Here is a 162,138-nt window from a genome sequence, read left to right on the forward strand (position 1 = left end):
ATTAGAAATATTACTTCTATAGTTGAATATATCTTGTTCAGCGTATTCGAGGGATTTTCCATAATCATACGAATTATCTGCGTATACTTGCGAGTTCATTCCCAGTATCTCAAAAACTTCAAACTCATTATGATCAATCTGCTGAATTATATGTCTGTATGTAGGTATTATCGGTTTCAGTTCAAACAGGTAGTCGGTTACTATTTTTCTTTCAGTCTCCTTGAATAAACTTAAATCACATTCTAAGAAAGACATATACCTTATGATCTCTTCTTCGTAATGCTCTTTTGTCAATTTTCTCTCTTTCGCCTGTGCATAAAGTTCTTTCAGTTGTATTAACTCTGAACTACTCTTGTCTAAATGAACTGGAATTGATTGTAATTCTTTTTTCACCCTACAGTACAGTTCATCTATTTTATCCATAAGCATCTCTAGCGTGCTATACCTTAATGCTACAAACTTCAAAAGCGCGTCAACTGTGATTTCTTTACTTCCGCCATATTCTTCTTCAGCTTTTCTGTTATTAGAGTAGAGACGTAATGAAAACTCTTGACCATCATGAGAAGTGGACCAACTACTAAAAAAACGCACTTTTTTCTCAAAACCTTTTAGTTCAATTTCGTTTCCGTTAACCGAATGAATTCCAAACCAAGAACGGACTTCTTTGACATATTTCTCATCAGTATAATCCCTATCAAACTCTCTCTTTTTGAAAATACTACAATCATTAATATAGGGCTGTTTGTCTTTTGTTGATTGTCCGATAGATAACCACAAATGGTTTACTGCTTCTACAATCATATCAATAGTGACAATAAAATGAGTAAACTCAAGGGAAGTCTTATTCATATTTCTATCTTTCTTAGGCTTCTCTATTCCTTGCACCGCAACTGTTAGCCAATCCATACAAGAGCATATCTTACTCCAAATATCTATTCCTTCTGTACCATAGGAGTTTTTATAGTCCACAAAAAAGATTCTAACAAATTCATTATTATCATGAACTTTTCTCCTAAAATCATTAATCACCTTAGGGTCCAACTCAGGTATCAATTATCATTTACCTCCCAGTAATACAACATTTTTTTATTTATTTTAACACACGCATCAATTATCCCCAAACATCTCATCCAACTGATCGCACAATGTACATTACTTATTTTCGTTGATTGAATACTCGCGTATCTCATCGACAAATCCCGCACTTCCCATCATGTGAAGTGCTTTCTGTAATTCGCCTTCTGTATAACTATCGCGTGCCGTACGCCCTACATTTACAAGTCGTAACAACTTATGAAATTCTGTTCTCCCATTCGCCTTTAGTGCGTCATGTATCGCATTAATTAGATCATTAACGTTATTACTCTGCATTAGCTTTTCACCTCCTTTTATACGCCTATTTTTCCTTCTTTCATTCGCATATTAAATTCATTAACCTGATCACTCTCGAGTATCTTTGCCTCTTCTTCTCGATATAATGTCGGTTAAACATGCTAAACCTACAGAAAGACCAAACGCTACGCCGATAGCTGCTACGTACAGATTGCCGAATACCTTCGCTGCGGTCATGATTACGAATGTGACGATAATTAACAGATAAAAATTACGTCTATTTTTCATAGTATATCCTCCCTTCTTACGTTCCTTTTACGCAGTCTTTTCTTAAAACTTCGTATTGTACTCCTCGCAGAACCAAACGATCGTCCCGTCTTTTTCGATAATGCTCTAGAGATTTCAGCCTCGGTGACCTTATCGTAATTCTCCGCGGTATGTATCATAGTATCTAATACAATAAAATCTATTTCCTTCACGCATATGGTTTCATATAACCTTGCGTATGTCTCTTCGTATGTACTTGCATTGCCGATCGCTTTTCCTTCTGTAGTATCTGTACAGTCCAACGCTTTAAATACGTTGCTATCTTCTATAAGCGTTAACTTTTTTCGTTTTTCCCCTCTCCTCCCGCAGTAGTCTCGTAATGAGCGATAGATAAAGTACTTCACTCTTTTGTCGAAGTCTCCCCGATCTACGTCGAACGTTCTAATCGCATACCTTATTCTGCGAAAGCAATCCTCGATAAAATGCATTTCGTTATTTATACGATGCCAGTTGTCATTGGCTAGCCGTTCGATCAGCGGTATGTAGTGCGCCTCGATTCTCGTTCTATATTTAATATTATCGCACATTACAATGCAATAATCTTCCATTTCCTTTTTAGCTAATAGCGCCACCCTATTTAGTGTTGCGTTTATGTCTTCGCCTTTATTTGCGTATTGTCTTATAGTAAGTCGTTTCTGCATGATGCGTAAGTCCTCCCCTTCTCATATATCCCATTTCCAAGCCCTTTATATAATTCTTAATTTATATATCGTTTAAATCCTTTTCCTCTATCTTAGTGAGTGGTAGTTATCTATATTTTCCTCTAGCCATGGTTAGTGGTAGTAATTTCTTTTAAATCTCTTAAAATCTCTTGGCCTTAAGGTCTTTCGGTTTATATCATGGTGAAGCGGAGATTGCAGAAATGGCTGATAGCATAGTTATCCCCTAGTTTTCAAAGTTAAAAATAACTAAGAAAGCTAGAAAGGATAAGTACTATACATGGCTTGCGTTATGCAGTGTCCGTATGCGTAGCCCTATTCACTCAATGACTTTCATCATACGCACCCTTTAACGTAGGCTTGTCCGTGTAATATCGTCCCTACACGACAAACTGAATGCGTTCCCTAGCACCGTAGCGCTAACGATAACCCACCGAACCTTTCAGACTATAACGTCTAGGCAAGTTCTCGCCTTCCCGCATCATACGAATAGGAATACAATGCGGGACGCTATCCTTGTAAGAGTATACAAGTACTCTCTGCACGACCGATAGCAAGCCAAGCCGTAATTATATCTTCGTTATACGTGTCCATAATTGCGGTAATCAGTTTTTTACGTGGTTTACAGGCAGTTCCACGTTTGGAATTACCGCATACCAACGCCCCCGATCACCTAAAAAAGACAATAAGAAACTAAACCCCTTGTATTATATTTTCAAAAAAATTATAATGGGGGTACTGAATGTACGGAATGTCCGTTATTTAGTTATACGTGAATGTTTTGAGTCCTCCAGTTGGCGCTGGGGACTTTTTCTTTTATCTCGTTCTTTTTAGTTTGTTTAGCGGTGAGTATTCATCATGGCTCTTTCTCATTTCTTTAACATCCATCTGTATATATCGTCTCATAGTACGTATGTCAGCCCATCCGCCGATTTTTTGTAAAGTAAAAACATCGCATCCATTTAATATCATGTTTTTTGCCCATGTGTGGCGATATACGTGCGCGGATACTTTCTTCCCTTTAACTCCTGCTTTATCTGCATAATGCTTCAATCGCTTATTAAAATGAATGGTAGTCAATGGATCGCCGTAGCTTGTTAAAAATATCAATTCACTTTTAAAATTTGCTTTGTTTTCGTTTACAAGTTGTAGAACTAACTTAGTAACGTGTGTAGAAATCGGAACTAAGCGTGGCTTTCTATTTTTACTTCTATCTGGTGAAATTGTTATAAAACGTGATTGAAAGTCGATGTCCGCAGTACGTAAACTAACAAGCTCTCGAATTCTTAATCCCGAATCAAGTAACAGATTAATCGCTACGAAGTCACGAAACCCTACGAAATCTCTTAAGCTAGGTTGCTGCAATATCGCTTTGACTTCATCATCCTCTAAACAATTCGTTAAGTCGATATCTTGTCTCAATAATTTAACTCTTTCCATCGGGTTCACTTGAATAATTTCTTCCCGTTGCAGGTGATTAAAAATTGAGCGTAACGTCCTAAGATTAATATTTATCGTCGTATCAGCTAATCCAACTTTTCGGTTGTCTGTGTGTATTACCTTATGAGTATCGTAGCGCTTTTTATCGTGTTTCATATAATTTATATATTCTCGAAAGACTTCCGCCGTTAATTCATCGATATACTCTACGTCATAATTCGCATATAACCAATCAGTGAAATACCGCCACATTTTGATATAATCCTTTACAGTCCTTTCCCTACACCCTTCTGCACGCTTACCTGAGATAGCAAGATCAAGTGCTTGTTGGATTGTTAGCTTAGGATATTTTTTTCCGTCATTAGATATCTTCGTAATCCTTTTTCTCTTTTTTAACGACAAAATAAAAGACCTCCCTAACGATTAAATTTCATCGTTAAGAAGGTCGTTATCCATATCCGTTTATTGAACAATTTAGTATTGTTTTCATCCCCTTAATACGCTTGTTTTTATACGCTCACTCTATCGTTATCCACAACTCTTTTCCCATCTTATCGTTTTCCAAAAACGTAACAATCCAGCTGCTGGACGAATTTATAAACGTCTAGGGTTTAATGACATCGGGATGTGGACGATGTATCGATAATAAGCAATACTTTATAAGAGGAAATAGTTGTAACTTAGCAATAAAGCAGATTATACAAAAACTTCACACCGTTATTATGAAGATGGAAAAACTACTTGCGGAGCAATACTCTAACTAAAACATGTTATGTATTCAAGCTAAATTTAGATAGATAAACGCCCCAATTGTTGCACCTACTCCAGCAATTGGGGCGTTTACCTTCAAATTCTTTCCACTATATTTATGAAACATTTATTCCACTTATGTCGCTATTATCATTACGTGCAAATGCTCTTTTTAATATTACTGCTTCTTATTATACTGTGCTTTAAAATCAATATATTCCTGTCTCGCGTCCTGATTATTACCTTGTTGACTATCAAAGTATGTGTGTATTTGTGATATGTGTTCTACTGACTTTCCTTCTTCATTTCTCTTTTTATAATTCACTACAATACTCACTTCCAATATCTGCTCTGAGCCCTTTGTAAACTCAATATGCAGTGCGATCGATCCACCACCATATTCATCATATTGTATTTTCAACTTATCATTAATAATATTTTGAAACTCTGATTCAGTTAGTGTATATCCAACAGTACTAGGCTGACCAAACTTTTTTATATCACCTCCTGGCTTCATCTTTAGTTTCCCTATCCCTTTTAAACGATCTACAATTAAGTTCACGTATGAAACATCCAGACTTGAATCCGTACTTTGTACCTGTCCATTCTCATAACTAATATTTGTACTATAATTAACTTCTTCTTTATAATTTTTATTATCTACTTCCGAGGTAATTTCTTGTGTTGTATTTCCATATAAACTTTTATCTTTCGTATTATATATGCCTTTCGAAGTTTGATAGATTGTTTTACTGTGCTCTCCATCTTCCTTTTGCTCATATGTACTATATATACCTCTTTGTTTCACATACGCATATCCATCATCACTCGCAGACATAACCTTTTTCATATCACCTTCATCCAAAGCTTTGACAAATGGCTCATATTCTATCTTTTTTTCAAAAAAACTACATGCTTGTAATAGGCTGATTGCTATTATGATACTAATCATTTTAGAAACCCTTTTTTTGTTCATTTCATCATCACACTACCCACTCTATATTTTCAATTAGATAACCTACTAATCACTTTTATCACCTTACATAAGTAAATTTTCTTTTCGTAGTTCAAATACTCTCCTATAAATTATTACTTTTTCATCATCAAAACTTAAAATACACACTTTCTTTATGCCTTACGTTTCGATTTACTTTTTTTATTTTTCTTTTGATATCTTGGAGTCTCTCTTTTATGTTGCTCCCATGAAATGTTAAATGACGGAAATTTAAACCTGCAATATGCTAATAGCTGAAATTCAGCTGCACCGATGGCTATCGTATACATTAAAAAGGTCCCTACTACATACATAAATAAATCATCAAACCCATAATCATTATGAAAATATATCAAAATAAGAATAGTTACTGCGTATAGTGTAGCCCACTTCATCATCTTTCCTTTTGTTTTACTAAAGAAAGAAGTAGACCTTTCATCCATACTAAACGCACCTTCACTCGCTTGTTTAAACGTATCAATTGTTGTCAAAATATGAAAAATCACTGCTCCTAAAAGCAATAAACCCACATACATTATTGTAATCCAGTCAATTGAATTATTAGCCATTTTAGTAACAGTCAAAGCAATAGGAGCTATTGTTGCCAATTGGAATGAACATAATAATACGACAAGGGTTTGTAGTTTTTGAAATTTAAATTGAGCTATCGGAAATGAATAAATAACGAAAAGAATTATTTGTAGGTTGTACAATAACACTTCTAACTTAACAATTCCTATATTAAAGAGAAGCATACAGTAATCCCACCCAGCTGATAAAACAATAGAAAAAATGGTTATTGAACTAAATAGTATTCCTCCAAACATAAACCCTGTAGTACCTTGAGGGTCTAAACGATATTCACATGTCATCCTAAACTTATCTAAATCTTCTTCTTTTATATCCCACATCCTGACTCTTCACCCTCTATAAGGTTTAAATAATTCTCATATACTTAAATTGCATTTCACTCTTACTTACTTTTCGTTTTGGATTTTGTATCTCGCTTTCGAATTCTCCCACGCATTCTCTCATTCTCTTCCCACGTCATATGAAATGACTTGAATTTGAATCTACAATACACTAAGAGCTGGAACTCTGCCGCTCCTATTGCTACTGCATACATAATAACATTACACATAACATAACCAAACATTGTGTTTAATGAATAATTATTATTTATATAAATTAAAACAAGAAGAATTATCACATAAATTACAGCACCTTGTATAACATGTCCCTTTGTTTTACTAAAAAACGAAGCTGATTTGTCCTCACTACTAAATGCACCTTCGCTTGCTTGTTTAAATGTATCAACTGTTGTCACAATATGAACAATAATTCCACCTAATACTAATAGACCTACATAAACACGTGTATGGAGATCAATTGAATGCTCTATCATCCCAGAAAGTACAAATAAAGTGCATCCGATAGTTCCAAGTTGAAATGCATATAATAATATAACGAGCGTTTGTAATTTTTGAAATTTATAACGTGCTTTAGGGAATAAATATAGAATTAAAAACATTACTTGCAAACCATATAACACTAATTCAATCCTAACAATTACCTTATCAAACAAGGTAGTATAATAATCCATTCCTCCCACAAAAATAATAACCATAAATAATGAAGTATAAAATATCGTTCCGAGCATAAAACCCGCAGCACCTTCAGGACTTAAACGCCCTTTACATGTCATTCGAAACTTATATAAATCTTCTTCTTTTATATTCCACACCCTGACATTTCACCTTCTATACAGTTTAAATAATTTTCTTGCACTAAAATTCTATTACATTCTTAATATTTTTAAGTACATAGATCTTTGTACAACTAAATTCAGAAAATCTTTTAAGTATACCATTACCACATTAATTACCATAATCATATACTCAGAATGCTTTTTGATAAATCAAATAGTATCCTTTCTCCTCAAAAGTTCCAAATATTCTTCTTTCAATTAAGTATAACCGTCTTCTTGTCACCTTCATTCAATGCCTTTATTAGGCTCTCATACTCTATTTTGATTTCCCAAAACTATACGCGCTCAGCAAAACATAACTGTCATCACAGTAACTATTTTTTACTACCCCTTTACTCATATCTTCACAACATTTATCATTCTCAAAATTCAATCAAAATATGTTATTTTTGATTTATATACTCTTTTTCATAATTTACATATTCTTTTTTGGAACTTTGATTATTATCTTCTCTGGTATGATAATATGTTAAAATTTCTTGATTGCGTTTTATAAGCTTATCTTCTTTTCTTTCTTCATAATTTACCGATATTGTTATTTGTATTATTCTCATTTGATTTTCTTTTGTATCATTAGGCGTATTAAATTCAATCATCAATATTGCAGAATCAAATTTATCATATTTTAAATTTAACTTGTCATTTATTATGCTTTTAAACTGTAATTCAGTTAAATCATAGCTTATTATGCTCGGTTCACTAAATCTTTTTGTATCTTCACTCGGTTTCAATTTACTAAGTTCATTTAATCCTCTAAACATTAATTTTACATATGAAACATTCATAGCTTGATCCTGGGCTATTGAACGGGATTTTTCATTTTTTAAATTTGTACTATAGACCGTTTCTTTTTTGTAATTTTGATTACTACCAACGTTTTTATCATTTTTTATATCAGTAGCAATCTTTTGAGTTGTTTTCCCATATAAGTCGTTTTCTTTCACATTATATATTCCATGGGTTGTTTGATATATTATCCTGCTATGTTCACCATCTTCTTTTTCTTCATAAGTACTGTCGCTAGTCTCTTCTTTCACATATGCATATCCATCATCACTCGCAGACATTACCGTCTTCATATCACCTTCATCCAATGCCTTTACTAATCTCTCATACTCTATTTTTGTTTCCCCGAAACTGCACGCGCTTAGTAAAAACATTACAGTCATTACAATAACTATTTTTTTAACTAACCTTTTACTCATACCATAACTACACCTTTCCCCTTATTTTATACATTACTTGCTATTCGAATATTGTTTTTCATACTTCTCATATCGGGTTTTAGAAGCTTTATCGTTATCTTCTTTACTATTTAAATAGATTGCTATTTTTTGATCATGCCTTATTAATCGGCCTTTTTTATTCTTTTTTTCATATCCCATTGTGATGCTTATTGTAGTGAATTCCATTGGATTTTCTTTTGAATCTTTCGCCGAACTAAATTCCATTAATAATATTGCTTCATCAAATTTATCGTAGTCCACCTTTAACTTATTATTAATTATTTCTTGAAATTGCGATTCAGTTAAGTAATATGTTACCTTGGATGACTCACTAAATCTTTTTTATCTTTTTTGGGTCTTAAACTATCTATTCCCTTTAATCTATTAAATATAAATCGAACATTCGAAACGTCCAAATTTTGATCTGGACTTTTTGATTGATTATCTTCATATTTAATACTAGTTCTATATACAATCTCTTCTTTTTTTTGCTCACTATTTAATGAACTAGCAATTTCTTGCAAAGTTGTTCCATAGAACTTTTTTTCTTTAATATTGTATACTCCTCCTGTTGTTTGATATACAACGCTAATGCGATTATCATTTTCCGCCCAAAACGTGCTATCCCTAATCTCTTCTTTTACATAAGCATACCCGCCATCACTCGCAGACATAACCGTCTTCATATCACCTTCATCCAACGCCTTTACTAATCTCTCATACTCTATCTTCGTCTCCCCAAAACCACATCCACTTAATAAACTTGCTACTATTGACAGAACTATCATCATCTTAGATTTTTTCTTTAACTTCATACTGACACCCCGTTAGTTACTATAGGCATTTTTAGGTTCATTATGTTCCCTTTTGGAAAGTAATACACTTCACCTTTACTTACTGCTATTTATTCACTTATGCAGATTAAATTGAATATTCTTTAATTTTCAATAGCATCGATTTATATACAATCCTTAATTGCTCATATATTCTATTCGAATTTTCAGAAACCAAAACTTATTTTATTTCTTTAGTTTTCTTTTTTTCCTTCTCTTCATAAAGCTTTAGTCTTTTCTGACGTTCCATTTCGTGTTCCTCCCACGAAATATAAAATGATGGAAATTTAAATCTGCAATAGGCTAATAATTGGAACTCTGCTGCACCTATGGCTACCGCGTACATTACAAGGGTTCCTGCCATATACCCCACTAAAACCCCTGTTTCATAATTATTATGAAAATAAATTAAAATAAGAAGGGTTAGTACATATATCGTAACACCAATCATTGCATTGCCTTTTGTTTTACTAAAAAATGAAGTTGCTCTTTCATCCATACTAAATGCTCCACTCTCTGCTTGTTTAAAGGTATCAATCGTTGTCACCAGATGAACAAAAACTGCTCCTAGAAACAATAAACCCACATACAATAATGTAATTTGATCAATTGAATAATTCGAAATTGCTGGAAGTATAAATAATGTGAATCCTATAGTTCCTAGCTGAAATGCAAATAATAATATCACAAATGCTTGCAACTTTTGATATTTGAAACGAGCTTTTGGAATTAGATATAGAATGAAAAAGATTACTTGCAAACCATATAACACTAATTCAATACTCACAATTATTTTGTCAAAGAGATTTGGATAATAACCCCAGCCAAATTTAAATAATGCTCCCAAAATAAAAAGCATGAATAATGAACTATAAACTATTCCTCCAAACATAAACCCCATAGAATATTCTGGGCTTAAGCGATTTCTACATGTTATTTTAAATTCATCTAAATCTTTTTCTTTTATATTCCACATATAATTACACCATCTTTTCTAAAATCATATAATAACTCTATTTTTGTAGATAAACTGAGAGTAAATAAATATTTTTGATATTTATTATTAAACTAACTTTTCTTTAAAGTCTATATCTATCCTCATTTGCAAAATTTGTTTTGGATTTTTTGGACACCCAGGTGCAATACGATTGTTGCTCCATCAAATTCATCGCATTGTATCTTTAATTTATTATTAATAATATTTTTAAATTCAGATTCAAAGTGCCCTAATAAAGTTATCTTCTTTCCTTTATTACCCGCCTTGACTTTTTCATAAATTTTTTCTGCTTGACTATACTGAAATTCCGCTAATGACCCCAATATAGGTGAATTAGTTAAATTATGCAGCCAAATTGCTCCATCGGTTGCTAAATCGCATATTTGGCTCGGTTGGGTTCCAACGTATACAATGAAAATTCCATGCGTGTTTCTATTCTCTAAAGCATATGCCCCAAATCCAGTTACTGAATGAATATCATCAGAAGCTATAAGATTAGCATTAAAGTTGTCTTGTAACTTCTGTTTATTTATTATTGGATCAGAGTTATTATATTTTTTTCTTGTGCATTATAATCATAAATATCTCTTGCTGATAATCTTAATTTTCCTACATCACTACTTAATTTATAATCTTCCTCGTTCACCATATTCTCCCCCTTATATATATTAATGGCTTTCTTTAAATTTCTTTTCATATTGTAAGTAATCTTTTTTTGATTTCTGATTATTTTCTTCTTTATTATGTAAATATGTTGTTATTTCTTGATCATGCCTAATCATATTATTTTCTTCATTTCTTTGTTTATAGCCTATCGAAATTGTTATCTCTGTTATTTCCATCGGATTTTCCTTTGTATCCTTAGCAGAATTAAATTCAATTAGTAGTGTTGCATAACTAAACTTCTCATACTCTAATCCTAAATTCCCATTAAATATCTTTTTAAATTGAGTTTCTGATAAATTATAGCTTATCGTAGCTGGTTGGCTGAAGCTTTTTTTATTCACATTTGGTTTCAATTCTTTTATTCCTTGCACTCTATTGAGCATTAATTTTATATTAGACATATCTTTCCCTCGATTTGAAGCTTCTAGCTGTCCATTTTCGTATCTTATATCTGACTTGAATACAAATTCTTCTTTATATTGTGGGTTGTCAATATGTTTTTCATCCTCAACTGGAGTATTGACTTTCTTTTGTGTCTCACCAAAAAGAATCTTATCTTTAATACTATAAATACCTTGCGTTGTTTGATAAACTACTCCTATTTGCTTATTATTATCCTCAATAAAAGTACTATCCCTCACCTCTTCTTTCCCATACGCATACCCTTCATCACCCGCAGACATAACCGTCTTCATATCACCTTCATCCAATGCCTTTACTAATCTCTCATACTCTATCTTCGTCTCCCCTAAACCACATCCACTTAATAAACTTGCTACTATTGACAGAACTATCATCATCTTAGATTTTTTCTTTAACTTCATACTGACACCCCGTTGATTTCTCTAGGCATTTTTAAGTTCATTATGTTCCTTTTTGGAAAGTAATACATTTCACCTTTACTTACTGCTATTTATTTACTCATACAGATTATATTGAAGATGCTTTAATTTTTAATAGCATTGATTTATATACAATCCTTAATTGCTTATATGTTCTGTTCGAATTTTCAGAATCCGAAACTTATTTTATTTCTTTCGCTTTCTTTTCCTCTCTCTCTTTATAACGCTTTAAGAATTCCTGCCGTTCCCTATCATGTTCCTCCCACGAAATATAAAATGACGGAAATTTAAATCTGCAATAGGCTAATAATTGGAACTCTGCTGCACCTATGGCTACCGCGTACATGATTAGAGTTCCTCCCGCATACAATCCTAAAATCTTCAGTGTATAATCATTATGCACATAAATTGAAATGAGAAGAATTAGCACATAAATTACAGCACACTTTATTGTAATCCTCTTTGTTTTACTAAAAAATGAAGAGGATTCTTCTCCCTTATTAAATGCCCCTTTACTTGCCTGTCTAAAAGTATCAATAGTCGCTAAAATATGTAAAATGACTGCACCTAAAAATAATAACCCAACATACATTAATGTACTTTGATCAATTGAATAATTTTACATTCCTGGAATTATCAACATTGTAAATGTTATAGTGCCTAGCTGAAATGCATATAATAGTACCACAAGTGTTTGTAGTTTCTGTAATTTAAATGGCATCTTAGGAAACAGATAAATAATTAAAAAAATTACTTGAAGACTATAAAGTACTAACTCAAGGCTAACAATTATTTTATCAAAGAGAGTCGGGTAATAACTCCAACCAAACCTTATTAACCCTACAATAAGAAAAAACATTATTAATGAAATAAAAAACATCGTTCCAAACATAAACCCTGTAGCCCAGTCGGGACTTAAGCGGTTCTTACAAGTACTTTTAAATTCATTTAAATCTTCTTCTTTTATATTCCACATATAATTACACCATCTTTTCTAAAATCATGTAATAACTCTATTTTTGTAGACAAACTGAGAGTAAATAAATATTTTTAGTATTTCATATTAAACTAGCCTTTTTTACTTTTTTTAACAAACAAAAAATACAGCGATAGCATTAGTATTAAGCCTATTCCACAAACCAATACACCTCCATATTCTTTCTGGTATAAAAAAATAAACATAGTAACAATATAGCTCGGTATTGACAAAATAATGAGCCACTTCCCCAGAAACTCTGCTACTTTATATAGAAGTAAAAAGATAAACATACTCCCAACAATAATAGGTGCTATTACACCTTCAAAAAAACCTTTTTCTTTTTTTACAGTTTTTGAATCTTTATTCAAGACATTACATCCCTCTCTTTACTAGTTAATTTATGAATAATGTATTCATTCTATCTTCAATATAAGTTTACAAGTATCATTTACAACTTTCATTTCAGTTTTTGTTTCGCTTTTGTTCTTTCTCTCTTATTCTTTTTCTATTTGCTATAAATTCTTGGCGTTCCTTTTCATGTTGTTCCCACGTAATATTAAATGATGGAAATTTAAAGCGACAATACACCAATAGGACGAATTCTGCTGATGCAACGGCAAATACATATAATATAATTGTTTGTAAAAAATAAAACACCATCGGCTTTAGCGCAAAACGAATACTTGCAAAGATTAATATCAATAGGACAACTATATAAATTACCATTCCAATTAACATCCAGAGTTTTGTATTAGTAAAAAATGAGACTGATTCCCCTTCTAACTTATAGCCTCCATATTTTGCTTTTTTAAAAGTATGGATTGTTATTACAATATGAGTAATTATCGCTCCTAATAATAATAGACCTACATAAAATACCGTTAGATTTTCACAAGAATATCCAAATATTGCTTCAATTAATACATACGCATAACCTACCGTTGCAACCTGAAACGAGTTAAAAACAATTAAAACGGCTTGTAACTTTTGTAATTTAAATCTTAATTTCGGAAATGAATAGATAATCAAAAAAAGGATTTGCAGAATATATAATGCTAACTCTACAGAAACAATTATTCGTTCAAAAGATTTTGGATAAGCCTCCCAACCAAGTTGTAAAAAACCCAAAACAATAAAAAACATCGGTAATGAAGCGTATACAAAAACTCCAACTAAAAAGGCCATTACACCATCAGGACTTAATCGGTTTTTATTTGTAATTTCGAAAAAACCTAAATCTTCTTCTTTTATTTTAAGCATTCATCTTTCCCCATTTCGACGCAAAACTTATTTTATTTCTTTAGTTTTCTTTTTTCCCTTCTCTTCATAAAGCTTTAGTCTTTTCTGACGTTCTCTTTCATGTTCCTCCCACGAAATATAAAATGACGGAAACTTAAATCTACAATAGACTAATAGTTGGAACTCAGCTGCGCCTATGGCTATCGCGTACATAATGAACGTAAATATAAAGTAACCAAACATTATGCTCAATGAGTAATTATTTTGTACATAAATTAAAACAAGAAGAATTAGTACATAAATTGCCACACCAAACATTACATTTTTCTTTGCCTTATTAAAAAATGAAGTAGATCTTTCTCCCATACTAAATGCACCTTTACTTGCTTGTTTAAAAGTATCAACTGTTGTTACACCATGAACAAGTATTGCTCCTAATACTAGTAAACCTACATAAATAAGCGTAATAAAATTAATAGAATAATTACTCATCCCTGGAAGAACAAATGCCGTAAGACCTATAGTACCTAACTGAAACGCATATAATAATATCACCAATGTCTGGAGCTTTTGAAATTTAAAACGTACCTTAGGGATCAGATATATAATAAAAAAGATTACTTGTAGGCTATATAACAACAATTCCATCCTGACTATTACTGTGTCAAAAAGAGTCGGATAGTAATCCCAGCCAAATCTAATTAATGCTCCAAAAATAAAGAGCATCAATAACGAACTATAAAGCATTCCACCAAACATAAACAACATAGCTCCTTCAGGGCTTAAACGATTTCTACATGTAATTCTAAATTCATCTAAATCTTCTTCTTTTATGTTCCACATTTGTTAACTCCACCTTTCCCCGAACTATAGTATATTACCAAAATATAGATGCAATTTTCTTAGTCACTGATTTTATACCTTTTTATTTTCATCGCCACTCTTAACCATCTCTTTTGTTGTACTGCGCCTTGTATTTTAAATATTCCTGTCTCGCATCTTGGTTATTATCCTGTTTTCTATTAAAATACGTTATTATTTGGAACATATTTTCTACTAATTTTCCATCCTCATTCTTTTCTTTAAAATCTATATCTATCCTCATTTGCAAAATTTGTTTTGGATTTTTTGGAGCATCCAGGTGCAATACGATTGTTGCTCCATCAAATTCATCGTATTGTATCTTTAATTTATTATTAATAATATCTTTAAATTCAGATTCAGTTAGTCGATATCCCACTGAATTAGGCTGATCAAACTTTTTTATATCATCCTCGGGCTTCATCTTTAGTTTCCCTATCCCATTTAAACGATCTGCAATTAAGTTTACGTATGAAACATCTAGATTTGAATCCGAACTTTTCACCTGTCCATTTTCATACTTAACATGAGTACTATAAATAGTTTCTTTTTTATAATTTTCATTTGTCCTTTTTCCCTTGTCTTTTTCTATATCAGTCGCAACTGTTTGTATCGCCTCTCCATATAAACTTTTATCTTTTGTATTATATACACCTTCCGTAGTTTGACGAATTGTCTTACTGTGCTCTCCATCTTCTTTTTGCTCAAACGTACTATAAATACCTCTTTGAGTCACATAAGCATATCCATCATCACTCGCAGACATTACCGTACTCATGTCCTCTTCATCCAACGCCTTAACAAATCTCTCATACTCTATCTTTGTCTCCCAAAAACCACATCCACTTAATAAACTTGCTACTATTGACAGTACTATCATCATCTTAGCTTTCTTCTTGAACTTCATACTGACACCCTTATTCAATCAAAATAAGCTTTCCTCTTTCCATTTTGGAAGAGGAAAGCTTATTTCCTTTTAAATTTATTTTTTTCCCTTTATTTCTAACTCTTGTGCTTGTTGTTGCTTTTTATTTTTTTCAATTACTTTTTCAACAAACTCATTCCGCCACATTTTAAACTTAGTTGCGAATTGACCTTCAATTTTATTTCGATACCCTTCAAATTTAACCTCTGCAATATCCGCGTGATTAAATAATTTATACGTCTCTTCGGTTAAACCCACTGGATGCAACACTCCGCCATAATCATAGAATGTGTTTTCATCAAGTAATAAACCTCTCGTAGTAATTACATACTCCGCACCTTCCTCTTCTTTAAGACCCAATCTTACAACACTGCCTAAAGGTAATACTTTATCCATATAGTCTTTCATATTAATTCACTGTCCCTTTTAGTACGCTAATTTTCTCTTCTATTTTTTGTCTTTTTTTCTCTAATTGACGGATCCGATCAATAAATGCCTCACGTGTTTTTCCTTGTAATGTACTATCAATACTACTCTCTAACCTTCTAATTTCTCCTGTTAAAGATGCAGCTGCTTTTTCCAATTGCGCTACAACATTTATAATTTGTTCTCGTCCACCACTAGCTGGAAATGTACTATGAACCCTTGACATTATCGTATGTAAATCCACCTTCATACCCCTCTCTTTTAAATTTATAAACTTGGAGTTTTAATAATATGAAACTGCTCCTAATTCTTCGTCTTTTGCAAACATAGAAAATACTGCTTCTGAAACATCGTCGTTTAATTGCTTTAAATCTTTTGATAACTCCTTCACATCTTTAGCAATTTCACCTAATAAAGAACGGTTTATCCCCCTGCTGTTGTCATTCATAAAGAGATTTAACAATGAGTGACGATGACTTAATATATGTTCAGATACAATTGCAGCTACATTTGTATCAACTACAAAATCTCCTTTAAACAAATCTAGTAAATCTTGCACGTAAGAAGCTGCAACTTCTTTTGCAATTTCTAAAATTTCACTTGTAGCTAAATATACTACAACACTTCCAGCTAAAAAATTTATAGCAGTATTAAATACAGACTCTAATACTTCTAAAACTTTTTCCTTACATTTCGCTAAAGTTGATTCAATCCATTCTACAGCGATATCTACCGCTCCTTTAATTTCAACTGTAGCCATTATACTAAATTGGATTGCTTCTCCTGTAATTTGAGACTTTAGTCCTTCATACTTTTTATTGAGGTTATAAATACTTTCTTTCACTTGACCCTTTATTTTTCTATACTCTCTCCCAGCTTGTACAGCATCTGAATAGGTAAGTGCCACCCATAAAATCGATGAAATCGGTGTTCCTTGTATGATAAAGTTTATTCCTATACCTGCGACTTGTTCTTCCGCTAAAGAAACTTTTCTATCAAATTTTTTATTTATAAGACCTGTATAAAAACCACCTGCCGATTGGGTAAACTCTACAAAACCTGGAATTATATCCCCTCCAGTATCATTAGTACTGGGTAATTTATCAAACCATATTAACTTGCCATTATTATCATAATCTTTCATAGAGAAAACGTAAGAATGCCATGCTTGGTTTGGAATTATATACATTCTCCCAGGTATTGTAAAATCCGCCATTTTTATTCCGAGATGTAATGGATCCTTTTCATTAATAACATTCCTAATATTATTCATATCAAATCCATTACCAAATTTATCAACATCTCGATTTAATATAGGTGCTGGATTTAATGTTAATGATTCAATATTATCTTCTTGGTGCCTTAACGATACCGTATTAGCTAAACCACCACCTAATGAATGCCCTGTTACACTAATTTTGACAGCAGGGTTATCATGTTTAACCTTCAAATAAAATTCTTCTCCTTGATCATACTGTTTGACTGTAAAATCGTGTTCCCAATTACCTAACACTATTTTATTTGCACCAGTTATATTATGTCCTCCAATTTCACCATCTGTTATTGCATCCGTTGCATCTTCCGTTCCTACGTATGTTATAACAATTTCTCCTGTAGAGTTATCTTTAAAAGCGTATGCAGCAAATCCTGTATTCTCATCAACTTGTCGATCTACAATTGTTGCATTAAATCTTTTTTCTAATCTCGTTATATTATCTATTTTTGATTTATCATATGGAGGCTTACCAGCTTTAAATTTATAGATATCCTCACCTGCTAGCTCTAATTTCCCCCAATCAGAACTTATTTTTAACTTATTACCTAGTTTCACTTCCTTACCCATTTTCTCCCTCTCTCCTAATCATTTATTATTTTGTGTAATCTTCCTTATAATTTAAATATTCTTTTTTCCCATCATGAATATTATTTTGTTTCTTATCAAAATATGTTATTATTTGGACCATATTTTTCACTATTTTTCCATCTTCATTTTTTGTTTTATAATCTATATCAATACTTAATTGTAATATCTGTTTGGGATTTTTTGCAGAGTCAAAACTTAGTGAAATTGTTGATCCATCATATTCATCATAATTTATTTTTAACTTACCATTAATAATACTCTGGAATTCGGATTCAGTTAGTCGATATCCCACTGAATTAGGTTGATCAAACTTTTTTATATCATCTCCAGGTTTTATCTTTAGTTTCCCTATTCCTTTTAAACGATCTACAATTAAGTTCACGTATGAAACATCTAGATTTGAATCCGGACTTTGCACCTTTTCATTTTTATACATAATATTTGTACTATAATTAACTTCTTCTTTATAATTTTTATCATCTACTTCCGAGGTAATTTCTTGTGTTGTATTCCCATATAAACTTTTATCTTTTATATTATATACGCCTGTCGAAGTTTGGTAGATTGTTTTACTATGCTCTCCATCTTCCTTTTGTTCAAATGTACTATATATACCTCTTTGGGTTACATACGCATACCCATCATCACTCGCAGACATAACAGTCTTCATGTCCCCTTCATCCAACGCCTTTACTAATCTCTCATACTCTATCTTTGTCTCTCCAAAACCACATCCACTTAATAAACTTGCCACTATTGACACGACTATCATCACCTTAGCTTTCTTCTTTAATTTCATACTGTCACCTCGTTAGTTACTCTAGGCATTTTTAGTTTCATTATGTTCCCTTTTTGATAGTAATACACTTCATCTTTACCTAATGGCGCTTCGTTGCTTATATATTTTATGTTGAAGATACTTTGATCATTTAATGGCATTGCGATAATTGCTGCTGTTAGTTTACTTCTCATTTTCATAGGTAGAGCTTCACGATTTCGGTCCATGTAATCGTGGTGACCTGCTAATACAAAGTAAATGCCTACTGTACGAGATAGATCAATTAAAGTTGCTGCATCCTCCATTTCTAAATAAACAAATTTACTAAACTCTTCAACATTTGTCATGATAATGAGTTGTTTTGTGAATGCAGGAATTTCTCTACCTTCTTGTCTTGCTTGCGCTAATTCAAGAGCTCGTTCGCGAATTACTTCCATCCAATACTTCGCATGCATATTGATTTCATTTTCGTCTACAATGTAATGCGTCACATTATCTTTATATTGAACGAAACTATACTCTGCTGTATCCACTAACGTCACACTTTCAAAATAATCTTTATTCAATTGAGATAGGATGCTAGATACAATTTGTTTTCTCATACTATCATCTACACTATAAATCATTAAATGATCATTCATCGCAATATCATGAGCTACAACTTCTACGTTTGCAAAATCAAGCCCCATTGGAATTCTTGCTGCTTGTAGAGCTTTTGTAACGTCTTTATTTTTACGATAAGTAGCAATATCAATCACTTCTGGCATCATTGGAATTACCTTCGGACGTTCTCCATCCCATTCTCGATCCATATCATTTGCTTCTTGTTGTAATAATTGAATTTGCTGTAATTCATCTTCTGCTTTCGTAGATAATGCAACCTGGAATAATGTAGGAGATTCTAGTTTTATTAACGCTCTTCCTGCTGTTTCTTCCACTTTTATATCAGATCTCCCTACAATACTAGCTACTTCACTTTGATCAATCATATATAGGCAAGTTTGGATTTTAATATTATTGTACAATTGAATTCTCAGTGCATTTTGTCGCCCTGCACTAATTAAGGTATGAATTCCTAAACTTGCACCATCTCGGACAATTTGCATAATTAGCATTTCAAAGCTTTCATAGAACTTCGCTTCTTTTACTGCATCATAATTGTCGATTGCAATAATAATATGTGGTATTTCTTTCCCGCTTGCCTTTTCATACATTTCAATATTTGCAACGTCATATTCACTTAATAATCGTTTACGATTTTTCATTTCTTGAGTTAATCTTTCAACAAACTTTAAACATTTTTCAGATTCATCAATCGTAATCGTATCCGCTACATGAGGTAATCCTTTCAAAGGTAGAAGACCATTTGTTCCAAGGTCCACTAAATACACATGCAAATGCTCCGGACTATGCTGACGAGCTACATCCATAATGACTGATTGTAAGAATGTTGATTTTCCGTAGCCTGGACTTGAGAAGACCGCTACGTGTCCGTCTTTACTAATATCTAGTGTTAATGGTGTTTGTGATTGTAATTCAGGCTGATCTAGTAGACCAACTGTTGCTTGTAATGGTTTCTTTTCTTTCGTCCATGCTTCTTTGAACTGAATAGCGTGTAAGTCTTGTAAATATACGCTTTCTGGAAGTGGTGGTAACCATGGTCTAGCTAACGCTTCAATTTCATTTACTTCTGCGTAATCGTGAATGTAGTCAATAACAGCATCCAGTTCAGATGGTACGCTTATTACTTCTTTACTGCTACCAAGTCCACTTAAGTCTTCACTTAATATTTCATATTGTCCTAGATCATTTATTGCATAGATTGTTGCGTCTAAATGTTCTTTATCCTCTTTGTTTTCTACATAGTCTGCTCCGCTCCAAGCTGATTGGAATAGTTCATAAATTTCATTATTCCCAACTTGTAAGTAAGCACGTCCTGGTAATGTAATTTCAGCAGCATCTGGTGTTTTTAAAATTTCATTACTATCTGATGTATTTTGAACTTTTAATGCTAGTTTGAATTTCGAGTTACTCCAAATTTGATCATCTACAACACCACTCGGTTTTTGCGTAGCTAATATTAAATGGATTCCGAGTGAACGACCGATACGCGCCGTTGAAACTAACTCTTTCATAAATTCTGGTTGTTCTGACTTCAGTTCTGCGAATTCATCACTAATTAAAAATAGATGTGGCATCGGTTCACTTACTAAGCCTTCTTTATACAATTTTTGATACTGATTAATATGGTTTACATCATTTTCCCCAAATAATCGTTGTCTTTTTTGTAATTCAGCTTTAATTGATGCGAGCGCTCTCATACTTTGTGCTCCATCTAAGTTCGTAATTGTTCCTAATAAATGCGGTAAGTTTTTGAATAAATTCGCCATACCGCCGCCTTTATAGTCAATTAGTAGAAAGGCTACTTCGTAAGGATGGAAATTGACTGCTAGAGATAAAATATACGATTGTATAATTTCCGACTTACCTGAACCTGTTGTACCTGCTATTAACCCGTGTGGTCCGTGTGCTTTTTCGTGTAAGTTTAAGTTTACGATATCTTCTTTACCACGTAATCCAAGTGGTACAGCTAAAGATTTATGCGCTGCATTTTTCTCCCAGCGACTTGTGATATTCAGTTCTTTTACTTTCTCAACACCGTACATTTCTAAAAATGTTACACTTTCTGGGATACTATTTTTTAAGTTTTGCAAATGATTTAACGGTGCTAATGCTCGTGAAACATCTTCTAAATTAAACCCTTTCGGTACGTGATTGAGTTTAAATTGACGGTTAACAAGCTCTCCTTGTTCTAAGATGATGTTCCCTTGTTTTGCATCTCTTATATCAATTACCGTTTTCACGTGCTCCGGTAAACTTTGCATAACATCTTGTACAAATACAAGTGATACACCTAATTGACTCGGATCATCATTAAAGAATTCCATAACAACATGGTCTAGTATTAATTTTTCATCTGTAATGAGAACGACATAGTGCGGTGCAAAGTACATTTTTTCATTCGTTGAACTTTTTTCATCTAGTTTTAATTTTCGTTCTTTCAATATTTGATACAAACTATTTAACACTTGATCACGGCTACGATCATGGTACACAAATCCACGTACATTTATATCGCGAACACTTCCATGAGGTAACCAGCGCATCCAATCCCATTTTTCTTTTTCTTCTTCAGGAAAAATAGTAATAAACTGCAAGTCATAATAACTATGGAATAATGCGGTTTGTACAACTAATAATTGTAATTGCTCTAACACTAAAGAGCGTTGTCCAATATAACCGACTGGTCCATTCATTAAATCTGTTACAACTGGTACATCTTCCAATGATAGATAACGCTGTCTTAGTTCACGTGCTATATCAATTAATTCATCTTTCGTTTGACTAAATTCTTCTTCATTAAATTGGATTTCAAAACTCGTATTAGCTTGTCCTGTTCCAACGCTAAATGTTAAGAAATCATGATGTAGCATTGTTTTTTCATAAATTCTAGGATTTACTTGAACTGCCATATTACGTATTACTTCTACATTTGGATTGTGATAATGTAATGCGTGACGTTGCTTTTCACTTTCTGCATGTAAATCTTTCGTTTTTTGTTTTATATACTCTCTATAACTTTTATCTCGTTCCACAATGTCAATTTTATATTGCTTTAAATTTTTTATATAAGATGTGACAGAAACAATAATCGTTACTAATGTCATCGCAATCGATGCGATAATAAACATTCCATATTTCATGAAAATAGCAAGTAATACGGTTACGACAATCATGACAAGTGAAGGTGCAATGATTCTTGCTAAATGCTCCGTTGGTTTTGATGGCATACTTGAAGGCTTTGCAATTGTCATTTTCTCTTCTGGTTCACGGTAAATAATACGTGGTGAACGATGATAGCCTGGATAACCACTTTGATAATTCGTTTCTGATTCTACTAAAATAGGTAACGCAGATTTCATTTTATCTTCTGAAGAAAGTACTTGAATGTCTTCACTACCAATCTCCAATAAAATACCATCAAAATATAATACGTCTCCTGATTCCAACATAACGCTATCTTTTAACTTCGTATAATTATGAAATACATCCCCGCCATACACGTTCACTTTAAAAGAATCGTACAACGTTTCGCGAGATAGCATTAAATCTACACTAGTCCCAGTAATAGAAATATCATCGTAATCGTTTTGACTCACTGTAAGAGAATGTTTCGTTCCGATATCAAACACTTTAGTTGTGCCAACAATAGATATAAAGATTTTCAAGCTCACATCTCTTATTTTCCCAATCTCAATTTCCTTATTGAATTCTATTAATTGATCTTGTACCATCCAAGCATTTACTTCATTATTCCACTTTAACTCTATTTCTTGTTCTAAACTTGGATTCGTAATATCATTTGTCCACTCTTTTCCAATCGACACTATTGATTGCTCATTTGGATGTAATGTGCACTTATATATTTTGTCTCCATAAGTCAATACTAATAGTTGCTCCATCCGTGTTCACTGCTCCTTTTCAACTGTCTCATCAAGTGCTTACTCTTTTTTCTCTGTGTCCGACAAATTTTTATCGCTTGATGAATTGCCATATTTCTTTTTATATTCATCTAATTGTTGCTCATATGTTTTTAACTTTTTATCACGTTCTTCTCCTGATAAATCCGGATTATTTTTCAGTGATTCAATTTGTTTAACAAGGCCGTACATAATAAGCTGAGGATCATCAAGTGTCTTAGCTAGATCTAATGATTTATCAAAATCACCTTTTCCGTTATACATCCAATACAGCAAATACTTTTCATCACTTTTCAAACTAATGTTTTTCATAATCGATTTCTTTTGAGCTTCACCTAGTTTTTCAGCTGTAATGTATGCAAATGCTAACTCATATTTAGATGCAATCGGTAATGATTCAAACTCCTCTTCATTCAATTGCGTAATGACTTTGTCATAATCAGTTGCTATGAAACTCGCATTTGCTTCTAATAATTTATTTTGATAAGGAAATTTTATAAAAGTGAAATATATTAAAGGAGCAGCTAAAATAACTGTCGCCGCTATGAAGGAAAAAGCTAAGTATTTAAACGATTTATAGCTTTTTTTAGGTACTAACTGCATATTTTTTTCTGTTTTTGTTTGTTCCTTCTCAAAGCTGTCATCAAGAAACTGCAGTAATGCATCTAAGCTTTCCATTTGAGCAACTGTCTGTTCAAATGTTGTTTCTTTTGCATCTTTTAGTAACCCAGCATACAAATCATCAAAGTTATGTTTTTGGGAGAATAAAGCAATAATTAGACACTTATATTGCGTTAAAAATTGCTCTTCTAATAACGGGGTTGGTGGAACAATATCTCGAATTCCTCTATGTATAATGCTTGGTATTAAATTCGCATTAAAAACTATATTGTCTGGATGTAAAAAGAACGTGATTCGTTTATTTAAATATTTACGAAACTGCGCAACATTCCGAAGTAGTCTTAATTTCTCATTTCTTCCAAAGCGGCTAAGATCGTCCCACTTATATAATTTTTTATCTACTTGATATAGAAACGTAAACATATCATCCGTTTCTTCTATCGTTAATGGTACAAATTCAGATGATACGCCCGCAATTATATCGAATTGACGGAAGTCTTTTATACGTGTTTGAGATTTGGTCATCTCCAATTTCCAATTTTCTTTTTCTATTTGAAATTGATAGTTCATTGCATCAATTTGAATTGTTTTTTCCGTCATGTTTATCCTCTTCTCCTTTTCTTTATAACCCCTAATAACTTATTTACAAATAACTAAAAGTAAAAAATATTCTTTATAAAACTTGCAAAATATCTCCATCTGTTATTTGGTGATCAATTAAACGATCATTATCTGTTAAAACAATTGACTTATTTTTCACTTTAATTACAAAATGTGAACCTTCATGATTATCAATCTTTAGCGTATCTAATAAGTTTTTCAATAAATATTTAATAGATTGATGATTCGGAATACGCAAATCGTATGTATTTCCATTCCATTTATTAAAATCTACTGTTACATTAATATGTGTTTGTATTGCCATCGCTTTACCTCCAACTTTTACGAAGAACCGTATAAATACCGATGCAAATAAATAGAATGCCGCCGCCAAATAATAATATTATTGTTATACTAATTGGCTCTTCATTCATTGTTTCATTACTCGCTATTTCATCTGCACTTTTTCTGACAATGTATTCACTGCTAAACAAACTATTTTTCGTATCTTTAACACTATTATTCTCTTTTTGTTTTATAAAAAGAGAATCTCGCAGAGCTTCCATATCTTTTTGTTCTTTCTTTTTCTTTTTCTCAATTTCTTCTTCTATATCTTGGTTAAATAACTCAATTGATGCTTTATCTAATTCTGTTTCCTTATGTTCCTTTTTATTTTTTTCTTGGTCGCTTTCTTCAAGTCGATCCACTTTAAACTTAATCTTCCCATCATCACCAAGATAACTGTCAGCCGCGCTCCTTATCGGTAGCGCGACAAACAGTAAAAGGATAGAGAGAAATGATAACTTAGCCACTATGCTCCATTGTTTGATCATTTACTTCTTTTTCCTCCCATTTCTTATGCCATACAAATAGATTACTAACCAATCCAATAATGGCAATTACAAACAATACGATAAAAATAACTTTTCCTGTATCTTTACCGCTAATAAAATCATTTAGAAAACCCTCTATATATTGAAGCGGTGAAAATTGACGCAATTTGCCTACAGAAGACATTTGGTCTACTTTACTTCCAACTGCTTCAGTTAAAAATAGATACATACTTAAAAATACTAATAAGATAAACATTCCTACCATTTTTATTTGTCGTAGTAAGTATGTTGAAACTAATACGAACGCCATCATAATGATTGTGATAAACGCAATCCATAGTAAACTTTGATCCTGACCGAATTTTAAAAGACGGCCTGAGATGACTCCTATACTGATTCCTTCCACAATCGATATTCCAAATGCTACTACTGTAGTTGGTACATTCATATCAATTAAAGAGAATCTCTCTTCAAAATGATCTGATTGCGTTCGTTTCTTTTCTTGATTCGCAATTGCATATGCTGTAAATAACGCAACAATGAAACAAGTTAATACGATTAAGTATGGTGTAAAAGCATTACCAGCTACAATTACCCCATCATTTTGTTTCTGAACTGGACTAGATAAAAACTCATATAGCATCTCATTTTGACGGTCTCCAATACGACTATTCGCCAAAATCTTCGTAAAGTTTTTCGAGAATGCTTTATCATCTTCCATTTTCTTCGTAAAATCATTTAATAAGGAATCTGCTTTCGAAACAATTGTCGTTCCGCTGTCTTGAATTTCTTTTGCTTGTCCATTAATTTGGTCAAATGTTTTATACACATCATCTGATGTCGCTAAACTATGCTTTGAACTCTCTACTAATGACTGAGTTTGCATCGTTAAAGATTTAATACCAGAGTCTAACGATAGTACAGCTGTTTGCTCACCTGCATTATTAGTTGTTAATACTTGTTGTTCTTCAGCTAACTTTAAGCTACTCTCACGCCATTTCGCTAAACCTTTTACATACTCTCCTAAATTTTGATTCATACTAGTTGCTTGCTGCATCGTTTCATTTAATTTCTCCGCTAGTAGCATTGAATTTTGATCTGCACTAGTAATGAGCTGTTGGTAAGAGTCTATTTTTTGTTTTAAACCTGTCATATCTTGCTTTACTTCACTAGTAATACTAGCTGAAACAAGATTTGAAATTAAGTCAATTAAGCTTTGTTTATTTAATACGTAATACAAAGATTGTTCAGTTGCAATTGCATCTAAACTTCCCTCTTCTAGCTTAGGACCTACATCTTTCGTTCTTAAATCAATCCCATAATACATTTCGTAAAGGCTCATTAAACCTTGATAACTTTCAACTGTATCTACTGCTTCTTTTATTAATACATTAGATATATTTTTTGTTAATACTTCTGTTTTTTGATGTACAACTTGATTCGTTGTACTTTCAATAGTTTTTGAATTGCTACCGTTATCTGTCCCAGTGTCTGGCTTCTCTCCTGTGTCAGGTTTTCCTCCCGTGTCTGGATTTCCTCCTGTATCAGGTTTTCCTCCCGTGTCTGGATTTCCTCCTGTATCAGGTTTTCCTCCCGTATCAGGTTTCCCTCCTGTGTCTGGATTTCCTCCTGTATCAGGTTTTCCTCCCGTATCAGGTTTTCCTCCCGTATCAGGTTTTCCTCCTGTGTCTGGATTTCCTCCTGTATCGGGTTTTCCTCCCGTATCAGGTTTTCCTCCCGTATCAGGTTTTCCTCCTGTGTCTGGATTTCCTCCCGTATCAGGTTTTCCTCCTGTATCAGGTTTTCCTCCTGCATCAGGCTTTACACTGTCACCATTATTACTCTGTTCTGTTTTTTGAATAATAGGCGTTTTAGCATTGTGTACTAACGGCATTATGCCATACTGTGATTTATGAACCACATTTTCCACCTTGCTATTTTCCGTTTGTGTTCCTTTATCCTCTTTATTAGGTTCTTCTTTTTCAGAACTAGTTTCTTTTTTATGAGTCCCGCTCAATTCCCACTGCCACGTTACAGGAGAGAAAACATCTATATTGATGTTTGGATCTTTTAACTTTACATGCAAGCTAATCTTTATATCCCCTTCATTACGAGGAGCTATTGTAATTTCTCCTGCTTCGCTTTGAAGAAAGTCACTTGTACGATCCACACCATCAATATGTAACGCTTCTGTACTTCCATCTAGTTTAAATTCTTCTGGAATATTTATCTTCAAAGTTTGTGAAGATTCCATTTTAATTACTTTCGCAGTATCACTAAATGTAATTCCCTCTGTATAAAGTTTATCCTTTACTTCTTTAATAGCGCTTCCTAAAGATATTTTATTTACAGGATCATAATAAAAATTATTTTCTTTATTATATTTTTTTGTAAATTGAATTACATTTTGCAGTTGTAATTTCGTTGTATCTGGCAAATCACTTTGACCGATTTCTTCCATGTTTAAACTCGGTAATTTCGCAATTAAATTTTCGATTTGTTTCTTTATTCGAACATCTGGTTGCTTCATTAATGTATTTATAAAGATTTCTTGCTTTCCATCATTCGACATAGATTGCTTTAACTTTTTAATTACCGTCTCTTGAATATCACTTTCTAACTTTCCTGCAAGTTCTGTATCATATTCTGACACTTGTTTTTTTACATCTGTTAAATACTTTTGAATTGTTGAAGCATCAGCTAAAATATTAGGATCTTTCTCTGAAAGCGTAAACTGATTTGCGATAATTTTATTCGCAGATTCTAATGCACTTAACTGTTTTAAAACATCGCCTGAATTCATATCACTCATATACTGATTAAATTGATTTGTAAAATTATTCGCTAACAGATTATTATCCGTTTGTATTTTTTGAAAGTTATTAAATCCTTCTAAATACGTATTATTAGATTTATTCCCTTCATCTAAAGCTTGTCCAAACCCTTTTAAAACATCTTGGAATCCTTTAAAACTATTAACAGAAATACCAGTGTAATCTTGTACCGTTTTAAATTGGTTTGTGTAATTTGCCAACGGGCTATGTACATCTTTTTTATACATAGTCGTTTGATTGGTCCCTTTTTCAATTATTTTACCTATATTATCTTGTGCACCTTGCAACTTACCGATAACACTTGCAAAATAAACATCGATGATTTGCTTATTAAAATCTTCTAAAATAGCAGAAGCTGTATTTTCTGCCTCAGCTTTCAAATCTTTATTCCCAGTTGCATTTACTTTATAATTTAAAGTTAATTTCTCTGGAAGTTCTGAATCAATTGCAACAGCCTTTCTAGAAAAATCGTTAGGTATTACAATCATCATATTGTAATTATTATTTTTCAAACCACTTTCTGCTACACCACGACTTACTACGTACCATTCTTGTTTCGTATTTTTATTTACATTTTTAACAAATTGATCTCCAAACGCTATTTTATTACCTTCAAATACAGTACCTTGATCTTCATTTACCAATGCAACTGTCATTTTTTTCGTAGTATTCTCATTTGCTTTCTTAACATTTTGATTTAACGCTAAATAGGAGACCCCTGTTGATAACACAAGAGCTAAAATAATAAACAACAAGATGCTCCACTTGAACTTTTTCACTACCTATCACTCCTGCGACTGCGAGTCTATTAAGTTAAAGACTTCGTATCTTACTCTAGTTTTAAAGTAATTTAGCCATACAACGTATGGTTGCATGGCTAAATTATATAGTTCTTTTTATCTGTCTTATTGTAGACCGAAATTACGAGAAAGATCTTCGTCATGTCTTGCAACAGCTTCTGCAGTTTTATTAAGCTGCATATTAATTTCTTGTAATAACTCTGCGAAGTTTTGTACTTTTGGCTTTAATTGATTGAACTGTTGATCAAAACCTTCGAAAGCACGACCTTCCCATTCTCCTCTTAATTCATTTTGTAAGTTTTGTAGTTGACGTAAAATGTCCTCAATTTGATTTGCACCTTGTCCATATCGAGTCGCTTTCGATTTAAGCTCCTCTGGTGACATGCGAATTTGTCCTGCCATGAATAAATCCCCCTTAAAATTTAAAAATAGTAAAATTAACCAAAAATCAATTCTACAAATTGATTATATCAATAATTTAAAAATTTCTAAACAAAAAAATGATATTTTTCCAAATTTTATCTTTTACTATAATAACATTATATTATATAATACTAATTTATTTGTTTTTAAGCATACTCTATAAATCAACTATAAATTTAAAGAAAATCTTTTATTTTATGTATCTTTAAGAACTTATCCATTTTTAATTTCAGCAATAAAGTGTTCACTAAATCAATATTTTTCCTTCTCCACTGACTGTTCATTCTCACCAATCAAATTTTTAAACATATTGGGCTATTCCAGCTCTAAAAGCTTTCTTGTCATTATTAATCACCCCAAATAACGCTTCCTGAAGTGCAAATGTACTTTTATAAAAATACATTCTTTCCTTTACTTCTTCCAAATTAGGATAACGAGATGAAAAGAATTTTAAAAACTCCTCTCCATAGCCAGCTAATATCCCAGCAAAATCATAAGCAGGATCTCCAATACTTGCACCACCAAAATCTATGACTCCAGAAATATCCTGTTTTGTTGCACTATATAAAATATTTGTCATACCAAAATCCCCATGAATAAGACTGGGTGTAAAATTAAAATGACTCTCTTCATTTAAATACATTTCAAAAGATAATGAAACTTCTTTTTTTGCCTCTTCTCTCATGTATGGATAAACATAATCTTTTAATTGACTATATAAACTATTTATTTCTGAATACATATTAGTACTATCATATTGCATAATACCTTCAAATGTAGATAACGGAATTTCGTGCAACTCTTTTAAAAATCCCGCCAATGTGCACGCAAGTTTCTGTAATTGTTTCTCTTCATTTATTCCCGTAAAGATATTTTTCCAAAATGGGTCTCCTTCAATCATTTCATATCCTGCAAATACTTTCCCTGGTACTTCATCTTGAAACCCTTGATAACTCGGGTTGGGAATTTGAAGCGTAATGAAGGGTCTTATTTTCTCTAGCAACTGCGTTTCTATTCGCAGTTGCTGAATACCTTTTTCATATTTCGGGAAACGGAATACTATATTTTTATTTACAATTAATACATCATTATTTTGGCCTATTTCATTTATATAAGCGGATCTTATTTTTAATTCAGGATATACTCTTTGTAAATACGAAATATACTCATTTTCTTTTCTCATTCTTTCCCTCCTCCCACTCACAATATTTTTCTCACTTCAAAGTCATAATTACCTGTCTTTCAACAAAACCAAACTCTTCGTACATCTCTTTCGCAAAATTCCCAGCAAATACATTCAAACGAATTTCTGAATAATTCTTTTGTAATTCCTTAATACCAGCCCACATTAACTTTCTTGACAACCCTTTCCCGCGGTACTCTGGAAAAACATACAATTCGTATATAAACCCTAGTTTTTCAAGAGAAAAATAGTCCGTATTTTCCCCTATTAATATCCACCCCATTACATTGTTTTCTTCTTTAACGACTAAATAATATGCTCCCCTTTCTACAATCGGCATTGTAATTTCAATTGCTTTCTCTGTACTTAACTGACAATTTCCCCTCGTGCCTTCAAAAAGTGATTGAGCTGCATACTGTAAGATTTCATTCGTTTCTTCTCGATTCGCCTTTTCTATCATTTTTCACAACTCTCCTCTTTAATAGGCATTACTATCGCTCGTTCAAGTTCCTCCGACTCAATTACAATTGCCATCAATCCCTTTTCCGTACTCGTTTCATGAGATTCGTCCTTCTCCCAAAACACAGCTTGTCCCGCTTCCACCTTCACTTTTTCTTTATCTGCTCCGCATACATATCCTTCTCCGTCCACAATAAGAAGCAGCTGTGATACAACTGCTTCATGATATCCAATTATTCCATTCTCTCGTAAATGCATAGCACCGATATGTACATTTCCTTTATAGTTTAATATTTTTGACATTATGAAATTAGATTGAAATGCTGAGATTTTCTTTCCCACTTTTTCACTAAAATCAAAAATTTTCATTACTAATCCTCCCTATACGTATAAAACCATCCTTACTGTCTGCATCATATGTCCTTCAAAATCTTCTTCAAATTCCTCTAATTGTGCAAAACCTTTCGCTTCATAAAAACGTTTTCCTTTTTCATTCGCTGCTTCTACATGAATGTATAGTTTCCGAATTCCTTTTAATTCCGTTAGCCCTTTTTGTAATAAAGCACTTCCTACCCCTTTCCCTTGCTGATCTGGTAACAAATAAATCGCTCCTAATTCTGCTTCGTTTTGCAATCTAACAGGTGAAAAATTCGCAAAGCCAATTACTTCTCCCTCTTCTTCCGCAACGAATAAATGTGTATTTTCAAGACGATATTTCATTTTTTCATCAGAATAGGCCTCGTCTAAAAATCTGTCTTGAATCTCTCTCGGAATAATGCTTTCGTATGTATCATGCCAAGCAACTTTCGCTACTGATTGTACCGCATGGATATCTTCTTGCTTCATTTCTCTAATTACATATGTCATCTCGTTGTCTCCATTCTCTTAAAATTATATTCTGCTAATATACTAGAAGAAATGGCAAAACCTTTTTCATAATTCACCTTAATTAATTTTAATTTCTCAATTGAAGCTGTTGCATAATCAAATTTTTCATAAATATATTCCATTGCAATTAAAAACTGATTTGCATGTAACTTATTTGCAATCGTACAATGCGGAACCCATTTTCCTGCCACATAATATGAATTTAAATTATCATGAAAAGTTTTAAAATTATCATGATAAGAATGATGAAGTTTTAACAATTCATCTGTAATGGTCGGTGCTAAAAAGATCGTTCCATTAGTAGGAAAAACTCCAACAGAAGGAAAATTTATTGCAGCCATATTTTCTTGAACAGCTACAAACTCCTCTAGTTTCTTAGTATATAAGTTAACATCTACCTCATTGTAATCAGCTAATGTAATATGAGGTTCTACTCCTGCTAATTGATTTGTGCCAATGATATTTGTTATTTCATTTTGCAATTCTATAATTTTATTAGTAAACACACGATCAAATGTAGCAATAATAGCGTACATACTTCCTCACCCCTTCGTTACATATAGCGCTTCCCATTCTTCACGAATCATACCCATTCTAATAGAATCATAGTATGTTCCGTTATAATAACGGCATTTGCGCATTCTACCTTCTAAACTCATTCCTATTTTCTCAGCTACTTTCATCATTCGTTCATTACCAGACCAAGTCGTGATTCCTACCCTACCAATTTCCATTTTTTCAAATAGTAAATCTCGATATAACGTTAACGCTTCTGTACCGTAGCCACCATTCCAGTAATTTGGATTATAAATAACAAGCCCCATCTCCAACCAACGCGTCAGTTTATGCTCCCAATAAAACCCGATTGTCCCTATAATTTGGCCGTTATTTTCTATAATTAATTTAGATAGAGGTTCTTCTTTTAAACGAGTTTGCATCTTTTCTTTATAAGACGGGTATTCTTGCATTGAAAACGGAAAATACGGTGCATCCCATTTTTTCCATTCTGGATTTTCTTCTTTAAATACGAGACTCCATAATGTTTTTATATCTGATTCTTCAATTGTACGAATTGTAACTTTATCCCCTTTTACTCTTACGTTTTGCATAATTTCCTCCTACACTCCTCTTTATTTCATATATAATTATAATATTTTTTCAGAAAAATCAAAACAAATATCCTTTATTATATTGTATAATTTTGTTATAAGATACCAATTATTCATGTGGAAAGCTGGTGATTCAATGAATAATCGATTTAGTATTACTTTATTTCTCACTATTATTACAACAAATATTATTCTCTATTTCTTCTTACCATTACGTATTGTTACGAAATGGGACTTCAATGGAACGCCTACATCAACAATGGATAAAAGTACTTTTGTTATCGTAAATATAATTATATGTACCTTCTTATTCTTTTTATTTTTAGCTTTATCTAAAGCAGCGAGTAACCAGAAATTTCTCCTTTGGATTGGCAACACAATTTTACTATTTTTATTTTTTGTCGATATTGTCATTGCTCTCATCGCTCTTGGCTTCACTCTTCCTCTTGATCATTTAATATTTTTAGCATTAGGGCTTTTATTTATATTAATAGGCTATTTCAGTTCCAAAATTGATACGAGTAAATCAACGGTTTCATTGGAATGGAATGATAAACACCTTGAAAAAAGAGCTTCAAATATTAGTAGTATTTCAATGATAATAGCAGGTATTTTCCTAGCCGGGCTTCCATTTATCGTTCCTGTTCCGTATAGAGGTTATGCTATAATCGCAATTATTTTAGGAATGACGCTTGCCATTTTACCGAGTACGATTTACTTACTTATGAAAGACAGCAAGCAATCTACTCATTTAAAAAGGTAATAAAAAAATAGGAGGCTCCATACCTCCTATTTCGTCTTTTCTATCTCAACTAAAATACCTTTCTCTATCCAGCCTTCTACTCCATCTCTTTTAATTAAATCATATCCTGAGCAGCTATTATCAATGAGAGACACAATGTTCCCTTTTCTTACACTTATTTGTGCACAAGAAATATCGGTTTTCACTGTGTATTCACCTGAATCAAGTTGCCTAATATATTCATTTTTCACAGAGAGTAATTTATTCGTTTCTCTTTGCTTACATACCGTATAATCTTTCATCTTCTCTATAGGATCTATGTAATAATACGGATATGTCACCCCGCCCTGCATTGATGTGTTCGCATTAAAATCCGCTATCACTTCAAACTCTGGAAAATAGTCTACATATGTATAAGAAAACGTATCACCTGCTCTTGTCCTTTGAATGATAAATGCGTTTAATTGTCCTGCTTCTTTAATCGCATTTCCACCGTCAATTGCAATAATCTTTTTCTCCTCATCAATAACTGGATTGTTAGACGGTGCCTTGTCTGAATAGTTTACAACAGGCCAATGACCGACAACTACATACTTATTTGCTCTATGTGATTTATTGAAAAACTCAGGCATTGCTATCGCATTTTTGCGCACTGTTTCTTTCCAATCTTCTTTATCATCAAGGCCAGCATGTACAAAAATATAATCTTCTGTTTCAATCGCTGTTGGTAATTCTGTTAGCCACTTTATTTCTTTTGAAAAATGCCCCATCAATATGTTTTTCACTTCACAAATATCACTTTCTTCATTAACGGTAACACTCAATTCCGCTAGCCACTCATTAAAAATTGTATTCTTTCGCGTACATAAATAATTTATTAGCGCGGGATTTTCATTCACAAGTGCTTCAACTACAACTTCACAATTCCCTTCAATTACATAAACGTTTGGCTTGCTAACTACTAGATCCATCACATAGTTTACGACGCCAATGCTATTTCTTCCTTTCTCACAAAGATCACCATTAATAATTAAATAATCCTCATCTTTAAAATTAACTTTATGTAGTAGTTCATTAAAAAGATTTAATTCTCCATGAATATCAGAAATAATGATGACTCTTCCATCATTTGGTATAGATAATTTCTTTATTTTTTCCAAGTATAAACGCTCCTAACATTCTCCAAATTCAATATTCCCTTGTTATTTTCTAATATTCGACAAATTATATTACTGGACCTGTTGCTAGCTCAAATCCAGAAAAGAAAATAGGTTCCATATATTTTTAAACATGGAACCTACTTAATATTATAGCTCTTTATAAAAAGAATAGCTTACCTTATCATAGCCCTCTCTTTCATAAAAACGATGTGCATCCATTCTTGGAAACGCAGATGTAAGAACGATAGAGCTGCACCCTTTTTCTTCCCCCCATTTTTCTACATATGACAGCAGAACTTTACCATATCCTTTTGATCTGTGTGCTTCCGCAGTTACAAGATCATATACGAAAACATGTTTCTCATTATAAAAATTCGTACAAATCGCTACACCAGCTAGACTAACTGCTTCATCCTCTTCATTACGTAGCGAAAATAGTTTATAATTCTCTTCTTTCATTTTTTGAAACAAAGAACTTGCTTCTTCCCTTGAAAGTTTCGTTCGTAACTGCTGTAATACGGGAAATACATCATGTAAATCCGCTTCTGTTACTACTTCTCTAATATTCATTTTGATTCTCCCCTTACTATTTATAAAATTTTCTAAATGTTATATCATCATTATAGAAAGCCACTGCCCTTAGCTTAAGTGACAGTTTTATTCTTTTTTATAATGCCAGCATGAAAAGGAGCGTCTACGAATGGATCTGACTATCCCATTAGTATTACAAAGTAAAACACCCCTTTACTTACAAATTTATGAATATATGAAACGAGAAATCTCTCATGGGTCACTATGTGCCGGTACACGCCTTCCTTCTCACAGAAATTTAGCTATGCAACTTAATGTGAGCCGTATTACAGTGGAATCCGCTTATCAACAATTACTAGCTGAAGGGTATGTAGAAAGCAAACCGAAACGTGGGATTTTTGTTGCAGAAGTTGATATGGATGTCATTCAAAAGAAACAGCAAATTGCGTCAAACAGTGCTAACAATAAAGAAAACGAACAATATGATTATGATTGTAGTCAAGGACTTATTGATCAAAAAGCTTTTCCGATAACAAACTGGAAAAGAGCAATACACGAAACTTTATTTCAGTATGAAAATGAATTATTTGCTAAAGAAGATCCACAAGGTGAGCTCGTTTTACGAGAACATATTTCAAAGTATTTATATCATGCTCGCGGGGTACATTCTTCACCTGATCAAATTATTATTGGAGCAGGTACGCAGCCTCTTCTTTGGCTACTACTTCAACTACTTGGTTCAAAAAAGGAATTCGGAATCGAAAACCCTGGATTTCACCGTATTCCTGCTATGATTCAAAGTTCTGGTCTTACCGTTCACCCCATCCCTTTAGATGATAAAGGAATTCATATTTCCGCTTTACGTGAATCGGGTTGCAATGTAGCGTATGTCACTCCATCTCACCAATTTCCACTTGGAATCATTATGCCATTATCTAGAAGACTCGAGTTATTAAAATGGGCGAATGATTGTAAGGGCTATATTATTGAAGATGATTACGACGGGGAATTCCGTTATATAGGAAAACCTATTCCTTCTTTACAAGGACTAGATGCAAATGAACGCGTTATTTATATGGGAACTTTCTCGAAATCTTTTTTACCTTCTTTACGAATGGGATATATTGTTTTACCACCTCATCTGTTAAGAGCCTATGAAGAGCTTGATGGTATGTTTAAACAAACAGTTTCTACGCTGCAACAACTTACCTTTGCCACCTTTATTCAAAATGGTGATTGGGAACGTCATATTAACCGAAGTCGGACGTTATATAAAAGAAAACATATTTCTTTAATTAAATCTATTACAAACGAGATGGGAAATAACGTTCATATACTCGGTGAACAATCCGGACTTCATATTGTACTTCACGTTCATAACGGGATGAATGAACAAGAACTTATTCATGCAGCCGCAAAAGAACGTATTAAGTTATACCCTCTCTCCACATACGATTCTGTTCATAATGTAATGGATGAGTCGTATGTATTGCTCGGTTTTGGCAGTATTCCAGAGGATCGTATCGAAACCGTTGTCCAATTACTGAAAAAGGCCTGGTTCGCTAAATAAAAATAGCTCCACGCAAGTTATACTTACGTGGAGCTATTTTCATTCACTATTTTTCTGATCTCGCAGTCCTTCCCGGACGCTTAACACCAGTTGTTTCTGTTGAATAGGAAGCTTCAATGATAGCAGTTGGATCTACAGAGAGAACGAGATCTTTCATTTTCGGATAAATGAAACGGTTTGTAATACAATAAATGATTCTCTTATGTTCTCCTAAAAAACCACCTTCTCCATGTAGATACGTAACGGATAATTGCAATTCTTTCATAAGTAGATCGCCTATTTCTTTATTTTTACCAGAAATAATCATAACGCTCTTTCCTTGATTAATACCATCTAATATGAAATCAATCATCTTCGTAACAATATAGAAAATTGCTAATGAGAACATCGCTTGTTCAATTGAAAATAAAATGGCAACAAAAATGAAAATAACCGCATTTACAGCAAGTAAAAATGTACTAATCGGCACTTTAAAATGTTTATTCATCCAAACAGCTAACATTTCTGATCCATCAATTGCTCCGCCCATTTTTACTACAATCCCTACTCCCACACCGAATAGAACTCCTCCATAAAGAACAATTAACAATTCAGAAGTTGTAATTGCTGGAAACGGTTTTAAATAAATCAATCCGAGTGTTGTAACAACATTTGCATAGGATGTACGGATAAAGAACTTCTTTCCCATTACTTTTGCAGTAAATAATAAAATCGGGATATTAATTCCTAAGAACACTCCATAAAGCGGCAATCCTGCAACTTTATTCGCCATAATAGCAATGGCTGTTACCCCGCCATCTACTAATCCATTAGGTGCTAAAATAAGTTCTAATGAACCCGCTACAATAATTGAGCCAATTGTTAATAATACGTATTCAAATACTTTCTTCATTCATTACCCCCAAAACTTATATATTTTCTTAGTATTATTTTAACGTAATTTTACTACTAATTCAAAGATATGAGTTTATATACACAAAAGTTTCACCTTTACAGTGATTTTTTATGTAATTTATTTATAGAAACACACTTACATATTACAGTAAGTGTGCTCCAAACATTTATTTAAGTTTTAAGTATGAATTCATCTTCATTTTAAATATTTCATCAACTGCCCTATTATACCCACCAGCATTTCGAAGTGACTCTCCAACTTTACGACTATTTTCCTTAAACGTCACATCATCTATAACTTTTTCTACAGTCTCACGTAACAATTCAGAAGTTAATTCTTTACGATTAAGCCTTATTCCAGCCCCTACTTCGGTCACTCGTTTCGCAACTAAAGGCTGATCTCCTGTTACCGGAATTACAACTAACGGGACACCATAATATAACGCTTCACTCGAACTATTCATACCACCATGTGTCACGAATACATCAGCATACTGTAATACTTCTAATTGCGGCACATAATTATACAACTTAAAATTATTCGGAATGTTTTCAAATTGATTTATATTTATTTTCTTACCAACAACTAATACGACTGTCGCTTCTACATCTTTAAACGCTTCAAAACATTTTTCATATAGTTCAGGTTGTTCATTAAAAACTGTTCCCATAGAAATGAAGATCAATTTTTCATCTTTTAAATCTTCCATAGAAAAGCTGTCTACTTCTTTTCGAGTAGCAATTGATGGGCCGACAAACTTATACGATTCATCGAATACATCTGAACGCGGCTGGTATTCTTTTGAAGTATATACAATAGTAATATCACCAGGATGATTCATAATATCATACATACTATTACATTTCATTCCATACTGCCTATTCCATTTTTCCATTCCCGCTAAACAAGATTGATATAATGGATTCGTTTCATCTACTTGTCTGGATTCTTGTTCATCATTAAAAGTAATGTACTGATTAAAAGCAAATGTTGTACAAGAAGAAACGCTAGGTAATTTTAAAACATTGGCTATAATACGTCCTACGGGAAAATGATTATCGTATATTAAGTAATCGTACTTTTCCCCTTTTGTTTCTTCTACAATTTGAGTCACAATACGCTCTGATGCCTCAATCATATGAGATAGCATCGTCAAAGGACTCCCACCTTCATTTACTCGTTCCATAATATTAATTTGAGAGAGGAAATTCTCAAACACTCGGAATTCTGCACCTGTTGCTTCAATCTTCTTTCTATAATCTTCAATACAATACGAAACAACTGTCTCCCCTCGCCGAATTAACTCACTTACAATAGCTAAAGTCGGATTTATATGACCTTCTCCAGGAAAATTTATTACGAGTACATTTGCCATCATATTCTCTCCTATCTAACAATATTAATAGTTAATTATATTGATTAATTTAAAACTATTATAAAGGAATCTATTCTACTTCTTCATATTTTTCACTTCATTTTATTATTGAGAAATATTTTTCATAACCTACATTATAACTCTTATAAAAGTATGCTTAACCTTTCATTTATTGAAAAATACGGGATTTACATTCAGGCATTTTTACAGATTTATCATCAGAAACATTATTTTGATAATTCATACAAAACTAGAAAAATATAATTTCCACACTGATTTCTCACTATAAATTTATTTAAGTTCTATGTTGTCCTTATCTTTATCCATTTGAAACATATTCTGTTATATAATGAATTTATAGAATTTACAGAAAAAGGAGCAACTTCATGCTACAACAACTATTCACTTCACCTATTTTATCTATTCAAGCTTTACACCCAGGTTATGAAGACCATGCAAGCGATGTGTTTCTCGTCCGAACAGAAGATGCAGAAGTCATCGTTCGTTCTTCTAAAATGAATGAAGAGCCAAATAATGATTTTTGGTGGGGATGTAAAAACCTATTTGGAATTAATCCAAGGAACGTACATCATTTAAAAGCTGTACATACATTGCTGCAAGAATATACTAATCTTCCTATCCCAGCAATATTAGAAAAACATATTTTAAATGGCCGTGAATTCGTTGTAGCCGAAAAGTTAGTAGGTAACACAGTTCAATCTTTTATCGGGCAACCAGATTCTATTTTATTCAGTCTAGGAAAAGGGCTTGCAGAAATACATACATTTAAAGCCGATTACATAGGAAATGTGTCAGGTTCCTTCCAAATTACACTAGATGAATTCCAATCACACATTTTAAATGTGAGTAAAGAGCTTGTGAATATGTTTTATTCCGATAATGCAAGCATACAAAATGCATTTCCTACTTTTGAATCACAACTTTCTTCCTTACCAGCACCAAAGGAATCAACGCTCGTTTTAATTGATATGGACCCTACTCAGTTTTTATCAGATGGTACAACTATTACGGGATTAGTAGATACAGAAGCCTATGCCGTTGCTCCCCGGGAGTTTGATTTTATCGGCTTAGAATATGTGTTTACAGAAAAAGAAGCACATGCTTTTAAACAAGGTTACGAAACCATTATGCCCCTTCCTCATCTTGCAGAATGTAGACCTCCCTATCGATATTTGTACCGGTTATTATCTGTTCAGGGCAGCGTGGAGTTAAAAAAGTGGCTTAGTCATCCATCCTATTTTTAAATACGAATGAGAGGGGTTATGAAATGAATATTGAACACAAGAAATCTTTAACAGCGAACGGAATTCAGCGAATGAAAGATTTGGCTCATATTTGTGGGCAACACGATCAAATTGATTACTCATCAGATTTACATATAAACTTTTTAACTGCTCGTACTAATGAAGAGATAAATGATTTCCTATTTTATGATAATACTCAATTAATCGGTGCATTAAGTATGTATGATTTTGAAAGACCGACAAAACTGGAGTTAATAGGGTTTGTTCATCCGAACTATAGGAAACAACATATAGGCACTACTCTTTTACAAACCGCAATGAAAGAAATACGAATACGAAAGGCAGATGAAGCTCTTCTTATTATGAATGGGGATTCTGCTTCTGGGAAAGAATTTGCAAGACATATGAAGTTACCTTATTTATATAGTGAATATAGTATGGAGTTCAATGCAAAAGAAGTTCAAAAAACAACAAAGAATTCTATACAGCTTACTCTTGCATCTTCAGGGTCACTTCTTGATCTTATTGAAATTTCCAGTAAAGCTTTTGGAGATTCAGCAGAAAATACCGCTACATGGTTACAAAAAATGATGAATTCCCCTTCCTATCAAGTTTACTGTGCTCTAATCGGCGAAAAAGTGATAGGAACGATTACAGTTTCTGAGCAAGAACAATCTACTACACTATCAGGATTCGCCGTTCATCCTTCTTATCAAGGTAAAGGATACGGAAAAGATATTCTTAGTTATATGGTACATACCCTTATTACAAAAGGAATTTCAACAATTGAATTAGACGTCGAAACGAAAAATAACCACGCTTTAAAACTATATACACAATGTGGTTTTGAAATGAAAAAGAAGCATGACTATTATAATGTAATGAATCTTGAGGTGAATACATATGTGTAAAAAACTAATTTATTCTGATTATGATATTTTCGCATCCATTTATAATAAACATTGGGGGCATTATGCTGAACACTCCTATCTACTTTTGGAAAAACTCGTTCTAAAATATGCACCACCACATTCTCATATTTTAGATCTTTGCTGCGGGACTGGTCACCTTACTAAGAAATTAATTGATAATACTTTTTTAGTAACTGGTATAGATGGTTCTGCCCAAATGATTGAATACGCACGTCAAAACGCGCCAGACGCAACCTTTATCGTCGATGATGCTCGTTATTTCAATATAAATGAGCAATTTCACTATGTTATCTCTACTGGCGATAGCTTAAACCATATTTTAAAATTAGATGAATTAAAAAATGTTTTTCATAATGTTTACTCCGTATTACATAGCGAAGGTACATTCGTATTTGATATGAATATGGAGAAAGGTTTTCTTGAAAATTGGATTGCTTCATTTCATATTTCAGCGGAAGAATATGTATGTACAATTGATTCTACATATGATAGCGAAAATAAAAAAGCAGAAATGAACTTTATACTATTTCAACATGACATAGATAATAATTGGAAAAGAAGTGACTTTTCTTTTGAGGAAGCTTGTTATTCCAATGAAGAAATAATTTCTTCATTGGAATCTGTAGGTTTTAAGAACATTCAATTACACGGTACAAATAGAACATTTTTCATTTGTCAAAAATAAAAAAACTGAATCATAACGATTCAGTTTTTTCTTAGTATATTTACGACAGCAGCCGTTTCATTATTTTCTTTATAAACTCGCGGAATTCTTCTGTCTAACATACATGTAACTTCATAGTTAATTGTACCTAACATATCCGCTACTTCTTCTACCGCAATTTCTTCTTCACCTTGTTTACCGTAGAATACTACTTCATCCCCAACTTGTACTGGCATTGCTTTTGAAACGTCTAACATAAGTTGATCCATACAAACACGGCCAATAACAGGTACTCGAACTCCATTTATTAATGCATGCCCTTTATTAGATAACTGACGATTATATCCATCAGCATAGCCAATCGGTACAGTTGCAATCCATTCTTCACCAGTCGTTACATACGTATTCCCATAACTTACACCGCGATTCTTCTTCGCATGTTTAATATGAGCTACTTTTGATTTTAACGACAACGCAGGCTGTAAAGAAACGACTGCATGATCTACCTCTTTTGAAGGATACATTCCATATATTCCAATACCTACACGAACCATATTTTGAAATGTATTGCTAAGCTCCATTGAACCTGCACTATTTGAACTATGAATATATGGAATATGAATTCCTAATTCTTTTGCTGCATTGACAGCTTTCTCAAATAAACTTGTTTGCATATTCGTATATGATTTATCAATTTCATCTGCCGTAGAGTAATGTGTAAACATTCCTACTACCTCTACATACTCCATACGGTTTAATTCTTCTAAAAATGGTTTAACCTCTTCTTCTTGTAAACCGATACGACTCATTCCTGTATCAATTTTCACTTGAATTTGCGCTTTCTTTTGAAGACGGTTTGCGATTTCATTTATACCTTGTAAATCTTCACTTCTATAAACAGTCATCATAACGTCATATTGAATTGCCTCTTCCGCAGCTGCTACTGATGTATAACCTAAAATTAAAATCGGCACGTTAATTCCTGCTTCTCTTAACTCTATCGCTTCATCTACAAATGCAACTGCAAGCTGATCTATTCCTACTTCAATAGCAGCTTTCGCAACTTCAACCGCCCCGTGACCATACCCATTTGCTTTTACAGCAGCCATCATTGCAATATTTTCATCATTCACACGCTTTTTAAATTCTTTTACATTATGTTTTACTGCATTTAAGTCAACTTCAATAATTGTATCTCTTCCATATTTCAAACTCATTGGTCTAACTCCTAACTCAATAATTGCATTCCATTCTATTTCACGTTTCATATGACCTTTTACAATATAATACTTTTCAATATGCTAGTCAAACTACTAGAATTTTCGGAATTTTGAGCATGATATAATACTCTTAAGAAACTATTATATACGGAGAAGAGGAGAATTACAATGTTTGTACAATCTGCATTGCATCAACTACAAGTTGCTGTTGATACTTCTATTCAAATGCTTAACCAATATAATGAAGATAGTTTAAAAATACAACCAATTCACTCGAAGCGATCTCTATTTGAAATGTGTGCACATCTTTCTCTTATTTGCCATGCGGATTTACTCATTTTAAATGGTAGTACTGAAAAACAACTACACACTTTCTATAAAGAACAAACACCCGAAACAATTACGCAAATGCAAAAAACGATGCTACAGGGCTACGATGTACTTTCTAAAACTTTTTTATCCTATTCCAATGAAGAATTAGCGGAAATTAAGACTGCTTATTGGGGTATTTCTTATTCCCGTTTTGAATGGTTGCTTGAAATTGTTGCACACTTTTATCATCATCGTGGGCAAATTCATATTTTATTGTGCGAGCACATTAAAGATCCTAACATACCTTTATTCCAATAAAGGTATGTTAGACGACATGAAACTTCTCTAAAGCAAATAAAATACCACCTTCACTCGCCTTCTTTGTAACGAAATCAGCTTTTGTTTTTAGTACTTCTCCGCCATTCCCCATCGCAATACCTAATCCTACATACTGCAACATCTCAATATCGTTTCCACCGTCACCAAAAGCAATTGCTTCTGATTTACAAATGTTAAAGTGATCCAATACTTTTTGAATTGCGGTGAGCTTCGATACTTTATTATCTTCCAATACATTTATGACATAACCATGAAAACGGTCGAATGTAAGCATTGGGTATTTTTCAATAAATTTTTGAGATTCTATTTCATCCGCATACAAACATAAACAATAGATCTCTTCAGACAAATCCTTGCTTTTTTCAGGGTATTCCCCTAAATTTAACGTCTCGCTAAGCGCTTGCATTACACGCTCATTATCTGAGGCTATTCCGTTCATTGTAAAACCCTCAGTAAAATAAGAAACGCCGTGACCATGTAATTCTGCAAACTCTGAGATATCATGAACGATTTCACTTGAAAGTACCGATTTATGTAGAACTGTTTCCCCACATTTAATATGTGCACCATTTGCAGAAATAATTGTATGTATGCCCAGCTCTTTAAATTGCGAACATAAACTATATGGTCTCCCTGTTGTAACAACTACGTGAATTCCTTTATCTATTAATCTTTGTATCGCTTCTTTTGTACTTTCGTGCATACCTCTATCAATCTCACTTAAAAGCGTACCGTCAACATCAAAAAACACTACTTTGTACACGGTTCTTTACATCCCGTCCAAATGATTCGTATCATTTATGAAATGCACCGTTTTTTGTTCGCCATCAATTTCAATTAAGCTTATTCCCGTATCTCCCATTTTAAAATAATAGTCCATTGAAATGGGCATTTTGAAAAACGCACGTAATAGACTATTTATTACACCACCGTGTGCAACGATTGCTATCCGTTCATAAGTATTCTCTGTCACGATTTTAGAAAAGATTCCTTCTATTCTCATTCTAAATTCAATAAATGATTCCCCATTTTCAAAACGGTCATGAAGAAACTTTGGCTCTGGATATTTCTTTGCTTCTTCAAAAGATAAGCCTGCTTGCACTCCATTATTAAACTCCATTAATTCCTCTTCTAGTTGAATTGGGCATCCAATTCCTTCAGCTAACGTTTCACCAGTTTCACGAGCACGCTTTAATGTACTTGCCCAAATGAAATCTGGTGGAAAATCTGCTTTCACTTTCTGTACAAGCCTTTGCACTTGCCGTCTTCCTTTTTCTGTTAATTCAAAGTCAGCTCGTCCTTCATGTACGTTTAAGATATCAGCTTCTGATTCTCCGTGGCGTATTAATAATATTTGCACTTGTTTCCCACTCCTTTGTTTAATATCCACAAAATTCCATTATATCATATTTTAAATTTTATTTAACAAAAATATATTACTTTGACAGTTTTTTAACCGTCTAGTAAACGTGTTATTCCACTTAACAATTCCAAACACTCTAAACTTATAATTCTTTGAAAAGTGACAAACAAAAAAGCCCTATCCATAATGGCAAAGGACTAATATTTTTTATCCTACTCAAAAATAAAAAGAGAAATGGAATCCCATTTCTCTTTTTCACTCTTATTGTTCTTTTGGTGTATCTGAAGAAGGCAATTTCTTCGCTTGTTTTTCTTTAAAGATTTCTCCAATTGCCCCAAGAGTACCAAGTGTTTCAATTGCATTAGACGGAATAAAGACTTTATTTGCTGGCCCTTTTGCAACCTCAATCAATGATTCAAATGATTTATAAGCAAGTACGCGTTCATCTAAATCTGCTGCACGAAGTAATTCAATTCGATTTTGTTCTGCTTTTGCAATTTCCTCAATCGCTCTTGCTTCCCCTTGCGCTTCTAGTTCTTTTGCTTCCTTTATACCTTCAGCTTCTCGAATACGTGCTTCTTTATCACCTTCAGCCATTAAGATTTTACTTTGCTTTTCACCTTCAGCACGAAGAACTTTATCTTGTTTTGCAGCTTCAGCTTCTAAAATGATCGCACGTTTATTACGTTCTGCTTTCATTTGTTTTTCCATCGATGCTTGCACATCTTTTGGCGGATTAATATCAACAACTTCAACACGCTCAATGCGAACGCCCCATTTTTCTGTTGCTTCATCAAGTGCTAAGCGAATTTCTGTTGAAATTTTTTCACGACCAGATAACGTTTCATCCAGTTCCATTTTACCGATAATTTGGCGCATCGTTGCAGAAGTAATGTTACGAACACCATATTCATAGTTCGAAATACCATATGTCGCAAGTTCTGGTTCCACAATTTGATAGAAAATGATTGTATCAATTTCTACTTGTACATTATCTTTCGTAATTACTTTCTGCGGTGGTACATTTGTTTGTTGAATACGTAAGTCATGATATACACGAACGCGGTCTACAATTGGTATTAATAAATTTAACCCTGGCTCCATAATACGCTGAAACTTACCAAATCTTTCAACGACTCCAACTTTTTGCTGTGGAATAATTTTAATTGTTAATGCGATAAATGTAACAACAATTAGTGCTAAAATAATCGTTAATGTTAATGCTACTGCCATATTTATTCACTCTCCTTTTTAACTTGTAATATAGTACTATGCCTCTTTATAACAATAACTTTTTCTCCAACATCAATTGGATCATCTGCAATAGCTGTCCAAGTATCTCCATCCACCTTCACAATACCATTCGCTTCATTTGTAATCGCTTGCATAACAATGCCTTTTTTACCGACAAGCAAATCTACTGTATCAGTAAAACCTTTTGCTTCTCGAAAGTTTTTTGAAATTCTTTTCGTAAAGAAAGTCAATGTTAAACTTACAATCGCACCAGCAACAACTTGTAACAGTAGTGCTTCAGGGGCAAACAAAGCAATTAGACCTCCGACAACAGCTCCAATTCCAAGCCAAAGCATATAAAACGTAATCGACAACAGTTCCGCAATAAATAAAATACCAGCTATTATAAACCAAATTACCCAAGCAGCCATATGCAACCCTCGCTTTCTTTCTCATCTTCTATATGTATATGAAGAAAAGAATGGTTTATCCGCCCTTTCTTATACCGGGGCATTTACTACAAGCTATTGTACATATTCACTGTTATAAAAAGCATTAATAAAATACTATATTAATATATTCTTCATTATACATGACATTTCCTTTCAAAAAATGACAAAAAATTAAATTCTTTCACAAATCCAACTTTCAAATTATAATTATTCTAACTATTGGAATGTTTTTCCTCAGGAAGGTTGTGTACTTATTGCAAAATCGTTCACTAATTTACTATTTAGGCTCTAAAATATGCATTACTCTTGCTGACATCGTATACATCATGATTATTACAACTCATATGTATACCACAACGAAATCAGCTACATTAACCGCGCTTTTTCCATTAGTACAAGTCATAACTAATCTTATAGCAAATACATCTGCACCACTTATCATGAATCGTTTTTCATCTTATTCCTTACTTTTCACACTACAATGGACAAAAACTGTTCTATTATTTTTATTAATGATATTATTCCCAGCCCTTTCCTCAAACGTTGTAACACTATTCATTTTCATTTTTTTCATTTCTTTATGTAGCGGCTGGAGCGCACCGTTATTATACGGTATCCTTCCTCGCCTTACACGAAAAGAACAATTAGTAAAAGTAAATAGTATTTTTTCCTTTTCCACACAAATTGCGCAAGCCGCTGCTTATTCATTTACAAGTGTTATAGTTCTTCTTATCGGTGCTACTTCTACACTCATGATGAATAACATTTTGATGATTTTTGGGTGTGTTGCACTACACGTTTCATTACGTTCCATACATACTGAACGAGTAATTGAACCTTCTTCTTCAAAAGGCGCTGCTTTACTAGAAGGTTGGAAACTCTTATTTCAGAACCCTTCTCTCCGTACCGTTACATGTATGGACTTAATTGAGACTTTCGCAGGGACGATATGGATCGGTGCTATTACGATGGCTTATGTAACAACTGTCCTTCATAAAGGAGAAGAATGGTGGGGATATATTAACACAAGTTATTATGTGGGGACGTTAATTGGCGGGATATTAGCTTGGAAAATGAGTACATACATTCAAAACAATTTAATACGCTCCATGGCGATAGGCTCTCTTATGTTTAGTATTCTTACATTTTTATATGGTATGACAAGTAGCGGGTTTATTGCGCTTTTTCTATGTGTTCTAATGGGGCCATGTTATCAAATTAGAGATATTTCTCAAACGACGGTTTTACAATCCAGCGTCGCTCCTTCTTTATTATCCAAAATGTATACAGCACACGGCGCACTTCTTTCAACAGCTTCTGGTCTTTCTATGCTTAGTGTTGGCATTATTACCGATTTGTTTGGTGTTCGTACTATTTATATTCTCGCTTCAATCCTTATATTGTGCTCTGCTTGTTTATCATTTAACTTATTAAAATATGATAAGACAAAGCAAAAAAACATTTCACTTTAATGAACAAAATAAATAGGACAGGATTTCCTGCCCTATTTATTTTATTTATGATAAGTTAGGGATTTTCCGATGCTTTGTCGCTTGTTCAAAAGCGTATGCGAGTTTAATCAAAGTCCCCTCAGAAAAAGCACTGCTTGCAAACGTGATTCCAAATGGTCTCCCGTTATCCATATATCCCGCAGGTATCGCTATAGACGGATAACCTGCTTTCGCACATATAGTCGAGCCGATATAGGAAGGGAATAGAATCGCATCGAGATTATATTTTTTCAGTGCAAAATCAATACCTTGTTCTTGCGAAAAATATATATCTTCTAATCTTGCATTTAAATATTCTGGATTTCTTAACGTATTAGGAAAATCTTTTCTTCTTTCTAACTTAGTTTGTCCATATTTTAAAGCTCTTTCAGCTATGTTTTCATTAAACGCCATTAACTCTGAAATAGAATGTACTGGCATAGTAGAAGGTAATTTAGAAAGATAGTTATCTAAGCTATGCTTCAATTCATAAAGCGGAACTCCCCAGCTCCATTCTCTATGAAAAGAAGGGATATCAATATTTTCTACTACTGTTGCTCCCTCACTACGCAATACTTCAATCGTTTCCTTAAACAATTTCTCATCATATTCACCAGTTTCATAATAATCTTTTGGTGCATTGCTAAATACACCAATCTTCGCTCCATGTAAGCCATTAACATCAAGATATTTTGTATAATCATGTTCTGCTATACCTTCACTTTTATGAGTAGCTACATCCTTCTCGTCTACCCCAGTTAAACTCCCTAGCAAAATAGTAGCGTCTGTAACCGTTCTAGCAAATGGACCAGCTGTATCTTGCGAATACGTGAACGGAATAATGCCTCTACGACTAATTAGACCAACAGTCGGTTTAATACCGACTACAGAATTTTGAACAGCTGGGCTTAAAATAGAAGCATCCGTTTCCGTTCCAACAGATACTACTGTAAAGTTAGCAGCAACTGCAATCGCAGACCCCGTACTAGAGCCACCAACAAACATATCAGCCTCGCCCGTCCCATATGGATTGATTGTTTGTCCACCTCTTGCACTATATCCAGCCCACATGTCAAAAGACATTGCATTTGCTAATTCTGTCATATTTGTTTTTCCTATTATTACTGCTCCTGCTTCTCGAAGTTTCGTAACGAGAAATGCATCTTCACTACTTATATTTTGTTCCAGGGCAATCGTACCTGCACTTGTATGCATAGAGTCATTCGTTTCAATATTGTCCTTAAGTAAAACAGGTATACCATGTAATGGTCCCCGTCCACCTTTTGTCTTTCTTTCATAATCTAACGCTTCTGCAATAAAAATAGCGTCTGGATTGATTTCTAAAATAGAATTGATTTTTGGTCCTTCTTGATCATATTTCGCGATTCTATGAAGATAATACATAACTAATTCTTTTGAAGTTAATTGCCCAGCTTCCATCGCTACTTGTATATCATGAATTGTTAATTCTTTTTGTAATCGAGCATTGAACTGAATCTCCATCTTCATCTTCATCTTCATTCTCCTTCTTTAAAAGCTTTCATTGATAACGTGTATCTATTACTTTTTCATTTTCTCCGCTCCTCGCATATATAACTACAATCCCTTTCAAAGAATTCAACTTACCAATGTAAAAACCTTTTATTTCCTGAAAAATAAAAAAAGTCTGAAACGATTAAATTTCCGCTTCAGACTCTTTTATTACTTTACATATACCTCATCTAACAAATGTAAAAACTCACCTTGTTTCCCAGCTAATGCAGGGCATTTTGCAATATCCATCCATTCGTAGCAAAATACTAATCCTTGATCTTCCTCACCGGCACTTACAATATGTTCCCAATCATCTTTTACATCCGTTAGTAAAGTTACGTGGAAAAAATGCCGCTTTTGATATTCCTTTTTCTCTTTCACAAGTATGATGTAATCGGCTAGGAATCTTTCTATGCATAAATGACGTAATCCAGACTCTTCCTGTACTTCACGTAAAATTGCTGCTTCTAACGTTTCCCCTTCGTCAACTGTTCCCCCTGGTACTTGTATACCAGCTTCAGGTATATCACGATGTTTAAAAACAAGCAGTTGCATAACTCCTTCTTTTTCTCTTGTCACATATGCGTGTACTTTTTTCTTATATAACACCGTCATAATCCTTCTCTCCCCTCAATTGTTCACTGCGTTACTTCTTCAAGCGTCAGTTGATTTTCATATAAATATGTAGCTTGTGGGTTACCCACATACCTTACGTGCCATGGTTCATATCGATAGCCCGTAAGCGATTCTTTCTCTTTTGTATATCGAATGACAAACCCAAATTTATGAGCATTTTCAGAAAGCCACTGCCCTTCTTTCGTTTCACCAAAAACTGTCTCTAACTGAAACTTAGCAGCTTGAGATGTAATATCCATAGCAAGCCCTGTTTGATGTTCACTCGTACCAGGAACCGCACTTGACATCGCTGTTTTTACTTCTCCATCTTGCTTTTTATACATCGTATTTAATGCTTTTTGTCGATCAAAAGATCTAAATCCCGATACTGCAAATAAGAAAATATGCTCCTTATCAGCTTGCTGAAACATTTCCTCTAGCGCCCCAGCTGCTTCTTTCCTCATTTTTTTCTTTTCTTGATCACCTTCACTTGAGTAGCGCACTTTCGGAATAACTAAATCTGGCGGTCTGTATCCATCTGGTAAACGTCTACTTTTATTCACAAGCACAAGCATCGAATTCGGATTACTAATTACCGCAATATCACCATCCATATTGGCAATCGTTTCTTTCGCTTTCGGAAATATGTTATTCACATTTACCTCGCGCGCCTGCTTATCCTTATACATTTTATAATTGATTCCTGCTACTCCAACAATGAGTATCATCGCTACGATACCAAGTAGTATCCATCTTTTTTTCATATAACGACCTCTTATTTTAATAATTTGGCCATTTCATACTCATCGATGTTCTCTCCACCGATAATAAGAGCTGCTCTTTTGACACCTTCTTTCTCAAATCCAACTTTTTTATATAGTGCCTGAGCTCTTGTATTGTGGGCCATTACCGTTAATTCTAAACGCCATACATCATGTAATCTTGCCCACTTCTCAGCCTCTTTAAACAATCTCGTCCCAATACCTCGCCCACTATACTCTTGCAAAATACCAATTACAATACTTGCTACATGTCTCTTTCTTTGAATATTATTTCCATTCACTAAAATAAACCCTACTATACTTTCTTCTTCAACTGCTACGAATATTGTTGCATATTCATTTTCTATAAAGCGATGAATCATTTGTTCTTGTTGCTCGGCTGTAAATTTTCTTTCTCCTGGTTCATATAGCATAAATTTCGTTTCTTCATCTAGTTGCTTACTTAATTGTAAAAATGGTGCTGCATCTTCTATTTTGATCTCCCTAATCACTTTTATCACCCTACCAGTTTTATAATAAAAAGTTTTCCTTGTAAAAAGATTTTCTCTAATTTTCCGAAAATCCCTTTGTAAATCTCCCAGTATAATTTGACAAATTTCGATATTATCATAACAACGGCAAATTATGTCTATTCTGTGACACCTCATCATTACAAAGAAAAAACGCAAGCTTTACACTCACGTTTTTTCAGACTCTCCCACTAATTTATGTTTCATTTTATCCATTCACCTTTTCCGCCTGCCAGAAATATTCACCAAACGCTTTAGCAAGTACATCAATTGATCGATTTAGTTCTTCCTCCGTATTATCTACGCCACCAACTTCAATTAATATCGCTTGTCCTGATAAGTCTTGATTGTAGACACCATTTCCTGTTTGGAATCCTTTTTGAATGACACCACGACTCACTCCTGGATATTTCTTATTAATTTCCTCATGAAGAGCTGTTGCTAATTGTAAGTTCTTTTCATAATTTTTATTGCCTTTCCCTATTACGAAAGCAAGCTTTGCATATGATTTATCTCCAATTGCTTTTGTCGTGACATTTTTCCGAGCACTATCACGATGCAAGTCAAAGAAGTACTGCAGTTCTTTATTACCTGTCATTGCTTCTTGTACAATTTCCCGTGACACTTTGTAAGAACTATTACTATTTAACCCTTTACTAATCAACTTTTGGCCGACATCAGTCTTGTCGTTAGTAGCTCCTATCCCTTCACTTTCTAATTGTTCACGAAATCGATCGCCCACTATTGAAATATTAGTGACGGAACTTGTTGCTTTATTCGGATTTGGATCGTTTGCTAAATTTAGTAACGGCAAATAAGATTCCCAACTATGCGAATGATAAATAAGCGCAACTTGTCTTTTTCCTGTTGTTTGAGCCGGTTGCTTTTTCTCTTTGTTCGTATTCGGCTTTTGAGCCTGTCCACCTTCACCAGTTCGTTCTTTTACCACTTCTTCAAGCGGAACACTCGACTCTATCGGTAAGTTAGAGTAATTTGTCCCTTCACCCGCAATAACAATTTCTGTATCGTACTTTCCAAAACCAGGTAGCTCTTTTCCGACAAAACTGCGTACATCATTAAAACGAATATTCGTAGCCATAGAAAAGAGAAACGAAGAAATTGAAAAATCTTGATTTAAATTTCGATACTCCTGTGTAAAATAATGATTCTCTTTCCCAAGAACGTACATGTAACCATTCATCGATAACTCATTTAACCAATTATATAAATACGTTGACTTTGTCTCTTTCATAGAGGTTACCATCATACTAATAAGAAAAAAAGTCGCTAGTACTGTAGTAATAATAAATAAAACTAACTTACGTACACTTGTGAACTTCACATAAAAAAAGCCTCGATTCATACTATCACCCTCTCTATTTCAAGTTATGTACAAGCTCTAGAGAATAGACCGTCTAAATTCCGGCTATATTGTTAATGAGGTGAAATGAATTGAAGCTACTAATAGGAACATTACCCATTGTACTATCATTTATTTTTTATTGGCTTGCTAAGCATCCTACAATCCGTGTTGCTTTACATATTTCAGCGTACTTAGCACTTTATGTACTCGGTACAATTATTTCTATTAATATATATGATGTTTTAATACAAGATTTAGTTTTCATGACAAGCATTCATGGAATTTTACTAAATCCATTTTTTCTTATATCAGGAGCATATATAGGGATATATACCTTGCACTTAATCTTGTCTTACGTTATTACGAAAATAAAAAATGGAGCGTAATAAAATGCAACCACCATTCATCTGTCATACATGCAAAAAAAGAATTGTGCGAAAGAAAGATCTTATTATTGCCACATCGTACTTCCGCTTTTATTTATTTCACAGTGATTGCTTTAAACGACAGCAAGTGTTCATCTCACGATTTATCCCTGTAAATACGCTTTTTAATTTCTTTCTTATTATATACGGACTTATTTTTGGCAGCATGCTTATGATTACAGAACCATCTATTATTTGGGTGATTTTCTTATTTCCCATTTTATATCGGTTTCTTTCCTATTATTATGTTGAACGTTTTTTCTCTACATAACGTGCAGACTGTCCTCTAGGAATACTTAGACATTCCCACTCATTTTCTTTTAACATCTTCCCAATGTAAATAATCTGTCCAATATGCAAAGCATAATGAGAAATTTGTCTTTCAATTGCTTGCATGACAGTATGTGCTTCACCACGAATATATACCGTCTGTAATAAATCTTCTGGCGTTAGCACATGCATCGTTTTCAAAACATATTCCCATCCTTCATTCCATGCTGCGAGAACCTCTTCCTTAGAATGATAACCATCTTCAAATTCAGCGTCTCGGTTACGATCTATTTTTTCACCATCAGATGTTAAAAAATCCGTCCATCTAGAACGCATATTACCTTGCAGATGCTTTATAATAACCGCTATACTATTTGTTGCTTCATGAGAAGACCATTCAATCTGTTCATATGATAATTGAGAAAGCACCCGTTCCCCTTGTTTCTTTGTTGCTTCAAAATTCGAAATGGCACATTGTAAATATTCTCGTCCAATATCCATGTTCCCCCGCCTTTACACTAACTAATTTTCGTTCCATTTGGTAATTCCATATTGGGCTGAAGTAATACGACATCATCGGCTTCAGGTACTCCCCCTAAAACAAGCACTTCTGATTTAAATCCAGCTACACGTTTTGGCGGAAAATTTACAACAGCAACGATTTGCTGACCGATTAAATCTTCTGGGGTATATCTCTTCGTAATTTGAGCACTTGACTGCTTAATTCCAAGCTCTCCAAAATCAATTTCTAGTTTAATCGCTGGAACTCTTGCTTCTTTAAATTCCTCTGCATGTGTTACAGTTCCAATTCGTAAATCCAAAGCTAAAAAATCTTCAAAATTAGCCATTTTATCATTCCTCCCATTTATTACTTAGACAAAACAATAAAATCCCCTTTAAAAAAAGAAAGGCGCCTAAGCACCTTTCTTTTGTAGTTCACTTGATTCATTTGATTTATAGAAGAAGAAACCAAGAATCCCGCCAATACATGATGGGATTAACCATCCTATTCCTTCATTATATAATGGTAACATTTGTAGTACGTTAGAAATCGCGTCAATTTTAATGTTCGCACTTTCTAAACCGTTAAAGAAACTAATTAACAATGCGCCTAAAATAGCTCCAATATAAATGGTATTACGCTTCCCAATCCATTTATGGAAGTAAGAAAGTACGATTAATACGATTGCAACTGGATAAATGATCATTAACACTGGTAAAGTAACTGTGATTAATTGTGTTAAACCTAGGTTAGATACAATTAAACTAAACACACATACCATCGTTACAATCGCTTTATGCGAAAGTTTAGGGAATAAGTTTGTAAAAAAGCCAGCACAAGCTGATGTTAATCCAACAGAAGTTGTTAAACAAGCAAGTATAATAACAAGTCCTAATAAAATTTTACCACTTGTTCCATATAACTCATTTACAACATTCGTTAAAATAAGTCCACCATTCTCTGATACACCAAGTGATGTACTTGTTGAACCAAGATAAGCAAGTGATAAATAAATTAACGTTAAACCAAGTACTGCAATAATACCTGATACTACTGTTATTTTTGCAACTTGACTACTTTCTTTTATTCCTTTAGAACGGATAACTTGTACAACGACAATTCCAAATACAAGCGCACTAATTGCATCCATCGTTAAATATCCTTGTATAAATCCACCAAAGAAAGCATTTTCTTTGTATGCTGCTAGCGGCGCAACTGGTTCTCCAATTGGATCAATAATTGCCTTTCCAACAATAACAGCAACAATCAATACTAACAATGGGGTAAGAAATTTTCCGAACCAATCCACTAATTTAGATGGATTTAATGATAAATACCAAGTTATTCCGAAGAAAACTATCGTGAAAAGAAATAGCATGTACCATTCGGAAACCAATGCCTCTGATAAAAATGGCTTCATACCCATTTCAAATGAAACGGCTCCAGTACGCGGAATCGCGAAAAATGGTCCAATTGCTAAATAACTAATCAATGGGAAAATAAACGCGAATATTGGGTGAACTCTAGAAGATAGCGCTTTCAAGTCCCCCTCTACAAACGCGACAGCTGTTACAGCTAATAGGGGTAATCCGACTCCCGTCACAAGGAATCCAATTGTAGCAATCCAAACATTCTCTCCAGCTTGTTGCCCTAAAACTGGTGGGAAAATTAAATTTCCTGCTCCTAAAAATAGTGCAAATAACATTAAACCGATTGCTACCGTATCACCTGGCCTTAAACGTCCCTTCATACTTTTCATTTGCATAGCACTTTTTCATTGTTTATCTCTATTTTCACAATATGCTATGCATCCTCCTCTCTGCTCAAGCTGATAAAATATGCCCCTTACAAAGCAGTGTCTTTCTCCATAATTTCTCCATTCCCCTTATTTTTACTCTAATTATTAATTTTTGATTTTTGATTTTTTTGAATATTTAACTCATTAGAGTGGTATTGCGTGGAGTATAGTTGTCAGACCTCTTTGTTTTTATCACACATATAGTAACATATTTAGTTGAAAAATAAAAACATATTTTCAAATTGATTTTTTTGAAAATCAAAATTATCTACATTTTTTATTCTTTTACACAAATATTGTTACAATCTCGACTTTTATCCTATCATTATTTTTAAATAACTTTATTCAAGTAACATAACAAAAACCATCCAACATAATTAGATGGCTTTTGCATGTTACTCTATCGTTTCAACTTCGCGTGGATTTTTCATCTCTTCCACATACACAACTCTAAATCCGTGATCTTCTAAATCTTTCAGTAACGTCTCTAATTCACCGTCGTTAAACTCTTCTCCTAATGTAAACATAATTCTCCGAACTAATAAGGCGTCATTATCAAAAGTCATTAAACTTTGGATACCTGTATATTTCTTTAATACTGTCGATAATTTTTGAATGGCCCCATTATAATCTTGTGTCCCAATCATGACAGAATATTTACTAGAATGAACGCCCCAAGCATCTTCTAATAACTCGAAAACCTTTTTATGCGTTAAAATTCCAAGAAAGACTCCATTTTCATCAACTACTGATAAATAAGGTAATTTTTTTATTGTAAAAAATACTTTAAAGAACGAAGAATCTTCTCTAACATAACCTTCTTTATCGTTTAATAATTGTACTACACTCTCTTCAAGCGAACCTTTATATTCTAAAATATCTACTTTGTATACATTCCCTAAATATTTCTCTTTTTTTTCATCTAAAACGGGTACACAACGATACCCAGTTTTATTTAAATGCTCCAGTGCTTCTCCTATCGTAATTGAACTTGAGCAAAATAAAACTTCCCTTTTCGGCACATAATTCCCTTTAATCCTCATAAACAGCCTCCTTATGTTAAAATACTTTCTGTGCCATAACTATATTATATTTTCAGAAAAAAATAAATAATTTATTTTACTTTTCTGAAAATTATTCATTTTCTTGTCATAATTTATTCACGTTTCATTCACTTATATCCCCTACAATACTAAATTTCTTTAAGAAAAATATATTGTAACTTACGCCGAAAAAAGCTAAAATAAGAATAAGAATTTTCTGAATATTCTAAGAGTAGGTGATTACATGTCTTTATTGCGCTCACATATATGTAAATTTATCGTTGGTGTTCTCATTATATTTATCATTAGTCCTATTCCTGCATTATTCATTACACATAAATACTCATACATAACTGGCTTTATAAGCATTTTTCATAACTTCGCACAACTTTCTTCTATGACAATTCCAAAGATTGATTGGATGCACGAATCTATCTTTTTCTCAGCAAATCAAATGGTTAACACTTCTAATCATTCAACACCGTTATTCCCTTACATATGGGAAATATATTTTTTATCGATTGTTCGTTTTACCTTTACTCTTGCAATCGGATTCTTTATCAGCTTAGGGATCGGCCATTTATTTTTTAAAGCACCTCAATCGGTTAAGAAGTTCACTTCTTTATTAAAATGGATACCGTACTCTTTTTGTACTGTATTATTACAATGCTCAGTCTTATTACTACTCCTATACATCGCAAAATTGATAAAGCTTCCTTACTACTCATCTTTTATCATCGTTTGTAGTACTTCTATGATTATCGTTATGCAAGCAATAAAAAAGTGGGTTCCTTTCTTAAGTAACACCAATGAATATGAAATAAAACAATCTTCTTTCCTTGTAGATACATTGTTTTTAGCGCTTACTTCGAATCACAAATCTATTCTAGGTTCCATTATTCTTTCATTCGTTATTATGGAATGCGTTTTTCATGCAAGCGGACTATTGCAATTTGTCGTTCAATTCGGTGGAAATGCACCTGTTATTGTTACAATTAGCTTATTACTTTTGTATATCCCGTATTGCATACTCTCTTTCCTTCAAACACTATGGACGACAAATCACGTTACACAACAATCATACGCTTTAACGAGAAGTATTCCAAAACCTTAATTTGAAATAACCCTCTATAATCTGAAAGTAGGGGGTTATTCCTTTTGTATAGCGGACAAAATAACAGCAAATTCAAAAACTATTGCAGAAACATACCAATATTTACCCTTTTTCTTTGACTATTCTTTTCGTTTGGATTTATTATAAAAGCATAACATAATCGCAGGAGGTGACATCTTTATTCCAAACTACGGAATAGAGAACACACTTGGACATATTAAATATTTTTCTCATCTTTGTGCTCATCCTTATTTCCGGCTTTTTCGTTGCATCAGAATTCGCTGTTGTAAAAGTACGAAAAAGTCGCATTGACCAACTTGCAAATGAAGGCAATAAACAAGCTTTAGCTGCAAGAAGTGTCCTATCTAATTTAGATGTTTATTTATCAGCTTGTCAGCTCGGGATTACGATTACTTCTTTAGGGCTTGGTTGGCTTGGTGAACCGACTGTGGAACATTTACTACGACCGCTCTTTGAAAAGATTAATATTACTGGAACAATGGCGAATACTTTATCCTTTATTATTGCTTTTAGTGTTATTACATTTTTCCATGTTGTATTAGGTGAATTAGTTCCAAAGTCTTTCGCCATTCAAAAAGCTGAAGCAATCACACTTAAGTTTGCACGACCACTTATTTTATTTGATAAAATTATGTATCCTTTCATTTGGCTACTTAATAGTACGGCAATCTTTTTCACAAAACTACTCGGTTTAGAGCCTGCGAAAGAAAATGAACTTGCCCATTCTGAAGAGGAACTACGACTCATTTTAGGTGAAAGTTTCAAAAGCGGCGAAATAAACCAAACCGAATATAAATATGTAAATAATATTTTTGAATTTGACGACCGGGTCGCGAAAGAAATTATGGTCCCTCGTACAGAAATGATTTGCTTATCTACTGAAAATACGTTAGAAGAGAATATGGATATCGTCGCAACTGAAAAGTATACACGCTATCCGATCATCGAAAAAGATAAAGATGATATCATCGGTATGATCAATACGAAAGAAGTATTTCACGATCAAACGAAAGGCATTCATAAACCACTTGAATCTTACATACATCCAGTACTAACTGTATTTGAAACTGTTCCAATTCGCAAAACATTAGTACATCTACAAAAGAATCGCGTTCAGATGGCAATCATTATGGATGAATATGGTGGTACTGCTGGACTTTTAACAATGGAAGATATTCTTGAAGAAATCATTGGAGAAATTCAAGATGAGTTTGATGCGGATGAATCACCTATGATTGAAAAACGTACGCCGAAGCTTACTGTTTTAGATGGGAAGGTGCTCATTTCTGAAGTAAATGATATGTTTGGCCTGCATATTGATGATAGCGATTTAGATACAATTGGAGGCTGGCTCCTCTCTCAAGCAGTTGATTTAAATATTGAAGCTGGTTATTCCATTGAATTTGCCGGTTTTCAATTTAAAACACTAGAACTTGATGGACATCAAGTGAAAAAAATTGCGGTACATAAATTAGACACGAAGAAGGAGTTATAAAGTGACAGTATTATTAACAATCTGTATTATTGCCTGTTTCATTGTTTCATTTCTCGCCTTTATTTATCCTATCATTCCAGGCATCCTTGCTGTCTGGGCTGGGTATTTAATTTACCATTTTGGTATAAATGGCGGAGAACTAACAACTTCCTTTTGGATTATTCAAGTCATTTTCACACTATTTATTTTCATTGCTGATTTTATTGCAAATGGATATTTCTTAAAGAAATATGGGAGTTCTAAATGGGGAGAGCGTGTCGGTATGATTTCTATTATTGTCGGATCTTTCTTCTTCCCACCATTCGGTTTAATTATCATACCGTTCTTATCGGTATTTATTACAGAACTAATGCATAAAAAAGCGCCAAAAGACGCCTTTCTAGTAGGAGTTGCTACTGTAGTTGGTTTTTTAAGCAGCACAGTAGCGAAAGCTATTCTCCAAATCATTATGATTCTCATATTTGTATGTTATATCATCTTTTAACCATCCCAATTTCGGGATGGTTTTTTTAATATGAAATACCTACTCGACTATTCTCATATTTGTTTTCACTACACAGATTCCACGTAAATTGCGCTGTATCACCAACTGTTATTTTCACTCCCCCTTCTGGTAATACATCTTTTTCAGTTCGATACACTCCTGTCACATCACCGTCTATTAAATGCGTCGGACAAACGACCGTCCAACATAAATTACTACTACTAAGTATCTTATATGCAGCTAAATGATCTTCTGCTGCTGTTGTCATTTTCCTTTTCGATTCAGCTGATTGAAAACGATATAAATTTAGATTTGTTCTTGCTTGTAAAATACCTGCTGTTCCTATTGTAATGATTTTATGTACCCCTTCTTCTTCCATTTGCTTTATAATTTGTGGCATACTCTTCGCTAACGTTCCATTTCGATCCGTACCAAGTGCACTTATTACTATATCGTTTCCTTCTATCGCTTTCTTTATATCATTTTCATTTAGTACATTACCTTCTATTACTCGTAACCTTTCATGTTGTATTTCTATTCTATTTAAATCACGTGCTAATGCAGTTACTTCAGCTGCATCCTTTAATGCTAATTTTATTATATTTGAACCTACTCGACCTGTTGCTCCTAATATACATACTTTCATTTGTTTTCCCCCTATTTCATTCTCCCTCTATTTTTCAATAATCTCAATCAATTTACAACAAAAAAGCTTCCTCCTATATAAGAGGAAGCTCTATTATTATTTTACCCCGCTTTAACGGGCAGTAAGACCCCACCTCAAAATTCAGTAAAAACAAAGAAGTTAGATGGGGATCAACTGCCCGTAAAAGCCCGATTGGTTCAACTAATAATCAGTGGGGGATGCCCCACTGATTAAAGTTTCACTTTATTTCTTTTCTTTAGAATCTGTAGACTTCTCAGTTCCACTTGTTTCTTTATCCTTTTTGTCCTCTTGTTGTGTTGTTGTATCGTCTTCTTTCTTCTTGTCCTCACCTTTACTACAACCTACCATTAATAAAGAACTTGCAAGTGCCATAGCAGTTAATGATTTAACCCATTTGTTCATTTGCGTTTCCTCCTTTAGATAGAATATGTACAACCCCCATATTACTCTCTATTTTTAAAGAAAAGATTGAAAAATAGTAAATAAACGGTAAATATTTGTAAATTTTCTAATAATAGATATGTACACCTAGTCTTTTTTTCTCCATGAAAAGTAAAAAACTAAGGCGCCTATCTTTCCGCCTTAGTTTCTTATGCAAACTTCTCATTTTCATAAACATGTTTAATCTTATACTCTTTCTTCACAACATATTGCCATACACTATAGGCATAACGATTCATTTTCAGGAAGCAATTTTCTAAAAACGAGCGGAATTCTGGATTCGCAACTTCAACTGCCACTTGAGCGAACTTTAGTGCTAACCGTTTTAAATGCGAAATATAACAAGTTGCAATATGGATATCCCCTGTATATTTACTATCAGTTTCCTTTTCCATTTCATGAAAATGAAATGAAATTGGTTCACAAGTTATATGCTGTACATTCTCTCCTTCTTGAAAATTCACTTGTTCATTATACGCTTGCAACATATATGGTAAATGATGCTGTAATAGCTCTTTTAATTCTTCGTCTCTTACCTCCCCTGTATACTCCCCAACCTTATAAATAAGCATATAACTATACCTCATTAATTCTTTCATACAATCCATGAAAATACCTCCCTTCTCTTTTGTCTATATGTTATAAATATGATGCTATAACATTTGCTATTCTTGCTAAAAACCAATCCCACTTACTAATTTTCTCAAAATCTTCTTCTGAAAATCTTTTTGATTTATGAAAGTCTTCTTTTAATCGGTTCCATACGTCAGCAACAACTGTTGTATCATATATGATACAGTTAGATTCACAATTTAAATAAAAACTTCTATTATCAAAATTCGCTGTACCTATATCAACAATTTCTCCATCAATGATTGTTACTTTCCCATGAAAAAAACCATTCCGATATTGATAGATCTCCGCTCCAGCATGGTTCATCTCTCTCAAATACGGATAGGCAGCTTGTTTTAACAATACTGCGTCGCTTTTAAATGGTACGAGAATTTTCACATTGACACCTCGGTTTAATGCACCTTTTAACTCTTTCATCATTTCTTTACTTGGTACAAAATATGGCGTAGCAATAATTAAAGACTTTTTAGCCTGCTTTAAAAGCGCTCCATATTTTTCCCATAACCCTTTTCCATCTGAAAATAAATATTGATATTTTACATGCCCAATTGCAGGTAGACTTTTATGTATAGGCATTTTTTCTCCCGTATCTTCTTTCCAGTCAGCAGCAAATTTTCTTTCCATATCTTTAGCACCATTCCCGTTGACTCGCACATGATAATCACGCCACGGACCAAATTTCGGATCTTGTCCAAGGTACTCCTTTCCAATGTTAAAGCCGCCGATATATGATATTTTTCCATCTATCGTAACAATGCGTCTATGGTTTCGTTGATGCAACGAATAAAATAAATGTTTCAATTTAGGTTTTTTACTAAACGTAAACTGGACACCATTGCTTTTTAGTTGACGAATTATCTTTTTCTTCAGCTTATATCCACCTATTCGATCAACTGACAATTTTACTTCTGCTCCACTCGATGCCTTTTTCTCGAGCAACTGCAAAAACTCTTTGCTTATTTCATCCTTACCTACAATATAAAAATGGATATATATGTACTTTTCTGCATTACGTATATCCTCAAATAATTTCGTATATAACTCTTCACCGTTCGTATATAGTTGAAATTCACCTAATCGAACTTGCCCTAATTCATATTCACTAGCCATTTTTTTCCCCATTTCCACATCGATGTTCATCCAAATGAATACACCTATTAAACAAAGGATTACAACGAAAAAGTGTTTCATGGATATTTCCCTTCCTCCACTTACTGTTATTTCTATATCTTCCCTTTTTTAATACAATATCATTCAAGAAAATATGTCATTACATGATATATGTCCATATCAAACGATAGCTCATTTGCATATTGTATGTTGTATCTTAAAATAAAAGGAGGAAATAACAATGGGCTTCGCACATGGTAATGGATTCGCGCTATTAGTCGTATTATTTATCCTCTTAATCATCGTCGGTGCTGCTTGCTTCTGCTAAGTAGTTATCGTCATATGATATGTGGATGAAAAAACTATAAAAGCGGACACCTATTTTTAGGTGTCCGCTTTTCATATGAAAAACATTTCCGTTTGTTATTGTACCTTTAACGACTACATATTCAACTCAAAAAGTTAATAATGTAGCTACTTTCTTACTCTCCGCCTTACGTATATGGCGTTGTTCTGCACGTAACACTGCAATGCGATGTAATTCTTTCTCTTCTTCTGTTTCAGGGATAACTCGCGGCACAGGAACCGGATTATTTTCCTTACTAAGTGCAACAAAAGTAACAAATGACGTTGCTGCTATACGTTTCTCACCCGAAATTAAATCTTCTGCTACTACCTTCACAAATACTTCCATAGAAGTTCTACCCGTCCAAATTACAAAAGATTCATAACTAACACAATCTGAAGAGCGAACAGGATGTAAGAAATCTACCCAATCCATAGATGCTGTGACACATTCTTTTCTTGCATGCCTCGTTGCTGAAATAGAAGCAACCATATCCATCTCGGCTAATATCTTCCCACCAAATAGCGTATTATGATCGTTTAAATCTGTTGGAAATACTCGGCTCGTTTTAAACACTCTAGACTCATTAGCTGTTTTCCCTTTTACTTCAGTCATTGTTATCACCTCTTTGATTATTTAACCCGCTATTTGCAGACATTAAGACTCCCACCACAAAATTTGGCTGGAGCAAAGAAGTTCGGTAAGAGTCCCATTTCCCATTAACACTAGAACGGTATGAGCTTACTATCACTACACGCTTAATATTAACAACATTCAGAACTCTTAGTCCACAAAAAAGAACCGATGTTATCAATCGGCCCCTCTAAATACATATTGTTCTTTTGGCGGTTCAACCTTATTCCATTTCGTTACTTCTAATACAGGGATATTTGCATGGAATGGCTGATAAAATTCCGTTGATATTTCTCCTTCAACTTGAATCCAATCATCATTTTTCCATTCTACCCCTTCTGGTTTTTTCACTAACATACCATATACACCAGAATCCGCTACACAATGTATAATCCCGAAACGGAATAAGAAATATTGTTCTTTTTGAGAAGAGTCATCTTTGAAAACAAACCCTTTAAAAGATAATTTTTTCCCAGTAAACTCGCCAGGATAATTATAAATTGTTTCCATCCCTTTTAGAAAATCTTCATCTTTTAAAGTAATATTATCTTTCGTAACAAACTCTTTTTTCCCCTTTTCCATTACACCACGGTATCCTTCTTTCCCGTAATAAATGCTCGTATCAGGTCTTAGAAATTGCCTTGTCATAAATGGATCTGTACTTTCTGCTTGTGCAACAGGAAAATGAAATCCTTTCGCCTTAACGATATCTGAATCTAACGTTGCAATCGGGAAAAACAGCCCTGAGACAATCGGAAAACAAAACAATGAGTACGAAAATGCTTTTTTCCACCATGTATTCTCATCTTTTGAATGATCATGCCCGCAATGGCTATGATCACAACTACAATCTTGTTTTTCTTGTTCTTTCTGATGTTCTTTTTGGAATACGATAATAATTTGAACGACCGTTAAAAACCCTAAAATAATAGCTGCTGTTGTTGATAAATAAGCATACTTCATATTGATATACTTCGTAATATTACCGGAAATATGAAGCTGCGCGATTAAGATTGTAAAACCTAATAATATATATGCTCGAAACATAACCTACCACCCCATCGCATAAATGAGTAGTGAGCTTGCATAAACAACAAGTGTAACTGTAACTGTAACGACAATTACAAATTTCGTTTTAAACGTCGCAAGCATCATAAACATATTTTTAATATCCACCATCGGTCCATATACGAGGAACGCGACAAGTGACGCTGTTGAAAATGTACTTTGGAATGACGAAGCAATAAACGCATCCGCTTCTGAACAAAGTGATAAAATGTAAGCTAGTCCCATCATAACAGCTGGTGAAGAGAACGGCCCTTGTCCTATAGCAAGAAGTGTTGAAGTTTGTACGAACGTTTGAACTGCCGCTGCAATTAACGCACCTAATACTAAGTATTTTCCCATCGAGAAAAATTCCTCAACAGCATGTGTACAAACATCCCACATTTTCTTACGTAATGGACGCTTATGATTCACTTCTGGAAAGTGATCATCTCTTAATTGATGTTCTTTAAACATAAATGATAATATAATTCCAACGATAATTGCTACGATAATCGCTACGATAGAACGATACCATACCATGTGCATACTACTTCCAAAGGCAACGTATGTTGCAAATAATACGACCGGATTAATAATTGGCCCAGTTAACATAAATGCAATCCCGGCATATGGCGGAACCCCTTTTCCGATTAATCGCCTTACAATCGGAACGATTCCACATTCACAACCTGGAAACATCATACCTAAAAAAGTAGCCATTAAAACAGACAGAAATCGGTTTTTCGGCATCCATTTCGCTACCATATCTTCTGTCACAAACATTTGAATGAATCCTGAAATAAATACACCTATCAGCACAAAAGGAAGTGCTTCGATCAATATGGAGATAAAGATTGTATTCATTTGCAGGAATGCTTTCGGTAATTGAAACAATTCCATGATGTATTTCCTCCAACTTTTCATTAACAATATGTAATTTTAACCCCATTTTATTAATTGGACAAGACTTATACGGAATTCACTTCCTTCATATACATTACATTTTATAAGTTATATTCTATTCAAAACTTTTGATTTCATAGCAAAAAAGCTGCTCTAGCGCAGTTATATAACTATGCTAGAGCAGCTTTCTTCTCGTTAAAAGTAACGTTTCTTCCAAAAAACAAACGCTAATGTGAAAGATAGTGTTACACATATTATGAGTACAATTACAAAACCATGTGCTTCCCCTTCAAACGGAACCTTTACGTTCATTCCAAAGAAACTAGAAACCATCGTTGGTAACGATAAAATGATTGTAATAGACGTTAACAGTTTCATAACACTATTTAAATTATTTGATATAACGGAGCTAAAAGTATTCATCATTCCACTTAAAATGTGACTATATATTTCCGCCATTTCAATAGCCTGTTTATTTTCAATTAATACATCTTCTAATAAATCTTGATCGTCTTCATACATTTTTAAAAATGTACTGTTACGCATTAATTTTTGAATTACAATTTTATTCGCCTTTAATGATGTTGTAAAGTAAACTAAACTTTTTTCAAGGCCTAGCAATGTGAAAATCTCTTTATTTTTCATCGACTTATTTAATTGATGCTCTAAATCGATTGTTTTTCTGTTAATTTGCTTTAAGTATCTTAAATAATAAGTAGAAATCGTATATAAGAGCTGAAGTGCAAAGCGCGTCTTTTTAAACGTATAAAATTCTTTAATACGTTGATTAATAAAGCGTTCGAAAATTGGGTTTTCTTCTAAACAAATTGTCACAAAGCAATCTGGCATTACAATCATACCTATTGGAATCGTGTCATAAATCGAATTTCCTTCTTCATCATGTCTAACTGTTGGAATATCCACGATTATTAAGGTATTATTGTCTTCCTTTTCAATACGAGAGCGTTCTTCATCATCTAAAGGGTCTTTAATAAAATCTAAGTCTACATTTAAAGTTTGTACTAGATATTGAATTTCTTCTTCCGTTGGATGAAGTACATTAATCCAGCAACCCTTTTGCATTTCCTCAACCTCTTGTAGTTTTCCGTTTCGGTCTGTTAAATAAATATTTAACATACTATCACCCCGATTCTTTTTACATGTAGGAATCTACCTCTCTTACATAACAGTTTTTGAACCGCCATTCTCAGCATATGAAACATACGTTTAAATTTCAATAGAAAAATTATTTTGAAAACGTTTTTATAAGAAAAATATTCTAAAAAAAGAAAAAGACAGAGTGCTCTCTGCCTTAAAAAGCTTATGTTGCCTTTATAACATATTTAGAAAGCATCCACAAGTTAAAGCCAACTGAAATCGTATAACCAGCGTATGTTGAAATAATAAAACTTACATAATCGAAATGCGGAAGCAATACGATATTTAAAACTATCTTTACAATAATGCCAATTACTAATCCTAGCACTGTTTTCTGTTGTTGGTTAATTCCTTGTAACATCGCAGCTGTTACTGTAAAAAGCGAAAATAGTATACAGGCAGGAGCATAATACTGTAAAATAACTCTCCCCATCTCCGGATCATTTCCGGCACCAAATAAAAGAGTATATACTGGTTTTGCTAACAACATCATTCCAATCGCCGCTGGTACCGTAATACCTACTACTAATACATTCGTTCTCGTAAAATGTTTGTACAGTAACTTCATATTCCCTGCTGTATAAGCTTTTGTCATCTCAGGTACGAGAGACATACTAAAAGCAGTCGCAACGGAAACTGGGATGAGTACAACCATCTGAACAAGACCAATTATTGCATTTATCTTCTCCGCTTCTCCTTGCATATACCCTATTTGTATAAGTAGTTTATTAATTGTAAATGTATCAATCGTCTGATACAACGGGATTGCTAAACCAACTACAACAAACGGTATTGAATATGTAAAGAGCTCCTTATACAGTGAGAAGAAAGATTTCGTTGTTTGCGGAATACTCGCCATTTCTTTTTTCTTTAAGTGCTTTCTCCTTCTTATGTAATACGCACTTAAAACAGTTAATCCACCTATCGCTCCCATAAAGGCACCGAACGTTGAAATACCAACTGCTAGCGAGATAGAAGATTTTAAAATATATAAAACGACAAAGCTTCCTATTAAAATGGTTAAGACCCGAAAGAACTGCTCAACAACTACACTTAAAGCAGAAGGCCCCATCGATTGAAACCCTTGAAAGAATCCCCTTAATAAACTCATTACCGGTACAAGTATTAACGCAAAACTTACAATTTGGATATTAGTAGTGACCGCTGCTACACTATTCCCTGTTTGATCATTTCCATCGATTACAAGTTTAGCTAAATGTGGAGCTAATATATATAGCGTAAAACATGAGATTACTCCCATTATTAACATAAAAAAGATACCGCTCTTTAGCACTCTCTTAACCGTATGATAATCATTCAGTTGATCATATTTTGATACCATTTTTGAAACAGCAAGTGGTAGTCCCATCGTCGCAATGCTGAGCATAATCGTATAAGGACGATATGCATATGTGTATAAAACGTAACCACTCGTACCAACCATTGCTGTAAATGGTATAACATATATAAATCCTAACATTTTAGATATCATCGTTGCCATCGTTAAAAATATCGTTCCACGTATAAACGGTGACCCTTTCATCACATTCCTCCGCTACGCTTTATTATTACACATTATGGACAACTCCTTTTTTTTAGAACCGAAACAAATAAAAAAGCCAATGAAAAATCATTGACTTTAACGCGCTGCTTTTTTCTTTTTTAAATACTTTAAACCGAAGTATAGAGCAACAAAGAGAACAGCTCCTATAATTATGTAATGTGTGTAATCAGATGCATACTCTTTAATGTGTCGCCAATTTCCACCAAGCTTTTCACCTAAGTATATAAATAGTATTGACCATGGAATAATCGCAACTACTGTATATAGTGTAAATAGTTTTAACGGCATTTTAGCTAATCCTGCTGGAATAGAGATTGCATGACGTACGACTGGGATAAAGCGTGCAGAAAAGATTACTCCTGCTCCGTAACGCTTAAACCAACCTTCCGCTATGTCTAAATGGTGTTTATTAATAAGTAGATATTTCCCATATTTCTCTACAACCGGACGCCCTCCGTAATATCCAAGCCAGTATAAAAAGATTTGGGCTAAAGTACCACCAATAGTTCCGGCGATAACTGCACCGACAAAACTAATTTTACCATCCGCTACTAAAAATCCAGCATACGAAAGTACAATTTCACTCGGGATAATTTCAATCATTAAAGCTAGTGCTACTCCAAAGTAACCTAAGCTTGCAAAAAATTGCAATAACTGATCTATTATGCTTGCTAACATTTTATTTTCTATCTCCTTTTTTCTTCACATACCATCCCATTATTACATAAAGGTTGCATTTTGCCAATATCTTCATTTCAACAATAGCATCGGCATAAGCATTATTAATCTATTAATGTTTCTTTTTGAGGTTCTTTCATGTAGGCAAACATTTCTTTAATTTGCGCTTCTGTATTTCTAGCAATCGATAAATTAGGCAATTCATTCTCACCAAAAAACTCCACATCTTCTGTTTCAATACTAATTTTCTTTTCACCACCAACAATCTTACAGCCAATAAAAATTTTATATACATGTGTTGCTGAAGGCGATGGTTGATGTTTTTCTTTATCAAATATAGCGAGTAGCTTAAAATCATCTACTTCATAACCCGTCTCCTCTAAAACTTCTTTTGCTGCTACTTCTGTCGGCGTATAACCGATATCAGCCCATCCACCTGGCAATGCCCATTTCCCATCACTTTTTTCTTTCACAAATAATAGTTTTTCATTTTGAAAAATGACTGCCCTTATATCAACTTTAGGTGTTTGATAGCCTGTCTCACTTGCAAATAACTTCTCTACTATTTCCCAATCTGTCTTTGTATAATGTGACATCATTGAAATGGAAATATCCCGTAATTGTTGGAAACGCTCTATATCATACACATCTTTAGAATACGTTAAACCCGCTTGAGCTATAGATTGTATTTGTTTTACCCAATCAACCCACTTAACTGTCATGTTTCCACATCTCCATTCTTTATTAAGTAAATATTACTTCAATTCAATTGATACATCTTTATTATACAAAAAAAGAGATTGATAATGTTCCAATCTCTTTCAAAATTAATCCAATTCATGTAAGTGGTCTTGTATATACTTTCTTCTTTTATTTATATATTCATCAATCATATCAGCTTCTTGATCAAATGTTTCTAATTTTTCTTTCATATATGGATCTTGTAGTAAATATGGGCGAATCGATTCACACAAACCTTCTACTTTCGGCATCATAAATGAAACGGTAAATTGTTCTTCTAATATTTCTTCCAAAATGCTTCGGTATTGTTTTCTAAATACAGGTATATCTAACAATCTTGCACTTAACGTGTTATAACCTTGGATACGAATATACTCATGATTAAGTGGTCTCCCTTGTACATCTCGCCCCCAAGTCGCATCATAATCCCACGGTATCACTTCAAATAAATTTGTTTCATCGTTATGATATAGTGCATAGTTATGAACGAAACCATCAAAGTTTTGTGTAAAAATAACGCCAGCTAACCATCGTAAATATTTATCAACATGCAAAAACTTTCCAATTTCTTTTTCATAAGCTTCCCTCGACAAAGCATTCGCTTGAAATACAAATTCACTCAGCTGTTCTTCACTATTTTTATTCGAATATTTAAATTCATAACCCGCAAAGAGCTCAGTCTTAACATCTTTATCTCTCTCACTCATTAAAGAAAAATTCGCATCATCATCTATCGCATAATAAATAGAACCACTCGGTAATCCTCTATTTTTCAAAAAGTTTTCATCAACTGATTCTAACTGTAAATATACACCTTGAATTTGACCATTAATTTTTATAAATACATGTTGTGATTTTGGTGAAAGTACACCAATATCATGAAAAAAATCTAAAGATAATTTATTTCGTATGAGAGACGGATCCATAAACTCAGAATTTAAATGAATCTCTTTCGCACCTTGAAATTTTTTCGGTTTATAAAACATAACATGATAAGACTTTTTCTCAAATTCACGAATATGAGCGCCTCGGTATACGATATCAATGTCATACTTCTTTTTTCCATAAGTTAATTTTGCTGGCACTGGACTATCTGACCAAATTTCTTTTTTCAATTCCACTAAGTTCATTGGATGAATAAAAAAATCATATGAAGGTAGCATATTTCCCCATCCCTTCTCAGTTCTCTTCATTCAATGTATGCACCTTGCCTTGTCCATACATCCGCTATCATCTATTTATATAAAATTACACTCTTGTCCTGTTCAGAAAGACGTCATATCTCATATCATGTTAAGGAAAAAGAATACCTTTTCAACTTAATACATGATAAGGAGGATTTCTATGAAACGTGATATTAGAAAAGCGGTTGAAGAAATCAAAAGTGCTGGGATGGAGGATTTCTTACACCAAGATCCAAGTACTTTTGAATGCGATGATGATAAATTCACTCATCATAATTGTACAACTGGATGTAAATGTACAACTGGGGGTAAATGTCCAAGAACAAGATGTACTCGCGTGAAACATTGTACTTTCGTTACAAAATGTACGCATGTGAAAAAATGGACATTTGTTACGAAATGTACTCGTGTACGTGTTCAAAAATGGACATTTGTTACGAAAGTAACGCGTAGAAAAGAATGCGTTTTAGTTACAAAACGTACTCGCAGAAAACATTGTACTTTCGTTACAAAATGTATACGCTTTGAAAAGAAATTTTTCTGGACAAAACGAAGTTTCTGTAAAAAATGCGAATTCTTCCCTAACAGACACGGTCACTCTTGCGACGATTCGTGTGATGACGGAAAGAAATGGAACGATTGCAAAGATGGTGGACATAAATTCCCATCTTGCAAAAACAAGAAATTCGATCACTTCTGGTATAAAAAACGTAATTGCTAGTTTTTATGCCTACAAAAAAAGGCCGTTTTGCGGCCTTTTTTACGTTTATCCCGCTTTAATGGGCAGTAAGATCCCCACCTCAAAATTCAGCGAAAGCAAAGACGTTAGGTGGGGGACCAACTGCCCATAAAAGTCCGATTGGTTCAACTAATAATCAGTAGGGAATGAAGAAAACCCCTACTGATTAAAGTTTCACTTTATTGAAAATGACTTATATCTGCAAATTGCTTCACTTCACCTTTCCCTTCTTCAAATTCTATTACACTTAGACTAGCACTATGCATAAATGGATCACCCCATACATTTTCTATTTTAATACCCGCAAAATGTCCTACAAGTAGCTTTGCCGCTGCCGCATGAGAAACAATTAATATACTTTCTCCTTTATGCTTTTCTAAAAGAATCTGTATCCCCTCAATTACTCTTTTATAAACAGACTCAAAATTTTCTCCTGATGTTGACTGAAAAAGATGTGGCTCATACCAAAATAACTGTATTTCGTCTGGGTACTGCCTTTCTATATCATCGACTGTCTGTCCTTCCCATATACCCATGTTAATTTCATAGAAATGCTCATCCGCGATTATCGGTACATCACGTTCGCCCTTTATTAACTCTGCAGTATGAAGGGTTCTTTCACTCGGACTACTATAGATCGCATCGATAGGTAAATCTTTCATTCGATCTCCTAATTGCTTAGCTTGTAACATACCATTTTCAGTTAAAGCAGAATTTTTCCTGCCTTGCATTCGTTTCTCTACATTCCATTCCGTTTCACCATGCCTTGTTACATATACCGTTGTCTTCACTTCAATTCCCCCTTACCATGTCGGCCGCAATTCCCACGGTTCTACTCGTCCTACAATCCATTCTTCACATTTACTTTCAATTCCTTTTATTACTCCATCCGATATTTCTTCATGGGTAAGCCATCTCCCGTATGTATCTTCTAATATAAAACCTAATATTATTCTATGGTAGCTACATCGCGTACCACCTATTTTTTGTGCGGGTATACGCGACGCTTTACTACCTAAAATATGAAAAACGTTGTATGTTTCAGACGACAAATCCACTTCTCTACAAATGAATGACAACGTATCCTTCGCACTTGCGTGTACCCATGCGACAACTAATGTTATGGGTCCATTCCACTCAATTGTGCTTTTAATAGCTAGCTTTACATCGTCGTCATTATGATAATCTAATGGAAGACATGTGATATTTTCTGGTATAGCACTCTCTCGCTTAACATTTTCTAATTTCGCTTCATCTCTTCCAATAATAGAAACATGAAACCCTTGCTCACAAAGCCACATAGATACCCTCTTTAGCATTCCCGTTCCACCAATTACTAACGCATGCAACTTCTTCCCCCCTTAGTAAAATGTCATATGAGGTTTATCTTCCCTATAATAATTAATTCGGTCTTGCAATGTCCCTGAATGAAACTCAAACTTATGTCCATCAGGATCAACAAAATATATAGACTCACAATCTCTTACATCCCGTTCTCTTCCTTGTAAAATATGAACATCGTTTTCTTCTAATCGTTGCAGTAGACGTTCAAAGTCTTTCTGTTCAACAGAAAACGCAATATGCGTATAAGATTGATGAATCTCATTTCTCGGAATATGTGTTTCTTCATTAAGTGCTATCCATACTCCACATATGTTAAAATACGCCAATTTTCTCCCTTTAACTAATAATTCTCCCCCTAATACTTTTTCATAAAACATAATAGAGTTTTCTAAATTAGATACCGAAAAACAAATATGATTGATTCCCCTTAACAACTATAATTCCTCCTTATCCAAAAAAAGATGAGCGAAAATTCACTCACCTTTTATTGTACTATTTTTTTGTAATATATGCCCATTTATAACTGAAGTCCCCCCCAAACGTATGATTAGCAATACCTTTTACAAACGGCTTCTCTAAATAAGCTGTGCTTTGTTGATACGTAGGAGAAATTGCTGCATCTTGACCAATTAAGATTTTTTCAGCTTCCGCAAGGGCATTCCAGCGTGCTTTATCATCTTTTAATAGCTCTCCTTTTGATTTTGCTACTAAATCATCATACTTCGGATTAGAATAATCCATTTCATTAAATGAGCTTCCAGTCACAAACATATCAATATAAGTCATTGGATCTGGATAGTCAGGGCTCCATGCAGATAATGAGAATTCATATTCGAATTTCTTTTCTAAATCTAGCTTTTGCTTGTATGGTTGCTGTTTCAAATTCACTTTAATACCAGGTAAGTTTTTCTCTAACTCTTCTTTAATAAAGTCGCCTACTTTTTTACGGCTACCATTATCATCATTTAGTAATTCAACCGTAATTGTATCTTGACCAAGCTCTTTCTTCGCTTCTTCCCATAATTTTTTTGCTTTCGCTGCGTTATCTTTACTATCACGGAAGTTTTTATTTACAGAGCGGAAGTCTTTTCCATCCGGACCTGTCGTGAATTTTTCAGGTACTAAGAAATATGCTGGCAAAGAACCGTCATTTAAAATGACATCAGCAATTCCTTTTTTATCGTATGCTAAATCAATCGCTTCACGTACTTTTTGGTTTTTAAATGTTGCATTTTTTTGGTTAAAACGCAAGAAATACATACGTGGATCTAACTTCGTTTTAAATTCATCTGGCTTATTCTTTTTATATTTATCAACAAATTCAGAAGTTAAAATAACTCGATCTGCTTGATCACTATCATATAAATTTACTCCAGTGCTTGTTTCCTTCACAATACTTACATTAATTTCGTCTAACTTTACAGTATCTTTATCCCAATAATTAGGATTTTTCTTTAACTGATAATTTTGTTCATGTTTCCATTGACTCATTGTAAATGGTCCATTATATAGTAATTTATCTGCTTCTAATCCGTATTTATCTCCTTGCTCTTTCACATATTTTTCATTTAATGGGAAAAATGTAGGGAACGACGTAAGCTCAAGAAAATAAGGTGCTGGTTGCTCTAATTCTACTACCAACGTTTTATCATCCTTCGCTTTAACACCCAATTGATCTGATGGTAATTCTCCTTTATTTACTTTCTGTGCATTTTTCACATCAAATAAAATGAATGCATATTCTGCCGCTATTGCTTTATCTAATGTACGTTGCCATGCATATACAAAATCTTGTGCTCGAACTGGATCACCATTTGACCATTTCGCATCACGTAATTCAAATGTATATGTCTTTTTATCTTCACTAATCTTCACATCTTTTGCCATGCCTGGTGTTGGTTTATTATCTTTATCTAGACGATATAAACCTTCCATTGCATTTACAAAGGCACGGAATGATACAGAATCCGTTGATTTAGATGTATCCATTGAAGGAATTTCAGCTGTTTCTAGCAAATTTAAAACTTGTTTATCTGCCATTTCCTTATTCGATTCTTTCTTCGTTGTCGAAGCCTTCTCACCATTCCCACATCCTGCAACCAATACACTCGTCGTTAACGCAAGTGCAGCAATTGTTGTTGTCTTTCTCTTCATTCTTCCTTCCCCCAATCTATATGTATAAGTTAAATCTTGCATAATATATTTCATTATACAAAAGATTCTGATTATTTTAAATATTTATTTTAACAAACATAGAAAAAAGCGGTCGGAAGTTTCTTTCCAGCCGCTTTGTTGAATCGCATTTACTTGTAATCCATCCTCTATATCAAATGGATTTTGAACCTTAAATATTTCGTCCATCATCTTCAAAAACTCTTCTTCATTTTTAGATTCACCATTAACCGTAAGCGAATACGGTTCCACTTCACCCAATTTATAATCGACAACAAATTGAATCGTCACCTTTTGTCTTGGTGCTCCCGCGTTATATCCTTGGAATTCTACTAATTCTAACCCTTCCGTTCCACGATAATATATCCAACCTGAATTTTGAAAATAATTTTCGAAAGATTCACCTATTGAAAAGAAAGGATATTCATAAAGCGAGCTTGTACGAACCTTTTGTATAACGTCTCGATCAGTCGGAAAAAAGAAATGACTAAAAAATATGCTAGCAACTGCTAAAATAGTAACAATTGTCGCTCCCATTTTGCTCGTTCCGCCGCTATCATGGATAAGATAGTTTTCAACTGATTTATCTTTTATTTCTCTTGCTTTTATTCGGTATATACGTCTTTCCGCAAATTGATAGTATAATCCATTTGCAAAAATCCCCATTCCAAACAGAATAAAAATGAGTAATAAAAACGTAAGAGGCACCATATTAATGATTGGCAATGCTACATTAAAACCCATATAATAAGAAAACGCATCACATGCTACTAATAACAGTAAAAATAATGCTGCAGGTACATAATACTTACGATATCCAAGCCAACCCACATTGAAAATTGCAGCCCAACCATTCCAGCTCCATCTAGCAATCCGCTTATCCTCAAGTTCCCATTTCCTTTTGTAATACCGATATTGTCTACCTACATATACTTCTAATTCCTTGTCTATTAACGAGCATCCTTCACCTTGTTCAGTATGCGAAGTCCGCTGGCAACTTTCACAATTCAACTGATCTCCCTCGCAAAGTCGCCCACAATTTATACATTTCAAAACAATCCCTCTTCCCATCCATACGTCATTTCAAAATACCTTCGTGTTTTAATAACCACTCTTTCCTCCATAAACCGCCCGCATACCCAACAAGCTTCCCGCTCTTTCCTATTACACGATGACATGGAACGATAATTGAAATTGGATTACGACTATTTGCTCCTCCTATCGCTCGTACAGCTTTCGTATTTCCGACCTTCTCTGCAATATCTAAATATGAAGCACTTACGCCATAAGGGATAGTATAAAGCGCATCCCATACATTTTTTTGAAATGCTGTTCCCTCAGCAGACAGCGGGACCGTAAACTCTCTTCTTTTCCCCTTAAAATATTCATCTAGCTCATTTATACATTGATCTATCATTTCATTTTTATGTTCTTCTTGTCTCTCATCAACAAATATAACAGACGTAATTCCTTTATCGTTCGCTGTAATTTCCAGCAAGCCTAATTCACTTTCATAATAAGCCTGGTACATATGTCATCCTCCAATTCAATTCATATTAATTATTGTAACACGAATAGACAAAATTTTTCGTATAAGCGTTTTATTAGGGAAACAAAAACAAGAATGATACAATATAAGAAAATTCAATCTAGGAGGCTATTGGATGAATTCTGAACTTTTTTCACCCTATACAATTAAGGACGTTACATTAAAAAACCGTATCGTTATGTCACCTATGTGCATGTATTCATCAGAAAACGAGGATGGCCAAGTAACTAATTTCCATCACGTTCATTACGGAACAAGAGCTGCTGGTCAAGTTGGTTTAGTTATGATTGAAGCAACAGCCGTGTTACCTGAGGGAAGAATTTCTAATAAAGACCTAGGTATATGGGATGATAGCCTAATTGAAGGCTTACATAAAACAACAACTTTTATACATGATAACGGCGCAAAAGCCGCCATTCAACTTGCTCACGCCGGAAGAAAAGCTGAATTAGAAACGGATGCTCTCGCTCCATCCGCAATTCCGTTTAATGAAACTATGAAAATCCCAGTAGAAATGAATATACAGCAAATAAAAAAGACTATATTAGCTTTTCAAGAGGCTGCAATACGATCCAAACAAGCTGGATTTGACGTTATTGAAATACACGGCGCTCACGGTTATCTTATTAATGAATTTCTTTCTCCACTTTCTAATAAACGGACTGATGAATATGGAGGTTCACCTGAAAATCGCTATCGTTTCTTACGTGAAATCATTGACTCAATAAATGAAGTTTGGAACGGACCGTTATTTGTTCGCATTTCAGCAAACGATTATCATCCTGACGGTTTAACGGTTCAAGATTACGTTCCATATACAAACTGGATGAAAGAACAAGGAGTAGATTTAATTGATTGTAGTTCTGGAGCTGTTGTTCCGGCACACATCGATGTATATCCCGGGTATCAAGTGCAATATGCTAAACATATTAAAGAACATGCTAACATTGCAACTGGGGCTGTTGGTTTGATTACGACTGGAGTACAGGCAGAACAAATTTTAAATAATAACGAAGCAGATTTAATTTTTATCGGACGTGAGTTACTTCGCAATCCTTACTTTCCAAGAATAGCCGCCAATGAACTTAGCTTTGAGTTAGAAGAACCGTATCAATACAAACGAGCACCGGGGAAAATCCATACAAATAAATAAAACCGAGAATAATATGTACTACTGAATCTAGAGGAATAAAAAGTATACTATAAGATAACGTATGTTATTTCATAATATCGTTTTAAGGTGGATCAACTTTTTGCTTGATACACCTATTTTTTTATGTGTTTATCTCCCTTTCTGAATATGTGACAGGGTTAAAAATCGAATTCCACAATCATGATTACGAAAAAAAACAATTCCTCAGATTAAGTGAGAAATTGTTTTTTCATATGGTTTACATTTTCCCAAATCGTATTACTAGCCTCTCCTTCTGGTTGCCAACATGCTTGTGCAGCAGTAAGATGCTTTAACGCGTCTGATAAAGGTGGATACCATTCTTCTTCGTAAAACACTTGCTTAATTCCATTTTGCAACATTTCTTTTTTACTCATTCGTATATCCTCCTTTTGCAAATCTCCCAAAAATACGGAGTAGTACATATAGGACTTTTATATCTTCGGAACCCAATTCCCTTCAGATTTTACTCAAACAGATATAAAAACAGATTATTTCCAAATAGAAAGTATATTCTATTTGATTTATTGGCATTACAAACAATGGATATATGATAGTAGTATATTTTCAAATGAAGTGAAACATTCTTATAAGACGAAATCATCCGTTAGTATAATACGACTCTAAAAATAGCATTGCAATAAATGAGGTCACTTGTCGTACTAGAGTTGGAGACGTATAAAGTGAAACTTTAATCCGCGGGGGTTTTGCTGTCCACAAATAGCGGGATAAGAATGCGATTTGCATAATAAATTATCGTAAAAAAGGAGTGGGCTTCCCACTCCTTTTTTACTTTCTTATAATTGCTAAACTACATGTATTTACTATTCATTCAAGATTCAAACTTGATTTCTAATACATGCCATTTTTCACAATTTTTATTCTATCGTTGTAATTTCATTTGAGTTATAAATATAAATACCCGTTTCTTCTCTCAATGCAGTTATATACATCCCTTTCGCTACATCTTTCGCTGAAATTGGTTTATACTTTTTGAAAGCCCCTTTAAATATAAAAGGAATGATACGAGATAACTTTTCAGCCATTCGTTCACCGAAACGAAATTCTTGTCGATTTCCTACTAATAAAGATGGCCTAAAAATGTGAATACCACCAATAACTAACTTTTGTAATTCCTCTTCCATTCTCCCTTTAACTTGCGAATAAAAGAAAAACGATTTAGGATTTGCTCCCATTGAAGACACAACAAGGAAATTTTGTACCCCTTGTTTTTCAGCTAAACAAGCAGCTCGTAACGTATATTCATAATCTACCTTTTTGAAATTTGCCTTTGTTTTTGCTTTTTTGATTGTCGTTCCTAGACAACTAAATACGTCATCTACAGCAAAAAACTCTTTATATTCCTCTAACGTCGAAAAATCTATTTGCTTTTGCTGTAACTTTTCATGTTGCCATTGCATTGGTTCCCTTACAAAAATAGTAACCGAATCGTAGTAATCTGATTCAAGTAATAGACGCGTTATCTCTTGTCCAACTAAACCACTTGCACCAAGTACTAACGCTGTTCGCTTATTCATATATGCATATACCTCTTATTTTACTTTTCTCTCCTTCAGTAAAATACAACTTTTAGGAGTTTCCTTCTCTCATTTTACCACAAGTAAAGCACTATGCGTACGCATAGTGCTTTACTCACTCTTTTTTCTCATCTTTCTCTCGCAATTTTGTTACTGTTGATGCATCTCCTAAATTACTTATTAATCTTCTTAAAAAAATTAAGACTAATGCTAATGGGAATACTACCGCTAATATCAATAAAATAGCTTCCATTAAGTAACCCAAACACTCATCCCCCTCTACACCCTCCTTTCAAATATATGAACGTAGCGTTGTCACATATGCATGCATTCCTAAAAATAATACATCCAAATTTGACAACTTTATAACAAAAACAAATCGGAATGATTATTATTTATTGCAACTTTATAAAAGATGTATTATACTAAGTTCGCAAACTAAAACGTAATTATTCCGTTTTGTATTAAAATGATATTTTTCTTCTATAATTGGGGAAAATATATCCGTAAAAAAAGAAAAGAGGAGAACTTCATGCCTAAAAGATTGACTATATTTTCATTTTTACTTATTTTCACTTTAATTTTTACTGGCTGCTCAAATAAAAAAGAAGGTAATGCCAAGAAAGACGGAAAGCTAACTGTTTATACTACTATTTTTCCTCTTGCAGATTTTGCAAAAAAAATTGGTGGCGACTATGTAACTGTTGAAGCGATTTACCCACCTGGTGCAGATTCACATACATTTGAACCAAGTCAAAAACAAACAGTACAAGTTGCAAAAGCCGATTTATTCGTTTATAACGGCGCTGAATTAGAACCATTTGCTGAAAAAATGGAAAAAGCATTGCAAAAGGAAAATGTTAAAATTGTAAATGCATCAAAAGGTATTGAACTGCGTACTTCTACTGAAGAAGAGCATCATGATCACGGAGACGGCCATAAAGAGGATGAACATCATCACGATAAAGACCCGCACATTTGGTTAGACCCTACTTTAGCAATGAAACAGGCAGAAAAAATTAAAAATGCACTTGTAGAATTACAACCTGATCATAAACAAGAGTTCGAAAAAAACTTCGCAGCACTTCAAACAAAATTTACTGATTTAGATGATCAATTTAAAGCAGCTGTTGCGAATGCAAAAACGAAAGACATTTTAGTGTCTCATGCGGCTTATGGATACTGGGAACAACGCTATGGCCTGAAACAAATTGCTATCGCTGGTATTTCAGCTTCTGATGAACCATCTCAAAAACAGCTTGCTGACATTACAAAAACAGTAAAAGAACATAATCTACAATATATTTTATTTGAAACTTTTTCTACTCCAAAAGTAGCATCTGTAATTCAAAAAGAAACGGGTACAAAAATTTTACGCTTAAATCATCTTGCTACTATTTCTGAAGATGATGCGAAGAGCAATAAAGATTATTTCACTTTAATGGAAGAAAACGTAAACACATTGAAAGAAGCTACTAACTAATCAAATTTTTAAAAGAAGCTGAATATGTCATTCAGCTTCTTTTTTATTTGTTCTTACTTGACTTGACCAAAATAACAAGTAAAATTATCCATATTAGCTTTTAAGCTATATTAATTTAGAAGGTGAGTTGGAATTATGACTCTTCACATTCGTGAAGTAACAGAAAAAAATTGGCGTTCAGTAGCTGCTTTAAACGTCGCAAAAGACCAGCAGCAATTTATTGAAAGCAATTCGTTTTCTCTAGCAGAATCATTATTTGAAGGAAACGGAACGTCAGTAGGTTTATATGATGGAGAAACACTTGTAGGGTATGCAATGTATGGATGGTATTTTGAAAAACGCAAAAGCGTATGGTTAGATCGCTTTATGATTGACGAGCAATATCAAGGAAAAGGATACGCAAAACGTTTCCTTCGCATACTCATTCAATTCTTACAAGATAAATATGAATGTAAAATAATTTATTTAAGTTTACATCCAGACAACAAACTCGCAATGGGATTATACGAGTCATTTGGTTTCCGTTTAAATGGTGATATTGATGACGATGGTCCAGTTGTAGGTGTTGTAATGGAGTTACTATTAGATCAACATACAAGCCTGTGAAAACAGGCTTTTTATTATCCTTCGTTTTTTGCAATCTAGCATTTTTCTATAAAATACTTAGTTAAGTTAAAAAAATAAGCCTGCAATATATGCAGACTTATTTCACACACTCCCCGAAATGTTCTTGGAACCATTCCTTATTAATATCTTTTCCGATAAACACAACTTCACTTACTCGTTCTTCGCCCTCTTGCCACTCTCTATCATATGATGCAGCAAACAGTGTATGCACACCTTGGAAAACGATACGTTTATCTACTCCATCAATCGATAAAATTCCTTTGTAACGATATAAATACTCCCCTAGCTCTTGAACGACAGCTGACATCCACTCATTTAATTTTTGTAAATCTAACGGTCGCTCCTCGCGTAGTACAAACGACTTTACCCCTTCTAAATGATTATGCTCTGTATGAGGATAAATTTGTAACGTATCTTTCGTTTTAAACGTTTGAATTTGTAGTAACGATGGAATATCTACATCACAGTTAGTCGCCTCGATTAACTTTGCAGTTGGATTAATACCTTGCAGTTCCTGCAATAGATTTTCCTTTTCACTTTCATCCACTAAATCTAATTTATTTACTAAAACGACATCAGCAAATGCAATTTGTTCCTTTGCTTCTAGTCCTTTTTCAAAATGTTTATGTATATGATAACTATCTACTACTGTTACAACGCCGTTAATTTGGTATGCAGATTGAATCACAGGATCTAAAAAGAATGTTTGAATAATCGGACCTGGATTTGCAAGACCAGTCGTTTCAATTACTAATCCATCAAATTCCATTTTACCTTCTGCTTTTACGTCCAGTAATTGTTTTAAAGCGACTAGTAAATCTTCACGTACAGTACAACATAAACATCCATTCGTCATCTCCATAATCTCTTCTTCGACATTCATAATCAGCTGATTATCAATACCAATTTGTCCTATTTCATTTACAATCACTGCTAATTTATGACCGTGATTTTCTGATAAAATGCGATTTAATAATGTCGTTTTCCCTGATCCAAGAAAACCAGTTAATATTGTTACTGGAATCATTTCGTACATCTCCTTATAGCTATATGTTTTTACATTATAGCATATAGAGAAAATCGTTTTTGTAGCAAAACATATTTATTGTATGTACGACACTGTAACTATATAATAATATGTAGCAAGAAAGCCTTTTCAAAAAATGATTCATTCATCAAGGAGGTACTTATAATGGAACGAGTTAAAATGGCCGAAACACTAGAATTTTCTCGTATTATTCAAGGTTTTTGGCGTTTAGCAGAATGGAATATGCCAAAGCAAGAGCTACTTTCTTTTATGGAAGCGTGTATGGATATGGGAATTACTACTTTCGATCATGCTGATATTTATGGCGGATATACGTGTGAAGGATTATTTGGAGAAGCGTTACAACTCAAGCCTTCCTTACGCGAAGACATGCAAATTATCACAAAATGTGGAATCGCTCCCCCATCACCAAAATTTCCAGAGCGATATGTTGCGCACTACAATACGAGTGCTGAACATATAATAAAAAGCGCGGAAGACTCACTACAAAACTTACATACAGATTATATTGATGTACTGCTCATTCATCGCCCTGATCCATTTATGGATCCAAATGAAGTAGCAGAAGCGTTCTCACGCTTAAAGCAAGAAGGAAAAGTCCGTCACTTCGGTGTATCTAACTTTTTACCTTCACAGTTTAATATGTTAAGTTCTTATTTAGATTTCCCGCTCATTACAAATCAAATTGAAGTATCTGCGATGCAGCTTGAACATTTCGAAAAAGGAACAATTGATTTATGCCAAGAAAAGCGAATCAATCCTATGATTTGGTCGCCTCTTGCTGGCGGAGAAATCTTTACTGGTCAATCAGAACGTGCTGTACGTTTACGTGAAACTTTACAGAAGGTTGCTACTGAACTAGATGTTACTAGCATCGATACAGTTATGTATGCATGGCTGCTTGCTCATCCAGCTAACATGATGCCAATCGTTGGATCTGGTAAATTAGATCGTGTTAAAACAGCCGCCCTTGCTACAAAAGTTAATTTAGATCGTCAACAATGGTTTACAATTTTCGAAAGCTCTAATGGACATCCTGTACCATAATACACAAAAAGAAGAGCTGTTTCTTTACAGCTCTTCTTTTTCATATGTATTTCTAGTCATGGCAAATACACACATATCCCTTAATCCATTTCCATCTACCGCTACACTCGCACTTTCCAATGTACCTTCTAACTTAAATCCTAATTTCTCCGGTATCGCTCTACTCTTCTTATTTAAAGAATCACATCGAATTTCTACGCGATTTGCTTTCAGCTCAGAAAAAGCATAATCTGTTATACCCTTTGCAGCCTCTACCATATAACCCTTTCCACTAAACCTTGAATCAATCCAATACCCAATTTCAAATTGAGGTATATCCCAATTAATACGATGCAATCCAGCTGATGCAATAAATTCACCTGTTTCTTTCGAAAAAACTAGTAATCTTAAATCCTCACGCTGTAAAAATTGAATATGCGATTTTCTAATGCTCACTTCTACTTCTTCCTCTGTTTGCTCTTTTTGTGCAAAAACCATCCAAGGTTTTAATTCTTTCATAGAAGCTTGAATTGCATCGTATACAGATTTACCGTCACCCGGTTTCGGCATTCGAATAAATAGCCTATCAGTATAAAATTCAGAAGGAAAATCAAATAATAACGGATTCACTTTCAACACTCCTTTTAATTCTTTTATATATAATAATATCCATCTCAAACTATACAGTAAAGAAATTTCTGAATTTTACACATTTTAATTATTTACCTCTACCGCTACACGAACTCCAGATTCAATTGCACCTTGTATCCATCCGTGATATAACGTTGTATGATCACCTGCAAAGTATAATCTCCCCTCTGGTTTTATAATCGCTGGTTGTAGCTCAGATTCTTGACCTGCCTGAAATAGCGCAAATCCTCCAAGTGCATATGGATCCAATGTCCAACTTTTTGATATGCCAGACATGAACTCATCATATACTTGACCGCCTAATATGGTCGCTAAATTTTGTAGTGTGTAATAAATACGATCACCTTTTGATAACCCATCCCATAACAACGCATCATAAGACCATGTATAGCTTCCTAACATCATAGCAGGTCCTTTTTCTCCAATTCCGTGACTTGGATAATAGGCGTAACGAATTGGTAAATCCGTTATAATCCTGCCACCTAATTGTCCTTGTTCTTCCCAAAATCGACTTTTAAATTGAATTCCTATTTTCGTCGCTGGCATATAATGCAATTCGCGAATTGCTTTCCATTTTTCATGAGATATAGAATTAAATGGATCTACTTCCACAAAACGCATTGTCGAGAATGGGATTGTAATAATAACTAAATCCCCATTAATACTACTATATTCAAAAGTTTCCTCGTTTCGATAGAAAGCTGTCACACCATTATCATGTTGTTGTAGCTTCATTAATTTTTGATTATATATAATATTTTCTTCTAATTGTGGTAAAAAGGACTTCGGTAATTTATCATTCCCGCCTACTATTTCACAAAATCCACTCTCCACTTGCATAATATATAAAAAGCGTAACGTCTCAACAAATGACCTTTCCAAAAAACCTTCTAAATCTAATAAAACACCAATCATCTCGATTGTTACTGGTGAAAAGTAAGTATTATATTGATAAGGGTAATACTTTAAAAATTGTCCTGTAGAATATCTCCCAAAATCCTTTACTACAATATCCCAATTTTTCTCTGGGTTCTTTTTTATAAAATTTATAATGGGCTGCACCGCTAACATTAATAGCTCCTCAGACGTTTTCCCAACTTCATTCATTTCCACAGGATACTTTAATATACTTGGATCTTTTTCATATTGTTTTAATGTCGTTTTTCGACCATTTACGTAAACGATATCTGTCTCATTCCTATTAATAAAAGGGCTTACCTGTAGCCCGAATTTTCTTATATATGCCATCGTTAATGTGTGCGAATACGGAATTCTCATTGCCCCAACATCTAAATATAATCCGGTATCTTCCATTCTAACCGTCTCTATGCGGCCACCTACCCGGTTGTTTGCTTCAAAAATCTTCACATCATGTCCTGCAGCTTTTAATAAAGATGCCGAAACCAACCCAGCCATACCGGCCCCTACTACTATAATTCGCTTCGGACGAGTCGTCTTCTTTAACCCTTTATTTATAACTTTTAACGTTTCATCCATCTCAGTGTTATACATTATATCTTTCTGCACAATTCCACCCCTTACTTCATAAAGTGAAACTATAATCAGTGGGGGGTCTTCCCCTACTGATTATTAGTTGAACCAATCGGGCTTTTATGGGCATTAGTGGTTTAGTGCATTTTATTCATAAATTGCTATAAACATAACAACATAGAAAGAGGAATATTCACTAAAAGTACATAAGAGTTAGCTTTCACACCTCTTCACGCTTCGTATAATATAGCAACAGCAAAGAAGGAGTGGTTAAAAATGAAACAAACTTACGACTACCACGCTACAAAGAAGTATTTAGAAGAAAAGAAACAACAACTATGCAACAAACTTAGTTGTAAGCATCTATCTAAAAAAGAGCGTGAACAACTAAAACTTGAGATTGATAACTACGAATATATATTAAATTTAGCCGAAATGAATCATTATGAACGAGGATTTTCTCGTTAAAAGTAAATATAGAATTTATCCACTTTTTATTTTGAGCATTTTATTACGCATTTTTCGTAAGTAAATATATAATAGGATGTACATTAAGATTGAGAGGTATATTCTATGATCAAATTAAGCGTATTAGACCAATCACCTATTTCAGATGGTAGTACAGCAGCCCAAGCTTTTTCACATACAGTTACACTTGCGCAAGAAGTTGAAAAACTCGGATATACACGCTTTTGGGTATCGGAGCATCACAACTCTGTCAGCCTTGCTGGTTCAAGCCCTGAAATACTTATTTCTCATATTGCAGCAAAAACGGATCGTATGAGAGTGGGTTCAGGTGGTGTTATGTTACCGCACTATAGCCCTTATAAAGTTGCTGAGAATTTCCGCGTTTTAGAAGCGCTTTATCCAAATCGTATTGATCTTGGTGTCGGCAGAGCACCTGGTGGTATGCCAATTGCAACTCGCGCACTTCAAGAAGGCAAAATGGTCTCACTTGATCAATACCCAGAACAAATTGCAGATGTTGCAATGTACTTACATGATCAAGTACCAGAAAACCATCATTATGCAAATTTAAAGGCTACTCCTGTCATTCCAACATCTCCCGAGATGTGGATGCTTGGTTCTAGCGGAGAGAGTGCAATGATTGCCGCAAAACAAGGTGCTTCTTTTGCATTCGCACAGTTCATTAACGGATACGGTGGCCCTGAAGTAATGAATGCTTATCAAGAACAGTTCCAACCTTCTTATTTAGGAGATAAACCAAAATCAATCGTCTCTATTTTTGTTATTTGCGGAGAAACGAATGAAGAGGCGGAAAAAATTGCTTCTAGTTTAGATTTATCAATCTTATTACTAGAACAAGGAAAGCGTACAACTGGTACTCCTTCTATCGAAACTGCACAAAATTATTCATACAGCGCTTATGATTTATTCCGTATAAAAGAAAATCGTCAACGTATGATCGTCGGTGATCCCTCTTCTGTGAAAGAACAAATCGTAAACTTAAGCAAAGCGTACAATACTGATGAATTTATGATTGTCACAATTACTCATCGATTTGAAGATAAATTGAATTCTTATCGCTTACTAGCAAATGCTTTTCATTTATAATGACAAAAGGGAGATACATCAATTATGATGCATCTCCCTTTTTTACTACTTATTATTTATGTCGTCTATATATTCAATAGCTTCTTTTAATAGTTCATCAAAATCCTTAGGATAATCATGATTTAAATTGGGTACAACTTTAAACTCATGTTCTATATTCTTATCTCTTAATAATTGTACAAATTGCTGCGTACATTCGAAACAATCTTCATCTTGATCCCCACACACTATATATCCCTTTATATTTTTATTCTGTAACACTCCCAACAACTCATTCCATTCTTCAATCTCTGGAAGCCACGGCGCCACAAAAATAAAACCATCTACATCTATATCTTTTTGTAAAATTGTATACAAAGCTACTCTTGCGCCAGCAGAAAAACCACCAATTATTACACTTTCTACTGTATGATTTTCCATTAACGTAACGTAATGCTCTTTTAATTCCTCTTTCCCTCTATGTATATCGTCCCAAACAAATCCATCTGAAAACTGAATTTGCGAAGATTGTGGTAAAGCTAACGTATAATCTTGTGTCAAAACAGATTTCCAATATGGTTCTATTATTTCTATATTTTCTTGATCCCCGTGCATTGCAATAAATAGTTTTCCTTCTTTATTGCTGTCTAAATATTTCACGTCTACTCGTTCTGTTTTCTTTGCTAATTCTTCTCTTTCTTTACATAATTGAACCATTTTATGAAACTCTTCAAATTTATGTAGCGGTGTTAAATCATCGTCCGAAATTAAATACTCATTTCCGTACCAAAATCCATTGTCTATAATAGCTTCCTTCATTATCTGTAACGCTTCTTCTTCAAGCCCCGCTGCACTCGCTAGCGCATATTTAAAATTATATATTTGCGCTTTATTCCCCACTACACCTTTAGCATGCTCCATTATATAAGTGTACGCTTCCAAACTCCCTTTATTTGTGTAACAATGTAACGTTTCATTTAATAATTGAATGTAAGTCATACTATTTTCCATACACCCATTCCCCCGTAATCTTTTATAATATTTATTTCTCAAACCTTTATACGATTCTGTAATCACTGTATATAACTCACGCTAACAATACTTAATCATTACTTCTCTTCGTCCAATAAGTTTAGTATAAAATTTAATAAACTGAAAAATCAATATTTTACTAAACAAAAAAAGACAACAATATATTTATTGTTGTTTTCAATACATCTACCCACTCTTTTGTTTTTTTCTGTCTGGTTTACTTGAAACTAAATAGTGTTTTTCTGAAATATATAAGTCTCTTTTTAATATACGATTTAAATACGGCCCTAATTTCATCCCGCATATAAGGCGATCTTCACTACCTTCAACAATTGGAAACATTTCTTTTTCTGTTACGTATTGATCTACTGCTTTTTGTACGATATCAATTTCTTTAACTAGGTTTAGATTTTCTTCTGTATGTTCAAATACCTCAAGCGTTTCCTTCGTAATAAGAAAACTATTTGTTGGAAATGCAAGTAAATACGGCTTTAACAAATCATAATTTACTGTATAATCATCATTTACTAATACTGTATAAACGATATTAGCATTCTTTTCTAGAAACTTAGCCATCGCTTGTTCTAATTCATCTTTCGTAATTTCACGCTCTTCTTTTCCAGTTCTGAAAAAGCGAAACATCACATCGCATCGCCTCCTTTTTACTATATTATAGCATAAAAGAAAACTGAAAAATTACAAAAAAAGCCATTGAAAGAATTTTTCAACGACTTTTTTCTTAATATACTTATATTTATTTTAAGAACGCACTTAGCATCCATACATGTTGTTCTAATGTTGTATGAATCGCTAACAACATGTCTGCTGATGTTTCATCGCCAGCTTCGCCAGCAACTTCCATACCTTCTTTTAATTCTTGAATAAGTGCAGAGTAATCATTCACTAATGTTTGCACCATTTCTTCTGCAGATTCCTTGCTTGTCCCTTCACTCACACTAGATGTTGCAAGATATTCTTTCATTGTCGCTAGCGGTTTACCTTCCAACGCTAAAATACGTTCTGCTAATTCATCAATATTTGTTCCAGCTTCATTGTAAAACTCTTCAAATTTCTCATGTAACGTAAAGAAGTGTGGTCCTGTCACATACCAGTGATAATTATGTAGTTTCACATATAACACATTCCAGTTTGCTACCTGCTTGTTTAATACTTCAACAACATTTGTTTTCGTACTCATACAATCCACTCCTCTTATCATTTCATAATGTTTATCTTTTAATAACATAGTTACATGTTACCATACATTTCCTATCCTTTCGAACGATTGGCTCATATGTAACAAAGTTTTAACACCTTTAATACTTCCCTAATATCTTTTAATTCATGTATGTTTTCAAACACTTCATACGTCTAATTGTCCAAGCTCATACATATGCATAATAGTAAATCAAGCTCATCGTAGTAGAAAGAGGGATAACATGGACAATCAACAATGGCAAGTAGCAAAGAAGGTCGCTGCTACTTATATTGGAACAGTCGTTGGAGCTGGATTTGCTACTGGACGAGAAATCGTTGAATTTTTTACAGTGAACGGATTATATGGAACAATTGGCATATGTGTAAGTGGATTTTTTTTTATTTGGCTTGGCACAAAGATGATGTTACTTTCATCACAAATCGGTGCATTTTCAGCACAAGAATTTAACAAATATTTATTTGGGGATGTAGTTGGCAATGTTGTAAACACACTATTATTACTCGTATTATTTGGTGTAACGAGCGTTATGTTATCAGGAGCTGGGGCGGTATTTGAAGAGCAACTTCGTTTACCAAGACAACTTGGTATTTTCATTATATTGATCGCCTGTCTCATTATAGGTAGTCGCGGATTACAAGGGGTTTTTGAAGTTAATACACTTGTCGTACCTATTATGATGATTTTTATTATCGGACTTGCTATTACAACTTTTTTTCACGGTACAACTCCTATTAGTGACACTATTCCTGCAGAAAGCTGGAATATGAAGTGGATTACTAGTCCTATTACATATGTCGCCTTAAATCTTTCTCTCGCCCAAAGCGTTCTCGTTCCGTTAGCCAGTGAAGTAAAGGATCGAAAGGCCATTTTATGGGGTGGTATTTTAGGCGGTGCAGGACTTTCTTTAATTTTATTATGTAGCCATTTAGCTATTTTATCAGTCGATCAATTTTATCAATATAATATCCCAATGGCTGAAGTCATAAGAAAATTCAATGCAACTTTTCACTTTTTCTTTGTTCTTATCATTTTCGGTGAAGTGTTCACAACTTTAGTTGGTAATGTGTTCGGAATGACAAAACAAATGCAATCCATCACCGGATGGAAAAGTAACAATATTATTTTCTTCATTTTACTAATTAGTTATTGCTTTAGTTACATTGGTTACAGTGAACTACTCCACATTCTATATCCTATAATTGGATGGGTCAGCATCATTTTACTGCCAATTATTGCTTTTAAACAACTTCAAAAAACATAAAAGAAGCATCCATGTTATTGGATGCTTCTTTTATGTTCATTCACAATCATCGCATACTTCCCAGTACGGCCCCATTTCGAGTGCTAAATATGGCTTTAATTGCAACCGAATCATCCGACTAGGCATACGTTCTAAAACGAATTGAATTCCTTCTTCCTCTTCGTCTAATTCAACTTTTGAAATCGCAATTCTTTGCATAGTAGAAATAGGCATTCCATCTTTATATAAAGTGATTTTCACCTCATCATATTCATTAAAATACAATTCAACACTCGTTTGATTTTTCAACAGTTCATCAACAATTTCATATTTATCATTTCGTTCCTGGATTATATATTTCCAGCCGCCTCTACCTTCTTCTTTCGGAGCTGCTTGAAATAATGTCATCAAATCCTCGTATAGCATAAGATAACCCCTCTCTTACTAAAAAACGATGAGTATTTTATATACCCTTTATCTCTATCACTATCCATATGTATTGTACCATATATCGTCGTTTTTACCGTATTCATTTGCTTCATAATTGCATGTAAAACACCTGATTCTCTTCATTATTATATGAATTGTCTCTCATTATATTTCTTAATATGCTTCTAACGCTTTCCAAGCATATCAAACATAAGTAAATGCACTCTTTGTCCATCCTCCGCTTAGTATTTCCTTACAATAACAAAAAAGAAGAGTGACTTTTATCACTCCCCTTAAAAGAATTTCCCCGTAGCTACTAACGCTAATACTAGTATTAAAATTGTAAATAATAATGATACAATGAAACTAAAAATAGGTAATGCTTTCTTTTCATTCTTCTTAAAGAGTAACTTTAAACTAAGAAAGATGTTTACTGGTACAAGTATAAAATAAAAATATTTAACAATTTGCACCGAACTATTCGAAAGTGTTTTTAAAATAAACACTTCAATTAGAAAGACAATAAAAAATGAAATACTTAACCAAAATGAGACATAACTAAGCCAAGAATGTCTTTTGGTACCCCAATAAACTCCCATAGTAATCTCCTTTATTTGCATTTTATACGATTATAATTATACACAAAGCAAACAAATACCTCTATTTTCCGACAAATATCATACAAAATATACCTTTAAATATTATAAAGATACTCTCAATCTCATTTCATTTTACATAATAAAAACAGACTACTCCAATAGCATACTGCTATTTTGGAGATAGTCTGTCCTCTGTTAAACTTTAAATCTTTCAATTAACCCTTGTAACTCTTCAGCCATTTGAGATAATGTACCAGCCGCCGAACTAATCTCCTCAATGGACGCTAGTTGTTCTTCTGCTGATGCTGCAACGTTTTGAGTACTCGTCGCATTGTTCTGTGCTGTCATTGCAATTTGACCTACTGAAATAGACACTTCATTTGCACCTTTTGACATCCCATTAGCCGTTTCAACCATCGTTTTAATTTGATCTGCAATTTCATTTGTAGATAGTAAAATCTCAGTAAAGTTTTGCTTCGTTTCATTCGCAATAACAAGTCCAGATTGAACTTCTTCATTTACATGCCCCATAGATTTTACCGTCTTACTCATGTCATCTTGTATTTCACATATTAATTTACTAATTTCACTAGAAGATACACTAGACTTCTCCGCCAATTTACGTACTTCATCTGCAACGATTGCAAATCCTCTTCCGTGCTCTCCTGCTCTTGCAGCTTCAATTGCCGCATTCAAAGCTAGAAGATTCGTTTGATCTGCAATATTTTGAATGACTTCTAGTATGTCACCAATTTGTTTTGATTTATTATTTAGCAACTGTATAACTTCATCTGATTGTGAAACAGATTCTGCAATAGACTGCATTTGATTTACTGTTTTTCCTACTAGTTTCCCACCATCTTCTGCTTTTTCACGAGTATGAGCAGAAGCCGTATTAATTGATGATGAACTTTTTGCTACATGCTGAATTCCTTCTGTTACATCAAATAATAACATTGCACCATTTTCTACGCTCGTTGTTTGCGTTGTTGCCCCGCTCGATATTTCATCCATTGCCATTGTAATTTGCTCAGTTGCTTCACTCGCTTGTCTTACACTTGCCGTTAGCTCTTCTGATGCTGCTGCAACATGTCCAGCCGAAGTATTAATTCTTCCAATTAACGTTCGCAATGCATCTGTCATCTCATTGAATCCTTTTGCAAGTTGGCCAATTTCATCATTAGAATGAATCTCGATTGTTTGCGTTAAATCTCCCTCACTTATTTCTTTAGAAGTGGCAACTAATCTTTTTAATGGCTTCGTTATAGAAAGTGTCACAAAATAAATAAGTGCTCCGCCTATAACTAATGAAATGAACATAACAATTAACATATTATAAAATACAGGCTGCGCAGCTTCAATTATTTCATTTGAGTACATCGTTCCACCGATTTTCCAACCTGTTTTTACATTTGTAGCAAATACCATTTGTTTTTCGCTGCCATCATACATATATGAAAAAGCACCATGGTTATCCTCATAAATTTTCTTCGCCCAAGAATCAGCTGCTTTTTCCCCAGATTTTTCTTGAGGATGTGCAATTATTTTTTGTTTTCCATCTAAAATGAAAGCATATCCCTTTTTACCGATATTGATTAACTTTGTTGTTTTTAATAAATTATCTAAACTTAAATCTATTGCTACAACACCGTTTTTATCTTCTGCTTGTTTTGCAATCGTTACGACAATATGTCCATTTCCTTGCGCCTTATACGGCTCAGTAACGACAATACCACCTTGTTTTGCCACTGCATCTTTATACCAAGAACGTTCTGTTGGATCATAGTCTGCTGCCATTTGTATATTTGGTTCTTGTACAAATTTCTTATCATTCCCGGCAACATAAACTTGTTCAACATCTTTATTTAAATTGATATATTGAGATAACATTTTTCTTAATTCATCTTGATTATCCCCTTGATACATATTACCTTGAATCACACGTGCAAAATTATTTACATCATTAAATTTCGCCTCAATCATTTGATTGATTAAATTATCTAATATTTTTATATTGTCGTGAGCACTGCTCGTAATTTGTGATTCAAAATTCTTTTTAGCTGTTTGATAAGACATGCCTCCGATAATAGAGACAGCCGCAATTAAAATAACAAAAAATGAAATTAGTAGTTTTTTTGCTACTTTCATATCACGAAACAAATTTAATAGTCTACCCATTACAAACCTCCTGCTTTTCAATTTCAATAGTTAAATCTAGCGAGTTGTAAACATTTCCCATCCCTAAATTATTATTTTCATAATCTATTACGATGAATACTTTGTAAAGTTTAAACAATTAAATTCCCTTTGTCTATATATTTGAATAATATTATTATAAAATTTACAAATGCAAAAAAAGCCAAAGGGAACCACCCTTTGGCTTTTCATATTTTTTTATGCTGTTTAGAAATCTTTTTCCACTTATCACGCTCTGCTCTCGCAAGAATAGCATCTTGTTTTCTCATAAAATACGCCAGTTCTCTTTGTAATTTTTTATAGCTTTGCAAACGATTTATCGTAATAATTCCGTTATCAATTGCATTATGCACTGCGCACCCTGGCTCATTTTCATGTTTACAATCCCTAAAACGGCACGTTTTTGCTAGTTCTTCAATATCAGAAAATGTTGTTTGAATTGCATCGTTTCCTTCCCAAAGCTGTAGCTCCCTCATACCAGGAGTATCAATAACTAAACTACCACTCGGTAATCGGAACAATTCACGATGGGTTGTCGTATGTCTTCCTTTACTATCTTCCTCACGAATATCACCCGTTTTTGCTACTTCAATACCTATCAGTGCATTTAACAAAGTGGATTTTCCAACCCCAGATGATCCGACTAGAGCAATTGTTTTTCCTGAAGAAACAAATTGCTGCAACGATTCGATACCATTATGTTCTAAACTATCAACGACGAAGATCGGAACACCAATTGCCACAGCTTCCGTTTCAACAATTTTCTGTTCCACATCTTCACATAAGCTACTCTTTGTTAAAACAATAACAGGCATCGCACCACTTTCATACGCTAATAGTAAATAGCGCTCCATTCTTCTTACGTTAAAATCATGGTTAAGTGCATTCACTAAAAATAGATAATCTACATTTGCTGCTATTACTTGTTCTTCCGTTCGAGTACCAGCCTCTTGTCTAGAAAAAGAACTTCTTCTTGGAAAAATACGATGAATAATTGCTTTCTTTTCATTCTCTATTTTCTTTATATACACCCAATCACCTACAGCTGGATAATCTCCCTTCGTTACCGCTTCATGTCGAAACTTTCCAGACAGCTCTGCCATATATTCACCATCATTACAAATAATTCGATATATATGCTTATGCTCAAGTAAAATACGCCCTACTTCAAAGTTCTCTACAGCTTGTTCCTCAAAAAAAGAATCCCAGCCGAACGATTCTAAAATATTTTGATTCAAATTGATATCCTCCCTAGTTTAAGCTAAGCGGAAGGATCGTGCGCTAACTTATACAGTCTCGCCCTTTCCATCCACCTTTGTATTTGGTTTATTAATATAAGTTATTTTCGCCATAATACATCACCCCGTTCTCATTTTAATTACTCTCATTATATGGAATATTCATTTAAAAAGCTACCTTATTTAACGTAATTTTCAAATAATTTATTTTTCATCATTCTAATTTGTCCACGGTGATTAATCTCATCTTCTAGCACATGAAACCACAGATAGTGCTGGTTATACGCTACATCGTTAGGCCACTTTCTTTCTGACATAAGCCATTCATCATCTTGTTCACTCAAATACTTCAACGATTCTTCTCGAACACTTTGTAGAAGTTGTTCATAATACTGTATGTCATGACCACGGATTGTTCTCCCCGCTTCCCCTAAATACAGTGCGTCTTCCCATATTTTTAATTCTTCTTTTGTAAAGTCACGATCTTGAAATGAAATAAGTTGATGAGCTTTTTCTATAGCTGCTATATGCTTTAGTAACGCTCCGATGGAATTTCCTCCACTCGGCATAATGAAATCTAATTGCTCAACTGATAGATCTTGTATTTCCTGTAATGTTACAGACCTCGTATGCTCCAGCATGCTTACTAATTCCCCTATATTTTTTGTATAACCATCCACACTTCTTATTCGATAATCTATATTCATATCACACACCCTTTCTACATTCATATTAAGGAATAACCTCTTCATATAATAGACTGAAATATATCAGATTTTTCTGTTATAATTAATTTGAATACAGTAAAAAACCAAACAAACTTTCTCAATATGCTTCTATGAAATATTAAAAGGAATCAATATAAAATAATCGAATCTTATTCACTAAAAGGAGTGGATTCGATGGAAATGTATCAATGGCTAACTGCAGTTCTTGTTGGTGGCATTACTGGCTTCGTTTCCCATCTAATCAATAACCAAGGTAAGTTATTGCTTCCACGCCGTTTGAAAACTTTTTTTCACTTTGGATTTTTGACTGATATTTTTACTGGTAGTCTAGCTGCACTTCTTGGACTCGTTCTATTCGATGTCACCTTAATAAAAGAAATTATTAAAGTATCCATTGTGACTGCCATTTCCGGTCAGACTTTCTTACTGCACCAAGCGCTTGGTGGTGAACAGGCTAAAAATACACAAATTGGGAAAGCTGATGAGAAGATTCAAGAAATTGACAAATTATTACGACGTTAGTCTATACTTTTTTTAAAAATTATTGCTATAATAAACAATAAATATTTTCTATTGCGTCGTTTGTCAGAAGAAAGGGTGTTTCGTATGACAAAAAAGAAAATAGAAGATTTCTTAACAAACACTGAAAAAGAGGAACTGCTAGAAAACTATAAATGTTTACGAGAAGCCCGCACAAAAAGCGAAGCTAATTATTTTGGAGAAGCAGTCAACCATCTATTAAATACAGCAAAACAACGAATTATTAAAGATGCAGGCATACATGATGAAAATGCAGCAACTGTTCAATCAAAAAGAAAAGCACTGTTTTAGTTACATTAGCTAAAACAGTGCTTTTTATTTAGAATTTTTTCTTCTTGCCATGCTATATTCTCTCTGCCTTTATTCTTCCCATTTTTACAGTTTCAAAAGTCAAATAGGCCTAGAGATCAACTTAATAATATTAGCCCGTGCACACCATTTTAATAATAGGTTTATTAAATCGCTTCTTTTAAATCTGAATGCGGATTTGGTCCGTATTGATTGTCATTTTCTTCACTTTCAATGATAAAAAATACAAGTAAAACAACGCTACCAAACGGTACGAAATTTAATAGTTGCCACCATCCTGTTTTCCCAATATCATGCAATCGTCGTGCACCAACCGAAAAACTTGGTATAATCATTACTAACATAAATAGCAACGCAATAATAGCAACTAACACCTCTGAAAATGATGATAAAAATAACAGTAACCAAAAAATTACGATATTCGATAAACTAAAAGTCCAGTACTCTTTTCGCGTAGCTCTACCACTAAAATTCCCATAATTCTTTAGAGCTTTCAAATACCATTGCATTTAAATCCCTCCCTTTTATCCCCAATAAAATTAAAACATGTAATTATTAACAGATAAGTAGAAATATAACACAGCATTTATGTAAAATCCATATCCTAATCTAAATTATCCTCTATTTAAATAGTTTTTTCTTTCAGCATTTTTCACATTACTTTCACATCTATTTCACAAATATAAGTAGTCCTATATGTTAAACTACATATATCCTTTTCCAAGGAACTATATGCCGATATATAAATCCCTATCTTTGTAGGGATTTTTTATTTTTGAATTCCTCATAACTTTGTTACAATACATTTCTACTACTATTTCTATACTTTTAGTAACCACTGTAATTAATAGCACATTCATGTATTCACACTCTTATTAATTCTGATTTGCAAAATATTTATACAGACTTTATGATGCAATTCCTGTTTCACTATCTTCATTAAGCTTTTCACTTTTTCTAAACAAAAATAAAGCTCCTATATATAGTAACGCAGTAAAACTACCTATGAGTATAAAATTGTGAGATGCTGCAAATAGCAGTCCTGCTATTGCAGCTCCAATCATTTGACCAATATACATAGAAGCATTAGCAAGCGCGGCTCCTGTTCCTCTTGCTACACTAGATATGTTTTGTAAGTGCCTCATCATTAATACAAACAAAATTCCTGTCACAAAAAACAAAACAAAGAACAATAACTCCATCAATACGATGTTCTTTACATGAGGAAGTAATACATATAGCACTGCTGTAAATATAATTCCACCATAGAAAGAAAGGTTATAACCAATTTTATTTACGATTCTAGGGCCAAAAATATTACCAGTTAAATTTCCTAGTCCTAATACGAGCATAGCTGTACCTACTTCATGAACTTGTAAGCCAAATTGAATGGAAAGCCATACACCCAAAAATGAAAATGCAGCAAAATTACCAGTTTGAAAAACAAAATATGCAAAATAAGAAATTGAAACCTTTGAATCTGTAAGTAATTGTTTATAGCGCTTTAAGATGTTTGTTTTACTTCCACCTATATGAACCGGTTTTATTTCTGGTAATACTACATAGATAAGAATTACAAGTAGTGCTGATAATATACCAATGATGAAGAATGGTGTTGTATAGTGTATCATTGCCAAATACGATCCAACTGGCAACCCTAAAATTTGAGAGATTGCTAACCCTGCTGTTGCAATTCCAATTGCCTTTACAATTCCCTCCTTCTCTATAAGGAGCGGAATAGATGCCCACACTTGTGGAGATACAAAAGCTGCACTTACACCTGCTAAAAATCTAAATGCTAGCATCCATAGAAAACTCGGTGCCATTCCACATAAAAACGTACTTAACGCAAAAAAACTCATTCCTATTACCATTACTTTTTTTCTGTTTAAGCCATCTGATATAGGACCAGCAATAAGCGCAAATCCAGCGTATCCTAAAGCATATGAGCTCACCATCCACCCTGACAGCTCAGTTGAAACATGATACACCTGTTGTAATATCGGTAAAAGTGGTGAAATTAAGAAAGTATCCGTACCGATCATAAACATGGTTGTAAAGAATACAGCTAGTACTCTTTTCATCTAAACCTTCTCCTTTTATATAAAGTGAAACTTTAATCAGTGGGGGTTTTGTTCATCGCCCACTGATTATCAGCCCTCACCAATCGGGCTTTTACGGGCAGTTGATTCCCCACCTAACTTCTTTGCTCCCGCTAAATTTTGAGGTGGGGGCCTTACTGCACGTTAATGCGGGATAAAAAGAGGGAACACCCCTCTTCTCAATTAAGCTTCTAAAATAGCTTCAATCTCTTTCATCACCTTCTCATTCAATGAAACTTCCACAGCTCTTACACTTTCTCTTATTTGCTCCGCTCGTTTCCCACCAGGAATAACAGTATCAATTCCTTTTTTATTTAATAGCCATGCTAAAGCTAAATGTGATACTTCAAGATTCATTTCTTTAGCTAAACCTTTTAACTTCTCAACTTTTTTAAAGTTACTCTTATATGTATTTTCTTCAAATAGATTTACACTTTGACGCCAATCGCCTTCGTTTAATTTAAAATCTTCTGTATATTTTCCACCTAGTATCCCAAAAGCAAGAGGCCCGTATGGTATAAATGAAATACCTGATTCTATACAATACGGCAAAAGTTCTTCTCCAGCAGTACGATCCAACATATTATACGGTGATTGTACAACATCTATCTGTCCATGCTGATTCGCTTCTTTTAATTGCTCTACGTTAATGTTTGATATTCCTATTGAACGAATTCTCCCTTCTTCTTTTAGACGAGCAAGCTCACCAATTGAATCTATGTAACTTATTTCTGGATTTGTAAAATGTAAATAATATAAATCAATATAATCAGTTTGTAATCTTCTTAAGCTATTTTCCACAGCATTTCTTAAATAGCTTCGTTCATTATTAATATAAACCTCTCCATTTAATAATGGTTGTATGCCACCTTTTGTAGCAAGTACAACTTCTTGGCGTTTTCTTTTCAATACTTCTCCTACCAATTCCTCTGATCTACCGAAACCGTATGAATCTGCTGTATCAAAAAATGTAATCCCTTGCTGGATAGCTTCTTCTATTAATCGTTTTCCTTCTTCCTCATTCACATCAGCATATAAATTATGCCCCCCTACAGCGTTTGTTCCTAACCCCAACTTTGAAATATGTAGTCCTGCCTTTTGTAATTTTGTATACTTCATTTTTTCTCCCCCTATATTTCTATTGTTCGAATATATTCGAACGATAGAAATATACCACTTTATATGTTATAGTGCAAACTATATTAACTGATACAAGTAGGTGAAAAAAATGCGTACTCTTTATCATCCAAACCGTGAAGAAATTCAATTCTCTTCAGTCTTATACGCACTTAGCGATCAAATTCGTTTACAAATTGTAACAATGCTACTAGAAAAACATGAACAATCTTGTGGTGCGTTAAACATTCCCATTGCGAAATCAACTTTATCTCACCATTTCAAGGTTTTACGTGAATCCGGTGTTATGTATACACGCCTTGAAGGAACACAGCGTTTCATTTCAATTCGTGAAGATGACTTGCATGCTAGATTCCCCGGTTTATTAGACGTCGTATTACATGCAACAGAACCATACTAAAAAACATCTCATATTCTTATGAGATGTTTTTTATTTTTGCTATTCTTTTAGCAACTTGAATCAATCGGGAATTTGTTCATCACACACTAAGAAGATATGCGTGTCATTCTTTCTTACTTTATTTTTGTAATGGATCCTTTGGACACTTTAATTATTTGATTACATTTTATACACATCATTAATATAGGGCCGCCTATCTGTTTCAATTCCTGTAGTTGCTTATGCTCACACTTCCCCATCTAATTACCTCCCCTATCATATAATTAGGTCATTTTGTAATCAATAACACTACTAAGTCCATTCCTAATGTAAGGTCTGAATAAAACGTTTAAACGCCGATATCCCTTCGTCATCTCGTTTAAAAACGCCAGCATCTTCAAGCGCCTGTATAAATTTCTTTCCTAATTCTGCTCTTACTATCTCCTGTACATTTTGTTCATGTATCCGATTGTCATATTTGATTTTTAATTGTTCTGCCCATCGTATATGAAGCGTTGGAATATCACTTGGAATGTTAAGTAAGAATTTTTCCACTTCCTGAAGTTCTGTTTTTAAACGCGCCGGAAGTACAGCTAACCCCATTACTTCAATTAGACCGATATTTTCCTTTTTAATATGTTGTATTTCCGCATGAGGGTGGAAAATACCTAGCGGATGTTCTTCACTTGTACGATTGTTTCGCAAAACAAGGTCCAATTCATACATACCATTCCGGTAACGGGCAATCGGCGTAATCGTATTATGTGGAACAACATTCGTAAATGCAAATATATTAACAGACGGATCACTATATTCCTTCCACCTATCTAATATGTACTCCCCTGCATTTACTATTTGTTCTATGTCTTTACTTCTTAAGCGAATAACTGACATAGGCCATTTAATAATAGAACATTGCATTTCTGGAAAGTTAGTTAGTTCAAAAATTAGGTCGTTTGATGCATTTGCCATAGCAAATTCATAGTTTCCACCTTGATAGTGGTCATGTGTTAGAATAGACCCTCCTACAATTGGCAAATCTGCATTGGACCCAAGGAAATAATGTGGGAATTTTCCTACAAATTTTAACAAACGTAAAAATGTTTGACGGTCAATTTTCATATCTCGATGTTCTGAGGACAATACAATGCAGTGTTCATTGAAGTATATATACGGAGAATACTGTAGAAACCAGCTTTCATCTGTAAGATTCATCCGGATCATACGATGATTCGATCGTGCTGGATGTCCAGTTCTGCCTCTATATCCTTCATTCTCAATACAAAGTAAACATTTTGGATAATTTGTACTTTCCAGTACTCTCTCTCTAGCAATTTGTTTCGGGTCTTTTTCCGGTTTTGATAAATTAATTGTTATATCAATGGCACCATATTCCGTATTTACTTTATAATTTATATTTTTGGCAATTTGCTTCATTTGTATATAGTTGCTGTTTTTACTTAATTCATAGAAGTAATTTGTCGCAGCCTTCGGATTTTGTTCGAATTTTTTATAAAATAGAGTATTAATAACAGTCGGTTTGGACATAAAAACATCCATAATTGCACTTGCTAAGATTTCCCTCTCGTCCATTACTGACTCAATGACTTTATGCATACAAGCATATTCAATTAACTCTTCCAATAACTCTGAAATTGCTTTCTTTGCAGGTGCGGGCGCTGACGCTTCCACTATAAAGTCATCTAAACGAAGTAAGGAAAGGATTTGATTCCTTGTATATATTTCATCTTCTTTTTCAATTAATTGAACTTCAATAGCACGATCAATTAACTGCTGAATAGCTTGATATATCATCAGTATATACCTCCTCTAACCTTATAGCGGTTTACGTTGTTACGATGCAAGTTCTATGTACCTTTTATCATTTTATGAACAGACGTATAGGATAACCACCATTCTAATTTACGTTTTGCTTTCTCCGAAGAAACTATTAGCATACTTGAATCGCCCGTTTAGTAAGCTATTTTGTTACATTATACGTATGTAAAAACACTTCTACAATCAACATCTTGTCGTATTTTTTATACATCTTGCTTTTCACTTTTAACATCTCACTAAAAACATAAAAAGGTACATTTTTTGAAGAACAATTTCTGACGATTTAATAAACGCAATAATACACAGAATATAAAACTACCTTTATCTTAAACCCTAATCTGTATCTCTGTGTCCCTCTCCTGAATGTAGCTTTTCAATAATAAACGCATCTGCTCCAGTATCGCCGCCGTTTAATTTTTAATGAGCTTCTCAAATAAAATAATCCTATCTTTATAAGCCAGAATTATTTTTTATTTATCTTATTTTCAACATTACAAAAAACAATATTTCTAAAAAACAGAGCAATATCTCTCTTGTGTAAGCGCTTCACAAAAAGTAATCTATGGGTACAGATAGATACTAGAAACTACTTCTGGTTTTAATAGATTCTCAACTACTATACAAGCTTTACATTCTATCAAAATATTAAGTTTAAAAGGCCAAAAAGTGATCTATACCTGTGAAGAACCATCAATATCAAAAGTGCCAAAATCGAAAACGAGGGGGTACATATGAAAAAATCAAAAAAGAAATTCAGGAGGACGATCGCAACACTTGTATCGGGTTGTGTCGTAGGTTCTACTTGTTTTACAAATGGTTACCTAATCCAAGCTGAGAGCACCACGGATACTATACAAGCTGAAAATCAAATTATTTCTCAAAGTCCAAATGCGGTTATTTCATCTAATCAAATGAACGTTCTTGTTGATGTGAATTTTCCAAGAGTCATTCAATACGATTTAAAATCTGGAAATGATGCAGGAAAGACTTTTTACGGACAGACTGAGGCATTAGATACAATCCTTATTAATGACGTAGCAGTAAAACCAAAAGTCAAAGCAAAAGTTTTATCAGATAAAGTTGTATATGAAATGACGGTAATAGACACTAATAACAATATTTCTGCGGTTATTACTGCTGAGTTCGTTGTTAAAGAAAATATATTAGAATTCAATATTACAAAGATCGTCGACAACAAAATTGTAAAAACTATTGAAATTCCAAATCATAATTTAATTTCTGTAAATAACAGTCAAAAAGATGCAGTGCTAGACGGTGTACAGATGTCAACAAATACACATATCAATGGTGACAGACAAGTAAAGGTTGATGAAAATTTAAATACGAAAGATGAAGAGCAAGAAGGATATATGTATACTTTTCTTTCTACTGATGAATTGAGTGCAAGTATATGGTCTAATACGGAGAATAGTTTAGTAAAAAAATTAGCTCCAGATTCTTATGCTGCAAAGACTGATGCTCAAAGAATTACGGCAAATGCTACGACTAATAGTGCAGGAAAAAAAACAATTGGTCTAAGTAGTACATTCTGGACGTATCAAAAGTCAGAAGAACATCGTAAAGAAGATGGCACTCTAGAGCTAAAGGACGGGACAGTTAATAAGGTAGATGAAATGCCGTCTGTGAAGGTTATCATTACTGCTGACGCTAATGATGATAAAAAAATAAACTGGCAAGACGGAGCAATTGCTTATAGGAAAATTATGAACGAACCTCTAGGAGCAGAAAAAGTTCCAGACCTAGTTGGTTACCGTGTGAACATGAACTTTGGCAGTCAAGCCCAAAACCCTTTCTTAATGGCTTTAGACGGAGTGAAAAAATTTCACCTAAATACTGATGGACTAGGGCAATCTATTCTACTAAAAGGTTATGGTAGTGAAGGGCATGATTCTGGTCATTTAAATTATGCTGACATTGGAACCCGAATTGGCGGTGCAAAGGACATGAAAACATTGCTAACGAGGGGTAAAGAATATGGGGCAACTTTTGGTGTTCATGTGAATGCAAGTGAAACGTATCCAGAGTCAAAATACTTCCAAGAAGATCGTTTATTAAAAAATCCAGATGGAACTTATAAGTATGGTTGGAACTGGATCGATCAAGGAATAAACATTAATGCTGATTATGATTTAAGAAATGGCCGAGCACAACGATTCAAAGATTTATATGATGCTCTTGGTGGCAAGAAGAATGAATTAGATTTTATTTATGTAGACGTTTGGGGTAATGGACAGTCAGGTGATAATAGTACATGGCCGAGCCGTCAATTAAGTAAAGAAATAAACAGTTTAGGTTGGCGCTTAGGCAGTGAGTGGGGATATGCGAACGAGTACGATTCCACATTCCAACACTGGGCAGCCGATTTGACTTACGGCGGGTATACCTTAAAAGGTATCAATAGTACTATCACTCGTTTCATTAAAAACCATCAAAAAGATGCATGGATTGGTAACTATCCTAAGTATGGAGGCGACGCAGATGCTCCATTATTAGGTGGATACAGTATGAAAGACTTTGAAGGTTGGCAAGGTAGAAGTGACTACAAAGCGTATATTGATAACTTATTTGCGGTGAATGTTCCAAGCAAATTCATTCAACATTATAAAGTAACACAGTGGGAAAATGGAAAAGCAGTTGAAATGATAGATGATAAACAACAAACTTACAACTGGGTACCAGGTATGAAGACAGTATTAAAAGACGAATCTAGTGAAAATACACTTACAATTGAAAGAAAATCAAATGATTTTGCAAATGATAAAGATGGCTATCGAACGAGAACTATGACATTAAATGGCAAGCAAATATTTGAAGGTAAACCTGGTGACGAAAAGTATTTATTCCCATGGTCTTGGGATCAAAATGGTAAAAAATTATCAGCAGATAATGAAAAATTATATCATTGGAACACAAACGGTGGAAAAACAACGTGGACTGTCCCTACTGGTTGGCAAGGTACCGTTAAAGTGTATGAGTTAACAGAATTAGGTAAAGAGAAAATGAAAAATGTTAAAATTGAAAATGGAAAAATCACATTAGATGCAAAAAAATCTACTGCATATGTAATTTATAAAGGGCCAAAATCCAATAAAGATGTTAAATGGAGTGAAGGAATGCATCTTATAGATACTGGCTTTAACAGTAATTCCCTAAAAGATTGGAAAATCAAAGGAGACTCAAAAGCAGTTCAGATTACGAAGAGTGAAGGTAATAATAATATGCTAACAATCTCCAACAATAAAAAGAAAGTAAATGTTACCCAAAAATTAACAGACCTAAAACCTAATACAAAGTATGCTGCATATGTTGGTATAGACAACCGAAGTGAAGCACAAGCAAGCATCACAATTACTTCTAACAACAAACAGTATACGAATAGTACTGGTAAATCTATCGCTAAAAACTATGTAAGAGCATACGCACATAATACATTAGGCTCAGAGCAAGCAAAAGCTGATGGTCAAATGACTTCAACTGTGGATGGAACAAGTTACTTCCAAAACATGTATGTATTTTTTGAAACTGGTAAAAAAACATCCGATGTAACAATTGATTTATCTAGAGATGCTGGAAATGGTGCAAGTTACTTTGATGATATTCGCATCGTGGAAAGTAATGCTGAAAACCAAGTAAGCAATAATAAATTCGTACAAGACTTTGAAAATGTTGTACAAGGCATCTATCCGTTTGTAATTGGTAATATTGAAGGCGTAGAAGATAATAGAACCCACCTGTCTGAATTACATGCACCGTATACGCAAAGAGGTTGGAATCAAAAAATAGTAAATGATGTTATCGCAGGTAAATGGTCACTTAAAACGAATGGATTAACGGAAGGTGATGCTCTTGTGTACCAAACTATCCCTCAGAACTTCACATTTAAACCAGGAGTAACGTATAAAATTACTTTTGATTATGAGGTAGGTAGTGATGGAACGTATGCAGTTGTGACAGGTAATGCTCCATTTGAAGAAAAAGGAGTATTAACTAAGGAGGAATTAAAATCAACCGCAAGTAGTGATAAGAATGCAAAAGCTGGCACATATTCCTTTACTTTAACAGGAGATGGATCGGGGCAAAGCTGGTTTGGGATTTATTCCACTAATAAAGCAGCTAATACTAACGGTGTGAAAGGCTCACAAGCTAACTTTAACGGTTATAAAGATATTATGCTTGATAATCTAGTTATTGAAGTAGTTTCAAATAAATAGAATCCGTTGCTTTATATTGAAAGAAGTTGTCCCAAAAGGTCCTTAAAAATGATCTTTTGGAGACAACTTCTTTTTTTATACTCTATAAATATAAGAGGATTGTTCCTTTCTGTCCGTAATTTGGTTGTGGTGACATACTTATATCAAAAAGAGGTTAACCCATATAGCTACTCAGCTACTTTTAGGTTACCCTCTTTTCATTCGCAATATTACTCGAACGATAAAACTACTTTTAACTTAATAGAGATTTTTACCTCTCTGTCCCTCCCCCTGAAATCACCTTTTCAATACGTAAATTATCTAAAATAAACGTACCTGCTCCGGTATCCCCGTTTAAATTCGTTCCATCACTGAAAATCCCAACATAAGTTTGACCGTTCTCAGAACCTGTCACAGTAAACTCTGCTGTTTTTGTGTCAGTAGATGCAGTAAGAGTGTTATTCACACTCAATCCCTTTGCACTCGCAATGTCTCGAACATCAATTTCTTGATCCCCTGAAATAAAGCGGAATGCATTTGCTGTCGTTTGATAGTCAAATAATACTTTATAAGTTACGCCAGGTTCGAAACGATAATTTTGAGGAATAGTACGGTACAGCAAACCTTTGTTTCCAGTGTTCACTTTAACAGACCAATTCCCACCTAATACATCATCGACTAATTTTTTGCCTGCCCATCCTTTTTGCGTATATGGAGCATGCAATTCAGACAAATGAATTCTGTTGTCTTCTACCCCTTCTGTGTTACCAATAACGAATGGGTAAATTCCTTGTACCACCGTTTCAAAATCTTGTTTAAATTCTGTCGGTGAGACATAATTTTTTAAGGACTTTTGAACGATCCGAATATCATCAAATTTTGTGTCTCCTTTTCCAGAATCACGGCTGAGAGTTAATTTAGCTTTATTCGTTACAGCTGTAAAGCTCACTTGCATGATTTGCATTTTGCTATTGTATCCATCATTTGAGGCATGTGAATCTGCCTTAACATAGTTCTTTTGCAGGCTTCGAAGTGTGTAATTGTTAACGTCTTCTTTCCCACCTGTTACTGTAATTCCGGCCTTTACATCACTATTGTTTTCAACATATACCTCTGCTACATAATCTTTACCTGGTTCCAAACCAGTAAGGACACGGGAAACAGTTGTATCTTTTGACGGACTATCAATATTCAAGTAGTAATCTCCACTACTTACATTGCGGTTGCTTCCAGTTTGATTCGTTCTAACGGCGCTTATAGCTTTGTTATCCCCCTCAATAGTTGTATATGCACTTACTTTTCCTGTATTGAATCCCGCGTCATATATATGAGCACCCTTGCTCCAATCATAATCAAGAATTTCCAAACCTTTATCTCTTTTTAGTACAACAACATAAGGTGTTGCCGCACTAACTGTCAAAGTTACCTTATTATTTACGACCTTGACTTCTTTCATATCTGCTCTACCACGATCTGTCAGTTTGTATACATATACACTAGATGCATCTTTATATTCATCTGGAAGTGTCCAAGTAGTTGTACCACCTTCCAAATTCCAATGATATAGTTTTTCAGAATTAGAAGTTGGATTTTTAAAGTCTTGTTTCACCCAAGGAATTAAATAAGTGTGTCCATCAAGTACAACGTTTCCATTCAGTGTAATCACACGTTCCCTAGAATTGTCTTTTCTAGTTACATCGACAACATCCCCATTACTTGGGTCTTTCAATTTTATTTCCTTTTCTAAGTTTGTCTTGCTTTTATCCCCTTCTACAGCTGTCCAATTCGTTACATAATATTTTTGTAAGAATTTAGTAGGTATATTCGTATCAAATGTCATGCGAATAAAATTATCAAAATTCTTATCAGATTGCCACCCTTCGAAACCAGCTAATTCAAATCCACCAAGCAATGGATGATCAGCGGTTCCTCCTACTTCAGGCCAATTCAACACCCAAGAATCTCTTTGGTGATTGCTAATAAAGCGTAGTACTTCTGAGTTGATACCTTTGCTTTCCGGTCCACCGTAGTTTTTATCGGTAGCCCAGTGTTGCCACGTTGAATAATTGGCCATAGAACCACCAAATTCCGTTGTTAGTCTCCAGCCCCTATCTTTAAATTGATCTGCTATTCTATTTGATTCCCATTGATTTTGATACCATACATCTAAATAAATAAAGTCAAGATCTGAAACAGCAGCTTTCAATTCATCTAGTCTTTTCGCACGAGCTCCAGTATACAAATCTTTTAATTTATTAATTGTATAAGATTGATCTAGCCATCCCCATCCTAAAGAATTTGGACGATCAATAAAATCATTGTTGAAAGCTTTCGCTTCAGGATAAACTTCCTGCGCATTGATATGGACACCAAATTGGGTATTATACTTATGCCCCTCTTTAATAAGCGTATCCAAATCTTTCACGCCACCCATACGCTCACCTACATTACCATAATCCGGATGACCACTGTCATGTCCTTCGTTTGCATATCCTTTTAATAAAACAGCTTGCCCCAATTCATCTGTAGCAAGAGCAACCTTTTTAATATTATCTGCTGTTTTTAAGAATGGTTGTTGTGCTTGTGATCCGAAATTCATTGCAATACGCATTCCAACATTATTGTTTACATCTTGATATCCTTTAATGTCTTGCATAATATCACGGTATGCAATCGCCGCATCTTGCCAATCTGTCTTATTATCAGTATTCAAATCTTTAGCTATAGCTATTTTAATAGTTGGTTTATTTTTTTGTGGTTCTGGCATAAAATCTCTTTGGTAATAGAGTGCACTAGAACCTATCCCCATTGCCTTAGAACCATTCTTATTTACATATCGATTTGCAACTAAGTTTTTATAACCATCCACTTCTGAACTGGACCATACACCCGCACTCAATTCGTCAGTTGACAAAAATGCAGTATAATTTTTAGTAGATGTACCTATTTCTCCCATGGAAGAATCTATGCTTACATCCACATCTCCTGATTTCCTAACATCAGTACTAATATTCGTTAATTTAGCTTTTGCACCTTTTTGCTCCGAATTTACTGAGATAACGTTCATATCTGCAAACTCAACTGTTTCAATTTTTGCACTACCATTATTTTTAATTTCATCGAAACTATAAATAACTTTATTATCATTTACTTTCAAAGATACTTTAAATACAGCATCAAGGTTTTTCATTTCATCCACAACTTTTAATGTATATAGCACTTCACTATCGCTTAACTTTTCAAAGCTTACTTTAGGATAGTATAAGGAACCATTTACTTTCAATCCGTACACAGGTGATTCTTGCCCATTCATTACTTTATTGCCAACTTTGTATTTCACAACCCGTGGAAATACTTGATCAATTGTAACATCCATATACTTTGACTTTAATGTATCTTCTACTGGCGTGGTATCTGGAGGTTTTGGCGCACTATATTCTTTGATTTTGATATTAGAAATCGTAATATCAGCAGCACCTCGGCTTTTTTCAAACCCTAGTCCCCCCGCTTGATCTACACCACCAGTTAAAGTCCAAGAGTCTACCTTTTTATCATCAATGTATAACGTCGCAACATCGTCCATGAATACTAAACGTAAATGGTATGTTTGTTTTGCTTTTAACGGCACGTTTGAAGTCATCGACGTCCAATTGTTTATAGGTCCAAATGTTTCACCAAAATACTGGTCGTTCGTATCCCCTGTTCCCACATAAGTGTATGCAGATGCATTTTGAACACGATAAATGAATCCAAAGCGATTCATCTTATCAGTATTAGTAGTAACATCCGCTTCAAAAACACCATTTTTAATTCCTTTCATTTGGTTGTAGACAATTCGATTTTTTTGGGTAGATGTAACACCAAAAGTTGCTGAACCATCTTCATTATAGGTAACTTTTCCGTCGCCAGAGATAATTTTCAAGTCGCCTTCTTCTAGTTTATTATCCGTAATGTCGACAAGTTTTTCATCTCCTGGATTCGTGCCTCCATCCTCAGGTGCATCTCCTAATTCAATGAGGACTTGACTTTTTTTATCTCCAAAAGCACCAAGTTTAACTGCTTCCTTACCTGTAAGGAGGTTCTTTACATCATTAGGCAACGTAACCGGTCCAAATAAATCGTTTCCATCTAATGTAATATTCAAAGTGGTTGCGTTATAATCAATTTTTATGGAATGTGAGGTCCCAGCCTCTGGAAGTGAAACATTCGGTCTCGTTTTTAACCAATCACCTTTTCCTTGATATTTGTATTCATAGAACCATCCAAGTGAGTCGTAGCCTACAAAAACGAAGTTATTATTGTCAATATAGTGAGGATAGAAACCGAATCTAGTATCTTCTCCACTGGTTTCTGGAGTAAAGGTATACGCCATCGTTCCCGATTCTTTAGCGATTTTATTTTGTTCTTGAAAAATTGCAGCTTTAGCCCCATTATCATTTCCGGCACCTGCTCCAAGCCTTACATAGGACTTCCCATTTTGTTCTATTATTGCATTGATTTCGTTTCCTCCAGATGAAATTGTAACCCATGGATTAGACACATTTGCTCCTACATGTAATGGCACCATCATGCTCACTAAAAATGTCGGCACAATTAGCACAAGTGCAAGAAGGATATTAAAAACTCTCTTGAAATGCTTACTCTCCAATTCTTCTCCCCCTTTGAAATTTAAATTTCAGTTAAAAACAATACCTGCACATTCATTTTTAAAAATATACCAAAACCTGAAAGGTACCGCTTTCACTTATGTTTAGAATAGTTTTTTTCAAGCGCCCACTCAATAAAGATATTGTTTCTTTTTTTAGTTATATTGTCTTTTTAAAACGCTTACAAAATAAGGATATTATCACCTTTTCAAGGATGTTTTTATTAAATTTCATACGATAATTAACAATCTTTGGTTTATTCACATGTAAAGGTTACTCTCCCTTTTTTAATCATGATCACAACTCACTTAACTGTTCTGCGCTTTCATCTTAGCATTTGTGGCCATACTGGACGCAACTAGAAAATGAGCAGACGAATGTCTACTCATTTTTCTTCATTCCATTTAAACATGGAAGAAAAGATATTGTACTAACTTTGCAGCTCAGCTGTTACTTTCACTTTAGCAAACCATGAATTAGCCGTCTCTTTCAACACGAGATTCAATTCTTCAATATTCCTTTTACCAATATCTTTTAACCAATGACGACCTGCTTGTTCACCGCCTATAGCAAACGGCATGACACCGTCTTTCCAAGTTGCCCGACCACATAATACTCCATTAAAGGTAGAACCGGATTCTTTAGCAAATTTTAATGTTTCTTGAAATAATTTTGCGCTTACTCCTGCACTAAGGAAAATAAATGGAAGCTTCGTTGCTTCACTTTGTTCTTTGAAATAAGAAGCTGCTTTTTCTTTACTGTAAACAAATTCACCTTCTGTATATCCTTCCACATAGTTCATATCTACTGGAACTTCTACTTTTAATACATCTACTTTATATTGCGGCTTTGAGAACTCCTTCATGGACTCAATCACTTTATAAGGTTTTATTTTTGCGTATGCTTTATTTTTCACATTATCACTTTCAGCATCATAAGTAACGATTTCTAAGAAAAATGGTATGTCTTCAGCTGCACATTCAGATCCGATACGTTCCATATAAACATGTTTATAGTTATTAATTTTTTCATCTTCATCGATATCATAGTAGAGTAAGAATTTAATTGCATCGGCACCTGCATCTTTTAATCGTTTCACTGACCATTCTGTTAATAAATCTGGTAGCCGTCCTACTTCTGACGCATCGTATCCAGTTTTTTCATACGCTACGATTAAGCCTGATTCTTTATCTCGGACTTTAGCCGCTGGCAAACCGTATTCCGGGTCCAAAAGAATCGCTGTTGTAAATGGTGTTAATTCCTCAGAAACTACTTCTTTAAAACGGGTAATGCCCTCATCTCCAACTTGACTCACACCGCCAGACGCAATCATTTTTTTCAATGATCCACGCTGGTCAATAGCCAATGCACCAATTATTCCATTTTCTGCAGATAAACGTTTTAGAGCTTCCAATTTATTTTTGGTTAGTTCTAACATCAACATTCTCCTCTATCAATCTATTTGTTCAACTTTAACGAGATCAAAATATTGTTTAAACTTATTCACATTAATATAACCAGTTTCAGCTTCCATCGTATTTAACATTCCTGTAGTCATCGCCGTTTTAAGAACAGTCTCCACTGTTTGATGTTGATGTAGTGCAACAGCTAATCCTGCAACTGTTGCATCACCAGCCCCTACAGGATTGACCACTTCTATTTTTGGGACCATAACTCTATAATAGTCCTTGCTATGTTTAACAAATGCACCTTCACTACCCATCGATACGATAATCCACTCAATTCCAGTAAATAATTCATTGTTTAATGCTTGCTTTAGTTCTATGATTCCCGCCTCCATGTCAATGCCCAACAGTTGTGATAATTCCGCTTTATTCGGTTTGATGGCGAATGGTTTTTCTTTATGAAGCATCGCTTGTTTCAAAGATTCCCCTGACGAATCCATAATTACTGGAATTCCATTTTCATGACAGATTTCTAACATTTGATAATAGTAGTTAGTCGGTAATCCTTTCGGTAAACTGCCCGAAATTGTCACAAGTGAAGCTGTTGTAAGTAGATATTCGAATTTTTTTAGAAAATCAGTTCCCTCTTCTTTAGATAATGTCGGCCCAGATTCTAAAATCTCTGTTTGCATCCCTTCATGAAGAATAGCAATACAATTTCTTGATTCTTTTTTGATTTTTAAAAATTCATTTGGAATATTGACATTATTCAATTCTTGAATAATGTATTCACCAATCGTACCACCAAGCACACCTGTCGCTAGAACAACTTCATCCATTTGAGCAATTACTCGTGCAACATTCAAACCTTTTCCACCAGCAGTTTTATGAACGGCTTCCACACGGTTAACAGCATCTAACTTTAATTCATGAATCGGATAGGAAATGTCGACCGATGGATTCATGGTGACAGATAGTATCATTGGTAATCCCTCTTTCAGAAATTTGTTTAAGCTTGAAAACGGCATACACCGTCAAGATAGGTAGCAGTTACATCCATCTCCGGTGTCATCACAATAAAGTCAGCAGCATATCCCTCAGCAATCTTCCCGCATTCGCCATCGAGCTGCATACTTTTTGCTGGTGCAGTACTCGCCATGTAAATTGCTTCCTCAGGTGTAGCAATTCCCCACTCGACGACATTTTTGACAGCATCTTTTAATTGCAAAATGCTCCCGGCTAAACTTCCGCTTTCCAAACGAGCCATCCCATCTTTTACTTTCACCGGAAACTCTCCTAGTTGATAAATCCCTTCAGGCATACCTCCAGCCATCATACAATCAGACACCATTACAACCCTTTCTCTGCCGCGGATATTCATTAAAATATTTGATGCAACGGGATGTACATGATGTCCATCACATATGATTTCGGCAAAAACATCTTTTAGATTCATGGCCGCTCCGACCATCCCCGGCTCACGATGATGCAATGGACTCATTCCATTGAAAGTATGAATAAAAATGGAAGCTCCTTTTTCAACCGCTTGCTTTGCTTCTTCATAAGTTGCGTCACTGTGAGCCAACGCCACTGCAATCCCTTCTCCTACAGCATATTCAATACATTCCGCCGCCCCTTTCCTTTCAGGTGCAATCGCAATTTTTTTAATAGCATTATTTGATAATTCCTGCCAAACTTTCAACATTTCAACTGATGGGTCACAAAAATATTTCGTGTTCTGTGCTCCTTTATGCTTTTCAGTAAAAAATGGTCCTTCTAAAAAGATACCTTTAATTTTTGCACCTTGTACTCTCTTGTAATTGGCACCAATCATTTCAACGACGTTATTTAACGATTCTTTTGAGGATGTTAAAGTTGTCGGTAAAAAAGATGTAACGCCGCATGACAGGAGTCCTATCGAAATTTGGTTCAATCCTTCAAAACTATTGTCCATAATGTCGTGATTTCTAAATCCATGAATATGTGTATCTACTAGACCAGGAGCGATCCAATGTCCTCTATACTCAATAATTTTTGCCGTTTCCTTCGGCCTATCCTCTAAGAAAACACCGAATTTTCCGTCTTTTACTTCTAAAAATCCAGGCCCTATGACCATCTCTTCAAGAAAAAACTTATCTGCAAAAATAAAAATAGTCATGTATATTTCCCCAATCCTAGTTACTCATATTCGTAGATAGTAACACCTTTAACGACTCGGTTCACTGTTCCTGTCGGTGAAGGGGTATCCGGTGTATTGCCTACTTTTACTGAAGCTAACAGAGAGACTGTTTGCCCAATGATGACAAAAGGTAACGCTAAGTAAGCATCTGGTATAGACTGAGCCTCTCTGCTGAATACAAACCTATTGCCAGTATAATTAGTTTCTCCATCAACCTCGATGGCACAAATATAACTGGCAATGTTGTCCTGCTGCATTTCTTTTAACATATCTAAATCATATTGACGTGTATACGGATGGTTAGAAACAAAAACAAAAACCAATGATTTTTCGTTTAGAAATGATTTTGGACCGTGTCGGAAGCCAAGCGGTGAATCAAATGCGGTTACAATTTTCCCAGCTGTCAGTTCTAATATTTTTAATTGCGATTCTTTTGCTAAACCTTCTAAACTACCAGAACCTAAGTAAATAATTCGGTCAAAATCAAAATCTACTATCTTTTGGATAATGTCTTCTCTTTGAATGACACTTTCACCCATTTGATGGATTTTTTTCACTATCTTCGATTTTTCTTCTGTTGATATAGAATCAAAAACGAGTAATGCCGTTAACGCCATGCAAGTATAACTCCCTGTCATTGCAAATCCTTGATCATTTGATTTTTCAGGCATCAATAGCAATAAATTTTTTTCATTATTCACGGCCCGTTTGGCTAATTTACCGTTTTTCGCACAAGTAATCGTCATTTGATACAAATCCGTTACTATTTGCTCAGCTAATTGTACAGCAGCAACACTTTCCGGACTGTTTCCGCTTCTAGCAAATGAAACGAGTAAAGTCGGAAAATCCTTTTTGAAAAATTGGTAAGGATTTGAAACTAACGTAGTTGTCGGAATGCTTAGTACTTCCCACTGTTGTTCATCGACTTTTTCTATTAAATAAGGAGTGACTGTATCACCGACATAGGCAGACGTTCCAGCGCCTGTAAAAATAACTCGAACCCGGTTGTGTTTCGTTACAATTTTTTGAAAAAACTCTTCAATCCCCTCGCTTTTCTTCATATACAGAGCAAAGGTTTCAGCCCATAAATCAGGCTGCCGTCTTATTTCCGCTGTTGTTATCGATGCACCTAACGAAACTAATTTGTCTTGACTTAATGTAAACATATTCGTCCACTCCTCTACCTATTTGCCATCATTCTCTCCATAAAAGAAGACCGGCGCCGCCTCATTACATACCTTCAAATACTCGTAAGCCTGCACCAGTAACTCCATTATTTTGCGCCAATGTACTGATACTCATCTGCTCCAAAAGATGTTGTTGCTCAGGAAGCTGATACATTTTCAGCTTCGCTTTAATCAACTCCAGTAGAAATGGATTTTTCACAATGACACTGCCACCAAAAACCATTCTGTGTGGATCTAATAAGGAGGAAATCGTATAAATACCTTGAGCTACATAATCAGTTACCTCATTGATGATGGACTGATATTCTGGTACCCCATTTATATAACGAGCAAAAACATCCTTTGTTGAAATCGTATCTACCTGTAAGTCCCTTTCTGCTATTCTCTGAATCCCTGGCCCAGCAGCAATTTTTTCTAATCGTTCATTGCCCCCTCTCGTGAGGACAGGAATCAAACCCAGTTCTCCAGCAAATCCCGCCCCCCTAAAAAATGAGCCTTTATGAATGATAGAACAAGATATTCCCGTACTTATAGTCACGTAGACAAAGGTTTCATCCTCTTTTACATGTGCTGCTCTCCATTCGGCATAAGCAGCCATATAGACATCATTGTCAATCGTGACCCGCTGAATACCAAATTGCTCTTGCAAACGGACTGAAATAGGAAACTGCCTCCAAGGTAAATTGTTTTGAAAAACGGCAATTCCCTTCTCGAAATCCACTTTTCCTGGTATCCCAACGCCAATACCCTCAATATCAGCGTTGGAAATCGATGATTTTCTGAGAACTTGTTCCACAGCTTCTACAACTTTACCAAACATTTTTTCCCGGTCTGAAGGATCACTTTTTATTTCCGAACGTTCAAGCAGTTCGCCTGTATCCGAAATGACTCCCGCTGCAATCTTCGTTCCCCCAATATCAATGCCGACTGCCTTTTTCATTTGTCCGCACCCCTAGGTTTATATTTGATATTTTGAATATTTTTCTATAATTGTTATCGTTGAACATATATGTGCGATTCCTTGATCGATTCACTTGTCCTGGTTGATTTATACGTATTTCCGATTGTAGTCATAAAGTAGCCCTAAGAGACCAGTTAATCCAATCAACATCATACCTAATTCGAATTTACCAGCTGTCTTTTGGTAGATGATAATTAAAGACAGGCATACGATAAACACAACAATTTTAATAATGAATAAAATATTAGTCTTCATTCGGAAAATCCTCCCATCTGATTTCACTAGGTGCCAATGTCACTTCTTTTCTGTTTCCTTGTCCATCGTATACAACTGTCTTTTGTTCGATCATTGAATTGTTAACAATCGCCATTTTTTGAATGGATGGATATGCATGGACTTCACAATAAATGTTGCTCGCATGATATTTTTGAAATTCTCCTTCTTTATTGGCAGCATAGTATAACGCGCGCATCAGTAGACGTGTATTTTCTTCGCTATATGGCAGCCCTGCTATATACACAGCTCTACCTTCTCCAAACGGATGACTAGAAAGATGGACTTCACCATTTGAATATTCAATTATTTCGGTTTTATCTGATAACGCATAAATGTTTTTCATTCCTTCACCAAAATCAAATTTGGTGCTGTCAGCAGAAATAAAATGATGTTCGACAGGATTAATAAAATATTTATCTGTGGATAAGCTAAATCCTAGTTCTTTGTCAACACCTAAGACGTTTGCCAATTGAAAATAATGTCCTTCATGCTGATAGGCTGTCGGTTCGCCAATACCTATGAAGCCTCCGCCATTATACATCCAGGCCCTGATTGTAGTGACTAACTTTTCATTAATCCAATTAGCCCCTCCTGAAAAAGCTGTGCCTACATCGCCAGCATTAATGATAACGTCAATATCCGCTGGTATCCCATCGTTAATGACATCATCAAAACTAATGAACGAAACTTCCACGGCTGCCCCACTCAAGGATTCTAAAACACCTAAATAAGAATAAATTTGTTTATACCATAGAGCATGAGCAACCATATGTGTTTGCCAAGTTCTCAACTTGCCCCAAGAGTTCAAAATTGCAACTTTAAGACCGCTATATGGTTGAACGCCTTTGATCGTGTCATGAATTTCACGAAACTCCTCCGTAACTTTTTCAATATAAGAGATAAATTCTGGGAATTGATAAGCTAGACTTAAATAACCGCCATAGCCGATACGATCAACAGGGTTCCGTAGTAAAGCTCTTCGCGCCGTTAACCAGTTTTCATTCGCTTCAATCGTCGGGTTATTACCTTCGTAAAAAGTATCTGGGAAGAAATAAGGTAAGAATCGCCCTTCTGTGTAACGAACATGTGGTATATCTGCAATCATACGTAACGTGGCTCCACCGCCCACACTGCCTACAACTGCGTCCAATCCGATATTTTCAAAGTATTTCCCATATGGTTCTGTACCAATCCAGTTATCACCAAGGAACATCATTGCTTCTTTTCCACTTTCATGGACAATATCCACAAGTTTCTTTGCTTCTTCAGCAACGAACTTGTGAACAAAATCTATATAATCTAAAAAAGCAGGAGTTGGAATTCGAAATGCAGTATTATAATAGCCTTGATCAACAATGTCCTCTGGCCTTAAGCGATAGCCCTTTTCTTTTTGAAAAGCATCCAAAGCAGCAACTGAAACACTAGCACCATAACCGAACCAATCGACAAATTTCTCTTTGCCAAGATTATTAAACACAAGGGTAAAATGATAGAAAAACGTTGTAAACCTAACCACATCTGTATCTGGATTTTCTGTCAGCCATTGTTTTAAATAGGTTTTCATAAATTCATTGGAATGTGGCTGCCTGACATCAAAAGGAATATCATGCGGCTTATCTCCCCAATTATTAGTAATATGATTGTACATTTGGGTTGGATCCCAAATCGCATAGACTAGGAATGAAACCGTATATTCATGCCAAGGAATCGCCTTCGTAATCAAAACACGATTTTGCTCTTCATTTACTTCCCAATCATTCACATCAACAACTTCTCCGGTTGTCCGGTCAATAACCTCCCAGTATTTTTTAGGGTTGTGAACGTAATCCGGCTTTAACTGTTCCTCAAAGTAGCCTTTCATAAAATCAATTTCAAGGGTGTCAGTAAGCGCAGTATTGAATAAGCTCATTAAATAAAGTTGCTGGCATTCATCCATGTGCTTCTCTGCGAACTCATTGTGAGCTCGAGCAACAAAATAAGTCGTATAAATTTTTGCATCCAATTGCTTAATATCATCATCTAGTTTCGTTCCATCACTATCGCGAATCGCATCCGCACCCCATCGTTCCATCAATTCTTTTGTTTCCTTAAGAAAATTTTCTTCACTCGGTAAAGTAACACGGCCTTTTTTCTTTTTCATGTAAATCCTCCTTTAATCCTTTAAACCACCAAGGGACATTCCTTGTGTTAATTTTTTTTGAACAATGATGTATAAAATCAAAGTTGGCAGCATGACAAGAACCATGCCTGCATACATTTGACCATAGTTCGCAGCAGATTTCTGAGCTGCCATCAAGTTCATTAACCCAACAGGTAACGTTTTATTCGGTCCTGGGATTAATGTTAAGGCAATAATGTATTCGTTCCAAAAGGCAAGAAAATTAAATAAAATGACGGCAATAATACTTGGACGAGCTATCGGAATCATGACTGAAATCATTGTTTTAAAATATCCGGCACCATCGACCAACGCCGCTTCCTCATACGTGGATGGAAGTGATTGAAAAAAACTAGTCAGCAAGTAAATGGTAAATGGTAACGCCGTCGCCGCATATACCACAGCTAAAATAAATAAATTGTCTAGTAAAAATCCATCACCTAGTTGGCCTCGCAAAAAGGTATCTCCGTCCAATAACATTAAGAAAATTGGAACAACAATGTAGTTCACATTGATGAATAATCCAGCTTTAAAAAAAGTATTTATTAATTTACTTCCTCTAAAGGTATATCTTGCCAACACATAGGCTGCTGGTAAGGCCACAATCAATAAAATAAGCAGAGCCAACGCAGTTACCATGACTGAATTCAACATGTAGGTACCCATGTTTGCTTTTTGGAAAGCATCGATAAAGTTTTGAAAATACAAGCTTTTCGGCATGGCCCAAGGACTTCCGTAAAATTCTGAATTTTTCTTTATTGAGGCTAAGAAAACCCATGCAACAGGAATAATAATAGAAATTGCTAACGTAATCAGTGCTACATATATAAAACAACGATATATTGCTTCTGTAGTCATACCTTTTTGGGGCTTAACTTTTTTTGGGGCTTTATAAGCTGCTTCTACAATCATTTCTTTTTCGGTTTCCATCATTTTTGGATCTCGATAAGCTGTTTCTGTTGTCATTCGTTTTTGTGTTTCCATCGTTTTGGACCTCCTTAATACTCCAACACTTCCCTTTTAGTGACACCGCTTATAATTGCAGATAATGCGAATGAGAATAGGAAAATGACCACCCCAATAGCCATACCGTAACCGTAAGAAGAATTCGTGTAAGCCTGCTTATACATGTAGCTTAAAAACACTTCCGTCGATCCGTCAGGTCCCCCACCAGTCATCGCTTGAACGAGTAGAAAACTTAAATTAATCGTACTAATAACGAAGAAAGTTAACGTCGTCCGAATGTTATTCCAAATTAACGGTAACGTAATACTGAAAAATTGTCTGACCCGTCCAGCACCCTCCAAAGCAGATGCTTCATAAAAACTTTCCGGAATGCTTGCCATTGCCGCCATATACATGACCATATAATAACCAATCGCTTGCCAAATGAGTGCCCCGCCAATGCTGTATATGGCAATCTTTTGATTGCCGAGCCACATCTTTTGAAGATTTTCAAGGTTAAATAAAGCAAGTATATTATTTAACAATCCTGTAGTCGGATCATAAACTGCAGAAAATATTCCCGCGATAACTACAACGGATAAAATATTAGGGAGATAAAAAATAATTTGAAAGAAACTTTTACCTTTTATTTTTTCTCTCGTTAACAAAGTGGCAAACAAGATCGCCATCACCATCGTGATAAGTGTAACAATAACAATTAATACGATACTGTTTTGGAGAGATCGAAAGAAATTCATATCATTCCATAAAATCTTGAAGTTTTCTAATCCAACAAATACCTTATTATTAGAAAATCCTCCCCACTTATATAAGGACATCCTGAATACCTCAATTGTAGGAACAATCATAAAAATGGCTAACAGTAGTAGTGCCGGTGCAGTGCAAACAAAAATAAAAATTCTTTTTTCTGTTGTCTTATTCATGCCATCACCTCAGTTAATAAGTACAATGGTGAGACTAGCTGCTCACCATTGTACATAGTGAAAACTAATTTATTTTAATGCAGACCGTAATTGGTCACTCACTTTTTCAACAGAGCTTTGCCAATCTTTCACCTTTTTATCACCAGAAATAACACTGTCAATCGTTCTAAATAATGTATCTGGCATACTTACGCCTTCAACGGCTTTCGTTGCAGCAAATCCACCTATTCCCACTTTCACTCCATTATCATAGATACTATAGAATGATTTATTTTCACCTGTCAGTTTACTAGAAAGACCTTTGATAGGCTGAATCGCACTCGATTCAGCAAAAATTCCAGCTGCCTTATCCGAATAAACAAACGTCATGAAATCTTTAGCAAGTTGTTTATTTTTAGCTGCTGAAGGAATCCACATTTGTTCAAAGAAAGTAAATGCATAACGGTCGCTATTGGCATCAATTGTTGGTAAAGGCATCATGCCCCATTCAAACCCTTTAGATCGAGGAGCTTCTTTCATTTCACCAACTACCCATGTACCATTTGGCATAAACAAAGCTTTGTTATCGAGAACCAATTGTTGATTTTTCTTGTAGTCTTTATCATTTGCATTCGCAACAGTAGTTGGTTCTATATATTTTCCTAATTTTCCGATAATTTCAAACGATTTCGTTGCTTCAGAACTTTCCCAAACACCATCTGTATATTTCATAGCTTTATTAAATAACTCAGGTCCACCCACCCCTAGTAATAAAGAGTAGAAGAATGTATCAAAGTAGCCTGTTGTAGGATAAGTAAATAATGAAATTCCTTCTGCTTTCGCTTTATCTCCCAAAGCCCACATCTCATCCCAAGTCTTCGGCACTTCCCAACCTTTTTCTTTTAATAAGCTAGCATTATAGAATAATCCAGTTGGACTATAGAACATCGGTGCCATATAAATTTTACCGTCATTATAAGGATTAGTCGCAGGTGTACCAGTAAGCCCTGGTACTAATTTATCTTTGACTTTAACATCTTCACCATAAACATTTTTATCAAAAACATCAGTAATGTCTTCTAATGCTTTATCTTTAATTAAAGTTTCTGTTAGTGCCTGTTTTCTCCCAGTTGCCAACAACACAACATCCGGATACTTTCCTGCTTTCATATTTGAGCCTATGACATCCTCAAGATTTTTGTCCACTGTCAATTTCACATCAACTTTTGGATTAGCAGATTCATATGCGTCAATTACTTTGCTCCACATCTCTTTACCATAAGCCGATTCAAGTGTTGCCACATGAAGGGTTTGTTTTTCACTGGAGCCTTTACCATCCTTAGAGTTATCAACTTTTGAAGTATTACCTTGGCAAGCTATTAAACTAAAAGATAACAAAGCTGTCATCCCAGACAACAATAACTTTTTTTTCATCTTTATTTACCCCCATCTCCTAATCTTCCTTTCATAATTAAAGAATACAAAATAGATAACGCTTTCACAATAAACATCTTGTTCTGTTTTTTAGATATCTTGCTTTTTACTGCATATCCCACTAAAATCTTTATAACATAGATAAAAAATCTATGAAGGAGGGATTCATTTGTCCAATGAAGTATATGAGATTCCACAAATTCAACGAAACCATCTTCCAGTAAAACTTCTTTATATAACAAAATCAAAATACGATAAAGATTGGCATAGTACCATTCATGCGCATCACTTTACAGAGCTATTATATATTACCAAGGGCAAAGGAACTTTTATCTTTTACAAAGAAGAAATCCCAGTCCAAGAGCACAACTTGATTATCATCAATCCAAATATCGAGCACACAGAAAAATCTGATACGAATCATCCACTCGAATACATCGCACTTGGTATTCAAGGTTTGTCCTTTTCATCCATAGAAAATCCTAGTCAAGTAACTATTCACAACTATAAACAGGATCAAAAGAACTTCCTCTTTTACCTTCAGCAATTGATCGAGGAAGTGGAAAACCATCAAGAAGATTACGATTTAATTATACAAAATATTCTGGAAATTTTACTACTTAAAATGATGAGAAAAAAATCCTTTAATGTAGAAAAAACATCTACTCAAAAAATCAATAAAGATATTGAATTTATTAAAAACTATATTAAGCAGCATTTTCACGAAAATATTAGCCTGGATACATTAGCTCGAATTAGTCATATAAACAAATATTACCTATCCCATTCTTTCAGGAAGTTCGTCGGCGTTTCGCCTATTGAATACTTAATTCAAACTCGTATTAGAGAAAGTAAAATATTATTAGAAACTACCAATTATTCGATTTCTAACATTTCAACTATTACCGGGTTTTCTTCCCAATCATTCTTTGCACAATCATTTAAACGAGAAACGAATCTATCTCCCTCACAATACAGAAACGCTATCAATTCTAGCAAAAACATACCAGATTCTAGTGCAAAAATTTAAAGATAATTGCACTGAATCTATACTTATTTACAATATTGTTACTATTATTTTTGAAGGGGGAGTGTTCCTATGATTCAACAATTAAAAACATATTATGGTGAGGATATAAAAATCAATGAAGCTGTGTTGTCAGAAGATTATAGCTGGTTTTTAGTTGAAGGAAACAAAGTCGGGATTCGAAAAATCCGATTACATCAAAGGGAGCATCAATTGCTTTCATCCATCTTAACGCCCATTCATACTGATACATTTTATAAAACAGAAAAAGAAAAATCATGGTATGAAGCATTATACAAAAATAATAACATTTCTATACTATCAGTTCGTTTTTTACACTTTTTCACAACACAACCCATAATAGAGAGAGAAGAATTTCAAGATGCTTTACAGTCCATGTTTTCTTTTACTACTACAATGATATGGGAAACTTCGCAAGCTGGTGTCCTCATATTAGAAGAAAATGTACCTGAGTCTATATTGCGAGCAGCCCTTGATACACTAGAAACAGATTTTTTTATATCCCTATCCTTCTTTATTGGCAGACGCTATACGCAAACAACTGAATTTGCTTATCTGTATGAATGGGAGCGAAAATTATTTTCTGTTCTTTCTCCCTATTTATCCAAAAAAATTACACACATTGAACAACTGCTCCCTTATCAATTAATGATCTCATTATCAAAAGAAGAAAGAAAAAAGTACACGAATCAATTATTGGCACACATTTCGAATGACAAAGAACTTATAGATAGCGTTAAAGTATTCTTCCAATGTAACTTAAATGTATCTCTTGCAGCGAAACAATTATATTTACATCGTAATACTTTGCAGTATCGAATTGATAAATTCATTGAAAAAACAGGAATTAATATAAAAACTTTTGAAGGTGCAGTAGCAGTTTATATGGCATTTCTTTCTTTAGATATCTCGTGAAGCTCTCATGAAAGACGATAAAATATTCATTTTCTCATACCATCATTGTTTTATGACTTGGAAACTCTTTTTACATATTTTTCTACGAAAAAGTAATACTTTCATCCCATATCTATAGATGAAAGTACATCCTACAGGTGCTTTCCCGTTTCTTAAATCTGTAAACTTGTATAAAACCCTCTCATTCTTTTGTGCACAATGCCGATTTACTTACGGTTATAAAAATCTTATAATTCAATCAATTATGAAAAGGAGTGAATATTTATGACCGAACTAGTATTAGATCATATTTTTAAAGTTTATGATAATAAAACTACTGCTGTTTCTGACTTTAATTTACATATTGAAGATAAAGAGTTTATCGTATTTGTCGGTCCTTCTGGATGCGGAAAATCAACAACTCTACGTATGATTGCAGGTCTAGAAGACATTTCTGATGGTTCGTTTTATATTGATGGAGAGCGTATGAATGATGTCGCTCCAAAAGATCGCAACATTGCGATGGTATTTCAAAATTACGCACTATACCCGCATATGACTGTTTATGATAATATCGCGTTTGGCTTAAAACTACGCAAACTTCCAAAAGATGAAATTAATCGCCGAGTAACGGAGGCAGCGAAAATCTTAGGGCTTGAAGATTACTTACAACGAAAACCGAAGGCATTATCAGGTGGGCAACGCCAACGGGTTGCGCTAGGAAGAGCTATCGTCCGTGACGCAAAAGTATTTTTAATGGACGAGCCTCTATCGAATTTAGACGCAAAATTACGCGTCAGTATGCGTTCAGAAATCTCCAAACTGCATCGTCGTTTAAATACGACCACTATATATGTAACACATGATCAAACAGAAGCTATGACAATGGCATCACGCCTTGTTGTTATGAAAGATGGGCTCATCCAGCAAGTTGGTACTCCAAAAGAAGTATATGATACTCCTGAAAACATATTTGTTGGTGGATTCATTGGTTCTCCAGCTATGAATTTCTTTACCGGGACATTACAAGAGAACTATTTCTATATAGAAAATATTCGCTTCAAAGTACCAGATGGCCAACTAAAAACATTAAAGCAAAAAGGATATAATGGACAAAAAATCATACTCGGCATTCGTCCTGAAGACATTCATGATGAACCAATTGTTCTTCAATCTTCGCCTGAATCAACAGTCGAAATTACAGTAGAAATTGCTGAATTATTAGGTGCTGAAACGATGATTCATGGAAAACTTTCGAATCAAAACTTTGTTGCGCGAATTAATGCTCGTTCCGAAGTTAAAGCTAACGATACACTTCTATTAGCTTTTAGTTTAGCGAAAGCACACTTTTTCGATATCGCTACCGAACAACGTATTCGTAATATTTAATGGATGCATAGCTTCTATTTCAAAAAAATAGATATAGTTGTGTCAACCATTTCGTAAAAAAGAATTAAATACTAGATTCCCCTGTATATGCGACAGAACCATACGAAAAACATCTCATATTCATATGAGATGTTTTTTCGTATTTGCTATTCTTTTAATAAATCTATTAATCCATTCCCTTCAGATGTACGTTCATACCCTAAAGGTACAGTTCTTTTAATAAGTTGTGCATATATTTCTGGCTCTGATAACTTTCTACCATATTCTCTCTCACACTGCTTAATGAGCAATGCCAGCGCTCCAGCGACATGCGGTGTCGCCATAGAAGTTCCACTTAATACCGCATATTTCCCTTCAGGATACGTAGATAATATTTCATCACCTGGCGCCACTAAATCAATTTCTTGATTCGAATTACTAAAACATGCGATTTTCCGTTCTAAATTGATAGCGCCGACTTCAATTACTTCGGAATAAGCACCTGGGAAATCTAGTTCCTCTGTATTATCATTACAATCTCCATTATTCCCAGCAGCACATACGACGAGAACATCTTGCTTTACTGCATTTTGAATCGCTTCATGTAATTCTGGAACGTCCTGCGGGCCACCAAGTGACATTGAAATAACTCTAACTCTTTCTTTATTAGGCCCTCTCCAATTTACAGCATAATGAATCGCCTCAATAATTTGCTCATAACTTCCAGAACCATCTCCCGCTAAAACCTTTAATACTAACATTTTAGCAAGTGGTGCTACTCCTAAAACACCGACACCATTTTCAGTCGCTGCAATTGTCCCCGCTACATGAGTACCGTGTCCGTTATTATCAAGATAAATATTTGGATCCCCTTCGTAATCTTTCGTGAAATTTCTTCCACCGATAATGCGTTCCTTTAAATCTATATGATTCACATCACAACCTGTATCTAATACGGCAACAACAATATCATTTCCTTTCGCACTCTTCTCCCATACTTGTGGAGCATGAATGAGTTGTACACCTGGTGGAATTTCATTTACTTGTTCAACCACCTTATCTACTGTAAAAGGAATCAATTGTATACCTTTTTGTTTATTCGCTGTACTACTATTCATCGTAATCCCTCCTGAAAATATATTATTTTCATTTCAGACCACTTTTGAAAAGGTTTAAATGTAACATTCGTTTTATTCGTTTCGTTTTCCTTCCTTAAAAATATTTCTCAATATAGCTTACTAATTTTATACTACTCTTTTTATTTATCTCGTAATTTTTATTCACCAAAAATTCGATTGGTACAACCAATAACCAAAATAAAAGGACCAATTTAATGGTCCTTTCATAGTTTTAAAGAATGATATGAAATTTTAAAAATAAAATAAATTAAGACTACGCCTCACTCTTATTTAAAAACTTCTCTATTTCTTTTATTAAATGTTTCGCTCCATCTATACTAACAGTAATGTTTCCATTTGCTAATGATATGTTTTGATTTGAAACATCACCTGTTATTTGACAAGCATTGTAAGGTTGATATTTTTGTAAAATGACTTTATCTTCTTCTACGAAAATTTCAAGTGGTGATTTGATTTGTATTCCTAATACTTCTCGTAACTCTTTAGGAATAACAATTCGTCCTAATTCGTCTACTTTTCGAATAATTCCTGTTGCTTTCATATTACTCCCCCCTTACTTTTTATTAATTTTTCCACCTCGCTCTTTCCATTTTATCACTTTTTGGTAATACTTGTCTCTTTTTAGAAATTTTTGTACTCAAGTTAAAATAACACAATTAATGCATACGTAATCTCTCTTTCAATTGTTTTAAATAACGAGATCTTATCAGTAAGAAATATACAACTTGAATTCCTACGAAAATACTTAATACAATCGCATTTTCTTTAAATAGTGAGTACTCAAACATCTGTCCCAGTGCAGTTAACGCTACTGCCCCATGTAATGTTGCAACACCTATTGGAACGAAGAATAAAAGTGCCAATCGGATTGTAACTATTTTCGATAACTCTCCACTCGTTAAGCCTACTTTTCGAATCATTTCAAACAAACGAGTATCATCCTCCAAATCAGAAAACAAACGGAAGTAAAGGAAACTTCCTGCACATACGAAAAATACTATACCAATAAAGAAACCTACAAATAGAATTGGTCCTGCGATTTGTAAACTTTGGTTTTGTTCATACTCTTCTGCACTAAACATTGCATATTCTTCATAAGTCTTCATTTGATGAGTAAGTTCTTTACCAACTTCAATTTCATCTTTCGTTCCTTCTGTTTTGTACACATAATCTTTTTCCTCTTTAAATCCATCTTGTAATGCATCATATTGATTTTTAGAGATTACATAAACGTTACCTCTTAGTATTTTACTTAATGAAGAAGTATTAACTTTTTTCACTTTTAAAGATTCATTCAAAAGTGGTAAAGTAATTTCTTTTCTTTCTTTCATCGGTGGGCCTGGTATATCGACTGATAAAAATAAAGCTTCTTTATTTGCTACAGTTTGAAATGGTTCTCCTGTTAACTTCGCATATTTTTCATAATCTGATTCTTTTATGAAAACGGCACTTCTTAACGACTGCTCCTCCGCCTTTTTCGTTGAAATATTCGTTTTAGAAGCTGCTATACTATGTTTCTTTAATCCTTCATCAATCATCTGCAAATGCTGTGATTCATTACTATTTCCTTGCTTAGAATGATACTGAAACGCAATTGGTCTCTCCATAATCCCTTTCGTCATGGACGTGAAACCTACTAATGTACCTATTGCTGAAAATGCTACAGTTGAAATAATAGTTACAATAAAGAACATTCTGGCGTTGTCTCTCATACGGTAAGCTAAATCTGATAACGTAACAATATTTGTCTGTGTCCAATAGAAACGTTTACTTTTTTTACACAGTCTAATAATAAAGACACTCAACTGCTTGTACAGCAAATACGTACCAATAATGACTACCGTTGTAACAGGAATCATCATGACAAATACCATTGCCCCGTGTGACATAAGTGCTCCTGCATATCCCGCACTAAGCAATATAACCGCTAATATAGAAGAAATAATCGATGCTTTCGGTTCCGGCTTCGCTTCTGCGGATCCTCTAAACAATTTCATAATTTTATTTTTTCGAATCATTCCTGCACTAAACAATGAAATAATCATAAATAATACGAAAAACATAATACTCGTTACAACAATGGCTTTCATTGGAATGTAATAAGCTAAAGAAATATCTAATTTTAATATCATCGGAGCTACAAATAGTAATATTCCGGAAAATAACATTCCAGCAAGTATTCCAAAAATAATGGCCCCTATCCCAATCATAATATTTTCAAAGAAGATAAGACGCTTTAATTGATATTTCGTCATACCTAACATCATTAAAATTCCTAATTCACGCTTTCTCGTTTTTAAAAACATTCCCATCGAATATAAAATAAAGAAAAACGTAAATAAGTAAATAATGGACTGCGCAAAAGACATACTTACGAATACGTATCGTCCCAATTCTCCAGCACTTAATGCGGGATGAAACGCAAAAAATGAATAAACAAAAAAGGCCATAATGGCAAATGCACTACTTAAAAAATATGCTGAATATGTTCGTCTATTTCTCGTTACATTCCGATAAGCAAGTTCTCTAATGTTCATATTCCTTCTCCGCCCTTCTACTAACTATGTTCTTATATTAGTAAAGTCCGGAAATACCTTCCATCGATTCAAATGACAAAAACCTTACATTATTGAAAGGTTTCAAAAAAATTGCTTAAACGAAACAGTTTCATTATAATGACTACATTCATATTCATACACGCATCCTATTGTATATTCGTTAGTTTTGCGAAATAATAAAGGATAGAAGTATGTACCAATATACATATAAACTTAATTACCGCTTTAATATGAATAGGAGGAAACATAATGACATTACAAGAACAGATTATGAAAGCATTACATGTTCAGCCTGTAATTGATCCGAAAGCAGAAATCCGTAAACGTGTAGATTTCTTAAAAGATTATGTAAAAAAAACAGGTGCAAAAGGATTTGTACTTGGCATTAGTGGCGGACAAGACTCTACATTAGCTGGACGTTTAGCTCAGCTCGCAGTGGAGGAAATTCGTAATGAAGGTGGTAACGCAACATTTATCGCCGTGCGCCTTCCTTATAAAGTGCAAAAAGATGAAGATGATGCGCAATTAGCATTACAATTTATTCAAGCTGATCAATCTGTTGCATTTGATATCGCGTCAACAGTTGATACTTTCTCAAATCAATACGAAAACGTATTAGGTGAATCATTAACAGATTTCAATAAAGGTAACGTGAAAGCACGTATCCGTATGGTTACGCAGTACGCAATCGGTGGTCAACAAGGGCTACTTGTAATTGGAACTGATCACGCTGCAGAAGCTGTTACAGGGTTCTTTACAAAATTCGGAGATGGTGGTGCAGACCTATTACCATTAACGGGTTTAACGAAACGTCAAGGACGTGCTCTTTTACAAGAATTAGGTGCGGATGAGCGACTTTACTTAAAAATGCCAACTGCTGATTTATTGGATGAAAAACCAGGTCAAGCTGATGAAACGGAGTTAGGTATTTCGTATGATCAACTAGATGATTATTTAGAAGGTAAAGCAGTTCCAACTGACGTTGCAGAAAAAATTGAAAAACGTTACACAGTGAGCGAACATAAAAGACAAGTTCCAGCATCAATGTTTGATAATTGGTGGAAATAAATAAAACATAAAAAAGAAGCTAATCTCATTAGCTTCTTTTTTATGTTAACGATACACCCCTACTCTTTTCTCTAGTAAGTCCTGTAAACAATCCTCATGTTGTTGATTAAACAATGGCGGCATTTTGTTTAGCGGGAAAAACTTCAATTCCAACGTTTCATCACCGTCTACTTTTTGCTCTCCACCGGCAATTGAGCATGAAAAGAATAGTAAAATTGACTGGGCATTATCTCCATTTGGATATGCTTGAAAATATTTTGTATACACCCCGATAAGCTCATTTATTTCCACGTCATAACCTGTTTCTTCTTTTATTTCTCGAATCGCGGTTTCTGCGGCAGATTCTCCAATTTCCATTGCACCGCCAGGAAATCCCCAAGCGTTAAAATCACCTCTTTTTTGCAGTAATACTTCTCCATGTTCATTCAACACACAACCACCCGCAAAGTTTATGAGAACACAGTCGTGACCTACTTTTTCACGTAATTCTTTTATATAATTAGCCATCCTCTTCTCCTTTTCATACATCTTCTATCACTATTTCTTATCTTTTTCAAGCAATTCAATAATTCGGTCTAGCTTCTCGTTCATATGCATCACTTGTTGTTTCTTTGCAACACTGTTTTGAAATACTCTTCTAATAAACAAAGTAAATGATAGGAAAAACAAAACGATAAGTCCGATTACTAAACAAGTATATATCAATGTAAATATGTTATTTTCGAACAAATTCATTCAGATTCCACATTCTTCCTTTTTGATTTTATCACATAATTCTGTTTTTTAAAGTGATACATAATAAAAAGAGCACCCTTTACAGATGCTCTTCTTCATTAATTAATACGTAAATGTAATTGTCGCTAATGAATAATCTGCCATTGCACTATATGGTGCTACTTCATAAGATACACGTTTTGCACCTTTTGGCCAATTTATTTCATTTAACACTTTCTTTATATCTTGCATTGTTCCATCCATCGATTGCTTATATCGTACTTCTACCTTTTCAGGCTTAGAAGCGAATTGTTGCTGTAATTTTTTCTTAAATTCACTATAATTATCTGCCCCGTATTGTGCAGACAAATATTTTAAATTTGTTTCGTTTAACATTTGTTCATACGCAGCAGTCTTTGAACTACCCGCTTTTATTTTGTTTGTTAATTCATTAAAGTAACTTGTAGTTGCCGCTGGATATTTACTGCGATCCCAGTCGTGATCTTTACTTAATTGCTCATCAGACATATTAAAATATGAATATGTTACGCGTCCAGCTTTATCGGGTACTGGATCATCGAATGTAGTATCAAGATGATACCATTTGTTTTCAATGTTCACTAAATTCCATGCGTGAGCTTGTCCATTTCCTGTACCTGTTACAATATGGTTTTGGATACCTGCTTCTTTTAGCAATTCATATGTTAATAACGTATATCCTTGGCAAACGGCAGAACGATTTGCTAATGCTTCATATGCTGTATACGCTTTATAAGACGTATCATACGATACATGCTTTACAACGTAATCATGAATAACTTTTACTTTCTCATGCTCATCCATTCCAGGTTTTACAATTGAACCGATAATTGCTTTTGCCTGGGATTTTACATATTGTGTTTGCTCTTTTGATTCACGGTATTTCACTTGCAATGTAAACGTATAGTTTCCTGGTAACCCTTTAATAGAATATTTAGTAGACGCTACATTATATTTTACATACTCATCTGCATCTACAATTTTATTAAACTCGCCATACAATTGGTCCATAACATTTCTAGCATTTCTATCTTTCGTTTTATATGTGATTGTAATATTTTCTTCTCGATTATCAACCTGTTTTTTTAATTCTTTTCGGAAATCATCTAATAGCTTTGCATCTGATTGTGTTGTCGCTACAGACGGATTCGTAGCTGCATAAGATACCGTTGACGCGTGTAAGCCTCCCATTACTATAGTTGAACAAAGCAGGGTAGCTGTCACATACTTACTTGTCTTTCTCATCTTTTCACTCCTTACATTCTATAACTATACGAAAAAGTATCGTATAGTTTCAGAGTATACAATACTTTTCCGTATAGGTCATATGAGATTATGCATATTTAACATTGTAAAAAGGTTGTTCTTTTTACAAGAACAACCTTTTTCATTAACAAGTTTGTAATACACAACACGCATTTTCAAAACGTCGATTTTTTAAGTCTTCATTTCCAATACAGAAATAAAGCATTCCTAAATCTCCCCACATCATATTACAATTTTTAGTATCTGAATCGATTTGGAATAAAAGCGTCATTTGCTGCGGGTCTATCCCCATATATTCTCCTGTCTCATATAATACTTCCTCTTGTACAGAGAATGGCTCACCAAACATTTGATGGTTATCATAGTTGTCTGGGATTAGTTCTTCAAGCAATTGTAAGAAACGATCTGAATCAGCCTCATCTTCAATGAAAAGCTCTGGCAATTTATATGTCAGTTCAAAAGTAGTTGCACACTGGTTATAATTTGTTTGCAATTCATCTGCTCTTCGTAATTGCTCTACAGGAACATCATAATAAAGTACACGCCCCGCTTCAGTTGGATTCACATCTTCTTCAAAGTAATTTTCAATGCTAAAGAAATATAACATCCCTGTCTTAGGAAGATTGTGACCCATACCAACATTTTGTAAATCATTTAAATTAAATTGAGCGATAAATTGTAATGGATTTCCTTTGTGCATTGGGTATTCCAATGTAGCTGGCAAGTCAGGAACTCCTCCCATTTTCGAACTACCTACCGCAACTGTTTCCTCCTGCTTTGGCACAACTTTTACACAAGGAAATACAGTGTGAATAAGTTCCTCTTTTAAATGTGTCAGCCCATATTTATCAATTAATACTTCAATTTGTTTATTCATAAATTCTCCTTATATTTACATACTTATTTGTATCATCGCACAAAAATTATACTCCATTCTTTGTAAAAACAACAAGCCTCCAAAAAAACGGGCTCTTCCTCCATACGCGAACAAGTTAAAAAAAGCATAGTATACATTGTTCCTACAAACACGATAGTTCATTATTTCTTCCAGTACATTTTCCCCTCGTTCATTTTTATTTTTAATTTAAGGAGGAATTCCACATGGGTTACGGATATAGTTGCGGCGGTTACGGTTACGGCGGTTACGGCGGTAGTTGTGGTGGATGTGGTTATGGAGGTTTCGCTTTATTAATCGTTTTATTTATCCTTCTAATCATCATCGGAGCTAGCTGTTGGGGCGGCTTTGTAGGCTGCTAGTAAATTTAAAAACTATTACAAAAAAGCACGTACAATACGTGCTTTTTTGCCATTTTCAAATCTTTTATTCGAAAGGAAGTATGATTGATGAAGATTGATGGTGTTTTTGAAGGAGGCGGTGTACGCGGAATTGCGCATGTAGGAGCAATTTGCGCGTTAGCTGAAAAAGGCTATGAATGGGAGCGTGTAGCTGGAACATCAGCTGGTTCCATTATCGCTGCGCTCCTAGCAGCAGGATATTCTTGTTCAGAGTTAAAAACGATTATAACTGATATCGATTATAATAAATTTACGAAGAGAACCTTTATTGACAGAATCCCGTTTATCGGAAAAGGATTAAGCGCATGGACTACTCTTGGTATTTACTCTAATATTTTTATAGAAGAATGGATGGAAGAATTACTTCGCAAAAAAGGAGTTCACTTATTTACAGATTTACCTGATTTAAATAAGCTTAAAATTATCGCTTCTGATATAAGTAATGGCAAAATGGTTATCTTTCCCGATGACTTACCGAACTACGGATTTTTAAATTATCGCTTCTCTATTGCTAAAGCTGTAAGAATGAGTAGTACAATCCCTTTCTTCTTTGAACCGGTAAAATGGAGAACCCCTAAATGGAAGCAACCTTGTTATATGGTTGATGGAGGGATTTTAAGCAATTACCCAATTTGGATTTTCGACTCACCTTCCTCTCCTCGCTGGCCAACATTTGGATTTCATTTCGTAAAAGATGAGATTCAAGCTGATCCTGCCCATTATAACGAGCCTATCTCCATGTTCAAAGGACTTTTTAAAACGATGATGCAAGCCCATGATTTACGTCATTTAGATAAGGAATCAAAAGCAAGAACGATTACAATTCCAACAGGATCCATTACAAGTACCAACTTTGAGTTAACAAAGGAAGAAAAAGAGTGGCTTTACAATTCTGGTTATAACGCCGCAAATAAGTTTTTACAATCTTGGAACTTCAGACAATATATTGATGACTATAGAAACGGAAATCAGGACCGAAAAACAAATCGGTATTTCCGTCAACTTGACTCATAATACTATTATTTTTCATACGAGAACACGTAACGCTTTCAAAAAAATAAGCCTAGTAATATCATAGATTACGAGGCTTATTTACTTCCTGCATAAATTATTATACGTCTCTTAAGGATACGTTAACCCTTTAGCTTCTTCCGCAGTAATAACGGTATATCGATTTCCCGTTCGTAACCCTAACAATTCTGCTTTTTCAATTGCATCCTGCTTCGTCTCCGCATAAGCAGCTAAATATTTTTCTCCATTAATAATTTGGCAAATTACGTATTGTTTCATTACTTTCTCCTCTTACTTTTTCATTAGTTGTGCAAGTTTTTTGATACCTATTTCAATTTCTTCTAACGTTGCGTATGAATAGGATAGACGCAAAAATTGGTTTGCACTTCTATCATACAAAGTACCTGGATTTAATAAAATCTTTTCTTTCAAAGCTTTGTCAAATAAGCTACGGTTCGAAACGGGTACATTCATATGTAACCAAATATAAAAACCACCTGTCGGTTCATACCATGTTGCTATATCACGACAATATTTCTCTAACATTTGCAACATAAAATCTCTACGTTTTTTCAACTTAGTTCTTACAAACTGTAAATGTTCATCATACAATCCATCTGCAAACCATTCCGCTGCAATTTGCTGGGATATAGAACTTGAACCATAATCTGTTTGCATTTTTATGTCTGCCAATCTTTGAATGACTGGCTCAGATCCAACAATCCATCCAATTCTTAATCCTGGACTAATGACTTTAGACATACTCCCAATATGCAGTACAATTCCGTTTTTATCATATGCTTTTAAAGGCTTTGAAATAGGCTCATCAAACCATAAGTCTTGGTACACCGCGTCTTCTATAATAGGCAAACCAATTTCGTTACATATTTCCATCACTTCTATTCGTTTCTTCGCATTCATACTAAAGTTCGTCGGATTATGAAAAGACGGAATTGTATATAAAATAGATGCATTAAATTGCTTCTTATATTTCGTAATATATGATGCATGTAAACCGTTCTCATCCACTGGTATACCAATTAAACGCATTCCTGCAGATTGAAAAACATTAAGCGAATATAAATAAGATGGTTTTTCTAATAAGATGGATGCCCCTTTTGGAAGAAGCCCCATAGAAATAAGTTGCAACGCTTGAATTGCTCCTGAAACAATTAATATAGAATCAGGAGTTACATCTATACCATGTCCTTTTAAATAGTCAGCAATTTTCTTCCTTAAATAGAAATTCCCTTTTGGTTCTTCATACCCAAGTATCATGCTCGACTTTAAAAGCTTATTCATAATATCTTTCATCTTTTTTTCAGGTAAAAGACTCGGCGTGAGCTCACCTGTTCCTAAACGAATTACATGCGGATAAAATTCAGCTTGATTAATCTCTTGAATAGCAGGCAGATTTGGGTAATGAAGTCCTGTTTCTACATAAGACTGCCAATTAGGCGGGGGTGCGTACGTTGAAGCATTCTCATTATTATTTACAACAATTGTTCCTTTCCTGCCATTTCCTTCAATGTATCCCTTTGCCACTAGCTCATCGAAAGCCATTACAATTGTACTCCGGTTCACACCGAATGTATGTGCCAAATCTCTTTGTGAAGGTAATTTCGTTCCAACAGTCCATTCTCCATTAACGATTCTTTCTTTTATATACGTTTCTATTTGTTTATACAGAGGAGTCGCTAGAGACATATTCGGTTTCCAAACGAATCTTTCCATCATATCACCTTATATTCTTTTTGGTTGGTAACCTCTCCAACCATATGGATGGATACAAATTTTCATTTCTTCTATACAATATACACTATCATACTGAATTAAAATAGGAGGTAATATGATGAGTGAAGCAATTATTCATGGTATCATTCTTGCATTTGGTCTTATCATTCCATTAGGCGTCCAAAATGTTTTCGTCTTTAATCAAGGTGCGAGCCAACCAAACATTTGGAGGGCAGCCCCTGTCGTATTAACTGCCTCTATATGTGATACGCTACTCATATTGATTGCGGTGCAGGGTGTCTCCCTTGTACTCCTTACTTTTTCTTGGCTAACTAACACGTTATATATAATTGGATTTTTCTTTCTCCTATATATGGGCTTTGTTATTTGGAGAAGTAACCCTTCCAACGATATAAACACAGAAAACAGTATGCCATTAAAAAAGCAAATCCTTTTCGCTGCATCGGTTTCGTTATTAAATCCACATGCAATTTTAGATACAATCGGTGTAATCGGAACAAATTCTATTCAATACATAGGAAGTGAAAAATGGGCTTTCACACTTGCAACTATTATCGTTTCTTGGATTTGGTTTATAAGCTTAGCCTTAGCGGGGAAATTTCTAAAAAGAATAGACTCAACCGGAAAAACAATCGTATTATTAAATAAGTTTTCGGGTATCATCATTTGGGGTGTCGCGCTTTATATGTTAAAACAAGTTATGTATTCTTAATGAACGAAAGAGAATTGCATGTTACTGAAAACATCATGCAATTCTCTTTCAAATTATGAAGTAGGTTCCGGTTTCTGTTTTACGTTCTTTGCATCTTTTGCTGGTTTAATCCAAATCATTGCTATAACGGCACCAATACCAGCGAAAATACTTGTTACATAAAACACTTCATGGTCAGCACCTTTCATGAAAAAAGAATATAGAGGTGGGCCAGCTGCTACACCGATAAATCGCATGGAACTATAAAAAGATGTAACCGTTCCCCTTTGCTCCTTTTCAATTCCTTGTGTAATTAGGGAGTCTAAACATGGGAGTGCCATACCAATTCCTATCCCCATGATAACGAGACAAAGAAGTAGTAAATAAATCCCTTTTATAAATAAAGGAATGATGACTGATGCAGCTGCCATTAAAAAACCAATATAAATACACTTCTTCATAACATTTTGATTATCTCCAATTTTTTTACCGGCCATATATGAACTAAGTGACAGTACAAGTAGCGGGATAGCAAGTACACACCCTTTCCATACACCATGAATGTCATACTTTGATTCCAGTATCGTCGACAAATAAAAGAGAATTCCGAATAAAATAAGCATAATAATTGCACCTAATGCAAAAATGGCAATTAACCATCTTCCCTTTTCTCGAAACGTAGAAATAATCGATTTTATAAACTCTTTAAGTGGTGGTACTTCTCCTTCTTGTTTCTTTGCCTTTACTAGAACAAGTAACAAAACAATTGATACTACGCATAAAACTGGAATCGCCCAAAATGGTAAGAACCATACAATGGCAGCAAGAGCAGATCCTAAAATAGGGCTCAGCACTTTTCCAAATGTATTGGATGTTTCAATGATTCCTAAACCTGTACTAACTTGTTTTTCATCTTTATATAAATCACCAACACAAGGTATAACAACTGGCATTGCACCAGCTGCACCAATACCTTGAATCGCTCTACCAATCAGTATCCAAGTGTAGGGATTATCAACTTTCCATGATACCCAACCTGTTACCGCTCCGCCTATAGCCGCAATCAGCAAACTCGGAACCATTATCATCTTTCGTCCCCATCTATCTGATAAATAACCAGCAATCGGTATAAGTAAAATGGCTACAATAGAGTAAATTGTAATAATCATGGATACTTGAAACGATGAAATATGTAATTTCTTTTCGATAGTCGGTAGGATTGGAATAAGCATTGAATTCCCTAATGTCATAACAAGTGGAACTGATGCAAGCGCAATTAAACAACAGTTTTCTTTTTTTAACATGTTGGCTTCGGAACCCTTTCATCGTATATTTCTGACCATATAATAGCCCTGCTGGAACGTAATTTTTCATTCCACCAGGGCTATTACATCTTTACTACTTCCCATTCACAACAAAAGAAATTGGGGAAAATATAGTATTATTCCTATTCTTTGAATCCAGTTCGCAATATATTCATACCAATTAATTGAAAAAAAAAAAGAAAGGAAGAATCCTTCCTTTCTCCTATAACCTTCTACAATTAGCGAGTATATCCGCCACCAAGTTGTTGTTCTGCCATCGCTACTAGACGTTTTGTAATTTCACCGCCTACAGAACCGTTTGCACGTGAAGAAGTATCAGCGCCAAGTTGTACACCAAATTCTTGTGCAATTTCATATTTCATTTGATCTAAAGCTGCTTGTGCTCCATGTGATGCTAATTGATTAGAGTTACGATTTCTAGCCATTACCAATCACCTCCTTATTTATATATAAATTGTGTTAAATTTTAATTTAAATACATGGTAATTTTTGGTTATTTATATTTTTAAAAAAAGAGTCTCTACAATGAGAGACTCTTACATCATTTTATATTAAGAAGTTACTACTTCTAAATTTCTATTTGTTAATACTTTCATTTCTTCTTTTAATATATCCTTCGCATTATGTCCAAACCATTCGAGTGAAGCAAAATGGTCAGTATTTCTCACTTCCTGAATAATCTCATCATAATTTACCACACCTTCAAATAATGGAACCATACCAATTCGACTTCCCGCTGCTGCATATACATTATTTGGTTCAAACACATGCAAATAATCTGCTGACGATATATTCTTAAAATGGTAATGTTGTATCCACGGCTTTAGTCGATGGAAGCTGTCTATTGGATCTGCACCAGACTCCCATATATGAAGAAAATCAAGGTTTATTTTCAAATTCGGATGATCTACTTCTCCTAATAATTCCAAAGTAGAAGGCAGCGTATCCGTTAACGTATTTGGATGTGTTTCTAAAAGTACATACATATTATGCTGAGCAAATACTTCACAAATCATGCGAATACGATTCACATACTCTTTTCTCTCCTGTTCCGAGAAATCTTCGCTACCTTTTTGTCCAGCAAACGTACGAATTTTGTTTGTTTTAAACCAATTAGCTAATATTGCAAGTTGTTCACATTTCTCTATTGTTTTTTCAAAATCTGCCGATAATGATATGTCTAAGTAATCACTTATCATCGTAATTTCCAAGCTTTTATCCTTTAAACAATTCAATTCTCGTTCTGTCGTTTCATACTCTTGCATATACAAATTTTGTGCATGAGTCCCCCACAATTCAATTCCTTCAAAACCGTTTTCATATGCAAATTGAACAATATCAGTAAATGAAATTAATTGATGACGAAAGGAAATAGTACATAATGAATATTTCATAGGTTTGAACTCCCTTATCTTAAATTCAGTTAGGTTTTTAAAACGCTAAGACAGACTCGTTTGTTTTCATTTCTTTCCATGATAAAAACTGTCTCTCTAATTCAGCCTTAATTTGCAGTTCAATTGCATTCATTTCATCCAACTTTTCAACAATTGATAATAACATGCCTTTATTATTCGTCATCGCCATTTTAATTGCTCGATACTGTACATTTGTAAATCCTTGTACAGTATCCTCTACCCGATCACACCAATAATCAAACTCTTGCTCCGAATATTGCAACGTTTCACGGAAGTATGCAAAGGCATGTTCATAACTATATTTACGAATTGCAAGTACTGGTATTTGCTTCACTGCCGCTACAAGACCAGAAAGCGAATAACCTTCTTCTTCATTTGCCATTTTTATAATTAAATTTTTCAATTCCATAGTCAGTTCATTGTCATTTCTTTTGAAAGTTTCTATGAAATAACTCGCTACCATTTCTTCTGTTGGCTCGTGAATTTCTTCTACATCAATGAAATACCCTCCACCAAATGGGTTATCTTGAACAGAGTGAAGCACTTTTTCTCTTTCCATATTCCCTTCCCAGCGAAAATCAGGATCTAGCATGAACCATTCTTCATCTTTCTCTGTCTTCGATATCATTAAATAATGCGGAAACGGTTTTTGATGAAATTTATTTTCCCTCTCTGGCAATAGAGACATATCAACCATTACAATGACATAGCGATTTTCTGGCTTGTTTTCTACTAATTGTAAAAACGTTTCTACATTGCTATCTTTACCTTTTGCATGATCATACCATTCGTTCACTTTCATACCATACAATTTTTCATACCATAATAAATAATTATCATGGTTAATATTTTCGGAGTGATACGAGATAATGCCGCCTTCTGTTATATCAAAATCTCCGTCCCATAATCCAAAATAAAATGGACGGAAATCTATATCGCTACGCCTTTTTATAATTTCACAAAAACAACTCACTAAACAGTGAACTTTAATTGAAGTCATATTCTCATCCACTTTCCTAAAGGTTAATTATTCACATTTACTACTTATACCGGCTGTAACTCCTCCATAAAATCAAGCAAAGATCCTACAGTAAGAAATGCTTTTGGGTCTACCTCATCCTCTGGAACGGATAGCTTTACATCCATTTCTATGTAGACTATGAGTTGTAACATCATTACCGAATCTATATATAAATCTTGGTTTAAACGCATCGTTTCTTCTAAATGCGTTACATTTTTTAGCTCCATTTTTTCTGTCATAATTTTCAACACTTCATTTTTTAATGTTTCACGTCTCATGTTGTAACCTCTCCCATCTCTAGTAATTTTCTACTTACTTTTCCAGTTTTATTTTTCGGAATTTCAGTTACACTTTCAATCTCATACGGAACTTTATAAGATGGTAAATGCTGCATACACCATTCTCTTATTCGCACTGGATCAACATGAGAGATTACTTTCGCTTTAACAACTTCGCCCATCACAGGATGTTTTCCCCGATATACAATTGCCTCTTGAACGCCTTCTAGTCGAAGCATTGTTTCTTCTACCTCTATCGGAAAGACTTTTAATCCTGAAACGTTAATCACATCATCCATGCGCCCCATAAAATGAAGACCATGCTCAGATTTATACCCCAAATCTTTAGTGAAAATTTCCTTATCTTTCATTTTCACTACGATTTCTTCGGGCATATTTTCATCTGAACCTATACTTATACTCGCATGAGGTAGTGGATTACCTAAATCTAAATGGCTTTTCATATTATGACATATACTAATACAACCTGCTTCAGAACAACCGTATTGCTGCATCATATATGTTGTCATTTCTTTTAGTTTATAAAATAATGCTTCTGGTAAAGGTGATCCGGATGTCATAATTTTATGAAACTGAAACGTTCCTTGCGGGAAACTCCCCATAATATGTAACATAAGCGGTACTGCATAAATGATATGTTTTTCTGTATTGCGAACTATATTTAATGCGAATTTAGGGTTTTTATTCGTAATGATGATAGGTTTGCTTCCTCGCGTAATTGCAGATAACGTACCACATATTAGTCCGTATGAATGTGAAACAGGAGCCATAACGATCGGCTCTTCATCTACTTCACAGTTTAAAGCTTCATTATAAGCAGTAATTTCTGTATCCACTTCCGCCCATGCTCTACGAATCAGTTTTGGTTCTCCTGTTGTTCCAGAACTATATTGCAATAAAGAAGGCTCTTCTAGTAAAGCGTTCACTACTTCTAATTTCGTAAAATCGGGATATTCTCCATATAATATCCCGATACAATTTGCACGCTTTGCCATTTCAATAGCCGTTTCTTTTGGCGTATCTTCATGTATAAGCAATACTGATGATTTCTTTTCTTTTAAGAAAAACACAAGCGTAATAATATCGAATGGATCTTTCAGACAAAGCGCGAATCTATTTCCTGCTGCTTTTTGAAATTGTTCCATTTCCTCATAAATTTGTAATCTCAAATCAAAATCACTTTTGCTATACTCTTGTTTATTAACGATTAGCATAATTTCCCCCTGTAACAACTGATTTTTGTTTGATAAGTTGTCTTGCTCTATACAATGGATTTGGAACTTCATGAACAAGCGAGTCCACATCCATATATAATCGTCGCTTCGTTAATTGCTCAGCATAGAATGTAGGAGTGTATAGCTGAATACTTTCAAATCTATCTTTCAAGTGTGGATATTTTCTAAAATGATTTTCAATTTCTTCGACAACTATCATCCAAAAAATTTCTTCTTTCCAATCATATTCGTCTGCAAGTACGAAAGCTAATTCTCCTACATTAAATAAGAACAGTGCATCTAATACCATCTCTTGTAAACATTCAATACGATCCATTTCAAAGAAATCATTCATTTTCCCATTCGCATACGTTTTATGCATTTTAGTAAAGTCTGGACATTTATTCATTTCTTTTAAGAATGGACGATAAAACTCAAGTCCTTCATGGAAATCCTTTAATGCAATACGGAAAGGTAGCCCTTCTTTATGAACTAAAATCATATTTTGTCCGTGTGATTCTAATGCGATTCCATACTCTACAACAAGATGTATAACTGGTGTGATCGCTTTTTGAATCAGTAATCGTAGCCAATTTTCTATCCCATATTTGTTTAACCATGCATCAATAACTGGTGTCCCGTCTTTCTCCTTTGCATATAAGCCGTTAAAGGGAACCGCATCCTCTTGCTCATCTAAATATTTATGAACGCTTTCACGCCAAATGCACCCTAATGAACCATATGTGGCTTTCTTATTCGTATCATACGTTACACTCGAAAATTCCTTTAACAAAATAATGCGCGATTCATCCCTTAAATAAGAATCCTGACTTACGACATCACTTAACCAATTCGATATAGCTGGTGCACTCACAACTGAATATGGTTTCAGCGTACGGAGTGTTGAAGTGTTAAGTATGTTCAGCGATAACTTTACATATGGTCTCTTTGGATTCGTAACATTTCTTAACGTCCTCATCGATTGTTGCGCGCAATAATCATCCGCTGATTGTCCTAAATAAATTATATTTTTATCCTGTATATGATCAGCGTAATTTGGAATGATGAAATTCTCCCACTGCCAAGGATGAACAGGTATAAACACGTACTGTTTTGGATTACATCCCGCACTGTGAATTCGTTCCATATACGTTTCTAATGTATGCTCGCCTATCTCACCTTTTAAAATATTGTCATAGATCATTTCATTTTCATAACCTACAGTCGCATACTTCTTATGAGATGCAATCCATATAATTTTTATTGGTCTCATAAATTCATATCCATATTGAAAATTGTCACGATATTGAAACCCAATGCGTGCTTTATAGCTAGGATGATATGGATGACCGTCTATTAAATGGCTTTCAAATTCATCGTACGATTTTTGGGTATATTTCACCTTATTATGTCTTTCATATTGTACAATCGTGTCTTTAAATATCGTTTGTTCTAATTCATGAATAAAAGAATCTAATTTCGTTTGTTCTACGTTAACAATTCGAAAAACTTCTTCCAAAAATTGCGAAACTGATTGTATTTCTTGTTTTTCCTCTTGAACTCTTATTACTAATGAATCTATAGAGATACGTCCAAATGTCATTCGTTCTCTTCCGTAACATTCATACGTGACACTTTTGTTGTCCTCATCAAGTCCTTGTATAAGAAAAAGAATTTGTTCTTCGTTTTCTATGCGAATTGGCGTAATAATCCCCTCATAAATTAACGACTCTACTAATTGACGTAACACTCTTCTTCGTACTGAAATATAATCTTTTGATTCAAGCGCTTTCAATATTCTCGTATGATACATGTCCATTCTCATAACTCCTCCACCTTATGAAAAATACCATTATTTGTATTACGTGAAATTTTAACGTTATTTATGAACGGACAGCTACTTCTCTAACGAGCGGATTCTGTACCTGTACGTAAATTGCTTGTTCTAAAGGATTACTTAACTCATCGACATCGAAAAATCTCGTTAATAAATTTGCTTTACATGCCAACTTATCCTCTTCTAACAATTCTCTTAAAAAGGTAGAAGGTTCACGGTTATACGAAAGGAACGCTTCAAGTACAGATCTTAATTCAGAGAGAAGAATTTCCTCCTTAATTAATCCTGCTGTGCCAAAACCGTTAATGAGACCAAACATATGATTGAAAATTAAGTAGTAACGAAATCTCTCATCTACAATATAATCGTCATATAGATTTCCAGTACGTTCTCCAATGCCAGCCAACTCATTATTAAGCGTCTCTTTCATTGAATTACAGAAATAAAACCCTTGATTATCACGGAAATAATATTTGACCGGATACCCATCCTTTAGCTGAACAACACTATTTTGCTGATGCGCTTCTACTGCAACACCATAACGTAAGTACATCCATACCATCGGCTTTAAAGAAATATTCATATATCGTCTAAACCAATCTAAACTTACTTCTTCACAGCTTCTACTTTCTACATCTGCTAGTCGATGAATAATATTCGATAAACGAGTACGTTCCCCAGGTATTGCATCTTGAACTAGTCCAGCAATTAAAGTAGCGTCATTTGCATGTTCACCATAAAAAGGGTTCTCTCGTATAATTACTTCAAATCCAGATTCTTTTGCCCCGTAATTTAATGTAATAAATGCTGGATCACAAATAAAATCAAAACCTGGAAACTTATCTAACACTTCACCAATTGCTGTATTTAGCATTTCCTTTCCTTCAAGACCACTCTCTAGTTCCTTCAATTTATTAATACGCATTGAATTTGTTACTTTTACTGGGAATGAAAACTTAAGCATATATTTTGATTGGGGATGATATAACGTCCTAAGTGATGATGTTGCCATATAATACTTACCGACAGGACCGATATATTCAAGTACTCCTTGATCTATCCAATCCTGTACGTATGATTGGTGTAATAGCCATTCTGCCTGAAGCGGATGAATTGGAAGTAATGAATATTCATCTTCATTACAATACTTCGATATAAATTCTTTACAAACCATCTCATCATTACGTAACTCTTCTTTTAGAATTACTGTTGTAGAATCTAACAATAATGATTTTTCATTTACTATATTTTTATGTGCCCTAAAATAATGAAGCTGACATTCTCCTTTTAATTCTGGAGAATACATTGCGCTTTTCCATTCCAAAATACCTTGTCTACTCTTTGGGGTTGGATGCGTTAAATGTCCAAATAATAAAGATTGCTCCGCTTCTATAAAGGATGTATGGAAACCGTATAATGCAGATGTATCTTCTATTCTCTCCTTTGTAAATTCTTCAATATTTTGACAACTACAAATAACTCGAAGCATAAGTTCAGCAGGATTCGTCCCTTCTCCGTAGTTGATAGACATCTCTTTTATTAAGAATGTAATAACAGTAACGTAATCTGCTTTTATAACATTCTTATTTTCTCCCATTTGATAATAAAATTGTTCTCCAAACAAATGGCGATCTGTTGCTGATTTATATATAACTTCTCCATACAAAGTAATGTTTTGTGCCGATAACCGACAACATAAATAAGTAGAGCCAGTATCTCTTTGAAATGAATTGTAGAAAATATCCTCTATCCTTTTATCCGCTGTAATCCATTCTCCACTTCCTGTTTCTCTTAAATAACAATTTAAAAAACTTTGTATTGTTGCATGTTCCGCGATATGTTTCGCACGCTGCATACTTGTCCTCCTCTTTATATGAACACTATCGGAATTTCATATTACAATCGATAATTGAATATCGTTATCAATTAAAATTTTAATTGATTATCATTATCAATTCAATAGTTTATTTCAGAATTTTTAAATCCGAATAAATATTTCTTTTTTTCAGCGTTTCTTTAATCTAATTAAAAATACACAAGAAAAATTCTCACTTTCAAACTACATACTTATTTATTTCATTAGTAATCCCCTTCAAAATAGTTAAACAAAAGAGGTATACATTAATTCGTATACCTCTTTCAAACATAAAGTTTACATAATAATATTATTTATATTCCTCCAACAATAGGCTGTCTCTTCTACCTGTACTCTCTCTAAAAATTTCGTATCAATTTTTTCTGGATTAAATTTTTCATAAAAATTTTTAGAAGGATTATTCGTAACAACCCATACTAAAAGTGATTGCATATCATTGTTTATACATTCCGATAATAAAGCTTGAAATAACTTTTGTCCTATTTTCATTCCTTGATACTCTTGTAAAAGGTAGATTGCATATAATTCCCCATCACAATTATATGTACCACTTCTTTCCACTCCCCCGTCAATGAATCCGATTATTGTTTCATCTGACGTCTCTGCTACAAATCTATATTGGTATTTATCTTCTTGTTGAAAAATGTTTTCCCATTGTTTTTCTCGTTGCTCATATGTTATATTTTCTAAAAATTTGTCAGCAAATATCCCTTTATATGTTGTTTTCCAGCTATCAACATGCACCTTGGCTATACCTCTTATATCATCTTTTATCGCTCTTCTAATATGTATTTCCATCATCTCTCCCCCTTGTTATTCATCATTATATCAATTTATTTCCTTAAAAATCCAAATAAAAAAAGAGCGAATGCACTTCACTCTTTTTTATCACAATTATCTACTTTCCACTTCAACTGAAACAACACGATCAATCTCTTTCAAGGAACTATATAACTCTGTTGTATATAAATCTTCTGGAGCTAAAATAACCATTTCCAGTTGCTGAAATGCTCCACTATCTATATCTTTAATTTTCACTCGTTTCACATGCATACCTAAATTTTTAATTTGCTTAAATATACCATCTAACTCATGATGCTCTTTTACAGTAATTTTTATAGATAAATCCTTTTGTCTTAATGAATACGGACCTGCAATTTTCACAAGTTGTGGAAGTACATTAATTGCTAAAATAATTAAAATCATAGCAACCGTCGCTTGTAAATAAAAGCCCGCCCCAATTGCTATACCTAAAGCTGAAGCAGCCCACACCATAGAAGCTGTCGTTAATCCAGAAATAACATCATTACTTCTTCGTAAAATAACACCTGCCCCAAGAAAACCAATCCCACTCACAATTTGAGCAGCTAGACGCATTGGATCCATATTTGTATGCCCTGGAACAGAATATACATGTACGGCTTCAATTGAAACCATCGTAATTAAACAACTTGCTACAGAAATAACCATACTTGTTTTCACACCAAGCGGTTTATTCTTTAGCTGCCTATCTATCCCGATGAATAATCCTAAAAAGAGTGCTAAACCTAATTTGAGTAAAAATTCATATGACATATTTCCATTCTCCTTACTTTACAATGTTTCCCTTGGAATAATTCACTATAACTCTTTTATGATATCAATTCCAGTCTTTTCTATTCATTTAACGTAAAAAGCCGAAAAAACATTTGTAACGATGTTTCTCCGGCTTTTTATTATGCTTAAGATTCTTCTTTATTTCTGATCTTTAATCTTAATCTCTGCATCTTTGTAGAATGCTAATTTACTGTCATTATACTCTTTTGTAAAATTGTTAAATTGCTCTTTTGATTTTTGTGCTTCCACAGTTAATTCATTAACAGCCTTAACTTTTTCACCAATCTCTTTTAATTTCGTTTCTTTTACTTTTAATTTTTCATACAGTTCTTTTTCAGTCGCTAACGCCTTCGTATAATTTTCATTCATCTTTTGGAATGCATCATAACGGTTTTTATACGACTCTTCTACTGCTTTCACTTGTTTTTGTAACTTCTTATCTTCAAGCTTCTCTATATTTCCTTGAACAGATTTTGTTTCTTTCTGAGCTTTTTCTAACATTTCTTTCTCAGTTTTTAATACTTTTTCACGGTCATCTACATTTGCAGTAGCTTGCTCTATCTTCTTCATAACAGCGTCATTATGATCTTTACCTTCTTGTAAAATTTGAGAATATAGTTCTTGACCTTCATTCTCTAATTTCTCTAACTTCTTCGCTTCATCAACTAATAATTTTTCTTGTGTCGCTGCTGTTTCAAAAGCTGTATATAGATTTTCTTCTGGTTTTTCACCGAAACAACCTGTTAATAGTCCTACTGATAGTGCTCCAACTACTGCTACTTTTCCATACTTCAACGTTCATTCCTCCATTACATACGGTTATCATGCCAGAAATTCACTGGGAAGTGACTCTCTTCATGATAAGCTTCAAACTCATAACCCTTTTCTTTTAACCCTTTTAAAATTGCTGGCACAGCAGCAACTGATTGTGGGTGAATGTCATGCATTAAAATAACTTCCTGTGGTTTTGTTGCATTTGTTATTACGTTTTGAGCAATTTGTGCTGCCGCTGCATCAACTTGTATTTTGTTATATTTCCAATCTAATGAATCAATTGTCCAATCCCATACTTTAAAACCGCCCTCTACCACTTTATTTCGAAGACCTTCATTTAATCCAGGCATCGAACCGTATGGTGGACGTGTTAATTTAGGTGATTTTCCAATAATATTTGCGATTAAGCTTTGATCTTCTTTCATTTCATTTACATACTCGCCATTTTTATATAACTTCGCAAAATTATGTGTCATACTATGCATACCTACATAATGACCCTCTGCATTTTCACGTTTCACTAAATCCGGAAATTCTTTTACATTCGCTCCAATTAAAAAGAACGTCGCCTTCGCATCATGCTGTTTTAACATATTTAACAATTCAGCCGTATATTTCCCTGGGCCATCATCAAATGTAAGATAAGCAACTTTTCTTTCTTTTCCATTAAAACGACTTGGTGCCGTTTTATTCATTTCTACTTTCGGTTGTTCACTTGCAAGCTGTACTACATTTTCTTGTTTTGCAACAGCCTTTGCTGGTGAAGTAATGGATTGAAACATGAAATACCCAATAGCTACTGCTGCAATCGCTATTAAAACGACTACTACTCGTTTAATTTTAAAAGCTTTTTCCATTCTATCGAATTCCTCTCCCTATTAATCTTATATATAAATCACCCAATATAATTATACATCTATTTATTTTATTACACTATATAAACAGACTTTATATGTATTATAATGGGAGTTTTATTAAAATGGTTGTTCCTATTCCTTCTTTACTTATAATACTAAGTGTACCTCCATGAAGCTCCACCATTTTTTTAACGATAGCTAAACCGAGACCAGCACCTGTAGCATGGTTATTAATCTGGTAAAATGACTGTTCTATATATGGTAAATGCTCTTTAGCAATTCCAATCCCTTCGTCTTTCACCTTGATCACTGCTTGTCCTTCATTGTTAGTCGCTTCAATGTGTATTGTACCTTTATCATGTGAATATTTAATAGCATTTTGAACAATATTCAAGAAAATTTGCTTTAGCCTATTTCGATCTCCCCTCAATTCAATTCCTTCTATCGTATTAATAAATTGAATTTCTTTCTCTTCAGCGTTAGGAGTTAATTGCCAAATCGTCTCCTCTAGTATATCGTATATTTGCACCTTTTGTTTATATAAATTGAAATGATTTGATTGTAATCTTGAAAAATCTAGCAATTCTTCTACTAAATGAATCAATCGGTCTGTCTCACCTGATATAATTCCCATACCTTGCTTTATCTCTTCTTCTGTTAAATGATCTACCATTTTTAACGTCTCACTCCAACCTTTAATTCCAGTTAAAGGCGTTCGTATTTCATGAGAAATAGAAGCAATGAATTCATTTTTCATCTGTTCCGCTTTTTCTATTTTATTAGACATATGATTTAAACTATGTGCCAACTCACCTAATTCACCTGGATAATCCTCTTTAATTTTCTTCTTTAATGTACCTTCTGCAATTTGTGAAGAAGCATGAATAATAGATTCGATAGGTTTAACAAACGAATTCGCTAATCGTCTACTGATTAAGAATACGATACCAGAAATGACAATTCCAACTGAAATAGTAAACATAATAATTTCAATAATCTTTGCATTTACATTCGTTAAAACAGTTGTATATTTCAAAGCACCGATCGTTTGTCCTTGATGAATAAGTGGACTAATCACTTCCAATTGTTTCACATTGTCTTTCGTAGCAGTCACTTGATGATACATTTCTCCTTCTAGTAACGAATATGGAATAACTACTTTACCTTCTACCTTTTGTCCACTTGACGATTGTATAATCGTACCATGCCGATCAATTAATTGTAATTCGGTTCCTTCTAACTGAAAGCTCTCAATTATATCCCCGCTGTATTCTTGCAATCGAATAAAGTATAGTGAATTGTATTCAGAGAAAAATCGCGTACTTGTCTTCGCATGAGATTCTATATATTGCACAATACCATTATAATAATATCGATAAATTGAGACTGAAAATACGACTTCAAATAATACAAGCATAAGTATAATGACCGTCATAAAATATAAAGTCACTTTTCTTTTCATCTTATACTTTCCTTCCACACATATCCTTTTCCCCACACAGTAAGAATAAATTCAGGTTCTGATGGATTACATTCTATTTTTTGGCGTAACCGCCTCATATTTACATCTACTACTTTCGTCTCACCTACATAATTCGTTCCCCAAATCATATTTAAAATTTCATCACGTGAAACCGGCTTTGAAGCCTGATTCATCAAATACTGTAATATCATATACTCTGTAGGGGTTAAATCGACTAATTGTCCACCTTTATATAGTCTTTCCTCTATTACATTTAACGAAAATGGGCCAGATATGATGATATTCCCTTTTTCATGATGTACTTCTATTCTCCTTAGTAACGATTGTATACGTGCAGTTAATTCCACTGGACTAAACGGCTTTGCGATATAATCATCTGCACCAATTCCTAGTCCTTGTACTTTATCTTCATTTTGTACGCGTGCGGTTAACATAATAATACCTATTTTTTTATTTTCTTCCCGGATGGATTTACAAACTTGAAAACCATCAATTCCTGGTAACATTACATCAAGTAATGCTACATCAACAGTATGTTCACATAAAATCTGTAACGCCTCTTCTCCCGTACTAGCTTCTAACACATAAAATCCAGCACGTTTCAAATTCAAGACGATAAAACTACGAATAGGCATTTCATCTTCTAAAACTAAAATTGTTGGCATAATTTCCACCTCCCTACTCTTGTTGATAATCGGCTAGCGGTTTTACATATGCTTTCACTTTTTCAAAATGTGGTTGTTTCGGTACGGCATATACGTGAGAAGCCGTTTTGACTGCTGCCTCGTATCCTTTTATTTTGAACCATTCTTTCCGTTTAAATATATGAACTTCAAGCCATAGTTCATTTGTCGTAGTATCTATAAATTTTTGAATATCTGATGCTTCTTGCTGAACTGGAACAGTTATTTTTCCAATTAACGCTTGCGGGATTTTGACAAAATAACCTTTCTCTATATTTATATATCTTTCTTCTATCGGTTTAATTTCATCTTCACTCCACTGAATATAACGTTCAAACATCGTACTCTCTCCGTATGATACTTCTTCCCAACCTTTTGGACGCACTGTACGAACAAATTCAATAATGCCGTCTTCATTTATATCTTTGCTTTCGACTACATAATCATTGAATAAATCTTCTTTCCCATCTATAGGTAGTGGCTCATAATGGCCCTTATCAAATTTTGCTACATATGTTATCCCTGAATGAGCACCAACACCTGCGTCAATTACAACCGCCTTTAGTGATTCAGAAATGCGGCCCATTTGTATTCTTTGAATGCTATTTATAAATGGATCGAATGACGCTTCAGATAAAGTCTTAAATTGTTCCATGAACTCAACTGTCAATTTCTCATCTTTTTCATACGTAACAAGACTTATATCTTTCAGTCCATTTTTATTTAAATCCTCTATGAATAACTTCGTATAACTTCGATTATATATTTCCTTCATATCTTCATTTTCTTCCGAAAAAACATACATAACATGTTCTAACGATTCACGACTTACAGAAATTCCGATTAATAACTCTCGCTTCCCGTTCCCTGTAAAATCACCGACTTCAACGATATCTACATCTCCACCATCAAATCTGTGCGTGGACTTTACTTTCCATCCATTTCCGACTTCTTCATATACAGCTAAGTATACGCTATGATCTTCATTCGGCAATTTATAAAATAAGATGGCTTCTTTCTTATTATCTTGTTTAAAATCCATTGACCAAATCATCTGTTTATCTTTATTAGACATTGGAGTAAGCAATCGATAATTTACAGGCAAATCTTTATCTATTTGCTCTTTTAGTTCATTAATCCATTTCTCATTGGCAGGAGCACCCATTAAACTTGTTGGAGCTTCAGACATTTTACATCCAGTCAACATAAAAATGATTCCCATAATGCCTATCCATTTCTGCATATGATATCTTTCCTTATTACAGATTTTCATTATTTTTCTTTACTTTTTGCTTCTCCAATATTCTCATACATATGAGTATAAGTTTTCTAAAATAAAAAATCGTTACAGAAAAGTTACAAATCCATCTCGATAAAAAAAGATTGGCAAAGGCCAATCTTTTTTTATTATTCATTTCGAACTGGTTTTGGTGTTACACCTAAATGCTCATTTAATTTTTTCGAAATATCTTTTACATTTTTTTCGTTTGGAATGTAATAATAAATACCTCCGATACGTTTATCCGTACCTTCTATTTGCATTTTTTCCATTTCTAAATTAGATCCTGCCATATTTTTTGTAATTGCAAGCATATCATCGAAAGTTAAGTTCGTTTTCATATTTTTATCAACCGCATCAAGTAAAGAGCCCATTTTGCTAATTGATTGCACAGACATCGCTTTTTTTGCAATTGCTTCTATTACAAGTTGTTGTCTTTGTCCACGCATTGCGTCACTATCAATTTTACGCGTTCTTGCAAGTGCAAGTGCTTGTTCTCCATTTAAATGTTGGAAGCCTTTTTCTAAATGAATCATACCCGCTTGGTCTTTACTATCTTGCTCTGTGAAAGTAACAGGTACATCAATATCAATACCACCAAGTGAATCGACAATTTGTACGAATGATTCAAAGTTAAACTTCACATAATAATCAACAGGAACATTTAAAAATCTTTCCACCGTATCTCGTGTACTTTCAACACCACCAAATACGTGTGCGTGTGTAATTTTATCTAATTTCTTTCTAGATGGAATATATACACGTGAATCACGCGGAATACTTACTAATTTAACTGATTTATCATCTTTATTAATTGTTGCTAATAAAAGTGCATCTGTGCGAACAGCTTCACCATATTGACTTTTTCGCATTTCACTACCATCTACACCCATAATTAAAATAGAGATGTTATCCTTTAAAGGCTCAACTTCTTTATCACGTTTTGATGATTTATCAATTTGTGCATACGCATCACTTACAACAGCTTTTGCTTTATTATATATTAATGATCCATATCCTACTCCTCCAAAAATAAGTAGGAAAAATGGAATTAAAATGAACCATTTTATTGACCTTCTTTTAGAACGTTTTTTATTGCTTCTCGTATTTTGTTCTAATTCAGAGCTCATCTTCATTCGCCTCTCTTTCTCTTTCCCTAGTATAATGTATGTCTAGTATTCTTCATATTGAATTTCCTTTCAAACACCTTACATTTTTGTAAGGTTACATGATGAATCCAATATGTATTCCATTTCACATTATACTCTCGTGCTTATTTTTGGCAAGTCACTATTTTTCAACTTCAAATATTTAACACTTCGCAACATTCGAAATTATAGATTTATAAATTTATTCGTTTCGAATCCTTCAATTTTCACCTGAAAAATTAGTAATGCAACAATACATTTCATATTATCTCTCAAGCGGTGTATACATTGTTTTCTTCCCATGATTATTAATGAAAGCGGATTTTGCTTTTAGTTTCGTCTTTTCTATTTCTATATCTTCATTCGAGAAATTCACAATAATTTTAATATCTTTTCCATAAGAAGCAGATTGAACTAATTTATCTTCTGACAAATATACAAAGTTCGTCATTTCTTCTTTTACTGCCTTTTCATGAACGTCATTCCAAACTTTCAGGTGCTGTGTAATTTCTTGTTTATGCTTATTCCACTCTACTTCATCTAAATGGTACAACGGAGGAACATTATACAATAATTCGTATAGCATACGGTTCCCTACCTCATCTTTTACTTTCAAACTTCCCCATTCCCAGTGGTGCGTTGTAATTACAGAATCATTGTATACTAATTTATATAATGGTACTGAATATACAGGGTTTAAATACACTTGTTTATATTCTTCTTTTAACGGTACTTGTTTTGCATATTTTTCTGGAACATTTTGATTCGGTGACCAATATCCGCCCACATAATACGGACTTGTTTTATTTTTCCTCATATCTTCATCGTCCCATTTAATAACCGGTGTTTCAATACCGTGAGCAAATGCAATCGTGCTACTTGCAAAGTCATTTCCTCCTTCTGAGCCAACTACCATACTTTTTTCTTGCGCAATATAATCCATTCGTTGCAATCTTGCTTTTAAATCTTGTTCTTGTGTCGTTATATGTTTGGCTGAATAGTCATCATAAATTTCACCTGTTGCATCACAATCAATAAACCATGAATTATATTTAGGTCCATTTTGTAAAATATCGTTCATTCGCTCTTTTACACTAGGAAGAGATAAAGTTGGATTTAACTTTCGCCCTCTACCTAAAAATCCTTGTACTTTTTCTCCATTTTTCTTCGTCACAGTTGCCTCTTCATATAACGATGGATCCTGAAAAGAAGCTGTATTCCAATTTTTATCAGCTTTTTCGTGAATAGAATGATAAGAATCATACGGACCAACTAAATATCCCATTTTCTTAGCTTCTGTCACGAAATCAGGCTGCATATACCCTTGTTCCCAGTTCGGTAACCCAATCCACGCTTTGTCTATTCCTGATTCTTTCATTTTCTTTATAATATCCGTTCCATCTGCGTTACCCCATTTACTTACTTCTTCAATCGCATCACCGAGCGCCGACTTTAATACATGCTTATTTAAGTTATATAACTCCATCTTCGATAAGTGATCTACCCCTTTGTTTAATAACTCACTAGCGTTCTGATCAACCTTTTGAAAAATATCATCTTTATACAATTCCTTCATTGATAATACTTCATTTACATAACGCAAAATAACATTTTTTTGGTACTTATCAATGAAATCTTGTTTACTTACTTGCTCAAAGACACTCAGTTCTCCAGGCTCCGAACTATTCTTTTGAATAAGCCCTTTTATATGACTAAATACAGGACTATTTATTTGCTCTCTTATTTTAGGCCAATTTACGTTACTGTCAGACAAACCATTTTGATTCCAAAAATAAAAATGAGCAGCACCATAAAGTTTTTCAATCTCTTTATTTTTTCTAGCCTTTTCTTGTAATGTTTTAAATTCACCTTTTTGAGCAATATTATCCTTATACAGTTTAGCAATACTGACTGCATCATTATTTGTCACATATAATTGAAATCCATATGCTTTATTTTTATTTATACTCGGGAATTCATGTATAAAATCAAATCCTATTTTCGGATCCGAATGAAATTTCAATTCATTATTAAATATATTGTTCGCAATAAATACAATTGAATATTTCGAACCATTTAACGCAAAAAACTTCATAGAAAATGATTCAGCAAATGAATATGCATCATCCTTTAAAAACTTCTTCCAATTTTCATCATTACTCGGAATTTGCTTACCTTCCCATAACGGAAGTGTATAATTTTCAGCTTGTACTTTCGGCCACGTAAAGCTTTCTGCACCAGTCGACTCCACTTCAATATTTAAGTGATCTTTTTTCTTTTCTAGATGCACTTTTACTTTTTGATCTGGATATTCCCAAGATGTTCGATCCTTGTCTTTTTTTACATTCGACACCTTCATTTTCGGTAACGGCTGTGACGCCTGTTCCTTTACACCATCATGTTCTACAGTTAACATGAAAGTCTCTGGATTTACATCGTAAGTAAACTCTTTATACGTCGCTTTCTTTACTTTAGAATCTTGTACAGCCTTGTTACCTTTTACATCACACCCGACTAAAGTCGAAAATGACATCGTTGTAAGAAGACATATTGCTATCATTTTTTTCATCTTCTGCACCTCCACCACTGAATATACAGGGGCTTTGTTACAGGAATGTGGCAAAAAAATAGAACTAGCATAACGCTAGCTCTATTTTGAGTATTATAAATAAGTGTGTATGAACAACTATAATCTGCTTAAAGTATATGTAGCACAATAACCGTGTTTTTTCATCCCCACTAAATATAAAAGCAAATAATTCATAACTTTAATGTGCATTTCTTAACTAAAAAAATAAGTGTATATAATATAGCCTAAAACTAGCACTAAAATTACTAGCGCTGTACCTTTCCAATTCATACCACCTGTCATATCAACTGGACTACCGCATTCAGCTCTGTTTAATCCATCCTTTAAAGAACCGGTAGGATTATTTTCCAATTCACTTTGCCTTATACGTTCTCTTTTTTCTTCTGGTGACTCTTTCTTCATACGATCACCTCCAAATGAATACACGCTTTACTAAATTATAAATTATTACTTTTCTTTTATATGAAAACTGAAAAGATATTTACAACAAAAAAAGCTAGCAATGCTAGCTTTTTCATAGCCCTATATGTTCTTCTTTATTTACAGAAATTCCTCTATGATCAATTTCTAGCTCGCACACTTTCATAGACGTAAATACTCTCGCTAATTGCTCAGCAATTTCTTGACGCTTATCATATGGCGTTAATATAAAAATGGATGGGCCTGCACCACTAAGCGCTGTGCCGTATGCTCCAAACTCTTTTGCACATTTACGAATTGAGGGTAATAGCGGTACGAGTTCTAAACGATACGGCTCGTGAAAATGATCTCTTTCCATCATTTCACCTACAACTTCCCACTTCTTTTGACAAAACGCAGCTACTAATACGTTGCTGATTGCACTAGCCTTAACTGCTTCATGAAACGGAAACACATCTGGTAATACAGATCGGCTTTCCTCTGTATTTAACTCTTCATTTGGAATAAGAGAAATTACACCTAATTCCTTACTTTCAATTCTTACAACCGAAACATTCTTTCCATCAAGTGCTCCGATTACAGTTCCTCCTAATATAGAAGCCGCAACATTATCTGGATGCCCTTCAAAATTTGTTGCAATTTGAACTTTTTGATCAGTCGTTAAGTTCAAATTGCCAAGTTGATTCGCAAGCTCTATCCCTGCTACAATTGCTGATGCACTACTTCCTAGTCCCCTTGTAAGCGGGATATTACTAGTAACTTCTATTATGTGAGGTGATAAAGAAGGACATACTTTACATGCCGTGCTAACGATTAAATTTTTATCGTCTGTCGGAATTGATTCTTCAAAGGAATGGATTACTTGCCATCTATCAGCTTTTTCTTTTACCACCACATCTAAATATAATGACAAAGCTATTCCTACTGAATCAAATCCTGGTCCAACATTCGCTGTACTAGCAGGAACACGAATACTTAATGGTATCACGACATAATCACCCCTTTAATATGCTCTTTAATTTGTTCTATATTATTTGAAACACTTGCAATGTCTAATGTATTAGAAGAAATTGCGATATCAGGATCTTTCAAGCCGTTTCCAGTTAAAACTGCAACAACTGTCTCTCCTTTTTTGATTTTTCCAGATTGAACATGTTTAATTACACCTGCTAATGAAGCATTTGATCCTGGCTCAGCGAAAACCCCTTCCGTTTTTGCTAATAATCTATACGCATGTAAAATTTCTTCATCTGATACCATATCTATTTCACCGTGAGACTGTTCTGCAGCCTCTACTGCATATGACCAACTTGCGGGGTTACCGATACGAATCGCTGTTGCAATTGTTTCAGGTTCTTCAATGACATGTCCTTTTACAATAGCAGCTGCTCCCTCCGCTTCAAATCCGTGAATTCTTGGCTTCTTATAGCCTTTTTCTTTCTCATATTCACAGAAACCTTTCCAGTACGCTGTAATATTCCCAGCATTCCCAACAGGAATCGCTAAAACATCTGGTGCACTTTGCAACTGGTCACAAATTTCAAATGCTGCTGTCTTTTGCCCTTCAATTCGATAAGGATTCACTGAGTTTACTAATGTAATCGGCTCTTCCGCAGCAATATTTCTTACAGCCTTAAGTGCATCATCAAAATTTCCTTCTATTGAAATGATTTCAGCTCCGTAAGCGACTGCTTGCGCTAATTTTCCATGTGCAATCTTTCCTTCCGGGATTACGATTATACATTTCATTCCAAGGCGTGCCGCGTATGCTGCGGCCGATGCCGAAGTATTACCTGTTGATGCACAAATAATTGCCTCCGAACCTTCTTCTTTCGCCTTCGCAACAGCCATTACCATACCACGATCTTTAAATGAACCTGTCGGATTCGCTCCTTCATACTTACCATATAATTGAATTCCTAATTGTTTTGATATATTTAATAACGGAATAAGTGGTGTATTCCCTTCCATTAAGCTAACATCAGGTGTATTTTCATTGACCGGTAAATAAGAAGCATACTGTTTTAATAATCCTTTATACATATTGTTTTTCCTCCTCAATAATGTAGTAACTGTTTATTTCACTTGCGACATCTTCTATCGCTCCTAAAACTCGTTCAAATTGATACTTTGAAGTTTGATGTGTTACAACAACAACTTCTGCAAGTTCACGATTTAAAGGTAACTGAATAACTTCTTTTAAACTTACAGAATAATTAACGAAACATTCTGTTATTTTCTGTAACATCCCAGGTTCATCTCGTAATGAAATACGTAAGAAATATTTCGAAATGACTTCTTCATCTCCTTGTAACTCGTATGGCTCTGGTTCTTTTAACGCACTTTTATTTTTCGGGACTTGATTCATATTTTTAACGATTGAAATAATATCACTTACTACAGCAGAACCAGTTGGTAACTTCCCAGCTCCAGGCCCGTAAAACATTACTTCTCCTACCGCTTGACCGTGAACATATACTGCATTAAATTCATTATTTACATTTGATAATGGATGATGGCTTGGTAAAAGTGTCGGTTCTACACTTAAATGAATGGCTGACCCTTGTTTCTCTGCTTTACCAATTAATTTCATAGTAAATCCTAACTTTTCAGCCATTTGTAAGTCTTCTTTTTCGACCTTTCGAATCCCTCTTACTTGCACATCATCTAAAGAAACATTCATCGAAAAACCTAAGTTTGCAAGAATGGCTACCTTTCTCGCCGCATCTAACCCATCTACATCCGCTGTTGGATCCGATTCTGCGAAACCTAATTTTTGTGCTTCCTGTAAAGCTTCTTCATACGACCATCCCTTTTGACTCATCTTTGTTAACATGTAATTTGTTGTTCCATTTACAATTCCCATTATTTTTTCAATTTGATCTGAAGCTAATCCGTCTGTTAATCCCCTTAACACCGGAATACCGCCCGCTACACTTGCTTCATAACATAGATCACAATCATTTTCGTTCGCTAATTGAAGAAGTTCTGCACCGTATACAGCCATTAAATCTTTATTTGCTGTTACGACATGTTTCTTATTTCGTAAAGCCTTAACAATATGCTGCTTCGCTTCTTCAATTCCGCCCATTACCTCTACTACAATATCAATATTTGAATCATTTAGAACTTCATCGACATGACTTGTTACTACGATTCCATCAATACAAACATCACGTTCTTTTTCTAAATCACGTACAACGACTGTCTTCACCTTCACTTCATACCCTGTATCAAGTGCAATTTTTTTATAATGTTCTTTCAAAATATGGACAACACCACTTCCGACCGTACCTAATCCTAACACCCCAACATGAATAACGTTATTCATTTTCTAATCTCCTCCTACAATTTTATTTTTTATCTCTATCAATCACCTTGCTCTGCTTTTTAATCATGCAGGTGGTGGTTATTTCCGTACGTACAAATCGTTTCATGTTACTGCACCTCCTTTCAAAGTAATAAAAAAACACACCCATCCCTAGGAAAGGGACGAATGTGTTTTCGTGGTTCCACCCTTGTTCCAATCTAGAAACGCACTTCCTCCTAGATTGCTCAAGTTCAGATAACGGCTGATTCCGTCAATAATTACTAGATTACTCGTTCACTATTGAAGTTCAAAGGTGGTAAAATCATTTCTCGTGTTAGGAAGCTCACACCCTTGACTTCCCTCTCTGTAAACCGTAAAAATGATTTCGTGTCCTTATCGTTACTTTTTCGTTCATGTTTATTTGTTAACTCATTATACTCGCATAAAAAACAATATCAATAACATTTTTTAATTATTTTAAATTTTCAATCTGTAAATTCATAAAAAAACACATTCATCCCTAGGAAAGGGACGAATGTGTTTTCGTGGTTCCACCCTTGTTCCAATCTAGACGTATTTCTCCCTAGATTGCTCAAGTTCAGATAACGGCTGATTCCGTCAATAATTACTAGATTACTCGTTCACTATTGAAGTTCAAA

Annotated in this window: 158 protein-coding genes, 9 pseudogenes and 1 other annotated feature (1 of these 168 only partly in view); of the genes and pseudogenes, 33 read left to right on the forward strand and 134 right to left on the reverse strand. The window is 34.1% G+C overall.

The genetic code is table 11. From position 1 onward, the window contains the following. From AC1Q8N_RS05780 to AC1Q8N_RS05805, 6 genes are all read right to left on the reverse strand, one after another. Positions 1–1,053, reverse strand: partial view of a hypothetical protein gene (locus AC1Q8N_RS05780; protein WP_493521116.1) — the 5' portion only. 279 nt of this gene lie to the left of the window's left edge; the window shows 1,053 of its 1,332 coding nt (coding positions 1–1,053); it begins with the start codon at positions 1,051–1,053; the stop codon falls past the left edge of the window. A 99-nt stretch (positions 1,054–1,152) separates the two neighbouring features. Further along, on the reverse strand, positions 1,153–1,371 hold the full coding sequence (locus AC1Q8N_RS05785) for a hypothetical protein (protein ID WP_098375350.1): 219 nt from the start codon (positions 1,369–1,371) through the stop codon (positions 1,153–1,155). 69 nt (positions 1,372–1,440) lie between these two features. After that, positions 1,441–1,620, reverse strand: a complete 180-nt coding sequence (locus AC1Q8N_RS05790) for a hypothetical protein (RefSeq protein ID WP_098375349.1) — start codon at positions 1,618–1,620, stop codon at positions 1,441–1,443. Continuing rightward, positions 1,617–2,300: a hypothetical protein gene (locus tag AC1Q8N_RS05795; protein ID WP_098375348.1), complete on the reverse strand. Its 684-nt coding sequence runs from the start codon at positions 2,298–2,300 to the stop codon at positions 1,617–1,619. The genes AC1Q8N_RS05790 and AC1Q8N_RS05795 overlap by 4 nt, the downstream gene beginning before the upstream one ends. Before the next feature lie 528 nt (positions 2,301–2,828). Beyond that, complete coding sequence (locus AC1Q8N_RS05800; protein ID WP_179885527.1) at positions 2,829–2,978, reverse strand: hypothetical protein; 150 nt, start codon at positions 2,976–2,978, stop codon at positions 2,829–2,831. A 156-nt stretch (positions 2,979–3,134) separates the two neighbouring features. Then, positions 3,135–4,160 (reverse strand): tyrosine-type recombinase/integrase, encoded by a 1,026-nt coding sequence (locus tag AC1Q8N_RS05805; protein WP_098375347.1) that lies wholly within the window; start codon positions 4,158–4,160, stop codon positions 3,135–3,137. Between the two features lie 169 nt (positions 4,161–4,329). Between AC1Q8N_RS05805 and AC1Q8N_RS05810 the strand changes: the two are divergent. Further along, positions 4,330–4,404 (forward strand): annotated as a pseudogene (locus AC1Q8N_RS05810) (GNAT family N-acetyltransferase); the annotation flags it as partial. A 282-nt stretch (positions 4,405–4,686) separates the two neighbouring features. Here AC1Q8N_RS05810 and AC1Q8N_RS05815 read toward each other — a convergent pair. From AC1Q8N_RS05815 to AC1Q8N_RS05970, 32 genes and pseudogenes are all read right to left on the reverse strand, one after another. Then, the gene (locus AC1Q8N_RS05815; RefSeq protein WP_116443144.1) at positions 4,687–5,460 is read right to left on the reverse strand and encodes a DUF3952 domain-containing protein; all 774 of its coding nucleotides are present in this window, start codon (positions 5,458–5,460) and stop codon (positions 4,687–4,689) included. 176 nt (positions 5,461–5,636) lie between these two features. Next, on the reverse strand, positions 5,637–6,413 hold the full coding sequence (locus AC1Q8N_RS05820) for a hypothetical protein (protein ID WP_493521117.1): 777 nt from the start codon (positions 6,411–6,413) through the stop codon (positions 5,637–5,639). A gap of 62 nt (positions 6,414–6,475) precedes the next feature. After that, entirely contained in the window at positions 6,476–7,246 is a 771-nt protein-coding gene (locus tag AC1Q8N_RS05825; RefSeq protein WP_098076444.1) for a hypothetical protein, read from the reverse strand. Positions 7,247–7,464: 218 nt separating this feature from the next. Then, complete coding sequence (locus tag AC1Q8N_RS05830; protein ID WP_107134685.1) at positions 7,465–7,536, reverse strand: hypothetical protein; 72 nt, start codon at positions 7,534–7,536, stop codon at positions 7,465–7,467. Between the two features lie 117 nt (positions 7,537–7,653). Then, positions 7,654–8,475: a DUF3952 domain-containing protein gene (locus AC1Q8N_RS05835; protein ID WP_098076447.1), complete on the reverse strand. Its 822-nt coding sequence runs from the start codon at positions 8,473–8,475 to the stop codon at positions 7,654–7,656. A gap of 33 nt (positions 8,476–8,508) precedes the next feature. Further along, positions 8,509–9,311 (reverse strand): annotated as a pseudogene (locus tag AC1Q8N_RS05840) (DUF3952 domain-containing protein). A gap of 199 nt (positions 9,312–9,510) precedes the next feature. Further along, the gene (locus tag AC1Q8N_RS05845) at positions 9,511–10,305 is read right to left on the reverse strand and encodes a hypothetical protein (RefSeq protein ID WP_098076450.1); all 795 of its coding nucleotides are present in this window, start codon (positions 10,303–10,305) and stop codon (positions 9,511–9,513) included. A gap of 96 nt (positions 10,306–10,401) precedes the next feature. Further along, a pseudogene (locus tag AC1Q8N_RS05850) lies at positions 10,402–10,547 on the reverse strand (DUF3952 domain-containing protein); the annotation flags it as partial. Between the two features lie 3 nt (positions 10,548–10,550). Further along, positions 10,551–10,975, reverse strand: a pseudogene (locus AC1Q8N_RS05855) (lipase); the annotation flags it as partial. Between the two features lie 19 nt (positions 10,976–10,994). Beyond that, positions 10,995–11,816 carry a DUF3952 domain-containing protein gene (locus AC1Q8N_RS05860; RefSeq protein ID WP_493521118.1) on the reverse strand — a complete coding sequence of 274 codons (822 nt, stop codon included), beginning with the start codon at positions 11,814–11,816 and terminating at the stop codon, positions 10,995–10,997. A 199-nt stretch (positions 11,817–12,015) separates the two neighbouring features. Beyond that, positions 12,016–12,810 (reverse strand): annotated as a pseudogene (locus AC1Q8N_RS05865) (hypothetical protein). 92 nt (positions 12,811–12,902) lie between these two features. Further along, a complete protein-coding gene (locus AC1Q8N_RS05870) occupies positions 12,903–13,181 on the reverse strand; it encodes a hypothetical protein (protein WP_098076456.1) in 279 nt (92 codons plus the stop codon). A 94-nt stretch (positions 13,182–13,275) separates the two neighbouring features. Beyond that, complete coding sequence (locus tag AC1Q8N_RS05875; protein WP_098076459.1) at positions 13,276–14,073, reverse strand: hypothetical protein; 798 nt, start codon at positions 14,071–14,073, stop codon at positions 13,276–13,278. 27 nt (positions 14,074–14,100) lie between these two features. Next, positions 14,101–14,895, reverse strand: coding sequence for a hypothetical protein (locus tag AC1Q8N_RS05880; protein ID WP_493521119.1), 795 nt, complete (start codon positions 14,893–14,895; stop codon positions 14,101–14,103). A 100-nt stretch (positions 14,896–14,995) separates the two neighbouring features. Further along, on the reverse strand, positions 14,996–15,820 hold the full coding sequence (locus tag AC1Q8N_RS05885) for a DUF3952 domain-containing protein (RefSeq protein ID WP_493521120.1): 825 nt from the start codon (positions 15,818–15,820) through the stop codon (positions 14,996–14,998). 75 nt (positions 15,821–15,895) lie between these two features. Then, a complete protein-coding gene (locus AC1Q8N_RS05890; protein ID WP_098069214.1) occupies positions 15,896–16,246 on the reverse strand; it encodes a DUF4176 domain-containing protein in 351 nt (116 codons plus the stop codon). Between the two features lies 1 nt (position 16,247). After that, positions 16,248–16,508 carry a hypothetical protein gene (locus AC1Q8N_RS05895; RefSeq protein ID WP_097956884.1) on the reverse strand — a complete coding sequence of 87 codons (261 nt, stop codon included), beginning with the start codon at positions 16,506–16,508 and terminating at the stop codon, positions 16,248–16,250. Positions 16,509–16,547: 39 nt separating this feature from the next. Then, entirely contained in the window at positions 16,548–18,107 is a 1,560-nt protein-coding gene (locus AC1Q8N_RS05900; RefSeq protein ID WP_098069215.1) for a lipase family protein, read from the reverse strand. 25 nt (positions 18,108–18,132) lie between these two features. Continuing rightward, positions 18,133–18,927, reverse strand: coding sequence for a DUF3952 domain-containing protein (locus AC1Q8N_RS05905; RefSeq protein ID WP_098069216.1), 795 nt, complete (start codon positions 18,925–18,927; stop codon positions 18,133–18,135). Further along, a pseudogene (essC, locus tag AC1Q8N_RS05910) lies at positions 18,924–23,153 on the reverse strand (type VII secretion protein EssC); the annotation flags it as partial. The gene AC1Q8N_RS05905 and the pseudogene essC, both read right to left, overlap by 4 nt. Further along, positions 23,148–23,429 (reverse strand): annotated as a pseudogene (locus tag AC1Q8N_RS05915) (FtsK/SpoIIIE N-terminal domain-containing protein); the annotation flags it as partial. The pseudogenes AC1Q8N_RS05915 and essC, both read right to left, overlap by 6 nt. A 39-nt stretch (positions 23,430–23,468) precedes the next feature. Continuing rightward, complete coding sequence (gene essB, locus AC1Q8N_RS05920) at positions 23,469–24,668, reverse strand: type VII secretion protein EssB (protein ID WP_493521121.1); 1,200 nt, start codon at positions 24,666–24,668, stop codon at positions 23,469–23,471. Between the two features lie 73 nt (positions 24,669–24,741). Beyond that, positions 24,742–24,993, reverse strand: a complete 252-nt coding sequence (locus AC1Q8N_RS05925; protein ID WP_001007566.1) for an EsaB/YukD family protein — start codon at positions 24,991–24,993, stop codon at positions 24,742–24,744. A 4-nt stretch (positions 24,994–24,997) separates the two neighbouring features. After that, entirely contained in the window at positions 24,998–25,501 is a 504-nt protein-coding gene (gene essA / locus AC1Q8N_RS05930) for a type VII secretion protein EssA (RefSeq protein ID WP_048541007.1), read from the reverse strand. Continuing rightward, positions 25,473–29,114: a type VII secretion protein EsaA gene (esaA, locus tag AC1Q8N_RS05935; RefSeq protein ID WP_493521122.1), complete on the reverse strand. Its 3,642-nt coding sequence runs from the start codon at positions 29,112–29,114 to the stop codon at positions 25,473–25,475. The genes essA and esaA overlap by 29 nt, the downstream gene beginning before the upstream one ends. Before the next feature lie 126 nt (positions 29,115–29,240). Then, positions 29,241–29,537 carry a WXG100 family type VII secretion target gene (locus AC1Q8N_RS05940; RefSeq protein ID WP_000918598.1) on the reverse strand — a complete coding sequence of 99 codons (297 nt, stop codon included), beginning with the start codon at positions 29,535–29,537 and terminating at the stop codon, positions 29,241–29,243. Positions 29,538–29,859: 322 nt separating this feature from the next. Beyond that, positions 29,860–30,741: a phosphotransferase family protein gene (locus tag AC1Q8N_RS05945; RefSeq protein WP_098631106.1), complete on the reverse strand. Its 882-nt coding sequence runs from the start codon at positions 30,739–30,741 to the stop codon at positions 29,860–29,862. Positions 30,742–30,772: 31 nt separating this feature from the next. Further along, positions 30,773–31,201 (reverse strand): GNAT family N-acetyltransferase, encoded by a 429-nt coding sequence (locus AC1Q8N_RS05950; RefSeq protein ID WP_493521123.1) that lies wholly within the window; start codon positions 31,199–31,201, stop codon positions 30,773–30,775. After that, complete coding sequence (locus tag AC1Q8N_RS05955; RefSeq protein ID WP_000688085.1) at positions 31,198–31,569, reverse strand: cupin domain-containing protein; 372 nt, start codon at positions 31,567–31,569, stop codon at positions 31,198–31,200. Before AC1Q8N_RS05955 ends, AC1Q8N_RS05950 begins: the two co-directional genes overlap by 4 nt. A 12-nt stretch (positions 31,570–31,581) precedes the next feature. After that, the gene (locus AC1Q8N_RS05960) at positions 31,582–32,067 is read right to left on the reverse strand and encodes a GNAT family N-acetyltransferase (protein ID WP_000222830.1); all 486 of its coding nucleotides are present in this window, start codon (positions 32,065–32,067) and stop codon (positions 31,582–31,584) included. Then, positions 32,064–32,624 carry a 2'-5' RNA ligase family protein gene (locus tag AC1Q8N_RS05965; protein WP_098048528.1) on the reverse strand — a complete coding sequence of 187 codons (561 nt, stop codon included), beginning with the start codon at positions 32,622–32,624 and terminating at the stop codon, positions 32,064–32,066. The genes AC1Q8N_RS05960 and AC1Q8N_RS05965 overlap by 4 nt, the downstream gene beginning before the upstream one ends. A 6-nt stretch (positions 32,625–32,630) precedes the next feature. Continuing rightward, positions 32,631–33,197 carry a GNAT family N-acetyltransferase gene (locus AC1Q8N_RS05970; RefSeq protein WP_098707389.1) on the reverse strand — a complete coding sequence of 189 codons (567 nt, stop codon included), beginning with the start codon at positions 33,195–33,197 and terminating at the stop codon, positions 32,631–32,633. A 136-nt stretch (positions 33,198–33,333) separates the two neighbouring features. Here AC1Q8N_RS05970 and AC1Q8N_RS05975 point away from each other — a divergent pair, with 136 nt between their 5' ends. After that, a complete protein-coding gene (locus tag AC1Q8N_RS05975; RefSeq protein WP_098079511.1) occupies positions 33,334–33,960 on the forward strand; it encodes a DUF1648 domain-containing protein in 627 nt (208 codons plus the stop codon). A gap of 26 nt (positions 33,961–33,986) precedes the next feature. On the opposite strand, the gene AC1Q8N_RS05980 is transcribed toward AC1Q8N_RS05975, so the two are convergent. Both AC1Q8N_RS05980 and AC1Q8N_RS05985 read right to left on the reverse strand, forming a co-directional pair. Further along, complete coding sequence (locus AC1Q8N_RS05980) at positions 33,987–35,099, reverse strand: metallophosphoesterase (RefSeq protein ID WP_493521124.1); 1,113 nt, start codon at positions 35,097–35,099, stop codon at positions 33,987–33,989. 147 nt (positions 35,100–35,246) lie between these two features. Beyond that, the gene (locus AC1Q8N_RS05985; RefSeq protein ID WP_048543069.1) at positions 35,247–35,669 is read right to left on the reverse strand and encodes a GNAT family N-acetyltransferase; all 423 of its coding nucleotides are present in this window, start codon (positions 35,667–35,669) and stop codon (positions 35,247–35,249) included. A gap of 130 nt (positions 35,670–35,799) precedes the next feature. Here AC1Q8N_RS05985 and pdxR point away from each other — a divergent pair, with 130 nt between their 5' ends. Beyond that, complete coding sequence (gene pdxR / locus AC1Q8N_RS05990) at positions 35,800–37,200, forward strand: MocR-like pyridoxine biosynthesis transcription factor PdxR (protein ID WP_493521125.1); 1,401 nt, start codon at positions 35,800–35,802, stop codon at positions 37,198–37,200. A 46-nt stretch (positions 37,201–37,246) separates the two neighbouring features. Here the strand turns inward: pdxR and AC1Q8N_RS05995 are convergent, their stop codons facing one another. Both AC1Q8N_RS05995 and AC1Q8N_RS06000 read right to left on the reverse strand, forming a co-directional pair. Then, the gene (locus AC1Q8N_RS05995) at positions 37,247–38,092 is read right to left on the reverse strand and encodes a YitT family protein (protein ID WP_000755133.1); all 846 of its coding nucleotides are present in this window, start codon (positions 38,090–38,092) and stop codon (positions 37,247–37,249) included. Positions 38,093–38,261: 169 nt separating this feature from the next. Beyond that, the gene (locus AC1Q8N_RS06000; protein ID WP_000024481.1) at positions 38,262–39,470 is read right to left on the reverse strand and encodes a macrolide family glycosyltransferase; all 1,209 of its coding nucleotides are present in this window, start codon (positions 39,468–39,470) and stop codon (positions 38,262–38,264) included. A gap of 386 nt (positions 39,471–39,856) precedes the next feature. Here AC1Q8N_RS06000 and AC1Q8N_RS06005 point away from each other — a divergent pair, with 386 nt between their 5' ends. The 3 genes from AC1Q8N_RS06005 to AC1Q8N_RS06015 are packed head-to-tail and all read left to right on the forward strand — an operon-like array spanning position 39,857 to position 42,352. After that, on the forward strand, positions 39,857–40,735 hold the full coding sequence (locus tag AC1Q8N_RS06005) for a nitrate reductase (RefSeq protein WP_098077118.1): 879 nt from the start codon (positions 39,857–39,859) through the stop codon (positions 40,733–40,735). 23 nt (positions 40,736–40,758) lie between these two features. Continuing rightward, on the forward strand, positions 40,759–41,646 hold the full coding sequence (locus AC1Q8N_RS06010; RefSeq protein ID WP_493521126.1) for a GNAT family N-acetyltransferase: 888 nt from the start codon (positions 40,759–40,761) through the stop codon (positions 41,644–41,646). Beyond that, positions 41,639–42,352 carry a class I SAM-dependent methyltransferase gene (locus tag AC1Q8N_RS06015; RefSeq protein ID WP_493521127.1) on the forward strand — a complete coding sequence of 238 codons (714 nt, stop codon included), beginning with the start codon at positions 41,639–41,641 and terminating at the stop codon, positions 42,350–42,352. Before AC1Q8N_RS06010 ends, AC1Q8N_RS06015 begins: the two co-directional genes overlap by 8 nt. Before the next feature lie 20 nt (positions 42,353–42,372). On the opposite strand, the gene alr is transcribed toward AC1Q8N_RS06015, so the two are convergent. Further along, positions 42,373–43,548, reverse strand: a complete 1,176-nt coding sequence (gene alr / locus AC1Q8N_RS06020; RefSeq protein ID WP_033662679.1) for an alanine racemase — start codon at positions 43,546–43,548, stop codon at positions 42,373–42,375. 171 nt (positions 43,549–43,719) lie between these two features. On the opposite strand from alr, the gene AC1Q8N_RS06025 reads away from it, so the two are divergent. Then, positions 43,720–44,181, forward strand: a complete 462-nt coding sequence (locus AC1Q8N_RS06025; RefSeq protein WP_048543083.1) for a DinB family protein — start codon at positions 43,720–43,722, stop codon at positions 44,179–44,181. Between the two features lie 7 nt (positions 44,182–44,188). On the opposite strand, the gene AC1Q8N_RS06030 is transcribed toward AC1Q8N_RS06025, so the two are convergent. From AC1Q8N_RS06030 to AC1Q8N_RS06045, 4 genes are all read right to left on the reverse strand, one after another. Then, complete coding sequence (locus AC1Q8N_RS06030; protein WP_098069221.1) at positions 44,189–44,965, reverse strand: Cof-type HAD-IIB family hydrolase; 777 nt, start codon at positions 44,963–44,965, stop codon at positions 44,189–44,191. A 6-nt stretch (positions 44,966–44,971) separates the two neighbouring features. Beyond that, a complete protein-coding gene (locus AC1Q8N_RS06035) occupies positions 44,972–45,562 on the reverse strand; it encodes a histidine phosphatase family protein (RefSeq protein WP_098048535.1) in 591 nt (196 codons plus the stop codon). A 264-nt stretch (positions 45,563–45,826) separates the two neighbouring features. Further along, the gene (locus tag AC1Q8N_RS06040; protein WP_046959225.1) at positions 45,827–46,798 is read right to left on the reverse strand and encodes an SPFH domain-containing protein; all 972 of its coding nucleotides are present in this window, start codon (positions 46,796–46,798) and stop codon (positions 45,827–45,829) included. A gap of 2 nt (positions 46,799–46,800) precedes the next feature. Then, the gene (locus AC1Q8N_RS06045; protein WP_048543089.1) at positions 46,801–47,229 is read right to left on the reverse strand and encodes an NfeD family protein; all 429 of its coding nucleotides are present in this window, start codon (positions 47,227–47,229) and stop codon (positions 46,801–46,803) included. A gap of 275 nt (positions 47,230–47,504) precedes the next feature. On the opposite strand from AC1Q8N_RS06045, the gene AC1Q8N_RS06050 reads away from it, so the two are divergent. Continuing rightward, entirely contained in the window at positions 47,505–48,722 is a 1,218-nt protein-coding gene (locus AC1Q8N_RS06050; protein WP_048543091.1) for an MFS transporter, read from the forward strand. A gap of 45 nt (positions 48,723–48,767) precedes the next feature. On the opposite strand, the gene AC1Q8N_RS06055 is transcribed toward AC1Q8N_RS06050, so the two are convergent. The 5 genes from AC1Q8N_RS06055 to spoIIP all read right to left on the reverse strand — a co-directional run bounded on the left by AC1Q8N_RS06055 (position 48,768) and on the right by spoIIP (position 53,542). After that, positions 48,768–50,243, reverse strand: a complete 1,476-nt coding sequence (locus AC1Q8N_RS06055) for an amidase family protein (RefSeq protein ID WP_048543580.1) — start codon at positions 50,241–50,243, stop codon at positions 48,768–48,770. 198 nt (positions 50,244–50,441) lie between these two features. Further along, a complete protein-coding gene (locus AC1Q8N_RS06060; RefSeq protein ID WP_048543093.1) occupies positions 50,442–50,888 on the reverse strand; it encodes an NUDIX hydrolase in 447 nt (148 codons plus the stop codon). A gap of 23 nt (positions 50,889–50,911) precedes the next feature. Then, positions 50,912–51,652: a M15 family metallopeptidase gene (locus AC1Q8N_RS06065; protein ID WP_048543096.1), complete on the reverse strand. Its 741-nt coding sequence runs from the start codon at positions 51,650–51,652 to the stop codon at positions 50,912–50,914. A gap of 11 nt (positions 51,653–51,663) precedes the next feature. Beyond that, on the reverse strand, positions 51,664–52,161 hold the full coding sequence (locus AC1Q8N_RS06070; RefSeq protein ID WP_048543098.1) for a GNAT family N-acetyltransferase: 498 nt from the start codon (positions 52,159–52,161) through the stop codon (positions 51,664–51,666). Positions 52,162–52,387: 226 nt separating this feature from the next. Next, on the reverse strand, positions 52,388–53,542 hold the full coding sequence (gene spoIIP / locus AC1Q8N_RS06075; protein WP_048543100.1) for a stage II sporulation protein SpoIIP: 1,155 nt from the start codon (positions 53,540–53,542) through the stop codon (positions 52,388–52,390). A gap of 89 nt (positions 53,543–53,631) precedes the next feature. On the opposite strand from spoIIP, the gene AC1Q8N_RS06080 reads away from it, so the two are divergent. Together AC1Q8N_RS06080 and AC1Q8N_RS06085 are read left to right on the forward strand one after the other, a co-directional pair. Then, the gene (locus AC1Q8N_RS06080; RefSeq protein WP_048543102.1) at positions 53,632–53,928 is read left to right on the forward strand and encodes a hypothetical protein; all 297 of its coding nucleotides are present in this window, start codon (positions 53,632–53,634) and stop codon (positions 53,926–53,928) included. Between the two features lie 4 nt (positions 53,929–53,932). Continuing rightward, positions 53,933–54,238, forward strand: coding sequence for a hypothetical protein (locus tag AC1Q8N_RS06085; protein WP_048543104.1), 306 nt, complete (start codon positions 53,933–53,935; stop codon positions 54,236–54,238). On the opposite strand, the gene AC1Q8N_RS06090 is transcribed toward AC1Q8N_RS06085, so the two are convergent. From AC1Q8N_RS06090 to cbpA, 4 genes are all read right to left on the reverse strand, one after another. Continuing rightward, a complete protein-coding gene (locus AC1Q8N_RS06090) occupies positions 54,211–54,738 on the reverse strand; it encodes a DUF1572 domain-containing protein (protein ID WP_000351092.1) in 528 nt (175 codons plus the stop codon). The two genes, AC1Q8N_RS06085 and AC1Q8N_RS06090, sit on opposite strands and share 28 nt — an antisense overlap. Positions 54,739–54,755: 17 nt before the next feature. Then, positions 54,756–55,085 (reverse strand): chaperone CsaA, encoded by a 330-nt coding sequence (csaA, locus tag AC1Q8N_RS06095; protein WP_048543106.1) that lies wholly within the window; start codon positions 55,083–55,085, stop codon positions 54,756–54,758. Between the two features lie 66 nt (positions 55,086–55,151). Continuing rightward, positions 55,152–56,489, reverse strand: a complete 1,338-nt coding sequence (brnQ4, locus tag AC1Q8N_RS06100; protein WP_395940533.1) for a branched-chain amino acid transport system II carrier protein BrnQ4 — start codon at positions 56,487–56,489, stop codon at positions 55,152–55,154. Positions 56,490–56,932: 443 nt separating this feature from the next. Then, a complete protein-coding gene (gene cbpA, locus AC1Q8N_RS06105) occupies positions 56,933–57,580 on the reverse strand; it encodes a cyclic di-AMP binding protein CbpA (protein WP_001220512.1) in 648 nt (215 codons plus the stop codon). A 244-nt stretch (positions 57,581–57,824) separates the two neighbouring features. On the opposite strand from cbpA, the gene AC1Q8N_RS06110 reads away from it, so the two are divergent. The 3 genes from AC1Q8N_RS06110 (at position 57,825) to AC1Q8N_RS06120 (ending at position 60,694) form a co-directional block, all read left to right on the forward strand. After that, on the forward strand, positions 57,825–58,694 hold the full coding sequence (locus tag AC1Q8N_RS06110; RefSeq protein WP_048543110.1) for a hypothetical protein: 870 nt from the start codon (positions 57,825–57,827) through the stop codon (positions 58,692–58,694). Positions 58,695–58,902: 208 nt separating this feature from the next. Further along, positions 58,903–60,210, forward strand: a complete 1,308-nt coding sequence (locus AC1Q8N_RS06115; RefSeq protein ID WP_048543114.1) for a hemolysin family protein — start codon at positions 58,903–58,905, stop codon at positions 60,208–60,210. Between the two features lies 1 nt (position 60,211). Continuing rightward, positions 60,212–60,694 carry a DUF456 domain-containing protein gene (locus tag AC1Q8N_RS06120; protein WP_000217333.1) on the forward strand — a complete coding sequence of 161 codons (483 nt, stop codon included), beginning with the start codon at positions 60,212–60,214 and terminating at the stop codon, positions 60,692–60,694. A gap of 25 nt (positions 60,695–60,719) precedes the next feature. Here AC1Q8N_RS06120 and AC1Q8N_RS06125 read toward each other — a convergent pair whose 3' ends face one another. From AC1Q8N_RS06125 to cls, 4 genes are all read right to left on the reverse strand, one after another. Then, positions 60,720–61,340 carry an NAD(P)-dependent oxidoreductase gene (locus tag AC1Q8N_RS06125; RefSeq protein WP_048543116.1) on the reverse strand — a complete coding sequence of 207 codons (621 nt, stop codon included), beginning with the start codon at positions 61,338–61,340 and terminating at the stop codon, positions 60,720–60,722. Positions 61,341–61,583: 243 nt separating this feature from the next. Continuing rightward, entirely contained in the window at positions 61,584–61,763 is a 180-nt protein-coding gene (locus AC1Q8N_RS06130; protein WP_001045960.1) for a hypothetical protein, read from the reverse strand. A gap of 188 nt (positions 61,764–61,951) precedes the next feature. Further along, a complete protein-coding gene (locus tag AC1Q8N_RS06135; protein ID WP_048543118.1) occupies positions 61,952–62,410 on the reverse strand; it encodes a spore coat protein in 459 nt (152 codons plus the stop codon). Between the two features lie 31 nt (positions 62,411–62,441). After that, on the reverse strand, positions 62,442–63,626 hold the full coding sequence (gene cls, locus AC1Q8N_RS06140) for a cardiolipin synthase (RefSeq protein ID WP_141497543.1): 1,185 nt from the start codon (positions 63,624–63,626) through the stop codon (positions 62,442–62,444). A gap of 160 nt (positions 63,627–63,786) precedes the next feature. On the opposite strand from cls, the gene AC1Q8N_RS06145 reads away from it, so the two are divergent. Beyond that, positions 63,787–63,873 (forward strand): YjcZ family sporulation protein, encoded by an 87-nt coding sequence (locus AC1Q8N_RS06145; protein WP_000505094.1) that lies wholly within the window; start codon positions 63,787–63,789, stop codon positions 63,871–63,873. A gap of 126 nt (positions 63,874–63,999) precedes the next feature. Here the strand turns inward: AC1Q8N_RS06145 and AC1Q8N_RS06150 are convergent, their stop codons facing one another. The 8 genes from AC1Q8N_RS06150 to cotH form a co-directional block, all read right to left on the reverse strand. After that, complete coding sequence (locus AC1Q8N_RS06150) at positions 64,000–64,506, reverse strand: acyl-CoA thioesterase (protein ID WP_000141167.1); 507 nt, start codon at positions 64,504–64,506, stop codon at positions 64,000–64,002. Between the two features lie 195 nt (positions 64,507–64,701). Next, complete coding sequence (locus AC1Q8N_RS06155; protein WP_048543124.1) at positions 64,702–65,571, reverse strand: TIGR03943 family putative permease subunit; 870 nt, start codon at positions 65,569–65,571, stop codon at positions 64,702–64,704. Between the two features lie 3 nt (positions 65,572–65,574). Then, a complete protein-coding gene (locus AC1Q8N_RS06160) occupies positions 65,575–66,471 on the reverse strand; it encodes a permease (protein ID WP_000418724.1) in 897 nt (298 codons plus the stop codon). Positions 66,472–66,669: 198 nt separating this feature from the next. Continuing rightward, a complete protein-coding gene (locus tag AC1Q8N_RS06165; protein WP_000932392.1) occupies positions 66,670–67,611 on the reverse strand; it encodes a magnesium transporter CorA family protein in 942 nt (313 codons plus the stop codon). Between the two features lie 184 nt (positions 67,612–67,795). Beyond that, a complete protein-coding gene (locus tag AC1Q8N_RS06170; protein WP_048543127.1) occupies positions 67,796–69,175 on the reverse strand; it encodes a putative polysaccharide biosynthesis protein in 1,380 nt (459 codons plus the stop codon). A gap of 96 nt (positions 69,176–69,271) precedes the next feature. After that, positions 69,272–69,874 (reverse strand): undecaprenyl phosphate transporter UptA, encoded by a 603-nt coding sequence (gene uptA / locus AC1Q8N_RS06175; protein WP_000881203.1) that lies wholly within the window; start codon positions 69,872–69,874, stop codon positions 69,272–69,274. Positions 69,875–69,978: 104 nt separating this feature from the next. Then, on the reverse strand, positions 69,979–70,596 hold the full coding sequence (locus tag AC1Q8N_RS06180; protein WP_048543128.1) for an NUDIX hydrolase N-terminal domain-containing protein: 618 nt from the start codon (positions 70,594–70,596) through the stop codon (positions 69,979–69,981). Positions 70,597–70,701: 105 nt separating this feature from the next. Then, entirely contained in the window at positions 70,702–71,778 is a 1,077-nt protein-coding gene (gene cotH, locus AC1Q8N_RS06185; protein WP_048543582.1) for a spore coat protein CotH, read from the reverse strand. 181 nt (positions 71,779–71,959) lie between these two features. On the opposite strand from cotH, the gene exsB reads away from it, so the two are divergent. Next, the gene (exsB, locus tag AC1Q8N_RS06190; protein ID WP_048543130.1) at positions 71,960–72,520 is read left to right on the forward strand and encodes an exosporium protein ExsB; all 561 of its coding nucleotides are present in this window, start codon (positions 71,960–71,962) and stop codon (positions 72,518–72,520) included. 197 nt (positions 72,521–72,717) lie between these two features. Here the strand turns inward: exsB and AC1Q8N_RS06195 are convergent, their stop codons facing one another. The 6 genes from AC1Q8N_RS06195 to AC1Q8N_RS06220 all read right to left on the reverse strand — a co-directional run bounded on the left by AC1Q8N_RS06195 (position 72,718) and on the right by AC1Q8N_RS06220 (position 77,585). Then, on the reverse strand, positions 72,718–73,329 hold the full coding sequence (locus AC1Q8N_RS06195; protein WP_098048543.1) for a phosphoserine phosphatase 1: 612 nt from the start codon (positions 73,327–73,329) through the stop codon (positions 72,718–72,720). Positions 73,330–73,341: 12 nt separating this feature from the next. Next, entirely contained in the window at positions 73,342–73,887 is a 546-nt protein-coding gene (locus AC1Q8N_RS06200; RefSeq protein ID WP_098077143.1) for a short-chain dehydrogenase, read from the reverse strand. Positions 73,888–73,899: 12 nt separating this feature from the next. After that, the gene (gene fosB, locus AC1Q8N_RS06205; RefSeq protein ID WP_000943776.1) at positions 73,900–74,316 is read right to left on the reverse strand and encodes a FosBx1 family fosfomycin resistance bacillithiol transferase; all 417 of its coding nucleotides are present in this window, start codon (positions 74,314–74,316) and stop codon (positions 73,900–73,902) included. Positions 74,317–74,374: 58 nt separating this feature from the next. Continuing rightward, positions 74,375–76,036 carry a peptide ABC transporter substrate-binding protein gene (locus tag AC1Q8N_RS06210; protein WP_098048545.1) on the reverse strand — a complete coding sequence of 554 codons (1,662 nt, stop codon included), beginning with the start codon at positions 76,034–76,036 and terminating at the stop codon, positions 74,375–74,377. Positions 76,037–76,120: 84 nt separating this feature from the next. Next, positions 76,121–77,125 (reverse strand): DUF2628 domain-containing protein, encoded by a 1,005-nt coding sequence (locus AC1Q8N_RS06215; protein WP_088110210.1) that lies wholly within the window; start codon positions 77,123–77,125, stop codon positions 76,121–76,123. Between the two features lie 7 nt (positions 77,126–77,132). Then, complete coding sequence (locus AC1Q8N_RS06220) at positions 77,133–77,585, reverse strand: methylated-DNA--[protein]-cysteine S-methyltransferase (RefSeq protein WP_048543142.1); 453 nt, start codon at positions 77,583–77,585, stop codon at positions 77,133–77,135. Between the two features lie 133 nt (positions 77,586–77,718). Between AC1Q8N_RS06220 and namA the strand changes: the two genes are divergently transcribed. Next, positions 77,719–78,756, forward strand: coding sequence for an NADPH dehydrogenase NamA (namA, locus tag AC1Q8N_RS06225; RefSeq protein ID WP_048543144.1), 1,038 nt, complete (start codon positions 77,719–77,721; stop codon positions 78,754–78,756). A gap of 230 nt (positions 78,757–78,986) precedes the next feature. On the opposite strand, the pseudogene AC1Q8N_RS06230 reads toward namA, so the two are convergent. From AC1Q8N_RS06230 to AC1Q8N_RS06240, 3 genes and pseudogenes are all read right to left on the reverse strand, one after another. Beyond that, a pseudogene (locus tag AC1Q8N_RS06230) lies at positions 78,987–79,151 on the reverse strand (DinB family protein); the annotation flags it as partial. Positions 79,152–79,652: 501 nt separating this feature from the next. Further along, positions 79,653–80,312 carry an oxidoreductase gene (locus AC1Q8N_RS06235; protein WP_048543146.1) on the reverse strand — a complete coding sequence of 220 codons (660 nt, stop codon included), beginning with the start codon at positions 80,310–80,312 and terminating at the stop codon, positions 79,653–79,655. Positions 80,313–80,427: 115 nt separating this feature from the next. Further along, entirely contained in the window at positions 80,428–80,577 is a 150-nt protein-coding gene (locus AC1Q8N_RS06240; RefSeq protein WP_000540924.1) for a hypothetical protein, read from the reverse strand. 267 nt (positions 80,578–80,844) lie between these two features. Here AC1Q8N_RS06240 and AC1Q8N_RS06245 point away from each other — a divergent pair, with 267 nt between their 5' ends. Both AC1Q8N_RS06245 and AC1Q8N_RS06250 read left to right on the forward strand, forming a co-directional pair. Beyond that, a complete protein-coding gene (locus tag AC1Q8N_RS06245; protein WP_001126161.1) occupies positions 80,845–81,795 on the forward strand; it encodes a metal ABC transporter substrate-binding protein in 951 nt (316 codons plus the stop codon). A gap of 135 nt (positions 81,796–81,930) precedes the next feature. Further along, positions 81,931–82,401 (forward strand): GNAT family N-acetyltransferase, encoded by a 471-nt coding sequence (locus AC1Q8N_RS06250; RefSeq protein WP_048543147.1) that lies wholly within the window; start codon positions 81,931–81,933, stop codon positions 82,399–82,401. Between the two features lie 97 nt (positions 82,402–82,498). On the opposite strand, the gene AC1Q8N_RS06255 is transcribed toward AC1Q8N_RS06250, so the two are convergent. Then, positions 82,499–83,449, reverse strand: coding sequence for a CobW family GTP-binding protein (locus AC1Q8N_RS06255; protein WP_048543148.1), 951 nt, complete (start codon positions 83,447–83,449; stop codon positions 82,499–82,501). A 165-nt stretch (positions 83,450–83,614) separates the two neighbouring features. Between AC1Q8N_RS06255 and AC1Q8N_RS06260 the strand changes: the two genes are divergently transcribed. Further along, positions 83,615–84,517, forward strand: coding sequence for an aldo/keto reductase (locus AC1Q8N_RS06260; RefSeq protein ID WP_048543149.1), 903 nt, complete (start codon positions 83,615–83,617; stop codon positions 84,515–84,517). A gap of 24 nt (positions 84,518–84,541) precedes the next feature. Here the strand turns inward: AC1Q8N_RS06260 and AC1Q8N_RS06265 are convergent, their stop codons facing one another. Further along, the gene (locus AC1Q8N_RS06265) at positions 84,542–85,126 is read right to left on the reverse strand and encodes a GNAT family N-acetyltransferase (RefSeq protein WP_048543150.1); all 585 of its coding nucleotides are present in this window, start codon (positions 85,124–85,126) and stop codon (positions 84,542–84,544) included. 84 nt (positions 85,127–85,210) lie between these two features. Continuing rightward, a complete protein-coding gene (locus AC1Q8N_RS06270; protein ID WP_048543151.1) occupies positions 85,211–86,674 on the reverse strand; it encodes a flavin monoamine oxidase family protein in 1,464 nt (487 codons plus the stop codon). Positions 86,675–86,914: 240 nt separating this feature from the next. Here AC1Q8N_RS06270 and AC1Q8N_RS06275 point away from each other — a divergent pair, with 240 nt between their 5' ends. Together AC1Q8N_RS06275 and AC1Q8N_RS06280 are read left to right on the forward strand one after the other, a co-directional pair. Then, on the forward strand, positions 86,915–87,106 hold the full coding sequence (locus tag AC1Q8N_RS06275) for a DUF3896 family protein (RefSeq protein ID WP_048543153.1): 192 nt from the start codon (positions 86,915–86,917) through the stop codon (positions 87,104–87,106). A gap of 105 nt (positions 87,107–87,211) precedes the next feature. Then, the gene (locus AC1Q8N_RS06280; RefSeq protein ID WP_048543155.1) at positions 87,212–88,213 is read left to right on the forward strand and encodes an LLM class flavin-dependent oxidoreductase; all 1,002 of its coding nucleotides are present in this window, start codon (positions 87,212–87,214) and stop codon (positions 88,211–88,213) included. Between the two features lie 45 nt (positions 88,214–88,258). Here the strand turns inward: AC1Q8N_RS06280 and AC1Q8N_RS06285 are convergent, their stop codons facing one another. The 3 genes from AC1Q8N_RS06285 to AC1Q8N_RS06295 form a co-directional block, all read right to left on the reverse strand. Then, positions 88,259–89,203 (reverse strand): alpha/beta hydrolase, encoded by a 945-nt coding sequence (locus tag AC1Q8N_RS06285; protein ID WP_098077149.1) that lies wholly within the window; start codon positions 89,201–89,203, stop codon positions 88,259–88,261. 207 nt (positions 89,204–89,410) lie between these two features. Beyond that, the gene (locus tag AC1Q8N_RS06290) at positions 89,411–89,866 is read right to left on the reverse strand and encodes a DUF3939 domain-containing protein (protein ID WP_048543159.1); all 456 of its coding nucleotides are present in this window, start codon (positions 89,864–89,866) and stop codon (positions 89,411–89,413) included. A 112-nt stretch (positions 89,867–89,978) separates the two neighbouring features. Then, on the reverse strand, positions 89,979–90,422 hold the full coding sequence (locus tag AC1Q8N_RS06295) for a Dps family protein (protein ID WP_000105195.1): 444 nt from the start codon (positions 90,420–90,422) through the stop codon (positions 89,979–89,981). A gap of 241 nt (positions 90,423–90,663) precedes the next feature. Between AC1Q8N_RS06295 and AC1Q8N_RS06300 the strand changes: the two genes are divergently transcribed. Continuing rightward, positions 90,664–91,704 (forward strand): YkvI family membrane protein, encoded by a 1,041-nt coding sequence (locus tag AC1Q8N_RS06300; protein ID WP_048543161.1) that lies wholly within the window; start codon positions 90,664–90,666, stop codon positions 91,702–91,704. 36 nt (positions 91,705–91,740) lie between these two features. On the opposite strand, the gene AC1Q8N_RS06305 is transcribed toward AC1Q8N_RS06300, so the two are convergent. From AC1Q8N_RS06305 to AC1Q8N_RS06325, 5 genes are all read right to left on the reverse strand, one after another. Beyond that, positions 91,741–92,109 carry a DUF3979 family protein gene (locus AC1Q8N_RS06305; RefSeq protein ID WP_493521128.1) on the reverse strand — a complete coding sequence of 123 codons (369 nt, stop codon included), beginning with the start codon at positions 92,107–92,109 and terminating at the stop codon, positions 91,741–91,743. A gap of 296 nt (positions 92,110–92,405) precedes the next feature. Next, positions 92,406–92,711, reverse strand: coding sequence for a hypothetical protein (locus AC1Q8N_RS06310; protein WP_000539573.1), 306 nt, complete (start codon positions 92,709–92,711; stop codon positions 92,406–92,408). Between the two features lie 195 nt (positions 92,712–92,906). Next, positions 92,907–94,889 (reverse strand): HAMP domain-containing methyl-accepting chemotaxis protein, encoded by a 1,983-nt coding sequence (locus tag AC1Q8N_RS06315; RefSeq protein ID WP_048543162.1) that lies wholly within the window; start codon positions 94,887–94,889, stop codon positions 92,907–92,909. Positions 94,890–95,095: 206 nt separating this feature from the next. Beyond that, the gene (gene rsgA, locus AC1Q8N_RS06320) at positions 95,096–96,145 is read right to left on the reverse strand and encodes a ribosome small subunit-dependent GTPase A (RefSeq protein ID WP_098049210.1); all 1,050 of its coding nucleotides are present in this window, start codon (positions 96,143–96,145) and stop codon (positions 95,096–95,098) included. Positions 96,146–96,324: 179 nt separating this feature from the next. Further along, complete coding sequence (locus AC1Q8N_RS06325) at positions 96,325–96,852, reverse strand: DinB family protein (RefSeq protein ID WP_048543587.1); 528 nt, start codon at positions 96,850–96,852, stop codon at positions 96,325–96,327. A gap of 195 nt (positions 96,853–97,047) precedes the next feature. Here AC1Q8N_RS06325 and AC1Q8N_RS06330 point away from each other — a divergent pair, with 195 nt between their 5' ends. Both AC1Q8N_RS06330 and AC1Q8N_RS06335 read left to right on the forward strand, forming a co-directional pair. Then, positions 97,048–97,395, forward strand: coding sequence for a DUF4257 domain-containing protein (locus AC1Q8N_RS06330; RefSeq protein WP_000426320.1), 348 nt, complete (start codon positions 97,048–97,050; stop codon positions 97,393–97,395). Positions 97,396–97,479: 84 nt separating this feature from the next. After that, positions 97,480–97,704, forward strand: a complete 225-nt coding sequence (locus tag AC1Q8N_RS06335) for a hypothetical protein (RefSeq protein ID WP_048543166.1) — start codon at positions 97,480–97,482, stop codon at positions 97,702–97,704. 164 nt (positions 97,705–97,868) lie between these two features. On the opposite strand, the gene AC1Q8N_RS06340 is transcribed toward AC1Q8N_RS06335, so the two are convergent. The 4 genes and pseudogenes from AC1Q8N_RS06340 to AC1Q8N_RS06355 form a co-directional block, all read right to left on the reverse strand. Beyond that, on the reverse strand, positions 97,869–98,231 hold the full coding sequence (locus AC1Q8N_RS06340) for a DUF805 domain-containing protein (protein ID WP_001198797.1): 363 nt from the start codon (positions 98,229–98,231) through the stop codon (positions 97,869–97,871). A 143-nt stretch (positions 98,232–98,374) separates the two neighbouring features. Beyond that, a pseudogene (locus tag AC1Q8N_RS06345) lies at positions 98,375–98,582 on the reverse strand (hypothetical protein). Between the two features lie 48 nt (positions 98,583–98,630). Next, complete coding sequence (locus AC1Q8N_RS06350) at positions 98,631–99,806, reverse strand: MFS transporter (RefSeq protein WP_098079487.1); 1,176 nt, start codon at positions 99,804–99,806, stop codon at positions 98,631–98,633. A gap of 201 nt (positions 99,807–100,007) precedes the next feature. After that, a complete protein-coding gene (locus AC1Q8N_RS06355; RefSeq protein WP_098079485.1) occupies positions 100,008–100,943 on the reverse strand; it encodes an aldo/keto reductase in 936 nt (311 codons plus the stop codon). A 109-nt stretch (positions 100,944–101,052) separates the two neighbouring features. On the opposite strand from AC1Q8N_RS06355, the gene AC1Q8N_RS06360 reads away from it, so the two are divergent. Then, positions 101,053–101,361, forward strand: coding sequence for an ArsR/SmtB family transcription factor (locus AC1Q8N_RS06360; protein WP_001259913.1), 309 nt, complete (start codon positions 101,053–101,055; stop codon positions 101,359–101,361). 303 nt (positions 101,362–101,664) lie between these two features. Here the strand turns inward: AC1Q8N_RS06360 and galT are convergent, their stop codons facing one another. After that, a complete protein-coding gene (gene galT / locus AC1Q8N_RS06365) occupies positions 101,665–103,155 on the reverse strand; it encodes a UDP-glucose--hexose-1-phosphate uridylyltransferase (protein WP_098847335.1) in 1,491 nt (496 codons plus the stop codon). 755 nt (positions 103,156–103,910) lie between these two features. On the opposite strand from galT, the gene AC1Q8N_RS06370 reads away from it, so the two are divergent. After that, on the forward strand, positions 103,911–107,411 hold the full coding sequence (locus tag AC1Q8N_RS06370) for an endo-alpha-N-acetylgalactosaminidase family protein (protein WP_493521129.1): 3,501 nt from the start codon (positions 103,911–103,913) through the stop codon (positions 107,409–107,411). A 250-nt stretch (positions 107,412–107,661) separates the two neighbouring features. Here the strand turns inward: AC1Q8N_RS06370 and AC1Q8N_RS06375 are convergent, their stop codons facing one another. The 11 genes from AC1Q8N_RS06375 to AC1Q8N_RS06425 all read right to left on the reverse strand — a co-directional run bounded on the left by AC1Q8N_RS06375 (position 107,662) and on the right by AC1Q8N_RS06425 (position 123,478). Further along, positions 107,662–112,038, reverse strand: coding sequence for an endo-alpha-N-acetylgalactosaminidase family protein (locus AC1Q8N_RS06375; RefSeq protein ID WP_493521130.1), 4,377 nt, complete (start codon positions 112,036–112,038; stop codon positions 107,662–107,664). A 428-nt stretch (positions 112,039–112,466) separates the two neighbouring features. Continuing rightward, positions 112,467–113,474 (reverse strand): tagatose-bisphosphate aldolase, encoded by a 1,008-nt coding sequence (gene lacD / locus AC1Q8N_RS06380; protein ID WP_098069232.1) that lies wholly within the window; start codon positions 113,472–113,474, stop codon positions 112,467–112,469. Between the two features lie 15 nt (positions 113,475–113,489). Further along, a complete protein-coding gene (gene lacC / locus AC1Q8N_RS06385) occupies positions 113,490–114,425 on the reverse strand; it encodes a tagatose-6-phosphate kinase (RefSeq protein ID WP_098642818.1) in 936 nt (311 codons plus the stop codon). Between the two features lie 26 nt (positions 114,426–114,451). Beyond that, positions 114,452–115,600, reverse strand: coding sequence for an N-acetylglucosamine-6-phosphate deacetylase (nagA, locus tag AC1Q8N_RS06390; protein ID WP_098069234.1), 1,149 nt, complete (start codon positions 115,598–115,600; stop codon positions 114,452–114,454). 20 nt (positions 115,601–115,620) lie between these two features. Continuing rightward, on the reverse strand, positions 115,621–116,787 hold the full coding sequence (locus AC1Q8N_RS06395; RefSeq protein WP_098069235.1) for an SIS domain-containing protein: 1,167 nt from the start codon (positions 116,785–116,787) through the stop codon (positions 115,621–115,623). A gap of 64 nt (positions 116,788–116,851) precedes the next feature. Continuing rightward, a complete protein-coding gene (locus AC1Q8N_RS06400; RefSeq protein WP_098069236.1) occupies positions 116,852–117,748 on the reverse strand; it encodes an ROK family protein in 897 nt (298 codons plus the stop codon). 108 nt (positions 117,749–117,856) lie between these two features. Next, on the reverse strand, positions 117,857–118,024 hold the full coding sequence (locus AC1Q8N_RS06405; protein ID WP_180228545.1) for a DUF6903 family protein: 168 nt from the start codon (positions 118,022–118,024) through the stop codon (positions 117,857–117,859). Further along, a complete protein-coding gene (gene gnpA / locus AC1Q8N_RS06410) occupies positions 118,014–120,185 on the reverse strand; it encodes a 1,3-beta-galactosyl-N-acetylhexosamine phosphorylase (RefSeq protein WP_098642820.1) in 2,172 nt (723 codons plus the stop codon). Before gnpA ends, AC1Q8N_RS06405 begins: the two co-directional genes overlap by 11 nt. A gap of 12 nt (positions 120,186–120,197) precedes the next feature. Then, on the reverse strand, positions 120,198–121,187 hold the full coding sequence (locus AC1Q8N_RS06415; protein WP_098069238.1) for a carbohydrate ABC transporter permease: 990 nt from the start codon (positions 121,185–121,187) through the stop codon (positions 120,198–120,200). Between the two features lie 14 nt (positions 121,188–121,201). Further along, on the reverse strand, positions 121,202–122,092 hold the full coding sequence (locus AC1Q8N_RS06420; protein WP_061676478.1) for a carbohydrate ABC transporter permease: 891 nt from the start codon (positions 122,090–122,092) through the stop codon (positions 121,202–121,204). 69 nt (positions 122,093–122,161) lie between these two features. Further along, positions 122,162–123,478 (reverse strand): carbohydrate ABC transporter substrate-binding protein, encoded by a 1,317-nt coding sequence (locus AC1Q8N_RS06425; RefSeq protein ID WP_493521131.1) that lies wholly within the window; start codon positions 123,476–123,478, stop codon positions 122,162–122,164. A 196-nt stretch (positions 123,479–123,674) separates the two neighbouring features. Here AC1Q8N_RS06425 and AC1Q8N_RS06430 point away from each other — a divergent pair, with 196 nt between their 5' ends. The 3 genes from AC1Q8N_RS06430 (at position 123,675) to AC1Q8N_RS06440 (ending at position 126,836) form a co-directional block, all read left to right on the forward strand. After that, positions 123,675–124,535, forward strand: coding sequence for an AraC family transcriptional regulator (locus AC1Q8N_RS06430; RefSeq protein ID WP_098069240.1), 861 nt, complete (start codon positions 123,675–123,677; stop codon positions 124,533–124,535). A gap of 69 nt (positions 124,536–124,604) precedes the next feature. Next, positions 124,605–125,468: a PucR family transcriptional regulator gene (locus AC1Q8N_RS06435; protein WP_098069241.1), complete on the forward strand. Its 864-nt coding sequence runs from the start codon at positions 124,605–124,607 to the stop codon at positions 125,466–125,468. Positions 125,469–125,732: 264 nt separating this feature from the next. Further along, a complete protein-coding gene (locus AC1Q8N_RS06440) occupies positions 125,733–126,836 on the forward strand; it encodes an ABC transporter ATP-binding protein (RefSeq protein ID WP_404518989.1) in 1,104 nt (367 codons plus the stop codon). A gap of 146 nt (positions 126,837–126,982) precedes the next feature. Here the strand turns inward: AC1Q8N_RS06440 and AC1Q8N_RS06445 are convergent, their stop codons facing one another. From AC1Q8N_RS06445 to AC1Q8N_RS06455, 3 genes are all read right to left on the reverse strand, one after another. Next, entirely contained in the window at positions 126,983–127,933 is a 951-nt protein-coding gene (locus AC1Q8N_RS06445) for a serine protease (RefSeq protein ID WP_048543173.1), read from the reverse strand. Between the two features lie 274 nt (positions 127,934–128,207). Further along, positions 128,208–128,495, reverse strand: coding sequence for an AbrB/MazE/SpoVT family DNA-binding domain-containing protein (locus tag AC1Q8N_RS06450; RefSeq protein WP_048543174.1), 288 nt, complete (start codon positions 128,493–128,495; stop codon positions 128,208–128,210). A gap of 115 nt (positions 128,496–128,610) precedes the next feature. Then, on the reverse strand, positions 128,611–130,491 hold the full coding sequence (locus AC1Q8N_RS06455) for an ABC transporter permease (protein ID WP_048543175.1): 1,881 nt from the start codon (positions 130,489–130,491) through the stop codon (positions 128,611–128,613). A 270-nt stretch (positions 130,492–130,761) separates the two neighbouring features. Here AC1Q8N_RS06455 and nadE point away from each other — a divergent pair, with 270 nt between their 5' ends. After that, positions 130,762–131,580, forward strand: a complete 819-nt coding sequence (nadE, locus tag AC1Q8N_RS06460; protein WP_098049215.1) for an NAD(+) synthase — start codon at positions 130,762–130,764, stop codon at positions 131,578–131,580. 45 nt (positions 131,581–131,625) lie between these two features. On the opposite strand, the gene AC1Q8N_RS06465 is transcribed toward nadE, so the two are convergent. From AC1Q8N_RS06465 to AC1Q8N_RS06480, 4 genes are all read right to left on the reverse strand, one after another. After that, the gene (locus AC1Q8N_RS06465) at positions 131,626–132,087 is read right to left on the reverse strand and encodes an NUDIX hydrolase (protein ID WP_048543177.1); all 462 of its coding nucleotides are present in this window, start codon (positions 132,085–132,087) and stop codon (positions 131,626–131,628) included. Between the two features lie 30 nt (positions 132,088–132,117). Further along, complete coding sequence (locus AC1Q8N_RS06470; protein ID WP_001048060.1) at positions 132,118–132,315, reverse strand: DUF4083 domain-containing protein; 198 nt, start codon at positions 132,313–132,315, stop codon at positions 132,118–132,120. Between the two features lie 102 nt (positions 132,316–132,417). Continuing rightward, positions 132,418–133,578 (reverse strand): transglutaminase domain-containing protein, encoded by a 1,161-nt coding sequence (locus AC1Q8N_RS06475; RefSeq protein WP_098079483.1) that lies wholly within the window; start codon positions 133,576–133,578, stop codon positions 132,418–132,420. A gap of 145 nt (positions 133,579–133,723) precedes the next feature. Continuing rightward, complete coding sequence (locus AC1Q8N_RS06480) at positions 133,724–134,476, reverse strand: YwqG family protein (RefSeq protein WP_088063091.1); 753 nt, start codon at positions 134,474–134,476, stop codon at positions 133,724–133,726. Positions 134,477–134,700: 224 nt separating this feature from the next. Between AC1Q8N_RS06480 and AC1Q8N_RS06485 the strand changes: the two genes are divergently transcribed. Both AC1Q8N_RS06485 and AC1Q8N_RS06490 read left to right on the forward strand, forming a co-directional pair. Beyond that, complete coding sequence (locus tag AC1Q8N_RS06485; protein ID WP_000540426.1) at positions 134,701–134,856, forward strand: YjcZ family sporulation protein; 156 nt, start codon at positions 134,701–134,703, stop codon at positions 134,854–134,856. Between the two features lie 87 nt (positions 134,857–134,943). Continuing rightward, entirely contained in the window at positions 134,944–135,909 is a 966-nt protein-coding gene (locus tag AC1Q8N_RS06490) for a patatin-like phospholipase family protein (protein WP_098049217.1), read from the forward strand. Between the two features lie 108 nt (positions 135,910–136,017). On the opposite strand, the gene AC1Q8N_RS06495 is transcribed toward AC1Q8N_RS06490, so the two are convergent. After that, entirely contained in the window at positions 136,018–136,185 is a 168-nt protein-coding gene (locus AC1Q8N_RS06495; protein ID WP_087982849.1) for a DUF3933 family protein, read from the reverse strand. Between the two features lie 12 nt (positions 136,186–136,197). After that, the gene (locus tag AC1Q8N_RS06500) at positions 136,198–137,640 is read right to left on the reverse strand and encodes an aminotransferase-like domain-containing protein (RefSeq protein WP_098079481.1); all 1,443 of its coding nucleotides are present in this window, start codon (positions 137,638–137,640) and stop codon (positions 136,198–136,200) included. 118 nt (positions 137,641–137,758) lie between these two features. On the opposite strand from AC1Q8N_RS06500, the gene AC1Q8N_RS06505 reads away from it, so the two are divergent. Beyond that, a complete protein-coding gene (locus AC1Q8N_RS06505) occupies positions 137,759–138,373 on the forward strand; it encodes a LysE/ArgO family amino acid transporter (protein ID WP_098079479.1) in 615 nt (204 codons plus the stop codon). Between the two features lie 53 nt (positions 138,374–138,426). Here AC1Q8N_RS06505 and bcbE read toward each other — a convergent pair whose 3' ends face one another. From bcbE to AC1Q8N_RS06610, 21 genes are all read right to left on the reverse strand, one after another. After that, positions 138,427–139,656: a bacillibactin exporter BcbE gene (gene bcbE / locus AC1Q8N_RS06510; protein ID WP_097858789.1), complete on the reverse strand. Its 1,230-nt coding sequence runs from the start codon at positions 139,654–139,656 to the stop codon at positions 138,427–138,429. A 239-nt stretch (positions 139,657–139,895) separates the two neighbouring features. Next, positions 139,896–140,102 (reverse strand): alpha/beta-type small acid-soluble spore protein, encoded by a 207-nt coding sequence (locus AC1Q8N_RS06515; protein ID WP_000113545.1) that lies wholly within the window; start codon positions 140,100–140,102, stop codon positions 139,896–139,898. Between the two features lie 126 nt (positions 140,103–140,228). Beyond that, positions 140,229–141,071, reverse strand: coding sequence for a petrobactin biosynthesis 3-dehydroshikimate dehydratase AsbF (gene asbF / locus AC1Q8N_RS06520; RefSeq protein ID WP_088093108.1), 843 nt, complete (start codon positions 141,069–141,071; stop codon positions 140,229–140,231). 37 nt (positions 141,072–141,108) lie between these two features. Continuing rightward, positions 141,109–142,092, reverse strand: coding sequence for a petrobactin biosynthesis protein AsbE (asbE, locus tag AC1Q8N_RS06525; protein ID WP_141520036.1), 984 nt, complete (start codon positions 142,090–142,092; stop codon positions 141,109–141,111). A gap of 44 nt (positions 142,093–142,136) precedes the next feature. Further along, positions 142,137–142,391, reverse strand: coding sequence for a petrobactin biosynthesis protein AsbD (gene asbD, locus AC1Q8N_RS06530; protein WP_048543185.1), 255 nt, complete (start codon positions 142,389–142,391; stop codon positions 142,137–142,139). Further along, positions 142,388–143,626: an AMP-binding protein gene (locus AC1Q8N_RS06535; RefSeq protein ID WP_493521132.1), complete on the reverse strand. Its 1,239-nt coding sequence runs from the start codon at positions 143,624–143,626 to the stop codon at positions 142,388–142,390. Before AC1Q8N_RS06535 ends, asbD begins: the two co-directional genes overlap by 4 nt. Beyond that, a complete protein-coding gene (locus tag AC1Q8N_RS06540) occupies positions 143,613–145,451 on the reverse strand; it encodes an IucA/IucC family protein (RefSeq protein ID WP_141520035.1) in 1,839 nt (612 codons plus the stop codon). Before AC1Q8N_RS06540 ends, AC1Q8N_RS06535 begins: the two co-directional genes overlap by 14 nt. 58 nt (positions 145,452–145,509) lie before the next feature. Beyond that, complete coding sequence (locus AC1Q8N_RS06545; RefSeq protein WP_048543188.1) at positions 145,510–147,318, reverse strand: IucA/IucC family protein; 1,809 nt, start codon at positions 147,316–147,318, stop codon at positions 145,510–145,512. A gap of 297 nt (positions 147,319–147,615) precedes the next feature. Then, positions 147,616–148,137, reverse strand: a complete 522-nt coding sequence (locus tag AC1Q8N_RS06550; protein WP_053078512.1) for a GNAT family N-acetyltransferase — start codon at positions 148,135–148,137, stop codon at positions 147,616–147,618. Positions 148,138–148,233: 96 nt separating this feature from the next. Continuing rightward, positions 148,234–148,914, reverse strand: coding sequence for an MgtC/SapB family protein (locus AC1Q8N_RS06555; protein WP_000119503.1), 681 nt, complete (start codon positions 148,912–148,914; stop codon positions 148,234–148,236). A gap of 159 nt (positions 148,915–149,073) precedes the next feature. Next, complete coding sequence (locus AC1Q8N_RS06560; RefSeq protein WP_048543190.1) at positions 149,074–149,730, reverse strand: YkyA family protein; 657 nt, start codon at positions 149,728–149,730, stop codon at positions 149,074–149,076. A gap of 14 nt (positions 149,731–149,744) precedes the next feature. After that, positions 149,745–150,566 (reverse strand): peptidoglycan-N-acetylglucosamine deacetylase, encoded by an 822-nt coding sequence (locus AC1Q8N_RS06565; RefSeq protein ID WP_048543191.1) that lies wholly within the window; start codon positions 150,564–150,566, stop codon positions 149,745–149,747. 100 nt (positions 150,567–150,666) lie between these two features. Continuing rightward, positions 150,667–152,028: a sensor histidine kinase gene (locus tag AC1Q8N_RS06570; RefSeq protein ID WP_098079469.1), complete on the reverse strand. Its 1,362-nt coding sequence runs from the start codon at positions 152,026–152,028 to the stop codon at positions 150,667–150,669. After that, complete coding sequence (locus AC1Q8N_RS06575) at positions 152,025–152,714, reverse strand: response regulator transcription factor (protein ID WP_098079467.1); 690 nt, start codon at positions 152,712–152,714, stop codon at positions 152,025–152,027. Before AC1Q8N_RS06575 ends, AC1Q8N_RS06570 begins: the two co-directional genes overlap by 4 nt. Before the next feature lie 13 nt (positions 152,715–152,727). Beyond that, entirely contained in the window at positions 152,728–153,975 is a 1,248-nt protein-coding gene (locus AC1Q8N_RS06580; RefSeq protein WP_046955000.1) for a hypothetical protein, read from the reverse strand. 164 nt (positions 153,976–154,139) lie between these two features. Next, positions 154,140–155,141, reverse strand: a complete 1,002-nt coding sequence (locus AC1Q8N_RS06585; RefSeq protein WP_000093639.1) for an LCP family protein — start codon at positions 155,139–155,141, stop codon at positions 154,140–154,142. A gap of 283 nt (positions 155,142–155,424) precedes the next feature. Beyond that, the gene (locus tag AC1Q8N_RS06590) at positions 155,425–157,728 is read right to left on the reverse strand and encodes a glycoside hydrolase (RefSeq protein ID WP_404518983.1); all 2,304 of its coding nucleotides are present in this window, start codon (positions 157,726–157,728) and stop codon (positions 155,425–155,427) included. Positions 157,729–157,941: 213 nt separating this feature from the next. Beyond that, the gene (locus tag AC1Q8N_RS06595; RefSeq protein ID WP_098079463.1) at positions 157,942–158,151 is read right to left on the reverse strand and encodes a DUF6366 family protein; all 210 of its coding nucleotides are present in this window, start codon (positions 158,149–158,151) and stop codon (positions 157,942–157,944) included. 112 nt (positions 158,152–158,263) lie between these two features. Further along, positions 158,264–159,157: a homoserine kinase gene (thrB, locus tag AC1Q8N_RS06600; protein ID WP_098079461.1), complete on the reverse strand. Its 894-nt coding sequence runs from the start codon at positions 159,155–159,157 to the stop codon at positions 158,264–158,266. Next, positions 159,154–160,212 (reverse strand): threonine synthase, encoded by a 1,059-nt coding sequence (gene thrC, locus AC1Q8N_RS06605; protein ID WP_000276442.1) that lies wholly within the window; start codon positions 160,210–160,212, stop codon positions 159,154–159,156. Before thrC ends, thrB begins: the two co-directional genes overlap by 4 nt. Further along, positions 160,205–161,500, reverse strand: coding sequence for a homoserine dehydrogenase (locus tag AC1Q8N_RS06610; RefSeq protein ID WP_048543197.1), 1,296 nt, complete (start codon positions 161,498–161,500; stop codon positions 160,205–160,207). The genes thrC and AC1Q8N_RS06610 overlap by 8 nt, the downstream gene beginning before the upstream one ends. Positions 161,501–161,654: 154 nt before the next feature. Then, positions 161,655–161,888: a binding site (T-box leader), on the reverse strand. Between the last annotated feature and the right edge of the window lie 250 nt (positions 161,889–162,138).

This window comes from Bacillus sp. GW823-FHT06B01 (assembly GCF_058952315.1).

What these genes read in the sequence shown, in the direction of transcription:
- AC1Q8N_RS06500 (WP_098079481.1), bottom strand. Translation starts at nt 137,640, where the DNA reads ATGGAAAGATTCGTTTGGAAACCGAATATGTCTCTAGCGACTCCTCTG.
- AC1Q8N_RS06215 (WP_088110210.1), bottom strand. Translation starts at nt 77,125, where the DNA reads ATGGGAAGAGGGATTGTTTTGAAATGTATAAATTGTGGGCGACTTTGC.
- cbpA (WP_001220512.1), bottom strand. Translation starts at nt 57,580, where the DNA reads ATGAGGATTAAAGGGAATTATGTGCCGAAAAGGGAAGTTTTATTTTGC.
- spoIIP (WP_048543100.1), bottom strand. Translation starts at nt 53,542, where the DNA reads ATGAATCGAGGCTTTTTTTATGTGAAGTTCACAAGTGTACGTAAGTTA.
- AC1Q8N_RS05790 (WP_098375349.1), bottom strand. Translation starts at nt 1,620, where the DNA reads ATGAAAAATAGACGTAATTTTTATCTGTTAATTATCGTCACATTCGTA.
- AC1Q8N_RS06610 (WP_048543197.1), bottom strand. Translation starts at nt 161,500, where the DNA reads ATGAATAACGTTATTCATGTTGGGGTGTTAGGATTAGGTACGGTCGGA.
- AC1Q8N_RS06165 (WP_000932392.1), bottom strand. Translation starts at nt 67,611, where the DNA reads ATGTTAAATATTTATTTAACAGACCGAAACGGAAAACTACAAGAGGTT.
- AC1Q8N_RS06350 (WP_098079487.1), bottom strand. Translation starts at nt 99,806, where the DNA reads ATGAAAAGAGTACTAGCTGTATTCTTTACAACCATGTTTATGATCGGT.
- AC1Q8N_RS06295 (WP_000105195.1), bottom strand. Translation starts at nt 90,422, where the DNA reads ATGAGTACGAAAACAAATGTTGTTGAAGTATTAAACAAGCAGGTAGCA.
- AC1Q8N_RS06585 (WP_000093639.1), bottom strand. Translation starts at nt 155,141, where the DNA reads ATGAGCTCTGAATTAGAACAAAATACGAGAAGCAATAAAAAACGTTCT.
- AC1Q8N_RS06280 (WP_048543155.1), top strand. Translation starts at nt 87,212, where the DNA reads ATGATCAAATTAAGCGTATTAGACCAATCACCTATTTCAGATGGTAGT.
- AC1Q8N_RS06455 (WP_048543175.1), bottom strand. Translation starts at nt 130,491, where the DNA reads ATGAACATTAGAGAACTTGCTTATCGGAATGTAACGAGAAATAGACGA.
- AC1Q8N_RS06415 (WP_098069238.1), bottom strand. Translation starts at nt 121,187, where the DNA reads ATGGAAACACAAAAACGAATGACAACAGAAACAGCTTATCGAGATCCA.
- AC1Q8N_RS05950 (WP_493521123.1), bottom strand. Translation starts at nt 31,201, where the DNA reads ATGATAGAAAAGGCGAATCGAGAAGAAACGAATGAAATCTTACAGTAT.
- AC1Q8N_RS06400 (WP_098069236.1), bottom strand. Translation starts at nt 117,748, where the DNA reads ATGAAAAAGGCAGTCGGCATTGATATTGGGGGAACGAAGATTGCAGCG.
- AC1Q8N_RS05965 (WP_098048528.1), bottom strand. Translation starts at nt 32,624, where the DNA reads ATGTACGCTATTATTGCTACATTTGATCGTGTGTTTACTAATAAAATT.
- alr (WP_033662679.1), bottom strand. Translation starts at nt 43,548, where the DNA reads ATGAGTTTGAAATATGGAAGAGATACAATTATTGAAGTTGACTTAAAT.
- AC1Q8N_RS06550 (WP_053078512.1), bottom strand. Translation starts at nt 148,137, where the DNA reads ATGGAAATACATATTAGAAGAGCGATAAAAGATGATATAAGAGGTATA.
- AC1Q8N_RS06425 (WP_493521131.1), bottom strand. Translation starts at nt 123,478, where the DNA reads ATGACAGCTTTGTTATCTTTTAGTTTAATAGCTTGCCAAGGTAATACT.
- AC1Q8N_RS06155 (WP_048543124.1), bottom strand. Translation starts at nt 65,571, where the DNA reads ATGTTTCGAGCATATATATTATTAGGTTTTACAATCTTAATCGCGCAG.
- AC1Q8N_RS06435 (WP_098069241.1), top strand. Translation starts at nt 124,605, where the DNA reads ATGATTCAACAATTAAAAACATATTATGGTGAGGATATAAAAATCAAT.
- lacC (WP_098642818.1), bottom strand. Translation starts at nt 114,425, where the DNA reads ATGATACTATCTGTCACCATGAATCCATCGGTCGACATTTCCTATCCG.
- AC1Q8N_RS06475 (WP_098079483.1), bottom strand. Translation starts at nt 133,578, where the DNA reads ATGAGAAAGACAAGTAAGTATGTGACAGCTACCCTGCTTTGTTCAACT.
- AC1Q8N_RS05945 (WP_098631106.1), bottom strand. Translation starts at nt 30,741, where the DNA reads ATGAGAAAAGAAAATGAGTATATTTCGTATTTACAAAGAGTATATCCT.
- AC1Q8N_RS06255 (WP_048543148.1), bottom strand. Translation starts at nt 83,449, where the DNA reads ATGATTCCAGTAACAATATTAACTGGTTTTCTTGGATCAGGGAAAACG.
- AC1Q8N_RS06465 (WP_048543177.1), bottom strand. Translation starts at nt 132,087, where the DNA reads ATGGCTAATTATATAAAAGAATTACGTGAAAAAGTAGGTCACGACTGT.
- AC1Q8N_RS06485 (WP_000540426.1), top strand. Translation starts at nt 134,701, where the DNA reads ATGGGTTACGGATATAGTTGCGGCGGTTACGGTTACGGCGGTTACGGC.
- AC1Q8N_RS06220 (WP_048543142.1), bottom strand. Translation starts at nt 77,585, where the DNA reads ATGTACCAGGCTTATTATGAAAGTGAATTAGGCTTGCTGGAAATTACA.
- AC1Q8N_RS05820 (WP_493521117.1), bottom strand. Translation starts at nt 6,413, where the DNA reads ATGTGGGATATAAAAGAAGAAGATTTAGATAAGTTTAGGATGACATGT.
- AC1Q8N_RS06310 (WP_000539573.1), bottom strand. Translation starts at nt 92,711, where the DNA reads ATGGGAGTTTATTGGGGTACCAAAAGACATTCTTGGCTTAGTTATGTC.
- AC1Q8N_RS06145 (WP_000505094.1), top strand. Translation starts at nt 63,787, where the DNA reads ATGGGCTTCGCACATGGTAATGGATTCGCGCTATTAGTCGTATTATTT.
- lacD (WP_098069232.1), bottom strand. Translation starts at nt 113,474, where the DNA reads ATGTTAGAACTAACCAAAAATAAATTGGAAGCTCTAAAACGTTTATCT.
- AC1Q8N_RS05815 (WP_116443144.1), bottom strand. Translation starts at nt 5,460, where the DNA reads ATGATTAGTATCATAATAGCAATCAGCCTATTACAAGCATGTAGTTTT.
- AC1Q8N_RS05785 (WP_098375350.1), bottom strand. Translation starts at nt 1,371, where the DNA reads ATGCAGAGTAATAACGTTAATGATCTAATTAATGCGATACATGACGCA.
- AC1Q8N_RS06045 (WP_048543089.1), bottom strand. Translation starts at nt 47,229, where the DNA reads ATGGCTGCTTGGGTAATTTGGTTTATAATAGCTGGTATTTTATTTATT.
- AC1Q8N_RS06595 (WP_098079463.1), bottom strand. Translation starts at nt 158,151, where the DNA reads ATGAAGAAAGAGTCACCAGAAGAAAAAAGAGAACGTATAAGGCAAAGT.
- AC1Q8N_RS06150 (WP_000141167.1), bottom strand. Translation starts at nt 64,506, where the DNA reads ATGACTGAAGTAAAAGGGAAAACAGCTAATGAGTCTAGAGTGTTTAAA.
- AC1Q8N_RS06090 (WP_000351092.1), bottom strand. Translation starts at nt 54,738, where the DNA reads ATGGATATTGGACGAGAATATTTACAATGTGCCATTTCGAATTTTGAA.
- AC1Q8N_RS06555 (WP_000119503.1), bottom strand. Translation starts at nt 148,914, where the DNA reads ATGTCATATGAATTTTTACTCAAATTAGGTTTAGCACTCTTTTTAGGA.
- AC1Q8N_RS06015 (WP_493521127.1), top strand. Translation starts at nt 41,639, where the DNA reads ATGTGTAAAAAACTAATTTATTCTGATTATGATATTTTCGCATCCATT.
- AC1Q8N_RS06535 (WP_493521132.1), bottom strand. Translation starts at nt 143,626, where the DNA reads ATGCTAATCGTTAATAAACAAGAGTATAGCAAAAGTGATTTTGATTTG.
- bcbE (WP_097858789.1), bottom strand. Translation starts at nt 139,656, where the DNA reads ATGTTAAAAAAAGAAAACTGTTGTTTAATTGCGCTTGCATCAGTTCCA.
- namA (WP_048543144.1), top strand. Translation starts at nt 77,719, where the DNA reads ATGAATTCTGAACTTTTTTCACCCTATACAATTAAGGACGTTACATTA.
- AC1Q8N_RS06305 (WP_493521128.1), bottom strand. Translation starts at nt 92,109, where the DNA reads ATGCTATACGAGGATTTGATGACATTATTTCAAGCAGCTCCGAAAGAA.
- AC1Q8N_RS06445 (WP_048543173.1), bottom strand. Translation starts at nt 127,933, where the DNA reads ATGAATAGTAGTACAGCGAATAAACAAAAAGGTATACAATTGATTCCT.
- AC1Q8N_RS06570 (WP_098079469.1), bottom strand. Translation starts at nt 152,028, where the DNA reads ATGAAAAGAAAAGTGACTTTATATTTTATGACGGTCATTATACTTATG.
- AC1Q8N_RS06250 (WP_048543147.1), top strand. Translation starts at nt 81,931, where the DNA reads ATGACTCTTCACATTCGTGAAGTAACAGAAAAAAATTGGCGTTCAGTA.
- AC1Q8N_RS06540 (WP_141520035.1), bottom strand. Translation starts at nt 145,451, where the DNA reads ATGAGAATGGACATGTATCATACGAGAATATTGAAAGCGCTTGAATCA.
- AC1Q8N_RS06285 (WP_098077149.1), bottom strand. Translation starts at nt 89,203, where the DNA reads ATGGAAAATAGTATGACTTACATTCAATTATTAAATGAAACGTTACAT.
- AC1Q8N_RS06300 (WP_048543161.1), top strand. Translation starts at nt 90,664, where the DNA reads ATGGACAATCAACAATGGCAAGTAGCAAAGAAGGTCGCTGCTACTTAT.
- AC1Q8N_RS06325 (WP_048543587.1), bottom strand. Translation starts at nt 96,852, where the DNA reads ATGAATATAGATTATCGAATAAGAAGTGTGGATGGTTATACAAAAAAT.
- nagA (WP_098069234.1), bottom strand. Translation starts at nt 115,600, where the DNA reads ATGACTATTTTTATTTTTGCAGATAAGTTTTTTCTTGAAGAGATGGTC.
- AC1Q8N_RS06575 (WP_098079467.1), bottom strand. Translation starts at nt 152,714, where the DNA reads ATGCCAACAATTTTAGTTTTAGAAGATGAAATGCCTATTCGTAGTTTT.
- AC1Q8N_RS06000 (WP_000024481.1), bottom strand. Translation starts at nt 39,470, where the DNA reads ATGGCAAATGTACTCGTAATAAATTTTCCTGGAGAAGGTCATATAAAT.
- AC1Q8N_RS06235 (WP_048543146.1), bottom strand. Translation starts at nt 80,312, where the DNA reads ATGAATAAGCGAACAGCGTTAGTACTTGGTGCAAGTGGTTTAGTTGGA.
- AC1Q8N_RS06010 (WP_493521126.1), top strand. Translation starts at nt 40,759, where the DNA reads ATGAATATTGAACACAAGAAATCTTTAACAGCGAACGGAATTCAGCGA.
- AC1Q8N_RS05925 (WP_001007566.1), bottom strand. Translation starts at nt 24,993, where the DNA reads ATGGCAATACAAACACATATTAATGTAACAGTAGATTTTAATAAATGG.
- AC1Q8N_RS06025 (WP_048543083.1), top strand. Translation starts at nt 43,720, where the DNA reads ATGTTTGTACAATCTGCATTGCATCAACTACAAGTTGCTGTTGATACT.
- AC1Q8N_RS06060 (WP_048543093.1), bottom strand. Translation starts at nt 50,888, where the DNA reads ATGACGGTGTTATATAAGAAAAAAGTACACGCATATGTGACAAGAGAA.
- AC1Q8N_RS05975 (WP_098079511.1), top strand. Translation starts at nt 33,334, where the DNA reads ATGAATAATCGATTTAGTATTACTTTATTTCTCACTATTATTACAACA.
- AC1Q8N_RS06040 (WP_046959225.1), bottom strand. Translation starts at nt 46,798, where the DNA reads ATGGCAGTAGCATTAACATTAACGATTATTTTAGCACTAATTGTTGTT.
- AC1Q8N_RS06440 (WP_404518989.1), top strand. Translation starts at nt 125,733, where the DNA reads ATGACCGAACTAGTATTAGATCATATTTTTAAAGTTTATGATAATAAA.
- AC1Q8N_RS05835 (WP_098076447.1), bottom strand. Translation starts at nt 8,475, where the DNA reads ATGAGTAAAAGGTTAGTTAAAAAAATAGTTATTGTAATGACTGTAATG.
- AC1Q8N_RS06580 (WP_046955000.1), bottom strand. Translation starts at nt 153,975, where the DNA reads ATGCAGAAATGGATAGGCATTATGGGAATCATTTTTATGTTGACTGGA.
- AC1Q8N_RS06135 (WP_048543118.1), bottom strand. Translation starts at nt 62,410, where the DNA reads ATGGATTGTATGAAAGAATTAATGAGGTATAGTTATATGCTTATTTAT.
- AC1Q8N_RS06170 (WP_048543127.1), bottom strand. Translation starts at nt 69,175, where the DNA reads ATGAAAGGGTCACCGTTTATACGTGGAACGATATTTTTAACGATGGCA.
- cls (WP_141497543.1), bottom strand. Translation starts at nt 63,626, where the DNA reads ATGAAACACTTTTTCGTTGTAATCCTTTGTTTAATAGGTGTATTCATT.
- AC1Q8N_RS06085 (WP_048543104.1), top strand. Translation starts at nt 53,933, where the DNA reads ATGCAACCACCATTCATCTGTCATACATGCAAAAAAAGAATTGTGCGA.
- AC1Q8N_RS06515 (WP_000113545.1), bottom strand. Translation starts at nt 140,102, where the DNA reads ATGGCTAGAAATCGTAACTCTAATCAATTAGCATCACATGGAGCACAA.
- AC1Q8N_RS05860 (WP_493521118.1), bottom strand. Translation starts at nt 11,816, where the DNA reads ATGAAGTTAAAGAAAAAATCTAAGATGATGATAGTTCTGTCAATAGTA.
- AC1Q8N_RS05995 (WP_000755133.1), bottom strand. Translation starts at nt 38,092, where the DNA reads ATGAAGAAAGTATTTGAATACGTATTATTAACAATTGGCTCAATTATT.
- AC1Q8N_RS06565 (WP_048543191.1), bottom strand. Translation starts at nt 150,566, where the DNA reads ATGGAAAAAGCTTTTAAAATTAAACGAGTAGTAGTCGTTTTAATAGCG.
- AC1Q8N_RS06055 (WP_048543580.1), bottom strand. Translation starts at nt 50,243, where the DNA reads ATGGAGATTCAGTTCAATGCTCGATTACAAAAAGAATTAACAATTCAT.
- AC1Q8N_RS06360 (WP_001259913.1), top strand. Translation starts at nt 101,053, where the DNA reads ATGCGTACTCTTTATCATCCAAACCGTGAAGAAATTCAATTCTCTTCA.
- AC1Q8N_RS06130 (WP_001045960.1), bottom strand. Translation starts at nt 61,763, where the DNA reads ATGAACAAATGGGTTAAATCATTAACTGCTATGGCACTTGCAAGTTCT.
- AC1Q8N_RS06180 (WP_048543128.1), bottom strand. Translation starts at nt 70,596, where the DNA reads ATGACAGTTAAGTGGGTTGATTGGGTAAAACAAATACAATCTATAGCT.
- AC1Q8N_RS06275 (WP_048543153.1), top strand. Translation starts at nt 86,915, where the DNA reads ATGAAACAAACTTACGACTACCACGCTACAAAGAAGTATTTAGAAGAA.
- AC1Q8N_RS06505 (WP_098079479.1), top strand. Translation starts at nt 137,759, where the DNA reads ATGAGTGAAGCAATTATTCATGGTATCATTCTTGCATTTGGTCTTATC.
- AC1Q8N_RS05905 (WP_098069216.1), bottom strand. Translation starts at nt 18,927, where the DNA reads ATGAAATTAAAGAAGAAAGCTAAGGTGATGATAGTCGTGTCAATAGTG.
- AC1Q8N_RS06470 (WP_001048060.1), bottom strand. Translation starts at nt 132,315, where the DNA reads ATGAATTTGTTCGAAAATAACATATTTACATTGATATATACTTGTTTA.
- galT (WP_098847335.1), bottom strand. Translation starts at nt 103,155, where the DNA reads ATGATATATCAAGCTATTCAGCAGTTAATTGATCGTGCTATTGAAGTT.
- AC1Q8N_RS06125 (WP_048543116.1), bottom strand. Translation starts at nt 61,340, where the DNA reads ATGAAAGTATGTATATTAGGAGCAACAGGTCGAGTAGGTTCAAATATA.
- AC1Q8N_RS06315 (WP_048543162.1), bottom strand. Translation starts at nt 94,889, where the DNA reads ATGGGTAGACTATTAAATTTGTTTCGTGATATGAAAGTAGCAAAAAAA.
- AC1Q8N_RS06065 (WP_048543096.1), bottom strand. Translation starts at nt 51,652, where the DNA reads ATGAAAAAAAGATGGATACTACTTGGTATCGTAGCGATGATACTCATT.
- AC1Q8N_RS06005 (WP_098077118.1), top strand. Translation starts at nt 39,857, where the DNA reads ATGCTACAACAACTATTCACTTCACCTATTTTATCTATTCAAGCTTTA.
- asbE (WP_141520036.1), bottom strand. Translation starts at nt 142,092, where the DNA reads ATGACTTCAATTAAAGTTCACTGTTTAGTGAGTTGTTTTTGTGAAATT.
- asbD (WP_048543185.1), bottom strand. Translation starts at nt 142,391, where the DNA reads ATGAGACGTGAAACATTAAAAAATGAAGTGTTGAAAATTATGACAGAA.
- AC1Q8N_RS05970 (WP_098707389.1), bottom strand. Translation starts at nt 33,197, where the DNA reads ATGCAAAACGTAAGAGTAAAAGGGGATAAAGTTACAATTCGTACAATT.
- thrC (WP_000276442.1), bottom strand. Translation starts at nt 160,212, where the DNA reads ATGTATAAAGGATTATTAAAACAGTATGCTTCTTATTTACCGGTCAAT.
- pdxR (WP_493521125.1), top strand. Translation starts at nt 35,800, where the DNA reads ATGGATCTGACTATCCCATTAGTATTACAAAGTAAAACACCCCTTTAC.
- AC1Q8N_RS06335 (WP_048543166.1), top strand. Translation starts at nt 97,480, where the DNA reads ATGACAAAAAAGAAAATAGAAGATTTCTTAACAAACACTGAAAAAGAG.
- AC1Q8N_RS06290 (WP_048543159.1), bottom strand. Translation starts at nt 89,866, where the DNA reads ATGTTTCGCTTTTTCAGAACTGGAAAAGAAGAGCGTGAAATTACGAAA.
- AC1Q8N_RS06260 (WP_048543149.1), top strand. Translation starts at nt 83,615, where the DNA reads ATGGAACGAGTTAAAATGGCCGAAACACTAGAATTTTCTCGTATTATT.
- AC1Q8N_RS06210 (WP_098048545.1), bottom strand. Translation starts at nt 76,036, where the DNA reads ATGAAGAGAAAGACAACAACAATTGCTGCACTTGCGTTAACGACGAGT.
- asbF (WP_088093108.1), bottom strand. Translation starts at nt 141,071, where the DNA reads ATGAAATATTCATTATGTACTATTTCCTTTCGTCATCAATTAATTTCA.
- AC1Q8N_RS06355 (WP_098079485.1), bottom strand. Translation starts at nt 100,943, where the DNA reads ATGAAGTATACAAAATTACAAAAGGCAGGACTACATATTTCAAAGTTG.
- AC1Q8N_RS05940 (WP_000918598.1), bottom strand. Translation starts at nt 29,537, where the DNA reads ATGGCAGGACAAATTCGCATGTCACCAGAGGAGCTTAAATCGAAAGCG.
- nadE (WP_098049215.1), top strand. Translation starts at nt 130,762, where the DNA reads ATGACATTACAAGAACAGATTATGAAAGCATTACATGTTCAGCCTGTA.
- AC1Q8N_RS06330 (WP_000426320.1), top strand. Translation starts at nt 97,048, where the DNA reads ATGGAAATGTATCAATGGCTAACTGCAGTTCTTGTTGGTGGCATTACT.
- AC1Q8N_RS05885 (WP_493521120.1), bottom strand. Translation starts at nt 15,820, where the DNA reads ATGAAGTTCAAGAAGAAAGCTAAGATGATGATAGTACTGTCAATAGTA.
- brnQ4 (WP_395940533.1), bottom strand. Translation starts at nt 56,489, where the DNA reads ATGAAGGGACGTTTAAGGCCAGGTGATACGGTAGCAATCGGTTTAATG.
- AC1Q8N_RS06110 (WP_048543110.1), top strand. Translation starts at nt 57,825, where the DNA reads ATGTCTTTATTGCGCTCACATATATGTAAATTTATCGTTGGTGTTCTC.
- csaA (WP_048543106.1), bottom strand. Translation starts at nt 55,085, where the DNA reads ATGGCTAATTTTGAAGATTTTTTAGCTTTGGATTTACGAATTGGAACT.
- gnpA (WP_098642820.1), bottom strand. Translation starts at nt 120,185, where the DNA reads ATGAAAAAGAAAAAAGGCCGTGTTACTTTACCGAGTGAAGAAAATTTT.
- AC1Q8N_RS05900 (WP_098069215.1), bottom strand. Translation starts at nt 18,107, where the DNA reads ATGGGTAAGGAAGTGAAACTAGGTAATAAGTTAAAAATAAGTTCTGAT.
- uptA (WP_000881203.1), bottom strand. Translation starts at nt 69,874, where the DNA reads ATGTTAGCAAGCATAATAGATCAGTTATTGCAATTTTTTGCAAGCTTA.
- AC1Q8N_RS06450 (WP_048543174.1), bottom strand. Translation starts at nt 128,495, where the DNA reads ATGAAAGCAACAGGAATTATTCGAAAAGTAGACGAATTAGGACGAATT.
- AC1Q8N_RS05880 (WP_493521119.1), bottom strand. Translation starts at nt 14,895, where the DNA reads ATGTGGAACATAAAAGAAGAAGATTTAGATGAATTTAGAATTACATGT.
- AC1Q8N_RS06160 (WP_000418724.1), bottom strand. Translation starts at nt 66,471, where the DNA reads ATGGAATTGTTTCAATTACCGAAAGCATTCCTGCAAATGAATACAATC.
- AC1Q8N_RS05795 (WP_098375348.1), bottom strand. Translation starts at nt 2,300, where the DNA reads ATGCAGAAACGACTTACTATAAGACAATACGCAAATAAAGGCGAAGAC.
- AC1Q8N_RS06370 (WP_493521129.1), top strand. Translation starts at nt 103,911, where the DNA reads ATGAAAAAATCAAAAAAGAAATTCAGGAGGACGATCGCAACACTTGTA.
- AC1Q8N_RS05955 (WP_000688085.1), bottom strand. Translation starts at nt 31,569, where the DNA reads ATGAAAATTTTTGATTTTAGTGAAAAAGTGGGAAAGAAAATCTCAGCA.
- AC1Q8N_RS05845 (WP_098076450.1), bottom strand. Translation starts at nt 10,305, where the DNA reads ATGTGGAATATAAAAGAAAAAGATTTAGATGAATTTAAAATAACATGT.
- AC1Q8N_RS05890 (WP_098069214.1), bottom strand. Translation starts at nt 16,246, where the DNA reads ATGAAAGACTATATGGATAAAGTATTACCTTTAGGCAGTGTTGTAAGA.
- AC1Q8N_RS06395 (WP_098069235.1), bottom strand. Translation starts at nt 116,787, where the DNA reads ATGTTTACATTAAGTCAAGACAAATTAGTTTCGTTAGGTGCATCGATA.
- exsB (WP_048543130.1), top strand. Translation starts at nt 71,960, where the DNA reads ATGAAACGTGATATTAGAAAAGCGGTTGAAGAAATCAAAAGTGCTGGG.
- AC1Q8N_RS05960 (WP_000222830.1), bottom strand. Translation starts at nt 32,067, where the DNA reads ATGACATATGTAATTAGAGAAATGAAGCAAGAAGATATCCATGCGGTA.
- essB (WP_493521121.1), bottom strand. Translation starts at nt 24,668, where the DNA reads ATGACGGAAAAAACAATTCAAATTGATGCAATGAACTATCAATTTCAA.
- AC1Q8N_RS06480 (WP_088063091.1), bottom strand. Translation starts at nt 134,476, where the DNA reads ATGAATAAACAAATTGAAGTATTAATTGATAAATATGGGCTGACACAT.
- AC1Q8N_RS06545 (WP_048543188.1), bottom strand. Translation starts at nt 147,318, where the DNA reads ATGCAGCGTGCGAAACATATCGCGGAACATGCAACAATACAAAGTTTT.
- AC1Q8N_RS06495 (WP_087982849.1), bottom strand. Translation starts at nt 136,185, where the DNA reads ATGAAACAATACGTAATTTGCCAAATTATTAATGGAGAAAAATATTTA.
- AC1Q8N_RS06245 (WP_001126161.1), top strand. Translation starts at nt 80,845, where the DNA reads ATGCCTAAAAGATTGACTATATTTTCATTTTTACTTATTTTCACTTTA.
- AC1Q8N_RS05985 (WP_048543069.1), bottom strand. Translation starts at nt 35,669, where the DNA reads ATGAATATTAGAGAAGTAGTAACAGAAGCGGATTTACATGATGTATTT.
- AC1Q8N_RS05875 (WP_098076459.1), bottom strand. Translation starts at nt 14,073, where the DNA reads ATGCTTAAAATAAAAGAAGAAGATTTAGGTTTTTTCGAAATTACAAAT.
- essA (WP_048541007.1), bottom strand. Translation starts at nt 25,501, where the DNA reads ATGATCAAACAATGGAGCATAGTGGCTAAGTTATCATTTCTCTCTATC.
- AC1Q8N_RS06340 (WP_001198797.1), bottom strand. Translation starts at nt 98,231, where the DNA reads ATGCAATGGTATTTGAAAGCTCTAAAGAATTATGGGAATTTTAGTGGT.
- AC1Q8N_RS06420 (WP_061676478.1), bottom strand. Translation starts at nt 122,092, where the DNA reads ATGAATAAGACAACAGAAAAAAGAATTTTTATTTTTGTTTGCACTGCA.
- cotH (WP_048543582.1), bottom strand. Translation starts at nt 71,778, where the DNA reads ATGCTACCTTCATATGATTTTTTTATTCATCCAATGAACTTAGTGGAA.
- AC1Q8N_RS06590 (WP_404518983.1), bottom strand. Translation starts at nt 157,728, where the DNA reads ATGAAAAAAATGATAGCAATATGTCTTCTTACAACGATGTCATTTTCG.
- AC1Q8N_RS06490 (WP_098049217.1), top strand. Translation starts at nt 134,944, where the DNA reads ATGAAGATTGATGGTGTTTTTGAAGGAGGCGGTGTACGCGGAATTGCG.
- AC1Q8N_RS06405 (WP_180228545.1), bottom strand. Translation starts at nt 118,024, where the DNA reads ATGAAGACTAATATTTTATTCATTATTAAAATTGTTGTGTTTATCGTA.